The following is a 177,332-nucleotide window of genomic DNA, read 5'->3' as shown; positions in this document are numbered from 1 at the left end:
CAAATAGGGTAATCGTACCTCCACGGATTCAAAATCGAACAAAAAGGGTACATAAACGGCATAAACGTACCCTCATTAATCTTAAATCTAACAAAGATGGCACGAATAACGCCATAAACTTCGCAATCACACAACTCCCTTTACTCCCGTTCAACCTAGTTATCCTTATACCCCAATGTCCCTTCATACACATCCTCATCAACTGGATTCACAGCCCACATTGTTTGGATGGGATCAAAATCTGATGCAAATTCTTCTTTGTGTTTACTTTTTTTCGCTTCGTCTAATGTCCCAGTGACTGGGCCTGTGTATATGATTTCATTCTTTTTCAATATTAATCACCTCTTTAAGGTAGAATCTTTCAAAAAATGTATAAAAATGCGTGCTAAAATTTAACTTTTTCGATACGATAGAAATAAGATAAAATAAACCATGTAGCTTTCAAGAAAAAAGAAAACGCTTCCAAGTTTTGAGGTCAATTCAAAAGAAGGGGGAAACCTTGAGTGAATATGCAAACTGGACTTTTTCAACAGCAATCTTTAAAGCTAGTCATGACAAAGGAATTAACACAGGCTATTACTCTTTTACAATACTCTACTTTGGATTTGACTAAATTTCTAGAAGAGCAAACACTAGAAAATCCCCTAATTGATGTTAAACCAACGGATTTTGGACGAACTAAAAAAACGAAGGTCACAAAAGATACGTATACAAATCCAATCGACTATATCGGTAAAAAAGAAGTAACCCTGTATGAGCATTTGCTAACACAGCTTTCATATATGAAACTAAACAACACGAAAAAACGGACGATTGAATATATCATCCAGCTACTCGACAGTAATGGTTACTTGTATTTTCAAGAAGAAGAAATTGCAAGGGAACTCAATACCGACACAGAGACCATTGAAAATGCGATTTACTTTATACAAAGCCTCGATCCGATTGGGGTAGGATCGAGGTCTTTACAGGAATGTCTTCTATTGCAATTGAGGGCACTCCCGAATCGAAACCATTTAGCGGAAACCATCATTCAAGATCATTTTGAACGATTCGCTGAAAAGTCATGGAAGGAAATCGCTAAGGATCTAAATGTAATGCTTTTTGATATTCAACAGGTATTTGATTTTATCCAAACGCTTCAGCCAAGACCAGGCGCTGCCTTTCAGGGTGGGGAAGCACATTACATTGTTCCTGATATTGATATTCAAGTTGAAGATAATATGGTCACAATGAGCATGCAAGACTCGTACCTACCAAAGGTATCGTTGAATCTGCAATATTATCAGCACTTTTTACAGGAGAAGGATTCCAGAACAAAATCCTACCTTCAGGAAAAAGTGGATCAATGCCAGTGGATCATGAGAAGTTTGGAGCAACGAAAAATGACCTTGCAAAATGTAATGGGTGAAATTATCAACCAACAATTGGATTTTTTCATTAAGGGCCCGACACATTTAAAACCGCTGATTATGAGCGATGTTGCTGATGCACTTGAGATTCATGAATCGACAGTTAGCCGTGCAGTTAAGGATAAATTTGTACAAACGCCATTTGGAATTTTTGAAATGAAGTATTTCTTCAGTCGGAATATCCAAACAACGGGGGAAGCCGATACGTCTTCGACACAAGTGAAAAGTGTAATGAAACAGATGATTGTAGAGGAAAACAAGCAAAAGCCTTTGTCAGACCAAGAAATTGTCAGTATACTTGAGGAGAAGCATGGTATTCTTGTATCGAGACGAACAATCGCAAAATACCGTGACCAATTAAATATACCTTCTTCAACGAAACGAAAACGGTATAGCAAGTAGATTGGAAGTGTAACAAGTTGAAACGTATTCAAGTAACGATGTATTCAAAGGAAAATTGCTCTCTTTGTACGAAAGCTAAAAAAGTGATTGAGGAACTTAGTGAGGATTATCCATTAGAGCTTCACGAAATCGATATTTATAAAGATGATGAACTTTTGGAAAAATATCAGATCATGATTCCAGTAATCGAAATCGATGGAAACGAAGTGGAGTATGGGATTATCCATAAAGAAACAATCCGCGATTACTTGAATAATTTTGTAAAAAGATAAGGTTTTACCCCGACTGCCTAAAAAATAGGCAGTTTATTTATTGCATTCTTTTAAAAGTATTGTTACTATATACATGTAACACGACGATATACGATTTTTAAATTTGTTGTTTTTTTTTACTGTAAGCGGGACATAATATGTCACAGCGGGACAAAAGAAGTCCCTTATGGTAAAAAGGGGAAATGAAAAAATGAGTTCAATCATTGAGGTACAACAGAAATTATTACCCGATTTACTCGAGGTTATGCAAAAGCGCCATGAGATCCTCAAATACATACGACTTATGCAACCAATAGGAAGAAGGAATCTTTCAACTAGTCTTGGTCATAGCGAGCGTGTCCTCCGCGGGGAGGTTGAGTTTTTAAAGAAACAAAACCTTGTGGACTTTAGCATTGCTGGTATGAGCTTGACGAAAGAGGGCGCGGAGCTTTTAAAAGACCTAGAGGATGTTATTAAGGAAGTTTTAGGTTTAAGGGTTTTAGAATCGAAACTTAAGGAGAAGTTAAATATAAAAGAAGTGATTGTCGTTCCAGGCGACAGTGACACTGCTCCTTGGGTGAAAAAAGAAATGGGAAGAGCTTGCGTTTCAAGAATAAAACAAAGCCTTTTTGGAGAAAATATCGTCGCAGTTACAGGTGGTACAACTCTTGTTGAAGTGGCAGAAATGATGACCCCAGATTCGAAAGGGCGAAGCATTTTATTCGTTCCGGCAAGAGGTGGGTTAGGAGAACGTGTGGAAAATCAAGCAAATACGATTTGCGCGAAGATGGCTGAAAAAGCCTCGGGGGATTACCGACTTCTTCATGTACCTGATGTTGTAAGTAATGAAGCGTACCAATCATTTGTGGCGGAACCATCGATTCGTGATGTCTTGAATTTGATTAAGTCATCAAGTATGGTTGTTCACGGAATAGGAGACGCTATTACAATGGCAGAGCGTCGCAAGACAGATGAAGAGGATATGAAAAAAATCATAGAATCTCATGCGGTCGCAGAAGCTTTTGGCTATTATTTTGACGAAGATGGGGAAGTCGTCCATCGGGTTCAAACAATTGGAATCCAGCTTAAGGATCTTCCCGCAATCCATGATGTGATTGCAGTAGCTGGTGGAGCTTCGAAGGCAATCGCCATCCAAGCTTATTTAAAGCAAGCGCCGGGAACTCTATTAATTACAGATGAAGGTGCTGCAAAAGAGTTAATAAAGGGGTAACCCTTATATAAAAATTCTTTTTTAGGTTTCACATACAAAAGGAGGAAATCAAAAATGGCAGTTAAAGTTGGTATTAATGGTTTTGGACGTATTGGTCGTAACGTTTTACGTGCGGCATTAAACAATCCAAATGTTGAAGTAGTAGCAGTAAATGATTTAACAGATGCAAATATGTTAGCACATCTATTAAAGTATGACACTGTTCACGGTGTTCTTGATGCAGAAGTATCTGTTAATGGAAATAGCCTTGTTGTTAATGGAAAAGAAATCCTTGTAAAAGCTGAACGCGACCCGGCTCAACTTGCTTGGGGAGACCTAGGTGTTGAAGTTGTTATTGAATCAACTGGTCGTTTCACTAAGCGCTCTGACGCTGCGAAACACATCGAAGCTGGTGCGAAAAAAGTAATCATTTCTGCTCCTGCAACTGACGAGGACATCACAATCGTTATGGGTGTTAACCATGACAAGTATGATGCAGCAAGCCATGACGTTATTTCAAATGCTTCTTGTACAACAAACTGCTTAGCACCATATGCAAAAGTTTTACATGAAAACTTTGGAATTAAGCGTGGTATGATGACAACTATTCACTCATACACAAATGACCAACAAATTCTTGATTTACCACATAAAGATTATCGTCGTGCTCGTGCAGCAGCTGAAAACATCATTCCAACTACTACTGGTGCAGCAAAAGCTGTTTCTCTAGTATTACCTGAATTAAAAGGTAAATTAAATGGTGGCGCTATGCGTGTTCCAACTCCAAACGTGTCACTTGTTGACTTAGTTGCCGAGTTAGATAAAGAAGTAACTGTTGAAGAAATTAACGCAGCACTACGTAAAGCTTCTGAAGAAGAATTAAAAGGAATCATGGGTTATAGTGAAGAACCACTTGTATCTTCTGATTACAATGGTAATGCAAATTCTTCAACTATTGATGCTCTTTCTACAATGGTTATGGAAGGCAACATGGTTAAAGTTATCTCTTGGTATGACAACGAAAGTGGATACTCTCACCGTGTAGTTGACCTTGTAGATTACATTGCATCAAAAGGTCTATAATTTATTTATTCAAATAGAATGTCACATTACATTAAATAGTAGATCATACTGTTCTTGGAATCCTAAGAAACAGCTACTATAATAGAACTTGTGAAGGGAAGGGAATGTTCCCTTCCCTTTTTGATGTGTATTTGAGGTGCCTGTCACCGCTCAAAGCAATTCAATTAGACAAGTTTTTAAACAAAATTACATAGAACGGAGGCCTTTTGAAATGAATAAGAAATCAGTAAGAGATATTGATGTGAAAGGCAAGCGAGTTTTCTGTCGAGTTGATTTTAACGTTCCAATGCAAGATGGTCAGGTTACAGACGAAACTCGTATTCGTGCAGCATTACCAACAATCGAGTTCCTTCGTAATGAAGGAGCAAAGGTCATTTTAGCAAGCCATCTTGGTCGTCCAAAAGGAAAAGCGGTTGACGAGCTACGCTTAGACCCAGTTGCTAAACGATTAAGCGAGCATTTAGGTATCGAGGTTCGCAAAACAAATGAAGCATACGGTCCAGAGGTTGAACAAACCATCTCAGAAATGAACGAAGGCGATGTTCTTTTACTAGAAAACGTCCGTTTCTATCCTGGTGAAGAGAAGAATGATTCAGAGCTTGCAAAACAATTTGCTGCACTAGCTGATGTATACGTAAACGATGCATTTGGTGCTGCTCACCGTGCTCATGCTTCTACAGCCGGGATTGCTGAACACCTACCAGCCGTTGCAGGTTTCTTAATGGAAAAAGAAATCGAAGTACTAGGCAAAGCACTATCAAAACCAGAACGTCCTTTCACTGCTATTATTGGTGGAGCAAAGGTTAAGGACAAAATCGGTGTCATTGAGAACCTCTTAGATAAAGTAGATAACTTAATCATAGGTGGGGGTCTTGCTTATACTTTCGTAAAAGCACAAGGTCATGAAATCGGTAAATCTCTTTTAGAGAAAGATAAAATTGATCTTGCCAACGAATTCATGAACAAGGCAAAAGAAAAAGGCGTAAACTTCTATATGCCTGTTGATGTACGAGTTGCAGACGATTTCTCAAATGATGCTAATATTAAAATCGTTCCAATTAACGAAATTCCAAGTGATTGGGAAGCACTCGATATCGGTCCAAAGACAGCTGAAATTTACAAAGATGTAATCCAAAAATCTAAGCTTGTGATTTGGAATGGCCCAATGGGAGTATTCGAATTAGATGCATTTGCAAACGGAACAAAAGCTGTTGCACAAGCACTTGCTGATGCAACTGACACATATTCTATCATTGGTGGTGGCGACTCTGCTGCAGCGGCTGAAAAATTCGGTCTTGCTGATAAAATGAGCCACATCTCAACTGGTGGTGGAGCATCATTAGAATTCATGGAAGGTAAAGAGCTTCCAGGAGTCGAACTACTTAACGATAAATAAAACAGTGGTGCTATCTTAGCACCTTTCCATAAAGAGCAACATCGAAAGGGATGGTGAAACATGAGAAAGCCAATCATTGCAGGAAACTGGAAAATGAATAAGGTTCTATCTGAATCAGTACAATTTGTTGAAGAAATCAAAGGTCTAATTCCATCACCGGAAAAGGTTGATTCTGTTGTTTGTGCGCCAGCACTATTCTTAGAGCGTCTTGTTGCAAACGTAAAAGAAGGAAACAAGACCCTCAAAATCGGTGCACAAAATATGCATTTTGAAGAGAGTGGAGCATTTACAGGTGAAATTAGCCCTGTAGCATTAAAAGACCTAGGTGTTGACTATGTCATCCTTGGACACTCTGAGCGCCGCGAAATGTTTGCTGAAACTGACGAAACAGTTAACCAAAAAACACTTGCAGCATTCGCTCATGGTTTAGTTCCAATCGTATGCTGTGGTGAGACATTAGAGCAGCGTGAAGCAGGTCAAACAAATGACCTTGTTGGAACACAAATCGAAAAAGCATTAGCAGGTCTTACTGCTGAACAAGCGAAGGAAGTTGTCATTGCCTATGAACCAATCTGGGCGATTGGAACTGGAAAATCTTCTTCTGCTCAAGATGCAAACGAGGTTTGTACACACATCCGTAAAGTCGTTGCAGAGCAATTTTCCGGGGACGTGGCAGATGCTGTTCGCATCCAATACGGCGGTAGTGTAAAACCAGAAAACATTAAAGAATATATGGCACAACCAGATATCGATGGTGCACTAGTTGGTGGAGCAAGTCTTGATGCTACTTCTTTCGTAAAGCTTTTGGAGGCAGGTAGTAATGAGTAAATCTCCAGTTGCAATAATCATCTTAGATGGATTTGCATTTCGCGATGAAGTGAAAGGAAATGCAGTTGCGCAAGCCAATAAACCAAATTTCGATCGCTTTTGGAATAAATACCCACATGCTACTTTACAGGCAAGTGGTGAGGCTGTTGGTTTACCAGAAGGCCAAATGGGGAATTCAGAGGTAGGACACTTAAATATCGGTGCCGGCCGTGTCGTCTACCAAAGCTTAACCCGTGTAAATGTTGCAATCCGCGAGCATGAATTTGAAAAAAATGAAACCTTCCTTGCTGCTATGAAGCATGCGAAGGAGAATGGTACGGCTCTACACTTATTTGGGCTATTATCTGATGGTGGTGTTCACAGCCACATTGATCACCTTTTTGCATTGCTACGACTTGCTGCATCAGAAGGCATTGGAAAAGTGTATATCCATGGTTTTTTAGATGGAAGAGACGTTGGTCCTCAAACTGCGAAAGTCTATCTAGAACAGCTTGATGAAAAGATCAAGGAATACGGTGTTGGTGAAATTGCAACCTTGTCTGGCCGTTATTATTCAATGGACCGTGACAAGCGTTGGGAGCGCGTTGAAAAATCATACCGTTCAATGGTTTACGGAGAAGGTCCTACATATAAAAATGGATTCGACCTTGTCGAGGACTCCTATGCAAACGGCATTTACGATGAATTCGTATTACCATCTGTCATGGTAAAAGAAGACGGTTCGCCTGTAGCAACCATCCAAGACAATGATGCTGTGATTTTTTATAATTTTAGACCGGACCGTGCAATCCAAATTTCGAACACATTCACAAATGACGATTTCCGTTCATTTGACCGTGGACCTAAGCATCCGAAAGATTTATTCTTTGTATGCTTAACACACTTCAGTGAAAGTGTCGATGGATATGTGGCGTTTAAGCCAACAAATCTAGATAACACATTAGGAGAAGTACTTTCACAAAACGGATTAAAACAGCTCCGCATTGCGGAAACTGAAAAATATCCTCATGTTACCTTCTTTATGAGTGGTGGCCGTGAACAGGAATTCCCTGGTGAAACACGAATTTTAATCAATTCACCAAAAGTTGCTACCTATGATCTTAAGCCTGAAATGAGTGCTTACGAGGTTAAGGATGCACTTTTGAAAGAAATAGCTGAAGATAATCATGATGCAATTTTATTAAACTTTGCAAACCCTGATATGGTCGGTCACTCAGGCATGCTTGAGCCAACGATCAAAGCAATTGAAGTAGTTGACGAGTGCTTAGGTGAAATCGTAGATGCAATTATTGCAAAAGGCGGAGCAGCAATCATTACAGCTGACCATGGTAACTCAGACGAAGTTGTTACGATTGAAGGACAGCCGATGACGGCACATACAACAAACCCAGTACCAGTCATCATCACAAAAGAAGGATTAACCTTACGTGAAGACGGAAAACTAGGAGACCTAGCACCAACTATGCTTGACCTACTAGATGTTCAAAAATCCGCAGAAATGACTGGAAACAGCTTAATAAAATAATTTTACGTGAAAAAGGAGAGATTTTTAATGTCAATTATCGTAGATGTATACGCTCGTGAAGTATTAGATTCTCGTGGAAATCCTACAGTTGAGGTTGAAATTTATACTGAGTCAGGTGCATTTGGCCGCGCATTAGTACCAAGTGGTGCTTCAACTGGTGAATACGAAGCAGTTGAGCTTCGTGATGGCGACAAGAGCCGTTACCTTGGTAAAGGTGTTCAAACAGCAGTAAACAATGTTAATGAAATCATTGCAGGAGAAATCATTGGATTCGATGTAACTGACCAAGTTTCAATCGACCAAGCATTAATCGAGCTTGATGGTACTGAAAACAAAGGAAAATTAGGTGCTAATGCAATCCTTGGTGTATCTATGGCAGCAGCTCGTGCAGCAGCTGACTTCCTTGAAATTCCTTTATATCAATACCTTGGTGGATTCAACTCAAAAACTCTTCCAGTACCAATGATGAACATCATCAACGGTGGAGAGCATGCTGATAACAACGTTGACATCCAAGAATTCATGGTTATGCCTGTAGGCGCTGAAAGCTTTAAAGAAGCACTTCGCATGGGAACTGAAATTTTCCACGCTCTAAAAGCAGTATTACAAGCAAAAGGCTTAAACACAGCTGTAGGTGACGAAGGTGGATTCGCTCCAAACCTTGGTTCAAATGAAGAAGCACTACAAACAATTGTAGAAGCAATCGAAAAAGCTGGTTACAAGCCAGGCGAGCAAGTACGTCTTGCAATGGATGCTGCATCTTCTGAGTTCTACAACAAAGAAGACGGTAAATACCATCTAAAAGGAGAAGGTAAAGTTCTTTCTTCTGAAGAAATGGTTGCATTCTACGCAGACCTTGTATCAAAATACCCAATCATCTCTATTGAAGATGGTTTAGACGAAAACGACTGGGAAGGCCACAAGCTTCTAACTGAGCGTCTTGGTGAAAAAGTTCAATTAGTTGGTGACGACTTATTCGTAACAAACACGAAGAAGCTTTCAGAAGGTATTGAAAGAGGCGTAGGTAACTCAATCCTTATCAAAGTAAACCAAATCGGTACATTAACTGAAACATTTGATGCAATCGAAATGGCAAAACGCGCTGGTTACACTGCAGTAATCTCTCACCGTTCTGGTGAAACAGAAGACAGCACAATTGCTGATATCGCAGTTGCAACAAACGCTGGCCAAATCAAGACTGGTGCTCCATCACGTACTGACCGTGTTGCAAAATACAACCAATTACTACGTATCGAGGACAACCTTGGTGAAACAGCTCAATACAACGGCTTACAATCTTTCTATAACCTAAAAGGTTAATTTGATAAAAGGAAAACGACAAGCGTGAGTGCTTGTCGTTTTTTTGTGGAGGACGTAAATTCGAGTGCCCACGCAAATCCGTGGTCTGAGACGCAAATAACTCTATGGCGACGCAAATATCAGGCTGCAGACGCAAAACCGAGTGTGCAGACGCAAATCCGTGTATGCAGACGCAAATAATTCGGTGTAGACGCAAATCTCTCGGAATAGACGCAAAAAGTTTTGATGCACATGCAAAAATCCCAGCATTAGCTCACAAATAATCCGAGTACAGACGCAAATCCCTACTAAAATTACTTATCTTTTTTCGACTGCTGCTTCTTTTGCTTACCTTGCTGCGTATTATCGCCTAAATAATTCGTTTTGTGCTTTTTCTGCTCTTTTACAAACGCATCAAAATCCAAATTGACCACTTAGCATCATTCCTTTCAAGGTAGTCAAGTTTAATATTGACGTTTACAGCCGAAATCATGAAGTGAATCGTTGGAAATTGGATGTTGAGAACACTCAAATGGATGAAGTCCCGAACAGTGAGCTTTGGGCTGAGAAAAGTCCTTCATAAGTGAGATGAAGACCCGAACGATGATCTTTGAGCTGAGAAAAGTCCATCATAAGTGAGATGAAGACCCAAACGAAGAGCTTTGAGCCGAGAAGAGTCCTTCATAAGTGAGATGAAGACCCAAACGAAGAGCTTTGGGCTGAGGAACGTCCTTCATAAGTGAGATGAAGACCCGAACAGTGAGCTTTGAGCTGAGAAAAGTCTTTCATAAGCGAGATGAAGACCCGAACCGAGAGCGACAATCAGTAAAAAGTCTTTCATTAAGCAAGTTGAAGATTCCAACAATAATTCCTATTTCAATTATATTTAATGTAATCGATTATGTCAGAAAATGCAGTATTGTCCACATGGTATTTTTATGGTACATTTATTTTAACGTCATATGCGTTCTTGTTCAGGAGGTGTCGTTTTATATGTTGCATGGAATTCTTGTTACATTACTAGTTATCGTATGTATTGGGTTGATTGTAGTTGTTTTATTACAATCCGGTAAAAGCGCTGGTTTATCTGGGGCTATTTCTGGTGGTGCCGAGCAGTTATTCGGAAAGCAAAAGGCTCGTGGCCTTGATGCGGTTTTACAGCGTATCACAATAGTCCTAGCGGTATTATTCTTTGTTCTTACAATTGCTGTATCATACTTTGAACTATAAAATTTTTCGAAAATGGGTTAGACAGGTTGATGTCTAGCCTTTTTTGTTGCGCTCAAATCGGTATTTCCGGTACGATAGTAGAATACCGAAAAACGCACAAAATAAACATAACAGAAGTCATCAAAAAGGAGTTTTATATAATGAAAATTAAATTACCTCAACCTTTCTTTTTTGAAGGTGGAGAAAAAGCTGTTTTATTACTACATGGTTTCACCGGAAATTCAGCTGATGTTCGAATGCTCGGGCGATTCCTTGAGAACAGAGGCTACACCTGCCATGCACCGGTTTATAAAGGTCATGGTGTCCCACCGGAAGAATTGGTCCATACTGGTCCTGAGGATTGGTGGGAAGACGTCATGAACGCCTATCAGTTTTTAAAAGACAAAGGATACGAAAAAATTGCAGTTGCTGGATTGTCTCTCGGTGGGGTATTTTCCCTTAAATTGGGTTACACTGTACCTATAAAAGGGATTGTGACAATGTGTGCGCCAATGTATCTAAAAAGCGAGGAAGTCATGTATGAGGGTGTTGTTGAATTTGCACGGGAGTACAAGCGATTTGAGGGGAAATCACCTGAGCAAATCGAACAGGAAATCGATGAATTCAAGAAAACACCAATGAATACATTAAAAGCACTACAGAACCTGATTGCGGAAGTACGTGACAATGTCGATATGATTTATTCCCCGACTTTTGTCGCACAGGCTCGACATGACAAAATGATAAATCCAGACAGTGCGAATATTATATATGAAGCAATTGAAAATGATTTCAAAAAGATCAAATGGTACGAGGAATCAGGACATGTCATTACCCTAGACAAAGAACGTGACCAGCTGCATGAGGATGTGTATGCATTTCTAGAGCAGTTAGATTGGTAACGGGAGGGACTGAAAAAATGGAACAGGAAATCCAAAATCACATTAATAAATTATTAGACTTTATGAAGGAAGAAGCATACAAACCCCTAACCATACAAGAACTTGAGGCGGCTTTCGGAATCTCAGGTTCGGAGGATTTTAAGGATTTTGTAAAAGCACTTGTAGTGATGGAAGAACAGGGTTTAGTCGTTAGAACACGTAGTAATCGCTATGGTCTTCCTGAAAAAATGAATCTCGTCCGTGGAACGGTAACTGGGCATGCAAAGGGATTTGCATTTGTCGTACCGGAAGATAAAACAATGGACGATGTTTTTATTCCGCCAACGGAGTTAAAAAATGCAATGCATGGAGATACCGTGCTTGTTCGGATTAGCTCGGAATCTGCCGGTCAACGTAAGGAAGGCACAGTTGTCCGGATTATTGAACATGGCATAAAAACAATTGTTGGTACATACACCGAAAGTAAAAACTTTGGATTCGTCATTCCTGATGATAAAAAGATCGCCAATGATATTTTTATTCCAAAGCAGGCTTCAAATGGTGCGATTGAGGGACATAAGGTTGTCGTTAAGCTTGTAACGTATCCTGAAGGTCGGATGAGTGCAGAAGGGGAAGTAGTAGAGATTTTAGGTCATAAAAATGACCCTGGAATCGATATTCTTTCTGTCATTCATAAGCACAGCCTTCCACAGGAGTTTCCAAGAGACGTATTAGAACAAGCGAATAATACACCGGATTCCATCGATCCAAATGAGCTCGAAAATCGACGTGACTTAAGAAATGAGGTCATCGTGACGATTGATGGTGCTGATGCAAAGGACTTGGATGACGCAGTTACGGTTACGAAGCTTGAAAATGGCAATTACAAACTTGGAGTACATATTGCGGATGTTACTCATTATGTTACAGAAGGCTCGCCTATTGATAAGGAAGCAAGCGACCGTGGAACAAGTATTTACCTAGTTGATCGCGTGATTCCGATGATTCCACATCGCTTATCAAATGGGATTTGTTCATTAAATCCAAAGGTTGATCGATTAACATTGTCATGTGAGATGGAGGTTGACGGGAACGGTGTTGTTGTTAAGCATGACATTTTTCAAAGTGTGATAAAAACAACAGAACGAATGACATATTCTGATGTGAACAGTATCCTTGCTGACAAGGACGAGGAGCTGCGTTCACGTTACGAGCCTCTTGTTCCAATGTTTGAAGATATGGAAAAACTTGCTGCTACCCTTCGTGAAAAACGAATGAAGCGTGGTGCTATTGACTTTGACTTTAAAGAAGCAAAGGTACTTGTCGATGATGAAGGTAAACCTTATGATGTCGTCATACGGGAGCGCTCAGTTGGTGAACGTCTAATCGAAGAATTCATGCTACTTGCAAACGAAACGGTTGCTGAGCATTTTCATTGGATGAACGTTCCGTTTATTTATCGGATACATGAGGATCCGAATGAAGAAAAGCTAAGACGTTTCTTAGAATTCATTACGAACTTTGGTTATCTTGTAAGAGGCTCTGGAAATTCGATTCATCCACGTGCATTGCAGGAAGTAATCGAGGCGGTTCAAGGTAAGCCTGAGGAAATGGTTGTTTCAACCGTTATGCTTCGTTCGATGAAACAAGCAAAATACGATCCGGAAAGTGTTGGACACTTTGGTTTATCAACTGACTTTTACACGCACTTCACGTCACCAATTCGACGTTATCCAGACCTAATTGTCCATCGATTAATCCGAACCTATTTAATCCAAGGGAAGCTGGATAATGCGACCCAGGATAAATGGAAGGAAAGATTACCGGAAATTGCAGAGCATTCCTCAAATATGGAACGTCGCGCGGTAGAAGCTGAGCGTGAAACAGATAGTATGAAAAAAGCGGAGTATATGATGGATAAAATCGGTGAGGAATACGATGGTATCATTAGCTCTGTTACCAACTTCGGAATGTTTGTTGAGCTTCCGAACACAATTGAAGGGCTTGTTCACGTTAGCTATCTCACCGATGATTTCTACCGTTACGATGAGAGAAGCTATGCGATGATTGGGGAACGGACCGGGAATGTATTCCGAATCGGAGACGAAATTACGGTACGCGTCATCAATGTCAATAAGGATGAGCGCTCAGTTGACTTTGAAGTGGTTGGCATGAAAGGAAGCCGTCGCAAGTTTTCCAAGGAGCAGCCTACCATCATCAAGTCCGAAAAAGGAAGAAGTCGCCGTAAATCCAATGACGATGACAAGAAGGGCGACAGTAAAAACGATGGTGAATGGTCAACACGTAAGCCTCGTAAGAAAAAGAAAAACTATGATAATGTGCCACCACAGAAAAGTAAGAAACGGAAAAAGAGAAGATAAATCGAGAGTGCTCCACTTGTGTGGGGTGCTTTTTTTGAAGAGATAGTGGAAAGTCCGCTTTTTCTCGAATAGTTTAGTTACTGTTACAAATACTAATCCTTCATTAATGGATTTATGGAGGTTGAAAAATGAGTTTGAATATAGGGGATCGTGTAAGTCGTGTTGCCTTAATAGGAACTGGTTTTGTGGGCTCTAGCTATGCTTTTGCCTTAATGAATCAGGGGATCGTCAATGAATTAATCATGATTGACGTAAACGAGGAGAAAGCCAAAGGGGATGTACTTGATCTCAATCATGGAAAAGCTTTTACAGGAAATCCGACACTTATTAAGTTCGGAAGTTACAGTGATTGTAAAAATGTTGATCTAGTTGTCATTTGTGCGGGCGCTAATCAAAAACCGGGAGAAACTAGACTAGACTTGGTAGAAAAAAACCTTAAAATATTCAAAGAAATCGTGGATAACGTGATGGCAAGTGGATTTAACGGAATCTTTCTAGTCGCCACGAATCCGGTTGATATTTTAACATATGCAACATGGAAATATAGTGGACTACCGAAAGAACGTGTTATAGGTTCTGGGACTATTTTAGACACCGCACGGTTTCGGTACTTATTAGGGGATTATTTTAATATTGCCCCGAAAAATATACATGCCTATATTATTGGAGAACACGGTGATAGTGAATTACCAGTGTATAGCTCTGCGTATATTGGTACACTTCCGATAAAAAAGGTAGTCGAGCGCAATGAGAAGTATAAAAAAGAAGATTTAGATGAAATTTTTATTCGGGTACGTGACGCTGCTTACGAGATTATTAAAAGCAAGGGTGCAACCTATTACGGAATTGCAATGGGACTAGCGAGAATTACTAAAGCCATATTCTCAAATGAAAATGCAGTGTTAACTGTTTCCGCACATATGGACGGAGATTATGGTCAAGAAAATGTATATATTGGTGTGCCTTGCGTGATAAACCGAAATGGAATCCGTGAAATAATGGAACTGGAGTTAAATGCAGAGGAACAACAAAAGTTTGAGAATAGTGCTAATGTGTTGAAACAAATTCTCGCACCATATTTTGATGAGGTGAAACCAAAAAGTTAACGTGGTGAAAATGTATGGAATCAAAACTACTATCAAGTATTGAAAAACTAGCACTTTCTCGCCGAGATACGTTCCAAAAAAGCAGGTTCATCTATTTTTTGCGAGCAGTATTAGCCAGTATGTTTATTGGGTTTGGAGTAATCGTTGCCTTTCGAACAGGAAATTTCTTTTTTGAATTACAATCACCAGTTGCTTTTCCTATTGCTGCCATAACATTCGGTGCAGCCATTATCCTCATTGCATATGGTGGAGGCGATTTATTTACAGGAGATACTTTTTATTACACATATGCGGCACTGCGTAAAAAGATGAAATGGAAAGTGGTCGGCCAAATGTGGCTTTATAGCTATATTGGTAATATAATGGGTGCTCTTTTCTTTGCATTTCTAATTTTCATGACGGGTTTATTTCAAGGTGAAGCTGTTAATGAATTTCTATTAACTGTTGCGTATAACAAAACTCAATTCTCCACTTCTCAACTGTTTTTTCGAGGTATTCTCTGCAACTGGCTTGTATGCCTCGCATTCTTTCTACCTTTGGGAATGAGAGGAGACGGACCAAAAATTTTTATCATGATGTTATTGGTATTTTGCTTCTTTATCTCTGGCTATGAACACAGTATTGCTAATATGTGTACATTTGCCATTTCTTTTATCATGAATCATCCGGATTCTGTAACAGTAAATGGTGTTATCCACAATTTAATCCCAGTCACGATTGGAAATTTAATTGGTGGTGGTGGGTTTATGGCATGGATGTATTTCTATGCGAATAAAGCGAATATTGAGTGAAACTAAAGATCCAGGGGTTGATCCTCTGGATTTTTTGTTGAAAATTCTCCCAATATTAATCAAAATGAATTATACTTGTGTGAATTACAATGAGGGGAAAAATGAGCATGAATGATTATCATTGGGTTGGTTCACAGGAAAGTTTTGTTGATACATTATCTATTCTGAAACAAGAAAAAATAATCATAGGTCGATTCGGCGGAAACTTTTCAGCGGGTCAAACGAAAAATGAGGACGGTTGTCTTGTCTGGCACAACCAAAAGGAAGATTGGGAATTCGTTATTCTTCTTGATGCCCACCACACCACTGAAAGTGCAGAATTGATTTTACAGGAATTTACGAAACGGAAAGGTTCAATTAAATCTTTGTTATCAAGGTCACTTAACGAAACATTTAGAAGGATTGAAGAAACGATCCTACAAATTTTTCAGACCCCTGAATTCTTAGATTCGTGCAAGAAAGTTAAAGGATCAACCTCTTGTCTAATAGTACTTAGAAAAGGTAAATACATTTGGTGGTTTTCAGTTGGCGACTGTATATTTTATTTATTTCATCCAGAACTAGCAAACCTCGGGCAATATCAAGTAAACCAGCGGCATTTTTTCGAATGGATTGGCCAAGTAAATACTTTCGAACTGCCTGTCCCATGCTATAGTACGGGACGTAAGGAACTAAGAAAAGGAATGAACCATATATTTTTAACAACGGATGGTTTAATAGAATGTCCTGGTTTACCCTATGATCATCCAGAAAAAATTCAAAACGAATTTTTACACAACTCAAATGATAGAGCCCTTGAATCTTTGCTTAGGAAAATTCAATCGCTAAACGTAAGGGACAGCACCACAATTATTTCCTGGTACGTTAATAGTAATCTAGATGCAAGTTTGCCTTGCAATCAATGAGCCTTTCCTTGTGATGTTGTCCAATATTTGCTAAAATATAAGGTACCGTCTTAAGGGGGAAATCAATATGCCAAAAGGTATAGGCAAGGTAATTGCTCAAAACAAAAAAGCCAATCATGATTATTTTATCGAAGAAACCTATGAAACAGGAATTGTGCTTCAAGGTACAGAAATCAAATCTCTTCGTAATGGCCGTGCAAACTTGAAAGATTCTTATGCGCGTGTCCATAATGGTGAAGTATTCTTGTACAACTTGCATATTAGCCCTTATGAGCAAGGTAACCGATATAATCATGATCCACTTCGTACAAGAAAGCTACTTCTTCACAAAAAACAGATTAGTAAGCTAATCGGTCTTACAAAAGAAGAAGGTTATGCACTTGTGCCGATTAAAATCTACTTAAAAAATGGCTATGCAAAGCTACTGTTAGGGCTTGGTAGAGGTAAGAAAAAGTACGATAAACGTGAAGACCTAAAGAAAAAAGAAGCAAAACGTGATATCGAACGTGCTTTCCGCGAAAGACAAAAAATATGATTTACAATAACTTACAATTGAAAATGTAAGTACATGTGCTATAATAAGACATGTGGTTGACAATTGAATAGTCAACGTAAGCAAGAATACTTCATCCGAAACACCCAGATATCTGGTGATTAAGTTCATCAATATCATTTTATAATGGGGACGCTACGGATTCGACAGGGGTAGTTTGAGCTTAAGTTGCGAGTCGAGGGGATCGGCCTCGTTAAAACGTCAACGCCTATAACTGGCAAAGAAAACAACAACTTCGCTTTAGCTGCTTAATAACAGACTATAGCGGTTCCTCCCTCCATCGCCCATGTGGTAGGATCAGGGACTCACTCTAAGTGGGCTACGCCGGAGTTCGCCGTCTGAGGACAAAGGAAGAGAACAACCAGACTAGCTGCTTGGAAGCCTGTCGATAGGCTGAAAAGTTAGCGAAATGCTAATATATCGACTACACTCGTAGATGCTTAAGTGCCAATATCTTTGGACGTGGGTTCGATTAGTAATTAGTCGCCTTATGTGGTAACACATAAGTGATAATCCGGCTTTATCGGTGAAACCTAAGTCGTACTCGATGCGATAAGGCAATGCCGAGCGGTATGTAGAGTAATCTAACAGCCGTGTATCGACTTATAGGCTACCATTACATCATGGTAGTACTAGGATGCGAAATCCTACCTAACCAGGTACAAATTATGTTTCGCATAATACGCCGGAGGACCTGTAACCAGCAGGTTCAAGATATAGTCAGTGCCATGACGAAAGCATGGAAAAGCACGTCCCACCGTCTCCACCAAATACATATACTTGGTGGTTATATACTAAATTGTGACGTAAAGCATAAGATTTCCGTTTGGAAAGCTTATGCTTTATTTTATTTTAGGAAATTTTATGCTTTATTGGTACTATCTACAGAACACAAATTTACAATGTTAAGGTTCAAAACTAACATTAGCACGCCATTTTATAGTCAAAAGTTTTCACTTAGTCTCAACAGTATTATAATCACTTTACTAATTTTTTTATTTGATTTGTTGAAGGTGTTTAAAAACACTAACACATATCAAAGAGTGAGACGGGTGTACAACTAGAATTAATTGATTTATTGATTTTTTCAGGTCTTTACTGAAATTCATCTATTAAGCTTGAGTAAACTTAATGGTAGGGCAACCTAACATATTTTTACGCGTAACATTTGTAACGTTACTGAAATATGACGCGTCTATATATATGTAAAATATTTAAAACGGGGGCTTTCTAAGATGAAATTCAATTCCAGAGTAGTGAGGGTATTAGCAACATCATTTTTAATGGTCGCATTAGTAGGTTGTGGAACAACAGCAGCTGAGAAAGAAGTAGCAGGGGAAACAAACGGTGGAGTCGCGGGACAGACTGATGAAGCCAAAACAGGTATAGTCGAGGGAGGCTTTATCACGTTAGTTGAAAACCCATCTGACCGTATATTTAAATTAAAGGTACGGAATGACTCAGAAAATGAATTACCTTTAACTTATGGCGGACAACAGTACGAGTACCAAATCAAGGATAAGCAAGGTGAAGTGTTATACACTTATTCAATGGATAAGGGGTTCACTATGGAGTATAGAGAGGACATTCTTAAGCCAGGAGAAGAAAAGGTTTTTGATGATATTGACATCTCTGAAGGCTTAATTAACCTTGAAGCAGGGACTTATGACGTAGAAATTTGGTCTGTGGCTGATCAGGTAGCAGATCAGAAAACTACTTTTGAGTATGTTTACACTGGAGCAACAGGACAGTTAGATTTACCTGCACAATTCATCACCATTGTAGGTTATAGTGATAATACTTCTTTAGAGGCAACAAATGATGAAGGAGAATCAGAAGTATTCCGATTATCCCAACGCTTCATTGACGAGGGTTATGACTTCAAAGAAGGAGTAAGAATTGAGATCCAGTACTCTATTAATGATGCCAATCAGAAAGTTATTGAAGAAGTACTTGCAACGGAATAATACAGAGATGAGATTACACAATTTTCTCATTCCATTTACCCCCTTAAAACAATCTTAAATTAATAGGTATAGGTGAAGGAAAAAAATAAACTGTCTATAAATGCAAGTGGTTTTAAGGATGGAAAGCTTATGCTTATTGGGGCGAAGGTTTATGCTTTACGTAACAAATAGACACGGACTCACCGATTTTGGTGAGTCCGTTTCCGTTTTACATTTTGAAAAAGTAATCCTCAAATGTCATTTTCTTTTGTAATAAATCTGGACTGTACTTTCCATTCCGAGGAGTAACCTTATCATAGTTTTCAAGAATCCAAACGGAACGGTTTCTTTTCTTATTTACTCTTAAAAAGGGTGCAATACGTTCCAATGTATGAAAAACATCTTCTTTTTTCTTTATTGTTAACGTATAGGAGTCCTTGTGTCAATTAGGCTTGTAATTTCTTTTACTAGTAATTACTCCCCCAGTTAATTTTTGAATATAAATAAGGAGTTCCATATCCGTTGATGCGATAGAAATACAAGGTCTACGGTGTTCCTTTTCATGCATCCTAGTTAATGAAATACTTCCTTCTCCATCAATAATTCCTGCAATATAAGAAGCTTCCCACTTTTCCAATTATTAACCCCACCTCCCATTAGAGAGAACAAACATTCCTATATTTATTATATAATATCCCTTTAACCAAGCATAAATGTAACTTTCCATTTTGTTAAAAAATTTTAATGTTTATTTTATATTGTAATTATATTGAAAAAAACGGTAACTAAGAGAACTTATAGATTTTATAAACTCAATAGAAAAGATTTGACCCATAAACGTATAAAAAAATAATAAACTGCCTACATTGGTGAATGGACTTTTATTATTTTGTGAAGAGGAAAATGGTGAAATCTGACGAAAATATATATTTGAAAAGTCAGAAAGGAGCTTCCGAATTGGATAAAAGATAAAAAGTAACGGTATACGATTTATTGATATTATGCTCTTCAGATATTAAGGATGAATTTGAAATTAACCAGGTCCTGGCGTTGACGGTGAGGAAACTGTCCACGTTTATGGAAAAGTGCTGGAATTTGTACCGAATCAAGTATTCCGTTTTACATATATTGCAGGGAAATCGTATGTTGAAAGCGATCACGAATATGAGTCCAGAATCTCTTACTTACTTGAACCTGTGGGGAAATGTACAAAGCTGACACTCATACAAGATCAATGGAAGAAAGGGGATCCTACCTATCCGAACACGGAAGGGGCATGGTGGATGATCTTAAGCAATACCAAAACACTGATTGAAACAGGAAGAACCTTGGAATTCGAATAGTATGCACCTCGTTACCTATTTGAATTAGAAAACTGGAAACTATTTCACAAAGAGGAGTAAGGAGGAATTTGCAATGAGTTATAAAAATACATTTATCGTCATTTCTGAAGATTCTTCGGTTTCTTCCGCTATTGTCCCGGCTCCGAAAAAGGGGAAAATAACAATCGCTTCAATTGAATATGATCTAATTAGTAATCACCCATATGAATATACTCAAGAAGATGTTCAATTAAAAACATATCTAATGAAAAATCAAATTGACCGTGAGACCGAAGAGTTGAGAGAGGAATTCTTTTCAAAACCAAAAGCATGCTTTCGTGTATCTCCTTTAGTCAAAAAATATGGCTGGGGAATTCATTATGATGAAGAGGGAAAGATCGCATTATATGATGTGTCCAGTTTAGATTATGAGCGATTGAGTAAGACGGAGGATATAAAAGTTTTGAAAGGAATGCGAACATCGAGAAAATAGTGGAAGATTAATTGGGCACTGCAAGAGCAGTACCCTTTTTTCGTGAAGTATAAAATTGGGGGCTTAGATAACAAAAGAAAAGTGGAAAAAACGCAAGAGTAGCCTATCAACCTGTAAAAGACCAAGTTTTAGGGGGACTTCTACCTGGAGAGGGCTAACTTGCAATTTCTCGGATGTGGACATACAAAACTATGATTCAAAATGACACCATGAGGTATCCTGCCGTTTTTTTTTCACACTTTGATATTTGAAAGGGGATACCCCCCTAATAGCAAAGTAGAAGTACCAAGGGGAATCTCCCATCCATTGGGTTTGCAAGCTAGTGAAAGCTATATTTTTCCTGGTGTGAAAATAGCTTTCACTAATTTCAATAATGAAAAAGGATACCCTAATACAAAAAATGCTAAACCCTTCCACTTGGGCTTTTGCCTACTTTAATACTCTCTTTTAATCACAAAAAACGAACCCCGAATTGTTCCGGCTAGTTTAGACTTCTGCCTAGCAAACTTAAATTTCCCTTCTAACTCCTTAGGTACCTCCATCCCCTCAGAAAGCTTAAAACCAACCGCTCGCTTCGGCTTAGGGCCATCAACCGTATACAATACGTTGACCTCTAGACCATCCTCATAGAAGACATAAGACCATTTGATATTTTCGACTTGAAAACTCGACGTTTCTAACGGTTTAGCAGCAAACTCAATATCACGTTCTTCTTTCAAAATTCGGTTCACATAATCAAGAGTCTCCTGACTTTCGCTAACTGGAACAACCGAAAATTCATGCTTGTATTTGTTCATGAAATAACGGGCTTCATTAGCACGCAAACCAGCAAGCGCTTCTGCAACAGGTGAAGAATTTAAACCAACCGTAGACACATTTTTAAAATCAACAATATAGGACATTTCTATTACTCCTTTTATCTTTTATTTTCTAACAACAGGAATCCACATTTCACCAAAAACTAAGCCGTTTCGCTGCCCCATCTCAACCGTTGCATTTGGCCCACCAACATAGGCAAAATTCTTTGCTTCTGGCAAGACTTGACCAAAAGCTATGCCAGTAAGCATATTACTCAATTCATTAGCCGTCTTACCTTCCCCTTTTACAACTAGGTATTCCCCCTTAGGAAATTGGATAACCCTGGTTGCCTCTGGTACCGATTCTTCTGTCATGACGCCAGCATAATGCATCATCTTGTTATTCACTGCTTCGTTCACGGCAAAAATATAGTCATTAGTTGCTAGGTCTTTTAAAGTGTCAAGCGTTCCATCTTGACTGACGGTTTGCCAAAAATCTACTTTTTCCTTGGTTATGCCAGCAAAGTCTGTATAATCGCTCTTAATCTCAGTTCCAATACCTAAAACGGTAAAGCTGTCTTTTTCTTCTAGGGTATACTTTGTCATATTCAAAACCTTCCTCTTTTTTTAATTTTTCAAATGACTTTTCTTCTTCACTTGATGGTTTTATAATAATCTTTAATCATGTCAAAAAATGATACTGTTTAGGAGTCCTGATGAAAAAAATTGAACGGATTAATATCATCATGCGGTATATCAACAACCGCTCCCACTTTACTATTTCAGAAATCATGCAAGAATTTAATATCTCTCGTTCGACAGCTATTAGAGATATCAGAGAAATTGAGTCAATGGGCATGCCACTTGTTGCTGAAGTTGGAAGGGACGGGGGTTACTTTGTCATGCACAACTCTGTCCTGGCCGATGTTCGCTTTACTGATAATGAGGTCAAAGCCCTTTTTATTGCCTTTATGGCCACAAGAAATCAACAACTCCCTTATCTAAAGAGTCGTCAGTCATTAGCTGAAAAGTTACTTGGCCTCATCTCAGAAAACCAGCAAGATGACCTTGTTCTTTTAAACCAAATCCTGCTATTTGAAGGGACCAACCCGAATAATCCTGACCTACTTGATCTGTCAGACCTCCCGCATCCTATGTTAGAACAACTCATCCAAATCCTTCTTTTGGATAGATATTTATTGATTACTATTAATGAAGAGAAGGTAAAAAAGTCTTATCCAATTTATCTCTTGCACCTTTATCGTGAAAAAAGCCTGTGGCTGATTGAAGGCTTTGACTTAAAGGAAGAAAAGATGAAGATTTTTCATGTCGATAATCTCATCAAAGTCAATCCCTACCCAACGAAAAAAAGATTAAGTAAGAAAAAGATATTAGAAAAGCTAAGTAAGCAGGTAGAAGGAATCAACCTTGTACTAGAACTTGGTCCAAAAGCGATTGCTCAGTTCAGAAAATACCACCCTTTAAAAGTTTCAATTTCCTATACGAATCCATACCAAGCCACAGCCATTCTAAAGACTTTTATCAATGTTAATAATCCGGAAGAAGTGACTGAAATAACAAATTGGTTACTTTTCCTGGGCGAAGATATCAAGGTTAAGGAAATTCCAGAAGAAATATTAGAAGGTTTACAAAACAGATTAAGCTTAATCTGCCCATAAGCAGTGTCAGTTATATCCAAAATATCTAACTTTAAACATGACCAGTTGCTAGTTACCCTAATTTTTGTACAACCTTGATGCTGAAACAATCAATCATCTTAAGGACATAAATAATTGCAATGAAAGGGAATATACCTCCCTTCTTGTTGTTACTAAATGAAAGCGTTCTATAAATAGATTGACAGCTTAGTAGGAGTAGGCTTATATTCAGGATAAATATTCTTTGTTTTTAGAATATTAATTACTTTTAAGTTGTATAAGAATAGACGAGAGAGGACTGAGATCAATTTGAGAACAAACACCGTAGCTGAGGCCGTCCGTCGTACGGCCGCACGGGTCCCACATAATACTGCCGTTGTGTTCGAAGACAGAGAGTGGAGCTACCGTGAACTCGACATGGCGGCCACGCGTATCGCGCGTAAACTACGTGAACAGGGGGTGGAAAAGGGAGAACGTGTCGCCTCCTTCGGTAAAAACTCTGATCTGTACGTTCTGCTGTTTCTGGCCACAGCACGTATAGGAGCCATTCACGTTCCGGTGAACTTCCAACTCCGGGCAGGAGAACTCGACTACATTCTTGGAGATTCCGATCCAACGCTTGTAATCGCTGACCGAGACCTCGCCAACGCAATCTCCCAGACTAAGTCAAACAGCGATCGGCAGGTATTAAGATTCGAAGACGAACTCCTAGAGTGGGCTTTCAGTAACGACAACCGTCCTGTGAAAGATGATGAGTTCGATGTAGAGGACACGGATATCGCTCAGTTACTCTACACCTCGGGCACCACGTCGGATCCAAAGGGTGCAATCATGACGCATCGTGCTCTGTTACACCACTACATGAGCTGCATCCACGATCTGGACATCAAAGGGTCAGACCGAGCGCTCCACAGCCTGCCCCTCTACCACTCCGCGCAGATGCATGTGTTCATGCTACCGGCACTGATGGTGGGTGGCTGGAACAAGGTGCTTCCCGCTCCCGAGGCCGGTGCTGTGCTTGAAACCATGGAACAGGACGCAATCACATCGTTCTTCGCCGCTCCAACTGTTTGGGTTTCAATCGCGAATCACCCTGACCTGACATCTCGAGACCTCGGGAAACTTCGGAAGGCCTACTACGGAGCTTCGATTATGCCTGGGCCAGTACTCGAGCGACTGCAAAAGTGTCTACCAAAGCTCGGTTTCTACAATGTGTTCGGACAGTCCGAAATGGGCCCTGCCTGTACGGTCTTGCGTCCTGAGGAGCATGCTGACCACCCTGGTTCCGCAGGAAGGCCACTGCTCTTCGTTGAGGCGCGGGTCGTGGATGCTGAAGGTAATAGTGTGCCTCCCGGCGAACTCGGCGAAATTGTGTACCGTTCGCCGCAGCTGTGTCTGGGCTACTGGAACAAAGGGGAAGCCACAGCCAAGGCGTTCGCCGGCGGTTGGTTCCATTCCGGAGATCTTGTGAAGCAGGACGAGGACGGATACATCGAGGTAATCGATCGGGTGAAGGATGTTATCAACACCGGCGGAGTGTTGGTGGCTTCACGCCAGATAGAGGACTGCATCTACGAGATACCCCAGGTCGCTGAGGTCGCTGTCGTGGGTGTACCGGATGAAAAGTGGATCGAGGCAGTCACTGCCTTCGTTGTCATCAAAGCTCCAGTGTCTGAGGAAGAGATTCTCCAGCATGTCAGGAACAATTTAGCCAGTTTCAAGGTGCCAAAGAATGTCGAGATCGTGGACGAATTGCCGCGAAACGCTAGCGGCAAAATCCTCAAACGTCATTTACGCGATGTCGGAAGCTCAAAGAGCGCTACGTGAGTCTGTCTAACATATCATATCCTGCATTTCGTGAAGAAATAGCATATCATAGTGTTAAGACCCACCGTTTGGGAAGGGATAAGAAGATTTGCAAGTGCACTGAAAGATGTTGAGTAAGAGAAAAAAATGATAAGCTAATTCCTATAATGGGGGAATTAGCTTTTTTACTTAATAATACTTGATATTTACATTTACCTCCATAAATTCAAAAATATCTTGTAAAAAAAGGAAATATAAAGTAAAATTCAAAATACTAATACACGAAAGGGTGACCATAGGGCGATGATCTACTAATCCCGTTTTCATAAGCACATTCGTAGGATTGCGATGTCATTTTTGAATGGGATTAGTCTATACTTTTTTAGGAAAAGATGATCAATGCTGTAGTACGTGCGGATGTACTATGTCTTTTTCTATGGTCTTGGCGAACTCCTATCCTAAATGGCGGATGGGAGTTTTTTATGCTTCCATCTATAATTTCTGATTTAGGAAAGAGGAAAATTTATGACACAATTATTTAAAAACCGATTTGTTCAGGCTATATTTCTTTCGGCGTTGTTCCTTCAGGTAGGAATTTGGGTCCGGAATTTTGCAGTTCTCTTATTTGTAATGGAACAAACAAATGGGAATGCTTTTGCCGTTTCGATGATTTCTGTTGCTGAATTCGCACCCATCTTTATTTTTTCGTTCATAGGAGGTACCTTCGCTGACAGGTGGAAACCGAAAAAGACGATGGTCTGGTGTGATATTTTGAGTGCGATCTCTGTGTTTGCTGTATTAATTGCTCTAGCGGTTGGCTCTTGGCAGATTATCTTCTTTGTTACATTAATTTCTGCCATTTTATCACAGTTTTCACAACCATCTGGAATGAAGTTATTTAAAATGCACTTAAGTGAAGAATTAATACAATCGGCTATGTCCGTGTATCAAACAATCTTTGCGATCTTTATGGTTCTAGGACCGGTACTTGGAACATTTGTATTCCAGCAATTTGGCATCATTGTGTCGATTGGAATTACAGGAGTTGCCTTTATCCTTTCAGCTGTGATGCTTACATTCATCCCTGCCGACCAGAATGTTAAATCAGAAAAGGAGAAGAAAACATCTATTTTTGAAGAAATGAAAAGTGGAGTTCGCTATGTATTAGCTAAGAAAGAATTAAAGCTTCTAGGTCTTTGTTTTTTAGCTGCCGGCCTTGCGATTGGTTTGATTCAACCCTTATCCATTTTTTTAGTAACGGAACGGTTAGCATTAGCTAAGGAAAATCTGCAGTGGTTGTTAATGGTTAACGGGGTCGGAATGATTATTGGTGGTGCAGTTTCTGTTATGTTCTCGAAGTCAGTTCCACCACAAAAACTGCTAATGGTTGGAATGTTGGCAAATGCAATCGGGATGAGTGTAATTGGCATTTCAACGAGCCTGCCAATCACCCTTGCAGCGGAATTTGTTAATGGATTATTCTTACCATGTATTCAAATTGGTATTAATACAATGATTTTACAAAACACAAAATCAGAATTTATTGGAAGAGTGAATGGAACGTTAAGTCCGATGTTTACGGGTGCGATGGTATTGACCATGAGTATTGCCGGAGTCTTGAAAGAAATGTTTTCAATTATTACGATTTTTGAGATCGCCGCAGTTCTATTTATTATCGGTCTGCTAGTTATACTGCCAATCTACAATATGAAAGCACAGAACAACATGGATGGAGTACTTTCAAAAGAGTAAAGGTAAAAAATGGTGCCTTTCCCCCGGTAGTTACGTGTTAATGCGTTTGGGGCTAAGGCACTATTTTATAATTTGTTGAAATTACTGGCGGAGAGGTACGAATGAATCAAAAATTAAAAATATATTGAATTGTCCAAATTCAAAAAGTATAATAGGATTTACATTCAGATTTGATTACTTCAAACAGTGATAAATCTACAATTGATATCATTATCTTTATGAAGGAGCCAACACTCAGTATTTCGGAAATGAAATACTATTAATTGGGGCGGTGATAACCTTTCTATTACAATGTCTCGAATCATTGAATCTCCGATGTCAAAGTAAGCATTACAGGAATTCTAATTGTAGTTTTATTAGCTTCTTTCATTTTTAGGATACAAAAAGAATAGAAAATACAGTAGCAATTATTGTTCCATTCATGTAGTGACATCATTAATTTATTTAATATATTTAATATGGGGGGTTCATCATGCTTGATCAAATCGTTAACACTGTCGTCGATTGGCTATGGAGTCCGGTACTTGTTGGATTTATTGTTTTTTGTGGTATTTATTTTAGTTTTCGTACAAGATTTTTACAGATTCGGCACATTAAAGAAATGGCAAAACTTATTATTTCAGGAAAGGGATCAGATGCAGGGGTTTCTTCATTCCAAGCGTTAGCAATGTCATTATCTGGCCGTATCGGTGTAGGAAATATTGCAGGTACAGCAACAGGTATTGCGTTTGGAGGACCAGGTGCCGTATTTTGGATGTGGGTTATTACTTTCATTGGTGCAACCTCAGCTTTCGTTGAGTCCACGCTTGCTCAAATCTATAAGGAAAAGCAAGATGGTGAGTATCGAGGCGGACCAGCATACTACATAGAAAAGGGACTTGGCTGGAAATGGTTTGCCGTCATTTTCGCAGTTGCAACACTACTTGCCATGTCATTTTTGATGCCAGGCATACAGGCAAATGCGATTGCTGATGGAATGCATAATGCGTTCGGGATTGATAAATCAATTACAGGTTTAATTGTTGTCGCACTTGTTGGATTTACAATCTTTGGTGGAGTTAAGCGTATTGCTAGAGTTGCAGAGCTAGTTGTTCCTTTTATGGCGGCTGGATATCTATTAATTGCAATCGCAATAATAGCAGTGAATTTCGGGAAAATTCCAGAAGTATTTACACTCATTTTTACAAGCGCTTTCGGGGCTGAAGAATTATTTGGTGGAATTCTTGGTTCAGCCGTTATGTGGGGAGTAAAACGTGGACTCTATGCGAACGAAGCTGGTCAGGGTACTGGAGCTCACCCAGCAGCTGCAGCTGAAGTTTCTCACCCAGCTAAGCAAGGTCTCGTACAGGCATTTTCGATTTATTTAGACGTATTCTTAGTGGTAACATCAACTGCAATGATGATTTTATTTACAAATCAATATAATGTAATCAATGAAAAAACTGAGGAATTTATAAAAGAAAGTCTTCCAGGGGTAGAACCTGGTGCTGGTTATACTCAAGCAGCAGTAGATACCCTTCTCCCTGGGTTCGGCTCAGGATTTGTTGCGATTGCATTGTTCTTATTTGCATTTACAACTATATATGCCTACTACTATATTGCGGAGACCAATCTAGCATACCTAGTACGTGGCGGAAAATTTAAAGCTCCAGCTTTTCTATTGTTAAAACTCATTCTTCTTGGTGCCATTTTCTATGGATCTATAAAGACTGCAAAAACAGCATGGGCAATGGGAGATATTGGACTTGGAATAATGGTTTGGCTGAACTTAATTGCGATTTTACTGCTATTTAAACCAGCCAATATTGCATTAAAAGACTACGAAGAACAACTTAAACTAGGGAAAGATCCAGAATTCAATTCATCCAAATATGGAATTAAGAATGCGGACTTCTGGAAAGATGGATACCGAAAGTCTACGGAAAAAGATAAGGAAAAAGAAATTTCATAATAATTTTTTTCTACGGAACACAAGTTATATTAGAAAGGCGCCAGCTCTAACAGCTGGTTCCTTTTTATTTTAAAACCAGGGTTGAAAGATAAAAAAGACGACTTTTAATTCAAAAGATGAATTTTGGGTCGTCTTTTTTGATTCCTTATTTTTTAATAAAGGAAGGGAGCTTAATAAATTGCAAAGTGCAATAAAGTATAAAGTAGAAAGTTCTGTAATACCAAGACCAACTAAATCGAATTCCTTCGAAACATACAAAAGCTGTAAAGAGCTAATTGAAGATTTAATTAGCTATTTTTTCAGCAAATAAGTAAGGTCTGGAGCTTTTTATATTTTTACTGGAGAACAGCCACTAGATGAATGAATTGCAGCCATAAAGTGCATCCTTCAATTATTCACTTCTCTTTCTCTAAAGAAATTTATAAAGGCGGGAACGCAATATGTCGAATGACCACTACGATGTCATTATTATTGGCGCGGGGTTCGCAGGTGTTACAGTGGCAAGAGAGGTTAGCCAGCAAGGATTTAGACCCTTGATACTTGAGGGGAGAGACCGTATCGGGGGAAGAACTTGGGTGGCTCATCGTTTAGGCAGCGAACTTGAACTAGGAGGTAGCTGGGTTCATTGGTTTCAGCCTCATGTGTGGTCGGAAATTTCCCGTTACGGGCTAAAGGTAACAGCTTCTCCAAAAGCAGAAAAGGTGTATTGGATGACAGCTGGAATAAAGTATGAAGGCACATTTGATGAATGGTATGAAAAGATGGATGAAGGGATGAAGCGACTATTGAATGATACTAGGAAGTACTTCCCCTATCCGTATAATCCTTTACGTGAATTTAAGCAATTAAAGGAAATCGATCACATGTCGGTAGAGGAGAAATTAAAAGAATTAGGGTTGCAAAAAGAAGCGTTCGATCTGGTTTACAGTCTGTGGGCATTACATTTTAACAGTACATTGGAAGAAGCCGGTTTGACCCAGGCCTATCGATTAGCTGCCATGGCGGGTCATAATTGGAAATTGATTCTGGAAACGGCTTCTGTTTATAAATTATCTGACGGAACAAAAACGCTTATCGAAAGCATTTTAAAGGATGCCAAAGGAGCCAAACTTCGCTTGTCTACAATCGTATCAAAAGTAGAGAAAACGAGTACTGGATATAAAGTGGGCACCGTAGAGGGCAATGAATTTACAAGTGCATCCGTGATCGTCGCACTTCCATTGAATACCTTGAACAACATTGAATTTAAGCCGGAATTATCAGAAAAAAAACGGCATGCAGCAGCAGAAAAGCAAGCAAGTAAAGGATTCAAGTTCTGGGCAAGAGTACGTGGAATTACGACTCCGTTCATCCTGATGGCGCCAGCAGATCATAAGATTAATTATGCTCAAGTCGAGGAATTACATGATAGGGGCGGCTTGATAGTTGGTTTTGGCTGCGACTCAACAAAATTAGATTTGGAGAATCAGGTTGAGGTAGCGAAAGAGCTCCGGAAATTCATTCCGGATATCGAAGTGTTGGAGTGCACAGGACATGACTGGATGGCAGATCGATTTTCTTTAGGAACCTGGGCAATGTTAAAAAAGAAGCAGTTAACAGAGTATCTGCTTGAACTTCAAAAGGAAGAATCTGGGTTGTTTATTGCAGGTTCAGACTATGCAAATGGATGGGCAGGATTCATCGATGGCGCGATTGAAAGCGGGATTACGACTGGAATAAAAGTTGCTAAGTACCTTCTGAAAAACCGAAACTCCAATAGTTAAACGGTAAATAATCTTCAAAAGGGTAAATTAATATTGATTACAAAATCGGCTGATTCTATTTAGGAATTAGCCGATTTTTGCGTTATAAGAACACCCCTTTCTATATTAAAAGGGGTTTTTGTTAATTTACGATTCCTCCGTAGTTTGTGTTTGAAGTGTAGATTGGGCCTGACTTATTGTTGTTTGAATTTGAGCAATCTCTTGTGAAGCTTGTTTTAAAGCTTCTTTAGCTAAAATTTCATTTGCTGCTGACTGTTCGATTGCCGATGTAATCATATCTTTTGCAATGGAAGCTTGAGCTTCTGCTTGTTTCAATTTATTTGTGTCAATTTGATTTGTCATTTTACTGCCTCCTGCTTTTTTCTTGTTGTAAGGACAACGCTTATATTTTACGTAAATCCGCTTTTTATATGATTGAATTTATTGTAAATATAAATTAGTGAAGAGTGGAATATTATTTCGTTCTAATATCATTACTTGCCAAATTCCATGTGCAAAGGCTAGTAGTAACTCCACCAGCTAAAATGGTTATAGCCGATAGAAAGAAAGTATCTGCAGAAACAAATAAACCTCCTAGACAAATCACAAAAACATCAATTATAAGAATGATGATCCCTACATTCATTTTCACAATGTCAGAAAGGAACTGGGCTAATAAATCTGTACCACCCGTGCTTGTTTTAAAGCGAAGCATATAACCAATTCCAAAACCAATCAAAATTCCACCAGTAAAGGAGCTAAGAACTGGTGAAATATGAATGCGAACTTGACTTAAGTTATGAAAAAGGTCAATAAAAAAAGAGGATAGAAGCATACCGTGCAAGCTATTAAAAAAATAGGAGCGATATTTAAACCAAGCGAGAGCAAATATAGGAATACTCAATACCATAATCGATAACCCAGCATTTGTATGAAATAGATAACTAATAATCAATCCTAAGCCAATAATTCCACCATCTAAAACCATGTTAGGTATCAAAAAAATATTTATCCCAAGTGCGATTGATATGCTTCCAACAAGGATAGCAACTGCTTTCATAAAATATGGCATATACAAAGAATTCTCCTATCATAATGGACATGTTCCTATGTATATGCGAATAACGTATCATTATGGACAACTTTTACTTCGAGATAAAACAAATTTTAAAGGGGATGCTACACCTAAACCTGCTCCTAAGTATAATTTCCTTAAAACTACGCAAGTTAAAGAGATATAATTCAGTAAAGGAGAGAATTCCTAATGAAAAAAATCATACTCTTTATTATCGTTTTTATGATTACGACTGTCTTAGCCTCTTGCAACAAAAACGATCAATCCAATCAACCTGATGAGAATGAGCAAGTGAATGAAATTGAGGAACAAGTTGAAAACAATCAAGACGAAACAACTCAGGAAGAAGAAAATAACCAAGCGGAAGAAACTGAACAAAATACGGAAAATGATGTAGCACCAACAAATGAAGAAAAGGTTTATCAAAATAAAATTTTCAAAGATGTAAAAGTTTCTGAGTCGAATAATCAAATAATCATTACTGGTAAAGCTCAAGTTTTTGAGGGTGTTTTTGATTATGCTCTTTATGATGGTGAAGAAAAACTGCTTGAAGACCATTATCAAACAGTGGGTGCTCCTTCGTGGGGTGACTTCGAAATCCCGATTGATAAAGCATTAATAGCTCAGCCTAAAAATGAAATTAGATTTGAGCTATTCAATTTATCTGCAAAAGATGGTTCGAAAGAGAATGTTTTAAATATTCCACTTACAAATAAATAACCAAACCGAAAAACTAATAGAGGTGCCTAATCCCAACTTCCTAACGCGTTGGGGATAGGCACCTTTTCTCTTTCTTTGATTTGTAAGAAATTGGGTTTTATAAAATGAATCCCTTTAACTAATTCTATAAATGTTTAGGTAAAATCAGAAGAAGTGAGGGAAAATTATGACAGTTAAGAGTCAGGTCAAACAAACAATCGCAGGTTTGAAGAGTGCACAGGCTAGCCTTGAACAATTTTCACTTCAAACTCAAAATCAACAAGCAAAACAAATGTATCAAACTGCCGCTCAACAAACTCAAATGATTGTGGATAGTCTTAACCCACGTTTGCAAGAATTAGATTCGGAGGAACCACAATATCAACAGGAATAAATCTAACATCAAGGTTGGTTATTGAAACCAGCCTTTTCTTGAATTGGAATGTTACTTGGATGGGATTGGTATATATGCAGAGGTATATCTTTCGATGTAGCGTTTTTATCTTTTTGATTTTTGGATTATTAACGGGGTGTAAGGAGAACTTGGATTCTGTTAAAAATCGTAGTACAGCTATTACCCAAATAAACGCGAAAAAAACTACGAATCAATACACGGCAAATCAAGCAAAAGAACTAATAATCAAAAGGGATGATGTCACCGGGGTTCGAGGAGTCAATACGGATCAAGATCTCCTTATTGCCATAACGGTTCCACAGATGGATAGATTTCAACTGAAATCCATTGAAAAGAATGTGAAAGAAGGGTTAAAAAAGAAATATCCAGATTACAAAATTCAAGTGTCAACCGATCAAAAGATTTTTTTAGAATTGGATATATTAGAGAGAAAGCTTGAGAAAGGGAAAACCGGTGAAAAAGAACTCAAAAAAGAATTAGGGAATATCAAAACCTTGATGAAAGAGGAAGCATGATACTTAGTGAGGGTAGCCTATGTCAAATAAAAAAAAGAAAAAATTAACCCCAGTTCAACAAGAATATCAAGCCTTTCAAAATGAACGAGAAACAAAACGACCCTTATTTAAAAACTGTATCAAAGCGTTTCTAATTGGTGGCATCATCTGCCTAATAGGACAGGCGATTCAGACATTTTACATATATTTTTTTGATTTTACAGATCAAACAGCCGGAAATCCAACAGTTGCTACCTTAATTTTCATTTCCATGTTTTTAACGGGATTTGGGGTTTATGATAGAATTGCACAATTTGGAGGTGCTGGTTCCGCCGTGCCAGTGACAGGGTTCGGAAATGCTGTTATCTCCGCAGCGATTGAACATCGTACAGAGGGTTTTGTTCTGGGTGTTGGTGGTAATATGTTTAAATTGGCAGGTTCAGTTATCTTATTTGGCGTTTTTTCGGCCTTTATTATCGCGACCATTAAGACCATTCTGATCACGTGGGGGGGACTGTAATGCTGACTGGTCATCGAACTTGGATTTTCGATCAAAAGCCTGTCATTATTTCGACTGGAACAGTTGTCGGACCATTTGAGGCAAAAGGGAAAATTCCGCAAGATTTTGACTTAATTCATGGTGAAATTTGGCTCAATCAAGATTCGTTTGAAAAGGCACATCAAGTCATGTTAGAGGAAGCTTGTCAAAAGGCGATCGAAAAAGCCAATTTGCAAAAGGCGCAGATTCAGTTTTTCCTCGGTGGCGATCTAATCAATCAAATCACTCCAACAAGCTTTGCGACTAGAACACTAGGTAGTCCTTATCTAGGATTGTTCGGGGCTTGCTCTACCTCAATGGAAGGATTAGCGCTATCAGCATTTATTGTGAATTATAACGGAGCAAAATACATATTAACGGGTGCTTCTAGTCATAATGCAGCGGTTGAAAAGCAATTTCGTTATCCAACCGAGTATGGTGGGCAAAAACCTCCAACTGCGCAATGGACTGTTACAGGTGCGGGTGTGGCATTAGTTAGTTCTACGGGGTCAGGTCCACGGGTAACATCAGCAACCATCGGTAAAATTGTAGATATGGGATTGACTGACCCATTTAATATGGGAGGTGCAATGGCACCTGCTGCTGTTGATACAATCGAGGCTCATTTAAAAGAACGAAACGTTGATCCATCATATTACGATTTAATCGTGACGGGAGATCTTGGTCATATCGGTCGAGAGGTGTCACTTGATTTATTTAAAAAACACGGCACTCCAATTAAGGAAGAAAATTTTCAGGATTGTGGTCTAATCATATACCGGGAAGGGCAGCCCGTACTTTCAGGTGCTAGTGGGGCAGGTTGTTCCGCAACAGTCGTTTATGGACATATTTTAAATCGAATGAAAAAAGGGGAGTTAAATCGGGTCCTAGTTGTTGCAACGGGTGCCCTACTTTCTCCTCTAACGTTTCAGCAAAAAGAATCAATTCCCTGTATTGCGCATGCGGTATCAATTGAAAATGAAGGTGGGGAGCAGTCATGATTTTCTTTTGGGCTTTTGTCATAGGTGGACTCATTTGTGTGATTGGGCAGATCATGTTTGATGTTTTTAAACTCACTCCTGCACATACATTATCTACATTTGTCGTACTTGGGGCACTTTTGGACGCATTTGGTTTATACGAACCGTTCATCGACTTTGCAGGTGCTGGAGCAACTGTTCCGATTACTAGTTTCGGCAATTCCCTTGTACATGGTGCAATGGCCGAAGCGGAAAAGCATGGGCTCGTCGGAGTGGTAACCGGGATGTTTGAAGTTACAAGTGCTGGTATATCGGCCGCTATCATTTTCGGGATGATTGGCGCAATATTTTTTAAACCAAAAGGATAAAGGAGAATGTAAGGTGACAGTTGGCTCTCAGGTTAAACAATGTCTTTCAAGTATAAAAAGTATTGAAGCTCTGTTTTCAAGCTTAGCATTACGCACACAAGACAGAGAGGCGAAACGAACTTTTCATGAAACCATGATGATCATGGATGAAATAAAGAATGATCTAAAAATACGAGTTAGCGAAATTGAGCGGGAGGAAGATCAATATAAAGGGTTTTAAATCAATTGTAAGGAGTTACGATCATGCCAGATTGGATAAGTATTGCCGTACGATCACTAGTCTTACTTATCGTATTATTTTTTTTAACGAAATGGTTAGGTAAAAAGCAAATTTCACAGCTCTCCTTTTTCGAATATATTAATGGAATTACAATAGGCAGTATTGCTGCAGAGGTCTCCACAGGACTGGATCGACATTTCAGTCATGGATTAATAGGTATGGGTGTCTGGTTTGCTGTTCCGTTTATCATGGGTTTCATTTCATTAAATAGTAAAATAGTAAGGGACTTTGCTGAAGGAAAAGGAACCGTTTTTATTCAAGATGGAAAAGTAATGGAAGACAATTTAAAAAAAGAAAAATATACAATTGATGAATTACTAGCAAAACTACGAAATAAGGATGTCTTTCAGGTAGCAGATGTTGAATTCGCTGTATTAGAAACGGATGGAAGCTTAAGTGTCTTATTAAAAAAGGAAAATCAACCAATAACCGCCAAAGTCCTAAATCTCGCTGTTGCTCCAATAAAAGAACCTCAAACGGTTATTATGGATGGAGAAATCATGCATGAACCATTATCTTCATCTGGACACAGTCAGAATTGGCTAGAAACGGAACTTGATAAAATTGGCGTCAGCATTGAAAATGTGTTCTTAGGGCAAGTAGATACATATGGACAACTGACAGTCGATCTATTTGATGATAAGATCAAGGTCCCATCTCCACAGGAGAAACCATTACTGCTTGCCACGATAAAAAAATGTCAGGCGGATTTAGAATTATTTGCCTTACAAACAAATAACCAATCCGCAAAAGAAATGTATCAAAAAAATAGTGAAAAACTCCAGGATGCACTAGATAAAGTGACTCCGTTTTTAAGTAACTAAGGATGCAGATTGAAGGGGTTATTCTAAGATGAAAAACAAAATGCGGGTAACTTATATATATTTTTTTATCTTAATCATTATATCCTTAACAATACCATCAAACAGTCAAGTACACGGTGAGAACTTGCAAAGGATGTATATTAAAATTGATCTGTGGGCGAAGGAGCTTTATTTAATTGAAGGGGAAACTGTAATAAAGAAATATAAAATTGCACCTGGAACCGATCAAACCCCCACGCCAATAGGAACATTTATGATCATTACTAAAGATAAGGATTGGGGAGGTGGGTTTGGCACACGTTGGTTAGGGTTAGATGTACCATGGGGAAATTACGGTATACACGGAACAAACAAACCGTGGTTAATGGGAAAAAACATTAGTGGTGGATGTATTAGAATGCATAACAGCGATGTAGAAGAGCTATTTGAAATAGTTTCTGAAGGAACTGTTGTACATATTGAGGGACCAATTACCGGGTTTGGAAGAGGAGAATTAAAATCTCTAGCTTATGGATCAAAAGGAACTTTGGTCCAAATTGTACAAGAAAGACTAAAGCTAATGAGTTTATATAATGGGAAGGTACATGGAATTTACAATAAGGAAACTGAAAGAGCCGTTAAACTATTTCAAAAAGAAAATAATATACCAATCACGGGTGTAGTAACAAAAAGGGAGTATATATTATTAGGCATGTTAGAATAAGTCGGACCTCATTCTATAGAAGTAAAACAATAAGCGTATTTGTGGGTGTTTCAAATAAATAAACGCCAATTCCATTGATGTAGGGTTTGGCGTTTTTCAAGGATGATGGTTGCGAAAAAAATCTATTTTGGCTGACTAATCATCGTTTTGTAGTCTGATAAAATTCTTCTGAATTCCTGTCTTGGTATTTCCAAATTGAATGTTAGCTGGATCAGGTCATCTTCTATTGTTTCGCTTTCCCGATCTGCCAATTCTATTTCAATATCGGAATCAGAAGATAACTCTACCATCTCCTTCTCATCAGATGTAGTTTCTTCACGGTCATTTATTGATTCATTATACAAAAGCTCCCACTGCTCATATAAGTTTTCAGCTGTACGATATTCATCATCGTCCACTATAATATCTGACTCTAATTTTTGTTTCAATCCAAGGCAGGTTTCTTCCCATTCCTCTACACTTTTTAAATCAAATAGTTTTGAAAATCTCGGTTTCATTCTTTCCCAGTGATAATGGATGTTATTACACCATTCTAATAACTCTTCACGATATTGCTTTTCTTCAATTTCTTTCACACCTTTTCATCTCCCAACTTATTATTCTTTTTTACAAAATAACAACATAGCCTTTTATAGATTTCACAATTCTTAGTGATTCTACCCACTTGTTAATCACAATTTCATCTTATGCTCCACGATTGTCCCATGCCTAGACGTTTAACCCAATTTTTTATACTTTCAAATTAATAGGTTGTTCAATAAACTTCCCATCATAAATTTTGCATGATTGGAGACTCTAACAGTGTCAATATCCTAATTTTAACAATTGTCTACTTGAACATTGGGGGTTACTGAATGGATATATATTTATCCCGTATTAACGGGCAGTAAAACCCCCATCTCAAAACTGATCAAAAAACGTAAAGTTAAAAATGAGGGATGAAATGAGTTATATCTGGGAATCGGTAGCAATATTATTTATTGGTTTTTGCTTATTTCGGATTGCAGGTAAAAAAACTGTGTCACAAATGACAGGAATAGAGACTATAACAATATTGGCAATTGCATCAACAACTGGTCACGCTATTTCAGAACATAATTTAATAAAAACAATATTTGCCTTATGTTCCCTTGTAGCACTTCTTTTACTTATTCAGTTTTTAACAATTAAATTTAGTGGTATGGAAAGGTTATTTATAGGGAAGCCAACACAGGTTATCCAGAATGGAATAATTAGAGCAGACAATCTAAAAAAGTTACGCATGACTGTTGAACAGTTAGAAGCAAGATTACGAGAAAACGGAATCTCTTCAATTACAGATGTTGAAACTGCTTCGATTGAGATTACTGGGGAACTTGGGTATGAGTTAATGAAAACTGCTAAGCCGGTAACACTCGGAGAATTAGAGCAAATGTTGAACCAACTACAATTGAATATGCTTGAACAGCTTACTATTAATGAACACAGTCATTATAAGAATTCCGTTCAGAATGACAAAGAATAGAAAGAATAGCTTTTGAAATACAAAATGAAAATAGGAAAAAGACTAAGCCGCGCTCTTTTGGGTATTTGTGTGGAGTTGGTTAAGAATAGGGACTCGAAAGTAGTACTAGCAAATTCCTATATAACCGTAAGTAGATTATAGAAGATTATTGGACAAAAAATTAATAATTTCTAATAAAAAATTCCGTATAACTAGTGCTTGTTACGGAATTTTTTTCATTTCGCAAAAAAACAAAATATGATCAATTACCTCATAAAGAACATTTTGTTTACGAAAACGTGGTGAAATGCTAACCAATACTATTAAATTACTATTAAATTTACTTTCATTTACATCCAACGTATTATTGATATCCTATGAATACTATTGTTTTATTTTTGTTTGTTGTTATTTATTATTGACAATGTGAAAATAAATGATAAAATTAAGAAAAATACTACTTGGAAACGTTTGCAGTTACACTATTACCAACTTTCAGATATTACTAGTATATAAGGAGGGGATTTGGGGTGTCAATAAAGTTTGGATGCCATGGATCAACATGGGAGCTTGATTATGATAAAGAGTGTGACTATCTGGATGAAATCATGGATACCGTAAAAGAAGCTGGATTTCAAGGGATTGATGTGCAGGTTGCACTTTTAGGAAAATATAAAAATCAACCAGAACGACTAAAAGAAGAGCTAGCAAAGCGAGAAATAGAATTAGCGGCATTAACTGTTCCGTTTACGTGGGCAGGAGAGAATGAATCTGTAGAGGAAAAAGCACATGCCGATTACTACATAAATTATTTAACACATTTTCCAGGAGCTGTTATGAATGTTCCTGCAAGGGTTGGTCCCAATAGAGATCATTTATTAAAGAGACAAAAGGAAATTATCAATTGTGTAAACACACTTGGTGAACGTGCAAATGAAAGTGGCGTAATTGCTTCTTTCCATCCTGCATCTCCAAAAACCTCGTATTTTAGAACAAAAGAAGATTATGCTGTCATGTTCGACCTATTAGATAGAAGATACTTGAGTTATACACCTGACGCTGGTCATATTAAAGCGGGTGGAATGAATCCGGTAGAAATTATTAGAGATAATCTTTCTATTATAAAACATGTGCATATAAAAGATTGCTCGAACACATTTAAGTGGCGAAAAATGGGTACAGGTGATATCGATTTCCCTGCAATTACGGAAATTCTATTCAACTCAAACTATAAAGGATGGATCATGGTTGAGGAAGAAACGGTAGAAGCAGCTACAGATCCACATAATGTCATATTAGATGTAGGGAAATATGTACAAGCCCAATTGGAACCGATTACGAGAGGGATAAAAACGAGTGCAAAATAAGTTTTTTTATAAATAAAACTATGAATCTATTTTATTCTAATTGAGGGGGTGAAAGCTTCTAAAAATACCGGTTACTTGTATTTGAAGCGAAGGCCTTGTGAAAGTTTATATGAAAAAATGGGGGACATTGAAAATGAAGAGAAAATTTAATTTTATTGGGATCTTATTAATAGGTCTTACAATGCTTTTAGCTGCATGTAGCGGTGGTGGATCAAAAGAATCTGGTGGTTCATCTGATGATGGAGATGGTAAAAAGGCTAGTGGATATCCAGAAAGAAATATTGAAGTTCTTGTCGGACACGGTGCTGGCGGAGGTACCGATATGTTCACAAGGGCTGTTACAAAAGAATTAGAAGAAATCTTGGGTGTTAACATTAACGTTGTCAACCAAGAAGGTGGAGCTGGGGTTGTTGCCGCACAAAATGCGTTTAATGCACCTTCTGACGGTTATACATTGATTGGAGATGCTGCATTTTCTATTACAACGGCAGCTGGTACAAATACACATGGTCTAGATGATTTTACACCGATTGCTCGTTTTCAAGCTGATACTTATGCATTGTGGGTAAAGAAAGATAAATATAAATCTGTTGAAGACTTTTTGAAAGCTGCTGAAGAAAAACCAGGAAAGATCACGGTTGGCGGTACTGGTTCTTTAGGTATGGACGAAATGACTGTATTTATGTTTGGTGAAGCAGCTAAAGTGGATTTGAACTTTGTTCCGATGGAAGGATCAGGTGAGATGCATGCTGGAGTACTAGGTGGTCACTTAGAAGCAATGGTTGATGAATTTGGTCCAACCAAGTCACTAGCTGATGACGGGTCCATTATTCCTCTAGTAGTGTTTGCTGAAGAAAGATTAGAAGCTTTCCCAGATGTTCCAACAACCGTTGAATTAGGTTGGGATTTAACTGATGGAAATGAACGCGGTTTTTATATTAAAGCAGATACTGATCCAGAAATCATTAAAATTTTAGAAGAAGCAATGAAAAAAGCATATGAAACGGAAAGCTATCAAAAATATGAGGAAGATAACTATTTACATTTAAGAGAAGGCTGGTTAAATTCTGCTGACTTCACTAAGAGAACAGAAGAATTAATCGAAAAATACAAAGTAATTATGGATGAGTTACAACAATGATTTTAATCGGTAGGAGGGGGACTCCTCCTACTGAATTTTCTTGATTATAGGGAGGGAGACATTGTGACCGCTTCTAAAAAGGATTATCTATTTTATAGCATCGTAATTGCATTTGCTGGATTCTTTCTAATGTCAACTACACAAATTCATTCTGCAAATAAAACAACTATTTTAGGTCCTAAGGCTTGGCCTTCCATTATATTAATCTTAATGTTGGTTTTAGCGATTATGGGAATTATTAAAACATTTATTACATCTAAAAAAGCAGCTGCTGCGCAATTAGAAAAGTCAAAAGAAACAGAGGAACCCGAAAAAAGAATTTTTAATATACCAATGAGCATAATATCGATTTTATCAATCATTCTTTATTCGGTAGGTTTATACGTTTTTGGCTTTATCATATCATCAATCTTATTTTTATATCTCTTAACTCAAGTTCTGGGTGCAAAGAAACAACTCGTAATAATACTGGTATCAGTCATCCTTACAGTATTCTTTGTTTGGTTATTTTCCATTGTTCTCAAGGTACCTTTGCCGCGTGGAATAGGCATATTTAGAGAATTTAGTCTTCTATTTTACTAAAGGCTACTATTTTTAGTTTTATAGATTATATCATTTTATATAAAACAAGGTGTTTAAAAGCTTTCTAACATCTGGATGAAACAGTCAAGTCAGGGGGGAGAATATGTTAGAGTACTTATGGTTAGGGTTATTAAATGTTGTTACTGACCCAATGAATATATTAATGTTATTGCTTGCAATTGTGATCGGCTATATAGGTGGGGCTATTCCTGGAATCAGTGGAACGATGCTAGTTGTTATCCTGTTACCTGTCACGTATTCGTTTGAGCCGGCTGCTGCATTCATATTACTTACTGGTATTTATTCGATTTGTAGCTTATCTGGTGCCTTCGGTGCGATATTGCTTCGGACACCGGGTACACCGGAAGCAATATTTACAACCTATGATGGTTACCCCATGGCGCAACAGGGATATGCCGGACGAGCGTTAGGGATTACGATTTTAACATCCGTTATTGGTGGATTGGTTGGAGTATTTTTCTTAATCACCTTAACTCCATTTCTTGCGGAAGTTGCCCTGTCCTTTTCATCACCTGAGTATTTTGCTTTGGCCTTCATGGGACTTACAGTTGTAGCCTCCTTAAGCGGAAAAGATGTTTTAAAAGGCTTAATTGGGGTCCTATTTGGATTAATGATTGCTACGATTGGTATGGATGCTCTGACAGGTACTTTACGATATACATTTGATACGCCTGTGTTAACATCTGGTATTCACCTAATTCCAGTTATAACCGGTCTTTTTGCAATATCTGAATTTATTAAGAAAAGCACTGAATCTCATACCTTAGAAAAAGCTATGAAGGTAGTTAAGACGAAAATTTTTGAAAAGGAAATCTTTAAAAAAATTAGCGGTACTATAGTTGGTTCTTCCGTAATTGGGATAATTATTGGTATCCTTCCAGGCGTAGGTGCAACTACTGCATCAATGTTAAGTTATAGTGAAACGGTTAGATGGTCAAAAGATGAGGAAAAAGAAACGTTTGGAAAAGGTAATCCAAAAGGAATAGCTGCATCAGAAACAGCGAATAATGTTGCAGCAATGGGAAGTTTAGTTCCACTCCTTGCGCTAGGAATTCCTGGTGGTGCTACAACAGCAATACTGATCGGAGCATTCATACTACACGGAATGCAACCAGGACCAATGTTATTTAAAACAGACCCAGTTTTAATGTATACCATTTTTGCAGGATTATTAATTTCAAACATCCTAATGTTATTTGTTTCAACACCATTTATTAAGCTATTCGAGAAAATAGTAAAAATTCCATATTCCATTTTAGGTCCATTAATTGTAGTACTATGTGCGATCGGAACGTATACAGTTAGAAACAGCTTCTTTGACATCATTGTTATGGTGATCTTTGGAGTAATTGGATATTTACTAGAAAGATTTAAATTCCCATTAGCAACGATTATTTTAGGTGTTGTATTAGGCCCGATTGCAGAAAGCCAATTCAGACGTTCAGTTCAAATGTCTGATGGTGATTTTACAATATTCCTTACAAGACCAATTAGTGTGACACTAATTGTTGTTTCAATTCTTATGCTGTTCTTCCCACTTGTGAGTGATTACATTAAAAAACGGAAGAAAACTAACAACACTAATATCAATCCAACAGCGTAAAAATGGGTTAATTAAAAAATGAGTATAATTGTTGGGGCCATATTACCAGTATTTACAGTGTTTTTTATTGGCTTTATTCTACAAAAAGTGAAAGGCTTGGATGTCAAAGCATTGTCCACAGTTACGGTTTATGTTTTAATTCCATGCCTTGTCTTTCGGTCCCTACTAGAAACGAAGATAGAGCAACAGTACCTGATGATGGTAATCATTGTACTATTGCTAATGATTATTACAATTACTATTGATAAGGTAGTTGTGCGGTTTCGAAAATTAGATGCCGATACAGAAAGTGCTTTTATCCTTTCTACGGTCTTTATGAATGCAGGGAACTATGGTACGCCAATCGTGTTATTTGTATTTGGAGAAGAGGCCTTTCATATTGCGATCTCCTTTTACGTGATCCAGCTCATTTTATTTAATACGGTTGGAATTTATTACGCATCAAGAAGTAAAGAAAATTTCGTTAAAGGCCTGAAAAATATCTTTAAGTTACCTGCTATATATGCTGTCTTTTTTGCCTTTTTATTTAGGCAATTCCCGATGTTACCAGAAAATATTTATTCTATTATAAATTTATTAGCTAATGGTGCAATCCCGATTATTATGCTTCTATTGGGAATGCAGCTAGCAAACTTAAAAATGGAAGTCTTGGACTGGAGACAAATATCCTTTGTCACAACAATGAGGTTAATTATTTCACCATTGGTTGCAGTGGCTATTACATTGTTATTACCAGTAGAACCTATCTATCGGAATGTCATTATTACTCTAGCAGCAATGCCAACCGCGGTAAACGTAACATTGTATTCATTGGAATTTAATATTCAACCAAAATTTGTTTCAGTCGCAACTATATTTAACACATTCCTAAGTATTATCACTGTTACTATTTTATTAAATATTTTAAGCTAAAAGAATTTACATATCTAAAGGGGGAGTTAGCATGAGTAAACCAACTATTGGATTATTATATGGAGATGCTGCAGGTGTTGGGCCTGAGGTAGTCGCAAAATCATTTGCAAACAAAGAAATTTTAGAATCGGCTACTTGGATTTTAATTGGTGACGAGCGAATTTTTAATCGTGGCGCGAGCACAGCTGGGCTAGAGTTAAATTATCAAAAAGTCGAAAACATTGATGATGTCCAACCAGAGGTTGCATCAGTTTGGCTAATCGATACAAAAAATACAGATCCTGCTGACATCGAAATGGGTGTACTTAATGAGAGGTCGGGTAAGGCAGCTGGTGACAATCTAGTATTTGCATTAGAGCTTGCAAAACAAGAAAAGTTAGACGGTCTTTCCTATGGACCAATGAACAAAAGTGCTCTGTATCAAGGAGGATATACATATAAAGATGATATCCATTTAGTAGCTTCTGTTTTTGGTCTTGAGTCAGGCTTCATGGAAGTAAACGTAATGGATGGCGTTTGGTTTACTCGTGTTACATCTCATATTCCTTTAAAGGAAGTTGCAGAAAATATCACGAAAGAAAATGTTCTAAACAGTATTCTTTTTGCAGATAAAATCGTTTCAAAAGCAGGAATTGAACCGAAAATTGCTGTTGCTGGCTTAAATCCACATGCTGGTGATAATGGGCTATTAGGAGATGAAGAAAATGAAATCATCTCTCCTGCAGTTGAAGAAGCGAAAAGTCAAGGCGTAGATGCGCATGGACCATTCTCAGCAGACACCATCTTCCTTCGTTTGAAAAAGGAAAACTTTAACTGCTTACTGGGTATGTACCATGACCAAGCGCAAATTGGAATGAAAACAATGGGCTTTAATAAAGGTGTAACTATTAGTGGTGGTTTGCCAATCGTGATCACAACACCTGCACATGGTACAGCATTTGATATTGCAGGCAAAGGTATCGTAGATCCAAGTGCATTTGAAGAAGCCCTAAAACTCGGCATTAAACTAATTAACAACGGATACAAATAATATATAGGGAGGAGTACCTAATTCAGCCAATAACTTGGCTCCGAGGTACTCCTTTTCTACTAATCTATTTTTGAATGAATTTCAATTTGTAAATTGACAGTGCTTAAATAAAAGATTAAAATAATAAATGAAAGCAAACAAAAATAATTAAAATAGTTTTATTTTTTAATATATTACTTATCAGGGGGGACAGCAAGTGAAAAAGATAATCAACAATCCTAGTCATGTTGTACAAGAAGCACTCGAAGGTTATATGTATGCATTTAAAGACTCGTTAACGAAAGTGGAAAATGTAAACGGAATCATTCGTAAAGATATGAAGGACAAGGTTGCGATCGTAACAGGTGGAGGTAGTGGACACGAACCCCTTTTCCTCGGTTTCGTCGGGGAGGGTCTTGCTGATGGGGTAGCAATTGGAAATGTATTTGCAGCACCGACACCAAATACTGTTCAAGACGTTGCGAAAGCAGTTGATCAAGGTAAAGGTGTCTTATTTGTATATGGAAATTACGCTGGTGACGTACTTAACTTTGATATGGCAGCAGAACTATTAGACTTCGAAGATATACAAACTAGAACTGTTTTAGTAGCTGATGACGTTGCATCAGCCCCAGAAGAACGAAAAGCTGACCGCAGAGGAATTGCTGGAGATGTGTTTGTAATAAAAATTGCAGGAGCTGCTTCCGAAAAAGGCTGGAATTTAGAAGAAGTAACACGTGTAACGCAAAAGGCAGCAGACCAAACATTCTCCATCGGTGTAGCAACATCACCAGGATCTATTCCTGGGGAAACAGAGCCTCCATTTGTTTTAGGAGATGATGAAATTGAACTTGGAATGGGAATTCATGGTGAACAAGGAATAAGACGTACCAAACTAATGCCTGCAGATCAGTTAACCGATGAATTACTTGAGACATTATTAGCAGAAAGTAAGATTCAAGCTGGGGATGAAGCGGCTGTTTATGTAAACGGTTTAGGCTCTACTACATTATTAGAATTATTGATTGTAAATCGAAGAGTTGCTCAAATATTAGAGGAAAAAGGCATCACTATTTATGATATGGATGTAAATAGCTACTGTACAACTCAAGAGATGGGTGGCTTCTCTATTACATTCTTGAAATTAGATGATGAATTAAAAGAGTTATATAATGCTCCTGCACATTCACCATATTACAACAAAGCTGAAAAAGTTAAAGGAGGAGTGAAATAATGGCGACACAAACACTAAACACCCTTAATCCAAACCAAGTGAAGGAAATGTTTTTATATGTAGGTGAAAAGGTAGTAGAAAGCAAGCCTTTATTAACAAAGATTGATAGCGCTATCGGTGACGGTGACCATGGAATCGGAATGTCAGTTGGGTTTACAAAAGCTGATGAAAATTTAAGAGCTACTGAATTTTCAACAGTAAATGACGTGTTTAAAACGATTGGTATGTCGATGATTTCCTCAATGGGGGGAGCATCAGGCGTTATATTCGGGACAATGTTTGTTGGCGGAATCAAAGGGCTAGAGCCTAAAGAAAAACTTGATCTGGCTTCATTAGCAGAGATTTATGAAAAGGCACTAGAAGCAATCAAACAACGGGGTAAGGCGGAACTTGGAGATAAAACGATGATTGATGCATTTCAGCCTGCGGTTGAAGCTTTAAAAGCAAGTGCAGCATCAAATGATAGCTTTGTAGATGGGCTTTGTAAAGCAGAAACTGCTGCGGTTGAAGGGGTTGAAGCGACAAAGGATTATATTGCGAAATTTGGTCGTGCAAAGTCTTTAGGCGAAAGAGCAATTGGTCATCAGGATGCAGGTGCTACAACCGTTTCAATCATCTTCAAATCAATGAAGGAATGGGTAGAAGGCGGGGGAAATGAGTAAAATTTGGGTCGGCACTAATTGGAAAATGACGAAAACGATTGCTGAAGGAATTACCTATACAAAGGAACTTAAGCAACTTGCAAGAGAGCTAACTACCAATATTGAGTTGTTTATCATTCCTTCCCACACAGCATTGGTTGATATTAAAGAGGAAGTCGCTGGCTCTAGAATAAAGCTTGGGGCACAAAATATGCACTGGGAAGATACCGGAGCGTATACTGGTGAAATCTCTCCAAAAATGTTGGATGAGATTGGTCTTGACTTAGTTGAGCTTGGCCATTCAGAGCGAAGACAATACTATAATGAAAATGATATAGATATTAATAAAAAGGTGTTCGCTGCGTTGAAATATGGGATGAAGCCTTTAGTTTGTATTGGTGAAAATATAGAGCAAAAGAATAACTCAATTTCACGAGAGGTACTTTCTTCACAGTTAAAGATATGTCTAAAAGGACTCTCAGAAGAACAGGCAAAGCAGGTTCTTATAGCCTATGAGCCAGTTTGGGCAATCGGTGAAAATGGAATTCCAGCGGATTCCGAATATGTCGGGGAAATTCATTCATTCTTACGTGAGACATTAATTGACATGTTTCCAGATATCGGCCGTGATATTCCAATATTGTTTGGCGGAAGTGTCAACCTCGAAAATTTCCTAAAATACATAGATCACAAGGATGTTAATGGCCTGTTTGTAGGAAGAACTGCGTGGAATATGGAGACATTTACAATCCTACTTCACGAGCTTGAAAAACATTTATATAATTTTAATCAGCAGAAATAAGAAAAGGATACTCTGATTGAGTATCCTTTCTGCGTTCTATAAAACTTTAATGTTTTGTTTTGTTAATTCTTTTAGGAGGCTGGTATCCAAATCCTTTTCACAAATAATCGTATCAATCTGGTCGAAGGTTGCAAAGGTGGCAATTGAGCTTGTGCCAATCTTTGAATGGTCTAATAATGCTACAATCTTATCCGCCTTACTCGCCATAACCTTCTTTAATTCTACCTCATAAACATTAAAATCGGTTAACCCTTCCTCAATTGAAAAACCTCTAGCAGATGTAAACATGGTATCAATATTGATTTTATTTAAAACATTCGTTCCTAGCAAACCTTCCAGCGCCATTGACCCCATTCTCGCCATTCCACCAACTAAGATAACATTTACTCCAGGATTCTCCTTCAATTCAATCGCTGCAGAAATCCCATTTGTTACAACCGTTATATTTAAAGTAGACTGTCTTATTAATCTAGCTAAAGCAAGGGCTGTCGTACTAGCATCTAGCAAGATACAGTCTTTTTGGTTGATCAAATTTATTGCTTTTTGGGCAATAATGTTTTTAGAATCAGGATTCTTCTTTTCACGCTCAGAAAAGCTTACCTTCTCAGATGTTAAATCTTCATTTAAAACTGCTCCACCATGAGTTCGGGTCAACAAACCTTCTTCTTCCAAGACATTTAGATCGGTTCTTAACGTCGCTTCGGAAACGTTTACATCTCTTGCTAAATCCTTAACTGTTACTCGTTTTTTTTCCTCGAGTATATTTAATATTAATTGTCTTCTTTCAGTAGCGAATAATTTATTCATGATTACCCCTCATTTGAATCGAAATAAAAATAAAAAATAATTAAAATAAAAATTATTAAGGTTTCCTAAGTATTAATCACTAATTAAAGTTTAATCCTAATTTATATAGAAGGCAAGGGTTTATTTGATTAATACAGGATATTTTATTTACCACAAAAACAAAAGTAAACGAAAATAAATGTTGATAAAAGAAAATAATTAATATAGAATAATAGTATAGTAATAATGAATAATAACTTCGTGTGAATAAACGAAAGGGGATTCGAAAATGAAAATTGGTATTGGGTGCGATAACAATGCTTTCGATTTAAAAGAAATCGTAAAAAGCTTTGTTGAAGAACTTGGTCATGAGGTTGAGGACTATGGTTGCTTTTCAAAGGATGCGGTTGATTATCCTGATGTAGCATTTAAGGTAGCAGCAGGTGTCAGTAATGGCGAGGTAGCACGAGGAATTTTACTTTGTGGTACTGGAATTGGAATGTGTATTGCTGCTAATAAATATCCGGGAATTCGTGCTGCACTAACTCATGATGTTTATTCTGCTGAAAGAGCTCAATTAAGTAATGATGCACAAATTATAACGATTGGCTCTCAAATTCTTGGACCAGAAGCTACGAAAAAGGTTGTTGCGGCTTATTTGAATTCCCATTGGGCAGGTGGCTCGCAGGCGAAAGTCGATAAAATCGTTGAAAAAGAAAAAGAATTTTTTACTGAAATTAGTAAAGAAATCTCTTCAAATTCTTGTAGCTAATTTTTGAGCGACATGCATTTGATAAGGAGTGATCTCCAATTAATCAATTAATCTATGATTTTTTACGTGTAACAGAATCTGCTGCTATTGCTTCACTACCTTGGGTTGGAAGTGGAAACAAAATAGAAGCCGATCGTGCCGCAACGAATTCAATGAGAACAATGTTGAGTCAAGTCGAGATGGATGGCACCATTGTTATTGGTGAAGGTGAAATTGACGAGGCGCCAATGCTATATATTGGTGAGAAGGTTGGAACAGGTAAGGGAAAACAAATCGATATAGCGGTAGACCCGATAGATGGGACAACGTCTACATCGAAAGGCCAAAATGATGCGATTGCTGTTATTGCTGCAGCTCCACAGGGTACTTTACTGCATGCACCAGATATGTACATGGAAAAAATCGCTACTGGACCAAAGGCTGCAGGGAAAATTGATATTAATGCACCTCTTGAAGAAAATTTGTATGCGGTTGCAATGGCTTGTGGAAAAGAAATCCATGAGCTCACTGTGATGATTCAAGATCGAGAGAGGCATCAAAATTGGATAGATATTGTTCGTGGTTTAGGTGCCAAAACGTATTTATTTCAAGATGGTGATGTTATTCCAGCGATTTCTACTTGTATTGAATCATTGTACGCTGATTTGTTTATTGGAATTGGAGGCGCTCCTGAAGGCGTTTTAGCGGCTGTCGGAATAAAAAGCCTAGGCGGAGAAATTCAGGCTAGACTTCTTCCCAGAACAGCTGAAGAGATTGAGAGATGTAGAAATATGGGAATTGAAGATATTGATAAAGTTTTAACACATGATCAATTAGTAGCGACCAATGATTGCGTCTTTGTTGCAACAGGTATCACGAGTAATATGCTACTAAATGGAATTAAACGTGAACAAAACAAGTTCATTACACACTCGATAATGATTAATGGAAATGATCAAAATTTACGTTGTACTGAAACGGTACACACGATAAGTGAGGAAGAGATCTTCTTCACTAAGAAGGGCAATTGATGGGATTCAATTGCTCTTTTCATTCATAAAAGGAGGAGACAAAATGGTAAATGCAGTATCACTAGACCAATTATCCATAAATGCAATTCGTACATTATCCATAGATATGATTGAAAAAGCAAACTCTGGGCATCCAGGTCTACCAATGGGTGCAGCACCAATGGCGTATGTACTTTGGACAGATTTTTTAAAGCATAACCCTAGAAATTCAAAATGGTTTGATCGTGACCGTTTTATATTATCAGTAGGTCATGGTTCTGCTCTTTTATATAGTCTTCTACATCTTTCTGGCTATAAACTATCCATTGATGATCTGAAAAATTTCCGTCAATTTGGTTCAAAAACCCCAGGACATCCAGAGGTTCATCATACGGATGGTGTTGAGGCAACGACTGGACCACTTGGACAAGGGATTGCTATGTCTGTCGGAATGGCGATGGCAGAACGTTTTTTAGCAACAAAATATAATAAAGAAAACCTTTCTATTATTGATCATTATACATATGCGCTTGTTGGCGATGGCGACTTAATGGAGGGAATCTCCCATGAAGCTGCATCATTAGCGGGTCATTTAAAACTCGGTAAGTTAGTCGTTTTATATGATTCAAATGATATTTCTTTAGATGGGGATCTAGACCGTTCCTTCTCTGACAATACAGTAGAGCGATTCAAAGCCTATGGCTGGCAGGTTTTGGGAGTTGAAGATGGAAATGACTTAGAGGCCATTCGCAATGCAATTCAAGAAGCGAGAGAAAATACGAGCCAACCAACTTTGATTGAGATCAAAACAGTAATTGGTTATGGTTCACCAAATAAAGCTGGTTCATCTGATGCACATGGTGCACCACTAGGTAAGCAAGAGATTGAGTTGGTAAAAAATGCTTATAATTGGGATTTTGAGGATTTCGAAGTTCCAACAGAAGTGTATAACGATTTTAAGGAGAAGGTTGTGGAGCCTGGTAAGGCTGCAGAAGATAAATGGAATAAACTATTTGCAGCCTATAAAAGTGAAAATACTGAAGTTGCAGTCGAGTTAGAAGCAGCAATCAATGGTGAACTGCCTGAAGGCTGGGAGCAAAGTCTTCCTGAATTTACACCAGGAATCGATACTCTAGCAACCCGTGCATCCTCAGGAAAAGTACTAAATGGAATTGCAAAAGCAGTACCATATTTTATCGGAGGAAGTGCAGACTTAGCTGGTTCTAACAAAACAACCATTACTAGCGAAGAGGATTTCTCACCAAATAACTTTGCAGGACGAAATATTTGGTTTGGTGTCCGTGAATTTGCAATGGGTGCAGCGTTAAATGGAATGGCGCTACATGGTGGGGTTAAAGTCTACGGAGGAACCTTTTTCGTATTCAGCGACTATTTAAAACCTGCTATTCGATTATCTGCTCTAATGAATACACCTGTCACATATGTATTTACACATGATTCCATTGCTGTTGGAGAAGATGGCCCGACACACGAACCAGTAGAACAGCTTGCAGGTTTACGTTCGATTCCAAATCTTTCCGTCATTCGACCTGCTGATGGTAATGAGGTACAAGCTGCATGGCGTCTAGCTGTTGAAAGTAAAGATCAGCCAACAGCCCTCGTATTAACAAGACAAGACCTACCAACACTGGAAGGTACTAATGAACATGCTTATGATGGTGTAAAAGCTGGTGCATATGTGGTTAGCAAAGGTGAACAGGAAGTACCTGATGCGTTACTTCTTGTAACTGGTTCTGAGGTACAGCTTGCTATTCGTGCCCAATCAGCATTAAAAGTAAAAGGCATTGACGTTAATGTGATCAGCATGCCTTCATGGGATCGCTTTGAAAAACAAGATGAAGCATATAGAGCAAGTGTATTACCTGAAAATGTGAAGGCAAGGGTTGCAATTGAAATGGCGTCATCAATGGGATGGCATAAATATGTAGGGGATAAAGGTATAGTAATTTCAGTTGACACATTTGGTGCATCGGGTAATGGAGATACACTTATCGAAGAGTATGGTTTTACAGTTGAAAATGTAGTTAAACAAGTCGAGAAACTTGTGCAAACATAAATGAGATTGGAGTCAGCAATAACGGAAATCGAATTATACGGTAGAAATATAAAACAATAAATAAAAGACGTTTATAGGGGCTGTCCGATGTGACGGCTCTTTTTTATGACATTAACCCAGTGAATGAGAATAGGTGAACTTGTAAAATCTACTACTAAGATGAAACACAAATTTATTTTACTGGGGGTATTTAGAATGAGGAAATTATTTTTTCTTTTTTCATTTATATGTGCACTTGCGTTTGTCCTTGTTGGATGCGGTGGCACTGATGAAGATAACAATGCAGGTAATGAAGGAAACAAAGATACTGAACAAACAGGCTCTTTATATGATGCAATCAAGGACAAGGGTGTTTTAACTGTAGGAACAGAAGGTACGTATGCACCTTATACCTTCCACAATGAGGAGGATAAATTAACAGGCTATGACGTGGAAGTGATAAGAGAAGTTGCTAAACGGATGGATCTTGAGGTTGAATTTATGGAAACTCAATGGGACTCGATGTTTGCTGGTCTCAATTCAAAGCGTTTTGATTTAATTGCAAACCAAGTGGGGATTAATGAGGATCGTCTAGCCAATTATGATTTCTCAGAACCGTATACATTTTCTTCAGCTGTCCTTGTTGTACCAAAGGATAATAGTGATATTAAGTCATTTGGGGACCTAAAAGGAAGAAAAGCTGCGCAATCCTTGACGAGTAATTACGGCGCGATCGCCCAAGAAAATGGCGCTGAAATAGTAGGTGTAGAAGGGCTTGCACAGTCGATTGCATTGATCAAGCAAGGACGTGCCGAAGCTACCGTTAACGATAAGCTCGCAGTGCTAGATTATATCAAATCACAGGGCGATGAGAGTATCAAAATTGCAACCGAGTCAGATGACGTTTCAGAGATGGCCTTTACTTTTAATAAAGGGAATGAAGATTTGGTCAAGGCTGTTAATGAACAATTGGCTGCAATGAGGGATGATGGAACTTTAGCAAAAATCTCTCAAGAATGGTTTGGTGAAGATGTTTCTACAAAATAGCCTACTTTTAACAATTACTGCAAATATGGAGGGATGGGAGTTATTTATGAATTCCCTTCCTTCCATGGTTTCAGGGGCAATTCAATATACGATTCCACTTACTCTTATTTCATTCATCGGCGGGCTTATCCTTGCGTTGCTCACAGCGATGATGCGATTATCAAAATCAAGACTCATTCAGGCTCCTGCTATTATCTATGTTTCAGCAATTCGTGGAACGCCATTGCTTGTGCAATTATTTATTATATTCTATGGATTACCCAATATCGGGGTGAATATTGACCCTTTCCCAAGTGCAGCGATTGCGTTCATTTTAAATGTTGGCGCGTATGCATCTGAAATCATTCGTGCAGCCATTTTATCGATTCCAAAGGGACAATGGGAAGCCGCCTTTACCATTGGTATGACAAGATGGACAGCGCTACGGCGGATCATACTTCCACAAGCAGCAAGGGTCTCCGTACCTCCGTTGTCCAATTCCTTTATCAGTCTTGTAAAAGATACATCCCTAGCTTCACTGGTATTGGTCGCTGAATTATTTCGTAAGGCACAGGAGATTGCAGCAAGGACGTACGATTTCCTTCTATTATATATAGAAGCTGCGTTAATCTATTGGGTAATCTGTTTTATTTTATCGCTTCTTCAAGCAGGGCTAGAACGGAGACTTAGCCGTTATGTGGCAAGGTAAAGAGGTGAGGGTATGTTTTTATCAGTCAAAAGCTTGGCGAAATCTTTTGGTGAAAATGAAGTGTTAAAAAATATCGATATCGATGTTGGAAAAGGGGAAGTCGTGTCTATTATTGGCCCTTCCGGTTCTGGAAAAACAACGATGCTCCGCTGTTTTAATGGACTGGAGCAACCGGATAAAGGGCTGTTTCAGTTCGAAGATGGGTTCTCGCTTAATTTTGCCGAAAAAATAAGGAAACAGGACATCATTCGGTTAAGTAGAAAATCAGGGATGGTTTTTCAATCCTATAACCTTTTTCCACATAAAACAGCTCTTCAAAATGTAATGGAGGGGCCAGTGATTGTTCAAAAACGAAATAAAACCGAAGCAAGAAATGAAGCAGTAGAATTATTAGAAAAGGTCGGCTTAAAAGAAAAAATGGATTTTTATCCTCACCAACTATCAGGTGGACAGCAGCAGCGGGTTGGGATTGCAAGAGCATTAGCACTGAAACCAGAATTACTCTTATTCGATGAACCTACCTCCGCGCTAGACCCTGAACTAATTGGAGAAGTTCTAAAAGTTATGAAGGACTTAGCCAATGAAAACTGGACGATGCTCATTGTGACCCATGAAATTCAATTTGCTAGCGAAGTATCTAACAAAGTCCTATTTATGGATGGTGGGTACATCGTCGAGCAAGGGAGTCCAGATGAAGTACTGAAAAATCCGAAGGAAGAGCGGACAAAACGATTTTTACAAAGAATTCTGAACCCCACATAATATGTATGTATAAAGTCTATCTGATATTGGGAAATTAATATTGTAATGCTTTTCTTAACTACATAGGTGGTGTTAAGTATGGGCTTTTTAGACAAATTGTTTGGCAAAAACACAGCAACGGAGGAAAAGAGAATGACGGAAGAAAAATTAAACATTGGGATTATTTTAGGAAGTACACGTGAAGGACGTGTAAGTCCACAGGTTGGCGAATGGGTAAAAGGGTATGGAGACAAGAAAGGGAATGCAAATTACGAAATCGTAGATATTAAAGATTACGATTTACCATTTCTAGGAACAGGAGATGCACCTGGAATCGCTAAATGGAATGAGAAATTAGCAAGTCTTGATGGATTTATATTTGTTGTAGCAGAATACAATCACAGTATAACAGGAGCATTAAAGAATGCGATGGATTTAGCACGTGAAGCTTGGTACAACAAATCAGCGGGAATCGTTAGTTATGGTTCAACTGGTGGTGCTCGTGCAGCGGAACATCTCCGTGGAATCTGTGGTGAATTAAACCTAGCTGATGTTCGCACCCATCCAACGCTATCACTATTCCTAGACTTTGAAAATGGCTCTAATTTTAAACCACAAAATATTCATGATGATAATATGAACATGCTGTTAGATCAAGTTGTATCTTGGGGTAAGGCATTGAAGACAGTTCGATAAAAGCAAGAAGAAGCAACGTTTAAAGAGGCGTTGCTTTTTTTATTTTGAAGAGAAGAACGTTTTATAAGCTAAAAAAACAGGTACACCAGTCTTACACCAGTCTTCATAATTACCTGCAATATTTTTGTTTGAGATAAAGTTCACAAATCAATTGGTTTCCCATATGTGAAAACTTTAGTAGTATTAAGTTAATAAAGTCCATAATTCTGCGTAAAATATCAGAAGGACGCTAGGGAGGTTTATACATATGGAAATGACAATAAGTGACGCAGCCATAAAATGGTTTAAAGAAGATATAAGTGTAAAAAAAGGAGATACCGTTCGATTCTATCCGATGTTTTACGGATCTAGCCCAGTACAAGAAAAGTATTCACTCGCCTTTTCAACACATGACGAACCTATTCAAATTCACACAAGTCAAAAGGTCGATGATATTGAGTTCTATGTAGAAGAGGATGACATTTGGTACTTCAACGGCCATAATCTCATAGTCGACTATAATCAAGACAAAGATGAATTGGAATATCAATACCCAAAACCTTAGGCCCACAATATGTGGGTCTTTATTAATTTTATTCAACACAAGTCCCCCAATTCAACAAGTGAATACATAAGGGGCGTATAATTCAATGGGTCAATCTCCGACTGAATAAAATTAATGGCTCCAGCGGATGCCACGATTTTTCAAAGGAAATTTTTCGAGCTGTAAGATCAAAGACTAAGTACGCCACTTCCTGTGGCAACGTCTTTATGACCCACTTCCTGTGGGCCAAAAATCGGGCGCAAATACGCCAAAGCGTATTTGATTTTTGAGATGTGATTCGCATCACGAAACTTTTCCTTAAACTATGCTATTTTCAAATATAACAGCATAGTTTGAAAGGAGAATTTTGTGTGAGTGAACTTATTAATAACAGAGAAAAAAATAAAATGAGTGATTTCGAGCGAGAAGTCATCATAAAACAAAGTTTTTTGGATTTACATAGTGGGAAATCAGTAGAAGAGATTAAATCCCATTTAGCAAATAAGGTTGGTTATATTACAATAGGAGAAATCTCCAGACTACAGCATGTATTGTTGGAAGAAGAGAACATCCCAGCAGGTGACGCAACAGAAATTTGTTTACAGCATCGGGAGATTTTTAAGGACTTAATAGAAGAAACCAGGGCTGCCCGTCCAGAAGAGCAACCAGGGCATCCCGTTCATACGTTTATGCTTGAAAATAGAGAACTAGAAAAGCTAGTAAACGATAGTATCAAGCCACACTTAGAGTTATTTGAACAAGATGATCATGAAGAAAACCGATTGAAGTTACTCGAAGACTGCAACCTCTTATTGGATATTGGCAAGCATTATGAAAGAAAAGAACAGCTTCTTTTTCCTTACTTAGAAAAGTACGGAATTTATGGACCAACCAATATGATGTGGAAAATCGATGATTTCATTCAGGATGCAATCAAAGATGCCAAAAAAATGCTAACAGATTACGATGGGGATAAACAGTCTGTCGTTGAGGTTATTCAATTTTTTATTGATCAAATAAATGAAATGATTTATCGAGAGGAAAATATTCTTTTCCCAATGTCCTTAAATAATTTAACCGAAGATGAGTGGATAAAAATAGCCCATGAGAGTGATGAAATCGGATTTTGCTTGATTTCACCTGATGATTGGAAACCTGCGCGAAATGTAATGGATGAAGAACAAATTGCAACTAAAGGGTTTATTAAGATGGAAACAGGTATCTTATCCTTAAAACAACTTGAATTGCTCTTAAATCATTTACCGGTTGATATTACGTTTATCGATAAGGATGACGTCGTCCGTTATTTCAGCAAAGGAAAAGAGCGTATTTTTGCAAGGACAAAAGCAGTTATTGGGAGAACGGTTCAAAACTGCCACCCTCCTAGAAGTGTTCATGTTGTTGAAGAATTACTTGAAGACTTCAAAGCAGGAAAAAAAGATACAGAAGATTTCTGGATCAAAGCAAAAGGTAAATACGTGTATATCCGATACTTTGCCATACGGGATGAGGATGGGGAATATATCGGAACGATGGAATTCTCACAAAACATAGCTCCAATCCAGGAAATTGAAGGAGAAAAACGAATATTATCATAGGGGAAACGAAAAATGCTGACATCAACGTGTCAGCATTTTTTCTAAAATGTTTTACTTTCTATCTTTTCCTTCTTTGGCCAAATTGTATAGCTAAAGCTAATTAAAAAATCAATGAAAAGAACCATCGACCAAACGTTGAATAAACCACTTAAACTTTCTGTTTTAGAAGAATCACCCACAAACCAGATCATTGCAAATAATAATATTCCCCCGATTGCCCAGGCAAGGGCATGCCGGAACCAACCACTTTGTTCATGCTTGGCACGAGCTGCACCGAATTTAGGAGCCTTTTGGGGTTTAGGCCCGCCTGCAAATCGATACGCAAATCTTTCATCTGCCCATTTTATCATACGATGTCCGGAAGCTATGGTTACTCCAAGGTAAATAGCCGCCAATCCATGAAAAATATTTGCTGTTGAGCCATTTTTTAAATCAATGACTGTCGCAATTATTAATACTAAGTCCACCAGTGGTGTACATAAGAGCAACAATCCACCAACCTTTTTATAGCGTAATATATAGCGAAAAAACAGACCTGTAATGACAAATATCCAAAAACCAATTTCACAAGCGACAATAAGCCAACCAATCATCAATCCATCTCCCTTTTTATTAATACAACTGTGCTAAAACTAATTTAACACAGTTGTATTAAATAAATCAATCGAGTATAATAAAAATATGCCAAAAATAGTTGATCATGATAAAAGAAGAGAAAAAGTAGCGGAAGCAACCTTAAGGGTTATTAAGCGTGAAGGCATGGAGCAAGCAACAGTGAGAAATATTGCAAAGGAGGCGAATATGTCAGTAGGTTCACTACGACATTATTTTTCATCACAATCAGAGCTCTATGTGTTTACAATGAACCTTGTATCTGACCGAGTCCATCAAAGGATAAACCAGATGAATTTCGGTGGTCCACCGCTAGAGGTTATGCTTAATCTGTTAAAAGAATTAGTACCATTAAATGAAGATACTAGACTAGAAATGGAGGTTTGGCTTGCTTTTACAACGAAATCACTTGTTGATTCCAGATTGCGGCCGTTAAGTGAAAAAGTGTATGAGGAACTAAGAGGTGGAATGGTTCATATTATTGAGAGACTCATTCACTTAGATCTTGCTAAAGCAGACCTAGATAAAGAACTTGAGATTGAAAGACTCTATGCCTTAATTGATGGATTAGCCATGCACAGCATCCTGCACCCAGATAAAATAACCTCAGAAAGAGTAGAGGCAGTGATTGAATATCATTTACAATTATTATGTAAGTAATAATGCTGACATTTGATGTCAGTTTTTTATGGAACTGGCTAAAGTCGATAGAATCGAATTAAAATCGATAGAACTGAAATAAAACCGATAGAATGAATATAAAATCGATAGATGCCAAACTACGCTTGTAAATAATCATCCACAAAAACAAAAAGAACCATCATTTCCATCTGTGAATGATTGGTTCTTATGTTTGGTGCGGTATAAGTGATCCTTTTTCGTTTTTGTCATTCTTGTTTGCATATCAGTTAATGCAAATAGGCTTCTTCCGTTTTCTGGATTTCGCTTTCCTTCACGAACAAGCTTCTCTCGCTGTTTCCGTGCGTTTGATTTAGCCATCTTCAATCACCTCTTCAAAATTTTTACATATTCAGTATACAAGGTTTACTCGCACAATTCTACATGAATTTTTTATTCCATATAGGCAAACTCCCAAACTTATAGCCAACCCATTGAATAGGATAAAAACGATAATTATATTGGGGAGGTGTCGGTTTTGACTGATAACAAAGAAAAGGAAAACCGTGAGGAACAGGAAGTTCAACGAAAGGATGCCTGGGATTTCTTTTGGGGAAGAAGAAGAAGACCAAGACCTGAAGAGGAAGAACTCGAAGAAGAATAAACTCTTAAGAAGTACCTGTCAACATAGGTGAAAATCCCTTTGTTGATTGGTACTTTTCTTTTTGTGTTGGACATACCTGTTTTGGGGTAAAATGGTGAATAGAGACCAATAAGTAGATACATAGAGAAATGGGGGTTGGGAACGGAGATGCAGAAACAACGTATTTTAATTGTGGAAGATGAAGAGAAGATTGCACGGGTATTGGAGCTTGAATTAACATATGAAGGCTATGAAACTGGAAAATCCTACGATGGGAACTCAGGCTTGGAAAAGTTCCAAGAGGAGACGTGGGATTTAGTTCTCCTAGATGTGATGCTTCCGGGCATTAGCGGAATTGAGGTTCTAAGGCGAATTCGGGCTATAAACGCGACAACACCGGTCATTCTTTTGACCGCAAAAGACTCGGTAGAAGACAAGGTATCAGGCCTAGACTTAGGAGCAAATGATTATGTGACAAAGCCCTTTCAAATTGAAGAATTGCTAGCGCGTATTCGAGTAGCACTTCGCAACAATAGCAAACAGGATACTTCAAAGCAAGAGCAAGTAGATGACTGGTTGAGCATAGGGGACCTAAAGCTGAATGAAAGTACCTATGAAGTGACACGAAATAACGATGCAATTGAATTGACACCTCGTGAATTTGATTTGCTCGCCTATTTAATGAAGCATCCACGCCAGGTGTTAAATAGGGAGCAACTATTAAATGCGGTATGGGGCTATGATTATTACGGAGACACAAACATAGTTGATGTGTATATTCGCTATTTACGAAATAAAATGGATAAGCCATATGACGTGCCTTTAATTCACACAGTACGTGGTGTTGGGTATGTAATGAAGGAATCGAAATGAAACTACGAAAAAAGATCAATTTATTCACGGCAGTTGTGTTTATCATTTTGCTAGTTCTAATCAATATTGCCTCCTATATTACATTTAGCCACACGATGTTTAACAGTGAATTGGATCGTACTGAAGCCGAAGCAGAACGTACCATGAACGGCATATCTAAAGTAGATGGTTCAGTTTCTGCTGGGGCATTACTTCGTACATATCTCCCCATTGACGGCATGCTGCAGGTAGTACGGCCGGATGGGAGTATAGAAGCACAGGCACTCGTTCCAGAGCAACAGGGCTTGGAGAATTTTCCAACAACCTATCATAAAACAAAACAAAGACAAATCATTGATTTTAATGGGGTTCCACATTCTTTTGTGTCATACCCAATTATTTGGCTGAATGGGGAGGTAGCGGAGCTACAGGTGATTGAAAACCTCTCGGCTACAGCAAGTAACTTAAAAACATTAAGTCTTGTTTTACTTGCAGTCACATTGATTGCAACCATTCCAGTTCTAGTATCAACAAGGCTACTAAGTAATGTCATTACTCATCCAATTACTACAATGATTCAGACGATGAGAGAAATTCGGAAGAGCGGACAATATAAACGAATTGAATTATCAAAGGAATCAAAAGACGAACTATATGAAATGGGTCAAACCTTCAATGAAATGATGGATTTATTAGAAGTGAACTATGAGAAGCAGGAGAATTTTGTCTCAAATGCGTCTCATGAGCTAAAAACACCATTAACTGTAATTGACTCATATGCAAGCCTTTTAAAACGGAGAGGGCAGGCAGATTCAAAGCTTTTTCATGAAGCGGTGGATGCCATTCAGTCTGAGGCCATCCATATGCGTGAATTAACCCAACAGCTTCTACTACTAGCAAAACATGATGAGCAGTGGAAGCTTCAAATCGAAACCATACCTCTTTTACAACTTGTTGACGAATCGGTGGGATCCTTCCGTGAGGCATATAAACGTGAAATTTCGATCATTGTGGAAGAAGAAATCGTTATAAAAACAGATAAACAAAAGCTCAAGCAGATTTTTTATATACTAATGGAAAATGCGCTGAAGTACAGTGAAAAACCTGTGATTATCGTACTCGGACGAGAAAGGAAAAGACCGAGCATTAAAATCATTGACCAAGGAGTAGGAATTCCGGCAGAGGATGTTGATAAGGTGTTTGACCGTTTTTACCGGGTGGATAAGGCAAGAACAAGGAAAACAGGAGGCTATGGATTAGGGCTCTCACTTGCAAAGGAATTGGCAGATGCAATTCATACGAAAATCGAATTTGATAGCATAGAAGGGGAAGGAACTACAGCCAATATTCTACTTCCCGATGAGGATTCTCATTAATTTCTCATAAAAAACAGGTATAGTAGAAACAAATGAATGTTCAAACAGGAGGGTGAAAAGGACCGAGGAGTACCAGGCGGTGAAGCTTTGAGTACCAGAGCGAGGCAACTGCTTGAGTTAACATCCTTGCAGCCTTGCGCTGAGGAATTAACTTCCAGAATAATCTAGTAGACGCAAGCGCATAGCCTAGTTATTCACGATGTTCTCGGAGCAATGTCCGAAGAAATTCGATGTGTCATTTTCGCCAGACTTTTTAACATCCTCTCAAAGAAAATGATGGAGTGAGTGCAATGAGAAAAAGAACCCTTCGAAATAGTCTCTTTGCTGTAGGAGGCATTTTACTTGTAGCAATTGTCATTTGGCAGCTAACAAAAACGTATACGTCTGCAGAGCCTTTGTCAGAAAGTGACGCCATTGACCTCGTGGAAAAGATGTACAACGGAAAAAATGCAGAAGTGAGTCAAGAAGGCGACGTTTATAAAATTAAATTTAAGAGTAATTCAGGCATTTATGAAATTGACATTCACCGGAAAACAGGTGATATTACGAATTTAACAAAGATTTCTCAGGAACCTCAGGAAAAAACGGAGGCTGAGATTCGGGATATTTTAGCAAAAGAGCAAGCGGGTGAAATCCAAACAATTGAAAAGAAACTCGAACAAGAACAAACCTATTATTATGCAACTGTCCTAGAGGGAAATACAGAATCAATTTACAAATTAAAAGCAACAACAGGTGAGATTGTGGATGTTGTCCAAAATATGAAGCAGCCAGAGAACCCTCCTGAAACAAAGCCGACTACACCAGAGCCTCCAGCAGGTACGATACAACAGATTACAGAGCAACAGGCAATTGAACTTGCCCTCCAGCATGTAGAAGGTGTTGTTGATGAGGTTGAATTTGAAGAAGAAGAAGGGCAATATTATTATTTTGTAGAAATTGAAACAAACCAGGGAGAAGAAAAAATCGTACAGATTCATCCAATCTCAGGTGAGGTCATCACGATTGTTTTGGAAGACTAACTTAATTCAGCAGAAATTCAAACCTTTGCTGAATAAAGTTAAAGCCTCTGGCGGATGCCACAATTTTTCAGTGGAATCTTTTCGAGCTTGCTCGAAAAAAATCAGGCGCAAATACGCCAAGGCGTATTCGATTTCTTAGAAAAACTCATTTGATTCTCATCAAATTCTCATTTTATTATCTGAGTTTCCTCATTTTCGTTGGCTATGATTAAGATAGTTCAAATAAAGGAGGAAACAAAAATGAAGAAAAATCTTGTAGTACTAGGAATTGTAGGGGCAGTTGTATTAGGAGGAGCAGTTGGGGTCGGTGCGTTTTCAAAGGAAGCTCAGATCCCATTTTCAAAAGCACAGGAAATTGCTACACAAGAGGTAAAAGGGAAGCAAATCGAAGAGGTTGAGCTAGAGCGAGAGCATGGAGAGCTTGTTTACAAAGTTGAGTTTGAAGGTGCACATGATGACGATGCTGAGGTTAGGATTAATGCAACTACTGGTAAAGTCGTTAAGGTAGAAGATGATCGTGATGATGACGACGATCGTGTTACTACTCAAGTAGCTGCAACTTCAGCTAAAATCTCTAAGGAAGAAGCAATGGCTATAGCAACAAAGGATACCCCAGGTAAAATCGTGGAGTTCGAATTAGATGATGACGGCTACTATGAAATTGAAATGAAGTATGAAGGTAAAGAAGTCGAAATGAAAATTTCCGTAGTAGACGGAACGATTTTGAAAAAAGAAATTGATGACCGTGATGATAACGACGATGACGATTACGATGATGACCGAGACTAATATCTATTTCTTTGAAAAATGAGGCCAGGACTATATCCTGACCTCATTTTTTACTACATATATTCTTCAAATACATCAGTTACATCGTGTGGACCATATGACTGATTTGATGGAATGACAAGGGTAATGCCAGAAGCAGGATAATAGGATGAGGCAAAACTCACCCCAGGGTCGTACCCCATGACATGATATTTATAAATCTCCGACTCTCTTTTACTAATCCAAATGCCATAACCGTAATATTCGTCATCCTCAGCATGTACGTGAGGTGTTAATAGTAGATTAGTCGTTACCTTGTTCAGCAATTTATTATTTAGGAGTGCGTCCCACAGATTCAGCATATCCGGTGCAGTGATAAATGCTCCGCCATCAGATCCCCCTTTTACGGGAATCGAGTACGTGTTTGTTCGCCATGTTCCATCTTCTTCGTTATCAATATAACCAAGCGCTGTGTTTTTGGGGAGACAATCAAGAGAAAAATACCCTGATTCCTCCATTCCACATGGTTTAAAAATATTTTCCATAATATAGTCAGTAAAGGACATCCCTGTTTTCTGCTCGACGATTAACCCTAATAAAATAAAACCTGCATTGTTATAGTGAAATCTTTCACCAGGTGTATACATCATATTCCCATTCTGGAACAAAGGAAGGAAATCCTTTAACTCGCGAATGAGGTACATGGGATTCTCTTTCCAAAGCTCCTCGAAATCGTCCATAACCTCTTCATCGAAATAATCAGGGACACCGGAAGTGTGAGTCAACAGGTGATGGACAGTAATGCTTTCATCAAAATTGGGAAACTCAATATTCAAGCAATCCTCTAACTTAGTTTCAAATGTTACCAAACCTTTATCACTGACAAATTGCGATGGCGGTAAAAAGCTTACAGCCAGAGGCTATTCCAAACCTTGTATTCATTGTATTGGCCAATTCTTCTGCTCTATTCGAATAGCCGTAAGCTGATTCAATTAAAATGTCATCCTTTTGTTTTGCAAGGACCACTCCTGTGAAATTACTTTGTTTACAAAATTTATCTATTCTATCATTTATTTTTGTTTCGCTCTGCATGGAATTAACCCCTTATTTCGTATTCCAATTGGCAACTGTAACAAACAACTATTATATTCAGGGACTCATTTAGAGGGTACCATATTTTACAAGTCATTTGTAAAAAAGTAGAAGTATTTGAACAAATTTAGTAGGTTTTAAGATAAAATATATGTAAACATCAATCGAACTCAGGTTAACAAACGGGAGGTATGCTTATGTACAAACTACGCGGACATCATTTATTTTGCCTTTTAGGCTACCGGGGAATGGGCTATTCCCAGGAATACGTGGAAAATATGACGATTGTCCACCAAACCCTTAGAAAGAACCCGAAGATGCTTGTTCAGATTGTAAAAGGGCCAGATCATTTATGCGAAAAATACCCGAACAATGGTAAATACCACTGCCAAGACGCCTCCATCCATGATAGGGATGCTATGATTCTAGAAAAATTGGGACTGCGAATTGGAAAAATTTTAAGATGGGAGGACGTTGAATCACGAATCCGCAAATCTGTCATCCCATCAGATATTCAAAAAGTTTGTGAATCCTGTTCATGGCGCGCCTATGGTGTTTGCGAGGAAGGGGTACAAGAAATTCTTGATGGAAAAGGGCTACGAGAAGTTAATTAAAAAATGCCTAGAGATAGGCATTTTTTACGTTAGATAATCATGAAATTTTCATTTACAGAAAGCTTACCTTGGATTAAGCTTTGGGTGATTACATAATTCTAATTAGTCTGTAACGAAATCAAAACTCAAGGTACTAATACATTGAAATAACAAAACTCAAGCAGATAGGGAGAGAAAAATGGAGCTAGAGGAGCTATATAAAGAAGTACAACCACGAATATATGCTTTTTTCTTTATCAAAACCTCTAGCAAAGAGATTGCGGAGGATTTAACTCAAGAGGTTTTTTATGAAGCACTGAAAAGCATGCATACCTTTTCACAGCAATCAACAATCCAGACGTGGTTATTCTCCATTGCAAAAAATCGACTGTTAAACCATTATCGCTCAAAAAAATATAAAACCCAGCTAAATGAATTGCTCAAAAAAGAAACTGGGAAATCGACTTCACCGGAGGAGGAAGTCCTGAAAAAGGAAGTGAAACAAAATCTAATCGAGTATATCAATCGGTTAGATGACGTATCAAAAGAAGTTGTTACACTAAGAATTTACGGGGAGTTATCGTTTAATGAGATTGGGAGCTTGCTTGGAAAAAGTGAAAACTTTGCAAGAGTTACATTTCACCGATCAAAACTCAAGCTTCACAAGGAAATGGAGGGATATCATGGATAGACGTAAACAAGCAATCATCGAAGATTTGCTTCCACTATACAATGAGGGACTGCTAAGTGCAGAAACGACCACATGGTTAGAGGAACAGATACAAGATAATAAAGAACTGCAAAAGCTCGTGGACCAATCAACGATTCCACTTGAAAAAGAAGAAATTGATTCTCCTGTTAAGCACGATAAAATGATCACAAACATTAAAAGAAGACTCGCACTTTATCAACTTATTTTTGTTGGACTATCCTTTTTTCTTGCCATTCAAACTTCCATGCTTAATGAAAGCTTTGGATTTATTTTATGGTATGCAGTACTTGGATTGCTCACTTACCTGTTTTACAAAGATATGAAAATTGTTTTTTATATTTCATTTATCCCAATCTTTATTTGGTCACTTGGTGGTAATATAGGCGACTATTTGAATGGGGACATAGGTTCCACCGTTTCCTTCGGGAAGTTTTTACTACAATCCGCAATGGGATCCATTCTGGTAACCTTGATTCATTATCTATTTGCTTTTATCGGCAGCATGATTGGTTTTTTATATCTAAAAATAAGGAATGGTGAGGATAAATGAAAAAGCGAAAAGTAATTTATAGTATAATCCTTGGAGTTCTCATATTGTTTGTCCTATTCATCTATAACGAATTTAATGGAAATCCTGCAAGTAAATTTTACGCTACGAAAGTTTTAGAAAATTATTTAGAGGAGACATATCCTGAACGCGAATTTCGGATCGAGGAAGGATTCTATAATTTTAAGTTTAAAACCTATGATTTTAACGTGATTGAAATTGGTGGTGTTTCAGCTGAAAATGGTCCAAATAAACATGAATTTAACGTTAGAGGATTTTTGAAGCCAAATGTGATATTAGATAGCATTTATACGGAGAATTTAGATGAACCATTAATGGAGAAATTAAGTGCCGAAGCTCAAACAGAAATAACGGCCCTGTTAAAGCAATCGGTTCAGACTGTTAAAGGGATGGTAGTTGCTTTAGAAGTTCAAAAAGGTCATTACGATTCAAATACCACTTGGAATAAGGACATGGAGCTTGAAAAGCCATTTGGCATGCACATTGTGTTGGATTCAACCAAATCGACGAAGGAAGATGTTCTAACGGAGTCCCAAGTCATTCAAAAAGTTCTCAATGAAAATAACTATTCCTATGAATATGTCACCATTAACGGGAACATCATTGATGACTCTAATGCTGAATATGCAAAGGATGATAACGGGTATGTAAAGTATTATGTGTCATTTGAAAGGGACACAGACCTAGTGTTAAAGGATATTGAAGTACTTGAATAGAGGAAAAATAAATCGACATCTCTCTTCGTTTTAAGAGGGATGTTTTTTATTGACTTTTTCATGGGTGCGAATTATAGTTAACTTTGTTAATAGTTAAATAGTTTAACTATTATTCAGCTTTTATTTTGTGGGGTGATACGAAATATGACCAAAACAAACATTAAGGAATTAGTTGATTCTTATATAGACATTTCTTTTTCTGTGAATACCACTGCGGAGTCGCTTGTAAAGGAACAAATCGGAAGCGATCTTACAAATGATCAGCATTATACACTTCGCTACATAAATAAAGTAGGATCATGTACATCAACTGAACTTGCAGATGTTTTTGAAGTAAAAAAGAGTGCGATCACTGCCATCATTAATCGCCTTTTTGAAAAAGGCTTGATTCAACGAACACGTGATGAAAATGACAGGAGAATTGTTTACTTAACGTTGTCTGACAAAGGAAATGCACTTTTTTCCAAGACGGAGGAGCGGGTTCATAAGCTAGTCGAATCAATTATTGGTGAATTTTCAGAAGAGGAGATAGTTCAATTTCTAAAAACGTATGAAAAGCTTAATGGAATCCTTCAACAAACAAAAAATAACAAGGTGGTGGATTAAACATGAATTTTATCATTAAACGGAAATGGTTTGTTCTTATCGCATGGATTGTTGTCGTAGCTGGATTATTTCTTGCGGCTCCAAATATGGCGGACCTTGTTCGTGAAAAGGGCCAGATTACCGTTCCAGTTGAATACTCTTCCTCCATTGCAGGAAATATTTTAAACGATGCCCAGTCCCAGGAGGGTGGGGGAAACGAAACACAGGTGGCACTTGTATTTCATGATGAACAGAAGCTAACAGAAGACGAAATCAAGGAAGCTGAACGGGCAATCCGACTTCTTGAAGAGAAGAAAACCGAAATCGGAATTACCGAAATCCTAACTCATTTTAATGAAGAAACATTAAAGGAGCAGCTTGTTTCAGAGGATGGAAAATCTATTCTTGCTTCAGTGACGGTTAGCTGGAATGATCGTGAACCAAAAGAGGTTGGCAAGGCTTTATATCAAGCAATTGAAGATGTTAAGGTTGATCACTATTACACTAGTGAATGGCTCATTACTGAGGATCTGATGACAAGTTCACAAGAAGGCTTGAAAAAGACAGAGGGTATTACAGTTGTCTTTATTCTTGTTGTTCTTTTACTTGTGTTTAGATCTTTAATTGCACCGATTATACCACTTGTGACAGTAGGGTTTGCTTATCTTGGGTCACAATCCATTGTTGCGATGCTGGTTGATAAATTTGATTTCCCAATTTCAACCTACACACAGATATTCTTAGTTGTTGTGTTATTTGGAATTGGAACAGACTACTGTATCTTATTATTAAGTCGTTTTAAAGAGGAGCTTTCACACCGGGAGAGCTTAACAGAAGCGATTATTGAGACATATAAAAATGCGGGGCGCACCGTTCTTTTTAGCGGCATTGCGGTAATGATTGGATTTTCTGCAATCGGGTTTTCCCAATTTATTTTATACCAATCTGCTGTTGCTGTGGCTGTGGGAGTAGCGCTATTATTAGGTGCATTGTTTACAGTCGTTCCATTCTTTATGGCCGTGTTAGGGAAAAAATTATTCTGGCCATCTAAGAAGAATTTGGAGCATGGGGACAGTAAGATTTGGGAAATGGCCGGTCGCTTTTCATTAGGTCGTCCACTGTTATCACTTTTAGTGGTTGCGGCAATCGTTACTCCATTTTTAGTTGTGTATGATGGTGACATCTCTTATGATTCATTAGAGGAATTAAGTGGTGATGTAAGTTCAATTAAAGCTTTCAATGCCATTGCAGGTAGCTTCGGACCTGGCGAATCCATGCCAACTCAAATCGTTGTGAAAAATGATGAAGCCATGGACTCAACCGAATATATTGAACTAGCAGAAAGAATTAGCCAAGAAGTTGAAAAGGTAGACTTAGTTGACACGGTCCGTTCAGTCACAAGACCAACAGGCGAACCGATCGAGGATTTATTTGTCGCTAACCAAGCAAAGACACTTGAGGAAGGTCTTGGAGAAGGAAAAGATGGACTCACTCAAATTCAGGAAGGCTTAGAGGAAGCAGGTAGTGAGCTTGCAAAATCAGAGCCTGAGCTTCAAACGGCTACAGATGGAATTGGTGAATTAATCACAGGTACAAATCAGGTGAAATCTGGCCTATCTGCAATCCAAACTAACCTTTCCAAAATCGAGTCTGGTATTCGTAGTGGAACAGCTGGAATCGATACAATGATTGCCAAGGTTGATGAAGCAAAAGTCGGTTCAGAAGAATTATTAAAATATTATAATACGAATCTATTAGTTGGGTATAAGGATGCACAAGGGGGCATTGCTTCATTACTTGAACAATACTCAGGAGTTGCTTCTCAAATAGATGAAATATCTATTCAGTTAAATCAGTTTACTGAACAAGGTTTTGCGGATTTCCAAAATAGGCATCAAGGGGTAGCTGCAGATCCATTTTACGATGGGATGAAAGGAAGCATTCTTTCATTACAACAAGGAATCCCAGCGTTATCTGGGGGTATTAAGACAATAAATGGACACCTTTCAGCCGTTAATGACGGAATGATTAAAGCAAACGATGGTTTCGAACAACTGCTGCAAGAACAAGCAGCTCTACCCGCGGGGCTTGAACAGCTCATTGATGGACTTGAACAACTTAAAGGTGGCCTTCTTCAAGCAGCGAACGGGCAAGGTCAAATCGTTCAAGGTATGCCACAAATTACGAATGGCTTAACAGGGATTAACGATGGCCAACAGCAGCTACTTGATGGCTTTGGAAGTCTAGGTGGTCAAATTACACAATTAACAGATGGACTCACTCAAAGTGTTGAGGGACTTGGTCAGGTTTCAGATGGTTTAGGATCTGCTCAAGAATACTTATATGATCTATCAAACTCAGAAGAATTAAATGCATTTTACATGCCGGAAGAAGTGCTTGAAAGTGACGATTTCTTACGGGTCCTAGATGTTTACATGTCTAAAGACCGTAAAGTCATGACATTGGATGTCATTTTTAAGGCAAACCCTTATTCAAATGAAGCTATGGGTCAAATCGATGAAATCAATGCAGCAGTTGAAAGAGCAACGAAAGGTACAAAGCTTGAAAATGCAGATGTCGCCCTAGGTGGTATCACAAGCACAAATACAGATTTAAGCAAAATGTCTGAGCAGGACTATTCTCGAACAATCGTCTTAATGTTTATCGGGATTGCGCTTATTTTAATTTTCTTGTTCCGCTCGTTAATTATGCCAATCTATATCATCGGTTCACTGATTTTAACGTATTACACATCAATGGCGATCAATGAAGTGATTTTTGTTAATATCCTCGGATATTCCGGAATTAGCTGGGCCGTTCCTTTCTTTGGATTTGTCATCCTCGTTGCACTCGGGGTTGACTACAGTATCTTCTTAATGGATCGCTTTAATGAATTCCGTGATATCTCAGTCGCGGATGCAATGCTTCTTTCGATGAAGAAGATGGGAACTGTAATTATTTCAGCAGCCATCATTCTTGGAGGAACATTTGCAGCAATGATGCCTTCTGGGATGCTATCCTTGCTCCAGATTGCATCAATCACACTCGTCGGCCTCATGCTGTATGCATTTGTGATATTGCCATTATTTATACCGGTTATGGTGAAAAACTTTGGCATAGCCAACTGGTGGCCATTCAAACGACCAACAAATTAATGAAAAAGAGGCTCCTTTTGTCAGGAGCTTCTTTTTTAAAAAGTAAACTTGGTTATGTGATGCATGTACGGCTAATAATTTCAAAATATAGCTGATAAAAGAGATTTACGGCTAATAATTTTTTATTATGGCTGATAAATTGAATTTATGCTAAAAGCCAAATTCAGGTTCACTAAGGAACTGTTGTCCATTTCAAAATACTATTTTTTGCTCTCTGCTAGAGATATAATAGTTGTACTAAAACAGGCGGAGGATATGCATGCAATTCATACAAATTGGCTCTTTAGCGATCATGTCAAAATGGGTCATTCTTGGAATAGGATTAATCGTTGGACTTCTTGTTGTACGAGTTTGGTCAGCAAAAACACAATCTAAAGAAACGACTAAAAACATCCTAAACCTACTCACAAACGGCATTTTTATTGGTTTTTTAGCGTGGAAGGGAAGTTTGTTAGTCCTTGAACCAAAACTCGTCATTAAAAGTCCAATGTCTTTACTGTACTTTACCGGTGGCACAAAAGGATTAGTGATTGCATTAGTCATTACACTACTCTATTTACTGCATCATTTTAAAAAGCGTACAGTTCACACATCACAACTCACGCGCTCAATACTAATTGTGAGCTCTGTAACCTTGATGGTCTATGATTTATTTGCTTTATTTTTGCTTCGAGAACACATAGTTCTTCATTTTATAAAATCAATGGGTGCATTCTTTCTTCTTTTGTTGACATTCTATTATAGAGGACAACAGAAAAAGGAAGTGTTTCATTTGTTTAGAAAGGTAGCACTTATTGTTGGTTTAACGGGGCTTATCGTTTGGACAGTCAATAGCAACATCTCTTTCGCAACTCCAGCAAATGAACCAAAAACAGTAGAGCAAAAAGTAGGCATATACGAAGGACAACTAGCTCCCGATTTTACTCTTAAAACAATAAGTGGAGAAGAATTGAAGCTTTCCGCGTTTAGAGGGAAGAGAGTCATTTTAAATTTTTGGGCGAGCTGGTGCCCACCCTGTAAAGCAGAAATGCCACATATGCAGGAATTTTATGTGGAAAATAAAGAATCCAATGTGGTACTTTTATCTGTTAATCTAACGACCGCGGAGAAAAAGAGTTCAGATGTGGCAAAGTTTGTAGAGGAGTACGAGCTCACATTTCCAGTTATGCTTGACGAACAAGGGGATATTGGGCAAATCTATCAAGCCCATGCGATTCCAACGAGTTATTTAATTGATTCCAAAGGCATTGTTCGGAAAAAAATTGTGGGACCGATGGATAAAGAGATGATGAACGGGTTAATCAATAGTGTGAAGTAAGGGAAAAGAAAAGTGAGCCAATCACTTTTCTTTTTTTTCACCCTGTTCACTTATTAACTCATCTACCAAAGTTTCCGCTGCACGACGATAAAATTGACTAGCTGTTATAGAGGATAGAATCAAAAGCACTTTTTTCAGTTGTTCATCCTTAGAAGAAGCCATTTCTTCTTTAACATCCTTCATTTTTCTATCAATATCCTCTTTAAATTCAACTGTATTTTTTTTATATAAAGCCAGATAGCTTTCATAAAATTCCTCTAGGTCAAATTCCTCATCATTCATAATCCTATGATTTACACCATTAAGTGTTGCCTTAATATCATTGATTGAAAGGCCGCTTTTTAGCTGATAAATCAAGCTTAATAAAATCAAATGCTCCCTTGAATATTTCTTATTCTTGATAGGAATCAGCAATTTCCCTTTTGCATAATTATTGATCATCGTTTTCGTTAGGATCTTTTCGTCTTCATTTCTCTTAGCAGTATTAAAAGTATTTTCAAAGAGTTGAATGACCTGGTCCATATATAAATCAATTTGTGGAATATTTTCTAAAAAAATATTTTTATCCATTTCTAAAGCTTTGAGTAAGTCCCTTTCAAGCTTCACTGTAACCCCTCATTTTTCCGATATTATTTTAATTTAGTTTACCCTATAACCACTGAGAAGTAAATGTTGACTACATGGTGAGATGTGTGTATCATGATATGTAGTATTGGAAACCACGTGTAATGGTAACGCGAATAAAAAAGATAAGCGGTGATAAATTATGAAAATTGTATGCTTTGGGGATAGTTTAACGAGAGGTGTTTCTTTTGTGAAAGGTCGCATGCGAATTTTAAAAGAGAATTATCCCTCATTTTTGCAGCAATTCGCTTCTGAGCATTTCACAGTTATAAATAAAGGTGTTTTTAATGATAACTCCGACCTATTATTGTCCCGCGTTGAGAAAGATGTGATTGCTGAGCACCCGGATTACGTCATTATAAATATTGGTGGTAATGACTGCAATTTTAAATGGGATGAAGTGGCTGAACAACCTGAAGTTGAACATCAACCAATCGTCCCGATTGAACGCTATATTGAAAACATAAAACAATTGATTTATAGAATACAAGAAACGAATAGCATTCCTGTTTTGATGACATTGCCACCCCTTGACCCTGTTCGATATTACAAGCTGCTTGCTAAAACGTATGGAAGCTCAATCAGTCATTGGATTAGTCTTCAGGGAGGAATTGAGCACTGGCATGGCCTATATAATCGTAGCTTGAACAGCTTAGCCGAGCAATTAAATGTCCTGAAAATTGATGTGCGTTCAGCAATGGAACATTCCGGAGACTTAAATGACTATATTAGTGATGATGGTATTCATTTGACAAGAGAAGGCTATAAAACAATGAGCAGTGAAGTTTTTACTTCATTAATAAAAAATGTAACAATAAGTGCCTCCTAAATGGTGGCATTTTTTTTTGATAAAGAATACAACGAAAGAAAAGTGAAAAACTGTATAACAATAGACATAAACGTAAGGGAAAGATAAGATAAAAACATGAAAAAGAGAAAAGGTAGATGAAAAGAAATGTACTATAAATCTGATTACATCATTACGATGAAGGATATTGTTCGTGAGGGACATCCGATTTTAGCTCAAAAAACAGAAGAGGTTCCTGTGCCACTTTCGGAAGAAGACAAGGAATCCATAATTAGCATGATGAATTATGTGAAAAATAGCCAGGATCCAGCGCTATCGAAAAAGTACGGTCTACGTCCTGGAGTTGGTTTATCTGCAAACCAAGTTGGTCTTAATAAGCGCATGTTTGTCACTTATTTTACGGATTTTGATGATAAATTGTATGAATATCATATCGTAAATCCGAAAATTATCAGCCATTCTGTTTCGATGACTTATCTGCCGGAAGGAGAAGGATGTCTTTCAGTCGATCGCCCGGTAGAAGGCTATGTTCCAAGATATGAAAAAATTAAAATAAATGCATTTGATATCAACGGACAAGAAATTTCTCTACGTTTAAAAGGATATGCTTCAATCGTTTTTCAACATGAAATCGATCATCTAAACGGGATCATGTTTTACGATCATATCAACAAAGAGAATCCATTTAAGCTACCTGAAAATGTAGTAATAAAAAGTCTCTATTAACTTTATTCTGCTGGGGTTTAAACCCAGCTGAATTTTAGGAACTCAGACTAAGAACGCCACTTCCTGTGGCAACGTCATTGTGACCCACCTAGTGTGGGCCTAAAAATCTGGGCGCAAATACGCCAAGGCGCATTTATAAATGGAGGGGTTGGCTTGAAGTATAATTTTGATGAATCAGTAAATCGACTACAGACGAATTCAGTGAAGTGGGACGAAGTAGAAAATTTATTTGGTGACAAAAAGATCCTTCCGATGTGGGTGGCTGATATGGATTTTAAATCACCACAGCCAGTCATCGATGCTCTACAAAAGAGAGTGGAGCACGGAATTTTCGGATATACAACAAGACCTAATTCCTATTATGAAGCAACAGTGGGTTGGATGAAACGTCGCCATAAATGGACGATTGAAAAGGATTGGATTTGTTTTACACCTGGTGTCGTACCAGCACTTGGGATTATTGTCCAAAACTTTACAAGACCAGGCGATAAAATTTTGATTCAGCAGCCCGTATATTATCCATTTATGAGTGTGATTGAAAAGAATGCCCGGGAAATTGTCAGTAATCCATTACGACTTGAAAATGGTCGTTATTATATGGATTTGAATGACCTTGAGAAAAAGATTGATTCATCTGTAAAAATGATTATTATCTCAAATCCACATAATCCTGTCGGTCGTGTATGGACAAAGGATGAACTAACAAAATTAGGTGAAATTTGTTTGAAGCACAATATCCTTGTTGTTTCAGATGAAATCCACTCCGACCTTGTATATAAAGGAAATGTTCATATCCCATTTGCATCGATATCCGAGGAATTTGCCGGTAACTCGATTACTTGCACTGCACCAAGCAAAACCTTTAATCTTGCAGGCTTACAAACATCCAACATGATTATTCCGAACAAAGAGCTTCGTGAAAGCTTTAATAAAGCAATTGAGGATCGTTTTATAGGCATAACCAATACATTTGGGGTAACTGCGTTAATTGCTGCATACGAGAATGGCGATGAATGGCTTGACCAGCTTCTCGACTATTTAATAGAAAATCTTCAATTTCTAAAAGATTATATCAAGTCCAATATTCCAGAGGTAAAAGTGATTGAACCAGATGCAACCTATCTTGTGTGGCTTGATTGCCGTGAGCTTGAATTGGATGCCAAGGAACTGGAGCATGTCATCCAAAAACAAGGGAAAGTCGCATTTGATGAAGGTTACATTTTTGGAAAAGAAGGTGAAGGCTTCACTAGAATTAACATTGCCTGTCCAAAGGCGCTGCTGGAAGAAGGCTTGAAACGGTTTAGTCAGGCATTAAAAAATAAATAACAAAAAAGCTTGAAGGCATTAAAACCTTCAAGCATTTTCATTTTAGTATTCAGGATTAAATGTTTCCTTTTGCTTTCGGACGAGGCAAAGAATACCTGCGATTAAGTAAAGGATACTTGAGATAATCGAGATAAGGACAGTTGCAAGTGCACTAAGTACAGCTACTACAATTAAAATGATACCAGCTGCCTTTGGATGTTTATCACCTTTTAATAGAATGAGCGATACAATTCCAAGAATAACCGCCAGGATTCCCACGATAATGAAATACCAGCCACCAGCTGACACCAAATCTGAAAGGAAAGATAGATCTGTTCCTTCAAGAGATGGATCTTCAGCAACAATAATGTTTTCCATATCCTGAGTAAATGTATTATCTCCACTAAGACCTAAAAACATAAATCCAAATACACTAATTAGTGCAAAAAAACACGCTCCAATAATCGTTAACACAATTTCTCCTGTACGCTTCATAAGTTGGTTTCCCCCTTGTAAAAAATGTTTCTTTTTGATTGTACTATACAGTAAATAGTATGCAATCTCTTTTTTTCACCTCTCCAAATTTGGAATTAATGTATTTACGGAGAGAGACGTAAAAAGGTTTCAAAAACATGTGAAATTCATCGATATCTTTCAAAATCATCTCATATGTTTTTAAAAATGATATTTCAATAATGTTAAGGAAATTTTAATTTTGTTTCTTAAACAACAAACGATATTTTAAATAAATGAAAATAAACGACGTGCCTCCAGTCGCACGCCGTTCATTTATGAATGTTTTTTAATTTATCTCGATCAAGGTTGTGAGGCGGTTCCGGCATCCAGCCTCGATCCACTAGCATGTTAAACCCTTTAGCAGAATATAAGAAAATTTCTCCAATCGTTTTTGTGTAAAAAGCAACCAAATCTGTTCTCATCGATATTGACTGGGCATGGCCTAACAGCGTAATATCAATTCCGTTAAGTGCATGGAAAAGTGTAAGAATCAATCTATCCGAAAAAGGTGGAACTGTTGAACCTGTGACCTCCATTAGGATGGATGTTGTTCCCATGAGGTTTTCTTCTTTAAATAAATCATTAATAAAGGTAATTTGCTTCTCAGAAATCTCCCTGCCTTCTATTATAAATTCCAGGATTTCTTTGTCTTGGACCACCTGTTGGAACCCCATACAAAGGACAATCGCGAAGTAATTGCGCTCAATATTAAAAAACATATCTGTGATTTCAACCACATTTAATGGTCTTTTTTCACCGATTAGCTTAGTTAAATATGTCTTCTTTTCTATATACTCATTTTCAGTAGGGTAGATTACCATTGGTGGTCGGTCATAAATTCCCTTTTCAAGCATTAACTGCGTAGCTTCATTATATTGATTCAATGCATCTGATAAGCATGTTGAAAAAAATGATCGAACATCTTCTCTAGCTGTATTAGATGTAACAAAACTAAAATTAACCATGTTCATTCGACTCATTGCATACACAAAGGTGAGTGCAAATGAATCGTAAAACAGTGGTGGTGCGGAAAGGTTCAAATCCTCATCACTGAATTCATCAGGTATTGGGATTTTTTCTTCGGAATAAATCTTTTTAATTTCTTTAATTTGCCCACTATAAATTTGATAAGATTTTTTCAAAATAGCTTTAATTTCTTCATCATGTAGATGGTGAAGAAAATATTTGATTAAGCAAACGTTCATACCACCCTGCATGAAAGTCGTCCACAATCCACCGATTTCGGCACTAGATAAGCGAACATTATGCTTGTCCATGAGGCCACCTCCTCAAAACTTCATATATGGTAGTATAGGATAAAAATCGATTTCTATTCTTGCACCTGAGACGCCTTAAATCAAATTAGCCATTCATTGAACGATTCAATTTATCAAATTCCTTATTAATCATTTTCATTTCATCAATAGCTTTTTCGGTCTTCTTTGGGTCACCAGTTGAAATCCCTTCAACCTGCATGCTCATGGCTTCCATGTATTTTTCAATGGAAGCTTGTACATGGCTCCTTAGTTCATGTAAATTTTCATTGGTCGGTTGACCATCAAGCTCAATTAAGTTAAAAATGTACATTGCCTCTTCATTCGCGATTTGCATCGTTTCAATTGCGGCTTCAAGTTCATCATCTTTTTTCATTTCGTCCAAAAGCATGTCGAGTTCCTTATTAAGTTGAATAAACTTTTGTACATGACTTTGTAGGCTATCTAATAAAGCCTGGTCCTTCTGTGAGAGATCCTGATCAAGGGTGCCGTACAGTTCTGATGCTGTCTTTGAATTTGAAGTACATCCTAGTAAAAACGCTAGTAAAATAAATAGATAAATGATTTTTTGCCTCATACTGCCCCTCCTAATAACGTATATAAAAGGATATGTGACTTGTCCTACATATATGACATTTGACAAAAGGATTATAGTATATTATCTTGAATTTAAGATATTTTAATTTAATCTATTATTTAAATTTCAGTAGGAAATACTAGAACGAGTAATTGTTTTGGAGGGAATAATAATGAAGCACATTTTCCAAGAAGGTAAAGATAAAACAAAACCAACCCTTCTGTTACTACATGGAACAGGAGGAACAGAATCTGACTTATTGCCGTTGGCACCACATATTGATGAAAGTGCATCTGTATTAAGTGTACGTGGAAATGTATCTGAAAATGGCATGCCACGCTTTTTCCGTCGTTTAGCCGAAGGTGTTTTTGATATTGAGGATCTTATTTTCCGAACAAAAGAATTAAATGAATTTCTTGATGAAGCAGCAACAACATATTCATTTGATCGAAATAATATTATAGCAATCGGATATTCGAACGGAGCAAATATTGCTGGAAGCCTATTATTCCATTACAAAGATGCATTAAAAGGAGCGATCCTCCATCATCCAATGGTGCCAAGACGCGACATTGAATTACCAGACATCAAGGGTACACCAGTCTTTATCGCAGCTGGTAAAAATGATCCAATCTGTCCGGCACAAGAAACAATTGACCTTCAAACCCTATTGCAAAAAGCAAATGCAGATGTCGAGGTTCACTGGGAAAATAATGGTCATATGTTAACAGGAACAGAGGTTGCAGCAGCAGCTGAATGGTATAAAAAACATTTTTAAATATTGATAAATTACTAAGACAGTTCTTTTCGAGGAACTGTCTTATTTTTGTATAAGAATAAAATACCATTTATGGAGGAATATATTAGAAAATGTCTCTTTTGAAGAAAGTGGTATCGAAATGTCTTGGTCTACAATCAAGAGGAGTCCGAAACGAAGAAATACTAAAACAACTGAGCAACCAGCTATGAAATCAAATGACAATAGCATTCCACATCAATTGGTTGAAGAATTGCCAAAAGACCTGCTAGGTGAAAATCTCGATGATACGATTGAATTACTGAAAAATCTATTAGGGAAAAATGTTGATTTCTTTCATCGACAGTTTCAAATGTATGGTAAATTTCGAGCTGTGATTGTTTATTTTTCAAGCCTAGTTGATAAAAGTGCGATTAATAATGAAATTATGAGGCCGTTAATGTATGTTCCCATTCATACCAACCTTGACAAGCTTACAATTTCAAATGTAAAAGATTTCATACTAAATGAGACAATATTTCATAGTGAAACTAAAGAGGAAAATAATATTGAAATGATTGTTAAAGCTCTCCTTAGTGGGGAAACCCTTGTATTTATTGACGGCGTAGCTACTGGAATTCAATTTGCAGTAAAAAATATTGAAAAACGGTCGATCACCCAGCCTGAAACAGAACAGGTCATTTTAGGTCCGCGTGAAGGATTTATCGAATCCATACAGACAAACGTGGCGCTATTGCGAAATCGATTAAAAACAGCTGATTTCCGAGTCGAAACAATGGAAATTGGTCGTTTGTCAAAATCAACGACAGCTATTTGTTATCTTGAAGGGATCGCAACAGAGGACTTAGTAAAAGAAGTGAAGAATCGATTAGGAAAAATTGATATTGATGCCATTCTGGATGTAGGCTATATTGAACAATTTATTGAAGATAATCATATGTCCCCGTTCCCACAAATTCAAAGCACGGAACGGCCAGATAAGACAGTTGGTAATATTTTGGAAGGGAGGGTGGCGATTCTAGTTGATGGGTCACCATTCGCACTCCTTGCTCCAGTTGTATTTAATCAATTCTATCAAACCTTAGAGGACTACTCTTCTAGATTTCTAATGGGTAGTTTTGTCCGTCTTGCACGTATGGTTGCTTTAGTTTTTTCATTAATTTTTCCATCGCTATATGTGTCCTTTATCTCGTTTAACCCTGAGTTGCTTCCAACAGAATTTGCTGTTGCCGTTGCTGGTGGACGCTCAGGTGTTCCATTTCCGGCAGTGATTGAAGTGTTTATGATTGAGGTCGCAATGGAGATACTACGTGAAGCGACTGTAAGGCTTCCAAAACAGGTGGGCGGTGCCCTATCAATTGTAGGAGTTCTTGTTATTGGACAAGCTGCAGTTGAAGCTGGGATTGCAAGTCCAATTACAGTTGTGGTGATTGCAATGACAACTATTGGTTCATTTGCAACACCGGCATATGATGCAGCATTTGCACTTCGCATGCTTAGATTTCCAATTGTGATTTTGGCAGGGTTCTTTGGACTTTATGGAGTTGTAATTGGCGTCATTTTTATTTTTAATCATATGCTTTCTTTAAAATCATTTGGGGTCCCTTATATGAGCCCGGTAACTCCTGGGAATTATCAAGGGTTAAAGGATGTCATTGTTAGATCACCATTTTCATGGATGCCGAAACGGCCAGCCATGCTGCATCCTCAAAACTCAGACCGCTTAGGAAAGAAGGAAGAAGTCAAAAAGGCTCCAAATAACACATTGGATCCAATAAAGGTTGGGAATGAAAAATGGGAGGAGGACAAGTCTAGTGGAATATCCACGCGAGATAACGGTCATTCAAGCAGCGACGATTCTAATTAGCACGATTATCGGTGTGGGGCTATTAGCACTTCCTCTTTTTGCAGTTAAAACAGCTGATACGGGTGCTCCTTTTGTTACATTACTAGGTATAGGGATCGCATCCATAGGCCTAGGATTAATCACATTTTTAGGAATGCGTCACCCAAGTAAATCAATCATTTTGTATAGTGAAGATATTTTAGGAAAATGGCTAGGAAAGGTATCGAGTTTAGCTATCATTCTCTTTTTTGCCATTTTAACGGGTTTAACATCACGAGAGTTTGGTGCGGTTGTTATTACAGCCATTCTAAAGCAAACTCCCCTAGAAGTAACGGTTATTATTATGTTGATACTAGCTGCACTTTCGACAAGAAATGATATGAATGTTTTTGCCTATATCCATAATTTTTATGTGCCGTTTATTTTAGCTCCTGGATTAATCATAGTTGCTTTATCATTAAAAAATGCAAACACCTTATATTTATTACCAATATTAGGGAATGAGCCTGGGAACTATTTAATTGGAGCGTTTACCATTGCAGCATTATTTCAGGGGGCTTTTATTTTTACAATGATTATTCCATTTATGCGACATCCACAAAAAGCTATAAAAGCGAGTCTTTGGGGAATGATTATTGCTGGGGGTTTATACTTATTAATTGTAATTGCAACCGTAGCGGTATTTGGCCCAGGTGAAATATTGAATCTGCTATGGCCAACACTTGAGTTGGCGCGAACGACCTCAATTCCCGGAAATATCCTTCAGCGATTAGATGTTGTTTTTTTATCTGTATGGGTAATTGCTGTATTCACTACATTATTTTCTAGTTATATGTTTACTGTTCATTCGATTAGTCAAATGGTTGGATTACGCGATCATAAAATGCTTTCCTTTTTTATTTTGCCAATCGTCTTCATTATCGCAATGATACCGCAAAATATATTGCAATTATATGATGTAATTGAAATCTTTGGTAGATTTGGCCTTATTCTAACGGTCGGTTATCCCATGTTATTAGTATGTGTTGACCTAATAAAGAAAAAGGTGAAAAAAAATGGGAGTATCAAAGCATAGTTGGAAAAAATGTATAAAATCGATACTTATCGCTGTAGCACCCGTACTATTCTTAACAGGGTGCTGGGATAGTGATGATATTGAAAACCGAGCGGTCGTATTGGGTATATCTATTGATAAGGTCGATGATATAGACGGAGAAGAACATGAACAAATAACGGGTTTAGAAAACAAATTTCCAAAGCCAAAGGAAGGGTTAATTAAACTAAGTGCTCAAATCGCTGTTCCAGGAAGAATTCCATTGGGACCGCAAACGGGTGGAGCGGGAGGAAATCAAGAACCATTATGGTTAATTAGTGTGGTAGGATATTCAATTGATGACGCGTTAGCAGTGTTACAGCAGGAAGTGGCTGACCGACTATTCTTCGGCCATTTACGGATTATTGTAATTAGTGAAGAAGTCGCTAAGGATGGGGTAATAAGATTCAATGATTATCTAAGAAGAAATCCGGAAATTAGAAGGACCGCTTGGATGGTCGTTTCAAAAGGAAAAGCAATACAATTTATGAAGGTAGCACCTAAGCTTGAGCGTGTCCCTACTCTTTATTTGTCTGCCATGATTGAAAATGCGATAAGATTAGGTAGGTTTCCTGAGGATTTTATCGGGTTGTTTTGGACAAAGCTTCAAAGCAAAGGACAAGATACTTTCCTCCCTTATTTAGAATTGAAAAAAGAAGATAATATTCAAATTGCTGGTTTAGCATATTTTTCAGATGACAAAATGATAGGTAAAACTGAACCAGTTGAGATTGGCTTATTCATGGCGATAACAGGAGAAAAAAAAGGCGGGTATGAAGTATTTGTCCAAGTACCTGGCTCAAATGCGAAAGTGTTAGTTAGGGCAGAAACCCGGATGTCATCAATAAAACCAACTATTCGGGACGGGAAGCCACATGTAACCATTAAAATTCACTATGAAAGTTTAATTGATGAAGGATCAAGTAGTGTAAATATAGATAATCCCGAAATTATTAAAAAAATTGAAGCGGAGGCCTCGAAGGGTGTTATTGAAGGAGCAAGCGCATTAATTAAGAATATGCAGGCTGAGCAATCAGATATATTTGGATTTGGTGAATATTTTCGTGCAAAACAACCGGCATACTGGAATAGTCAGATTCAAACAAAAGAGAAATGGCGTGAAGTATATAAGGATTTGACATTTGATATTCAATGTACAACAAAAATTCGAAGAGTGGGTACAAAGGCAAAGTAGGCTTTATGTACGAAGGAGTCGAAATGATATTTATTGGATATTTAAATTATGTTGTTATCCTAAGTGTTACGACAGGAGTCCTGATTCTCCTGTTTGATGTAAAAAATTATAAAAAAGCGAAAATGAAGAAAGAACAAAAAGTTAGTAAGGTTCTAGGTTGGTTAAATATATCAGCCGGACTATTTGTTTTAATACTAAATTGGGTTTATCAGAAAATTTATTGGTAAGCGATAGTAAAACCAACAAATGGGACTGTCTTTAATAGTCATTTTAATGACTTTTTGGACAGTCCCTGATTACTATTTCTTTTTCTTCTTTTGAACGTTTTGTTTTTCCGCTTCTACTTCAGTATAGGAAGCAAATTCAACAAGCTCTTCGCTGATTCTATTTCCTTTTTTTACATTATTATTTCGATTGGCATTTGCATTTCCGCGCTTTGTTCTACCCAATTCGTTCATCTCCATTCTTAGTACTTCATTCGTAGTATTAGAAGTATCTGATCTTTTATGCGAAGACAAGTAAAAGGAAAATTAGCCAATTTTCCACAAGGCTTACCGAGTTTTTAGTTGTTTCTTTCAAACCTTCCATTATATAATTCAAGTAGTGGGAAGAGGTGATTGAATGAAACGAATCGATTTTTGGGGTCGAGATGAATACGATGAAAGACTTCTAGAAGAGGTACTACGAGGTGTGAAGACAGTTACCTGTACTCCAATGGTTTGGTATGATCAATTACCAAGCGATGAAAAAAGCGAAATTGGCGATATTATTCAGGTTTTTACAAAAAGGAATGAGCATAAAGCAAACATCCAAATTACCGATTTTTATGAAATTCGATTTGGCGAAATTCAAGGTGAAGTGGGAGAACGAATTGCAAAAGGTGAAAATTCCACTTTGGATGAATTTATCGAAGATCATATTTTTAGCTGGGAGAAGCCTTTGCAAAATGATGGATTTGAGCTTAATGAGGATACCATTATTGTGGTGGAGCATTTCAACGTTACGGACATTTTTACAGATGTTATAATAGATTTGAACCTTGTTCCAATGACGGAAGCGGAAGGATACAAGGTTACAAATTGGACCGATTTTGAATTGTTTAGAAAGTCCACAGATTACTTTTATTCAGTCTATGAAGAGAAGGATTTTGTAGCGTTTGTTCGGTTTCGCCAAAACGAAGCGAACACCTACATGTATTACAAAGTGAATCCTGATTTTGAAGGTCAGATAGATGAAAAACAACTCATGAAGAAAGCTGAAAAGTATGCTAGAGAAGCACTATTGGCAACAAATATTATCCATGAATGGAGTTCCATTTACACATACCATAAATAAAGTAAATGTAGACGTTTGGCGAAAAATGCCAACGTCTTTTCTCTGTCTCGCTCCAGGTGCCAACGTCTCGAGGTCACAAGCCAATCGCTCCTGAAGGCAAATAGCGCCTTCTATCAGCGCATGTTTGTGCTTGTCGCCGATGGACGGTCACCTTGCGCATTCTTCTCTGTCCCGTCAGAAAACCCATTTGACATACGAATAACTGTAATTGTAAAATCGTGGGACGAGGTTTATCGTCTCATGTAGTCGGAAACACTGCTGGGACACGAGAGTGAGTCCTAATGTTCTAAAAGGGAGAAGTGAAATGAAGCTACTTAATTTTGTTTTGATTCTAGTATTTCTGATGACTTCTCTTTCGCCTTTTCAAGCTTATGCAGAAGGTGCTGAGGAAGTTGGAGCACCTGCGATTAAGAGTGACTCAGTCATTTTATTAGATGCGAATACTGGTTCAATCCTATATGAGAAAAATAGTCATACAAAAATGTATCCAGCAAGTTTAACGAAAATGGCAACGGCCATTTATGCGATCGAAAAAGGAAACTTAGATGATGTTGTATCGGTAAGTGCAAATGCCTATGAAACGGATGGTACGCGCGTTTACCTAGAAGAAGGGGAAAAGGTCCCATTAAAACATCTTATTCAAGGCTTATTAATTAATTCCGGAAACGATGCCGGAGTTGCTATTGCAGAGCATCTTAATGGAAGTATTGAGTCCTTTGCAGATTCACTCAATAAATATGTAAAAGAAGAAATTGGTGTGGATCATACTCATTTTACCAACCCGCACGGTCTCTTTGATGAAAATCACTACACAACAGCATATGACCTTGCTTTAATTACGAAATATGCGTTAAAGAATCCCACTTTCCGTGAGATTTTTGGAACGAAGGAATTAGCATGGGATGGAGAATCATGGGATACAACTCTTTTCAGCCACCATTTACTTCTAAGAGGGGAAATCCCCTATAAAGGGATTACGGGTGGGAAAACTGGTTTTGTTCAAGAAGCGCGTTACACCCTTTCAACATCTGCAAAACAAGGAGATTTGTCTTTGATTGCTATTGTGTTAAAGGCTGAACGCAATGAATACGCGTATGACGACACAGTGGCACTATTAGATTATGGCTTTGAAAATTTCGAGGTAACAGAGGTAGCAGCAAACGAGAAATTTTTCACTGAAAAGAACGGAAGCTACAATCTAAACAAGCCACTTAAATTCACACAAAAGAAAAATGAAGCTGTTCAAGTTGCAATGAATGATCAAGGAGTACTTCAAGTTCTTGGAGATGATGGTCGACAGCTTGCGATGAAGCAGCTTAAAATGGATATTCCAGAGGAAGCGGTGGGGACACGTGCCGAAATTAATCCGGCTGACCTCGCTAAAAAGAATCCATTACCGGCAATCCTTATGTTCTTATTTTTAGGTGTGGGTATAGTCTTCCTTCAAAAAACAATAAAAAGCATAAAAAAAAGCACTTAACCAAAGTGCTTTTTTTGTGGAAAAACAATATGTTTTTGCCCTAAATAGTTCATAACTGTATAAAAGCCAGTCCCCAGTAAAACAGCCACCTCGTTTGTGTATTGCGCAAAAAAGAATCCAGCAACCATCTTACTCAATGAAAAAGAAAGAAAATAACAGCCTAAAATCACTATAACAAACAAAGGGATACTCCTACCAAGCGTAGTCTCGCTAGCGAAAGTGAATCGTCTGTTCAACATATAGCTGACAGCGGCGCCAATTGAATTACCAAGAAAAGTAGAAAGCCAGTAGGAGAGACCGACCACATGTAGCAACAAAAAAATACAAGAAAGTCCAACAAAAGTATTCATTACTCCAATAATCAAAAAGCGAATAAATGTGTTAGTTGGTTTCAGAAAGTGGGTTGTAATCAATCAAGTGTTCACCCTTTTCTGGAGCAAAAGGCACTTCATCAGGAACCGCAAGATTGAAGGTATCAATATCGACTACAAACTTCGGCCGTCGCTTAGTCTCCTTATAGATTTTCCCGATATATTCCCCGATAAAACCTAAAGCAATCAGCTGCAGCCCACCAATTAACCAAATCGACGTAATCATTGATGTCCATCCAGTGGTCGTTTGTCCACTAAATTTTAAATAAAAAAAGTATCCGCCAAATAGAAGGCTGACAAAAAAGGAAAGAAACCCCATTAAGGAAATGAAACGAATCGGTGTAACACTAAAGGATGTAACGCCATCAAGGGCAAACGAAATCATTTTCCGTAAAGGGTATTTCGTTTCTCCTGCCATTCGTTCCTTTCTATCGTAAAAAACAGACGTCGATTGAAAGCCAACAAGTGGAACAACCCCACGTAAAAATAGATTGCTTTCATCAAATTGTTCAAGTGCTTCAACTGCCCGTTTACTCATTAATCGGTAATCAGCATGGTTATAGACGAGGTTCACACCCATGAATTGCATCAATTTATAAAAGCCTTGTGCTGTATGTTTTTTAAAAAAGGTATCTGTTTTGCGCTCTTTTCGGACACCATAAACGACTTCATATCCTTCAGTATAGCGAATCAGAAACTCTCGAATGACGGAAATATCATCCTGTAAATCGGCATCAATCGAAACAAGACAATCAGATTGCCGTTTAGCAGCAAACAGTCCAGCCAGTAATGCATTTTGGTGCCCCACATTTCGTGCAAGTTTTAGCCCTTTAATCTTATTGTCTTCTAATCCTTTTTTATAAATAATGGTCCAGGTTTGATCCTTGCTGCCATCATCGACAAACAAAAGTCTACTATTTTCTGAAACGAGTTTGTCTGTAATAAGCTCATCTAAAAGGGTTCGAAGCTGCTTCAGTGTTTCCGGAAGAACTTCTTCTTCATTGTAGCAAGGGACGACAATGGTAAGTTGTGGTGCATTCATGATGAATCCCCCTATTAGTATTATAGGATGTTTAAAAAGTGCGGTGAAAATAACACATCGAATTTCTGCGTTGGCTTGCATCTCCGTTCCTCACGTATTAACTGCATACGCTCCGGTACTCAAAGCTGCACCGCCTTGAAATTCTTGGTCCTTTTCATCCCCCTTTTTAAATTTTTCATTTTATTGAGAAATCGACACTCGGTATAAATAAATCCTCCATGCAGATTCAGGTGAATCAAAGGTTTGCTCAAGTTCGAGATCATTTTTCCCGGCATTTTTGATGGGCAAGGATGAAAAAATATACCGTCCCCCCATATCGTAAAATGCCTGCATATTCAGTTCCATTTTCTTAATTTCTCTTTTTGATGTCTTTTTGAACATATAGTGCTTACCAAGTTCATCTAGAAATATGTAGCAACGGCCGCCCCATTCATCAAAGTATTCGCGTATTTCTTTATCCTTATCTAGCTCATCAGCAATAATTTCACGAAACTGATACTTATAGGAAAGAGGATAAAAATTATTGTATGTATCGAGAGTGTAAAATCCGTTAAATTGAGCGATGGCTGGATGGAGTCCGATGCTGGCAACACGGTAGTCTTCTTGTGGCAATCCGATAAAAATTTTGATGTCCTCGAATTGTTTTTCTGCAAAAAATTGCTGAAAGGATGGCTTCCTTTTATGAACGATCTCTTCATTAGAAGAGGCTACAATCACTAATTGTGCCACTAGGAAAAATATACTTGCTCGCTTCCAGCCGGGTCTGTATTCCCATAGGATTTTTAACGAAATGGCAAATAAAATGTATATCACCATTGGTCTAAGAAAATGGTATCTTGCAAAATTAAAGGTGTTAAGAAAATGAAACCGTTCCGTTAAAGGAACCCAGCCTTTATAAAACCAAAATGCGTACCAGATCGATAAAATAGCATTTATACTATGTAAGAAAAGAAAGACTTTCTCTTGTTTCCACTGCTTTTTTAAAATCACAATATTCAAGGCTAGTAAAGTCACAGGCAAAATAATCATGCCATGGACACTCATTACATGCGTATGACCCAGGACATAATTTTTTAAGGAAAGTCGTAGGGCATCAAGGAATGTCAATCGTGCATGAAAATATTCATCACGACTATTTGGATCGTCCATAAAAAGAAAGGAGTATACAAGTCGGTATTCAACCACCATAAAAATGAACGTAAAATAAATGAGTGCCCATAAAAAGCGAAGGTTCCGGCCCTTGCCACGTAGACAATCGACCATCCAAAGTATTCCCATTGCACTTATAAAAAAGAAAAAGCCAAGGACAATACTCGCGTAGAACGGGAGTAAGGTCAGTGTCAACCAGTTCACCCATGATTTCTCACCAGCACGAATATTAAGCAGTGCCCAAAGCGCTAACGGCATCCCCAGTGTACTTAACATTCCAGAGGGCCAAAAGGGGGTTAGTGCAAAAGCTAATGAAACCCCAACCCGAATCCAAGACCATTCTTTACTTGTTAAAAAATATTTTTTTAATAACAAGTACATCCCAAGAAATGCAAAAACTCTCGTGATGAATTGGCTTAAACCATAGGCGACCATCGGTGGGAAAAAGACATATAACCAAACAATTCCGCTAAATTCTGTTCCAAATGCACCTCTTTGAAGCTCGCCATTGATAATTTGGGGGATGGTCGCCTCAATTGGTCCAAGCATTTGATTGCTATTTGCTAAAACTCGATACCAGGCAAGATTTGAATCTAAATTGTCATGAACTCGTAAATGAGCATTCTCTCCAAGAATAAAATACGGAGATACAAAAATGACGATGAGTAAAAATGCGGCGATGATGAGAAGATACTCACTTCGTTGTAGAGTTCCAGTATGAGACAATGTACTTCCTCCATTCAACGAAATTCATGTTTCCCAATTTCTTTTTTATCGTTTCCATATTCAAAGGGAATATGAATATTAGAAAAAGAAAAAGTGGGTTCTACCCACTTTTTACTTAGTTCCCGCTCCCTGCTTTGCTTGCCCAAGGGCTTGGACAATATCAATGAGTCCCTCGCCAAAATAAATATCCTTTCCTGCTTGTCCGAGGTCCAAGCTTGTTCCCTTGATCATATCCATAATTTCTTTATTTGAAAGGTTTGGATTGATTGAGCGCATTAAAGCAGCAAGAGCGGCCACATGTGGTGCTGCCATCGATGTCCCTGATAATGCAGCATATTGTTCATCAATATAGGTACTTGGTATCGTCACACCAGGTGCAGATACATCAATATAATCACCGTAATTTGAAAAATCCGCTTTGTCCCCATTTAAGTCAACGGCTGCAACACTTAAAACTTGCGGATATGCAGAAGGATAGCTTGGCTGACTTGAATTATCGTTTCCAGATGCTGCAACCATAACAACATCGTGTCTGTATGCATAATCAACTGCCTGTTTTAACAGCTTTGAGCCTTGGTAATTCCCAAGACTAAGGTTAATGACATCGGCCCCATGATCGGTTGCCCAAATGATGCCACGGGCAATATCAAAGGTGGACCCATATCCATCAGAGCCCATTACTTTAACCGGCATGATTGGGTTATACCATGTGATTCCTGCCGTTCCTTCGTGATTGTTTGTTTGTGAGGCAATAATTCCCGCAACATGTGTACCATGTCCATTGTCATCATCTGGAACATTATTGTCTTTAAGAACGTTATAGCCACCTGTAATTCGATTAACGAGGTCTGGATGGTCTAGGTCCACACCAGTATCAACGATTGCAATTTTTACCTTATCTGATCCTTGCGTAATTCCCCAACCGTTTTCCGAATCAATCATCCGCAAATTAAATTGAAAATCATTGTATAAAAGGTCGTTTGGATGCTGCTGATTTTGCATTAAAATAAAATTCGGCTCTGCAAATTCCACGTTTTTGTTTTTTTCAAAATACGAAATCAATTCAGGTGTCTTCAAGTTACTTGATTCAAAAATATAAGAAGAATCAAGTTTACGTAATAGCTTACCTGCTATCTCTTTTTCAATTAGTTTAATATCTTCTTGTGATAAATGCTTTTTAAAATCAACTATGACCTGATGGTGATGGTAATGACTTTTGTCTTTACCATTATGGTCAATAATATCAATTTCTTCATCCTTATCTAACTGTTTTTGGACCTTATTATATAGTTGAATCGAGTCCACATTCATAATTTGAGGAGGCGTATAAGGCTTTTCATTTCCTAATTGTATAGGGCTGTTCGGAGAAGAATACGATTTTGGACTCATCTTATCATCATTATTATTAAAGAAAGAAAAAGAAACGAAAAGCGTCAGTCCAATTGTAATGACCAATGCCACAATAGCAATTCTTTTTTTATTCCACATTCATATCACCTCAGGATACACTTTTCTTTAGTATCTTGCCTTTTGCTTTCTTTCATGCCTATTTTTCATTCCAATAATTTCAAACAAAATCAAATACGCCTTGGCGGATTGGTACCTAGATTTTTTAGGCCGACACGACGTGGGTCACAAAGACGAAGACATCAGGAAGTGGCCTTCTTAGTCTTTGATCTTAAGTTCGAAAAATTTTTTTGAAAATCGCATGTCTCCTCCGGGGGCTTTAACTTTATTCAGCTGGAGTTCTAACTCCGGCTGAATAAAGTTAATAGAAATTCCATGCATAAATTCCATACATTTCAAGGAATAACTAACAGAAGGGATAGAAATAGAAGATGTGATTATTATGGATGTAAGAAGGAGATCATTATGGCAAATTGGTTTAAAAAAGAATATAAAAAACCTCGATTAACTGAGGAAATTTATCAAACCTTTCGAAAATCAGAAGACTTTATTTGCCAATTTAATAGCCAGGCGATTCGTCCATATTGGTTGACTTATCAGCGCAATATTATTGATACACAAACCCTCAACGAACACATTTTGCCTTATTTGCTATATGCAAAAATCCATTCAATTCGAGAGCTTAAAGGGATTATTCCAAATAAGGAGATTGTGATTACAAACAAGGCTAATGAAATAGAAGATAAGATTTTACAAGGCTGTATTATGATTCAATTTCACAAACATGATAGTTATTGTGCCCTTATTGATGCTGTGAAATTTGAAAAAAGATCAATCAGCGTTCCTGAAGTGGAGTTTAGTGTAAATGGTCCAAAGGAAGCCTTTGTAGAATCCCTTGATACTAATTTGAATTTAATCCGAAGACGATTGCCTGTTCCTGAATTACGAGTGAAAGAACTGGTCGTCGGGAAACTAACAAAGACAAAAGTGGCTGTACTATATATAGAAGATATAGTTGAAAAGGAGAATGTACAAACTGTATTACAGCGGATACATGATATTGATTTTGATCAGATTAGTGACAGTTCTTTTATTTCAGAAATCATTGTAGACAATCAGGAGTCTATGTTCCCACAAGTGCTCGAAACGGAGCGACCCGATCGAGTTGCTTCTGTATTAGTAGAAGGAAAGGTAGCTGTGCTAACAGAAGGGTCGCCCCAAGCATTTATTGCACCAACCACTCTTGTTGAGTTTTTTTCTTCATTCGAAGACTATTTCATGAATTGGTATATTGCATCTTTTGTTCGGTTGCTTCGGCTTTTTGCAGTTATCTTTTCTATCTTGATAACGCCAGTATATGTTGCCGTTCTTACCTATCATCATGAACTAATTCCTAGGGATTTACTGGCAACCTTGGTTATTTCAAGGCGTGAGGTTCCATTGCCACCGATATTAGAGGCTTTGTTTTTAGAATTAGTCATTGAGCTGCTTCGTGAGGCTGGAGCAAGGCTTCCTGCCAAGGTTGGTCAAACGATTGGTATCGTAGGTGGTATCGTGATTGGAACGGCCTCTGTTGAAGCCGGCCTTACGAGTAATGTATTACTTATTATGATTGCACTTGCTGCACTTGCATCATTTACAACACCTGTTTATACAATGGGTAACACCATCCGTATCATACGTTTTCCTTTTCTTATTTTTGCTCAGCTATGGGGATTATTAGGTATTGTTTTATGTTTCTGTTTTCTATTAGCACATTTAATCCGATTAACTTCATTAGGAAGACCTTATCTAGAACCAATCTATCCATTACGTGTCAAAGATTTAAGGGATGCATTTATTCGATTACCTTTTTCTCAACTTTCAAAGCGTCCGACTTATGTTCGTCCAGCAGATGAAAACCGTTTTAACTCAAAAAAAGCAAATACAAAAAAAGATATTGATGAGTAGCCAAAGGAGTTGCAGCTATGGAAAGGATTAGAGAGGCATCTTTAGTTTCTCCCTTTTTTGTTTTTTTCTTAGTTCATTCCATGCAGGTTGGGGTAGGAATGCTTGGTTTCCAACGAATCATTGCAAAATCAGCTGGCTATGACAGTTGGATTTCGGTAATCCTTGCTGGTTTAATGGTGCACATCATTGTATGGATAATGTATAAAATTTTAAATCATTCAAAGGGGGACATTATCGACGTTCATAAAGAGGTCTTTGGAAAGTGGATTGGAGGATTTCTTAGTCTATTTCTTATTGTCTACTTTATGACAATGTCAGTAACTGTTTTACGTACCTATATCGAGGTTATTCAGGTATGGATGTTTCCCGAGTTTAGTGTCTGGGTGTTTGGTTTTTTTACATTGGTTCTCGCGTACTATATTATCCTAGGTGGTTTTAGGACAGTAACGGGGATTAGTTTTTTCAGTGTTGTCTTACCATTTTATATAATTCTAGTCGTATTTTATCCTTTGGACTATGCACATGTCCGAAATTTGTGGCCAATCATGAATCATTCATTTTTAGATATTGCAAAGGCGTCGAAGGATATGACCCTGAGTGTTATTGGATTTGAAACTCTTTTGCTTTATTATCCATTTATTAAAAATCCAGAAAAGTCCCAAAAATGGGCCCATCTTGGGGTTTTAGCAACTACAATGCTCTATTTAATTGCTGCCATAACAGCAACCATGTTTTTTAGTGCTGACCAACTTGATAAAAAAATCTGGGCAACTCTCTCGATGTTTAAAGTTGTAATTATGCCTTTTGTGGAACGCTTTGAATATGTAGGAATAGCATCATGGTTTCTTGTGATTCTTCCGAATATTTGTATTCCTCTCTGGGGAGCAAGCCGAGGCCTTAAAAAAGTGTTTTCGGTTCAACAACGAAAAGTGTTACTTTTTATTTTACCGGTGGTTTTGGTTGCAACCACCCTCTTTAAAACACGTCCTCAAATAGATATCCTTAACAATTACACGTCAAAGTTTGGATTGTATGCTGTTTTTGTTTATATTCCGATTCTCTTTGTGATCACACTAGTTAATCGTAAACTGAGGGAGAAAAAATGAAAAAGATTCTAACAGTAATTTCTATAGTTGTCATTGTAATTGTAACTGTCATTTATGGTAAAGTAGGGCAGGAAATTATCGATGAAGTTAATGTAGTGTCAGCTGTTGGGTTTGATCGAGCTAAAGGTCAGAATATTAAAGGAATTGCTGTCATTCCCGTTTTTAATGCGGATAAGAGTATCGATAATGCAAGTTTTACAGGTGAATCGGTGTTAGCAAAAGAAATCATTAATGTTTTACAAAAAAAATCAGCAGATCCATTAGTGACTGGTGGGATACGCGCAGCACTGTACGAGAATGAGCTCGCCAAAGACGGGATCTTACGGTATATTGATGCCCTACAGAGAGATGCAAGTGTGGGATCAAAAGTTTATTTAGGCATTGTCGAGGGAAAGACAAAGGACGTATTAGAAAAAACATTAGGAAACAGGGGTACAGGAGAATACATTGCCACCATTTTAGAACATAATATCGAAAAACAAGATCTTCCAAAGTCTGATCTTCATACCTTTATGTACAGACATTATATGGAAGGGATGGATCCCTATTTGCCAATTTTAAAATTGCTCGGTGATAAAATGGAGGTTACGGGGCTTGGATTGTTTCAAGATGGGACAATGATATCACAAATTAACGAAGAAGATTTATTCTTTTTTAAGGCATTGGTGCAAAATTATGGTGAAGGATCTTACACAATACGAATAAATGGTACCGATGAATATGCTTCAATCAAGCGCATCAAAACAAAACGCAAAATAAAGGTCGAGGAAGTACATGGGAATCCAAAGGTAAACATTACGGTTAAGTTTGAAGGGATTTTAAGTGAGTTTTCCGGGCAAAAAACCACTTCGAAGCTTATTCACAAGATAGTAAGTGAGATGGAGACTACAATAAAAAATAAATCCGAAGATATGTTAAAGGATTTTCAGGGAAAAAATATTGATCCAGTTGGAATTGGGTATATGGCCCGACATTCAACTCGAGGTGTAGATTTTGGAAAGTGGCAACTTGATTACCCTAATATAAAAATTGAGGTTCATGCAGATGTTATTCTAACTGAGACGGGTATTATTGAATAACGAAATACGTATTTATTGTAAGGGGTATGATATACTTTTATATGTAGTAGGAAAGATAAAAGTCGGGTAGGAGTGTCTTCTTTGAAATATTTTATTATTACTGGAACATCTAGGGGACTAGGAGAATCTATTGTAAAACAAATTTTGGACAAGAATCACACTTTATTCTGTATCTCAAGAAAGCAAAATAATGAATTAAAAGAATTAGCGTTTGAAAAAGGAATAAATCTTTATTATTTTTCTTGTGATCTCCAAAAGACAGAAGAAATTGAAAAGGTGATGGAACGAATTTTCTCATCCATAGACTTTTCAAATGCAGAAGGAATTTACTTAGTGAACAATGCAGGAATGATTGATCCAATCAAGCCGATTGGAAAGGCAAGTCCTAAAGAACTAACCGAGAATATTCATGTTAATTTATTGGCGCCTATCGTTCTAAGTTCATATTTCATTCGCCATACCGCAACGTTTGATACTAAAAAAGTGATTGTGAATATCTCTTCAGGGGCTGCAAATCGTCCTAGACACGGCTGGACTGCATACTCTTCGTCTAAAGCAGGCATTGATATGTTTACAGAATCAGTTGGTTTTGAGCAGGACACAGCTGAGCATCCAGTAACCATGATTTCATTTTCACCTGGTGTCATGGATACGGAAATGCAAGAGGTTATCAGAAAAACAAAGAAAGAGGATTTCACTGAGGTTGAGCAATTCATTGAATTCAATGAGAAGGGTATGCTAAGATCGCCTGATTTTGTTGCGGGAGTAATCTTAGACCTAATCATTAATCAAGAATTAATCAATGGACATGTATATGATATAAAATCATTTTTATAAAACGTAAGCCCCATTTTCCTTGAGGGGCTATTTTTAACAAAAATTAGCGAGAATTCCCCTTCAAAATCTTCGATTTAGTGGGGATGAATCGCTCTTCTTAAGAATAAACAAGAACATTTGTTTGTTTTTTCGTGCCGAAATTGGTATAATTTAGTCAAGGAGGGCGAAGAAATTGCTATTAAACTATAAATTTGAAATCTATCCAACTGAAGACCAAAAGGTGACATTCGAGAGATGGATCTCTATTTGTCGTATGCAATATAACTCTGCACTTCTGGATAAACAACGCATCTATAAAAAAGAAAACCGTAATTACAAACGCCCCGATATGCAAAAGCAACAAACTCTTGATAAAAAAGTAACTCCGTTACTTAAAGAAGTTCCTTCTCAACCACTACAGGAAGTGTTTTTTCGTCTTGAAAAGGCATTTGAGAAGTTCTTTCGTAAAGAAGCGAAATACCCGAAACTAAAGAAACACAAAGACTATAATTCTATTACTTTTACTCAATTTGGGATGGCTAGACAGGCTAGTAAGAATCCGAAGACAGGCAAAGTAAAACGACAACTAGTACGTAGAGCTGCCTCTTTAGGTAAAGGTGGAAAACTACAAATTTCTAATCTAGGGTTAATTGATATAAATTTTCACCGAAAGTTAGATGGAAAAGTAAAACAGGTCATCATAAAACGACAGGGAAACCGTTGGTTTGCGATTTTTAGTGTCGAAAGACACGTAAATCAAACGGTTCTTTCTGGTGCACTAAAAACCACTGGCATTGATCTCGGTATCAAAAAATTTGCTGTTCTATCTGATGGTACGGAGATTGAAAACCCTAGTTTTCTTCGTAAAAAAGAAAAACAATTAAAAAGAGCTCAACGTAAACTTTCGAATAAGAAGAAAGGTTCTTCGAATTGGAAAAAACAATGTGCAAAGGTAAATAAGGTTCACTCAAAGGTTGCTAATCAGCGTAAGGACTTTTTACACAAGCAAAGTTATAACATCAGTAACACCTACGGTATAGTGTGTGTGGAGGACTTAAAAATAAAGAATATGATTAAAAACCGTCACTTATCGAAATCGATTCACGATGCAGGATGGGGAATGTTTCGTTCATTTCTCTCTTATAAGTGTGAAAGGAATGGCGGTTTGCTGGTAAAGGTGAAGCCACAATATACGAGTCAAAATTGTTCTGGTTGCGAAAATGTGGTTAAAAAATCTTTATCTGTAAGAACTCATGTATGTCCTAAATGTGGTCTTGTGTTAGATCGAGATCATAATGCGGCGATAAATATTGAATCTACCGGATTAGCTCAAATCAAATATAATGTAGCATAATTTATATAAAACTGTAGGTCGAGGTCCTGCCCGAACAGTATAATCTAAGCCTGTGGAGATTATGTAAGTCCTCCCTCGTAAGAGGAAGGCAACGGTCAAAGAATCAGGAAATATCCTTTCATTTTTGAAGGGATGCTCCATCAAATTGCTCGGCAATTAGTTGGAGAGGTTCACTGAGGTCGTGATGGACGATTTCAAATAGCGGAATTATAATGGGAAATGGGGAGGAGAGATAAGATGGAACATGTAAGAGTAGGAGTAATCGGTCTTGGTGCCATAGGGGAAAGGCTCATCCAAGGCTTTAATGCAAATAAAAATACGACAGTGCAAGCAGTTGTCGATACGGACAAAGAGCGTGCTGAAAAAATGGCAGAAAAGCTTGGTGGAATCAATTGGTATGATAACCACAAGGATTTGCTGGCAAAAGAGGAATTGGACCTAGTCTATGTAGCCGTACCACCAAAATATCATCATGCGGTAACAATGGATGTCATTGAAAAAGGGATTCATGTGTTATGTGAAAAACCCCTGGCGAATTCGGTTGAAGAGGCGAAGGAAATGTTCGAAAAAGCAGAACAAGCGGGAATTATCCATGCTATGAATTTCCCACTCAACTATAGTAGCCCTGCAAATACCTTTGATCGGATGATTAAAGAAGGATACATAGGAAAATTACGTAAACTTGAACTTTCCATGATTTTCCCTAATTGGCCACGACTATGGCAGCAAAATGATTGGGTGGCTGGTCGTGAACAAGGTGGATTTGTGTTGGAGGTAGGGATTCATTTTATTCAATTAACCCAACGTATCTTTGGTTCCATTACGCATTTAAATAGCCGGTTGGAGCTCCCTGAGGATCCTATTAAATGTGAAACGGGAGTTATTGCTTCTTTAGAATTAGCAGATGGAACACCATTTTTAATTAATGGTATAAGTCAGATTGCTGGAACAGAGCGAATTTCCTATACGGCTTATGGTACAGATGGAACCCTTTCATTAGTAGATTGGGGTAAACTCGAAGGTGGTAAGCTAGGTGAGGATATTGAGTCAATTGAAGTTGAAAAGGAAGAGACCTCAACACTCATTGATCATCTCGTTGCTGCGATTAAAGGTAAGGAAAGTCACCTATATACATTTAAGGATGGATATGAGGCTCAGCTGATTTTAGAAAAGCTACGGGCAAACTAAAACAAAAGCTCCCACTAATAGCTGTGGGAGCTTATTTCTCTTACTTAGCCAAGTACTTTTCTATATCATCAAGCATAAGGTTTGCTGCTAGGACGCCACCTGCAGTGTTCCAAATAGGGTCACTTACTTTGTGGACATTTCCTTCCTTCACCGCACTTAGCCCTTTCCACAACGGATTGTTAATCCATTCTTCCTCCACCTTTGTTGCCTCACCATTCCCTGTTTCATATGTGAAATAGAAAATAACGTCACCATCCATTAATGGAATTTTCTCTTGGTCTACTTCGCGTACAAATTGATCATTTTTGTCTTGGGCAAATAATTCCACCTGTTGTTCTGGACGCTTTAAGCCTAATTTATCAAAAATAACACCAGAAAAGGTATCTGTATAATAAATCCGAGTTCTGCCTTCCATAAAACGGACAACAGAAACTGTATTATCGGTATTTATTTTCTCTTTTACTGTATTTAAATGGTCTTCAAACTCAGCAAGAACCTTTTTACCTTCTTCTTCTTTATTAATGGCTTTTGAATATAGGGTAAAGTTTTTTTGCCAATCACCACGTAAATCCTCTGCAAATACAGTAGGTGCAATCGCTTTTAATTGCTCGTAAATCTTTTCTTGACGCATTTTATTACCGATGATTAAATCAGGCTCAAGTGCAGCAATGGCTTCAATGTTAACATTACTTTCTTCACCTACAACCTCAACACCCTCCATTTGGTCCTCGATATGCGCGTACCAAGGATGGCCAATCCAAGAGCGAACCGCCCCAACAGGCTTAACCCCCATTGCTAACAAAGCCTCAGTTCCTTCATTGGTTAAAATGACAATTCGTTTTGGTTCTTTATTGATTTTTGTTGATCCCATTGCATGTTCAACGGTATATGTATTTTCTCCTTCAGTATTTGCTGCGTTATTGCCTTTGTCGGTATTATCTGCGGCTCCACAAGCAGTCAATACAAGTAAAAAAACAGATAGTGTAAGAAGTCCGAGATAAGCTTTCTTTCTAAAGTTCATTAAATTACCTCCTGTTAATTGATAATGATTTTCATTTACTTTAGATAATATAGTGATTTGAATCTTTAGTCAATATAAAAATGAGAATGATTTTCATCTCATTGACAATCATTCTCATTTCCAATAGACTAAAAGAGAACTAAATTACTAATTTTAGTCAACTTTCTATAAGGCAATAAGAAGATAGAGAAAATGAATAGCAAAACAAAAAACACCTAATATTAACATAAACATGTTTATCCAAAGTCATACATTTCTTTCTAATTATTGAGGGGTATTTAATCTAATGGTTTTGAAATCAAATCAAACTAAATTTGCAGGGCTTATTATCGGAATTTTAGTCTTACTTTTATCGATATGTGCAAGCATTGTTTATGGATATACTGATACATCTTGGAAAATGGCCTTCGAAACATTTACAGCTTATAATGGCTCAAACGAGCATATTATTATTGAAACCATTCGATTACCGCGCGCACTCATTGCTGCAGCCGTTGGAGCAAGTTTGGGAATAGCAGGAGCCCTTATGCAAGCTTTAACGAAGAATCCATTAGCATCACCAGGTATATTTGGTATCAATGCAGGAGCGGGATTTTTTATTGTAGCAGCAGTTTCAATTTTCTCAATTAATTCCTTACAAGCCTTTACCTGGGTTGCTTTTTTAGGAGCAGCAGTTGCAGCATTCATCGTTTATTTCATCGGATCACTTGGTCGGGAAGGTCTCACCCCAATGAAGTTAACTCTAGCTGGTGCGGCAATGGCAGCCATGTTTTCTTCCTTTACACAAGGCCTGCTCGTCATCGATGAGATGGCGCTAGACCAGGTATTATTCTGGCTTGCAGGCTCGATTCAAGGTAGGAAGCTTGAAATGCTTACGAGTGTTCTTCCATATCTGGGGGTTGCATGGGTCGCATCACTTCTATTAGCAAATAAAATTAATATCCTTACAATGGGTGAAGATGTAGCCAAAGGACTTGGGCAACGAACAGGCACAGTAAAGCTCCTTACAGCCATTACAATTATACTTTTAGCCGGGGGAGCAGTTGCGGTGGCAGGGCCAATCGGGTTTATCGGCATTGTCATTCCCCACCTTGCACGAGCTTTAGTCGGCGTTGACCATCGCTGGATACTTCCATTTAGCGGGATTCTTGGTGGTGTTTTACTTCTCTTAGCCGATATCTCAGCCCGATTTATAGTCATGCCAGAAGAAGTACCAGTAGGTGTTATGACTGCGTTAATTGGAACACCTTTCTTTATTTATGTGGCGAGAAAGGGGTTTCGTAAAGCATGAATAAATATAGAGCTTTTCGTATTGGGAAAAAAGGTGATGTCTCCTTTTTAATTGATAATAAAGCACTTGTCACATTTTTTATTTTAATAGCAGTGGCACTTGCCCTGTTTTTAATAAGTACGGGGCTTGGAGAAATGAAGATCGACCCTATTACGGTTGTAAAAACATTATTTGGATATGGTACGCGAATGGAGCAATTGGTCGTCACATCGTTTCGTTTACCACGAATAATCATTGCCTTTTTAGTAGGGATGGCGCTTGCAGCTGCAGGTAGTATTCTACAAGGTATTATTCGAAATCCACTTGCCTCACCAGATATTTTAGGGATTACAGGTGGTGCATCTGTCGCGGTTGTTGCCTTTTTAGCGTTCTTCTCAAATTCAAGTAATGCCTTAACCGTAAGTATAAAATGGATGCCAGCTGCTGCATTTATTGGTGCAACTGTTGTCGCTTTTTTAGTGTATGTATTAGCTTGGAAAAATGGAGTTTCACCTATTCGACTTGTATTAATAGGAATCGGAGTTTCTGCCCTCACACAAGCATTGACCACAACATTTATGATAATGGGACCGATTTATCAAGCAAGTCAGGCGAACATTTGGATTACAGGGACTGTAAATGGCTCAACATGGGCAAATGTACATATCCTAAGTCCTGTTGTCATTCTTTTATTGATCATATGCTTTATGCTCGCTCGAAACTTAAACATTCAGGAGCTAGGAGAAGAGCTTGCAACTGGAGTAGGAAGTTCCGTACAGAAACAAAGATTTCTATTATTACTTGCTAGTACAGCGTTAACAGGTAGTGCGGTTGCTTTTGCTGGAGGGATAGGTTTTGTTGGATTGATGGCACCACATATGGCACGGAGATTGGTTGGTTCAGCCTTTGGCGCATTGCTACCAACTGCAGCCCTTTTAGGGGGAATCCTTGTGATGCTAGCTGATTTAATTGGCAGAACCGTATTTTCTCCAACGGAAGTTCCAGCTGGTGTTTTTACCGCTGCAATAGGAGCACCTTATTTTATCTATTTGCTCTACAAGAGTAGGAATAGCTAGATATGGTCCACTTCTTCGACAACGGATTTGAAATATTTGTAAGGGGGCGTACTTGATGAATGCATTGGAAACAGAAAAATTAACTTTATCGTACGGTGACTCTATTATCATCGAAGACTTACATCTTGAAATTCCAAAAGGTGAAATTACTGTTTTTATCGGTGGTAATGGATGTGGAAAATCAACCTTGCTACGTTCTTTAGCAAGACTTCTAAAGCCAAAACAAGGAGCCATTCTCCTAGAAGGAGAGATGATCGCGAAACTTCCAACAAAAGAAGTAGCGAGAAAGCTTGCTATTCTTCCGCAAGGACCAACTGCTCCTGAAGGCTTGACTGTCCTCCAGTTAGTCAAACAAGGCCGTTACCCTTACCAAAACTGGCTCAAGCAATGGACTGAAGAAGACGAGAATATGGTGAAACATGCACTAGAGGCTACCAATATGACAGATTTTGCTGAGCGGACCGTCGATTCTCTCTCAGGCGGTCAACGCCAACGTGCTTGGATTGCGATGACACTTGCGCAGCAAACCGATATTATATTACTCGATGAACCAACCACCTATCTTGATATGACACATCAAATCGAGATTCTTGACCTTTTATTTGAATTGAATGAATCTGAAGAACGAACCATCATTATGGTTTTACATGATTTAAATTTAGCTTGTCGCTATGCCCATCATATTGTAGCGATAAAGGACAAACAAATTTACGGACAGGGGAAACCTGAATTTGTCGTTAATGGGAGCCTTGTAAAAGACGTGTTTGGGATGAATTGTGAAGTTACAGTTGATCCGTTGTTCGGAACACCTTTATGCATTCCACATGGCAAGGGAAGACGTATACTAAACTTTGTTCAGCAGTAGCTGAATAAAGTTTAAGCCTCCGGCGAATGCCACGATTTTTTAAAGGAAATTTTTCGAGACAAGCTCGAATAAAATCGGGCAGTAAATACGCTAAGGCGCATTTGATTAAGAGAGGAGTATAAAGATGTCAAACCTCCTTTTGGAAACGGAAATCGAACAATTAAAGGAATTCCGTTTTAGTGACAGGCGATTCCAATCAAGTCTATCTAGTCCGATGATAGAGCTTTTTAATGAGGAAAAAATAAAACAGTATTTAGAAAATGTCGGACAAAAGATTTCTGCACCAGATAAACGTGTAGCGGCGTCGATGTTTATGAAGCGTTATGGATTTTTCGCCGTCCTTAATTTGTATGCAATGACGGTCTTAAACAAACGATTAAATGTATCATTGTCCAACATATCATTAGAAACAAGTGAAGGAGAGAAACTTTGGTATTGGAATCCGAAGTTCTATTTTTCTGACCTTCAGACCGTGTCAGCACCTTCCGATTCTCGAGATAAATGGCGAGATGAAACCGTTCGTGCTATTTTTCATGATCATATCCATGAAGTTATGATGACTCTTACAAAACATTCAGGGTTATCGAAAAAGGTTCTTTGGGAAAATGTTGCGATTTATGTGTATTGGCTCTATGAATCTGTGTTGGCAAAACATGAGTTTGATGATAAACGAAAGATCATCCAGGAAGACTTTGAGTATCTCGTGAAGAAAGCAGAAGGAGAATTATTCGGGCCAATTGCATTCAACCCGTTATCACGTTATTTCGGTGTAAAGGTATTTCGCCCAGAATATGAACAAAACATCCGAACTAGGAAAACTTGCTGTCTCTACTATAAGTCAACAAGTACCGAAGACCGTTGTAAAACCTGTCCGCTAAATTGTAAAATAGGAGATAAATAAGATGAATCAAAAAATAGAGGAACAAGTTGATGGATTGCTAGAAAAGTACACAGAGCTTTTACTTGGTGAAAGTTCACCTGAATTAATGGAAAAGGTAAAGCTTTGGTCGCTCTATATGCATATTTCAAAATCAATGCCACCACTTGCAAAGCACTGGAACGAAACGTATCCTGATGCAAAAGAAGGTATCAAGGAAATCATTGCAGACATCAAAAAATTAAATGAAGAACATCGTTCAAGAAATAAGTAAGAGATGAGGCACCTTTTGAGGGCTTCATCTCTTTTTTTATTTCTAGTTCACGCGCAATCGGCTCTAGTCTTCGGAAGGTCAAATGCACCTTCTGTCAGCGCTTGTCTTATGCTTGTCGCAGATAGGCGGGTGCCTTGCACATATCTAATTATTGGACGGTATTGTGGTTTGGAAATTGTGTAGTTGTATAGTTATAAAACTGTTGTAGCTTTTGTTGAACCTTTTGTGTTTCTTCTTCCTCAAGCTTATACCATCCATTTTTAAACATGAGATTATAGAGTTCCCTTTGACAATCCTGTGTTTCATTAAAAATGGATCGGATATCCTCATATAATCCGTCATGACTCATCTCATGTAAAGCTGTGCTGTATGCTGATGTCATGTATTTTTCTGTTGCTAACATGTCGTTGATAAAATCGCGATCGTTCATTTGTGGCGTTTTTGGAACAGTTGTTTTTGGATTTTTCACTTGGTTTTGATTTTGATTCATTTGCTGGTTCATTTGTTGATTCATTTATGTAGCCCCCTTATTGCATTTGCTGGCTTTGGATTTGGTTTTGACTTGGTTGCTGTGGCGGTTGACCTGTATGCTTTTGCATATGATTTAAAATTTGGCGATAGTGACGCTCGTGCATTTGGCATGCTTTTTCTAGCGCTTGTGAGATTTCAGGAATCTGACATTGACCCGCAAAGAAATGTGCCTTTTTTAATGCCAATAGATTCCATGACATCATATCGGTTAAATACAACAGATCCTTTGATGTAATAACCGCTGGTGCTTCTGACATTTGTGGTCCCTTTGGAGTATACAAAGGTTGCTGCTGTTGTGATTGCTGTTGTTGCATATTGAAGCCTCCTTATCCATTTTTTCAATATTAGGTTTCCAATTAAACGTTTTTGTATGCAATGCATACAATACTTAATGAAAGCGTTTCGAAAAACTTTTTTAGGTGTATATTCAAAGCAAAATAAACGTGATAAACTATATTTGAAATTAAGAGATTAATAGAATTGCAACTAGAGTACCTTTCGAGGAGGAGCTTGGAATGGAACAAGTTTTACGAAATTTCTTTTTATTTTTATCTAAGAATAAAGCGTTTACAAAAATTGCGAGAAAATATGGCTTACGCTTTGGTGCAGCAAGATTTGTCGCTGGGGAAACAATCGATTTAGCCGTAAAAAAAATTCAAGAGCTTAATGCGAAAGGTCTTGCGGTCACCATTGATTATCTTGGTGAATTTGTCGACAGTGTAGAAGAAGCAAATCTGATGGCTGATGGCTCAATCGATGCAATAAAAGCAATTGGTCGAGAGGAATTAAATGCACAGCTTTCTTTGAAAATGACCTCAATGGGTTTGGACATTTCAGATGAAGTTGTGATGAATAATATGCGCAGAATTCTTGATGCTGCAAAAGAAAACGATGTCTTCGTTACCATCGACATGGAGGATTACACAAGATGTAAGAAGACAATTGAGATCTTTAAAGAGCTTCGAAAAGACTATGACAATGTGGGAACAGTTATTCAAGCATATTTGTATCGTACTGTAAAAGATATTGAGGAATTAAATGAGTATAATCCAAATCTTCGCCTAGTTAAGGGTGCCTATAAGGAATCTCCTGAAGTAGCATTCCCAGAGAAGAAGGATGTCGATGAGAACTTTAAGAAAATCATAAAAATGCATCTGTTAAATGGAAACTATACAGCAGTTGCTTCACATGATGAGGCGATGATTCAATATACGAAGGAATTAGTGAAGGAGCACAATATCAGCCATGACGAATTTGAGTTCCAAATGCTTTATGGGATTCGGACAGAACGACATGAGGAACTCGTAAAAGAAGGCTATACCATGCGCGTGTATGTACCGTATGGAACCGACTGGTATGGTTATTTCATGAGACGTCTTGCAGAACGTCCAGCAAACGTAGCTTTCGTTTTGAAAGGTGTGTTTGGGAAGTAGGTTGTTTGAAAAATGGAAGCAGTGCGAGGGAAACAAAATGTTTTTCTCGCGCTGTTTTTTGTTTTGGCTTGCAAGTAAACTTATTTTATGTTTGAAGGGTATTCTGCATTAGTTTTGTATAGAAAATCCTCTTCATCGTGTTTATGAAGGGAATCGGGTCTGAGATCTTACACCGAAATCCTCTTTATCAAGGTTATGAAGAGGATTTGATCTGGGATATTCCCCCTGAATCCTCTTCATCCGGTATATGAAGGGGAATTGGCCATGGATATCAGCAGCATAACCCTCTTCATCCGGTATATGAAGGGGAATTGGCCATGGATATCACAGCATACCCCTCTTCATCGAGGTTATGAAGAGGAATTGGCCCGGGATACCCCAGCATAATCCTTTTCATCGAGGTAATGAAGGGGAGTTGGCCTGGGATACCCCAGCATAATCCTCTTCATCAAGGTTATGAAGGGGAATTGATTCGGGATTTCCCACTGCAATCCCCTTCATCGAGATCTACAATTCTAATTATTCTTCTCCACCCGTATTATGCGCACCGTATTGTTGGTTTGTGGATTGGGTTTTCCCAAATTTTTCTCTGGAATCAGGCCCAGCATTTCCTTTTACACTAGCTGCACTAACGGCGCGTTTAGATGGGTTTTTATCAACTTTAGCCATTTGGATTGTCACCTCCATTTCATAGAATCACCTGATTCCGCTTTTTAAATGCGAATAAAAAAGAAAAAGAAAAATTGTTTCTTGAATATATTGCGAAAATTTAAATATTGTTTTATATTTAGATATAAAGGAACTCATTCTTTAGGAAGTTCAAAATTCCATGGGGTGAAATAGAATAAGGGATATTTTTTTTGGAGAAAAAATGAATGAGTGTTCATTCAAAATGAATTAAAGGGGGAAACTGTGAATGATCCAAAGCATTAAAAGAGCTGCAGTTCTTGGTTCGGGGGTTATGGGCTCAGGTATTGCTGCACATTTAGCAAACATCGGAATACCTACCTTACTATTAGATATTGTTCCTCGTGAACTTTTAGAAGTAGAAAAAAAGAAAGGGCTTACACTTGAGGATAAAGAAGTCCGAAATCGTTTAAGTAATACAGCTGTCCAAAAGTTGTTAAAACAAAAGCCTGCACCATTAACTTCTAAAGAAAACATTGCTCTCATCACAACTGGAAACTTTGAAGATGATTTAGCAAAGCTTGCAGAAGTGGATTGGATTATTGAAGTGGTTGTTGAAAACCTTGACGTAAAGAAAAAGGTTTTTAGCCAAATCGACAAAGTAAGAAAGCCAGGTAGCATCGTAAGCTCTAATACATCTGGTATTTCGGTTGAAGCAATGGCTGAAGGACGTTCAGAGGATTTTCAAAAGCACTTTTTAGGAACCCACTTCTTCAACCCACCACGTTATTTGAAGTTACTTGAAGTGATTCCAACAAAACACACAAGTCCAGAAGTACTTTCTTATTTGAAAATTTTTGGTGAGGACGTACTCGGTAAAGGTGTCGTTGAAGCGAAGGATACACCTAATTTCATCGCAAATCGAATTGGCACATATGGATTGCTTGTAACCGTTCGTGAAATGCTGAAAGGTGGGTATAGCATCGGTGAAGTAGACTCAGTTACAGGTCCAATGATTGGTCGACCGAAGAGTGCAACCTTCCGTACCCTTGATGTTGTTGGACTAGATACATTTATTCACGTTGCAAACAATGTTTATGAGCAAGTTGAAGGGGAAGAAAAAGAAGTTTTTGATGTTCCTGATTTCATGAAGAAAATGCAGGAAAAAGGATGGCTAGGTAGTAAAACAGGCCAAGGCTTCTTCTGGAAAAAAGGTAAGGAAATTCTTGAATTAAACCCTGAAACACTTGAATACGAAGAGCGCAAGAAGCTTCAAACTCCAGTAACGGCATCTATTAAACAAGTAAAAGGCACAGCAAATAAGCTCAAAACTCTTTTATATGCAGAGGATCGTGCTGGAAAGCTTTTATGGAATATTACAAGTCCAGCACTCATCTATTCAGCTAATCTTCTAGGAGAAATTGCGGACGATATTGTCGCAATTGATGAAGCAATGAAGTGGGGCTTTGGCTGGCAATTAGGTCCATTTGAAATGTGGGATGCAATCGGTCTTGAAAAATCTGTAAAGAAGATGGAAGCAGAAGGCTCTGTAGTACCAGGATGGATAAAAGAAATGCTAGCAAACGGGAATACTTCCTTTTATAAAAATGAAAATGGCTTCGTTTCTTATTATCAAAATGGGGATTATAAAGCTAGTAAAGTTAATCCGAAGAACATTCATATTAAAACATTAAAAGAAACAAATGGTGTCATCAAAAAAAATAGTGGTGCTAGTTTAATAGATATAGGCAACGATGTTGCATTGTTAGAATTCACATCACCGAATAATGCAATCGGTTTCGATATCATTCAAATGATCAACTACGCCCTTGAAGAAGTGGCTAAAAACTACAAAGGCCTAGTCATTGGAAACCAAGCAAAGAACTTCTGTGTCGGTGCAAACCTTGCAATGATTTTAATGGAAGCACAGGATGACAATTTCTATGACATCGACCTAGTTGTACGCAATTTCCAACAAGCGATGATGAATATCAAATACAGTGAAAAACCGGTGGTGGTAGCACCATTTGGAATGACTCTTGGTGGAGGAGCAGAAATCTGTTTACCTGCATCGAAAGTTCAAGCTTCAAGCGAAACGTACATGGGGTTAGTTGAAGTAGGTGTTGGAGTTATCCCTGGTGGAGGTGGTAATAAAGAGCTTTATATTAACCATCTCGGTGGAATGCCGACAGGAGTAGAAGTTAATCTCCAAAATGTTGCAAATAAAGTATTCGAAACAATCGCAATGGCGAAAGTATCAACATCAGCTGATGAAGCACGTATAAATAATTTCTTAACGAAAGAAGACGGAATAAGTTTTAATGGTGATCACCTTATCCATGACGCTAAACAATCAGTATTAGCATTATCGGCTCAAGGCTATAAAGCTCCAGTACGTAAGAAGGTACCAGTGGTTGGTGAAACAGGTTATGCCACCTTGCTTTTAGGTGCACAAGCCATGAAATATTCCGGCTATATTTCAGACCATGATCTTAAGATCGCGAAGAAGCTTGCATGGGTTATAGCAGGTGGTAATGTTCCATACGGTACTGAGGTAGATGAGCAATATTTACTAGACATAGAGCGTGAAGCATTCCTAAGCCTTGTGGGTGAATCAAAGACACAGCAAAGAATGCAGCACATGCTTGTCAAAGGAAAACCATTACGTAACTAAACATACATGCTTTAAGGAGATTGAAATCTTCAATCTCCTGTCTGTTAATAAGTTAGGAGGGAATATGTTGAGAGAAGCAGTCATCGTTGCCGGCGCGAGAACCCCGGTTGGAAAAGCGAAAAAAGGCACTCTTGCAAATGTAAGACCAGATGATTTAGGAGCATTAGTTGTTAAAGAAACATTAAAGCGTGCAGGAAATTATGATGGGAATATCGATGATTTAATCATTGGATGTGCCATGCCTGAGGCTGAGCAAGGTTTAAACATGGCACGAAACATTGGAGCATTAGCAGGTCTATCACATACAGTTCCAGCTATTACCGTGAATCGTTATTGTTCTTCTGGACTTCAATCAATTGCCTATGCAGCAGAAAAAATTATGCTCGGGTCTATTGATACTGCCATTGCGGGTGGAGCAGAATCTATGAGTCTAGTACCAATGATGGGTCATGTGGTTCGACCTAATGCAAAGCTTGCGGAAACAGCACCTGAATATTATATGGGAATGGGCCATACTGCTGAGCAGGTAGCGGTAAAATACGGTGTTAGCCGTGAAGACCAAGATGCTTTTGCGGTAAGAAGTCATCAAAAAGCTGCAGCTGCAATTAAAGCAGGTAAGTTTTTAGATGAGATTGTACCTGTCGACGTTACTCTTCGTAATGTCGATGCTAACAATAAATTAGTTGAAAAGCATGTCCAGTTTTCACAAGATGAAGGTGTGCGTGAAGATACAAATCTTGAAGTATTAGCAAAATTAAGACCTGCATTCTCAGTGACTGGTTCAGTTACTGCAGGAAATGCCTCTCAAACGAGTGATGGTGCTGCAGCAGTAATGGTGATGGACCGTGAAAAAGCGACTAGCTTAGGCTTAACTCCATTCGTGAAATTTAGATCGTTTGCTGTAGCAGGGGTACCACCTGAAGTAATGGGAATAGGTCCAGTAGCAGCCATTCCAAAAGCACTTAAAATGGCAGGTCTAGAGCTTTCTGATATTGGATTATTTGAATTAAACGAGGCCTTTGCATCCCAATCACTTCAAGTTATTCGTGAACTTGGTCTTAATGAAGATAAAGTAAACGTAAATGGTGGTGCGATTGCACTTGGGCATCCACTTGGATGTACAGGAGCAAAATTAACACTTACATTAATGCATGAAATGAAGCGTCGCAACGTACAATTCGGTGTTGTAACAATGTGTATCGGTGGCGGAATGGGAGCAGCCGGAGTATTTGAATTATTAGCTTAAATGATATTGGCTAACCATCAAGGTTAGCCTCTAACGAATACTTTTTAGGGGGAAATAATATGTCAAATGCAACTGATAAAGTCGTTTTAGGTGGAGGCTTTTTAATCGAAGATCTTGAAGCAGACCGTGTTTTTACACCGGAAGATTATTCTGATGAACATAAAATGATTGCAAAAACTACTGAGGACTATGTAGTAAACGAGGTTCTTCCTCAGGTTGAACATCTTGAAAACCATGAGTTTGACGTTTCCGTAAAATTATTGAAAAGTGCGGGAGAACTCGGACTTTTAGGAGTAGACGTACCAGAAGAGTATGGAGGTCTAGGACTAGACAAAGTAAGCTCTGCATTAATTGCTGAAAAAATGGCAAGAGCAGGTGGGTTCTCCATTTCTCATGGAGCACATGTCGGAATTGGATCTCTTCCAATTGTCCTTTTTGGTAACGAAGAGCAAAAACAAAAATACCTTCCTAAATTAGCAACAGGTGAGCTACTTGCAGCTTATGCGTTAACAGAGCCAGGTTCAGGTTCTGATGCATTAGGTGCAAAAACAACCGCAAAATTAAATGCAGAAGGTACTCATTATGTTTTAAACGGTGAGAAACAATGGATTACAAACGCAGGCTTTGCTGATGTGTTTATCGTATATGCAAAAATTGATGGCGACAAATTCTCTGCATTTATTGTTGAACGCGAGTTTCCTGGAGTATCAACTGGGGCAGAAGAAAAGAAAATGGGAATTAAGAGTTCATCTACTCGAACATTAATTCTTGAAGATGCACAAGTACCAGTCGAAAATCTTTTAGGTGAAGTTGGTAGAGGTCACGTTATCGCATTTAACATTTTAAACATTGGCCGTTATAAGCTAGGTGTTGGTGCGGTTGGTGGTGCTAAGAGCGCATTCGAACTTGCGGTTAAATATGCAAATCAACGTCAGCAATTCAAAACACCAATTTCAAAGTTTGGTTTAATACAGGAAAAATTAGCGAACATGGCAGCAAAAATTTACGCTGCTGAATCAAGTGTATACCGTACAGTTGGATATTTCGAGGACCGTATGGGTCAATTATCAGAAGAAGAAGTGAAGAATGGTAAGGAAGTAGCAAAATCAATCGCTGAATATGCAATTGAATGCTCCATCAATAAATTTTTCAATACTGAAGTATTAGACTATGTTGTGGATGAAGGGGTTCAAATCCATGGTGGATATGGATTTATGCAGGAGTACGAAATTGAAAGAGCATACCGTGATTCACGCATTAACCGAATTTTCGAGGGAACAAATGAAATCAACCGGTTATTAGTTCCTGGAACATTCCTTCGTAAGGCATTAAAGGGAGAATTACCTTTACTTGAAAAAGCAACACAACTTCAAGAAGAGCTTATGATGTTAATGCCTGAAGAAGTAGGTGAAGGTGTTCTTGAACAAGAGAAATACCTGGTTCGTAATGCGAAGAAGATAGCATTAATGATTGCAGGACTTGCTGCACAAAAATTCGGTCCAAAGCTTGAAAAAGAACAAGAGATCCTAGCAAATATTGCAGATATCGCGGCTAATATATATGCAATGGAATCAGTCGTTCTTCGTACAGAAAAAGCAATCAATAAATTAGGTGAAGATAAGAATAAGCAAAAGCTTCTATATACACAAGTATTTGTACAGGAAGCATTCAATGAAATTGAGGCACATGCTAAAGAAACACTTGTTGCAACAGAAGAAGGCGATGTACTACGCATGATGACATCTGCTTTGCGTAAATTAACTCGCTTTACCCCTGTAAATGTAATTGCGAAGAAACGTGAAATTGCAGCAACTCTTATCGAAGCCGAAAAATACACTGTGTAATAACCTTTATTTGATGAAGCTCCTATTTATTAGGGGCTTTTTGATTTGAAAAATGAATGGTTTTTCATTTTCCTTGAAGGATAAACTGCAAATAAGTCGAATTTATTCTTAGGGATCTTACGAATCATTTTAATTTAAAATTTGTATATGTTAAAATATTCTTGGTATCAGATTTAAGGCGGTGAGAATATGGCATTAACATTTTATTGGTATCCGAAATGTGGAACCTGTCGAAAAGCGAAAAAATTGCTAGAGGAACATCAGGTTGCTTTTGAGGAAGTACATATTGTAGAGAATCCTCCTTCAAAAGAACAATTAAAAGAAATGTACCAAAATAGTGGATTGGAATTAAAAAAATTCTTCAATACAAGCGGTCAAAAATACCGCGAACTTGGATTGAAGGATAAGGTGAGTACTGCGTCTGAGGATGAATTGCTAGAACTACTTGCATCTGATGGAATGCTAATTAAGCGCCCACTCACTACGGATGGCGCCAAGGTAACTGTTGGATTTAATGAGGCGAAGTTTGAAGAGGCTTGGGCAAAATAACAATGGGATGGAAGACCTTTTTAAGGACTTTTACATATAGCACTTTGTTGAGTTCACACATCAAAGTGGCCACAAAAAATTCATAAAATCGAATTAATGGAGGTTACAAAATGAGCATACCTAAAGAATTACGTTATTCTGAAGAACATGAATGGGTGAAAGTAGAAGGAGATAAAGTACGTATCGGAATTTCAGATTTCGCACAATCTGAATTAGGTGATATCGTATTCGTTGAACTTCCTGAGGTTGGCGACGAAATCCAGGCAGACGAGCCATTCGGAAGTGTTGAGTCTGTTAAAACTGTATCTGAGCTTTATGCTCCAATTAGTGGTAAAGTTGTTGAGATTAACGAAGACCTTGATGACAGCCCAGAATTCGTAAACGAATCTCCATATGAAAAAGCGTGGATGATTGTTGTTGAGCCTACAAATGCTGGAGATGTAGAGAATCTAATGACAGCCGAGCAATACGAAGAAATGATTAAAGAAGACTAACTATATTTAGTTGGAATAAAACCCAACTGAATATAGTTTGAGCCTCCGGCGTAGACATGCATTTTTCAAAGGTAATTTTTCGAGGCAGCTCGAAAAAAATCGGGCGCAAATACGCCAAGGCGTATTTGATTTACTGATGAACCATGGTAGGGCAACCGCCTATTAATGGTTCTTTTTTTGTTTAGATTTGTGTGTTTAGGACACCATAAAATATAGGATAAATGGCGTGGCAGTGGTGATTTTTTTCCACTGCCTTTTTTTGACCCAGCTGCGTAAATTATTCACCAAACCACAATCTTCTTTATAAAATGAAGGAAAAGCAGTTGTACACATCGAATAGAATGATATAGCAGAAAAATGTACACTTGAAGTAAGGTGATGAAATGGTGGCTTTTGACGATATAGAAAAAGTAATCATTGTTGAGGGGAGAACGGACAAAAAGAAGGTAGAAACGGTTGTGAATGAACCTGTTGAAATCATATGTACAAATGGAACGATTAGTATTTCGAAGCTAGATGAATTAATTGACCATTTATTTAATAAAGATGTTTATATTTTAGTGGATGCTGACAGAGCAGGTGATAAGCTAAGAAAACAGTTTAAACGCGAATTTCCTGAAGCACGGCATTTGTTTATCGATAAAACATATCGCGAGGTTGCAACAGCCCCTGAGCAGCATATTGCAACAGTACTTCTTTCAGCAAATATTGATGTTCATGCGGAATTTTTATTGTAAAACGTTAAACATATGTTTTTTCTATAATCATGATACAATAAGAAACAATTAAGAAAACAAAGGTTGTAGTGGACATGAAGGAATGGAAAGAACTCGAAATTGACACCCAGCTCGCTAATTCGGATGAGTTTTGGCTTTATTTATATACACCGATGTGTGGAACCTGCCAAGTGGCATCAAAAATGATCACGGTGGTAGATGAGTTACTTCCAAACGTAACGATTGGGAAAAGTGATCTCAATTATTTAACTCAAAAAGCAATGGAATGGCAAATTGAGAGTGTCCCTTGCTTAATGCATTTGAAAGACGGGGAAGTGACAAAAAAATACTATGCTTTCCACTCGGTGCCCTATTTGCTTGAAATAATCTCAAAAGACTAAACAACGCGTACTCAGCGTTGTTTTTTAATTTCAGAAGGACTTCCTCCTTCTAAAATTAAAAAGCCTCCGGCGGGTGCCACAGATTCTCAAAGGTATCTTTTCGAGGCGAGCTCGAAAAAAATCTGGGCACAAATACGCTATAGCGCATTTGATTATATTGCAATTTTTGTGAAAAGTTGTATTATATTTAGGGAGTCGAAGTATTCAGAACATAGGGGTAACATATGAGCAGCATAGTGACTGGATGGAAAACACAATACAAATCATACAATCAAAATATTAAACTATTTATCTTAACGACTATTTTTACACAGTTAGGCATGGGTATGTTCACCATCATGTATAACTTTTATGTACGTGAATTGGGATACTCTGAGCAAACAAATGGAACAATCATTGCCATGACTGCTTTGGCATCGGCGATTATTCTTGTACCCGCTGGTCTTATGAGTGATAAATTTGGTAGAAAAAAAGTGATGTTGCTGGGTATGGCTGTTTCAACAATCGCATTCTTTGCAAGAAGTATCCTAGATGTTGAACAGCTACTCGTAGCGACAGCATTTTTAACTGGTTTGTCAACGGCCTTTATTCAGGTTTCTGGTATCCCATGGCTAGCGGAAAATTCAACCGCTAAGCAAAGAGTTCATCTCTTTAGCTTTCATTCAGCAATCATGATGTTTGCGCAGGTCGTTGGAAACATTGCAGGTGGGGCATTATCTGACTCATTCCAATTTATATTTCATATGAGTGGACTATGGAGTGTAAGAATCACTCTTTTAATTGCAACGATCATCTATATTGCAGGAATTCTACCAATCATTAAGATGAATGAACAACGTAGACAACAACCGCAAATTGAAAAAGTAGAATCTTTTGGTCAAAAATTAAAGGTAAATAAATCGCAAATTAAACTAATTGCTATGTTTGCCATTGCACAGATGATCATTGGATTCGGTTCAGGATTAGTCATTCCATATTTGAATTTGTATTTTGCAGATCGCTTTCTAGCTAGTAATACAATTATCGGTTTAATTCTATCATTGGGTCAAGCAGCAACAGCAATTGCAATGATTATAGGTCCCTTCATTGTTAGTAAGGTGGGAGAGGTTCGCGCAGTGGTTTATTTGCAATTATCATCGCTTCCATTCCTTTTACTCACAGGGTATACTGAAAATCTTTACATAGCGGCTATCGCATTTTTATTTAGACAAGCATTAATGAATGCGGGTAATCCGATCCAAGCATCTCTTATTATGGGACGCGTGAACGATTCGATGAAGGGGCTTGCCAATTCAGTCAATCAGATGGTGTTTTCATTAGGATGGGCATTAATGGGACCCGTATCGACCTCAATTGTGATGTTGCATGGGGCTTATTGGGGTTATGCATATGTGTTTACAATTACGGCTGTCTTGTATTTAATTGGATCACTTTATTTCCTACTTGTTTTTAGTAGAAATTCCTTTAAAAATGAGGGAAAACCACTAGCGAAAATATCATAAAGTGAAACTTCAATCAGTAGGGGTTTTCATCATCCCCTACTGATTGTTAGTTGAACCAATCGGGCTTTATGGCAGTTATCCTCCGCCTAAATTTCTTCGTTTTCACTAAAGTTTGAGGTGGGGGTTTTACTGCCCGTTAATGCGGGGGAAAATATCGTATTTCCTGAAAAAAAGGAGCAAATTAACAATATTTGTAGAACGTGTTCCATACTGGCTTAGAAATATTAAATAAACGCGGAATTTTAAATTGCTCATTTTTTCTAAAAATTCATATTGACTTATAATAAAAAAAGAGTTAGCATAATATTAACCTTTTAAAGTATTAAAATTTCATATCGATAATCTTATCAAGAGTGGCGGAGGGAATGGCCCTATGAAGCCCGGCAACCGGTTAATTTACACGGTGCTAAATCCATCAGACTTAGTTTGTCTGAAAGATAAGAAGAGAAACCGTACATACACCTCTTCTTATCGAAGAGGTTTTTATATTTTTATAAACATAAAAACAGAGGGAGAGATTCAAATGAGTGAAAAACAAAAAAATTATAGACCCGAAACAATCGCGATACATGGGGGTCTTGAAGCTGATCCAGTAACTGGAGCAAGAGCAGTTCCAATCTATCAATCAAATGCATATAAATTTAATTCAACCGAACATGCAGCAAATCTATTTGGTCTAAAGGAAAATGGTTATATTTATACTCGTATCCACAACCCAACAACAACTGTTTTTGAAGAAAGAGTTGCACAATTAGAGGGTGGAGTTGGTGCATTAGCAGTCTCAAGTGGAATGGCTGCAATTACAACAGCGATTCTGAATATTGCTGGTGCAGGAGATGAGATTGTATCTGCTTCTACCCTGTATGGTGGAACTTATAACTTATTCGCTAACACGCTTCCTAAATATGGAATTAAGACACATTTAGTAGAACCAACAAATCCTGAAAACTTCCGACAAGCCATTACGCCAAATACAAAGGCGATCTTTGCTGAAACGATCGGAAACCCAAGCTTAGATATCCTTGATATTGAAGCTGTTGCAAACATTGCCCATGAAGCAGGAATTCCGCTAATTATTGACAATACATTTGCAACACCATACTTGTGTAGACCAATTGAACATGGGGCAGATATTGTTGTTCATTCTGCTACAAAATGGTTACTAGGTAATGGAACAACAATGGGTGGAATTATCGTCGATGGTGGTAAATTTGATTGGAATTCACCAAAATTTCCTGGATTTACAACACCAGATCCAAGCTACCATGATTTGGTCTTTGCTGAAGCGTTAGGGCCAGTTGCATATATTATCAAAGCAAGAGTTCAACTTCTTCGTGATTTAGGTCCAGCTCTAAGTCCTTATAATTCATTCCAATTTAACCTAGGTCTTGAAACATTACACGTTCGAATGAAGGAGCATATTGCAAATACGAAAAAAGTGGTTTCTTATCTTAAAAACCATCCTGGGGTTGACTGGGTATTGTATCCTGGTGAAGACGATCACCCTAACAAGCAATTAGCTGATAAATACCTACCAAAAGGTGCAGGCTCAGTTATTATTTTCGGTATAAAAGGCGGAAGAGAAGCTGGTGAGAAGCTAATCAATAATGTTGAGCTTTGGTCACATGTTGCAAACGTTGGTGACGCAAAGAGTTTAATCATTCACCCAGCAAGCACAACACATCAGCAATTAAGTCCGGAAGATCTAAAGTTGTCTGGTGTTTCTGAAGACTTAGTTCGCTTATCTGTTGGAATTGAAAATATTGAAGATATTTTAGAGGATCTAGAGCAAGCCATTAAAACAGCAAATGGAACAAGTTCAGTTTTACCTTTGCCAACAGTTTAACTTTGGTACATTAGTCACATATTTTCATTGACACTTATGCCTTAGAGGTGATAAGATAACTTTCAAGTTGTTTAGTACGATAAAAAAGTAAATAAAGTTGATTACTCTTATTTAGAGTGGTGGAGGGATGTGCCCGATGAAACCCAGCAACCGTCAACATCAGTTGAAAAGGTGCCAATTCACACAAAGCAAAGGCTTTGGAAGATGAGAGAAAGGACCCGCTAGATTATGCCTTTCTGCTCTTTTATTGCAGAAAGGCTTTTTCAATTAGTAATTACTTTTTTCATCGCATAAACTAAACATAGTTATCTTTTGGATTTCTTTGGATAGAAGGTGAAACTACGTGATAACACTAAAAAATGTTAAGAAGATATATAAAACCAAAACAAATTCTGTGACAGCCGTTGATGATATTGACTTGGAGATTAATGAAGGTGAAATCTTTGGGATCATCGGGTACAGTGGCGCTGGTAAAAGCTCACTCATTCGTTTGTTGAATGGACTTGAAGCACCGACTGAAGGAACAGTTTCAGTTGCCGGTCATGATATCACTTCCATTAAAGGAAAAGCATTACGTGAGGCACGTAAAGAAATAAGCATGATCTTTCAGCACTTTAACCTTTTATGGTCGCGAACAGTGAGAGAGAATATTTCATTTCCACTAGAAATCGCAAAAGTCCCAAAAGCCAAACGGGAAGAACGAGTTACAGAGCTTATTAAGCTAGTTGGTTTAGAAGGAAGAGAAGATGCATATCCCTCACAGCTTAGTGGTGGTCAAAAGCAAAGGGTAGGAATAGCACGAGCACTTGCGAACAACCCGAAAGTTTTGCTCTGTGATGAAGCAACATCTGCGCTAGATCCACAAACTACTGACTCGATTTTAGACTTACTTGTCGATATTAATGAACGTTTAGGATTAACAATTGTGTTAATCACCCATGAAATGCATGTTATACGCAAAATCTGTCACCGTGTTGCCGTGATGGAAAATGGAGTGATTGTCGAGCAAGGGCGAGTTCTAGATGTATTTAAAAAGCCTCAAGCTCAAATAACAAAACGTTTCGTGCAGCAAGTGACAGAGCCTGAGGAAACAAAAGAAATGATTGAACATTTGCTTGAACGTTATCCAAATGGAAGAGTGGTTCAGCTCACTTTTGTTGGGGAAGATGCAGAAAAACCATTAATCACTTCTTTAATCCGAGACTATAAGGTTGAAGTAAATATTTTACAAGGAAAGATTTCACAAACCCAAAATGGATCTTATGGAACATTATTTATTCATCTTGCTGGTGATTTGAATGAGGTCACTTCAGCCATTGAATTTATTCGGGAACAACGAGTAGAAGCTGAGGTGATTGAAAATGCTTGAACAATTCCAGGAACTTCTTAAATGGGAAAAACTGGTTAATGATTATCAAGCATTGAATTGGGGAAATCTCTGGGAAGCAACCCAAGAGACCTTATATATGACTGGGATTTCGGTGCTCGCAACCTTTATAATAGGTCTATTTTTAGGATTGGTTCTCTTTTTAACGGATAAAGGGAATGCGTGGGAAAACTCTGTAGTAAATCGAATTGTATCTGCACTTGTTAATATTTTTCGATCCATACCATTTATTATCCTTATTGTATTATTAATACCTTTCACGAAAATTGTAGTGGGTTCAATGCTAGGACCAAATGCCGCATTACCATCTTTAATTATAGGGTCGGCACCGTTTTACGCAAGAATGGTTGAGATTGCGTTACGTGAGATAGATAAAGGGGTAATTGAGGCTTCTCATTCTATGGGAGCAACTAACTCGACCATCATTTTTAAAGTCTTAATTCCAGAATCCCTACCAGCCTTAATATCAGGGATTACAGTAACTGCGATTTCATTAGTAGGCTTCACTGCTATGGCCGGTGTAATCGGTGCAGGTGGATTAGGGCATTTTGCGTACCTATATGGATTCCAAGGCGGCAAACCAGTCATTACATTTATTGCAACTGTCGCAATACTAATTTTGGTATTCATTATTCAATTTGTGGGTGATTACTTTACAAAACGTACAGATAAAAGATAACAGGAGGAACACAAATGAAAAAATTACTTTATGTACTATTAATTGGACTACTAACCCTTGCTTTAGCTGCTTGTGGGTCAAGTGATGATAAAGCAGAGGGTGGCGACACTAAAGAAGCTGAAGGAAATAAAGAATTAATCGTGGGTGCATCAGCAGTTCCACATGCCGAAGTGCTTGAACAAGCAAAGCCTTTATTAAAGGAAAAGGGAATTGACCTTAAAATTGAAGTGTTTACGGACTACATTTTACCGAACGTAGCACTCCATGGAAAAGATATTGATGCAAACTACTTCCAAACACCAGGCTACTTAGATTTACAATTAAAGGATAATCCGGATTTTGATTTTGTAAGTGTTGGTGAAATTCACAAAGAACCGATTGGGATTTATTCTAAGAAATACAAAAGTTTAAATGAGCTTCCTGATGGGGCGAAAATTATTATGAGCAACTCATTTAGTGACCACGGTCGTATCTTGCCAATATTTGAAAAAGAAGGTGTCATCAAACTTAAAGAGGGTGTTGGTAACCAAGCAAGAGTTGAAGACATCGTCGAAAATCCAAAAAATCTAGATTTCTCAACATTGATTGAAGCAAAGCTTCTTGCTACTTCATTTGAAAATGGTGAAGGTGACGCGGTTGTAATTAACACAAACTATGCACTTGAGGGTGGCGTAAATATTGCAGAGGAAGGGATTGCCTTTGAAGGGGACGATGTGGTTCCTGCAAACTTAGTCGTTGTTAACAAAGGTGACGAAGACCGTGAGGAAATTAAGGCATTAGTTGAAGTATTAAAATCAGATGAAATTCAAAAATTCATCGAAGAAAAATATGCGGGTGCCGTTACTACAGTAAAATAATTTCTAAAAAGAAGCTTGCCTATTGGTAGGCTTCTTTTCGATTCTTGATTATTCTGGAGGAAAACAAAGGAATCGGCCTTAATTCTTTATCCCGTGTTTACCTTAATCCCATACAGCTAAATAAGAATAGGTAGCTTAAAATATTGCATTTTCCCGTCATTGAGATAAAAAATTGATAATGTTACCATTATAACCGTGTTAAGAAAACACGACAAAAATGAAGGGATTGGTTCATTATCAATCGAATCCGTTTAAATTATACGGGCGAAATGGAAAAGGCAATGCATCAAGCACATGGGATTGGCTACGAGGATTACTGTCGAAAGTTCAAGGAACGTTTACGGGTTGAGAAAAACCGTGAACAAGAATATAAACAAGGTCGAATGATTGTTGCTCAAATTGATCGAAGATTTCATATCTAATAGATACGTATCGTACAAGGAGCCCAGTGCTACAAAGCGCTGGGTTTTCATATAGAATGAATTATCTAAATGTGTGAAAAATAAGCCAAGAGAAGAAGGCTATAAAAAAGCGCGATTACCCATCTTCCTTACAAATCTTATTAATTTATGTTATCTTAGTGAGGGACAAGTTTTAAGGAAAAACATCATATTTAGGTTTTAATATCATTCTCAAAAAACAATCGAAATTCACAATTAAGATTCAATCATCACAATGTCAAAAATGTATTCTTATTAGCAATGTGTAAAGGTTGATATCACTTTGAATTTGTTATAAGATTGTAATGAGAATAAAATGAGAATAAAGTTTTGACTTAATTTGTCAATACTATACAAAATATTTTTTGTCTAATGGAGGTAGTAGTTATGGCAGGATCTACTTTAGTAATAAAGGATCTTCATGTCGAAATCGAAGGCAAGGAGATTTTAAAAGGTGTTAACCTTGAAATAAACGGTGGAGAAATTCACGCTATCATGGGACCAAATGGTACAGGTAAATCAACTTTATCATCAGCAATTATGGGTCACCCAAAATATGAGGTTACTAAGGGTAGCATCACTCTAGATGGTGAAGATGTATTAGAAATGGAAGTGGATGAGCGTGCTCGCGCTGGTCTTTTCTTAGCGATGCAATATCCAAGTGAAATCAGTGGTGTAACAAACGCTGACTTCCTTCGTTCTGCAATTAATGCACGTCGTGAAGAAGGCGATGAGATCTCTTTAATGAAATTCATCCGTACGATGGACAAAAGCATGGAAAAACTAGAAATGGATCCAGATATGGCTCAACGTTACCTAAACGAAGGCTTCTCAGGTGGGGAAAAGAAACGTAATGAAATCCTACAATTAACGATGATTGAGCCTAAGATTGCAATCCTAGATGAGATTGACTCTGGTCTTGACATTGATGCATTGAAAGTTGTTTCTAAAGGAATTAATGATATGCGCGGAGAAGAGTTTGGTTGCTTAATCATTACTCACTACCAACGCTTACTTAACTATATTACACCAGATAAAGTACATGTGATGATGCAAGGTCGTGTTGTGAAATCTGGCGGCCCTGAGCTTGCACAACGCCTAGAAGCTGAAGGCTACGATTGGATTAAACAAGAACTAGGAATTGAAGATGAAACAGTAGGTCAAGAAGCGTAAGCGTTAGGAGGATAATTATGACAATCGAAACGAAATTACCATTTGATAAAGATTATGTCAGAGGTTATTCGTCTACTCTTGGTGAACCAAGCTGGTTACAGGAACTTCGCTTACAAGCTTTTGACAAAGCAGAAGAACTTCCAATGCCAAGACCAGATAAAACAAAAATTGATAAATGGAACTTTACACAATTTGCAAACCATGTTGTGGAAAGTGCTCCATATAATTCAATTGACGAATTACCTGAAGAAATCAAATCGTTAATTCATGTTGAAGTAGAAAAGAATATATATATTCAACGTAATAATACACCAGCCTTTATTTCTCTTACTGAAGAAGTAAAAGCAAGTGGTGTTATTTTTACAGATATTCATACAGCTGCTCGTAAACATGGTGATCTTCTTCAAAAATACTTTATGACAGAAGCTGTAAAGGTTGACGAAAATCGTCTAACTGCGTTACATGCTGCGCTCGTAAACGGTGGCGCATTCGTATATGTTCCGAAAAATGTTGAAGTAACTGTTCCACTACATGCTGTATTTATTCAAGAAAACGGCGAAGTGGCTACTTTTAACCATGTAATTGTTGTGGCAGAGGATAATAGTTCTGTTACTTATGTTGAAAACTATCTTTCAACAACAGACTCTGTAAATACGGTTGTAAATATTGTTTCAGAAGTGATTGTAGGGGCAAATGCAAAAGTGACTTATGGGGCTGTTGATGCATTAGCGACAGGAAACACAACCTATGTTGTTCGTCGTGGTGTTATTGGCCGTGATAGTAAAATCGAGTGGGCTCTTGGACTAATGAATGATGGTGATACGATTTCTGAAAATATCACTCATTTAATTGGAGACGGCTCACATGCTGATTCAAAAACAGTTGTTGTAGGTCGAGGCGAGCAAAAGCAAAACTTTACGACAAACATTACTCATCATGGTAAGAATTCAGAAGGCTATATTTTAAAACATGGTGTTATGAAGGACAGCGCGAGCTCAATCTTCAATGGTATTGGAAAGATTGAACATGGAGCATCTAAATCCAATGCTGAACAAGAGTCAAGAGTATTAATGCTTAGCGAAAAAGCTCGTGGAGATGCAAACCCAATTTTACTTATTGACGAAGATGATGTAACAGCAGGTCACGCTGCATCTGTTGGTAGGGTTGACCCGCTCCAATTATATTATTTAATGAGCCGTGGTATTCCGCAGAAGGAAGCTGAGCGCTTAGTTATCCATGGATTCCTTGCACCTGTTGTAAACCAACTTCCAATTGAAGGTGTTAAAAAGCAACTAGTTGAGGTAATCGAAAGGAAAGTAAGATAATGAATATCCAAGATATTCGTTCCATGTTCCCTATTTTAAATCAAGAGGTAAATGGAAAGCCACTTGTCTATTTGGACAGTGCTGCTACATCTCAAAAACCTGTTACTGTTATCGAATCGATTGATCGTTACTATCGGGAATATAACTCAAATGTACACAGAGGGGTTCATACCCTTGGTACAAAAGCCACTGATGCTTATGAAAATGCTCGTGAAAAGGTTCGTAAATTTATCAATGCATCCTCTATTCAAGAGATTATTTTTACCCGGGGAACAACAACTGCAATCAATACGATTGCAGAAAGCTATGGGCGTGATAATCTTAAAGAGGGCGATGAAATTGTCATTACCTATATGGAGCACCATGCCAATATTATTCCTTGGCAGCAAATTGCAAAGCACACAGGTGCTAAATTAAAGTACATTCCTTTACAAGCGGATGGTTCAATTGATCTAAAGGATGTTGAAGCTACTGTTACGAATCAAACGAAGATTGTATCAGTAATGATGGTTTCGAACGTTCTAGGAGCAATCAATCCAATTAAAGAAATTACCGAAATTGCACACCGTAACGGTGCAATAATGGTTGTCGATGGTGCACAGGCAGCTCCACATTTGAAACTTGATGTGAAAGACCTTGATTGTGACTTCCTTGCTTTTTCTGGTCATAAAATGTGCGGACCAACAGGTATCGGTGTTTTATACGGTAAGAAAGCATTACTAGAAAAAATGGAGCCAGTTGAAACTGGTGGTGAAATGATCGATTTCGTTGACCTTTACGAATCGACATGGAAAGAGCTTCCTTGGAAATTTGAAGCCGGAACACCAATCATTGCTGGTGCCATTGGATTAGGTGCTGCAATTGACTTTTTAGAGGATATTGGTCTTGAAAATATTCTCGAGCATGAGCACAAGCTAGCAAATTATGCAATAGAGCGACTGTCACAAGTCGAGGGTCTAACGATTTATGGTCCTAAACATCGTGCGGGAGTAGTAACTTTTAATATTGAAGATGTTCATCCTCATGATGTTGCGACAGTCTTAGATGCAGATGGTATTGCAGTAAGAGCAGGTCATCACTGTGCACAGCCGTTAATGAAATGGTTGAAGGTTTCGGCTACTGCTCGTGCAAGTTTTTACCTCTATAATACTGAAGAAGAAATTGATAAACTAGTTGAAGGACTCATAAAAACAAAGGAGTATTTCAGCAATGGATTCTAACATAAATCTTGATACCTTGTACCGACAGGTGATAATGGATCATTATAAAAAGCCGAGAAATCGTGGAGTTATTCAAGATGGTGCGTTAACAATCGATATGAATAACCCGACCTGTGGAGACCGCATTCATCTTACTTTAAAAGTTGATAATGGTGTTGTTCAAGACGCGAAATACGATGGTGAGGGATGTTCCATTTCCATGTCTTCCGCTTCTATGATGACTCAAGCGATTAAAGGCAAAAAAATTGAAGATGCATTAAAAATGTCACAAATCTTCTCAGAAATGATGCTAGGAAAAGAATATGATGATAGCATTGATTTAGGAGACATTGAAGCACTTCAGGGCGTTTCAAAATTCCCAGCACGTATTAAGTGTGCAACATTAGCATGGAAAGCGATGGAAAAGGGATTTAAGAACGAACAAAATGAATCGTGAATGACCTACTCGTAGAAATGTTACGAGAGTCCCTCACAAAGAATGGAGTGAAGTAAAATGGCAAAGAAAATGCCTGAAATCGGCGATTATAAATATGGCTTTGCAGATAAAGACGTTTCCATCTTCCGTTCAGAACGTGGTTTAACAAAGGAGATTGTCGAAGAAATCTCTCGCATGAAGGAAGAACCTCAGTGGATGTTAGATTTCCGTCTTAAATCCTTAGAGTATTTCTATAACATGCCTATGCCACAATGGGGCGGAGACTTAAATAGCTTAAACTTTGATGAAATTACGTATTACGTAAAACCATCTGAGAAATCTGAGAAATCTTGGGATGAAGTTCCTGAAGAAATCAAAGCTACTTTTGATAAATTAGGAATTCCTGAAGCTGAACAAAAATACCTTGCTGGTGTTTCTGCTCAGTACGAGTCAGAGGTTGTATACCACAATATGAAGGAAGACCTTAAAGAACTAGGAATCGTATTTAAGGATACAGATTCAGCTCTTAAAGAAAATGAAGACATTTTCCGTGAGCACTGGGCAAAAGTAATTCCTCCAACTGATAACAAGTTTGCTGCATTGAACTCAGCTGTTTGGTCTGGTGGATCATTCATCTATGTACCACCAGGTGTTAAGGTTGATACGCCACTTCAAGCATACTTCCGTATCAACTCTGAAAACATGGGTCAGTTCGAACGTACATTAATTATTGTTGATGAAGGTGCAAGTGTACACTATGTTGAAGGATGTACAGCACCTGTATACACAACAAACTCACTTCACAGTGCGGTAGTTGAAATCATCATTAAAAAGGATGCATATTGTCGTTATACAACGATCCAGAACTGGGCAAACAACGTGTTTAACCTTGTTACAAAGCGTGCAGTTTGTGATGCAAATGCAACAATGGAATGGGTCGATGGTAACATTGGTTCGAAATTAACAATGAAATATCCTGCTGTTATCCTTCGTGGTGAAGGAGCTCGTGGTATGACACTTTCTATCGCAATCGGTGGTAAAGGTCAACACCAGGATACTGGTGCGAAAATGATGCACCTTGCACCAAATACGACATCATCGATTGTTTCGAAATCAATTTCGAAACACGGTGGTAAAGTAACATATCGTGGAATTGTACACTTTGGCCGTAAAGCTGACGGTGCTCGTTCAAATATTGAATGTGATACATTAATCATGGATAATCAATCTACATCTGATACAATTCCATATAATGAAATCCTAAATGACAATATTTCATTAGAGCACGAAGCGAAGGTTTCAAAAGTATCAGAAGAACAATTATTCTATCTAATGAGCCGTGGTATTTCTGAACAAGAAGCGACTGAAATGATCGTAATGGGCTTCATCGAGCCATTTACAAAAGAGCTTCCTATGGAATACGCAGTTGAAATGAACCGCTTGATCAAGTTCGAGATGGAAGGTTCTATCGGATAAATACTAAAAACCCTTGTACATCAAGGGTTTTTGTTTTTTTGGCACGTGCCAAGCTGCGGTTCGTGCTAAGTTCGTGCTAAGTTCATTTTATATTAGGCTTCTCATGAGTTAGGCAAACTTTTGAGAAGCCTCTTTTTTTATGTGTTTCGTTACGTTTTTTTCTAATCCTTTTTCACCTTAGCTATTAACGGTGCGTTTCGCATGATTGGATATGTGATGAACAATGCAATCAGACTAATCGTGATCACAACAGAAAATATCACCATGTCATGAAAGTCCTGAGTCACTAACCATTCCCATATTGAAAAATCGATCAAACCACTGTAGTTTAATAGCGTACAGATGCTCACTACTACCATCAACCAGATCATACTTTTCTTGAAACCAAGTCTATAATTTATCGTGAAAAACAGGAAAGCGAAGGAGAAGGAAAAGATACCTACCATAAGATCTATTAAATAATAGGATAGGAAAGTATACTCTTGATTAAAGAAGGTTGCTGGATGCAATATTTGAGCCGCTACGTTCCATCGCTCATAAATTGTTAAGAGAATCCATTGCAAGACGTTTAAAATAAAGGTGATAATCAATACACTTGTTAAACCTACCGCATAGAAAGTTTTCAACAAATTGATCCTTGTACTTCCCATTCCTATTGCGACAGGGAAAATAGTACTGAATCCATTAATTGCAAACAGTGGAATAAAAAAATATGTTGGTCCTGAGATGGCGGCAATAACATCTTCATTCAAGTTAAAGAAATATCCAATAAATAACCATAACAAAAGTAAAGGGATAGTTAAATACAGAAAAAGAAACTTCCCCAACGCATATAGTGCTCCTTCATAAACAATCCTAAATGTCCCACTGTTCAAGTTCATATTTTCACCTCACTTCGTTCTTCCGTTCTATTTAATAAATAATCATGCAGAGAGGCTGGTTCTATTGATAAGCCATGGGATTGAGCAAAATGCTTCCATTCGTTTGTATAAGGTTCATCAAGCATGACTTTCATTTTCGTACCCAATTCTTGTTGCTCTAACACTGTGTGCGACTGAATGATATTAAAAAAAGAAGTCTTCTCTCCACTTAACCAAATGCCTTTTTCCCGCATTGTTTCCATTGTTTCATGGAAAATTACTCGACCATCATGAATCACTACCAACGCTTCACATAGAGCTTGAATTTCTTCAATATGATGGGAGGATAAAAAAATGAGCCTCGGGTTTTCTTCATAACTCTCCATTAACACTTTGTTAAATTTCTTTCTCATTCCTATATCTAAACCATTGGTCGGTTCGTCAAGTATTGTTATGTCAGCATTACTGGCAATGCCGATAATAAATTGCAATGCCGATTTCATCCCTTTAGAGAGCCCGGACACATATTTGTTTTCATTCAAATTAAAAACTGTTAAAAGCTCTTTTGCATAATCTATATCAAAATTTGGATTGTAATAATCACCAAAGCGTAACGCATCTTTTATTTTCCAAATCTTATTGAATGGATGATCTTCTTGCATATAACATAAATGATTATTTATTCGATCATGATTATAAGGATTAAATCCCAGTATGTTTATCTCACCCTGACCAGGTTTTAGATGACCGGCTAACAACTTCATAAAAGTTGTTTTCCCAGTTCCATTTCGCCCCCAAAGTCCAACGATGATTCTCTCACTCTCTAACAAATTAAAGTCATGCAATATTTCGGTTGAATCATAACTAAAGTGAACCTGATTGACTTTTATCATGTTTGAGCCTCCTTATTAATTAGTTGGATAATCTTTTGGACATCCATCCCTAAACGGGCCCCTTCTTTTAATAAAGGGGTTATATAATTCTGACGATATTGTTTCTGCCGTTCACCTATTATTTTTTGATAAGCTCCTTCACTAACAAACATTCCGATACCTCTTTTTTTATAAATAAAAGCATCATCAACTAAAGTTTGAAGCCCTTTTCTTACGGTTGCACGATTAATATTGTAAAACTGAGCCAAATCATTCTCAGAGGGCAATTGTTCACCTTCTTTTAAATGACCTTCCACAATTTCATCTAATATGATTTGTGTAATTTGTAGAAAAAGTGGTTGATCTTCATCTAATAATGGCTTCAAAGCTTCACCTCCGAAATATATACTTGATTACTCGACTATACAACCATACAATAATTTACTTTTTTTGTAAAGTTATTTTACGTTTTCTCTCAGATAAATGATTCAAAAAGACTCTACCACAGATTGCGGAAAAATATAAAGTTGCAACTTTATTTACTAATTTGAAAAATCACCTTTAACTGCGAGGTGGTTTTTTATATTTTTATTTAAAAAAATTAAACAAGTTGCGTATAGCGGAACAATGGTGTTGCAGAAGGAACAAAGACATACTAATATTCTAGTAAGATAGAAAACTCAGAACATTTTGAAGTAAATGTCGAAAACGTGTCGGAAAAGGAGGTATTTATCAAATTACATAGAACGAATATGTAAACGCTTTAAAAAAGTAGTTTTGAAATGGTAGTTAATCAGTAATTACAAAAGGGGGAATTGAAAATGAAGAAAACGAAATCAAAATGGAAATTAATGTGCCTGTTTCTTTTAGCAATAATGATTTTTGTTGCAGGTTGCCAAGGAGCAAAACAAGAATCTACCACAACAGGGGGAAAATCTAAATCAGCAGAAGGCGAATCGATTAAAATTGGTTTTGTCCTATCCTTTACAGGTCCATTGGCTCCATTATCTGAAAGTATTAAAGAAGGATTCGAACTATATTTAGAAGAACATGATGGGAAATTAGGCGGTAAAAATGTAGAGCTAAAATTTGAAGATGACGAAGGAAATCCTCAGGTTGGTTTAAGAAAATATCGACAATTAGTTCATAGTGAAAAAGTAGACCTTCTTGTTGGAACAACTAACTCATCTATCGCTCTTGCATTACGTGATGAAGTAAATAAAGACAAAATTCCAATGATTATACCAAACGCAGCAGCAGACGATCTTAACTGGAGTAAAAAGAGTGATTATGTATACCGTGTTTCTTGGTCTAACTGGCAAAATGGATACCCGCTTGCAGAGTATGTAGCAGAAAATGTTGGTAAAAAAGCAGTTATTATGGGTTCTGATTTCCCAGCTGGTATCGAAGTATTAAGATCATTTAAGGCTGCCTATGAAGAAGCAGGCGGTGAAGTATTAAAAGAACTTTATCCGAAATTAGGAACAAATGACTTCTCTACTTATTTACAAGAAGCATCTAGCTTAGAGCCAGATGTAATCTACTCCTTCTTTGCTGGTAGTGACGGCATTCGTTATATTCAACAATACAAGGAATTTGGTTTGAAAGATAAAATTCCAATGTCTGGAACATTAGAGTTCGGTGATTTACTAATGTTAGAGCCTACTGGAGATGGTTCGGAAGGATTTCTTGCTGGAACTGTATACTCTCCTTGGTTAGAGAATGATTTAAACAAAAAATTTGTTGAAGGTTATGAAAAGAAATACGGAAAGCTTCCAAATACGTTCTCTGTTAATGGATATGACTCAGCAACAGTTATTGACAAAGCTATAGCTGCAGCAGGTGGCGTGGAAGCAGAAAAATTAATCAAAGAATTACCAGGTATTTCTTATGATAGTCCTCGTGGGCCAAGTACAATTGATGAAAAAACGCATAACATCATTCAGAACATGTATATTACGAAAAATGTGATGAAAGATGGAAAACTTGTTCCTGAAGTAATTGAAACAAAAGAAAAAGTAACAATGCCAGAGAAATCACCATTTGAATAATGGTTACTAGAATTTATTATTAACTAAATAAATGGGGCTGTCCCAAAAGACAACCCCATTTATTATTTAAAAGACAGATTATTCTACTACATTATAAAAAGGAAGAGAGGGGAGAGTCCTTGGATATAATTCTAGTTCAACTTATAACGGGCATTGCATATGGAATGCTTTACTTTATGATTGCAGCAGGGCTTACGATTATTCTTGGAGTTATGAATGTTGTTAATCTATCACATGGAGCACTGTTCATGCTAGGATCCTATTTGGCCTTTACCTTTATTAGCAATGGGATTAACTTTTGGTTTGCATTACTTTTATCCGCTATTTCAGTAGGGATATTTGGTCTTATCCTTGAAAAGGTATTAATCAAAGTTGTTTATGGAAAAGTGCTGCAACAAGTGTTGCTGACATTTGGTTTAATGCTTGTTATTGCTGACTCTGTCAAATGGATTTGGGGAACAGAAATGCAATTGATTTCAGTACCTGCCATGCTTAATATGTCCATCCCAATTGGGGATATGGCATTCCCGGTATTTCGTTTATTTGTCGTTTTAGTTGGTTGTTTATTAGCAGTTTTATTATGGTATTTAGAAGCAAAGACACGTATAGGGGCAGTCATTCGAGCAGGGGTAGATGATCGTGCTATGGTTAGTGCTCTAGGTATTAATGTAGGGGTTGTATTTACAGGTGTATTTATCTTTGGAGCAGCTTTAGCTGGATTTAGTGGAGTATTAGGCGGGCCACTCTTAGGTATGTATACAGGAATGGAAGCTGAGATCCTTATCACATCCTTAATAGTCGTTGTAATAGGTGGCTTGGGTTCATGGAAGGGATCATTTATTGGTGCTTTAATCATTGGGGTGTTGGAAATATTCGGTAAAGTATGGTTCCCATCCTTATCCATGCTCATTGTATTCTTAATCATGATGATTATTTTAATTATTCGTCCTCAAGGTCTATTTGGAAGAGAGGTGGCATAATTGAAAAAAAATATTCTTTATGCTGTTTTACTTCTCCTCGTCGTTTTCGTGGTACCACAAGTACTTTCTGATTTCGGAACGAATTTAACAACTGAAATTTTTATCATGGCTATGTTCGCCATGAGTTTGGGCTTAATTATGGGATATGCTGGTTTAGATTCCCTAGGGCATGCTGCCTTTTTTGGAATTGGTGCCTATTCTGTTGCATTAATCGGGCAGTTTGTGACTAATACGTATTTAATCATTATTATAGCGGTTGTGATTGCTGGATTGCTTGCATTCATTACTGGAGCCGTATTTATCCGTACTTCTCAATTCTACTTTCTAATGATTACTCTTGCTTTTAGCCAAATGATATTTACTCTATTCTGGCAAATGAAGGATGTAACAGGTGGAGCGGATGGGATGTCTGTTTCTGCTATTATGAATCTTGGATTTGGTGACATATTTGATCCGCGTACTATGTATTATGTGATGGGAATTATTTTTGTCGCCGTCTTTATCTTACTAAGATTATTCGTGGAATCTCCAGCAGGAAAAATTACGAAAGGCGTCATGGAAAATGAAGGGCGTATGAGTGCGCTTGGCTATGACGTTCGTGTTTATAAACTATTAGCCTATACCCTTTCCGGAGCATTAGCAGGGTTTGCTGGTTCACTTTATTCCTTCTATAACGTTTTCGTCTCTCCAGAGTTATCAGGTTGGCTGTTTTCAGGTCAAGTAATGATCATGGTTATCATTGGGGGCGTAGGAACCTTGCTTGGACCTGCCATTGGAGCGGGTGTATTCATTTTCCTCCAAAACTTTATCAGTACCTATACGGAAAGATGGCCATTGATTTTGGGTGCGATTCTCATCTTCCTTGTTCTTCTTGGAAAAGGCGGAGTCATCCAGTGGTTGAAATTAGGTGTCGATATGATTTTTAAAAATAAACGCAAAAATAATAAAGATTCCTCTACTAGTCAACCAGAAAAGGAGGAGGTTATCAGTTGAGCTTACTAAAAGTAGATAAAATAAATAAATCATTTGGAACCCTACAAGTACTACATGATGTATCATTGGAAGTACAGCCAGGCGAACGTCATGTTATTATTGGCCCAAATGGTGCTGGGAAAACGACTCTTTTTAATTCTATAACAAATCATCTTCCTATTACTTCAGGAACGGTGCATTTTGAAGGGAAAGATATTACAAATCTTCCTTCTCATAGATTAGTTCATTTAGGGATGTCACGAACATTTCAAAAGAATAATTTATTTGGTGATTTAACGGTCGAAGAAAATATTCATCTTGCCTTAACAGCCAAGAAAAAATATCGTCATGACGTATGGTTTTCCCTAACAAGTCGTTCTGACATAAAAAAAGAAACAAATCAGATATTAGAAGAATGGAAGATTACCCATCGCCGTGATGTGAAAATAAATAATCTATCCTATGGGGAACAACGTTTACTAGAAGTACTATTGGCAATGGCTAGTAAACCAAAGCTTCTCTTATTAGATGAACCAACATCTGGAATGTCTCCGGCAGAAACAACTCAAACTTCCGAGATGATTCAAAGACTGCCGCGCTCCATGGCGTTAGTGGTAATAGAACATGATATGGAAGTAGTCTTTGCGATTGCAGATCGAATTACTGTTCTTCACCATGGTGAGCCAATATTAACTGGTGCTCCAGAAGAAGTTAGAAATAGCGATATGGTAAAGGAAATTTACTTCGGTGGAGGTGCGAAAAAACATGCTTGAGTTACAAGATGTTCATTCCTATTATGGAACAAGTCATATCCTTCAAGGGGTTACATTTACCGTTCCAGAGGGAAAATGTGTCGCACTTTTGGGACGAAATGGAGCAGGAAAAACAACAACAATTCATACTTTATCTGGTCTGGTCAAATCAAAACGTGGTACCATCACTTTTAATGGTAAACAAGTACAAGCTCTACCAACACACCAAATTTCTCGTCATGGTATTGGCTTAGTACCACAAGGAAGAAGAATATTTCCCTCCCTTACCATTAGAGAAAACTTAACGATGCCTGCTCGGAAAAGAAAAGGAAATAGTCAAGCAGTAAACTGGGATATCGACAAGGTTTATGAGCTATTCCCAATTCTTAAGGAACGCGAAAATAATATGGGTAATCAGCTATCCGGCGGACAGCAGCAAATGCTGGCAATTGCTCGGGCATTGATGACTAATCCGCAGTTTCTGTTAATGGATGAGCCATCTGAAGGACTCGCCCCGGTTATTATTGACCAAGTGGGTGAGATTGTCTGTAAGCTGAAAGAGACCGGACTTTCGATATTAATGGTGGAGCAAAATATTTCACTTGCCTGCCAGGTAGCGGATGAAATCTTAATCATGAACAAGGGTACGATTGTTTGGAATGGTTCACCTGATGAATTGTTAGAAAATAAGGATGTTCAGCATAAATATTTGGGAGTTTCATAGCTTCCAAAAAAGGTAGACTCATATCTCGAGTCTACCTTTTGCTTAATTTATTCCTTTTAATAATCTATCGGATCTCCAAAAATCTTTTATCATACCCTAACCTTTCAGAAGCTTCATTGCCTGCATTTATTACTTTTTTTGCGATATCCGGTACCTTATAATCTGGCATGCGTTGGAGAGGGCCGACTACATTTATGGCAGAGATAACCTTCCCTGTATAATCACGAATAGGTGCTGAGACAGATCTTGTTCCTTCTGTTAATTCCTCGGTACTTATTGCATACCCTCTTTGTCGAATTAACTCCATTTCTTTCCGCAACTCATCTGGGTCTGTAATACTTTTACTTGTATAGGCATGCAGCCCTTGTTCGATTGTCTTTTCAACAACATTAGTTTCATCAAATGCAAGCAACACTTTCCCGGAGCTTGTGCAGTAAGCAGGGTTTTTTCTGCCAAGATGGGTGAGAATACGAACAGGGTGAGTGCATTCCTCCTTATGAATATAGATTGTGTCCAGACCATCCAGAATCGATAAATGTGCTGTTTCGCCTGTATCATGCACTAATTTATGTAGTAGGGGGGCTGCTTCTTTATGGATTTCCAAGTGATTTGTAACAATCCCGCCTAGTGTTAATACTGATAATCCAAGTTTGTATTTTCCAGTCCTTTTCTCTTTTACTACAAAACCTTCATGGGCAAGTGTTGCAAGCAAACGACTTACTGTACTTTTTGCTAGACCGAGAGATTCTGACAGGTCACTCACCTTTTGTGTAGGTTCAAATGTCGAAAAACTTTTGAGAATACGAAGTGCATTACTGACGGATGAGAGAATTTGTGGATCATTTCTTTTCTTAGACATTTTCCATTCCCCTTTCGTTAGATGTTCCATATAGCGGAACAAAATATATGCTTTAAATGTTAGTTAACATATAAAAATCAATTATGTTCTAAATATTCTATCATTTATATTTGGTTGTGTATATGAAAATGGCAACGTTTACAATTATTTTAATGGAATTTTCCTCTTTTTCTAAAAATATTCCCTGCTGTTCCACATAGAGGAATCTAGCGCTTTTGTTTGCATTTTCTTGCCCATATAATAGGAACTAGTTCAGGAATATCATCCTGTAAATCAAAAAAACCATATTTTTTACAATGAATTATTTGAATAATGAGAATTACCTAAGGAATGTGAGCGATTTCCATTATGGAATAATTTATTCGAAAACAAAGGGAAAATTGGAGGTATGAAAAATGACGTTATCAAATGCAAAACAAAAAGAGGTAGAACTTACTGAACTAGATTTGAAATTATCGAATGTTGCACACATTGGTCATGCATCAATCAATGTGACTAACCTCGAAAGATCTACATGGTTTTTCACTGAGGTTCTCGGACTGCATGTATCCGCAGAGGAAAAAGACAAGGTTTATCTTCGAGCATGGCAGGACTGGGACCATCATACATTGGTTCTTCAAAGGTCCGAAACATCTGGTCTAAATCATTTTGGTTGGCGAGTTAACTCTGAAAAGTCACTCTATGCATTCGAAAAATCGTTAATAGAGTCAGGGACAGACTATGAGTGGATTCAAGGTGGTACTGAACTTGGACAGGGTGATGCCATCAAATTCCACAGCCCAGCTGGAATTCCTGTTGAGCTTTACTGGGAAATGGAAAAGTATTCGAACCCACTAACAGCTTCCAAATTGCCAAGTCACCCAATGAAATATACTGGAAAAGGTGCAGCGCCACGCCGCTTTGACCATGTGAATGTGATGGTAGATGATGTTGCAAAAGAACAAGAATGGTGGACTAATTTCCTTGGAATCCATCATCGATACTATATCCAAAATGAAGCCGATGTTCGTCTTGGCTCGTGGCTGAGCAAAACAAATATAGCACATGAAATTGCGCTCATGCGTAACAGTAATCAATCAGGAGCACTCCTCCATCACGTTGCATATTTTCTAGATTCACCAGATGAATTACTTCGTGCACTGAATATCATGGCTGAAAATGACATCAAAATCGAGTGGGGACCAGGAAAGCATGGTACAAGCGGTGCACAATTCCTATATGCTTTTGAGCCTTCGGGCAATCGAGTAGAACTGTGGACAGGTGGAATGCTTATTTTCGCACCAGACTGGGAGCCAATTGAATGGCAATCAGGAACAGGGCAATTTGGTCTTGATATGTGGGGAAGCACACCACCAAAAAGCTACTTAACTTATGGTACAGAAATAAAGAAATAGATCGTTCGGGAGATTTTAAGAAAGGAGGTTTTCAGTTTGACAAAAAAGTTAAGGGTTGATTTTCATACGCACATCATCTCCGAAGAATTCCCTGATCTGGCAGCGAAATATACAGATAATCGATTTCCAACTCTAGAAATGACCTGCAGCTGCGGTGCTGAAATTAAGATCCAAGGTAAAACATTCAGGAAGATAACGGACCAGACATGGGATCCTGAAAAGCGGATTGAGGACATGGACAAGGAAGGTGTGGATATTCAGGTTCTGTCACCGATTCCTGTAACCTTCGCCTACTGGTCGGATTCGCAGGCAGGATTGGAGCTTGCACAGTCACAAAATGATTTTATCGCTTCAGTGGTGAAAAAGTACCCGGATCGATTTATTGGAATGGGCACGGTTCCACTGCAGGATATGAAACTGGCGATAGCCGAGATGGAAAGGGCTGTTAATGAGTTAGGACTTAAAGGGATTCAGATAGGATCGAATGTAAACGGACTGAATCTAGATGACGATTCCTTGTATCCTTTTTTTGAAGCAGCAGCAGAATTGAATGTTCCACTTTTTGTCCATCCATGGGCAACATTAGGTAGAGAAAGACTGCAACGTTTTAATTCAATGTATACTGTCGGAATGCCATCAGAAACTGCCTTAGCAGCAGGAAGTATCATAATGAGTGGGATGCTAGATAAGCTACCAAATCTAAAAATTTGTTTTGCACATGGTGGGGGGTCTCTGCCTTATATCCTTCCAAGAATGGATAAAGGCTGGGAAGTCTGGCCGGATACCCGGAATACAGAAAAACCCCCAAGCTTCTATGCAAAAAAACTGTATTACGATTCACTCGTTTACGATTCGGATAATTTGAAATTTATGATTGAACGATTTGGGACAAAGCAAATTATTGCCGGATCTGATTATCCATTCCTGCTACGTGAAAAGCCGGTTGGAAAGGTTATTGACAGTCTTGAGGATATTTCAGAAGAAGATACAAAACTAATGCTTGGACAAAATGCATTGGATTTTCTTGGATTGAATGAATTGGTTAAAACTTAAATCGTAATAACGTGGGAAAGATTATTAAGTTTTAGGAAGTCGAATTGCAAGACTAGTATGCAGTGATGAATTTACATGCCATGTATAAAGAGGTTTTGGAATTTGTTATAGTGGAAATACACCATGCGGAAGGAACCGCATGGTGTATTTTAATTTTTGATTTATATTTTAAAGTTCCGAAAATCATCACGAAGTATTAAAAATCTTTCTCAAAATGTTAAAATAAATGATATAAGTTGCTGATTATACATAGGAGGTGAGCCGATGATCTACGTCGGTGTTACTGGCTGGGGGGACCATGATAGTCTATATGCTGCTGGAACATCACCAAGGGACAAGCTAAAGGAATATGCTGGTCATTTTCCAATCGTCGAAGTAGATGCATCCTTTTACGCCATACAGCCTAAACGGAACGTTGAAAAATGGATAAAAGACACACCGGATACCTTTCAATTCATTGTCAAAGCCTATCAGGGTATGACAGGACATCAGCGTGGTGAAATTCCATTTGAATCAAGAAAAGACATGTTTGATGCCTTTTGTTTATCACTTGAACCGTATCGGCAATCCAACAAGCTCGCCATGGTTTTATTTCAATTTCCACCGTGGTATGATTGTAAACGTGAAAATGTGGACTATTTGAGATGGTGCAAGCAACAAATGGGGGATATCCCGGTAGCACTAGAGTTTCGACATCAATCTTGGTTTTCATCACAACTACAGGATCAAACCTTATTATTTATGAAACAAGAAGGGTGGATTCATAGTATCTGTGACGAACCTCAAGCCGGCTCAGGTTCAATTCCAATGGTCCTTCATCCAACAAACCAACAGAAAACACTTATACGATTCCATGGTCGCAATGTTCATGGATGGACAAAGCCAAACGAAGGCAATTGGCGTGATGTTAGGTACTTATACAAGTATAATAAGAAAGAACTAGAAGAATGGATTGAGTACATCCATGAACTCAACAAAGAAAGCGAAACCATCTATGTGTTGTTCAATAATAACTCAGGTGGAGACGCAGCAGACAACGCTAAACAATTTATCGATATGCTCGGAATCGAATACCGAGGCCTTGCTCCAAGGCAATTAGACTTTTTTAGTTAATACTACATATACAGGATTCTTAAAGATACGAATGGAGGTGAATGGATTGGTTGAAACAGTACATATTTATCATACAAACGATCTCCATAGCCATTTTGACCGCTGGCCCAAAATCACAAAATATATTACGGAAATGAGACAGCATCACCATCAAAACAATGAAGAAATGCTATTAATTGATATTGGAGACCATATTGATCGCTTTCATCCAATTTCAGAAGCTTCCTATGGAAAGACGAATGTTAAGCTTTTAAACCAGCTACATTACGACTATGCAACCATCGGAAACAATGAGGGAATTACGATGTCCTATGAACATCTTGATTCCTTATATAACGAAGCTGAATTTAAGGTATTACTTGCAAATCTTTTTGACCGGAATGAAAAGCTACCAAACTGGGCTCGTCCCTATGATATTCACATCTTGCCAAGTGGTTTTAAAATTGGAATTATTGGTTTAACTATTCATTATATTGGATTATATAAGCTACTCGGCTGGAAAATCAAAGACCCACTCGTTGTTTTAAGAGAAACACTTGATGAACTTAAAGGCAAAACCGACATGATCCTCTTGTTGTCTCATCTAGGAATCAATGAGGACGAACAAATCGCAAGCCGCTTCCCTGAAGTTGATGTCCTCCTTGGTGGGCATACACATCACCTTTTAGAAAATGGCAAACGAATTAATAATACATTGCTATGCTGTGCGGAAAAATACGGGAATTACATCGGTCATGTTACCCTTAAAATAGATCCGGAACAAAAACAGCTTATCGAAAGTACAGCAAATGTAATCCCAACAAAATTGCTTCAAGCGAGCGAAGAAACGAATGAAATCCTTTCACAGTTCTTATTGGAAAGCACACAAATTTTAAGAAACGATATTATCGCAGAAATAGATGAACCACTCATTAGTGACTGGTTTGCTAAGAACTCTTTTTCTATGCTTTTAGCTGAAGTGCTCCGTGAATGGTGTGATGGTGACATATCAATGGTCAATGCGGGGCTGTTGCTTGATTCGCTCCCAATCGGAAAAGTAACAAGAGAAGACCTGCATCGAATCTGCCCACATCCAATCAATCCTTGTAAGGTTTGGGTAAAAGGTGATGAACTTAAGGAAATCATTTTACAGGCAAATACAGAGGAAATGGAAAACCTCAGAATTAAAGGCCTAGGCTTCCGTGGAAAGGTCATGGGGAAAATGGTGTATGATGGAGTAGAGCTCGAAACGGCAATGCTCTCAGATGGAGTGGATCATATTACTGAAATTAAAATCAATGGTGAAAAGCTTGAGCCAGATAAAACATATTCGATTGCAACCATTGATATGTTTACGTTCGGATTGCTTTTTCCTGTCATACGGGATGCAAAAGAAAAAAAATATTATATGCCGGAATTCATAAGGGATCTTTTGGCTGAAAAAATAAAATCAATCAGTAAAAAGGTCTAAGCTTCCTAGTCAAAAGATGTAGCAAAAGATAGGTCAATAACAAGCACCAATTTCTAACACAATTTTCTTTCCAGATACATAATTATAAATTAGTAAGGAAAGGAGTGTGCTAGGAATGGTCTCAATGACACCAATAATAATTGATAATCATCAATTTACAGCTATTACCGTTAACCTACCTAAAACGAATTTTATGGCAGTCACAAATGAAAATGGCTACATTATGTGTGGAGCACTTGACGTTGCACTATTAAATGAAAAACTTAAAGAACGAGGCATTATTGCTGGTAGGGCAGTTGGTGTTCGTACAATCGAGCAATTACTGGATGCCCCTCTCGAATCAATCACATATGAAGCCGAAAACCGAGGAATTACAGTAGGAATGAAAGGCAAAGACGCCCTATTAAAAATGATCTAATACTAAAAAACCTAAGGGAAGGTATTCCATATAAATAGAGGCTGTTATCACAGAATTATGTTGAATAAAAATAATTATCGTACATCCCCCCTTACTTGCATACATATAGCATGTAAGGGGGGATTTTCGTTTGGCAAAATACAGACGTCGTCTACAACCAAGAAGGAAAGGGCCCTTGCCTTTTCGTTACGTCTTTTTATTAACTATTGTCTTTTTTATCTTCTCGACGTTAATCGGTTTATTTATTATTAACAAAGCGATTGAGCCTGCACTTTTGGCATATGCTGAAAATGAAACAAAGAAGGTAGCTGCCTCTGTAATCAAAAATGCAATTAACCAACAAATAAATGAAGAAGAATTAGTCCAAGAGGATTTAAGTATTGTCCAAACAGATGAAACTGGGAAAGTAATTAGTTATAACACTCAGATGGTCAACAAAATGGCAACAAAGACGCTTGGAAATATTGAGAGATATTTAAAGTATGTTAATGAAGGAGAAATTAATAAACTTGAAAATCCAGATTTAGAAGTTGAAAAAGATGATGCAACAGGGCAAACAGGATTTGTCTTTAAAGTACCCCTTGGAGAGGCAACAAACAATGCCATCCTAGGGAACTTAGGTCCGGAAATTCCGATTCGATTTCATATGGTCGGTTTTGGGGAAACAACGCCACAAGGAAAAATTGACGAGTGGGGAATTAATAATGGATGGTTTCAGTATAATGTTCTCGCGACAGTAACAATGCAAGTTATTTTACCATTTTCAACAGGAGAGGTTGAAATCGAAACCATTATTCCTGTTATCAACCAAAATATTTTGCACGATGTTCCTGAATTCTATAACAATGGTAGTGAATCTTCACCCTCTATTGAGCTCCCGACAAATTAAGAACAAAAGTGGAAGTGCCTTGAAAAGCCCTGACAAGCATAAGTTGAGCTGGCTAGAAGGTTGCTCTTAGATCTTCTTGACAGATAGGCTTGTGACCTCGAACTGCTCATAGCGAAGCTTTTTGCAAGATACTCACAGAAGCATATTCAAGGTGAAAACTGGCTAGGCACTGGAGCTGGATGCCAAAAAATACTATACTAGAATAATTGATTAATAGAGTGTATTGAATTATACTACAAAAGGAAATCATAAATGTATATACCGAGTAATGATAGTTATTTTCTATTATTACTCTCTTTTTATTTGTAAAAAATGAGTCTCTTTTTTCACCGCGTACGACCGGCCCTTCACGAAAAATCAATATTGGAGGAACACATCATGTCTGGAACTATTTATTCAATTATCCCACCAATCATTGCTCTCCTTATGGTTGCCTTAACCCGCAGAGTTCTACTTTCCCTTGGAGTTGGAATTGTGTCAGCTGCGGTCGTTTTACACGGAAAAGTATTACTAAATGAAGGAATTGGAGCTTGGCTTCAAAACATTGCTCTCACTATTTGGAATAGTATTAAATCTGTCTTTGTATTAGATGGTGCAATTAATACAGGAAATGTATATATAGTCTTATTTTTATTCCTATTAGGAATGATCACTGCTTTTATTTCCATCTCAGGTGGTAGCCGTGCTTTTGGCGAATGGGCACAAACAAAGGTCAAGACAAGAACAGGTGCACAGCTGTTAACATTCGCTTTAGGTATTATTATTTTTATTGACGATTATTTCAACGCGTTAGCAGTTGGGCAAATAAGCAGACCACTTACAGACCGTAATAAAGTATCACGTGCTAAACTTGCTTATATTATTGATTCAACATCAGCACCTATTTGCGTGGTGTCACCGATTTCAAGCTGGGGAGCATACATTATCGCGATTCTTGCACCCATTCTAGCAACCCACGGTATAACAGAGTATTCACCACTTTCAGCATTCATTTATATCATTCCGATGAATCTTTATGTAGTAGCAGCTTTACTTATGATTTTCGCGGTCGCAATATTTAACTTGAATATTGGAAGTATGAAGGTTCATGAAACTCGTGCAATTACTACTGGTGAGGTTAGCGATCCAAAAAAGGGAGTTCTTGGTGAGTTAAAACAAGATTTACCACAAAGTGACAAAGGTTCAGTCGGAGATTTAGTTTGGCCGATTGTAGCGTTAATTGTGGGGACTGTCGTTTCTATGGTATGGACAGGCTATAAAGCTTCAGAAGGAACTGTAACGATTTTTTCAATTTTTGAAAACACGGATGTAACAGCTTCTCTTTTATATGGTGGAATTCTTGGGATTTTAGTTTCACTTATTTTATTCTTTATTCAGGCTTATGCTAAAAATGCAGTAAACGTAAATCTTCTACCAAAGGGAATAATAGAGGGAATCAAATCTATGCTACCAGCTGTCTATATCTTACTATTTGCGTGGGTAATTATTGATTTAATTGGACAGCTTGAAACTGGAACATATTTAGCTGGAAAAGTAGAAGAATGGAATGTGAATGTAGCATACTTACCAGTCATTCTATTTGTTGTAGCAGGTTTAATGGCGTTTGCGACTGGAACATCTTGGGGAACTTTTGGAATGATGCTCCCGATTGCAGGGGATATTGCCGCAGCGTCAGATATTAACCTATTGCTTCCAGTTTTAGCAGCTGTACTTGCTGGTTCTGTATTTGGTGATCACTGTTCACCAATATCAGATACAACTATACTTTCTTCAACAGGAGCGGGTAGCCATCTTATGGATCACGTCATGACACAGCTTCCATATGCGATTATCTCTGCAGTTATCGCTGGAATTGGTTATGTTGTATTAGGTTTAACTGAAAGTACATTATTAGGGTTACTAGCTACTTTAGTATTGTTCATTATTTTTGTAATCACGGTGAAAAACAGAGTAAGGGCATAAAAAATATTATCCAAATAATTAATAACTGAATTTAAATAGTATGTTAGAGACAAGGGAAATAGAACCTTTGTCTCTTTTTTATTCCAATAAAAAAATATTTTGAAAAAGTTTAACTATTTAAAAAATAATGTTTTGACAGACTAGTTAGAAAATAATATACTATCTTTAGATTAAGTAGTCAGGAATATATTAATTAGGAATATAGACTGACTTTTTATAAGGAGGTTAGATTATTATTATCTATTAATCTAGCTCGAATACCTATCTGCACACCAAATTGTTAGAACAATCAGAAAAAAGAATGAGGGGGAAAAGGAAATGGTTTTTAAGAAAAAAATCACTTCAGTCTTAATGGCTACAACGCTAATGGCTGGGATCCTTGCAGGCTGCGGAGGTACTAAAGAAACAGGATCAGAGGGTTCAGGTTCTTCTAAAGGCGGAGATACCATTAAAATTGGTGCTAACCTAGAGCTTTCGGGTCAAGTTGCATCTTATGGTTCAGGTATCGCTGATGGGGTAGCACTTGCAGTTGAAGAAATCAACGCTGCTGGTGGTGTAGATGGCAAAGAAATTGAAATTGTTAAGGTTGATAATAAATCTGATGCAGCCGAAGCAACAAACGCTGCCATTAAATTGACTAGCAAAGATAAAGTAACGGCAATTATTGGTGCTGCTACAAGTGGTAATACAGTGGCTCAAGCTCAAATTGCGAATGATAATAAGACAGTTCTAATTTCACCATCTGGTACAAGCCCAACTGTAACGGTAAAGGAAGATGGATCAGTAAATGAGTATGTATTCCGTACGGCTTTTATTGACCCGTTCCAAGGAACAGTTGCAGCTAACTTTGCTTTAAATGATCTTAAAGTAAAAAATGTTGCTATTTATGCAGACAATGCAAGTGATTATGCAAAAGGTCTTGCTGCTTCATTCAAAGAAACATTTGAAGCGGCTGGAGGAAATATTGTTGCTGAGGAATCATATGTAGCTAAGGATACAGATTTCCGTTCTACATTGACGCGTATTAAAGGGGAAAATCCAGAGTTTATCTTCATACCTGGATACTATGAAGAAGTTGGCCTAATTGTAAAGCAAGCGAGAGAAATGGGAATTACTGTTCCATTAATGGGAGCTGACGGATGGGATTCTCCAAAGCTAGTTGAACTAGCTGGTGCTGATGCACTAAATAACACATTCATCATCAATCACTATTCATCTGGAGATCCTGATGAAACGATTCAAAAGTTTGTTAAAGCTTTTGGTGACAAATATAATGGAAAATCTCCAGATGCATTTAACGCACTTGGATATGATACAGTTTACCTCATTGTTGATGCAATGAAACGCGCGGGCAGCACATCTGATTCAGAGAAAATTAAGGATGCCCTTGCAGAAACAAAAGATTTATCTTTAATTACTGGAACAATTACGGTTGACGAAAATCACCATCTAATTAAATCTGCATCCGTTTTAGAATATGTTGATGGTAAGCAAGAATTCAAATCTAAAGTTAATCCTTAAGATTAACCAGGAGAGATGGGGGGATTATCTATCCTCCCATTTTTCTTTCCTACTGTTACGATAATTGTCGGGTATAAGTAGGAAAATCATATAGCATCAACGCAAAGGCGGTTTAATCAAATACGCCTTAGCGTATTTGCGCACAGATTTTTTCGAGCGTGCTCGAAAAGTTTCCTTTGAAAATCTGTGCATCCGCCGGAGGCTTTAACTTTATTCAGTCGGGTTGAACCCCAACTGAATTAGTTACTCTTATTAAATTCTTCCACTGCTATAGAAGTAGTGGACTTCTGCTGAATAAAGTTAAAAGGAGTGAGAGTTCATGGAATGGATACAGCAATTAGTTAACGGTATTTCACTCGGTAGTATTTATGCACTAATCGCTCTAGGGTACACGATGGTGTACGGAATTATTAAATTAATTAACTTTGCTCATGGCGATGTTTTTATGATTGGAGCATTTGTTGGTTTTTATTCCATTACAGGCTGGGGACTGGGATTTTTCCCTGCATTATTATTGGCCATGACTGTTTGTGCAATATTTGGAGTTCTTATTGAAAGAATCGCCTATAAGCGCTTGAGGAATGCAACGCGTATCGCAGCCTTAATTACGGCAATCGGAGTTTCCCTTCTCATCGAATATGGAGTGATCTATGTTCGAGGTGCACAGCCAGAAGCTTATCCCAATGTATTACCTAACAAATCCTTTGAAATTTTTGGTGTGCAAATCAGCAGCCAATCTCTATTAATTCTCTCCGTTTCTATTATTTTAATGATTATATTACAATTTATTGTTCACAAAACGAAAATTGGCAAGGCAATGCGAGCAGTCTCTCATGATATGGATGCAGCTCGTTTGATGGGGATTAATGTGAACAATACAATTTCAGCAACTTTTGCTATTGGATCGGCGATGGCGGGAGCAGCGGGTGTTATTTTTGGTGTATATTATACAAAAATTGATCCGTTAATGGGAATCATTCCAGGTTTAAAGGCATTCGTCGCGGCCGTTTTAGGCGGAATTGGGATTATTCCTGGAGCAATGATTGGCGGGCTTGTTCTCGGTGTAGTTGAAACAGTTGTAAGTGCCGTAGGTTTATCTCTATGGCGAGATGCGGCAGCCTTCATCATCCTCATTTTAATTCTATTATTTAGACCGTCAGGCATCTTTGGCAAAAATACTAGAGAGAAAGTGTAGGTGAAAAAACGATGAAAAAGGTCAAAGGATTTTGGCTATTTTTAATTTTATCAATCGTTGTATACGGTATTGTACAATTTCTTATTAATGCTGGAATCTTAAATCCATTTTATTCAAATACACTCATCTTTATTGGCATTAACATCATCCTAGCAGTCAGTCTCCATTTAGTAATTGGGATTACAGGACAATTTTCGATCGGACATGCCGGATTTTTAGCTGTAGGAGCTTACGTTTCAGCTATCATTACGATGAAGCTTCATCTGCCTTTTCCAGTCGCATTATTAGTTGGCGGAATTGTTGCAGCCTTAGCTGGCCTCATCGTCGGAATCCCAAGTCTTCGTCTAAAAGGGGATTATTTGGCGATTGCGACTTTAGGATTTGGAGAAATTATTCGGATCGTATTCTTAAATATTGATTATGTCGGCGGAGCGGCAGGAATGCAGGTTACCCATTTAACAACTTGGACTTATACGTTTATATGTTTATTTATTACGATCGTAGTTATTATGAACTTCACCAATTCTAGACACGGCAGAGCATGTATTTCTGTACGTGAAAATGAAATCGCTGCCGATGCGATGGGCATTAACACAACCTACTATAAGGTAATCGCTTTTGCACTTGGCTCCTTCTTTGCAGGTATTGCTGGAGGTTTGTATTCACATAATTTCTATATCATTCAGCCGACAAACTTTGGCTTCCTAAAATCGTTTGATATTCTCATTTTTGTCGTTCTAGGGGGTCTTGGAAGCTTATCTGGTGCGGTTATTTCAGCAATTCTATTAACATTAGTGTCGACATTCTTACAGGATTACCCGGAAACACGAATGATTATGTATAGTCTTGTGTTAGTTATCGTGATGCTATATCGTCCTCAAGGATTAATGGGTACACGTGAAATTACGGATCTTTTCAAGTGGAAAAGCGCGAAAGGAGGCAACTAGCATGAGCCATTCACCATTACTTCAGGTTCATGATGCTGGCATTCAGTTTGGCGGGCTTAAAGCAGTTTCCGGCTTTAATATGGAGATTAACCAAGGAGAGCTTGTTGGGCTTATCGGTCCAAATGGAGCAGGAAAAACAACAAGCTTTAATCTGCTAACAGGTGTTTATGTCCCAACAGAAGGAGAAATTCTGTTAGAAGGGAAACGGCTTAATGGTTTGCCTCCATATAAAGTAACACGCCTTGGAATTAGCCGTACATTCCAAAATATTCGTCTCTTTAATGAGTTATCTGTTTTAGAAAATGTTAAGGTTGCTTACCATTCATTAGCAAACCATTCCATTATTAGCTCGATCCTAAGGCTTCCATCTCACTTTTCTGGGGAAAAAGAGATGGAAGAAAAATCGATTGAGTTCTTAAAGATTTTTCAATTAGAACCCTTTAAAGATGAATTAGCAAAAAATCTTCCGTATGGCCAGCAAAGAAGATTGGAAATTGCTAGAGCTTTAGCAGCTGGTCCTAAGTTGTTATTGCTTGATGAACCGGCTGCTGGGATGAATCCTCAAGAGACACATGAATTGATGGAATTAATTGCACTTATCCGGAATGAATTAAAAATAACGATATTGTTGATTGAACATGATATGAATTTAGTTATGGGGATTTGCGAAAGGATTTATGTATTAGATCATGGACAGCTTATTGCGCAAGGAACACCAGAGGAAATTCGTAATCATCCGAAAGTCATCGAGGCTTACTTAGGTGAGGAGGTTACAAAATGACTATGCTTAAAGTGGAACAAATTGATGTTTTTTACGGGAATATTCAAGCGCTCAAAGGTGTTTCTTTGGAAGTGAATGAAGGTGAAATCGTTTCATTAATTGGTGCGAATGGGGCGGGAAAAAGTACACTTTTGAAAACATTATCTGGGCTTCTTAAACCGAAAAATGGAAAGATTCAATATTTAGGTGAATCGATCGGTGGGAAGGCTGCTCAAGGAATTGTGAAAGCAGGAATCTCCCATGTACCGGAGGGGCGCCGTGTGTTTGCCAATATGACAGTCGAAGAAAACTTAGAGCTGGGAGCTTTTTTAAGAAAAGATTCTAAAGAAATTCAAAAAGATATTCAAAAGGTCTATGAAACATTTCCGCGTTTGCTAGAGCGTAGAAAACAGCTATCAGGTACATTATCAGGAGGAGAGCAGCAAATGCTTGCAATGGGCCGAGCTATTATGGCGAGACCAAAACTGTTGCTCCTGGATGAACCTTCCATGGGATTGGCTCCTTTAATGGTTAAAACGATTTTTCAAATTATCGAGGAGATTAGCCAAGAAGGAACGACCATTCTCTTAGTAGAACAAAATGCCCATATGGCTTTATCCATTGCTAACCGTGGTTATGTGATCGAAACTGGACGTGTAACGATTTCGGGCACAGCTGCTGAGCTTCAAGCAAGCGAAGAAATTAAAAAAGCCTACCTTGGCGGACATTAATTCCATATTGTCTGAGCGAGGCGCCGCTCGAAAAAATCGCCACCGCGATTTATATATAAAAAAAGATCAAAAATAGAACGGAGAAAAGGCTGTGGTATTATTTACCGTAGCCTTTTGTTTTCATTGTCTAGTTTGAGCGCGATCTGCTCGAGGTCACAAGCCAATCGCTTCTGAAGGCAAAAAGCGCCTTCAGTCAGCGCTTTTCTTGTGCTTGTCGCCGATAAACGGGCACCTTGCACTTTTCTTATTTACCTTTTTCTCGCTTTTCGTTCTGCTCTTTCCCATGCCCTTAGGTGTGGATATGGGTCAAATGACCATTCTGTAAAACCATTGTCCTTGTACATGCCATAATGAAGATGTGGCGGAAATTTTCCGGCTGTACCTGGTGGTCCATATCCAGAGCTACCAACTGAGCCAATGATTTTACCTGGCTCAACTACTTGCCCGATTGCAATATCCTTTGCAAATCCGTTTAAGTGTGCAAAGTAATGATACGTATTATTGACATCGCGGATTCCGATGCGCCACCCACCAAAACGGTTCCAACCCTTCATTTCAATCACTCCATATGATGTTGCACGAACCGGTGTACCGTAGCTTGCAAAGATATCCGTACCCTCATGCATTCTCCGACCACCCCACCCACGAGCATCTCCCCATGTGTTTTTGTAGCTATGATTATAGCCGAGTGGAACTGGAAAGGCATGTTTATCCAAGTCAAGGGTTCCATAAGTCGAATAGATTTTTGCAATTCCCGTGATAAGGGAAACAGATTTGTCGCGTTTGTAATAGTTCCATAAGCCAATTTTTAAATTATCAGGGTCTGTCCCGAATGCTAAAATTTGCTCTGACATAGTGAATAAGATATCCTCATCGTTTGTCTGGTCAGCAACACCATCTCCGTTGCCATCTAGACCAATTCCTCCAAAAAGCTGAATGCTGTGTGGATTTGTATCATTTAGGTTTGGATTTAAAGCACCAACCCAAAGCTCGGGTTTAATATAGATTCCAATCAAACCAGCTTCTTTTGGTATATCCTTACGAGCACGACGAATACTTCTTTCATATTGATCAACCGCCGCATAGTAGTACCAAGGAATTTGGGTTACAGTCTCCATTTTAGTATAAAGATTCATTCGTTCCTGAAACATGTTTTGCTGAGTTTCTTCTGCACTTGCCGACAATGGTAATCCGATAAAAAATAAACAAATAACAACAACGATTCCGAGTTTTCTGTTCACGCACAAAAATCTCCTTTCTCGAAAAATTACAAGGATATTTTATTGCCAAATACATCTATGTTCACTAATAGGTCGATAATTTGTCATCCAAAAATACTCTTCCTTGTTAGTTTGTTAAATCATTTTATTTTCATAATAGCTAATTGTTGGAAGCCAGAAAAAACGCAATTATGCTAATTCTTGGATTCTAAATTACTTTCGGAGTATAATAGGGATAGCCTTTGCAATGGAGTGATAAAGTATGTCTAATAAAGAGGAATATCTTCGAAAGCCTGAATGGCTAAAAATAAAACTGAATACGAATGAAAGCTACACAGGCTTAAAGAAAATGATGAGAGAAAAGCAATTACATACAGTTTGTGAGGAAGCAAAATGTCCTAATATTCATGAATGCTGGGCTGTTCGAAAGACAGCAACATTTATGATTTTAGGTGATACTTGTACACGTGCTTGCCGCTTTTGTGCAGTTAAGACTGGACTTCCAAATGAATTGGATTGGGCAGAACCTGAGCGTGTAGCTGATTCTGTTGCATTAATGGGATTAAAGCATGTTGTTATTACGACAGTTGCTCGTGACGATTTAAAGGACGGGGGAGCTGCAGTGTTCGCAGAAACCGTTCGTGCGATTCGTAGAAAGAGTCCATTTACATCAGTCGAAGTATTACCATCAGATATGGGTGGGGTATACGAAAACCTAGAAACATTAATGAATGCGAAGCCAGATATTATGAACCATAACATTGAAACTGTTCGCCGTTTATCTGACCGCGTTCGTGCGAGAGCAAAATACGAGCGTTCACTGGAATTCCTACGTCGTGCAAAAGAAATGAATCCAGATATCCCAACAAAATCAAGTATTATGATTGGTCTGGGTGAAACGAAGGAAGAAATTATTGAAACAATGGATGATCTTCGCGCAAATAACGTAGATATTCTAACAATTGGTCAATACCTACAACCAACGAAGAAGCATTTAAAAGTTCAAAAATATTATCATCCAGATGAATTTGCTGAATTCAAAGAGATTGCATTAAGTAAAGGCTTCAGCCATTGTGAATCTGGTCCACTGGTACGTTCTTCTTACCACGCGGACGAGCAAGTAAATTCCGCAAAAGCAAATCAACAACTTAAACAAGCATAAAAAAGGGGGGAACTCCCCCTTTTTTTGATGTATTAAGGTTATGAAGGACAATCCGATTGCAATTTCATGTAGGAAAGTCCTTCATCGAGGTTATGAAGGACATTCCGATGAAGATTTCACGCGTTAAGTCCTTCATCAATTTTCAACATTCGATTTTAATGGTTTCCTTTTCTTAAAAGGTCTTTTCCAAATTCTCTCTTTTGTTTGATTCCTGGATTGTGTTCATCTTTACTCTCTATTCCTGTACTAGGTTTTTTTAGGAAGTCCTGATTTTCCCTTGCTTTGCGCTCATATTCAGGGTTTAATCCACCTTCCATTTCCCCATTTTCATTTTCACCATCACTTACTTTATAACCTTGAGGAGATTTTACCATTTGTTGAATGGTGGATGTAATGATTTGGTCGACATTACGGCTGTCTGAATCAAGCGTACCGAACCGCTCGATTTGTTTCATCATATCTGGATCGTCAGAAACATACACATGAAAAAACCTCGGGACAACAGACAGAGCAGCACGCTTTACTTGGTCTGCAGTTAAGTTGCGGTCCTTAGAATCGGTATCATACGCAACAAGGACCTCTTCATCCGTAACAAGTGTCCCTACATCATTAACATTCGGGATGGTTGTACAGATTTTACTAATCAAATCAGCTACTTTTTCCCGATCCATCGCTGGCAAATTGCTATAAACATTTACCCTACCAGGGACTGGATTTTTTTGGTGACGAACATAGCCAAAATTCGTCATTTCCTTACCATCATTTTTAACACCCTTTGTATTGTAAAGCTCATTTTGCTCAATGCGATTTATTGTATTTCCACTTTCATGGTAAACTCCTGCATTATCGTCAGAAGCACCACAGCCTGTTAAAGCTGTTAATGCAAGTAATCCTGAGATGATTGTGTATTTTTTCAATCTCGACACCCCCTCAGTTGTAGGTTGACCATTTCAACAAAAAATTCGCATAGTAATTGATGGGTTGATTGGCTATAATGGATATATAATAAGGGGTGTGAGGAACAGTGATTAGCATCAATAATAGTACATATGAGCTTGTGGATGAGCTGAAAGATGGATTTAATGAAGAGGCCTTTCGGGGAAGATATAGTGACATCCTTGCGAAATATGATTATATAGTCGGAGACTGGGGATATGAACAGCTTCGTTTAAAAGGATTTTTTGATGATAAAAACCAAAAAGCATCCTTTGATACAAAAATCAGTACCCTTTCCGAGTATTTATACGAGTATTGTAATTTCGGTTGTGCCTATTTTGTTCTAAAAAAGGTTAAAAAATAAAGTACAGGCTAAGTACCTGTACTTTATTCATACAATAATATCAATCATACGGCGGTTCTTCATTTTCATCGTTGTCATCATGGGTATGGTGTGCACCTGGGAATTGTCGTGGCAAGTCTTGATGAAGAGACTTGAATTCATAATTATACGGTGTATAATAACGTTGTCCTTTTTTCCATGGCGTGCTTTTATTCTGAACAGGTGTTTCCTCACCGCGAGGAGCACCAGTAGGCCCTTCAGGAAATTCCTCAAAGGTCAAAAAGTCTTCCATCGTTTCCACATTCGAAAAATCGGTATACTTTAATTCTTCTTTATCTTTTTCCGCCACCTGAAAACACCTCACTTTTTTCTCATAGTGTTTTCACGCGATTCCATAATTATGTTAGACAATTTCATACAGAAAAGAGCGTAACTCTTCAGCTTCTTCCTCAGATAATTGATAGGCATGCTCAATATAACCTGGCTCATCTAGATCATCTCTCCCGATAATGGCAAAGCGGTTGCTCAAAATATTTAAGACAATAAATTTTCCATAATAACGGTCAGATATAACAATCGCTAAATCATAACGTTGGTTTTCCCCCATAAAGCTTACAAATCGTGTTTGTGTATCAACTGTGTCATCATATAAGAAAAAACGTTCAGACATAATGGATTCTCCTTTAAAAACAGTCATTTACATTATCATATCAAAGGTGTACCAAATAGAAAATGAATTATTCAAGTTTATTCAGTAGGGGCTCGAACCCTGTTGAATAAACTTAAAGCCTCCGGCGGAGACATGCGATTTTCAAAGGTAACTTTCCCCGCATTAACTGGTATTAACCCTCAAGGAGGGCAACTACCAGTTAATGCCCGATTGGTTCAACTAACAATCTGAGGAATCAATTCCACAGATTGAAGTTTCACTGTATCTCGCATAAAATCAAAGACTATGAACGCCACTTCCTGATGTCTTCGTCTTTGTGACCCACATCGTGTGGGCCTAAAAAATCAGGCCGCAAATACGCCAAGGCGCATTTGATTTTCTGTCAATTCATGAATGATAATGAACTTTATGGTAAAATAATATGTAATGTTATCAAGGATTATAAATAGAAGGTGATACTGTGTATTTTGTTGATCGAGAGAAGATTGAGAAGACCCTTCTTTTTTACGAAGAAACTTTAGGATTTGTAGAAGAGGACTCAAATTGGACAAGCACGCTTGAAAAGAAAGCGTTAGAGCGCATATCCCATATTTTGATTGAGGCAATTTTAGATGTCGGGAATTCCATGATTGATGGCTTTATTATGCGCGACCCTGGAAGTTATGAAGATATTATCAATATTCTTGAGGATGAAAAAGTGATTTCTACAAATGCTGCAAATGACTTGAAAGAAATTATTCGCTTTCGAAAAGTGATTGTTCAAGATTATCTTGAAATTAACCATGATGATTTAATCTTGAGTTTGCTAAAAAATAAAGAAAGCCTAGCAAGCTTTCCTCAAGCGGTAAGATCCTATCTAGAAAATGAATTAGGACCTGTATCCGCATTTAAAAACTAATAAAATACGTGTTCAAAAAGGAGGATGAAGAGGACCGAGAATTTCAAGGCGGTGCAGCTTTGAGTACCGGAGCGTATGCAGTTAATACGTGAGGAACGGAGAAGCAAGCCAACGAAGAAATTCGATGCGTCATATTCACCGCACTTTTTGAACATCATCTAAAAGGTGATAGAAGTAGTGAAAACATATAAAGGTTACTTAATTGATTTAGATGGTACGATGTATCTTGGAACTGAGCGCATTAATGAGGCATGTGATTTCGTAAATGCGCTTAACGAAAAACAAATCCCATATCTATTTGTAACGAATAATTCTTCAAGGACACCAGCACAAGTTGCAGCAAAGCTTCGTGACTTTGATATTGCGTGTACAGAAGACCAAGTGTTCACAACAAGCCAAGCAACGGCAAATTATATGTATGACTTAAAGCGGGGCGACACTGTTTATGTGATTGGTGAAGAAGGGATTCGTACGGCTTTAGAGGATAAGGGCTTTACAATCCAAGAAGAAAATCCTGATTTTGTTGTGGTTGGAATTGACCGTTCTGTTTCATATGAGAAATTTGCGCTAGCTTGTCTAGCTGTTCGTAACGGGGCAACATTTATTTCAACAAATGGTGATATTGCAATTCCAACTGAAAGAGGATTTTTACCAGGTAATGGCTCTCTAACTTCAGTTGTAACTGTTTCAACAACAGTTCAACCGATTTTTATCGGAAAGCCTGAAAAAATAATCATGGAGCAAGCCCAAAAGAAATTAGGGATTGCAAAAGAAGATACAATAATGATTGGTGACTATTATGACACAGATATCATGGCAGGGATGAACGCAGGTATTGATACCCTTCTTGTTCATACAGGAGTTACAACCCCTGAACTGCTAAAGGGATATGACCGCCCGCCGACTTATGCGATTAACAGCTTAAAGGAATGGATGGAAAGAATATAAAAAACGCTCATTTGAGCGTTTTTTATATGGACAAAATAACCCCGACTATAAAACAAATGCCACCAATTATTAATAAAAATAAAGACGTTTTGAGGCTTCTCGTCCATCGATTTACTAGGCTTCTTCGCAGAACTTGCCCGTCATAATTTTTAAATTCTTTTTGCATTGGAAGAGTGATGAAGAATGCAATCGCAAAAAAGATAAGTCCCAAAATTTTTAATAATAAGTCCATAAGACTGGCACCTCAGACAAAATAGTTTGTAAATTCAGCATACCATTTTTATCTATTAAAAAAGACCAAATCGTAAGGATTTGATCTTTTTCCCTTAATTCGTATTTGCTGCTCTGTGAGCTAATCGACTTGATGCAGCTGCTGCAATTGCCCCCACAATATCATCTAAGAATGTGTGACATTCGCCAGTTGATTTATCATTTAATCGAGCCAAGATACCCGGTTTTTTCTTATCAATGTATCCGTAATTCGTAAAACCGATTGAGCCATATACGTTAACAATCGAAAAGGCAAGGATTTCATCAACGCCATAAAGCCCTTCATCTACCTTGATTGTGGATAGAAGTGGCTCCTCAAGTAATCCTTTTTCGGCAAGTTTATCTAATTGAATCCCAGTTAGTACTGCATTCTGAATTTCACGTTTCGTTAAAACGCGGTCAACATTATGAATACATTCCTCCATTTTGAGGTTGGGATGATATTTGCTTTGTAAATAGTACACTAGCTCCGCAATATCCTGAATGGTGACGCCTCTTTCCTCTAACCATCTTCTAGCAGTTCGTTCAATCTCATCCATTTTATTTTCTTCGCTCAACTTATTCACCTAATTTCTATAATTTAAAAATTGTTTTGCTAATATTTTCTAGTTTACCACAAGTAATGCTGAAATGTTTCATATAGATTAATTACATAGTATGTGCGAGGAGTGATGATTTATGAAAGATACACTTTTTGAACAATATAAATTAAAGGTCGATCGGTCAGTAAAGGCATTTGGCTATGAAGCAATCATCTATCGAAATATAGTATATTGTATTGTGCCGATATCAAATTTGGAACAAGTAGAGCTGTATGAAATAAAACTTCTTAGCGATTATATGATTCAAAAAGGGGATATTCGTGTAGGCTCAATATTACCTACATCGGAAGGGAAATTAAGTACAATAATCAATGATGAAGAAGTTGTTTTGATTAGATGTCCTGTATATAGCCATCGAATAACGAATGCATTAGGATATGAATTAGCGCGTTTTCATAAACGAGGCAGAAGCTTTCCATATCAAGTCAACAAGGTTAATCGAATTGGACAATGGAAATTTCTTTGGGAAAAAAGGCTGGATCAAATGGAGTTGTTCTGGAAGGAAAAAGTAAAGCAACATCCTGAGAACCGTTTTGAAACATTATTTGTGGAAGCTTTTCCATATTATATTGGGTTAACGGAAAATGCGATTCAATACCTGGTTGATACCGAAATGGATGAGACACCTGCGGCAATTGATTCAGCTACAATTTGCCACCACCGGTTCACGGAAATTTCATGGGATAAGGAGTCTTTTACGAAGTTGCCAATAGAATGGGTGTTTGACCATTACACAAGGGACTTGGCCGAATTTATCCGCGATCAATATGCCAGTGGGGAAAGTAGGCAAAATGGGCAAATCGCGCACTTTTTGAACGAGTATGAGCGGGTAAATCCACTTTCTCCCTTTTCCTGGAGACTACTTTATGCCCGATTATTGTTTCCGCTTCATTTTTTCGAATGTATTGAAGGGTTTTATATGACAGAATCGGAGAACAAAAAGGAAAAACAATTACAAAGATTAGAATCAATCCTGAACCATTCCGGTAACCATGAACGTTTTTTAGCCACCTTTTTATCAAGTGTAGGAGTGGATGGAAAAAGACTTGCAATTCCGAACATTAATTGGCTTCAAAGATAAAAATTTATGGTAGTATAGAAACAGTACACTAATAAATCTTTAAAGAGGTAAGAAATGACAAAGCCATATGTTTTTATTACGAGAAAACTTTCCGAAGAAGTCATTCAACCACTAATGGAAGTAGCGGAAGTACATATTTGGAATGAGGAAGAAAAGGCCGTTCCAAGAGAGGTACTCCTAAAAGAGGTTAAAAAGGCAGACGCATTATTAACCATGCTTTCTGAAAAAATTGACAAAGAACTCATTGATGCAGCACCAAATTTAAAAGTGATCGCAAACCTTGCTGTTGGCTTTGATAATATTGATGTAGAATATGCGAATCAAAAGGGAATCGCAGTATGTAATACACCAGATGTCTTAACAGACACAACCGCTGATTTAACCTTTGCATTGTTGCTTGCAACTGCAAGAAGAGTTGTTGAAGCAGCCGAATTTGTAAAAAATGGTGAGTGGAAAAGCTGGAGCCCATTATTGCTTGCTGGACATGATGTGCACCATAAAACAATTGGGATTGTTGGAATGGGCAAAATTGGCGAAGTGGTTGCAAAACGTGCGACTGGCTTTGAAATGGATATTCTCTATCATAATCGTTCCCGAAATGTGGCTGCAGAGGAACGTCTAGGTTGTTCCTACGCCACCTTAGATGAGTTAATGGAGACTTCTGATTTTATAGTGTGCTTAGCACCACTAACAGAGGAAACAAGAGGCCTATTTAATCAGGAAAGCTTTAAGAAAATGAAAAAGTCTGCAGTTTTCATTAATGTATCAAGAGGACCAGTCGTTGATGAAGACGCATTATACCATGCAATAGTAGAAGGTGAGATTGCTGCCGCTGGTTTAGATGTTTTTGAAAAGGAGCCTGTGGATGCCCGTCATCCATTATTGAATTTGCCAAATGTCGTTGCATTGCCTCATATTGGCTCATCAAGTACTGAAACTCGAGTAGCCATGATGGAGCTTTGCTGTAAGAACATTGAGCTTGTTCTTAACAATCAACAACCAAAGACACTTGTAAAATTTATTTAGCAGAAATCCTGTACATCTGCTGAATAAAGTTAAAGCCCCCGGCGGAGACATGCATTTTTCAAAGGAAATTTTTCGAGGCATAAAGACCAAAGACTAAAAACGCCACATCCTGATGTCTTTGTCTTTATGACCCACCTCGTGTGGGCCTGAAAATCGGGCGCAAATACGCCAAAGCGCATTTGATTAAAGAGTGGGGACTGTCGTTAAAATAAATTTTCGAGGGCACCTTTGCAATGAAGGTGCTCTTTTTAATAAAAAAAATATCCTTTTATATCAGTTGGTTAAGCGTTTTCAGTGTGAATTTTTGAAAAATATTACTTGTAAAAACATAGCATCACTACTATAATGTCTTTTATAGGAAGACAAATGTATTTCTGGGGAATACACAGGAGGCGGTTATAAAATGAAAAGTATTTCAGTAGGATTATTAGGATTAGGTACGGTTGGCAGCGGCGTTGTAACGATTTTAAAAAATCATCAAGATAAATTAATGCACCAAGTTGGTTGCCCAATAGAAGTTAAGAAGGTATTAGTTCAAGATTTACATAAACACCGAACAGTAGAAATTGATCCTTCATTTTTGACAACAAATGCAAATGACGTTATTGAAGATCCAGAAATAGATGTAGTCATTGAGGTTATGGGCGGAGTAGAGGATACTAGACAGTTAGTCCTTCAATCCTTACGTAATAAAAAACATGTTGTAACAGCAAATAAGGACTTAATGGCGTTATACGGTCCTGAGCTATTGAATGTTGCAAGTAAGAATGGATGCGACTTGTTCTATGAAGCAAGTGTTGCTGGTGGAATTCCAATCCTTCGCGGATTAGTAGACGGTTTTGCATCTGACCGAATCATTAAAATGATGGGAATCGTGAACGGAACAACGAACTTTATTTTAACAAAGATGAGCAAGTATGGCAGTGCATACGAAGAAGTTTTAAAAGAAGCACAGGAGCTTGGCTATGCAGAAACAGACCCAACAGCAGATGTTGAAGGTCTTGATGCAGCAAGAAAGATGGCAATTCTGGCTTCATTAGGATACTCCATGAATATTGACCTTAAAGACGTTCGAGTTCAAGGAATTTCTTCCGTTACAAGCGAGGATATCGAATATAGTAAACGTTTAGGCTATGTGATTAAGTTAATTGGTACTGCACATAGAAAGGGAGAAAAAGTAGAAGTAGGTGTTCAACCAACACTACTTCCAGAAGTACATCCACTTGCTGGAGTTAATGATGAATTTAATGCGGTATATGTGTATGGAGAAGCAGTCGGAGAAACAATGTTCTATGGACCAGGAGCAGGTAGTTTGCCTACTGCAACATCAATTGTTTCTGATCTAGTTGCCGTAATGAAAAATATGAGACTTGGAGTTAATGGTCTAAGTGCAGTATCACCTCAATATGAGAAAAAGCTAAAAGAAGACTCTGAGATTTTCTCAAAATACTTCCTACGTATTCACGTAAAGGATCAAGTTGGAGCATTTGCAAAAATTACATCCCTATTCTCTGAACGCGGTGTAAGCTTTGAGAAAATTCTACAATTGCCGTTAAAGAATAAAGATTTAGCCGAAATTGTTGTTGTTACTCATCAAGCATCATTACGAGACTACGAAGAAATTTTAGTACAGCTTAGAGATTTGCAAATTACAGAAGAAGTTAAAAGCTCATATCGAGTTGAAGGAGGAAACCAAGCATGAGATGGCAGGGGCTGCTACAACAATTTCGCGAATATTTACCGGTAAATACAAACACACCAATGCTTTCATTGAATGAAGGAAATACACCATTAATTCCACTTCATTCCATTTCAGAGGATCTTGGTGTTGAATTATATGTAAAAGTAGAAGGGGCTAACCCAACAGGTTCTTTTAAGGATCGCGGGATGGTTATGGCGGTAGCTAAAGCGGTTGAAGAGGGTAGTGACACAATTATCTGTGCATCTACTGGAAATACATCGGCAGCAGCTGCTGCATATGCAGCCCGTGCTGGCCTTCGCTGTATCGTAGTCATTCCTGAAGGTAAAATTGCGATGGGAAAATTAGCTCAAGCTGTCATGTATGGTGCCGAAATCATTTCAATTGAAGGAAACTTCGACCATGCCTTAAAAATGGTTCGTAATATCAGTGAGACTGCACCTATTACACTCGTAAACTCTGTCAATCCATATCGAATTGAAGGTCAAAAAACAGCAGCATTTGAAATTTGTGTGCAGCTGGATGGAGCTCCAGATATATTAGCCATTCCGGTCGGAAATGCAGGGAATATTACAGCATACTGGAAAGGATTTAAAGAGTATCATGAGCGTCATAATACAGGCCTTCCTGAAATGCGTGGATTTGAAGCAGAAGGGGCAGCAGCAATTGTTAAAAATAAAGTCATTGATGATCCTGAAACAGTTGCAACTGCGATTCGAATCGGAAACCCTGCAAGCTGGGATAAAGCCGTTGTAGCTGCAAATGAGTCAAATGGTAAAATTGATGAAGTATCAGATGCTGAAATTTTAGAAGCATATCAATTATTAGCAAGAAAAGAAGGCGTGTTTGCAGAACCAGGCTCTTGTGCATCCATCGCAGGTGTCATCAAGCAGGTACGTAGTGGTGAAATTAAAAAAGGTAGTCGAGTGGTTGCTGTTCTAACAGGAAATGGATTAAAGGATCCAAATATTGCGATTGAAGCAGCTTCAATCAAACCAGTTGTATTGCCTAACGATGAAAAGCTTGTATATGATCATATCAGAGGGGCCGTTTTACATGAAGTTTGATCGAGCCTTTCAAATAAAAGTTCCAGCAAGCACAGCAAATCTTGGACCTGGATTTGATTCTTTGGGATTAGCGGTCAATCGTTATTTAACGCTTCAGGTCGAACCAAGCAATCAGTGGGAGTTTGTTCCGCAATCTGAAGAAATTGCAAATACTCCAGCAGATAAAGAAAATTTTATCTATCAAATCGCAGCAAAGGTGGCCGACATTTACTCCCGTGAGCTACCTCCCTGCAAGGTTTACGTTCACAGCAATATTCCATTAGCAAGAGGTCTTGGGAGCAGTGCAGCTGCTATTATCGCGGCAATAGAGCTAGTAAATGAGCTTTGTAATCTTCAATTAACAAATCAACAAAAGCTTGAATTAGCCTGTGATTTTGAGGGACATCCCGATAATGTAGGAGCATCTTTATATGGGGGATTAGTCATTGGTAGTCATCGTGGAAGTGAGGAGACTGATCTCATTCATGTGAATGATGTATCATTTGATATGGTGGTTGTTATACCTTCATATGAATTAAAGACAAAGGATGCTCGTAATGTGCTCCCAAAAGAATTATCCTATCAAGAGGCTGTAAAAGCTAGCTCTATAAGCAATGTCATGGTTGCGGCTCTTTTAACAAAGAACCATGAGGTGATGGGGAAAATGATGGAGCTTGATCTATTCCATCAAGCATATCGTGCAAAGCTCATTCCTGAGTTCAACAGCATTCATAGGGTTGCTAAGAGAGCAGGTGCATTTGGGGTTGCTATTAGTGGAGCGGGGCCAACAGTGATTTGCTTTACCGAAAGTGGACGAGGAAATCAGCTAAAAACAGATCTCTCTCTTGTATTTGAAGGGTATCAGGTAGAAGAAGTATCGATTGAGAAATACGGCAGTAAGCTAACTACACTTTCATTACATGAATAATAGAAGCGAAACCTTTATTAGGGTTTCGCTTTTTGAGTTCGAATACTACCACTAATCTAAGTTACTGCCACTATCTGAAAAATACTGCCGCTAATTCTAAAATACTGTCACTAATCCCAAAATACTGCCACTAACCGTTAAAGACATAAAAAAATGCCTCAAAAACTGAGGCATCACATCTATTCATTAGAATACTTGTTCAACTTCGACTACACCTGGAACTTCTTCTAATAATGCACGTTCAATTCCGGCTTTTAATGTGATTGTAGAGCTTGGGCAGGTTCCACAAGCACCTAATAAACGAAGCTTAACAATACCATCTTCTACATCAACTAAATCACAGTCTCCGCCGTCACGAAGTAAAAATGGACGAAGTTTATCTAATACTTCTTGTACTTGTTCTTTAATATCCATTATGTTGACTCCTTTCCTCATACCTTTATAATTATTATAATCTGTTTACTGAAAAAAATCTATTAAAACCAAGAGAAGCATTTTTCCAATTTTTAATTACATATGCTTATTGAGAAAATATGTGATGTATTCTTTATAGCTTTCTGTGTCTATTTTAGCAGATTTTTAGTAAAATGAAAAAGAATATGATTAGGGAAAAGGAGAGCATGCAATGGATAAGCAAAAGATTGAAATCTGTGTATATGGTGCAGAAGTACTTTGCCCTAGTTGTGTAAATCTTCCTTCTTCAAAAGAGACCTATGAGTGGCTGGAAGCAGCATTGGGCAGAAAGTTTCCGAACCAACCCTTCGACATTACACATGTTGATATTTTTGATCCACCAGGGGACGAAGAGAAAAAGTCATTTGCCACACGAGTTATTGAAGAAGATATGTTTTACCCTGTTGTTGTGTTAGAAGGTGCCATTGTCGGAGAAGGCAGCCCGAAACTAAAAACGATTTATGCTGAAATGGAGAAATACGGGTACAAAGCAGCTGAATAAATCAGTGAAAGTAAGGGGGGCCATCTTCCTTGCTTTTTTTGTGGAGAATTTTATTCATGGACAAATACCTTGGTGAATGAAAAGAAACTGTATCTGAGGTGGTCTCTCAAAGACAAAACATTCAAGCGAAAGCGTCAAAATGTCACTAATGAGCTCATTCAAAGACAAGACACCAAGCGAAAGCACCGAAATGTCTCTGAGGTGCTCTCTCAAAGACAATAAACACAAGCCAAAACACCAATGTGTCTCTGAGACGCACTTTCAAAGACAAAAGCCAATCAAAACCGAAAGAAATGTCCCTGAACTAAGTAATCCTCCATAAAACACAAAAAATCGCGGCTCCATAAGTCACCGCGATTTTACAAATATCATCCATTATGATACTTATACATCCATAATACTCCGGATTTTAGCATACGTGGCACTCGTCCTGTGAGTGTACGTTCTGCTACTAAGCCGAAGCCTTCTTTTTTACCTAGGGAACCAAGAACTCCTTTTAGCTTGATTTTAGGAAACTCAGTTGGTGGGGCTTCACCTTTCCAACGCTTTAGAAGAACCTGAACAATTTGTTCTGCCTGGCCTTCCGCAAGCTGGGCACTTGGAGCATGTGGCATACTCGCACAGTCCCCAACGACATAGACATGTTCATCATTTGGCAAATTATGTTGCGTAGTTAAAACTACACGGCCGCTTCCGTCTTTTTCTACGTCTAAGTCCCGAACGACTTTATTTGGTTGGATACCAGCTGTCCAAACTACAACATCACTTTGAACAGGTTGGTCGTTATTAAATAAGATGTTTTCTTCAACTCTTGTAATATTTGAGTTATTTATTATTTCTACTTCGTTTTTATCAAACCAGTTTTCAACATACATACTCAATTTTTCCGGGAAAGCGGAAAGGATATGATTACCTCTATCAAAAAGCTTAACTTGCAAGTCCGCTCTGCTTTCATGAAGTTCACTGGCAAGTTCGACTCCACTTAGACCTGCACCAACGATTGAAACCGTTGCTCCTGCAGGAAGATTATTGAGTCTCTGATAGGTTGCCCTCGCATTATCAATCGACTGGATACTGTAGGTGAATTCCTTGGCACCTGGCACATTGTGATACTTATCCTCACACCCTAATCCAATCACTAAATCATCATAGCTAATTGAATCATCATCTTTAATGTGAACCAGCTTTTCATTCATATCAATGCCCGTAACTTCCCCGAATTTCACGTGCAAACGAGGATGTTCTGGAAATGTTACACGAACATGTGAATCAGAAATGGTACCTGCAGCGAGTGCATAAAATTCCGTTTTTAAACTATGATAAGGTGCTCGGTCAAGTAAGGTAATTTGAATATCCTCGGGTAATTGATGTGGCAGCAAGCGATGTAAAATTCGCATTCCACCATACCCTCCACCAAGTATAACAAGATTTTTCACGATGATTATCCCCTTTGTGTTCCTCTCTTTAGTTGAAACGTTTTCATATATTTTTTATCTATATCTGTAATCCTTTTCAAAGTCACTAAAAGTATAGCGAAATTGTGACAAAATAACAACTCATATCGGTAAAATTGACGAATGGAAAAAAAGAGAGTACGATAGGTAGTTGTAGTGAGGTGAAGAAACCAGTGAATCCTATCATTGAATTTTGTGTTAATAATTTGGCGAGTGGCTCCGGAAAAGCAAAGGAAATCCTCGAACAGGATCCGAATCTTGATGTAATTGAGTATGGATGTCTAAGCTATTGTGGACAATGCTTTGAGTCATTATATGCTCTTGTGAATGGGGATGTAGTTACTGGTGAAACAGCTGAAGAGCTGGTTGAAAATATCTATGCCTATTTAGAAGAAAATCCAATGTTCTAACTATATATATATTTCGGAAAAAAGCAGTCGTCATACTGCTTTTTCTTATTTTGTCTAGTTTCAGGCACCATCGATCGAGGTCAAAAGCCAATCGCTTCAGATGGCAAAAAGCGCCTTCTGTCAGCGCTCGTCTTGTACTTTTCTTGTTTTAGGACAAAAAAAGAAAACCCTTCATTAAATAATGAAGAGTTTCCAAAAAAACGGGGGATAATCCCATGGTGGTCAAAAAAATGGTATTTTATACTTAAAGAAAGTAAAAAAATACATTAAACGGATTATTTGTAACAAATTCAATTTAACATTATACTTATAGTAATAACCTGAATTTGAAACCTTAGAAAAGAAGGAGGCTACTAGCGTGACAAATCAAGTCGTTAATATTTCTGAAGCTGCTGCTTTTCAAATTAAAGATATGATGAAACAGAATGAGGAAGAAGGATCATTCTTACGTGTTGCTGTTAAAGGTGGCGGTTGCACTGGACTTTCTTACGGAATGGGCTTTGAGCAAGAAGAAAATGAAGCGGATCTACATGATGAACAACATGGAATTAAGATCTTAATCAATAAAGAAGATGCTCCTATTTTAAATGGCGTAAAAATAGACTTCAAACAATCCCTTATGGGTGGAGGATTTACCATTGATAATCCGAACGCCATTGCATCTTGTGGATGTGGTTCATCCTTCCGAACTGCAACAGCAGCAGGAACACCTGAAAATTGTTAACACAAAAGTTAGGCTTCTAAAAAGAGCCTGACTTTTTTTTATTATTTGTGGCAAATTTTAGTCGAATAAAATGACATTTTTCTTACAAACATTTTTAAATGTTGTTTTTTAATATTCTTAAGTTTAAAAAAGCTCCTCAAGTACTTGAAATATCAATATAAAAGTCCTATTATAAGATGTGGATATTAAATAGTAAAACTTTTTGACAAATGTCGTAATTTTTTATGTCCAGTCATGATATCTTACGTGAAAGATATCACAAACTATTTTATCAATAAAATTAAGTCTTGCAGTTGAAAATAGGTGTAAGAACATTTTTTACTGCAAAAAAGAAAAGGTGGGCGTGATTACAGTGAGAAAGCCAAAAATCGTCGTTTTAGGTGCAGGATACGGTGGATTAACTACTATTGTTAACCTACAAAAAACATTAGGTGTAAATGAAGCTGAGATTACACTTGTTAATAAAAATGATTACCACTATGAAACCACTTGGTTACATGAAGCTTCAGCGGGTACTTTACATGCAGACCGTGTACGTTATCAAGTAGAAGATGTAATTAGTGGTCATAAAGTAAAATTTGTTAAAGGCACTGTAGCAAAGATTGACACCGAGGGAAAACGTGTAATCCTTGAAGATGATTCACAGGTTGAATACGATTATTTAGTTGTTGGACTGGGTGGAGAATCAGAGACATTTGGTATTAAAGGCTTGAAAGAATATGCATTTACGATTTCCAACGTAAATACAGCACGTCAAATAAAAGAGCATATTGAGTATCAATTTGCAACTTATAATACAGAAGAAGAAAAAGACGAGAATCGTCTTGCTATCGTTGTTGGTGGAGCAGGATTTACTGGAATTGAGTTTTTAGGAGAACTAGTTAACCGCGTTCCTGAGCTTTGCCGTGACTATGATGTTGATCAGAATAAAGTAAAAATCATCTGTGTGGAGGCTGCGCCAAACGCATTGCCAGGCTTCGATCCTGAATTAGTTGAATATGCAGTAAACCACTTAGAGAAAAAGGGTGTAGAATTTAAAATAGGTACTGCTATTAAAGAAGGTACACCTGATGGAATCATTGTTGGTAAAGATGATGTTACTGAAGAAATTAAAGCTGGTACTGTAGTTTGGGCAGCAGGTGTACGCGGAAACAGTGTAATTGACGCATCTGGTTTTGACGCTATGCGTGGACGTGTGAAGGTTGACAAACAGCTTCGCGCACCAGGACATGACAATATTTTCTTTGTTGGAGATAGTTCATTAGTCATTAACGAAGAAATCAATCGTCCATATCCTCCAACTGCACAAATTGCGATGCAGCAAGGTGCTTTGGTTGCGAAAAACATCGCAGTTCTAGTTCGTGGACAAGGTGAACTTGGTGAATTTGCGTTCGATAACAAAGGAACAGTTTGTTCACTAGGTGAGCATGATGGAATCGGAGTTGTATTTGGTAGAAAAATTTGGGGTTCAAAAGCAGCATTCATGAAGAAGGTAATCGATAATCGTGCACTATTCGTCGTGGGTGGTCCATCACTTGTTCTTAAAAAAGGTAAATTAAAGTTCTTATAAGATAGTCTAAAGGAATGTGAGGAGACTCGCATTCCTTTTTTTTTATGAATTCTGGGGGATATGAGATCCAAATTTGAAGATATCGGACAAACCGCTGTCCCATCAATCATAAAATGGATATAGTTTATAGACAAAGTAAATTCAATTGACTTAAGTTCTATCCCTTTAGTACACTAGGAAGGGATTTGTTCGTCTAGCTCCAGCGCCTAGCCCCTCGAGGTCACAAGCCAATCTGTCAAGAAGGTCAAAGAACACGCCTTTTGACATCTCGTCTTGTGCTTGTCGGGGCTGATCAAGGCGCTTGCGCATTTGTTACTAGGAGGTGAGTGGCCATGTCACTCAGTTTTTTACCCATATTATTAATTTCAATGCTGTTGTTTTTCGTTTTATTTTTTGGAATTGGATTTATTCTTAACATGCTTTTACGGATGTCATGGATCATGGCTATTATCTACCCAATTATTGCGTTAGCAATCATTCAAGATGTTTCCTTTCTCGATTATTTTTCTTCACCAGGAAGTTCATTTCGCTCTTTAGGTAATAGCATTATGACTTTAGCTCCTTTAGATATTGCGATTTTACTAAGTGGTCTTGCTGGTGCGATTTTATCTGGGGTTATAATTAAACTTCTTAGAAAAAAAGGATACAGGATGTTCTAGGGGCTTTTCAAAAAGTCTCGTAAAAATAACACTCCGAATTTCTTCCTTGACTTGCTTTACCTTTGCTTACAAATAAAAAGCATACGGTCCACTACTCAATGTTTGCGCTGCCTCGAACTTTCGACTTAGAGGACGCACTAGTGTCGGCTTCGCCACAGGACATGGCGTTTTAGCCGGCGCTGTCTTTCATTTTATCCTTCTTTTTTAAAACACTCACTGCATAATAAAATTACCCTGAGAATGGATAAAGTTTGATGCTTTTGTGAACTTTATTAAAAAAATATTGTATTCGCTTGCATCACAGTTTATAATTTAATTGTCGAAGGTTATTCGACAAAATATTTAAATGAATTTGAAACGTTTCAAACTAATTAGAGCTTATGTAAACGTTTATATTTTTTGTGTATTTTTGAAACGTTTCAATATATGTGTAAATGAGGGGAATGCGTTGACTACTTTAAGAGATGTAGCAAAGAAAGCAAATGTAAGCGTATCAACGGCGTCTTATGCAATTAATGGAAGTAACTTAATTACAAAGTCAACGAGAGAGAAAGTTCTTAAAGCCGCTAAAGAACTGGGATATCATCCAAATGGAAGTGCAAAGAATCTCAAAAAAAATAAAAGTGAGATTGTTGGTGTATTTCTTAGTGGTTTCACAGGTCCGTTCTTTGGTGAACTTCTTGAAGGAATTCAAGATACAGTGATTGAAAATGGTTATGAAATGATAGTGTGTGCATCTAATCAGAGACATCGCTTGTTAAAAGAGAGGCTTTTCGACGGTGCAATTATATTAAACTATCATATTAACGATGATGAACTTGTTAGTTTGGCAAGTGAGCGGTTGCCCCTCGTTGTATTGGACCGTGAAATGAATCATCCATACATTAAAGAAGCATTATTACCTAATAAAGTTGGTGTGGAGTTAGCTGTTGATCATCTTGTTGAAAAAGGACATGCAAGAATAGGTTTTATCGCAGGCTCGGAGGAGTCATATGATGGAGAGACACGTTTGTCGGGGTTTAAAGAAGCACTTTCAAAGCATGGGTTATCCTACTTTGAAAAAGATTTAATCCGAGCAGACTTTACAGAATCAAGCGGATTATTCGGCATGAATGACTATCTAGAGTCGCATAATGAATATCCAACGGCTTTTATTGCAGCAAATGATGAAATGGCGATGGGGGCTATCAAAGCAATTCAATACAAAGGATTGGATGTTCCAAATGATATTGCCGTCATTGGGTTTGATGATATTAAAATCGCTAGATACTTTAATCCTCCGTTAACCACGATAAGAGTTCAAAAAATACAATGGGGTATCAACGCAGCCAAAGCAATGTTTAACATGCTGGAGAAAGATTATGAATTTGAGGTTGAAGAAGCTCCAGTCCAATTAATTTTACGCTCATCTACTTAATAATGGAGGTAAAGCATGATTCAAGTGATAAATGAGAAAATCACGATTAATGGACAAGATGTTATCTTATTCGGTGCTGAACTTCATTACTTTCGTGTTCCAAAATCAGAATGGAGAAACCGAATAAGGGAAGCAAAGGAATCCGGAATCAATATGATTAGTACGTATGTACCTTGGATTTTTCATGAGTATGAAGAAGGACAAATTGATCTTACAGGTAAAACCAGAGGAGAACGGGATTTACAAACCTTTTTAGAGATTGTTGCTGAAGAAGGCATGTACTGCTTAGTTCGTCCAGGACCATACGTAATGGCTGAAATTGTAGATCATGGTGTCCCAACTTGGTTCATTGATAATTACCCAGAAGCAGTTGCAAAAACGAAGGGAGGCGATGACCACCCAACAAGAGTTGTTAGTTATATGCATCCAATCTATTTGGAGAAAGTTGAGATATGGTATCAAGCGGTATGTGCTGTTATAGAACCTTTCCAAATAACAAATGGTGGTTCCGTTATCATGTTCCAACTTGATAACGAAGTTGGGATGTTTCATTGGGTAAGTAATCAAGGTGATTATAATAAAGTAACAGAAGAGCAATTTGTTGATTACCTGAGGAAAAAGTATAGTTTAGTAGAGTTTCAACAGTTACTTGAAGAAAACGTTTCTGATATTGGTGAATTCATAAACACGAATGTCAGACAACCAAAAGAAAATCATGCTATTATCTTACGAAATGAATATAGCCTTTTTATGAGAGAGCATTATCGTCTTTATCTCGAACATCTCAAGGATTTAGCAGAAAAAAATAAAATAAACCTTCCATTTGTTGTTAATATCCACGGATTTCATGAGATTGATATTTTGAAACGTGGAACAATGTATCCAATCGGAATTTCACAATTAGTAGAATCAGCAAAAATTGATAATACGTTAATGGCGGGTGATTACTACATCGGTAATATTGAGTATGATAATTACATTGATATAGTTCTTGCCAATGTATTTACTAAAGCCATTCAATCTAAGGATCAACCATTGTTCTCGGCGGAGTTTCAAGGCGGTAAGAGTTCAGACAAGCCAAGACTTCAACCATATACTTTTGATCTAACAACGCGCCTTTGTTTTGCCAATGGGATGAATGCCGTTAACTACTACATGTTTGTTGGTGGGGAAAACTATGAAGGAATCGGTCTCTTAGGTAGGAGACATGAATGGCAAGCGCCGTTAGGTCTTACTGGGGAAAAACGACCACATTTTTCCAGTATTCAACATCTAGGAAAGATGTTTCAAGTATACGGTGAGTCACTCCCAAAATCTAAGCAAAAGACTGCAACAACTGTTGCCTTTTATCCGGATTATTATATGACGGAGTTTAGTGATTCTTATACTTTGCCAATAATTGAAACGTTTCAAAAGGAAAGAGACCTAAACCTTTATAATGGATTAGCAAAAGGCTTAAGGCTAAATAACATCGTGTTTGATGGATTGAATCTTTTGGAAGCGGAACCAATTGATGTTTCCAAAGTACCGACATTGTGGATGTTTTCCATGAAATGGATGGATGGAGTAATTCAACAGAAATTAGTGAATTATATAGATTCAGGTGGTCATCTTGTTCTATATCCAAGTCTACCAACAAAAGACTTAAATAATCGTAGTTGTACAATCTTAAAGGATTATATTGATGTCGAAGTGCTTGGTAGAAAAGAAGGGTTTATGGCTTTCCAAGAGATTGACAGTATTCAAACGCAAACGATTGAGTTGTACAGTGCAAAAGAAGGTGTATTTGCTTGGACAGAGGATGATGAAAGAAACACGGTTGGATTTGAAAAATCACTTGGTCAAGGAAAAGTCTTTGTGTTTGGAGTTCAGATGGACCTTGATTTTAATTACAAATTAAATGTATATCGTCAATTAGCTGAAAGAGTTGGGGTTGTTTCCCCATTTAAAACCGACGATGAACTTGATATTTCAATTCGAGCCATCGATAATGAAAGCTATTTTATTTTTCTTCATAACTTTGATGATTATAAAAAAGAATCTACATTGAGCTATAACAGTGAAAGGTTATTTGATGGTCATATTTTATCAGTACCTAGAAGAAGCGGGCTGATGCTACCCGTGAATATAAAAATTACTGAGGATGTAACTTTAAAGTGGGGAACTGCTGAGGTGTTTGAGGTTGAGGAATCTGAAGACATTTTTACAATAACAGTGAAGCTAAAGCAGGCTAATGAAGTATTATGTTTTCAATCTGCTAATTGGTATCCAAAGGCTGTTCCAGATATCGAAATAGAAGAAAAAGATGATTCCACATTTTTAATAAAATTATCACCTTCTTTAGAGGAAAAACAAAAGATCACGTTTGAAAAAAATGTTCTTGGTAGTGACTCATTATGAGTTCTATATACAAAAAAACAAAAAAAGGGAGCGGTATTACTATGAAGAAAAAGTTAACGATGTTTTTATTCCTTGCTCTGATAACAGTATTAGTTGCTTGTAGCAATGATGATTCAAAAGATTCATCAAAATCCGATAATGATTCAAAAGCGTCAGGAGAGCAAGTGACTGTAACAATTGCAAGTTGGGGATTTGGTACTGGAGAAGACAAGAATCTAAATCGCTTATTGGTGGATGCATTTAACGAAGCTCATGATGACATTCAAGTTGAAATTGATGAATCAATTGATCCTGCAGACTGGAATGGTTCTTTATCTGCAGCAGCAAGTGCAAGTTCTATGCCGGATGTGTTTATGTTAGCACAAGTACCAACTGGTCTAGCAAATGATTGGTTACTTGATTTAACCGAATTAACAGATGCAGATGAAGATTTTGCTAAAGTTCCTGAGTCTGTACAGGAAGCTGTAAAGCATAATGGCACCGTCTATGCTTTACCAGCAGGGCAACACTTCTTGGGTTACTTTGTAAACAAGGATTTATTTGAACAAGCTAACTTAAATGCACCAGAGATGGGTATTAGTATTGAAGAATTTACTGCAGCAATTCGTGATGTTACAGATGTAAATAATGGTGTGGCAGGTTTAAACCATCCATATTCAATTCCAGATTGGTATCCAGCTGCTGCAAATAATGATTTAGGTTGGTACACCTACCAAAATGGACAATTCCAATTAGATACAGATGAATTTATTAGTGGTGTTAACTTAGCTAACAACATGATAACTAACGGCTATGCATATGAAACATTAGCTGAAGATCAGAAAGCAAACTTTACTGGAGAAGACCCAGAACAAGTTTGGTTAAACGGTGGAGTTGGAATCAAATGGGATGGTACTTGGATTACAGGACACCTAGAAGCTCAATCTGACTTCGAATGGGACTTCATTGGTATCCCAGGAGACCGTGTTGTTATGACACAAGATTATTATGGTATTTCTAGTTCAACAAAACATCCAGAAGCAGCATATGAAGTTGCGAAATGGATGTCATTTAGCCCAGAAGGATTCTTGAAACAAATGGAAATTGCAGATGCAGATGAAGAATTAGCACTTGCTAGTATGCCTGTAACTACAGAGCAAGAAGTATTAGATGCATATTTTGAAAGATTTGATGCACCAGGCTTGCGTGCTGCATATGACAACATTGACAACGCAATCATCGAACCTGTTAAAACTGTTCCAGGCTATCAACAATCCCGTTGGGAAGCACCTACTGGTATTGCAGTTGGTGATAATCCGAACGTAAACATAGCTGGATTAATTGATGCAGGTATGCGTGGTGAAATTAAAATTGTAGATTATGTTAGTCAAATTAATGAATTGGCAAATCAGAAGTACAAAGAAGGACTTGACGCAATTAATCAATAATCCTTCGATCGCTGGGGAGGTATTAACATGAAACCCAAGTTGTTTTTATGGTCGCTTATAGCCCTATTAATCATGCCACAAACTATAGTAAAAGCTGACGATATTATTGATACTGAATCGGCGGAACAATTTATCGAACCACGTTACCACCTTTTTCTTGATGATTTAATGAATAAGGGGATTGACAGCGATGCTCAATTTGAGCACGCTATCAATCCACCATCTTTCCTTAATGTAGAAGATGAGTTAGTATCCAATAACTATGGGTATGAAAGTGACGTGATTCATTGGCAGGATGGTAGTGAGGTAACTTTTGAAGTAGATGTCGAAAAAGAGGGCTTATATGAAATTGGTTTTGATTATTTTCCCCTAGGTGATGTGATTGTTCCGATCGAGGGTGCTATAAAAGTGAATGGTGAATTTCTCTTTTCAGAGAGTAGACGTGTTATTTTTCCTGTTGAATGGAAAAATGAGACGAATGACTTTGAAATTGACCGCTTCGGTAATGAAATTATTCCTAAGCAAGTATCGATTAAAGCATGGCATCAATTAGTAGTGGAAGACTCAAACTATTTGCAAAAGCGTCCGATTACATTCCATCTTACAGAAGGAAAAAATTCAATTACGTTAATAAACTTAAGGGGAGAAATGCTGCTCGGAAATGCCTATATAATGTCTCCAAAGCATGTCCCAAGCTACCAGGAATATATCAATCAATATTCATCCGCTAAACAGATGAATGTCCTCCAAACGTATGAGGCTGAATATCCACTTAAAAAAAATAGTTCATATATCCGCCCGGAAAGTATTGAAAACCCTGCTGTATATCCCTATGATACAGAAAAACTTCATTTAAATGCCTATGGAGGGAGTTCTTGGAGCAAACCAGGACAAACGGTTTTTTGGGAAGTAGAAGTGGAAGAAGCTGGACTATATCAACTATCGTTTAAAGTTTATCAAAAGAATGAAAGTGGTGATCCCGTATTCCGTTCGGTGAGGATTAACGGAGAAGTCCCATTTGAAGAAGTAGAACAATATAGGTTTCAACAACGAAATGAATGGCATAATGAGACATTTGCAAATGAAGCAGGAGAACCTTATTTATTTTATTTAGAAGAAGGTTCAAATGTAATTAGTATGGAGGCAGATGTATCTATCAATAATCGTGTTGTCTTTACGATTGACGATGTAATGAAAGAAATTGAAGCCCTTGCAATAGATATTCGTAAGCTAACTGGTAACCGACAGGACCGTTCAAGAGATTGGAAAATTAGCGAATATCTTCCGGGTATTGATCAAGTATTAGAGGGGTGGGCTCAGGGATTAACTGAGGAGGCCGAATACCTTCAATCACTGAGTGATGGTGATGAAACAACTAATGTTGTTTCCTTAAAAATTGCTGCCGAGAAATTGCAATCTTTAGCAGATAAGCCAGATGAGATTCCTAATCGATTAACTGAGCTATCTGAAGGTTCGAACTCAGCCGCTCAAATGTTGGGCACAGTTCTGACTAGTATTCAACAACAACCTTTATTAGTAGACCGCTTTTATGTCCATGGGGATGAAGAATTGCCTGAAGCAGAAGCTGGTTTGTTTGAGAAATTTAAAGATTGGGTTGTAAGTTTCATTCAATCATTTACAAAAGATAATTTAGCAACAACAGAGGTAGATGAAGATACAGTGGATGTGTGGGTAAACCGCCCACGACAATATGTGGAATTACTACAGCAAATGACCGATCAGAATTTCACTCCTAAGACAGGAATAAAGGTTAAATACTCGATAATGCCAGATGAACAAAAGCTAATTCTTGCAAATGCTGCGAATTCTCAACCTGATTTGGCATTGGGTATAAGTAACTGGTTACCTTACGAGCTTTCAATACGTGGGGCAGCAGAAGATTTAAGACAATTTGATGACTTTGCTGAGGTTGGCAGGCAGTTCTCTCCGGGTGCATTTTTACCATTAACAGTTGATGATGGGATTTATGCATTACCAGAAACACAGGACTTCTTTGTTCAGTATTATCGAAAAGATATTTTGGATTCATTAGGCATTCCAGTCCCAGATACTTGGGAAGATGTTGTCGAGATTCTTCCAGAATTACAGCGTTATGGAATGAACTATTACACACCGATTGCAGGAGCTGTTGCATTTAAACCGTTCCAAACGACAGCACCATTTATATATCAACATGGTGGTACATTATATGAAGAAGATGGAATAGGTACGACAATTGATAGTGAGGAATCCTTAGCTGGTATTCAGTTTATGACCGATTTAAATACGATTTATAGTACACCATTGCAAGTACCAAACTTTTACAATCACTTCCGTTACTCCACTTTACCGATAGGGATTGCTGAATTTGGAACATATGTACAACTTACTTCAGCTGCTGCCGAAATTTCAGGTTGGTGGGATATTGCACCACATCCAGGGGTGGAACAAGAAGATGGAACTGTTGCAAGATGGGCAACCGGTTCTGGACAGTCTGCAATGATCTTTAAAGGTAGCGGGAAGAAAGATGGAGCATGGGAAGTGTTAAAGTGGTGGATGTCAACAGAAACACAGATTGAATTTGGAACCACTCTTCAAACTCTATTTGGACCAGAGTACTTGTGGAATACAGCAAATCTTAATTCGTTTGCTCAGTTGCCATTGCCGGAGGAACATAAAAAAATAATATTAGAGCAATGGGAATATTTAAGAGAAGTTCCGAAGACACCGTATTCTTATATGGTAGAACGTGAGATTAGTAATATATGGAATAAAGTTGTTTTTGATGGGGAGAATACACGTTCAGCTGTAGATGATAGTGTTATAACCATTGATAGGGAAATGAGAAGAAAGCTTGAGGAATTCGGTTATATAAAAAATGGAGAAGTAGTCAAACCATATCGAATTCCAACGATTGAACAGATTGAAGGGTGGCTAGGAAGAAATGAAGAGTAAAAGGGATTGGAGTACAACAGTATTTCTGGCGCCATTTATTATTTTGTTCTTAATATTTATCATAATTCCAGTCGCTGTTGCGGTGGGCTTATCTTTTTCATACTTTAATGCGATTGAAATGCCTTCATTCATCGGTCTAGCCAACTATGTAAATGTATTAACTCAGGACAATGTATTCATGCAGTATGTCTTACCTAACACATTAACATTTGCTCTTATTGTTGGTCCAGGAGGGTATATTCTTTCGTTCATATTAGCTTGGATGCTCGCACAAATAACGAAAGGTCCAAGAACCATCCTAGCCTTAATTATTTATTCTCCTTCGATGACTGCAGGTATTGCAATGGCAGTTGTCTGGAAAATTATTTTCAGTGGAGACCAAACTGGTTATTTAAATGCCTTGTTTATTAATTTGGGCATCATTAATGAACCAATTCAATTTCTTCAGTCTCCAGAACACTTAATGACGATTATGATTGTTGTGACGTTATGGGGAAGCATGGGTGTTGGATTCTTGGCAATGTTATCTGGTGTTTTGAATATTGACCGTGAGATTTATGAAGCAGCCTATATCGATGGGATTAGGAATCGATTCCAAGAGATTATTTATATTACGATTCCATCAATGAAGCCACAGATGTTGTTTGGTGCAGTTATGGCAGTTGTTACAACTTTCCAAGCAGGTGCCATCGGTGTTGAATTATCTGGAGCAAACCCAACGCCACAATATGCTGGTCAATTAATGGTTAATCATATTGAAGACTTCGGGTTTATCCGATATGAAATGGGATATGCCGCCGCAATTTCTGTGTTACTCCTATTATTTATTTATATCTTTTCGAAGGTTGCTTGGAAACTATTTGGAGAAAAAGACGATTAAGACTACCAATTATTAAAATATTAGGGGTGAGACATATGGCATCATCTTTCCAAGGATCAAAAATGAACCCTGATAAATTTCATAGAAGTCAACTCAAGTTTTATCTGTTTTTGATTCCTTTGGCAATTATTATGGCAATGCCAATTGTGTATATCGTTTCACATGCATTTAAACCAATTGATGAGCTATTTGCTTATCCACCTCGTTTCTTTGTACAAAAGCCGACATTAGAGAACTTCACTGATTTAATGAATGTGTCCAATGCAACCGGTGTACCAATGACGAGATATTTGTTTAATAGTATCATCAGTACTGTTTTAGTCGTATTTTTTACGGTTTTAATCAGTACGATGGCAGGTTTTGCATTATCAAAGAAACGTTTTAAATTAAAAAAGACAATTTTTGAAATTAATACTCTAGCATTAATGTTCGTTCCAGCTGCAGTAGCAATTCCACGTTACTTGTTAATTGATGAAATAGGATTGTTGGATAGCTTTTGGGCACATATCTTGCCGCTATTAGCAATGCCAATCGGATTGTTCCTAGTTAAGCAATTTATTGACCAAATTCCTAATGAATTGATTGAAGCAGCCAAAATGGATGGAGCAACCGATTATAGGATATTTTTCAAAATTATTATCCCTCTAGTGAAACCGGCTATTGCCACAATCGCCATTCTATCGTTCCAAGCTGTGTGGAACAACGTAGAGACATCATCATTATTCGTAAATGATGAGAATTTAAAAACGTTTGGATTCTTTATGTCAACACTAGCAACTGATACGGGAAATAGTGTGGCTGGACAAGGAATGGCTGCAGCTGCTTCACTGCTTATGTTTATTCCGAATCTAATAATCTTTATCATTTTACAAAGTCAAGTTATGAACACGATGGCACACTCCGGAATTAAGTAATAGGGGGAAGGGACATGAGGAAATATTTTACTGCGTTAAGCTGCCTTTGGTTATTCATGATGGTTCCCATACAATCCTTTGCCTCTGATTCTGTTTCATTTAAAACAGAGACATTAACAGCCGATGGGAAAGTTATTGAGACACAATCTGCATATACACCTATTGGCTTATTTGGAAAAGGTATTGAAATAATAAATCCTGAAGATATTTTTATAAATTCAAATAATCATATATTTATTGTCGATTCAGGCACTAAATGGGTAACTGAGTTTGATGAGGATGGAAATGTTCTTCAAGTTTATGGAGAAGGAGTGTTACAGCATCCACAAGGAGTACACGTTGATGAAGAAAACAATGTATATGTTACCGATTATGGACAACAATCAGTTTTAAAATTCAAAGAGGATGGCGAGTTGATAAAAAAGTATGATAAGCCTGAATCCCCTTTATTTGGAAAAAAATCACCATATAAACCTCAAAAGGTTTCTGTCGACAAGCGTGGTAATTTATATATCGTTGGAGAAGGATCAACAAACGGGATTATTCAATTGAATCAGGATGGTGAATTTTTAGGGTATTACGGTGTGAATACCAACCGTCCATCTATTGGTACAATTATTCAAGATTTACTAACAACACAAAGACAAAAATCAAGTTTATTTATGAAAGTTCCTCCTGCTCCCAGCAATATAACGATTGATGGGCAAGGGTTAGTATATACTATTACATCTGGCTCCAGTTGGGAAGCAATCAGAAAATTAAATATTGCAGGGGCGAATATGTTGAGCCCAGATATTACCGATGTAATGAATTTAGTAGATATTGCTATTGGTCCAATAGGAAATATTTATACAGTTGGAAATGATGGTGTACTTTACGAATTTGATCGTTTTGGCA

General features: G+C 37.8%; 174 protein-coding genes, 1 other RNA gene, 2 pseudogenes and 2 riboswitches. Of the genes and pseudogenes, 142 read left to right on the top strand and 35 right to left on the bottom strand.

Features of this window, described 5'->3' with window-relative positions:
* Window positions 1-155: 155 nt before the first annotated feature.
* A complete protein-coding gene (locus V7097_RS13620) occupies window positions 156-332 on the bottom strand; it encodes a hypothetical protein (RefSeq protein WP_335704161.1) in 177 nt (58 codons plus the stop codon).
* A gap of 177 nt (window positions 333-509) precedes the next feature.
* Here V7097_RS13620 and rpoN point away from each other — a divergent pair, with 177 nt between their 5' ends.
* The 17 genes from rpoN to V7097_RS13535 all read left to right on the top strand — a co-directional run bounded on the left by rpoN (window position 510) and on the right by V7097_RS13535 (window position 19,199).
* On the top strand, window positions 510-1,814 hold the full coding sequence (gene rpoN, locus V7097_RS13615; protein WP_335704172.1) for an RNA polymerase factor sigma-54: 1,305 nt from the start codon (window positions 510-512) through the stop codon (window positions 1,812-1,814).
* Window positions 1,815-1,840: 26 nt separating this feature from the next.
* Entirely contained in the window at window positions 1,841-2,086 is a 246-nt protein-coding gene (locus V7097_RS13610) for a glutaredoxin family protein (protein ID WP_335704171.1), read from the top strand.
* Window positions 2,087-2,276: 190 nt separating this feature from the next.
* Entirely contained in the window at window positions 2,277-3,296 is a 1,020-nt protein-coding gene (locus V7097_RS13605; RefSeq protein WP_335704160.1) for a sugar-binding transcriptional regulator, read from the top strand.
* Window positions 3,297-3,350: 54 nt separating this feature from the next.
* The gene (gene gap / locus V7097_RS13600) at window positions 3,351-4,358 is read left to right on the top strand and encodes a type I glyceraldehyde-3-phosphate dehydrogenase (RefSeq protein ID WP_335704159.1); all 1,008 of its coding nucleotides are present in this window, start codon (window positions 3,351-3,353) and stop codon (window positions 4,356-4,358) included.
* 211 nt (window positions 4,359-4,569) lie between these two features.
* A complete protein-coding gene (locus V7097_RS13595) occupies window positions 4,570-5,754 on the top strand; it encodes a phosphoglycerate kinase (protein WP_335704158.1) in 1,185 nt (394 codons plus the stop codon).
* Between the two features lie 60 nt (window positions 5,755-5,814).
* The gene (gene tpiA, locus V7097_RS13590; protein WP_335704157.1) at window positions 5,815-6,582 is read left to right on the top strand and encodes a triose-phosphate isomerase; all 768 of its coding nucleotides are present in this window, start codon (window positions 5,815-5,817) and stop codon (window positions 6,580-6,582) included.
* Window positions 6,575-8,107 carry a 2,3-bisphosphoglycerate-independent phosphoglycerate mutase gene (gene gpmI / locus V7097_RS13585; RefSeq protein ID WP_335704156.1) on the top strand — a complete coding sequence of 511 codons (1,533 nt, stop codon included), beginning with the start codon at window positions 6,575-6,577 and terminating at the stop codon, window positions 8,105-8,107. Before tpiA ends, gpmI begins: the two co-directional genes overlap by 8 nt.
* Window positions 8,108-8,134: 27 nt before the next feature.
* Window positions 8,135-9,427, top strand: coding sequence for a phosphopyruvate hydratase (gene eno / locus V7097_RS13580; RefSeq protein ID WP_335704155.1), 1,293 nt, complete (start codon window positions 8,135-8,137; stop codon window positions 9,425-9,427).
* Between the two features lie 975 nt (window positions 9,428-10,402).
* On the top strand, window positions 10,403-10,636 hold the full coding sequence (secG, locus tag V7097_RS13575) for a preprotein translocase subunit SecG (RefSeq protein ID WP_335704170.1): 234 nt from the start codon (window positions 10,403-10,405) through the stop codon (window positions 10,634-10,636).
* Between the two features lie 140 nt (window positions 10,637-10,776).
* Window positions 10,777-11,517, top strand: coding sequence for an alpha/beta hydrolase (locus V7097_RS13570; RefSeq protein WP_335704154.1), 741 nt, complete (start codon window positions 10,777-10,779; stop codon window positions 11,515-11,517).
* Between the two features lie 17 nt (window positions 11,518-11,534).
* Window positions 11,535-13,877, top strand: coding sequence for a ribonuclease R (gene rnr, locus V7097_RS13565; RefSeq protein ID WP_335704153.1), 2,343 nt, complete (start codon window positions 11,535-11,537; stop codon window positions 13,875-13,877).
* Between the two features lie 128 nt (window positions 13,878-14,005).
* Complete coding sequence (locus tag V7097_RS13560) at window positions 14,006-14,983, top strand: L-lactate dehydrogenase (protein WP_335704152.1); 978 nt, start codon at window positions 14,006-14,008, stop codon at window positions 14,981-14,983.
* 14 nt (window positions 14,984-14,997) lie between these two features.
* Window positions 14,998-15,774: a formate/nitrite transporter family protein gene (locus tag V7097_RS13555; protein ID WP_335704151.1), complete on the top strand. Its 777-nt coding sequence runs from the start codon at window positions 14,998-15,000 to the stop codon at window positions 15,772-15,774.
* 107 nt (window positions 15,775-15,881) lie between these two features.
* Window positions 15,882-16,679: a protein phosphatase 2C domain-containing protein gene (locus V7097_RS13550; RefSeq protein WP_335704150.1), complete on the top strand. Its 798-nt coding sequence runs from the start codon at window positions 15,882-15,884 to the stop codon at window positions 16,677-16,679.
* A gap of 67 nt (window positions 16,680-16,746) precedes the next feature.
* Window positions 16,747-17,214 carry an SsrA-binding protein SmpB gene (smpB, locus tag V7097_RS13545; RefSeq protein WP_335704149.1) on the top strand — a complete coding sequence of 156 codons (468 nt, stop codon included), beginning with the start codon at window positions 16,747-16,749 and terminating at the stop codon, window positions 17,212-17,214.
* Between the two features lie 154 nt (window positions 17,215-17,368).
* Window positions 17,369-17,707, top strand: a transfer-messenger RNA (tmRNA) gene (gene ssrA / locus V7097_RS13540).
* A gap of 760 nt (window positions 17,708-18,467) precedes the next feature.
* On the top strand, window positions 18,468-19,199 hold the full coding sequence (locus tag V7097_RS13535) for a BsuPI-related putative proteinase inhibitor (RefSeq protein WP_335704148.1): 732 nt from the start codon (window positions 18,468-18,470) through the stop codon (window positions 19,197-19,199).
* Between the two features lie 421 nt (window positions 19,200-19,620).
* On the opposite strand, the gene V7097_RS13530 is transcribed toward V7097_RS13535, so the two are convergent.
* Window positions 19,621-19,815, bottom strand: a complete 195-nt coding sequence (locus V7097_RS13530; protein ID WP_335704147.1) for an LAGLIDADG family homing endonuclease — start codon at window positions 19,813-19,815, stop codon at window positions 19,621-19,623.
* A 779-nt stretch (window positions 19,816-20,594) separates the two neighbouring features.
* Here V7097_RS13530 and V7097_RS13525 point away from each other — a divergent pair.
* Window positions 20,595-20,993, top strand: coding sequence for a DUF6157 family protein (locus tag V7097_RS13525; RefSeq protein ID WP_335704146.1), 399 nt, complete (start codon window positions 20,595-20,597; stop codon window positions 20,991-20,993).
* Window positions 20,994-21,427: 434 nt separating this feature from the next.
* Here V7097_RS13525 and V7097_RS13520 read toward each other — a convergent pair whose 3' ends face one another.
* Together V7097_RS13520 and V7097_RS13515 are read right to left on the bottom strand one after the other, a co-directional pair.
* Window positions 21,428-21,895 (bottom strand): phage tail protein, encoded by a 468-nt coding sequence (locus V7097_RS13520; RefSeq protein WP_335704145.1) that lies wholly within the window; start codon window positions 21,893-21,895, stop codon window positions 21,428-21,430.
* Between the two features lie 21 nt (window positions 21,896-21,916).
* Complete coding sequence (locus V7097_RS13515; protein WP_335704144.1) at window positions 21,917-22,396, bottom strand: GyrI-like domain-containing protein; 480 nt, start codon at window positions 22,394-22,396, stop codon at window positions 21,917-21,919.
* A gap of 110 nt (window positions 22,397-22,506) precedes the next feature.
* Here V7097_RS13515 and V7097_RS13510 point away from each other — a divergent pair, with 110 nt between their 5' ends.
* The 5 genes from V7097_RS13510 (at window position 22,507) to V7097_RS13490 (ending at window position 30,720) form a co-directional block, all read left to right on the top strand.
* Window positions 22,507-23,469, top strand: a complete 963-nt coding sequence (locus V7097_RS13510) for a helix-turn-helix transcriptional regulator (protein ID WP_335704143.1) — start codon at window positions 22,507-22,509, stop codon at window positions 23,467-23,469.
* A gap of 288 nt (window positions 23,470-23,757) precedes the next feature.
* Entirely contained in the window at window positions 23,758-25,275 is a 1,518-nt protein-coding gene (locus V7097_RS13505; protein WP_335704142.1) for a fatty acyl-CoA synthetase, read from the top strand.
* 504 nt (window positions 25,276-25,779) lie between these two features.
* On the top strand, window positions 25,780-27,006 hold the full coding sequence (locus V7097_RS13500; RefSeq protein WP_335704141.1) for an MFS transporter: 1,227 nt from the start codon (window positions 25,780-25,782) through the stop codon (window positions 27,004-27,006).
* Window positions 27,007-27,478: 472 nt separating this feature from the next.
* The gene (locus V7097_RS13495; protein WP_335704140.1) at window positions 27,479-28,957 is read left to right on the top strand and encodes an alanine/glycine:cation symporter family protein; all 1,479 of its coding nucleotides are present in this window, start codon (window positions 27,479-27,481) and stop codon (window positions 28,955-28,957) included.
* A gap of 440 nt (window positions 28,958-29,397) precedes the next feature.
* A complete protein-coding gene (locus V7097_RS13490; protein ID WP_335704139.1) occupies window positions 29,398-30,720 on the top strand; it encodes a flavin monoamine oxidase family protein in 1,323 nt (440 codons plus the stop codon).
* 126 nt (window positions 30,721-30,846) lie between these two features.
* Here V7097_RS13490 and V7097_RS13485 read toward each other — a convergent pair whose 3' ends face one another.
* A complete protein-coding gene (locus V7097_RS13485; RefSeq protein WP_335704138.1) occupies window positions 30,847-31,062 on the bottom strand; it encodes a hypothetical protein in 216 nt (71 codons plus the stop codon).
* 112 nt (window positions 31,063-31,174) lie between these two features.
* The gene (locus V7097_RS13480) at window positions 31,175-31,771 is read right to left on the bottom strand and encodes a YitT family protein (protein ID WP_335704137.1); all 597 of its coding nucleotides are present in this window, start codon (window positions 31,769-31,771) and stop codon (window positions 31,175-31,177) included.
* A gap of 192 nt (window positions 31,772-31,963) precedes the next feature.
* Here V7097_RS13480 and V7097_RS13475 point away from each other — a divergent pair, with 192 nt between their 5' ends.
* The 9 genes from V7097_RS13475 to V7097_RS13435 all read left to right on the top strand — a co-directional run bounded on the left by V7097_RS13475 (window position 31,964) and on the right by V7097_RS13435 (window position 37,075).
* Entirely contained in the window at window positions 31,964-32,494 is a 531-nt protein-coding gene (locus V7097_RS13475; protein WP_335704136.1) for a Gmad2 immunoglobulin-like domain-containing protein, read from the top strand.
* Window positions 32,495-32,660: 166 nt separating this feature from the next.
* A complete protein-coding gene (locus V7097_RS13470; RefSeq protein ID WP_335704135.1) occupies window positions 32,661-32,867 on the top strand; it encodes a DUF1657 domain-containing protein in 207 nt (68 codons plus the stop codon).
* Window positions 32,868-33,016: 149 nt separating this feature from the next.
* A complete protein-coding gene (locus V7097_RS13465; protein ID WP_335704134.1) occupies window positions 33,017-33,403 on the top strand; it encodes a YhcN/YlaJ family sporulation lipoprotein in 387 nt (128 codons plus the stop codon).
* A 19-nt stretch (window positions 33,404-33,422) separates the two neighbouring features.
* Complete coding sequence (spoVAC, locus tag V7097_RS13460) at window positions 33,423-33,902, top strand: stage V sporulation protein AC (protein WP_335704133.1); 480 nt, start codon at window positions 33,423-33,425, stop codon at window positions 33,900-33,902.
* Window positions 33,902-34,921 carry a stage V sporulation protein AD gene (gene spoVAD, locus V7097_RS13455; protein WP_335704132.1) on the top strand — a complete coding sequence of 340 codons (1,020 nt, stop codon included), beginning with the start codon at window positions 33,902-33,904 and terminating at the stop codon, window positions 34,919-34,921. Before spoVAC ends, spoVAD begins: the two co-directional genes overlap by 1 nt.
* Complete coding sequence (gene spoVAE / locus V7097_RS13450) at window positions 34,918-35,268, top strand: stage V sporulation protein AE (protein ID WP_335704131.1); 351 nt, start codon at window positions 34,918-34,920, stop codon at window positions 35,266-35,268. The genes spoVAD and spoVAE overlap by 4 nt, the downstream gene beginning before the upstream one ends.
* A 13-nt stretch (window positions 35,269-35,281) precedes the next feature.
* The gene (locus V7097_RS13445) at window positions 35,282-35,488 is read left to right on the top strand and encodes a DUF1657 domain-containing protein (RefSeq protein ID WP_335704130.1); all 207 of its coding nucleotides are present in this window, start codon (window positions 35,282-35,284) and stop codon (window positions 35,486-35,488) included.
* Between the two features lie 23 nt (window positions 35,489-35,511).
* The gene (locus V7097_RS13440) at window positions 35,512-36,372 is read left to right on the top strand and encodes a DUF421 domain-containing protein (protein ID WP_335704129.1); all 861 of its coding nucleotides are present in this window, start codon (window positions 35,512-35,514) and stop codon (window positions 36,370-36,372) included.
* Between the two features lie 28 nt (window positions 36,373-36,400).
* Complete coding sequence (locus V7097_RS13435; RefSeq protein WP_335704128.1) at window positions 36,401-37,075, top strand: L,D-transpeptidase family protein; 675 nt, start codon at window positions 36,401-36,403, stop codon at window positions 37,073-37,075.
* A 122-nt stretch (window positions 37,076-37,197) separates the two neighbouring features.
* Here the strand turns inward: V7097_RS13435 and V7097_RS13430 are convergent, their stop codons facing one another.
* The gene (locus tag V7097_RS13430; RefSeq protein WP_335704127.1) at window positions 37,198-37,650 is read right to left on the bottom strand and encodes a hypothetical protein; all 453 of its coding nucleotides are present in this window, start codon (window positions 37,648-37,650) and stop codon (window positions 37,198-37,200) included.
* Window positions 37,651-38,018: 368 nt separating this feature from the next.
* On the opposite strand from V7097_RS13430, the gene V7097_RS13425 reads away from it, so the two are divergent.
* The 10 genes from V7097_RS13425 to V7097_RS13380 all read left to right on the top strand — a co-directional run bounded on the left by V7097_RS13425 (window position 38,019) and on the right by V7097_RS13380 (window position 47,870).
* Window positions 38,019-38,579 (top strand): DUF421 domain-containing protein, encoded by a 561-nt coding sequence (locus V7097_RS13425; protein WP_335704126.1) that lies wholly within the window; start codon window positions 38,019-38,021, stop codon window positions 38,577-38,579.
* A gap of 509 nt (window positions 38,580-39,088) precedes the next feature.
* Entirely contained in the window at window positions 39,089-39,925 is an 837-nt protein-coding gene (locus V7097_RS13420) for a sugar phosphate isomerase/epimerase family protein (RefSeq protein ID WP_335704125.1), read from the top strand.
* Window positions 39,926-40,058: 133 nt separating this feature from the next.
* Window positions 40,059-41,066: a tripartite tricarboxylate transporter substrate binding protein gene (locus tag V7097_RS13415; protein WP_335704124.1), complete on the top strand. Its 1,008-nt coding sequence runs from the start codon at window positions 40,059-40,061 to the stop codon at window positions 41,064-41,066.
* A gap of 63 nt (window positions 41,067-41,129) precedes the next feature.
* Complete coding sequence (locus tag V7097_RS13410) at window positions 41,130-41,648, top strand: tripartite tricarboxylate transporter TctB family protein (protein WP_335704123.1); 519 nt, start codon at window positions 41,130-41,132, stop codon at window positions 41,646-41,648.
* Window positions 41,649-41,751: 103 nt separating this feature from the next.
* On the top strand, window positions 41,752-43,272 hold the full coding sequence (locus tag V7097_RS13405; protein ID WP_335704122.1) for a tripartite tricarboxylate transporter permease: 1,521 nt from the start codon (window positions 41,752-41,754) through the stop codon (window positions 43,270-43,272).
* Window positions 43,273-43,290: 18 nt separating this feature from the next.
* Window positions 43,291-44,184: an AEC family transporter gene (locus tag V7097_RS13400; protein ID WP_335704121.1), complete on the top strand. Its 894-nt coding sequence runs from the start codon at window positions 43,291-43,293 to the stop codon at window positions 44,182-44,184.
* A gap of 31 nt (window positions 44,185-44,215) precedes the next feature.
* On the top strand, window positions 44,216-45,214 hold the full coding sequence (locus tag V7097_RS13395) for a PdxA family dehydrogenase (RefSeq protein WP_335704120.1): 999 nt from the start codon (window positions 44,216-44,218) through the stop codon (window positions 45,212-45,214).
* A 196-nt stretch (window positions 45,215-45,410) separates the two neighbouring features.
* Complete coding sequence (locus V7097_RS13390; RefSeq protein WP_335704119.1) at window positions 45,411-46,427, top strand: dihydroxyacetone kinase subunit DhaK; 1,017 nt, start codon at window positions 45,411-45,413, stop codon at window positions 46,425-46,427.
* A complete protein-coding gene (gene dhaL / locus V7097_RS13385; RefSeq protein WP_335704118.1) occupies window positions 46,427-47,089 on the top strand; it encodes a dihydroxyacetone kinase subunit DhaL in 663 nt (220 codons plus the stop codon). The genes V7097_RS13390 and dhaL overlap by 1 nt, the downstream gene beginning before the upstream one ends.
* Window positions 47,082-47,870: a triose-phosphate isomerase gene (locus V7097_RS13380; protein WP_335704117.1), complete on the top strand. Its 789-nt coding sequence runs from the start codon at window positions 47,082-47,084 to the stop codon at window positions 47,868-47,870. The genes dhaL and V7097_RS13380 overlap by 8 nt, the downstream gene beginning before the upstream one ends.
* A gap of 36 nt (window positions 47,871-47,906) precedes the next feature.
* Here V7097_RS13380 and V7097_RS13375 read toward each other — a convergent pair whose 3' ends face one another.
* Complete coding sequence (locus tag V7097_RS13375; RefSeq protein WP_335704116.1) at window positions 47,907-48,677, bottom strand: DeoR/GlpR family DNA-binding transcription regulator; 771 nt, start codon at window positions 48,675-48,677, stop codon at window positions 47,907-47,909.
* Between the two features lie 268 nt (window positions 48,678-48,945).
* Here V7097_RS13375 and V7097_RS13370 point away from each other — a divergent pair, with 268 nt between their 5' ends.
* From V7097_RS13370 to V7097_RS13330, 9 genes are all read left to right on the top strand, one after another.
* Window positions 48,946-49,428, top strand: coding sequence for an RpiB/LacA/LacB family sugar-phosphate isomerase (locus V7097_RS13370; RefSeq protein WP_335704115.1), 483 nt, complete (start codon window positions 48,946-48,948; stop codon window positions 49,426-49,428).
* Window positions 49,429-49,466: 38 nt separating this feature from the next.
* Entirely contained in the window at window positions 49,467-50,438 is a 972-nt protein-coding gene (gene glpX, locus V7097_RS13365; protein WP_335704169.1) for a class II fructose-bisphosphatase, read from the top strand.
* Window positions 50,439-50,481: 43 nt separating this feature from the next.
* Window positions 50,482-52,494 (top strand): transketolase, encoded by a 2,013-nt coding sequence (gene tkt / locus V7097_RS13360; RefSeq protein ID WP_335704114.1) that lies wholly within the window; start codon window positions 50,482-50,484, stop codon window positions 52,492-52,494.
* 195 nt (window positions 52,495-52,689) lie between these two features.
* Window positions 52,690-53,520: an amino acid ABC transporter substrate-binding protein gene (locus V7097_RS13355; RefSeq protein WP_335704113.1), complete on the top strand. Its 831-nt coding sequence runs from the start codon at window positions 52,690-52,692 to the stop codon at window positions 53,518-53,520.
* 25 nt (window positions 53,521-53,545) lie between these two features.
* Complete coding sequence (locus V7097_RS13350) at window positions 53,546-54,208, top strand: amino acid ABC transporter permease (RefSeq protein WP_335704168.1); 663 nt, start codon at window positions 53,546-53,548, stop codon at window positions 54,206-54,208.
* Window positions 54,209-54,220: 12 nt separating this feature from the next.
* Window positions 54,221-54,970: an amino acid ABC transporter ATP-binding protein gene (locus tag V7097_RS13345; RefSeq protein ID WP_335704112.1), complete on the top strand. Its 750-nt coding sequence runs from the start codon at window positions 54,221-54,223 to the stop codon at window positions 54,968-54,970.
* 78 nt (window positions 54,971-55,048) lie between these two features.
* Complete coding sequence (locus tag V7097_RS13340) at window positions 55,049-55,645, top strand: NADPH-dependent FMN reductase (protein ID WP_335704111.1); 597 nt, start codon at window positions 55,049-55,051, stop codon at window positions 55,643-55,645.
* A gap of 247 nt (window positions 55,646-55,892) precedes the next feature.
* The gene (locus tag V7097_RS13335) at window positions 55,893-56,189 is read left to right on the top strand and encodes a HesB/YadR/YfhF family protein (RefSeq protein ID WP_335704110.1); all 297 of its coding nucleotides are present in this window, start codon (window positions 55,893-55,895) and stop codon (window positions 56,187-56,189) included.
* Between the two features lie 350 nt (window positions 56,190-56,539).
* Window positions 56,540-57,766 carry a DUF438 domain-containing protein gene (locus tag V7097_RS13330; RefSeq protein ID WP_335704109.1) on the top strand — a complete coding sequence of 409 codons (1,227 nt, stop codon included), beginning with the start codon at window positions 56,540-56,542 and terminating at the stop codon, window positions 57,764-57,766.
* A 41-nt stretch (window positions 57,767-57,807) separates the two neighbouring features.
* Here the strand turns inward: V7097_RS13330 and V7097_RS13325 are convergent, their stop codons facing one another.
* Window positions 57,808-58,359 carry a hypothetical protein gene (locus V7097_RS13325; RefSeq protein WP_335704108.1) on the bottom strand — a complete coding sequence of 184 codons (552 nt, stop codon included), beginning with the start codon at window positions 58,357-58,359 and terminating at the stop codon, window positions 57,808-57,810.
* Window positions 58,360-58,447: 88 nt separating this feature from the next.
* Between V7097_RS13325 and V7097_RS13320 the strand changes: the two genes are divergently transcribed.
* On the top strand, window positions 58,448-59,038 hold the full coding sequence (locus V7097_RS13320) for a TetR/AcrR family transcriptional regulator (protein WP_335704107.1): 591 nt from the start codon (window positions 58,448-58,450) through the stop codon (window positions 59,036-59,038).
* A gap of 135 nt (window positions 59,039-59,173) precedes the next feature.
* On the opposite strand, the gene V7097_RS13315 is transcribed toward V7097_RS13320, so the two are convergent.
* The gene (locus V7097_RS13315; protein ID WP_335704106.1) at window positions 59,174-59,377 is read right to left on the bottom strand and encodes a hypothetical protein; all 204 of its coding nucleotides are present in this window, start codon (window positions 59,375-59,377) and stop codon (window positions 59,174-59,176) included.
* Between the two features lie 157 nt (window positions 59,378-59,534).
* Between V7097_RS13315 and V7097_RS13310 the strand changes: the two genes are divergently transcribed.
* The 5 genes from V7097_RS13310 to V7097_RS13290 all read left to right on the top strand — a co-directional run bounded on the left by V7097_RS13310 (window position 59,535) and on the right by V7097_RS13290 (window position 63,678).
* The gene (locus V7097_RS13310; RefSeq protein ID WP_335704105.1) at window positions 59,535-59,660 is read left to right on the top strand and encodes a hypothetical protein; all 126 of its coding nucleotides are present in this window, start codon (window positions 59,535-59,537) and stop codon (window positions 59,658-59,660) included.
* Window positions 59,661-59,807: 147 nt separating this feature from the next.
* The gene (locus V7097_RS13305) at window positions 59,808-60,512 is read left to right on the top strand and encodes a response regulator transcription factor (RefSeq protein ID WP_335704104.1); all 705 of its coding nucleotides are present in this window, start codon (window positions 59,808-59,810) and stop codon (window positions 60,510-60,512) included.
* Complete coding sequence (locus V7097_RS13300; RefSeq protein ID WP_335704103.1) at window positions 60,509-61,867, top strand: ATP-binding protein; 1,359 nt, start codon at window positions 60,509-60,511, stop codon at window positions 61,865-61,867. The genes V7097_RS13305 and V7097_RS13300 overlap by 4 nt, the downstream gene beginning before the upstream one ends.
* Before the next feature lie 290 nt (window positions 61,868-62,157).
* On the top strand, window positions 62,158-62,889 hold the full coding sequence (locus V7097_RS13295) for a PepSY domain-containing protein (protein WP_335704102.1): 732 nt from the start codon (window positions 62,158-62,160) through the stop codon (window positions 62,887-62,889).
* Window positions 62,890-63,129: 240 nt separating this feature from the next.
* The gene (locus tag V7097_RS13290) at window positions 63,130-63,678 is read left to right on the top strand and encodes a PepSY domain-containing protein (RefSeq protein WP_335704101.1); all 549 of its coding nucleotides are present in this window, start codon (window positions 63,130-63,132) and stop codon (window positions 63,676-63,678) included.
* Window positions 63,679-63,731: 53 nt separating this feature from the next.
* Here V7097_RS13290 and V7097_RS13285 read toward each other — a convergent pair.
* Window positions 63,732-64,749, bottom strand: a pseudogene (locus V7097_RS13285) (serine hydrolase domain-containing protein).
* 197 nt (window positions 64,750-64,946) lie between these two features.
* On the opposite strand from V7097_RS13285, the gene V7097_RS13280 reads away from it, so the two are divergent.
* The 7 genes from V7097_RS13280 to V7097_RS13250 all read left to right on the top strand — a co-directional run bounded on the left by V7097_RS13280 (window position 64,947) and on the right by V7097_RS13250 (window position 72,396).
* Complete coding sequence (locus V7097_RS13280) at window positions 64,947-65,363, top strand: DUF1284 domain-containing protein (RefSeq protein ID WP_335704100.1); 417 nt, start codon at window positions 64,947-64,949, stop codon at window positions 65,361-65,363.
* Between the two features lie 178 nt (window positions 65,364-65,541).
* Window positions 65,542-66,033: an RNA polymerase sigma factor gene (locus tag V7097_RS13275; protein WP_335704099.1), complete on the top strand. Its 492-nt coding sequence runs from the start codon at window positions 65,542-65,544 to the stop codon at window positions 66,031-66,033.
* Window positions 66,026-66,604: a hypothetical protein gene (locus tag V7097_RS13270; protein WP_335704098.1), complete on the top strand. Its 579-nt coding sequence runs from the start codon at window positions 66,026-66,028 to the stop codon at window positions 66,602-66,604. The genes V7097_RS13275 and V7097_RS13270 overlap by 8 nt, the downstream gene beginning before the upstream one ends.
* Window positions 66,601-67,338: a DUF3139 domain-containing protein gene (locus tag V7097_RS13265; RefSeq protein ID WP_335704097.1), complete on the top strand. Its 738-nt coding sequence runs from the start codon at window positions 66,601-66,603 to the stop codon at window positions 67,336-67,338. Before V7097_RS13270 ends, V7097_RS13265 begins: the two co-directional genes overlap by 4 nt.
* Before the next feature lie 144 nt (window positions 67,339-67,482).
* Entirely contained in the window at window positions 67,483-67,944 is a 462-nt protein-coding gene (locus V7097_RS13260) for a MarR family winged helix-turn-helix transcriptional regulator (RefSeq protein WP_335704096.1), read from the top strand.
* Window positions 67,945-67,946: 2 nt separating this feature from the next.
* A complete protein-coding gene (locus V7097_RS13255) occupies window positions 67,947-71,078 on the top strand; it encodes an MMPL family transporter (RefSeq protein ID WP_335704095.1) in 3,132 nt (1,043 codons plus the stop codon).
* A gap of 259 nt (window positions 71,079-71,337) precedes the next feature.
* Window positions 71,338-72,396 carry a peroxiredoxin family protein gene (locus V7097_RS13250; RefSeq protein WP_335704094.1) on the top strand — a complete coding sequence of 353 codons (1,059 nt, stop codon included), beginning with the start codon at window positions 71,338-71,340 and terminating at the stop codon, window positions 72,394-72,396.
* Window positions 72,397-72,417: 21 nt separating this feature from the next.
* Here V7097_RS13250 and V7097_RS13245 read toward each other — a convergent pair whose 3' ends face one another.
* Window positions 72,418-72,966, bottom strand: a complete 549-nt coding sequence (locus tag V7097_RS13245) for a DUF1836 domain-containing protein (protein WP_335704167.1) — start codon at window positions 72,964-72,966, stop codon at window positions 72,418-72,420.
* 196 nt (window positions 72,967-73,162) lie between these two features.
* Here V7097_RS13245 and V7097_RS13240 point away from each other — a divergent pair, with 196 nt between their 5' ends.
* The 3 genes from V7097_RS13240 to V7097_RS13230 all read left to right on the top strand — a co-directional run bounded on the left by V7097_RS13240 (window position 73,163) and on the right by V7097_RS13230 (window position 75,880).
* Window positions 73,163-73,849 (top strand): SGNH/GDSL hydrolase family protein, encoded by a 687-nt coding sequence (locus V7097_RS13240; RefSeq protein WP_335704093.1) that lies wholly within the window; start codon window positions 73,163-73,165, stop codon window positions 73,847-73,849.
* Between the two features lie 126 nt (window positions 73,850-73,975).
* Entirely contained in the window at window positions 73,976-74,554 is a 579-nt protein-coding gene (def, locus tag V7097_RS13235) for a peptide deformylase (RefSeq protein ID WP_335704092.1), read from the top strand.
* A gap of 153 nt (window positions 74,555-74,707) precedes the next feature.
* Entirely contained in the window at window positions 74,708-75,880 is a 1,173-nt protein-coding gene (locus V7097_RS13230) for a MalY/PatB family protein (RefSeq protein WP_335704091.1), read from the top strand.
* A 42-nt stretch (window positions 75,881-75,922) separates the two neighbouring features.
* Here V7097_RS13230 and V7097_RS13225 read toward each other — a convergent pair whose 3' ends face one another.
* The 3 genes from V7097_RS13225 to V7097_RS13215 all read right to left on the bottom strand — a co-directional run bounded on the left by V7097_RS13225 (window position 75,923) and on the right by V7097_RS13215 (window position 78,226).
* Complete coding sequence (locus V7097_RS13225; protein ID WP_335704090.1) at window positions 75,923-76,354, bottom strand: DUF4064 domain-containing protein; 432 nt, start codon at window positions 76,352-76,354, stop codon at window positions 75,923-75,925.
* A 290-nt stretch (window positions 76,355-76,644) separates the two neighbouring features.
* Window positions 76,645-77,652 carry a DUF3231 family protein gene (locus V7097_RS13220; protein WP_335704089.1) on the bottom strand — a complete coding sequence of 336 codons (1,008 nt, stop codon included), beginning with the start codon at window positions 77,650-77,652 and terminating at the stop codon, window positions 76,645-76,647.
* A gap of 85 nt (window positions 77,653-77,737) precedes the next feature.
* Window positions 77,738-78,226 carry a hypothetical protein gene (locus V7097_RS13215; protein ID WP_335704088.1) on the bottom strand — a complete coding sequence of 163 codons (489 nt, stop codon included), beginning with the start codon at window positions 78,224-78,226 and terminating at the stop codon, window positions 77,738-77,740.
* A 172-nt stretch (window positions 78,227-78,398) separates the two neighbouring features.
* Here V7097_RS13215 and V7097_RS13210 point away from each other — a divergent pair, with 172 nt between their 5' ends.
* From V7097_RS13210 to V7097_RS26030, 5 genes are all read left to right on the top strand, one after another.
* Window positions 78,399-79,004, top strand: a complete 606-nt coding sequence (locus V7097_RS13210) for an alpha/beta hydrolase (protein ID WP_335704087.1) — start codon at window positions 78,399-78,401, stop codon at window positions 79,002-79,004.
* A 121-nt stretch (window positions 79,005-79,125) separates the two neighbouring features.
* Window positions 79,126-80,850, top strand: coding sequence for a spore germination protein (locus tag V7097_RS13205; protein WP_335704086.1), 1,725 nt, complete (start codon window positions 79,126-79,128; stop codon window positions 80,848-80,850).
* Window positions 80,798-81,904, top strand: a complete 1,107-nt coding sequence (locus tag V7097_RS13200) for a GerAB/ArcD/ProY family transporter (RefSeq protein WP_335704085.1) — start codon at window positions 80,798-80,800, stop codon at window positions 81,902-81,904. Before V7097_RS13205 ends, V7097_RS13200 begins: the two co-directional genes overlap by 53 nt.
* Window positions 81,885-83,117 (top strand): Ger(x)C family spore germination protein, encoded by a 1,233-nt coding sequence (locus V7097_RS13195; protein ID WP_335704084.1) that lies wholly within the window; start codon window positions 81,885-81,887, stop codon window positions 83,115-83,117. Before V7097_RS13200 ends, V7097_RS13195 begins: the two co-directional genes overlap by 20 nt.
* Window positions 83,075-83,344: a CLC_0170 family protein gene (locus V7097_RS26030; RefSeq protein ID WP_438824236.1), complete on the top strand. Its 270-nt coding sequence runs from the start codon at window positions 83,075-83,077 to the stop codon at window positions 83,342-83,344. Before V7097_RS13195 ends, V7097_RS26030 begins: the two co-directional genes overlap by 43 nt.
* Before the next feature lie 72 nt (window positions 83,345-83,416).
* On the opposite strand, the gene V7097_RS13190 is transcribed toward V7097_RS26030, so the two are convergent.
* Entirely contained in the window at window positions 83,417-83,566 is a 150-nt protein-coding gene (locus tag V7097_RS13190; protein ID WP_335704083.1) for a hypothetical protein, read from the bottom strand.
* 172 nt (window positions 83,567-83,738) lie between these two features.
* Between V7097_RS13190 and V7097_RS13185 the strand changes: the two genes are divergently transcribed.
* Both V7097_RS13185 and V7097_RS13180 read left to right on the top strand, forming a co-directional pair.
* Complete coding sequence (locus V7097_RS13185) at window positions 83,739-84,452, top strand: ASCH domain-containing protein (protein WP_335704082.1); 714 nt, start codon at window positions 83,739-83,741, stop codon at window positions 84,450-84,452.
* A gap of 304 nt (window positions 84,453-84,756) precedes the next feature.
* A complete protein-coding gene (locus tag V7097_RS13180; RefSeq protein ID WP_335704081.1) occupies window positions 84,757-85,932 on the top strand; it encodes a D-alanyl-D-alanine carboxypeptidase family protein in 1,176 nt (391 codons plus the stop codon).
* On the opposite strand, the gene V7097_RS13175 is transcribed toward V7097_RS13180, so the two are convergent.
* The 4 genes from V7097_RS13175 to V7097_RS13160 form a co-directional block, all read right to left on the bottom strand.
* Complete coding sequence (locus V7097_RS13175) at window positions 85,929-86,345, bottom strand: GtrA family protein (RefSeq protein WP_335704080.1); 417 nt, start codon at window positions 86,343-86,345, stop codon at window positions 85,929-85,931. The genes V7097_RS13180 and V7097_RS13175 overlap by 4 nt on opposite strands.
* Window positions 86,314-87,345, bottom strand: coding sequence for a glycosyltransferase family 2 protein (locus V7097_RS13170; RefSeq protein ID WP_335704079.1), 1,032 nt, complete (start codon window positions 87,343-87,345; stop codon window positions 86,314-86,316). The genes V7097_RS13175 and V7097_RS13170 overlap by 32 nt, the downstream gene beginning before the upstream one ends.
* Before the next feature lie 180 nt (window positions 87,346-87,525).
* Window positions 87,526-89,220: a DUF6044 family protein gene (locus V7097_RS13165; RefSeq protein ID WP_335704078.1), complete on the bottom strand. Its 1,695-nt coding sequence runs from the start codon at window positions 89,218-89,220 to the stop codon at window positions 87,526-87,528.
* A gap of 111 nt (window positions 89,221-89,331) precedes the next feature.
* Window positions 89,332-90,708, bottom strand: a complete 1,377-nt coding sequence (locus V7097_RS13160; protein WP_335704077.1) for a S8 family peptidase — start codon at window positions 90,706-90,708, stop codon at window positions 89,332-89,334.
* Between the two features lie 384 nt (window positions 90,709-91,092).
* Between V7097_RS13160 and V7097_RS13155 the strand changes: the two genes are divergently transcribed.
* From V7097_RS13155 to V7097_RS13130, 6 genes are all read left to right on the top strand, one after another.
* Window positions 91,093-92,577, top strand: a complete 1,485-nt coding sequence (locus V7097_RS13155) for a spore germination protein (protein ID WP_335704076.1) — start codon at window positions 91,093-91,095, stop codon at window positions 92,575-92,577.
* 17 nt (window positions 92,578-92,594) lie between these two features.
* Entirely contained in the window at window positions 92,595-93,683 is a 1,089-nt protein-coding gene (locus tag V7097_RS13150; RefSeq protein WP_335704075.1) for a spore germination protein, read from the top strand.
* Window positions 93,680-94,762, top strand: coding sequence for a Ger(x)C family spore germination protein (locus V7097_RS13145; protein WP_335704074.1), 1,083 nt, complete (start codon window positions 93,680-93,682; stop codon window positions 94,760-94,762). The genes V7097_RS13150 and V7097_RS13145 overlap by 4 nt, the downstream gene beginning before the upstream one ends.
* Window positions 94,763-94,843: 81 nt before the next feature.
* Window positions 94,844-95,599, top strand: coding sequence for a (S)-benzoin forming benzil reductase (locus V7097_RS13140; protein ID WP_335704073.1), 756 nt, complete (start codon window positions 94,844-94,846; stop codon window positions 95,597-95,599).
* A gap of 172 nt (window positions 95,600-95,771) precedes the next feature.
* Window positions 95,772-96,932, top strand: a complete 1,161-nt coding sequence (locus V7097_RS13135) for an RNA-guided endonuclease InsQ/TnpB family protein (protein ID WP_335704072.1) — start codon at window positions 95,772-95,774, stop codon at window positions 96,930-96,932.
* 237 nt (window positions 96,933-97,169) lie between these two features.
* A complete protein-coding gene (locus tag V7097_RS13130; RefSeq protein WP_335704071.1) occupies window positions 97,170-98,120 on the top strand; it encodes a Gfo/Idh/MocA family protein in 951 nt (316 codons plus the stop codon).
* A gap of 40 nt (window positions 98,121-98,160) precedes the next feature.
* Here V7097_RS13130 and V7097_RS13125 read toward each other — a convergent pair whose 3' ends face one another.
* The gene (locus V7097_RS13125) at window positions 98,161-99,141 is read right to left on the bottom strand and encodes an ABC transporter substrate-binding protein (protein ID WP_335704070.1); all 981 of its coding nucleotides are present in this window, start codon (window positions 99,139-99,141) and stop codon (window positions 98,161-98,163) included.
* Between the two features lie 286 nt (window positions 99,142-99,427).
* Between V7097_RS13125 and V7097_RS13120 the strand changes: the two genes are divergently transcribed.
* The 5 genes from V7097_RS13120 to V7097_RS13100 all read left to right on the top strand — a co-directional run bounded on the left by V7097_RS13120 (window position 99,428) and on the right by V7097_RS13100 (window position 103,503).
* Entirely contained in the window at window positions 99,428-100,432 is a 1,005-nt protein-coding gene (locus tag V7097_RS13120) for a FecCD family ABC transporter permease (RefSeq protein WP_335704069.1), read from the top strand.
* The gene (locus V7097_RS13115) at window positions 100,429-101,487 is read left to right on the top strand and encodes a FecCD family ABC transporter permease (protein ID WP_335704068.1); all 1,059 of its coding nucleotides are present in this window, start codon (window positions 100,429-100,431) and stop codon (window positions 101,485-101,487) included. Before V7097_RS13120 ends, V7097_RS13115 begins: the two co-directional genes overlap by 4 nt.
* A gap of 55 nt (window positions 101,488-101,542) precedes the next feature.
* Complete coding sequence (locus V7097_RS13110) at window positions 101,543-102,352, top strand: ABC transporter ATP-binding protein (RefSeq protein WP_335704067.1); 810 nt, start codon at window positions 101,543-101,545, stop codon at window positions 102,350-102,352.
* Between the two features lie 124 nt (window positions 102,353-102,476).
* A complete protein-coding gene (locus V7097_RS13105) occupies window positions 102,477-103,253 on the top strand; it encodes an IucA/IucC family C-terminal-domain containing protein (protein WP_335704066.1) in 777 nt (258 codons plus the stop codon).
* 1 nt (window position 103,254) lies between these two features.
* Window positions 103,255-103,503 (top strand): YusU family protein, encoded by a 249-nt coding sequence (locus tag V7097_RS13100; RefSeq protein WP_335704065.1) that lies wholly within the window; start codon window positions 103,255-103,257, stop codon window positions 103,501-103,503.
* A 148-nt stretch (window positions 103,504-103,651) separates the two neighbouring features.
* Here V7097_RS13100 and V7097_RS13095 read toward each other — a convergent pair whose 3' ends face one another.
* Together V7097_RS13095 and V7097_RS13090 are read right to left on the bottom strand one after the other, a co-directional pair.
* Complete coding sequence (locus V7097_RS13095) at window positions 103,652-104,017, bottom strand: spore coat protein (RefSeq protein ID WP_335704064.1); 366 nt, start codon at window positions 104,015-104,017, stop codon at window positions 103,652-103,654.
* Window positions 104,018-104,030: 13 nt separating this feature from the next.
* The gene (locus V7097_RS13090; protein WP_335704063.1) at window positions 104,031-104,348 is read right to left on the bottom strand and encodes a hypothetical protein; all 318 of its coding nucleotides are present in this window, start codon (window positions 104,346-104,348) and stop codon (window positions 104,031-104,033) included.
* Window positions 104,349-104,549: 201 nt separating this feature from the next.
* Here V7097_RS13090 and V7097_RS13085 point away from each other — a divergent pair, with 201 nt between their 5' ends.
* The gene (locus tag V7097_RS13085; protein ID WP_335704062.1) at window positions 104,550-105,467 is read left to right on the top strand and encodes a proline dehydrogenase; all 918 of its coding nucleotides are present in this window, start codon (window positions 104,550-104,552) and stop codon (window positions 105,465-105,467) included.
* Between the two features lie 519 nt (window positions 105,468-105,986).
* Here V7097_RS13085 and V7097_RS13080 read toward each other — a convergent pair.
* Window positions 105,987-106,136 carry a YuzL family protein gene (locus tag V7097_RS13080; RefSeq protein ID WP_335704166.1) on the bottom strand — a complete coding sequence of 50 codons (150 nt, stop codon included), beginning with the start codon at window positions 106,134-106,136 and terminating at the stop codon, window positions 105,987-105,989.
* A 247-nt stretch (window positions 106,137-106,383) separates the two neighbouring features.
* Between V7097_RS13080 and V7097_RS13075 the strand changes: the two genes are divergently transcribed.
* The 18 genes from V7097_RS13075 (at window position 106,384) to sufB (ending at window position 126,338) form a co-directional block, all read left to right on the top strand.
* Window positions 106,384-108,768 carry a 3-hydroxyacyl-CoA dehydrogenase/enoyl-CoA hydratase family protein gene (locus tag V7097_RS13075; RefSeq protein WP_335704061.1) on the top strand — a complete coding sequence of 795 codons (2,385 nt, stop codon included), beginning with the start codon at window positions 106,384-106,386 and terminating at the stop codon, window positions 108,766-108,768.
* A gap of 67 nt (window positions 108,769-108,835) precedes the next feature.
* On the top strand, window positions 108,836-110,014 hold the full coding sequence (locus V7097_RS13070; protein WP_335704060.1) for an acetyl-CoA C-acetyltransferase: 1,179 nt from the start codon (window positions 108,836-108,838) through the stop codon (window positions 110,012-110,014).
* A 59-nt stretch (window positions 110,015-110,073) separates the two neighbouring features.
* Window positions 110,074-111,858, top strand: coding sequence for an acyl-CoA dehydrogenase family protein (locus tag V7097_RS13065; protein ID WP_335704059.1), 1,785 nt, complete (start codon window positions 110,074-110,076; stop codon window positions 111,856-111,858).
* Between the two features lie 189 nt (window positions 111,859-112,047).
* On the top strand, window positions 112,048-112,407 hold the full coding sequence (locus tag V7097_RS13060) for an arsenate reductase family protein (RefSeq protein ID WP_335704058.1): 360 nt from the start codon (window positions 112,048-112,050) through the stop codon (window positions 112,405-112,407).
* A gap of 110 nt (window positions 112,408-112,517) precedes the next feature.
* Entirely contained in the window at window positions 112,518-112,901 is a 384-nt protein-coding gene (gene gcvH / locus V7097_RS13055) for a glycine cleavage system protein GcvH (RefSeq protein WP_335704057.1), read from the top strand.
* A 386-nt stretch (window positions 112,902-113,287) separates the two neighbouring features.
* Window positions 113,288-113,638 (top strand): toprim domain-containing protein, encoded by a 351-nt coding sequence (locus V7097_RS13050; protein WP_335704056.1) that lies wholly within the window; start codon window positions 113,288-113,290, stop codon window positions 113,636-113,638.
* A gap of 74 nt (window positions 113,639-113,712) precedes the next feature.
* The gene (locus V7097_RS13045; protein WP_335704055.1) at window positions 113,713-114,018 is read left to right on the top strand and encodes a thioredoxin family protein; all 306 of its coding nucleotides are present in this window, start codon (window positions 113,713-113,715) and stop codon (window positions 114,016-114,018) included.
* Between the two features lie 224 nt (window positions 114,019-114,242).
* Complete coding sequence (locus tag V7097_RS13040) at window positions 114,243-115,520, top strand: MFS transporter (RefSeq protein ID WP_335704054.1); 1,278 nt, start codon at window positions 114,243-114,245, stop codon at window positions 115,518-115,520.
* A gap of 341 nt (window positions 115,521-115,861) precedes the next feature.
* A riboswitch (SAM riboswitch) is annotated at window positions 115,862-115,964 on the top strand.
* A gap of 79 nt (window positions 115,965-116,043) precedes the next feature.
* A complete protein-coding gene (locus V7097_RS13035; protein ID WP_335704053.1) occupies window positions 116,044-117,366 on the top strand; it encodes an O-acetylhomoserine aminocarboxypropyltransferase/cysteine synthase family protein in 1,323 nt (440 codons plus the stop codon).
* A 104-nt stretch (window positions 117,367-117,470) separates the two neighbouring features.
* Window positions 117,471-117,577: riboswitch (SAM riboswitch) on the top strand.
* Between the two features lie 132 nt (window positions 117,578-117,709).
* Window positions 117,710-118,735 (top strand): methionine ABC transporter ATP-binding protein, encoded by a 1,026-nt coding sequence (locus tag V7097_RS13030; RefSeq protein WP_335704052.1) that lies wholly within the window; start codon window positions 117,710-117,712, stop codon window positions 118,733-118,735.
* Window positions 118,728-119,432 (top strand): methionine ABC transporter permease, encoded by a 705-nt coding sequence (locus V7097_RS13025; RefSeq protein WP_335704051.1) that lies wholly within the window; start codon window positions 118,728-118,730, stop codon window positions 119,430-119,432. Before V7097_RS13030 ends, V7097_RS13025 begins: the two co-directional genes overlap by 8 nt.
* Before the next feature lie 14 nt (window positions 119,433-119,446).
* Window positions 119,447-120,289 (top strand): MetQ/NlpA family ABC transporter substrate-binding protein, encoded by an 843-nt coding sequence (locus V7097_RS13020; RefSeq protein ID WP_335704050.1) that lies wholly within the window; start codon window positions 119,447-119,449, stop codon window positions 120,287-120,289.
* A gap of 269 nt (window positions 120,290-120,558) precedes the next feature.
* The gene (locus V7097_RS13015; protein WP_335704049.1) at window positions 120,559-120,711 is read left to right on the top strand and encodes a hypothetical protein; all 153 of its coding nucleotides are present in this window, start codon (window positions 120,559-120,561) and stop codon (window positions 120,709-120,711) included.
* 405 nt (window positions 120,712-121,116) lie between these two features.
* Window positions 121,117-121,902: a Fe-S cluster assembly ATPase SufC gene (sufC, locus tag V7097_RS13010; protein ID WP_335704048.1), complete on the top strand. Its 786-nt coding sequence runs from the start codon at window positions 121,117-121,119 to the stop codon at window positions 121,900-121,902.
* 17 nt (window positions 121,903-121,919) lie between these two features.
* A complete protein-coding gene (gene sufD, locus V7097_RS13005) occupies window positions 121,920-123,227 on the top strand; it encodes a Fe-S cluster assembly protein SufD (RefSeq protein WP_335704047.1) in 1,308 nt (435 codons plus the stop codon).
* Complete coding sequence (locus tag V7097_RS13000; protein WP_335704046.1) at window positions 123,227-124,447, top strand: cysteine desulfurase; 1,221 nt, start codon at window positions 123,227-123,229, stop codon at window positions 124,445-124,447. The genes sufD and V7097_RS13000 overlap by 1 nt, the downstream gene beginning before the upstream one ends.
* Window positions 124,437-124,883 (top strand): Fe-S cluster assembly sulfur transfer protein SufU, encoded by a 447-nt coding sequence (gene sufU / locus V7097_RS12995; protein ID WP_335704045.1) that lies wholly within the window; start codon window positions 124,437-124,439, stop codon window positions 124,881-124,883. Before V7097_RS13000 ends, sufU begins: the two co-directional genes overlap by 11 nt.
* A 57-nt stretch (window positions 124,884-124,940) precedes the next feature.
* Window positions 124,941-126,338, top strand: coding sequence for a Fe-S cluster assembly protein SufB (sufB, locus tag V7097_RS12990; protein ID WP_335704044.1), 1,398 nt, complete (start codon window positions 124,941-124,943; stop codon window positions 126,336-126,338).
* A 161-nt stretch (window positions 126,339-126,499) separates the two neighbouring features.
* Here sufB and V7097_RS12985 read toward each other — a convergent pair whose 3' ends face one another.
* From V7097_RS12985 to V7097_RS12975, 3 genes are read right to left on the bottom strand one after another with little or no spacing between them, the layout of a single operon-like run.
* On the bottom strand, window positions 126,500-127,219 hold the full coding sequence (locus tag V7097_RS12985; RefSeq protein ID WP_335704043.1) for a hypothetical protein: 720 nt from the start codon (window positions 127,217-127,219) through the stop codon (window positions 126,500-126,502).
* Window positions 127,216-128,091, bottom strand: coding sequence for an ABC transporter ATP-binding protein (locus V7097_RS12980; protein WP_335704042.1), 876 nt, complete (start codon window positions 128,089-128,091; stop codon window positions 127,216-127,218). Before V7097_RS12980 ends, V7097_RS12985 begins: the two co-directional genes overlap by 4 nt.
* Window positions 128,088-128,456, bottom strand: coding sequence for a GntR family transcriptional regulator (locus tag V7097_RS12975; RefSeq protein WP_335704041.1), 369 nt, complete (start codon window positions 128,454-128,456; stop codon window positions 128,088-128,090). Before V7097_RS12975 ends, V7097_RS12980 begins: the two co-directional genes overlap by 4 nt.
* Before the next feature lie 435 nt (window positions 128,457-128,891).
* On the opposite strand from V7097_RS12975, the gene V7097_RS12970 reads away from it, so the two are divergent.
* The 5 genes from V7097_RS12970 to V7097_RS12950 all read left to right on the top strand — a co-directional run bounded on the left by V7097_RS12970 (window position 128,892) and on the right by V7097_RS12950 (window position 133,549).
* A complete protein-coding gene (locus tag V7097_RS12970; protein ID WP_335704040.1) occupies window positions 128,892-130,121 on the top strand; it encodes an ABC transporter substrate-binding protein in 1,230 nt (409 codons plus the stop codon).
* Window positions 130,122-130,240: 119 nt separating this feature from the next.
* Window positions 130,241-131,101 carry a branched-chain amino acid ABC transporter permease gene (locus V7097_RS12965; protein ID WP_335704039.1) on the top strand — a complete coding sequence of 287 codons (861 nt, stop codon included), beginning with the start codon at window positions 130,241-130,243 and terminating at the stop codon, window positions 131,099-131,101.
* The gene (locus V7097_RS12960) at window positions 131,102-132,094 is read left to right on the top strand and encodes a branched-chain amino acid ABC transporter permease (RefSeq protein ID WP_335704038.1); all 993 of its coding nucleotides are present in this window, start codon (window positions 131,102-131,104) and stop codon (window positions 132,092-132,094) included. It abuts the gene before it with no gap.
* Entirely contained in the window at window positions 132,091-132,846 is a 756-nt protein-coding gene (locus V7097_RS12955; protein ID WP_335704037.1) for an ABC transporter ATP-binding protein, read from the top strand. Before V7097_RS12960 ends, V7097_RS12955 begins: the two co-directional genes overlap by 4 nt.
* The gene (locus V7097_RS12950; RefSeq protein ID WP_335704036.1) at window positions 132,839-133,549 is read left to right on the top strand and encodes an ABC transporter ATP-binding protein; all 711 of its coding nucleotides are present in this window, start codon (window positions 132,839-132,841) and stop codon (window positions 133,547-133,549) included. Before V7097_RS12955 ends, V7097_RS12950 begins: the two co-directional genes overlap by 8 nt.
* Before the next feature lie 64 nt (window positions 133,550-133,613).
* Here V7097_RS12950 and V7097_RS12945 read toward each other — a convergent pair whose 3' ends face one another.
* A complete protein-coding gene (locus V7097_RS12945) occupies window positions 133,614-134,408 on the bottom strand; it encodes an IclR family transcriptional regulator (RefSeq protein WP_335704035.1) in 795 nt (264 codons plus the stop codon).
* A 395-nt stretch (window positions 134,409-134,803) separates the two neighbouring features.
* Here V7097_RS12945 and V7097_RS12940 point away from each other — a divergent pair, with 395 nt between their 5' ends.
* The 12 genes from V7097_RS12940 to V7097_RS12885 all read left to right on the top strand — a co-directional run bounded on the left by V7097_RS12940 (window position 134,804) and on the right by V7097_RS12885 (window position 147,841).
* The gene (locus V7097_RS12940; RefSeq protein WP_335704034.1) at window positions 134,804-135,802 is read left to right on the top strand and encodes a VOC family protein; all 999 of its coding nucleotides are present in this window, start codon (window positions 134,804-134,806) and stop codon (window positions 135,800-135,802) included.
* A 36-nt stretch (window positions 135,803-135,838) separates the two neighbouring features.
* Complete coding sequence (locus V7097_RS12935) at window positions 135,839-136,855, top strand: amidohydrolase family protein (RefSeq protein ID WP_335704033.1); 1,017 nt, start codon at window positions 135,839-135,841, stop codon at window positions 136,853-136,855.
* A gap of 264 nt (window positions 136,856-137,119) precedes the next feature.
* On the top strand, window positions 137,120-137,968 hold the full coding sequence (locus V7097_RS12930) for a DUF72 domain-containing protein (RefSeq protein WP_335704032.1): 849 nt from the start codon (window positions 137,120-137,122) through the stop codon (window positions 137,966-137,968).
* A gap of 46 nt (window positions 137,969-138,014) precedes the next feature.
* Window positions 138,015-139,418 carry a bifunctional metallophosphatase/5'-nucleotidase gene (locus V7097_RS12925; RefSeq protein WP_335704031.1) on the top strand — a complete coding sequence of 468 codons (1,404 nt, stop codon included), beginning with the start codon at window positions 138,015-138,017 and terminating at the stop codon, window positions 139,416-139,418.
* 115 nt (window positions 139,419-139,533) lie between these two features.
* Window positions 139,534-139,836, top strand: a complete 303-nt coding sequence (locus V7097_RS12920; RefSeq protein WP_335704030.1) for a YunC family protein — start codon at window positions 139,534-139,536, stop codon at window positions 139,834-139,836.
* 130 nt (window positions 139,837-139,966) lie between these two features.
* Window positions 139,967-140,725, top strand: coding sequence for a sporulation protein YunB (gene yunB, locus V7097_RS12915; RefSeq protein WP_335704029.1), 759 nt, complete (start codon window positions 139,967-139,969; stop codon window positions 140,723-140,725).
* 378 nt (window positions 140,726-141,103) lie between these two features.
* Window positions 141,104-142,687, top strand: a complete 1,584-nt coding sequence (locus V7097_RS12910; protein ID WP_335704028.1) for a Na+/H+ antiporter NhaC family protein — start codon at window positions 141,104-141,106, stop codon at window positions 142,685-142,687.
* Between the two features lie 318 nt (window positions 142,688-143,005).
* Window positions 143,006-144,208 carry an ABC transporter substrate-binding protein gene (locus V7097_RS12905; RefSeq protein ID WP_335704027.1) on the top strand — a complete coding sequence of 401 codons (1,203 nt, stop codon included), beginning with the start codon at window positions 143,006-143,008 and terminating at the stop codon, window positions 144,206-144,208.
* A gap of 319 nt (window positions 144,209-144,527) precedes the next feature.
* Window positions 144,528-145,403, top strand: a complete 876-nt coding sequence (locus V7097_RS12900) for a branched-chain amino acid ABC transporter permease (protein WP_335704026.1) — start codon at window positions 144,528-144,530, stop codon at window positions 145,401-145,403.
* Window positions 145,404-145,414: 11 nt separating this feature from the next.
* On the top strand, window positions 145,415-146,350 hold the full coding sequence (locus V7097_RS12895) for a branched-chain amino acid ABC transporter permease (RefSeq protein WP_335704025.1): 936 nt from the start codon (window positions 145,415-145,417) through the stop codon (window positions 146,348-146,350).
* A gap of 1 nt (window position 146,351) precedes the next feature.
* Complete coding sequence (locus V7097_RS12890) at window positions 146,352-147,131, top strand: ABC transporter ATP-binding protein (RefSeq protein WP_335704024.1); 780 nt, start codon at window positions 146,352-146,354, stop codon at window positions 147,129-147,131.
* Between the two features lie 2 nt (window positions 147,132-147,133).
* On the top strand, window positions 147,134-147,841 hold the full coding sequence (locus tag V7097_RS12885; protein ID WP_335704165.1) for an ABC transporter ATP-binding protein: 708 nt from the start codon (window positions 147,134-147,136) through the stop codon (window positions 147,839-147,841).
* 248 nt (window positions 147,842-148,089) lie between these two features.
* Here V7097_RS12885 and V7097_RS12880 read toward each other — a convergent pair whose 3' ends face one another.
* The gene (locus V7097_RS12880) at window positions 148,090-149,082 is read right to left on the bottom strand and encodes a M23 family metallopeptidase (protein ID WP_438824235.1); all 993 of its coding nucleotides are present in this window, start codon (window positions 149,080-149,082) and stop codon (window positions 148,090-148,092) included.
* Window positions 149,083-149,323: 241 nt separating this feature from the next.
* On the opposite strand from V7097_RS12880, the gene lipA reads away from it, so the two are divergent.
* The gene (gene lipA, locus V7097_RS12875; protein ID WP_335704023.1) at window positions 149,324-150,223 is read left to right on the top strand and encodes a lipoyl synthase; all 900 of its coding nucleotides are present in this window, start codon (window positions 149,324-149,326) and stop codon (window positions 150,221-150,223) included.
* A 155-nt stretch (window positions 150,224-150,378) separates the two neighbouring features.
* On the opposite strand, the gene V7097_RS12870 is transcribed toward lipA, so the two are convergent.
* Complete coding sequence (locus V7097_RS12870) at window positions 150,379-151,140, bottom strand: YhcN/YlaJ family sporulation lipoprotein (protein ID WP_335704022.1); 762 nt, start codon at window positions 151,138-151,140, stop codon at window positions 150,379-150,381.
* A 107-nt stretch (window positions 151,141-151,247) separates the two neighbouring features.
* Between V7097_RS12870 and V7097_RS12865 the strand changes: the two genes are divergently transcribed.
* A complete protein-coding gene (locus V7097_RS12865) occupies window positions 151,248-151,523 on the top strand; it encodes a YutD family protein (RefSeq protein ID WP_335704021.1) in 276 nt (91 codons plus the stop codon).
* 40 nt (window positions 151,524-151,563) lie between these two features.
* Here the strand turns inward: V7097_RS12865 and V7097_RS12860 are convergent, their stop codons facing one another.
* Window positions 151,564-151,794: a cytosolic protein gene (locus V7097_RS12860; protein ID WP_335704163.1), complete on the bottom strand. Its 231-nt coding sequence runs from the start codon at window positions 151,792-151,794 to the stop codon at window positions 151,564-151,566.
* 111 nt (window positions 151,795-151,905) lie between these two features.
* Window positions 151,906-152,172 (bottom strand): DUF3055 domain-containing protein, encoded by a 267-nt coding sequence (locus V7097_RS12855; RefSeq protein WP_335704020.1) that lies wholly within the window; start codon window positions 152,170-152,172, stop codon window positions 151,906-151,908.
* A gap of 460 nt (window positions 152,173-152,632) precedes the next feature.
* Between V7097_RS12855 and V7097_RS12850 the strand changes: the two genes are divergently transcribed.
* Together V7097_RS12850 and V7097_RS12845 are read left to right on the top strand one after the other, a co-directional pair.
* Window positions 152,633-153,070 carry a DUF86 domain-containing protein gene (locus V7097_RS12850; protein WP_335704019.1) on the top strand — a complete coding sequence of 146 codons (438 nt, stop codon included), beginning with the start codon at window positions 152,633-152,635 and terminating at the stop codon, window positions 153,068-153,070.
* Between the two features lie 177 nt (window positions 153,071-153,247).
* Window positions 153,248-154,018: a TIGR01457 family HAD-type hydrolase gene (locus V7097_RS12845; RefSeq protein ID WP_335704018.1), complete on the top strand. Its 771-nt coding sequence runs from the start codon at window positions 153,248-153,250 to the stop codon at window positions 154,016-154,018.
* Between the two features lie 326 nt (window positions 154,019-154,344).
* Here the strand turns inward: V7097_RS12845 and V7097_RS12840 are convergent, their stop codons facing one another.
* Window positions 154,345-154,827, bottom strand: a complete 483-nt coding sequence (locus V7097_RS12840; RefSeq protein WP_335704162.1) for a phosphatidylglycerophosphatase A family protein — start codon at window positions 154,825-154,827, stop codon at window positions 154,345-154,347.
* A gap of 139 nt (window positions 154,828-154,966) precedes the next feature.
* On the opposite strand from V7097_RS12840, the gene yutH reads away from it, so the two are divergent.
* From yutH to thrB, 5 genes are all read left to right on the top strand, one after another.
* Window positions 154,967-155,971, top strand: a complete 1,005-nt coding sequence (yutH, locus tag V7097_RS12835) for a spore coat putative kinase YutH (protein ID WP_335704017.1) — start codon at window positions 154,967-154,969, stop codon at window positions 155,969-155,971.
* Window positions 155,972-156,025: 54 nt separating this feature from the next.
* On the top strand, window positions 156,026-156,997 hold the full coding sequence (locus tag V7097_RS12830) for a 2-hydroxyacid dehydrogenase (RefSeq protein WP_335704016.1): 972 nt from the start codon (window positions 156,026-156,028) through the stop codon (window positions 156,995-156,997).
* A gap of 403 nt (window positions 156,998-157,400) precedes the next feature.
* Window positions 157,401-158,699 carry a homoserine dehydrogenase gene (locus tag V7097_RS12825; protein ID WP_335704015.1) on the top strand — a complete coding sequence of 433 codons (1,299 nt, stop codon included), beginning with the start codon at window positions 157,401-157,403 and terminating at the stop codon, window positions 158,697-158,699.
* The gene (thrC, locus tag V7097_RS12820) at window positions 158,696-159,763 is read left to right on the top strand and encodes a threonine synthase (RefSeq protein ID WP_335704014.1); all 1,068 of its coding nucleotides are present in this window, start codon (window positions 158,696-158,698) and stop codon (window positions 159,761-159,763) included. Before V7097_RS12825 ends, thrC begins: the two co-directional genes overlap by 4 nt.
* A complete protein-coding gene (gene thrB, locus V7097_RS12815; protein WP_335704013.1) occupies window positions 159,753-160,670 on the top strand; it encodes a homoserine kinase in 918 nt (305 codons plus the stop codon). The genes thrC and thrB overlap by 11 nt, the downstream gene beginning before the upstream one ends.
* A 186-nt stretch (window positions 160,671-160,856) precedes the next feature.
* On the opposite strand, the gene V7097_RS12810 is transcribed toward thrB, so the two are convergent.
* Window positions 160,857-161,105, bottom strand: a complete 249-nt coding sequence (locus V7097_RS12810; RefSeq protein ID WP_438824234.1) for a NifU family protein — start codon at window positions 161,103-161,105, stop codon at window positions 160,857-160,859.
* 190 nt (window positions 161,106-161,295) lie between these two features.
* Between V7097_RS12810 and V7097_RS12805 the strand changes: the two genes are divergently transcribed.
* Window positions 161,296-161,625 carry a YuzD family protein gene (locus tag V7097_RS12805; protein WP_335704012.1) on the top strand — a complete coding sequence of 110 codons (330 nt, stop codon included), beginning with the start codon at window positions 161,296-161,298 and terminating at the stop codon, window positions 161,623-161,625.
* 368 nt (window positions 161,626-161,993) lie between these two features.
* Here V7097_RS12805 and V7097_RS12800 read toward each other — a convergent pair whose 3' ends face one another.
* Complete coding sequence (locus tag V7097_RS12800; protein ID WP_335704011.1) at window positions 161,994-163,061, bottom strand: NAD(P)/FAD-dependent oxidoreductase; 1,068 nt, start codon at window positions 163,059-163,061, stop codon at window positions 161,994-161,996.
* A gap of 191 nt (window positions 163,062-163,252) precedes the next feature.
* Between V7097_RS12800 and V7097_RS12795 the strand changes: the two genes are divergently transcribed.
* The 11 genes and pseudogenes from V7097_RS12795 to V7097_RS12745 form a co-directional block, all read left to right on the top strand.
* Window positions 163,253-163,489: a YuzB family protein gene (locus V7097_RS12795; RefSeq protein WP_335704010.1), complete on the top strand. Its 237-nt coding sequence runs from the start codon at window positions 163,253-163,255 to the stop codon at window positions 163,487-163,489.
* A 358-nt stretch (window positions 163,490-163,847) separates the two neighbouring features.
* The gene (locus tag V7097_RS12790; protein ID WP_335704009.1) at window positions 163,848-164,213 is read left to right on the top strand and encodes a HesB/IscA family protein; all 366 of its coding nucleotides are present in this window, start codon (window positions 163,848-163,850) and stop codon (window positions 164,211-164,213) included.
* Between the two features lie 343 nt (window positions 164,214-164,556).
* The gene (locus V7097_RS12785) at window positions 164,557-165,783 is read left to right on the top strand and encodes an NAD(P)/FAD-dependent oxidoreductase (RefSeq protein WP_335704008.1); all 1,227 of its coding nucleotides are present in this window, start codon (window positions 164,557-164,559) and stop codon (window positions 165,781-165,783) included.
* A 332-nt stretch (window positions 165,784-166,115) separates the two neighbouring features.
* Complete coding sequence (locus tag V7097_RS12780) at window positions 166,116-166,442, top strand: YuiB family protein (RefSeq protein ID WP_335704007.1); 327 nt, start codon at window positions 166,116-166,118, stop codon at window positions 166,440-166,442.
* A 448-nt stretch (window positions 166,443-166,890) separates the two neighbouring features.
* Window positions 166,891-167,859 (top strand): LacI family DNA-binding transcriptional regulator, encoded by a 969-nt coding sequence (locus V7097_RS12775; RefSeq protein ID WP_335704006.1) that lies wholly within the window; start codon window positions 166,891-166,893, stop codon window positions 167,857-167,859.
* A 15-nt stretch (window positions 167,860-167,874) separates the two neighbouring features.
* Window positions 167,875-170,259: a beta-galactosidase gene (locus V7097_RS12770; RefSeq protein WP_335704005.1), complete on the top strand. Its 2,385-nt coding sequence runs from the start codon at window positions 167,875-167,877 to the stop codon at window positions 170,257-170,259.
* Between the two features lie 41 nt (window positions 170,260-170,300).
* Window positions 170,301-171,686 (top strand): ABC transporter substrate-binding protein, encoded by a 1,386-nt coding sequence (locus V7097_RS12765; protein WP_335704004.1) that lies wholly within the window; start codon window positions 170,301-170,303, stop codon window positions 171,684-171,686.
* A gap of 27 nt (window positions 171,687-171,713) precedes the next feature.
* A complete protein-coding gene (locus V7097_RS12760; protein WP_335704003.1) occupies window positions 171,714-174,641 on the top strand; it encodes an extracellular solute-binding protein in 2,928 nt (975 codons plus the stop codon).
* Entirely contained in the window at window positions 174,631-175,521 is an 891-nt protein-coding gene (locus V7097_RS12755; protein ID WP_335704002.1) for a carbohydrate ABC transporter permease, read from the top strand. The genes V7097_RS12760 and V7097_RS12755 overlap by 11 nt, the downstream gene beginning before the upstream one ends.
* Window positions 175,522-175,556: 35 nt before the next feature.
* On the top strand, window positions 175,557-176,435 hold the full coding sequence (locus V7097_RS12750; RefSeq protein WP_335704001.1) for a carbohydrate ABC transporter permease: 879 nt from the start codon (window positions 175,557-175,559) through the stop codon (window positions 176,433-176,435).
* A gap of 14 nt (window positions 176,436-176,449) precedes the next feature.
* Window positions 176,450-177,332: pseudogene (locus V7097_RS12745) on the top strand (YIP1 family protein); the annotation flags it as partial.

It is taken from the genome of Bacillus sp. JJ1562 (assembly GCF_036962705.1).
GTDB lineage: Bacteria > Bacillota > Bacilli > Bacillales > Bacillaceae_L > Ferdinandcohnia.
This window is presented reverse-complemented; position numbering and strand designations above follow the sequence as displayed.

Bases quoted from the DNA above. Each gene is read 5' to 3' on its own strand.
- rpoN (WP_335704172.1), top strand. From the start codon at position 510: ATGCAAACTGGACTTTTTCAACAGCAATCTTTAAAGCTAGTCATGACA.
- V7097_RS13605 (WP_335704160.1), top strand. From the start codon at position 2,277: ATGAGTTCAATCATTGAGGTACAACAGAAATTATTACCCGATTTACTC.
- gap (WP_335704159.1), top strand. From the start codon at position 3,351: ATGGCAGTTAAAGTTGGTATTAATGGTTTTGGACGTATTGGTCGTAAC.
- V7097_RS13595 (WP_335704158.1), top strand. From the start codon at position 4,570: ATGAATAAGAAATCAGTAAGAGATATTGATGTGAAAGGCAAGCGAGTT.
- tpiA (WP_335704157.1), top strand. From the start codon at position 5,815: ATGAGAAAGCCAATCATTGCAGGAAACTGGAAAATGAATAAGGTTCTA.
- gpmI (WP_335704156.1), top strand. From the start codon at position 6,575: ATGAGTAAATCTCCAGTTGCAATAATCATCTTAGATGGATTTGCATTT.
- eno (WP_335704155.1), top strand. From the start codon at position 8,135: ATGTCAATTATCGTAGATGTATACGCTCGTGAAGTATTAGATTCTCGT.
- V7097_RS13570 (WP_335704154.1), top strand. From the start codon at position 10,777: ATGAAAATTAAATTACCTCAACCTTTCTTTTTTGAAGGTGGAGAAAAA.
- rnr (WP_335704153.1), top strand. From the start codon at position 11,535: ATGGAACAGGAAATCCAAAATCACATTAATAAATTATTAGACTTTATG.
- V7097_RS13560 (WP_335704152.1), top strand. From the start codon at position 14,006: ATGAGTTTGAATATAGGGGATCGTGTAAGTCGTGTTGCCTTAATAGGA.
- V7097_RS13555 (WP_335704151.1), top strand. From the start codon at position 14,998: ATGGAATCAAAACTACTATCAAGTATTGAAAAACTAGCACTTTCTCGC.
- V7097_RS13550 (WP_335704150.1), top strand. From the start codon at position 15,882: ATGAATGATTATCATTGGGTTGGTTCACAGGAAAGTTTTGTTGATACA.
- smpB (WP_335704149.1), top strand. From the start codon at position 16,747: ATGCCAAAAGGTATAGGCAAGGTAATTGCTCAAAACAAAAAAGCCAAT.
- V7097_RS13535 (WP_335704148.1), top strand. From the start codon at position 18,468: ATGAAATTCAATTCCAGAGTAGTGAGGGTATTAGCAACATCATTTTTA.
- V7097_RS13525 (WP_335704146.1), top strand. From the start codon at position 20,595: ATGAGTTATAAAAATACATTTATCGTCATTTCTGAAGATTCTTCGGTT.
- V7097_RS13520 (WP_335704145.1), bottom strand. From the start codon at position 21,895: ATGTCCTATATTGTTGATTTTAAAAATGTGTCTACGGTTGGTTTAAAT.
- V7097_RS13515 (WP_335704144.1), bottom strand. From the start codon at position 22,396: ATGACAAAGTATACCCTAGAAGAAAAAGACAGCTTTACCGTTTTAGGT.
- V7097_RS13510 (WP_335704143.1), top strand. From the start codon at position 22,507: ATGAAAAAAATTGAACGGATTAATATCATCATGCGGTATATCAACAAC.
- V7097_RS13500 (WP_335704141.1), top strand. From the start codon at position 25,780: ATGACACAATTATTTAAAAACCGATTTGTTCAGGCTATATTTCTTTCG.
- V7097_RS13495 (WP_335704140.1), top strand. From the start codon at position 27,479: ATGCTTGATCAAATCGTTAACACTGTCGTCGATTGGCTATGGAGTCCG.
- V7097_RS13490 (WP_335704139.1), top strand. From the start codon at position 29,398: ATGTCGAATGACCACTACGATGTCATTATTATTGGCGCGGGGTTCGCA.
- V7097_RS13485 (WP_335704138.1), bottom strand. From the start codon at position 31,062: ATGACAAATCAAATTGACACAAATAAATTGAAACAAGCAGAAGCTCAA.
- V7097_RS13480 (WP_335704137.1), bottom strand. From the start codon at position 31,771: ATGCCATATTTTATGAAAGCAGTTGCTATCCTTGTTGGAAGCATATCA.
- V7097_RS13475 (WP_335704136.1), top strand. From the start codon at position 31,964: ATGAAAAAAATCATACTCTTTATTATCGTTTTTATGATTACGACTGTC.
- V7097_RS13470 (WP_335704135.1), top strand. From the start codon at position 32,661: ATGACAGTTAAGAGTCAGGTCAAACAAACAATCGCAGGTTTGAAGAGT.
- spoVAC (WP_335704133.1), top strand. From the start codon at position 33,423: ATGTCAAATAAAAAAAAGAAAAAATTAACCCCAGTTCAACAAGAATAT.
- spoVAD (WP_335704132.1), top strand. From the start codon at position 33,902: ATGCTGACTGGTCATCGAACTTGGATTTTCGATCAAAAGCCTGTCATT.
- spoVAE (WP_335704131.1), top strand. From the start codon at position 34,918: ATGATTTTCTTTTGGGCTTTTGTCATAGGTGGACTCATTTGTGTGATT.
- V7097_RS13440 (WP_335704129.1), top strand. From the start codon at position 35,512: ATGCCAGATTGGATAAGTATTGCCGTACGATCACTAGTCTTACTTATC.
- V7097_RS13435 (WP_335704128.1), top strand. From the start codon at position 36,401: ATGAAAAACAAAATGCGGGTAACTTATATATATTTTTTTATCTTAATC.
- V7097_RS13425 (WP_335704126.1), top strand. From the start codon at position 38,019: ATGAGTTATATCTGGGAATCGGTAGCAATATTATTTATTGGTTTTTGC.
- V7097_RS13415 (WP_335704124.1), top strand. From the start codon at position 40,059: ATGAAGAGAAAATTTAATTTTATTGGGATCTTATTAATAGGTCTTACA.
- V7097_RS13405 (WP_335704122.1), top strand. From the start codon at position 41,752: ATGTTAGAGTACTTATGGTTAGGGTTATTAAATGTTGTTACTGACCCA.
- V7097_RS13400 (WP_335704121.1), top strand. From the start codon at position 43,291: ATGAGTATAATTGTTGGGGCCATATTACCAGTATTTACAGTGTTTTTT.
- V7097_RS13395 (WP_335704120.1), top strand. From the start codon at position 44,216: ATGAGTAAACCAACTATTGGATTATTATATGGAGATGCTGCAGGTGTT.
- dhaL (WP_335704118.1), top strand. From the start codon at position 46,427: ATGGCGACACAAACACTAAACACCCTTAATCCAAACCAAGTGAAGGAA.
- V7097_RS13380 (WP_335704117.1), top strand. From the start codon at position 47,082: ATGAGTAAAATTTGGGTCGGCACTAATTGGAAAATGACGAAAACGATT.
- V7097_RS13375 (WP_335704116.1), bottom strand. From the start codon at position 48,677: ATGAATAAATTATTCGCTACTGAAAGAAGACAATTAATATTAAATATA.
- V7097_RS13370 (WP_335704115.1), top strand. From the start codon at position 48,946: ATGAAAATTGGTATTGGGTGCGATAACAATGCTTTCGATTTAAAAGAA.
- tkt (WP_335704114.1), top strand. From the start codon at position 50,482: ATGGTAAATGCAGTATCACTAGACCAATTATCCATAAATGCAATTCGT.
- V7097_RS13355 (WP_335704113.1), top strand. From the start codon at position 52,690: ATGAGGAAATTATTTTTTCTTTTTTCATTTATATGTGCACTTGCGTTT.
- V7097_RS13350 (WP_335704168.1), top strand. From the start codon at position 53,546: ATGGAGGGATGGGAGTTATTTATGAATTCCCTTCCTTCCATGGTTTCA.
- V7097_RS13345 (WP_335704112.1), top strand. From the start codon at position 54,221: ATGTTTTTATCAGTCAAAAGCTTGGCGAAATCTTTTGGTGAAAATGAA.
- V7097_RS13340 (WP_335704111.1), top strand. From the start codon at position 55,049: ATGGGCTTTTTAGACAAATTGTTTGGCAAAAACACAGCAACGGAGGAA.
- V7097_RS13335 (WP_335704110.1), top strand. From the start codon at position 55,893: ATGGAAATGACAATAAGTGACGCAGCCATAAAATGGTTTAAAGAAGAT.
- V7097_RS13325 (WP_335704108.1), bottom strand. From the start codon at position 58,359: ATGATTGGTTGGCTTATTGTCGCTTGTGAAATTGGTTTTTGGATATTT.
- V7097_RS13320 (WP_335704107.1), top strand. From the start codon at position 58,448: ATGCCAAAAATAGTTGATCATGATAAAAGAAGAGAAAAAGTAGCGGAA.
- V7097_RS13315 (WP_335704106.1), bottom strand. From the start codon at position 59,377: ATGGCTAAATCAAACGCACGGAAACAGCGAGAGAAGCTTGTTCGTGAA.
- V7097_RS13305 (WP_335704104.1), top strand. From the start codon at position 59,808: ATGCAGAAACAACGTATTTTAATTGTGGAAGATGAAGAGAAGATTGCA.
- V7097_RS13300 (WP_335704103.1), top strand. From the start codon at position 60,509: ATGAAACTACGAAAAAAGATCAATTTATTCACGGCAGTTGTGTTTATC.
- V7097_RS13295 (WP_335704102.1), top strand. From the start codon at position 62,158: ATGAGAAAAAGAACCCTTCGAAATAGTCTCTTTGCTGTAGGAGGCATT.
- V7097_RS13290 (WP_335704101.1), top strand. From the start codon at position 63,130: ATGAAGAAAAATCTTGTAGTACTAGGAATTGTAGGGGCAGTTGTATTA.
- V7097_RS13280 (WP_335704100.1), top strand. From the start codon at position 64,947: ATGTACAAACTACGCGGACATCATTTATTTTGCCTTTTAGGCTACCGG.
- V7097_RS13275 (WP_335704099.1), top strand. From the start codon at position 65,542: ATGGAGCTAGAGGAGCTATATAAAGAAGTACAACCACGAATATATGCT.
- V7097_RS13270 (WP_335704098.1), top strand. From the start codon at position 66,026: ATGGATAGACGTAAACAAGCAATCATCGAAGATTTGCTTCCACTATAC.
- V7097_RS13265 (WP_335704097.1), top strand. From the start codon at position 66,601: ATGAAAAAGCGAAAAGTAATTTATAGTATAATCCTTGGAGTTCTCATA.
- V7097_RS13260 (WP_335704096.1), top strand. From the start codon at position 67,483: ATGACCAAAACAAACATTAAGGAATTAGTTGATTCTTATATAGACATT.
- V7097_RS13255 (WP_335704095.1), top strand. From the start codon at position 67,947: ATGAATTTTATCATTAAACGGAAATGGTTTGTTCTTATCGCATGGATT.
- V7097_RS13250 (WP_335704094.1), top strand. From the start codon at position 71,338: ATGCAATTCATACAAATTGGCTCTTTAGCGATCATGTCAAAATGGGTC.
- V7097_RS13245 (WP_335704167.1), bottom strand. From the start codon at position 72,966: ATGGATAAAAATATTTTTTTAGAAAATATTCCACAAATTGATTTATAT.
- V7097_RS13240 (WP_335704093.1), top strand. From the start codon at position 73,163: ATGAAAATTGTATGCTTTGGGGATAGTTTAACGAGAGGTGTTTCTTTT.
- def (WP_335704092.1), top strand. From the start codon at position 73,976: ATGTACTATAAATCTGATTACATCATTACGATGAAGGATATTGTTCGT.
- V7097_RS13225 (WP_335704090.1), bottom strand. From the start codon at position 76,354: ATGAAGCGTACAGGAGAAATTGTGTTAACGATTATTGGAGCGTGTTTT.
- V7097_RS13220 (WP_335704089.1), bottom strand. From the start codon at position 77,652: ATGGACAAGCATAATGTTCGCTTATCTAGTGCCGAAATCGGTGGATTG.
- V7097_RS13215 (WP_335704088.1), bottom strand. From the start codon at position 78,226: ATGAGGCAAAAAATCATTTATCTATTTATTTTACTAGCGTTTTTACTA.
- V7097_RS13210 (WP_335704087.1), top strand. From the start codon at position 78,399: ATGAAGCACATTTTCCAAGAAGGTAAAGATAAAACAAAACCAACCCTT.
- V7097_RS13205 (WP_335704086.1), top strand. From the start codon at position 79,126: ATGTCTTGGTCTACAATCAAGAGGAGTCCGAAACGAAGAAATACTAAA.
- V7097_RS13195 (WP_335704084.1), top strand. From the start codon at position 81,885: ATGGGAGTATCAAAGCATAGTTGGAAAAAATGTATAAAATCGATACTT.
- V7097_RS26030 (WP_438824236.1), top strand. From the start codon at position 83,075: ATGTACAACAAAAATTCGAAGAGTGGGTACAAAGGCAAAGTAGGCTTT.
- V7097_RS13185 (WP_335704082.1), top strand. From the start codon at position 83,739: ATGAAACGAATCGATTTTTGGGGTCGAGATGAATACGATGAAAGACTT.
- V7097_RS13180 (WP_335704081.1), top strand. From the start codon at position 84,757: ATGAAGCTACTTAATTTTGTTTTGATTCTAGTATTTCTGATGACTTCT.
- V7097_RS13170 (WP_335704079.1), bottom strand. From the start codon at position 87,345: ATGAATGCACCACAACTTACCATTGTCGTCCCTTGCTACAATGAAGAA.
- V7097_RS13160 (WP_335704077.1), bottom strand. From the start codon at position 90,708: ATGTGGAATAAAAAAAGAATTGCTATTGTGGCATTGGTCATTACAATT.
- V7097_RS13155 (WP_335704076.1), top strand. From the start codon at position 91,093: ATGGCAAATTGGTTTAAAAAAGAATATAAAAAACCTCGATTAACTGAG.
- V7097_RS13150 (WP_335704075.1), top strand. From the start codon at position 92,595: ATGGAAAGGATTAGAGAGGCATCTTTAGTTTCTCCCTTTTTTGTTTTT.
- V7097_RS13145 (WP_335704074.1), top strand. From the start codon at position 93,680: ATGAAAAAGATTCTAACAGTAATTTCTATAGTTGTCATTGTAATTGTA.
- V7097_RS13130 (WP_335704071.1), top strand. From the start codon at position 97,170: ATGGAACATGTAAGAGTAGGAGTAATCGGTCTTGGTGCCATAGGGGAA.
- V7097_RS13125 (WP_335704070.1), bottom strand. From the start codon at position 99,141: ATGAACTTTAGAAAGAAAGCTTATCTCGGACTTCTTACACTATCTGTT.
- V7097_RS13120 (WP_335704069.1), top strand. From the start codon at position 99,428: ATGGTTTTGAAATCAAATCAAACTAAATTTGCAGGGCTTATTATCGGA.
- V7097_RS13115 (WP_335704068.1), top strand. From the start codon at position 100,429: ATGAATAAATATAGAGCTTTTCGTATTGGGAAAAAAGGTGATGTCTCC.
- V7097_RS13110 (WP_335704067.1), top strand. From the start codon at position 101,543: ATGAATGCATTGGAAACAGAAAAATTAACTTTATCGTACGGTGACTCT.
- V7097_RS13105 (WP_335704066.1), top strand. From the start codon at position 102,477: ATGTCAAACCTCCTTTTGGAAACGGAAATCGAACAATTAAAGGAATTC.
- V7097_RS13100 (WP_335704065.1), top strand. From the start codon at position 103,255: ATGAATCAAAAAATAGAGGAACAAGTTGATGGATTGCTAGAAAAGTAC.
- V7097_RS13095 (WP_335704064.1), bottom strand. From the start codon at position 104,017: ATGAATCAACAAATGAACCAGCAAATGAATCAAAATCAAAACCAAGTG.
- V7097_RS13090 (WP_335704063.1), bottom strand. From the start codon at position 104,348: ATGCAACAACAGCAATCACAACAGCAGCAACCTTTGTATACTCCAAAG.
- V7097_RS13085 (WP_335704062.1), top strand. From the start codon at position 104,550: ATGGAACAAGTTTTACGAAATTTCTTTTTATTTTTATCTAAGAATAAA.
- V7097_RS13080 (WP_335704166.1), bottom strand. From the start codon at position 106,136: ATGGCTAAAGTTGATAAAAACCCATCTAAACGCGCCGTTAGTGCAGCT.
- V7097_RS13075 (WP_335704061.1), top strand. From the start codon at position 106,384: ATGATCCAAAGCATTAAAAGAGCTGCAGTTCTTGGTTCGGGGGTTATG.
- V7097_RS13065 (WP_335704059.1), top strand. From the start codon at position 110,074: ATGTCAAATGCAACTGATAAAGTCGTTTTAGGTGGAGGCTTTTTAATC.
- V7097_RS13060 (WP_335704058.1), top strand. From the start codon at position 112,048: ATGGCATTAACATTTTATTGGTATCCGAAATGTGGAACCTGTCGAAAA.
- gcvH (WP_335704057.1), top strand. From the start codon at position 112,518: ATGAGCATACCTAAAGAATTACGTTATTCTGAAGAACATGAATGGGTG.
- V7097_RS13045 (WP_335704055.1), top strand. From the start codon at position 113,713: ATGAAGGAATGGAAAGAACTCGAAATTGACACCCAGCTCGCTAATTCG.
- V7097_RS13040 (WP_335704054.1), top strand. From the start codon at position 114,243: ATGAGCAGCATAGTGACTGGATGGAAAACACAATACAAATCATACAAT.
- V7097_RS13035 (WP_335704053.1), top strand. From the start codon at position 116,044: ATGAGTGAAAAACAAAAAAATTATAGACCCGAAACAATCGCGATACAT.
- V7097_RS13025 (WP_335704051.1), top strand. From the start codon at position 118,728: ATGCTTGAACAATTCCAGGAACTTCTTAAATGGGAAAAACTGGTTAAT.
- V7097_RS13020 (WP_335704050.1), top strand. From the start codon at position 119,447: ATGAAAAAATTACTTTATGTACTATTAATTGGACTACTAACCCTTGCT.
- V7097_RS13015 (WP_335704049.1), top strand. From the start codon at position 120,559: ATGGAAAAGGCAATGCATCAAGCACATGGGATTGGCTACGAGGATTAC.
- sufC (WP_335704048.1), top strand. From the start codon at position 121,117: ATGGCAGGATCTACTTTAGTAATAAAGGATCTTCATGTCGAAATCGAA.
- sufD (WP_335704047.1), top strand. From the start codon at position 121,920: ATGACAATCGAAACGAAATTACCATTTGATAAAGATTATGTCAGAGGT.
- V7097_RS13000 (WP_335704046.1), top strand. From the start codon at position 123,227: ATGAATATCCAAGATATTCGTTCCATGTTCCCTATTTTAAATCAAGAG.
- sufU (WP_335704045.1), top strand. From the start codon at position 124,437: ATGGATTCTAACATAAATCTTGATACCTTGTACCGACAGGTGATAATG.
- sufB (WP_335704044.1), top strand. From the start codon at position 124,941: ATGGCAAAGAAAATGCCTGAAATCGGCGATTATAAATATGGCTTTGCA.
- V7097_RS12985 (WP_335704043.1), bottom strand. From the start codon at position 127,219: ATGAACTTGAACAGTGGGACATTTAGGATTGTTTATGAAGGAGCACTA.
- V7097_RS12980 (WP_335704042.1), bottom strand. From the start codon at position 128,091: ATGATAAAAGTCAATCAGGTTCACTTTAGTTATGATTCAACCGAAATA.
- V7097_RS12970 (WP_335704040.1), top strand. From the start codon at position 128,892: ATGAAGAAAACGAAATCAAAATGGAAATTAATGTGCCTGTTTCTTTTA.
- V7097_RS12950 (WP_335704036.1), top strand. From the start codon at position 132,839: ATGCTTGAGTTACAAGATGTTCATTCCTATTATGGAACAAGTCATATC.
- V7097_RS12945 (WP_335704035.1), bottom strand. From the start codon at position 134,408: ATGTCTAAGAAAAGAAATGATCCACAAATTCTCTCATCCGTCAGTAAT.
- V7097_RS12940 (WP_335704034.1), top strand. From the start codon at position 134,804: ATGACGTTATCAAATGCAAAACAAAAAGAGGTAGAACTTACTGAACTA.
- V7097_RS12930 (WP_335704032.1), top strand. From the start codon at position 137,120: ATGATCTACGTCGGTGTTACTGGCTGGGGGGACCATGATAGTCTATAT.
- V7097_RS12920 (WP_335704030.1), top strand. From the start codon at position 139,534: ATGGTCTCAATGACACCAATAATAATTGATAATCATCAATTTACAGCT.
- V7097_RS12910 (WP_335704028.1), top strand. From the start codon at position 141,104: ATGTCTGGAACTATTTATTCAATTATCCCACCAATCATTGCTCTCCTT.
- V7097_RS12905 (WP_335704027.1), top strand. From the start codon at position 143,006: ATGGTTTTTAAGAAAAAAATCACTTCAGTCTTAATGGCTACAACGCTA.
- V7097_RS12900 (WP_335704026.1), top strand. From the start codon at position 144,528: ATGGAATGGATACAGCAATTAGTTAACGGTATTTCACTCGGTAGTATT.
- V7097_RS12895 (WP_335704025.1), top strand. From the start codon at position 145,415: ATGAAAAAGGTCAAAGGATTTTGGCTATTTTTAATTTTATCAATCGTT.
- V7097_RS12890 (WP_335704024.1), top strand. From the start codon at position 146,352: ATGAGCCATTCACCATTACTTCAGGTTCATGATGCTGGCATTCAGTTT.
- V7097_RS12885 (WP_335704165.1), top strand. From the start codon at position 147,134: ATGCTTAAAGTGGAACAAATTGATGTTTTTTACGGGAATATTCAAGCG.
- lipA (WP_335704023.1), top strand. From the start codon at position 149,324: ATGTCTAATAAAGAGGAATATCTTCGAAAGCCTGAATGGCTAAAAATA.
- V7097_RS12860 (WP_335704163.1), bottom strand. From the start codon at position 151,794: ATGGAAGACTTTTTGACCTTTGAGGAATTTCCTGAAGGGCCTACTGGT.
- V7097_RS12855 (WP_335704020.1), bottom strand. From the start codon at position 152,172: ATGTCTGAACGTTTTTTCTTATATGATGACACAGTTGATACACAAACA.
- V7097_RS12840 (WP_335704162.1), bottom strand. From the start codon at position 154,827: ATGGATGAGATTGAACGAACTGCTAGAAGATGGTTAGAGGAAAGAGGC.
- yutH (WP_335704017.1), top strand. From the start codon at position 154,967: ATGAAAGATACACTTTTTGAACAATATAAATTAAAGGTCGATCGGTCA.
- V7097_RS12830 (WP_335704016.1), top strand. From the start codon at position 156,026: ATGACAAAGCCATATGTTTTTATTACGAGAAAACTTTCCGAAGAAGTC.
- V7097_RS12825 (WP_335704015.1), top strand. From the start codon at position 157,401: ATGAAAAGTATTTCAGTAGGATTATTAGGATTAGGTACGGTTGGCAGC.
- thrC (WP_335704014.1), top strand. From the start codon at position 158,696: ATGAGATGGCAGGGGCTGCTACAACAATTTCGCGAATATTTACCGGTA.
- thrB (WP_335704013.1), top strand. From the start codon at position 159,753: ATGAAGTTTGATCGAGCCTTTCAAATAAAAGTTCCAGCAAGCACAGCA.
- V7097_RS12810 (WP_438824234.1), bottom strand. From the start codon at position 161,105: ATGAGGAAAGGAGTCAACATAATGGATATTAAAGAACAAGTACAAGAA.
- V7097_RS12805 (WP_335704012.1), top strand. From the start codon at position 161,296: ATGGATAAGCAAAAGATTGAAATCTGTGTATATGGTGCAGAAGTACTT.
- V7097_RS12780 (WP_335704007.1), top strand. From the start codon at position 166,116: ATGTCACTCAGTTTTTTACCCATATTATTAATTTCAATGCTGTTGTTT.
- V7097_RS12770 (WP_335704005.1), top strand. From the start codon at position 167,875: ATGATTCAAGTGATAAATGAGAAAATCACGATTAATGGACAAGATGTT.
- V7097_RS12765 (WP_335704004.1), top strand. From the start codon at position 170,301: ATGAAGAAAAAGTTAACGATGTTTTTATTCCTTGCTCTGATAACAGTA.
- V7097_RS12760 (WP_335704003.1), top strand. From the start codon at position 171,714: ATGAAACCCAAGTTGTTTTTATGGTCGCTTATAGCCCTATTAATCATG.
- V7097_RS12755 (WP_335704002.1), top strand. From the start codon at position 174,631: ATGAAGAGTAAAAGGGATTGGAGTACAACAGTATTTCTGGCGCCATTT.
- V7097_RS12750 (WP_335704001.1), top strand. From the start codon at position 175,557: ATGGCATCATCTTTCCAAGGATCAAAAATGAACCCTGATAAATTTCAT.